This is a genomic window from Cedecea sp. B1(4) (genome assembly GCF_059414925.1).
The window spans coordinates 228384-459069 of sequence record NZ_JCAHMZ010000004.1 but is presented as its reverse complement, the minus strand read 5'-3'; the positions used below and the strand labels follow the sequence as shown (position 1 = coordinate 459069).

At 55.3% G+C, this 230686-nt stretch carries 207 protein-coding genes and 8 tRNA genes (1 of these 215 running past the window's edge); 77 read left to right on the top strand and 138 right to left on the bottom strand.

Features of this window, described 5'->3' with window-relative positions; all coding sequences use genetic code 11:
• The 9 genes from ACR6JA_RS11750 to yejF all read left to right on the top strand — a co-directional run.
• Window positions 1-1463 carry the 3' portion of a mannitol dehydrogenase family protein gene (locus ACR6JA_RS11750; protein WP_494492811.1) on the top strand. The gene continues 4 nt to the left of window position 1, outside the view, so the window shows 1463 of its 1467 coding nt (coding positions 5-1467); its start codon lies off the left edge, out of view; the stop codon is at window positions 1461-1463.
• Window positions 1464-1613: 150 nt separating this feature from the next.
• Window positions 1614-2591: a CobW family GTP-binding protein gene (locus ACR6JA_RS11745; protein ID WP_494492810.1), complete on the top strand. Its 978-nt coding sequence runs from the start codon at window positions 1614-1616 to the stop codon at window positions 2589-2591.
• Between the two features lie 45 nt (window positions 2592-2636).
• The gene (locus ACR6JA_RS11740; RefSeq protein ID WP_213712722.1) at window positions 2637-3341 is read left to right on the top strand and encodes a phosphatase PAP2 family protein; all 705 of its coding nucleotides are present in this window, start codon (window positions 2637-2639) and stop codon (window positions 3339-3341) included.
• A 420-nt stretch (window positions 3342-3761) separates the two neighbouring features.
• Window positions 3762-4328 (top strand): bifunctional murein DD-endopeptidase/murein LD-carboxypeptidase, encoded by a 567-nt coding sequence (gene mepS, locus ACR6JA_RS11735; protein ID WP_213712724.1) that lies wholly within the window; start codon window positions 3762-3764, stop codon window positions 4326-4328.
• Between the two features lie 251 nt (window positions 4329-4579).
• Window positions 4580-6160 (top strand): cyclic di-GMP phosphodiesterase, encoded by a 1581-nt coding sequence (locus tag ACR6JA_RS11730; RefSeq protein ID WP_494492809.1) that lies wholly within the window; start codon window positions 4580-4582, stop codon window positions 6158-6160.
• Between the two features lie 132 nt (window positions 6161-6292).
• Entirely contained in the window at window positions 6293-8092 is a 1800-nt protein-coding gene (locus ACR6JA_RS11725; protein ID WP_494493248.1) for an extracellular solute-binding protein, read from the top strand.
• 1 nt (window position 8093) lies between these two features.
• Window positions 8094-9191 carry a microcin C ABC transporter permease YejB gene (locus tag ACR6JA_RS11720; RefSeq protein ID WP_213712730.1) on the top strand — a complete coding sequence of 366 codons (1098 nt, stop codon included), beginning with the start codon at window positions 8094-8096 and terminating at the stop codon, window positions 9189-9191.
• Window positions 9188-10213 carry a microcin C ABC transporter permease gene (locus tag ACR6JA_RS11715; protein WP_494492808.1) on the top strand — a complete coding sequence of 342 codons (1026 nt, stop codon included), beginning with the start codon at window positions 9188-9190 and terminating at the stop codon, window positions 10211-10213. Before ACR6JA_RS11720 ends, ACR6JA_RS11715 begins: the two co-directional genes overlap by 4 nt.
• Before the next feature lie 2 nt (window positions 10214-10215).
• On the top strand, window positions 10216-11805 hold the full coding sequence (gene yejF / locus ACR6JA_RS11710; RefSeq protein WP_494492807.1) for a microcin C ABC transporter ATP-binding protein YejF: 1590 nt from the start codon (window positions 10216-10218) through the stop codon (window positions 11803-11805).
• A gap of 3 nt (window positions 11806-11808) precedes the next feature.
• Here the strand turns inward: yejF and ACR6JA_RS11705 are convergent, their stop codons facing one another.
• From ACR6JA_RS11705 to rsuA, 3 genes are all read right to left on the bottom strand, one after another.
• Entirely contained in the window at window positions 11809-12153 is a 345-nt protein-coding gene (locus ACR6JA_RS11705; RefSeq protein WP_008459886.1) for a YejG family protein, read from the bottom strand.
• A 336-nt stretch (window positions 12154-12489) separates the two neighbouring features.
• Entirely contained in the window at window positions 12490-13686 is a 1197-nt protein-coding gene (locus tag ACR6JA_RS11700; protein WP_166872287.1) for a Bcr/CflA family multidrug efflux MFS transporter, read from the bottom strand.
• Window positions 13687-13701: 15 nt separating this feature from the next.
• A complete protein-coding gene (gene rsuA, locus ACR6JA_RS11695; protein ID WP_166872284.1) occupies window positions 13702-14403 on the bottom strand; it encodes a 16S rRNA pseudouridine(516) synthase RsuA in 702 nt (233 codons plus the stop codon).
• A gap of 198 nt (window positions 14404-14601) precedes the next feature.
• Here rsuA and radD point away from each other — a divergent pair, with 198 nt between their 5' ends.
• The 3 genes from radD (at window position 14602) to ACR6JA_RS11680 (ending at window position 17324) form a co-directional block, all read left to right on the top strand.
• On the top strand, window positions 14602-16362 hold the full coding sequence (gene radD / locus ACR6JA_RS11690; protein ID WP_166991009.1) for a DNA repair helicase RadD: 1761 nt from the start codon (window positions 14602-14604) through the stop codon (window positions 16360-16362).
• 127 nt (window positions 16363-16489) lie between these two features.
• Window positions 16490-16774: a 50S ribosomal protein L25 gene (gene rplY, locus ACR6JA_RS11685; protein ID WP_008459879.1), complete on the top strand. Its 285-nt coding sequence runs from the start codon at window positions 16490-16492 to the stop codon at window positions 16772-16774.
• 94 nt (window positions 16775-16868) lie between these two features.
• Window positions 16869-17324, top strand: coding sequence for a DOPA 4,5-dioxygenase family protein (locus ACR6JA_RS11680; protein WP_494492806.1), 456 nt, complete (start codon window positions 16869-16871; stop codon window positions 17322-17324).
• Between the two features lie 53 nt (window positions 17325-17377).
• Here the strand turns inward: ACR6JA_RS11680 and yejK are convergent, their stop codons facing one another.
• Window positions 17378-18385, bottom strand: coding sequence for a nucleoid-associated protein YejK (yejK, locus tag ACR6JA_RS11675; RefSeq protein ID WP_008459874.1), 1008 nt, complete (start codon window positions 18383-18385; stop codon window positions 17378-17380).
• A gap of 136 nt (window positions 18386-18521) precedes the next feature.
• On the opposite strand from yejK, the gene ACR6JA_RS11670 reads away from it, so the two are divergent.
• From ACR6JA_RS11670 to ACR6JA_RS11660, 3 genes are all read left to right on the top strand, one after another.
• Window positions 18522-18749, top strand: coding sequence for a YejL family protein (locus ACR6JA_RS11670; RefSeq protein ID WP_008459871.1), 228 nt, complete (start codon window positions 18522-18524; stop codon window positions 18747-18749).
• Between the two features lie 19 nt (window positions 18750-18768).
• Window positions 18769-20532 (top strand): LPS biosynthesis-modulating metalloenzyme YejM, encoded by a 1764-nt coding sequence (gene yejM, locus ACR6JA_RS11665; protein WP_213712744.1) that lies wholly within the window; start codon window positions 18769-18771, stop codon window positions 20530-20532.
• 76 nt (window positions 20533-20608) lie between these two features.
• Window positions 20609-20685, top strand: a tRNA-Pro gene (locus ACR6JA_RS11660).
• Between the two features lie 111 nt (window positions 20686-20796).
• Here ACR6JA_RS11660 and mgtE read toward each other — a convergent pair.
• The 6 genes from mgtE to ACR6JA_RS11630 all read right to left on the bottom strand — a co-directional run bounded on the left by mgtE (window position 20797) and on the right by ACR6JA_RS11630 (window position 28123).
• Window positions 20797-22224, bottom strand: coding sequence for a magnesium transporter (mgtE, locus tag ACR6JA_RS11655; RefSeq protein WP_213712746.1), 1428 nt, complete (start codon window positions 22222-22224; stop codon window positions 20797-20799).
• 109 nt (window positions 22225-22333) lie between these two features.
• Window positions 22334-23980 carry a multidrug ABC transporter permease/ATP-binding protein gene (locus tag ACR6JA_RS11650; protein WP_494492805.1) on the bottom strand — a complete coding sequence of 549 codons (1647 nt, stop codon included), beginning with the start codon at window positions 23978-23980 and terminating at the stop codon, window positions 22334-22336.
• A gap of 83 nt (window positions 23981-24063) precedes the next feature.
• Window positions 24064-24705, bottom strand: coding sequence for a DNA oxidative demethylase AlkB (gene alkB, locus ACR6JA_RS11645; RefSeq protein ID WP_213712750.1), 642 nt, complete (start codon window positions 24703-24705; stop codon window positions 24064-24066).
• Window positions 24705-25778 carry a bifunctional DNA-binding transcriptional regulator/O6-methylguanine-DNA methyltransferase Ada gene (ada, locus tag ACR6JA_RS11640; protein ID WP_494492804.1) on the bottom strand — a complete coding sequence of 358 codons (1074 nt, stop codon included), beginning with the start codon at window positions 25776-25778 and terminating at the stop codon, window positions 24705-24707. Before ada ends, alkB begins: the two co-directional genes overlap by 1 nt.
• Before the next feature lie 73 nt (window positions 25779-25851).
• Window positions 25852-26898 carry an FAD:protein FMN transferase ApbE gene (gene apbE, locus ACR6JA_RS11635; protein WP_494492803.1) on the bottom strand — a complete coding sequence of 349 codons (1047 nt, stop codon included), beginning with the start codon at window positions 26896-26898 and terminating at the stop codon, window positions 25852-25854.
• A 130-nt stretch (window positions 26899-27028) separates the two neighbouring features.
• Window positions 27029-28123 (bottom strand): porin OmpC, encoded by a 1095-nt coding sequence (locus tag ACR6JA_RS11630; protein ID WP_213712754.1) that lies wholly within the window; start codon window positions 28121-28123, stop codon window positions 27029-27031.
• 837 nt (window positions 28124-28960) lie between these two features.
• Here ACR6JA_RS11630 and rcsD point away from each other — a divergent pair.
• Window positions 28961-31624 carry a phosphotransferase RcsD gene (gene rcsD / locus ACR6JA_RS11625; protein ID WP_494492802.1) on the top strand — a complete coding sequence of 888 codons (2664 nt, stop codon included), beginning with the start codon at window positions 28961-28963 and terminating at the stop codon, window positions 31622-31624.
• A gap of 16 nt (window positions 31625-31640) precedes the next feature.
• Window positions 31641-32291: a response regulator transcription factor RcsB gene (gene rcsB, locus ACR6JA_RS11620; protein ID WP_008459849.1), complete on the top strand. Its 651-nt coding sequence runs from the start codon at window positions 31641-31643 to the stop codon at window positions 32289-32291.
• Window positions 32292-32355: 64 nt separating this feature from the next.
• Here the strand turns inward: rcsB and rcsC are convergent, their stop codons facing one another.
• Both rcsC and gyrA read right to left on the bottom strand, forming a co-directional pair.
• Window positions 32356-35211, bottom strand: coding sequence for a two-component system sensor histidine kinase RcsC (gene rcsC / locus ACR6JA_RS11615; protein WP_494492801.1), 2856 nt, complete (start codon window positions 35209-35211; stop codon window positions 32356-32358).
• 287 nt (window positions 35212-35498) lie between these two features.
• On the bottom strand, window positions 35499-38135 hold the full coding sequence (gene gyrA / locus ACR6JA_RS11610; RefSeq protein ID WP_008459847.1) for a DNA topoisomerase (ATP-hydrolyzing) subunit A: 2637 nt from the start codon (window positions 38133-38135) through the stop codon (window positions 35499-35501).
• 160 nt (window positions 38136-38295) lie between these two features.
• Here gyrA and ubiG point away from each other — a divergent pair, with 160 nt between their 5' ends.
• From ubiG to yfaE, 4 genes are all read left to right on the top strand, one after another.
• Window positions 38296-39015, top strand: a complete 720-nt coding sequence (gene ubiG / locus ACR6JA_RS11605; RefSeq protein ID WP_166872251.1) for a bifunctional 2-polyprenyl-6-hydroxyphenol methylase/3-demethylubiquinol 3-O-methyltransferase UbiG — start codon at window positions 38296-38298, stop codon at window positions 39013-39015.
• A 355-nt stretch (window positions 39016-39370) separates the two neighbouring features.
• Window positions 39371-41656 (top strand): class 1a ribonucleoside-diphosphate reductase subunit alpha, encoded by a 2286-nt coding sequence (gene nrdA, locus ACR6JA_RS11600; RefSeq protein WP_213712759.1) that lies wholly within the window; start codon window positions 39371-39373, stop codon window positions 41654-41656.
• A 55-nt stretch (window positions 41657-41711) separates the two neighbouring features.
• Window positions 41712-42842 carry a class Ia ribonucleoside-diphosphate reductase subunit beta gene (gene nrdB / locus ACR6JA_RS11595; protein ID WP_038480950.1) on the top strand — a complete coding sequence of 377 codons (1131 nt, stop codon included), beginning with the start codon at window positions 41712-41714 and terminating at the stop codon, window positions 42840-42842.
• 3 nt (window positions 42843-42845) lie between these two features.
• The gene (gene yfaE, locus ACR6JA_RS11590; protein WP_008459838.1) at window positions 42846-43100 is read left to right on the top strand and encodes a class I ribonucleotide reductase maintenance protein YfaE; all 255 of its coding nucleotides are present in this window, start codon (window positions 42846-42848) and stop codon (window positions 43098-43100) included.
• 42 nt (window positions 43101-43142) lie between these two features.
• On the opposite strand, the gene glpQ is transcribed toward yfaE, so the two are convergent.
• Together glpQ and glpT are read right to left on the bottom strand one after the other, a co-directional pair.
• Window positions 43143-44198 carry a glycerophosphodiester phosphodiesterase gene (gene glpQ, locus ACR6JA_RS11585; RefSeq protein WP_434082311.1) on the bottom strand — a complete coding sequence of 352 codons (1056 nt, stop codon included), beginning with the start codon at window positions 44196-44198 and terminating at the stop codon, window positions 43143-43145.
• 19 nt (window positions 44199-44217) lie between these two features.
• Window positions 44218-45570: a glycerol-3-phosphate transporter gene (gene glpT / locus ACR6JA_RS11580; RefSeq protein WP_039297062.1), complete on the bottom strand. Its 1353-nt coding sequence runs from the start codon at window positions 45568-45570 to the stop codon at window positions 44218-44220.
• 261 nt (window positions 45571-45831) lie between these two features.
• Here glpT and glpA point away from each other — a divergent pair, with 261 nt between their 5' ends.
• The 3 genes from glpA to glpC are packed head-to-tail and all read left to right on the top strand — an operon-like array spanning window position 45832 to window position 49893.
• A complete protein-coding gene (glpA, locus tag ACR6JA_RS11575; RefSeq protein ID WP_494492800.1) occupies window positions 45832-47442 on the top strand; it encodes an anaerobic glycerol-3-phosphate dehydrogenase subunit A in 1611 nt (536 codons plus the stop codon).
• Window positions 47439-48704, top strand: a complete 1266-nt coding sequence (gene glpB, locus ACR6JA_RS11570) for a glycerol-3-phosphate dehydrogenase subunit GlpB (protein WP_494492799.1) — start codon at window positions 47439-47441, stop codon at window positions 48702-48704. The genes glpA and glpB overlap by 4 nt, the downstream gene beginning before the upstream one ends.
• Complete coding sequence (gene glpC / locus ACR6JA_RS11565) at window positions 48691-49893, top strand: anaerobic glycerol-3-phosphate dehydrogenase subunit GlpC (protein WP_494492798.1); 1203 nt, start codon at window positions 48691-48693, stop codon at window positions 49891-49893. The genes glpB and glpC overlap by 14 nt, the downstream gene beginning before the upstream one ends.
• Before the next feature lie 3 nt (window positions 49894-49896).
• On the opposite strand, the gene ACR6JA_RS11560 is transcribed toward glpC, so the two are convergent.
• Window positions 49897-51093: a nicotinamide mononucleotide deamidase-related protein YfaY gene (locus tag ACR6JA_RS11560; protein WP_494492797.1), complete on the bottom strand. Its 1197-nt coding sequence runs from the start codon at window positions 51091-51093 to the stop codon at window positions 49897-49899.
• Between the two features lie 250 nt (window positions 51094-51343).
• Window positions 51344-51886 carry a YfaZ family outer membrane protein gene (locus tag ACR6JA_RS11555; protein ID WP_213712768.1) on the bottom strand — a complete coding sequence of 181 codons (543 nt, stop codon included), beginning with the start codon at window positions 51884-51886 and terminating at the stop codon, window positions 51344-51346.
• A gap of 260 nt (window positions 51887-52146) precedes the next feature.
• On the opposite strand from ACR6JA_RS11555, the gene katA reads away from it, so the two are divergent.
• The gene (gene katA, locus ACR6JA_RS11550; RefSeq protein WP_494492796.1) at window positions 52147-53595 is read left to right on the top strand and encodes a catalase KatA; all 1449 of its coding nucleotides are present in this window, start codon (window positions 52147-52149) and stop codon (window positions 53593-53595) included.
• A 13-nt stretch (window positions 53596-53608) separates the two neighbouring features.
• Here the strand turns inward: katA and menE are convergent, their stop codons facing one another.
• The 9 genes from menE to ACR6JA_RS11505 form a co-directional block, all read right to left on the bottom strand.
• Window positions 53609-54964 carry an o-succinylbenzoate--CoA ligase gene (gene menE / locus ACR6JA_RS11545; protein ID WP_494492795.1) on the bottom strand — a complete coding sequence of 452 codons (1356 nt, stop codon included), beginning with the start codon at window positions 54962-54964 and terminating at the stop codon, window positions 53609-53611.
• The gene (gene menC, locus ACR6JA_RS11540) at window positions 54961-55926 is read right to left on the bottom strand and encodes an o-succinylbenzoate synthase (protein ID WP_494492794.1); all 966 of its coding nucleotides are present in this window, start codon (window positions 55924-55926) and stop codon (window positions 54961-54963) included. Before menC ends, menE begins: the two co-directional genes overlap by 4 nt.
• Window positions 55926-56783, bottom strand: coding sequence for a 1,4-dihydroxy-2-naphthoyl-CoA synthase (gene menB / locus ACR6JA_RS11535; RefSeq protein ID WP_213712776.1), 858 nt, complete (start codon window positions 56781-56783; stop codon window positions 55926-55928). Before menB ends, menC begins: the two co-directional genes overlap by 1 nt.
• A gap of 9 nt (window positions 56784-56792) precedes the next feature.
• Complete coding sequence (menH, locus tag ACR6JA_RS11530) at window positions 56793-57566, bottom strand: 2-succinyl-6-hydroxy-2,4-cyclohexadiene-1-carboxylate synthase (RefSeq protein WP_494492793.1); 774 nt, start codon at window positions 57564-57566, stop codon at window positions 56793-56795.
• Entirely contained in the window at window positions 57563-59233 is a 1671-nt protein-coding gene (menD, locus tag ACR6JA_RS11525) for a 2-succinyl-5-enolpyruvyl-6-hydroxy-3-cyclohexene-1-carboxylic-acid synthase (protein WP_494492792.1), read from the bottom strand. The genes menH and menD overlap by 4 nt, the downstream gene beginning before the upstream one ends.
• A gap of 82 nt (window positions 59234-59315) precedes the next feature.
• Window positions 59316-60617 (bottom strand): isochorismate synthase MenF, encoded by a 1302-nt coding sequence (gene menF / locus ACR6JA_RS11520; protein ID WP_494492791.1) that lies wholly within the window; start codon window positions 60615-60617, stop codon window positions 59316-59318.
• A gap of 111 nt (window positions 60618-60728) precedes the next feature.
• Window positions 60729-61025 (bottom strand): stress response protein ElaB, encoded by a 297-nt coding sequence (elaB, locus tag ACR6JA_RS11515; RefSeq protein WP_166872207.1) that lies wholly within the window; start codon window positions 61023-61025, stop codon window positions 60729-60731.
• A 68-nt stretch (window positions 61026-61093) separates the two neighbouring features.
• Window positions 61094-61543, bottom strand: coding sequence for a GNAT family N-acetyltransferase (locus tag ACR6JA_RS11510; RefSeq protein WP_213712783.1), 450 nt, complete (start codon window positions 61541-61543; stop codon window positions 61094-61096).
• Between the two features lie 37 nt (window positions 61544-61580).
• A complete protein-coding gene (locus ACR6JA_RS11505; protein ID WP_250153475.1) occupies window positions 61581-62438 on the bottom strand; it encodes an NmrA family NAD(P)-binding protein in 858 nt (285 codons plus the stop codon).
• Window positions 62439-62550: 112 nt separating this feature from the next.
• On the opposite strand from ACR6JA_RS11505, the gene ACR6JA_RS11500 reads away from it, so the two are divergent.
• Window positions 62551-63453 (top strand): LysR family transcriptional regulator, encoded by a 903-nt coding sequence (locus ACR6JA_RS11500; protein WP_494492790.1) that lies wholly within the window; start codon window positions 62551-62553, stop codon window positions 63451-63453.
• Between the two features lie 55 nt (window positions 63454-63508).
• Here the strand turns inward: ACR6JA_RS11500 and nuoN are convergent, their stop codons facing one another.
• From nuoN to lrhA, 14 genes are all read right to left on the bottom strand, one after another.
• Window positions 63509-64966 (bottom strand): NADH-quinone oxidoreductase subunit NuoN, encoded by a 1458-nt coding sequence (nuoN, locus tag ACR6JA_RS11495; RefSeq protein ID WP_213712787.1) that lies wholly within the window; start codon window positions 64964-64966, stop codon window positions 63509-63511.
• A 6-nt stretch (window positions 64967-64972) separates the two neighbouring features.
• Window positions 64973-66502: an NADH-quinone oxidoreductase subunit M gene (gene nuoM / locus ACR6JA_RS11490; protein WP_213712789.1), complete on the bottom strand. Its 1530-nt coding sequence runs from the start codon at window positions 66500-66502 to the stop codon at window positions 64973-64975.
• A gap of 121 nt (window positions 66503-66623) precedes the next feature.
• Window positions 66624-68465 carry an NADH-quinone oxidoreductase subunit L gene (nuoL, locus tag ACR6JA_RS11485; protein WP_039305069.1) on the bottom strand — a complete coding sequence of 614 codons (1842 nt, stop codon included), beginning with the start codon at window positions 68463-68465 and terminating at the stop codon, window positions 66624-66626.
• Complete coding sequence (gene nuoK, locus ACR6JA_RS11480) at window positions 68462-68764, bottom strand: NADH-quinone oxidoreductase subunit NuoK (protein WP_008459783.1); 303 nt, start codon at window positions 68762-68764, stop codon at window positions 68462-68464. The genes nuoL and nuoK overlap by 4 nt, the downstream gene beginning before the upstream one ends.
• Window positions 68761-69318: an NADH-quinone oxidoreductase subunit J gene (nuoJ, locus tag ACR6JA_RS11475; RefSeq protein ID WP_008459782.1), complete on the bottom strand. Its 558-nt coding sequence runs from the start codon at window positions 69316-69318 to the stop codon at window positions 68761-68763. Before nuoJ ends, nuoK begins: the two co-directional genes overlap by 4 nt.
• A gap of 10 nt (window positions 69319-69328) precedes the next feature.
• Entirely contained in the window at window positions 69329-69871 is a 543-nt protein-coding gene (gene nuoI, locus ACR6JA_RS11470; protein WP_008459780.1) for an NADH-quinone oxidoreductase subunit NuoI, read from the bottom strand.
• A gap of 14 nt (window positions 69872-69885) precedes the next feature.
• A complete protein-coding gene (gene nuoH / locus ACR6JA_RS11465; RefSeq protein ID WP_008459779.1) occupies window positions 69886-70863 on the bottom strand; it encodes an NADH-quinone oxidoreductase subunit NuoH in 978 nt (325 codons plus the stop codon).
• Window positions 70860-73583 carry an NADH-quinone oxidoreductase subunit NuoG gene (gene nuoG / locus ACR6JA_RS11460; protein WP_494492789.1) on the bottom strand — a complete coding sequence of 908 codons (2724 nt, stop codon included), beginning with the start codon at window positions 73581-73583 and terminating at the stop codon, window positions 70860-70862. Before nuoG ends, nuoH begins: the two co-directional genes overlap by 4 nt.
• A gap of 175 nt (window positions 73584-73758) precedes the next feature.
• Entirely contained in the window at window positions 73759-75105 is a 1347-nt protein-coding gene (gene nuoF / locus ACR6JA_RS11455; protein ID WP_039305072.1) for an NADH-quinone oxidoreductase subunit NuoF, read from the bottom strand.
• Window positions 75102-75602, bottom strand: a complete 501-nt coding sequence (gene nuoE, locus ACR6JA_RS11450; protein WP_008459776.1) for an NADH-quinone oxidoreductase subunit NuoE — start codon at window positions 75600-75602, stop codon at window positions 75102-75104. The genes nuoF and nuoE overlap by 4 nt, the downstream gene beginning before the upstream one ends.
• Window positions 75603-75604: 2 nt before the next feature.
• On the bottom strand, window positions 75605-77416 hold the full coding sequence (gene nuoC, locus ACR6JA_RS11445) for an NADH-quinone oxidoreductase subunit C/D (RefSeq protein ID WP_008459775.1): 1812 nt from the start codon (window positions 77414-77416) through the stop codon (window positions 75605-75607).
• A gap of 86 nt (window positions 77417-77502) precedes the next feature.
• A complete protein-coding gene (gene nuoB, locus ACR6JA_RS11440) occupies window positions 77503-78177 on the bottom strand; it encodes an NADH-quinone oxidoreductase subunit NuoB (RefSeq protein ID WP_008459774.1) in 675 nt (224 codons plus the stop codon).
• Between the two features lie 15 nt (window positions 78178-78192).
• Window positions 78193-78639: an NADH-quinone oxidoreductase subunit NuoA gene (gene nuoA, locus ACR6JA_RS11435; RefSeq protein ID WP_008459773.1), complete on the bottom strand. Its 447-nt coding sequence runs from the start codon at window positions 78637-78639 to the stop codon at window positions 78193-78195.
• A 631-nt stretch (window positions 78640-79270) separates the two neighbouring features.
• On the bottom strand, window positions 79271-80206 hold the full coding sequence (lrhA, locus tag ACR6JA_RS11430; RefSeq protein ID WP_213712794.1) for a transcriptional regulator LrhA: 936 nt from the start codon (window positions 80204-80206) through the stop codon (window positions 79271-79273).
• A gap of 1001 nt (window positions 80207-81207) precedes the next feature.
• Here lrhA and alaA point away from each other — a divergent pair.
• Window positions 81208-82422, top strand: coding sequence for an alanine transaminase AlaA (alaA, locus tag ACR6JA_RS11425; protein WP_494492788.1), 1215 nt, complete (start codon window positions 81208-81210; stop codon window positions 82420-82422).
• A gap of 75 nt (window positions 82423-82497) precedes the next feature.
• The gene (yfbR, locus tag ACR6JA_RS11420; RefSeq protein ID WP_166990925.1) at window positions 82498-83097 is read left to right on the top strand and encodes a 5'-deoxynucleotidase; all 600 of its coding nucleotides are present in this window, start codon (window positions 82498-82500) and stop codon (window positions 83095-83097) included.
• Between the two features lie 82 nt (window positions 83098-83179).
• Here the strand turns inward: yfbR and ACR6JA_RS11415 are convergent, their stop codons facing one another.
• From ACR6JA_RS11415 to ACR6JA_RS11395, 5 genes are all read right to left on the bottom strand, one after another.
• Complete coding sequence (locus ACR6JA_RS11415; protein ID WP_494492787.1) at window positions 83180-85012, bottom strand: SLC13 family permease; 1833 nt, start codon at window positions 85010-85012, stop codon at window positions 83180-83182.
• Between the two features lie 91 nt (window positions 85013-85103).
• Window positions 85104-85799, bottom strand: a complete 696-nt coding sequence (locus ACR6JA_RS11410) for a sugar phosphatase (protein ID WP_250153476.1) — start codon at window positions 85797-85799, stop codon at window positions 85104-85106.
• Entirely contained in the window at window positions 85777-86271 is a 495-nt protein-coding gene (locus tag ACR6JA_RS11405) for a YfbU family protein (RefSeq protein ID WP_008459766.1), read from the bottom strand. Before ACR6JA_RS11405 ends, ACR6JA_RS11410 begins: the two co-directional genes overlap by 23 nt.
• Window positions 86272-86366: 95 nt before the next feature.
• Complete coding sequence (gene yfbV / locus ACR6JA_RS11400) at window positions 86367-86822, bottom strand: terminus macrodomain insulation protein YfbV (RefSeq protein ID WP_494492786.1); 456 nt, start codon at window positions 86820-86822, stop codon at window positions 86367-86369.
• 56 nt (window positions 86823-86878) lie between these two features.
• Window positions 86879-87082 carry a hypothetical protein gene (locus ACR6JA_RS11395; protein WP_157141428.1) on the bottom strand — a complete coding sequence of 68 codons (204 nt, stop codon included), beginning with the start codon at window positions 87080-87082 and terminating at the stop codon, window positions 86879-86881.
• A 78-nt stretch (window positions 87083-87160) separates the two neighbouring features.
• Here ACR6JA_RS11395 and ackA point away from each other — a divergent pair, with 78 nt between their 5' ends.
• Both ackA and pta read left to right on the top strand, forming a co-directional pair.
• Window positions 87161-88363 carry an acetate kinase gene (gene ackA / locus ACR6JA_RS11390; RefSeq protein WP_154188127.1) on the top strand — a complete coding sequence of 401 codons (1203 nt, stop codon included), beginning with the start codon at window positions 87161-87163 and terminating at the stop codon, window positions 88361-88363.
• An 85-nt stretch (window positions 88364-88448) separates the two neighbouring features.
• On the top strand, window positions 88449-90590 hold the full coding sequence (gene pta, locus ACR6JA_RS11385; RefSeq protein ID WP_166872182.1) for a phosphate acetyltransferase: 2142 nt from the start codon (window positions 88449-88451) through the stop codon (window positions 90588-90590).
• Between the two features lie 64 nt (window positions 90591-90654).
• Here the strand turns inward: pta and ACR6JA_RS11380 are convergent, their stop codons facing one another.
• The 5 genes from ACR6JA_RS11380 to ACR6JA_RS11360 form a co-directional block, all read right to left on the bottom strand.
• Entirely contained in the window at window positions 90655-91608 is a 954-nt protein-coding gene (locus ACR6JA_RS11380) for a transketolase family protein (protein ID WP_494492785.1), read from the bottom strand.
• Window positions 91601-92434 carry a transketolase gene (locus ACR6JA_RS11375; RefSeq protein ID WP_213712804.1) on the bottom strand — a complete coding sequence of 278 codons (834 nt, stop codon included), beginning with the start codon at window positions 92432-92434 and terminating at the stop codon, window positions 91601-91603. The genes ACR6JA_RS11380 and ACR6JA_RS11375 overlap by 8 nt, the downstream gene beginning before the upstream one ends.
• Window positions 92434-93825, bottom strand: a complete 1392-nt coding sequence (locus ACR6JA_RS11370) for a PTS ascorbate transporter subunit IIC (RefSeq protein ID WP_039295548.1) — start codon at window positions 93823-93825, stop codon at window positions 92434-92436. The genes ACR6JA_RS11375 and ACR6JA_RS11370 overlap by 1 nt, the downstream gene beginning before the upstream one ends.
• Before the next feature lie 24 nt (window positions 93826-93849).
• Window positions 93850-94122 carry a PTS sugar transporter subunit IIB gene (locus ACR6JA_RS11365; protein WP_008459751.1) on the bottom strand — a complete coding sequence of 91 codons (273 nt, stop codon included), beginning with the start codon at window positions 94120-94122 and terminating at the stop codon, window positions 93850-93852.
• A gap of 85 nt (window positions 94123-94207) precedes the next feature.
• Complete coding sequence (locus ACR6JA_RS11360) at window positions 94208-94651, bottom strand: PTS sugar transporter subunit IIA (RefSeq protein WP_494492784.1); 444 nt, start codon at window positions 94649-94651, stop codon at window positions 94208-94210.
• A 256-nt stretch (window positions 94652-94907) separates the two neighbouring features.
• Between ACR6JA_RS11360 and ACR6JA_RS11355 the strand changes: the two genes are divergently transcribed.
• Window positions 94908-95927, top strand: a complete 1020-nt coding sequence (locus ACR6JA_RS11355) for a LacI family DNA-binding transcriptional regulator (protein WP_494492783.1) — start codon at window positions 94908-94910, stop codon at window positions 95925-95927.
• 57 nt (window positions 95928-95984) lie between these two features.
• On the opposite strand, the gene yfcD is transcribed toward ACR6JA_RS11355, so the two are convergent.
• Genes yfcD through yfcF form a run of 3 tightly spaced genes read right to left on the bottom strand, consistent with a single transcriptional unit; the run spans window position 95985 to window position 97839 of the window.
• Window positions 95985-96527, bottom strand: a complete 543-nt coding sequence (gene yfcD, locus ACR6JA_RS11350; RefSeq protein ID WP_039305105.1) for an NUDIX hydrolase YfcD — start codon at window positions 96525-96527, stop codon at window positions 95985-95987.
• 58 nt (window positions 96528-96585) lie between these two features.
• Window positions 96586-97137 carry a phosphodiesterase gene (yfcE, locus tag ACR6JA_RS11345; RefSeq protein WP_039305107.1) on the bottom strand — a complete coding sequence of 184 codons (552 nt, stop codon included), beginning with the start codon at window positions 97135-97137 and terminating at the stop codon, window positions 96586-96588.
• A gap of 57 nt (window positions 97138-97194) precedes the next feature.
• Window positions 97195-97839, bottom strand: coding sequence for a glutathione transferase (yfcF, locus tag ACR6JA_RS11340; protein WP_494493247.1), 645 nt, complete (start codon window positions 97837-97839; stop codon window positions 97195-97197).
• 151 nt (window positions 97840-97990) lie between these two features.
• Between yfcF and yfcG the strand changes: the two genes are divergently transcribed.
• The 3 genes from yfcG to ACR6JA_RS11325 all read left to right on the top strand — a co-directional run bounded on the left by yfcG (window position 97991) and on the right by ACR6JA_RS11325 (window position 99974).
• The gene (gene yfcG, locus ACR6JA_RS11335; RefSeq protein WP_494492782.1) at window positions 97991-98620 is read left to right on the top strand and encodes a GSH-dependent disulfide bond oxidoreductase; all 630 of its coding nucleotides are present in this window, start codon (window positions 97991-97993) and stop codon (window positions 98618-98620) included.
• Between the two features lie 77 nt (window positions 98621-98697).
• Window positions 98698-99057 carry a dihydroneopterin triphosphate 2'-epimerase gene (folX, locus tag ACR6JA_RS11330; protein WP_192810979.1) on the top strand — a complete coding sequence of 120 codons (360 nt, stop codon included), beginning with the start codon at window positions 98698-98700 and terminating at the stop codon, window positions 99055-99057.
• Window positions 99058-99080: 23 nt separating this feature from the next.
• Complete coding sequence (locus ACR6JA_RS11325; protein WP_494492781.1) at window positions 99081-99974, top strand: TIGR01777 family oxidoreductase; 894 nt, start codon at window positions 99081-99083, stop codon at window positions 99972-99974.
• Between the two features lie 35 nt (window positions 99975-100009).
• On the opposite strand, the gene ACR6JA_RS11320 is transcribed toward ACR6JA_RS11325, so the two are convergent.
• The 3 genes from ACR6JA_RS11320 to dalD all read right to left on the bottom strand — a co-directional run bounded on the left by ACR6JA_RS11320 (window position 100010) and on the right by dalD (window position 104221).
• A complete protein-coding gene (locus tag ACR6JA_RS11320) occupies window positions 100010-101287 on the bottom strand; it encodes an MFS transporter (RefSeq protein WP_166862583.1) in 1278 nt (425 codons plus the stop codon).
• A 63-nt stretch (window positions 101288-101350) separates the two neighbouring features.
• Window positions 101351-102817, bottom strand: coding sequence for a xylulokinase (gene xylB, locus ACR6JA_RS11315; RefSeq protein WP_494492780.1), 1467 nt, complete (start codon window positions 102815-102817; stop codon window positions 101351-101353).
• Window positions 102818-102826: 9 nt separating this feature from the next.
• Window positions 102827-104221 carry a D-arabinitol 4-dehydrogenase gene (gene dalD / locus ACR6JA_RS11310; RefSeq protein ID WP_494492779.1) on the bottom strand — a complete coding sequence of 465 codons (1395 nt, stop codon included), beginning with the start codon at window positions 104219-104221 and terminating at the stop codon, window positions 102827-102829.
• A gap of 194 nt (window positions 104222-104415) precedes the next feature.
• Between dalD and ACR6JA_RS11305 the strand changes: the two genes are divergently transcribed.
• On the top strand, window positions 104416-105366 hold the full coding sequence (locus ACR6JA_RS11305; RefSeq protein ID WP_213712818.1) for a sugar-binding transcriptional regulator: 951 nt from the start codon (window positions 104416-104418) through the stop codon (window positions 105364-105366).
• Between the two features lie 87 nt (window positions 105367-105453).
• Here ACR6JA_RS11305 and hisP read toward each other — a convergent pair whose 3' ends face one another.
• From hisP to pdxB, 17 genes are all read right to left on the bottom strand, one after another.
• The gene (gene hisP / locus ACR6JA_RS11300; RefSeq protein ID WP_008459737.1) at window positions 105454-106227 is read right to left on the bottom strand and encodes a histidine ABC transporter ATP-binding protein HisP; all 774 of its coding nucleotides are present in this window, start codon (window positions 106225-106227) and stop codon (window positions 105454-105456) included.
• A 10-nt stretch (window positions 106228-106237) separates the two neighbouring features.
• Window positions 106238-106951 carry an ABC transporter permease gene (locus ACR6JA_RS11295; protein WP_045783321.1) on the bottom strand — a complete coding sequence of 238 codons (714 nt, stop codon included), beginning with the start codon at window positions 106949-106951 and terminating at the stop codon, window positions 106238-106240.
• Complete coding sequence (locus ACR6JA_RS11290; protein ID WP_008459735.1) at window positions 106948-107634, bottom strand: histidine ABC transporter permease HisQ; 687 nt, start codon at window positions 107632-107634, stop codon at window positions 106948-106950. Before ACR6JA_RS11290 ends, ACR6JA_RS11295 begins: the two co-directional genes overlap by 4 nt.
• 77 nt (window positions 107635-107711) lie before the next feature.
• On the bottom strand, window positions 107712-108494 hold the full coding sequence (gene hisJ, locus ACR6JA_RS11285) for a histidine ABC transporter substrate-binding protein HisJ (protein WP_039295567.1): 783 nt from the start codon (window positions 108492-108494) through the stop codon (window positions 107712-107714).
• A 191-nt stretch (window positions 108495-108685) separates the two neighbouring features.
• Complete coding sequence (gene argT, locus ACR6JA_RS11280; RefSeq protein ID WP_039295568.1) at window positions 108686-109468, bottom strand: lysine/arginine/ornithine ABC transporter substrate-binding protein ArgT; 783 nt, start codon at window positions 109466-109468, stop codon at window positions 108686-108688.
• A gap of 287 nt (window positions 109469-109755) precedes the next feature.
• Window positions 109756-110328, bottom strand: a complete 573-nt coding sequence (locus ACR6JA_RS11275) for a UbiX family flavin prenyltransferase (protein ID WP_039305142.1) — start codon at window positions 110326-110328, stop codon at window positions 109756-109758.
• Between the two features lie 21 nt (window positions 110329-110349).
• Complete coding sequence (locus ACR6JA_RS11270) at window positions 110350-111021, bottom strand: ArsR/SmtB family transcription factor (RefSeq protein ID WP_166862568.1); 672 nt, start codon at window positions 111019-111021, stop codon at window positions 110350-110352.
• A 65-nt stretch (window positions 111022-111086) separates the two neighbouring features.
• A complete protein-coding gene (locus ACR6JA_RS11265) occupies window positions 111087-112499 on the bottom strand; it encodes an MFS transporter (RefSeq protein ID WP_494492778.1) in 1413 nt (470 codons plus the stop codon).
• Between the two features lie 135 nt (window positions 112500-112634).
• Window positions 112635-114152 carry an amidophosphoribosyltransferase gene (gene purF, locus ACR6JA_RS11260; protein ID WP_213712825.1) on the bottom strand — a complete coding sequence of 506 codons (1518 nt, stop codon included), beginning with the start codon at window positions 114150-114152 and terminating at the stop codon, window positions 112635-112637.
• A 38-nt stretch (window positions 114153-114190) separates the two neighbouring features.
• Window positions 114191-114676: a colicin V production protein gene (gene cvpA, locus ACR6JA_RS11255; RefSeq protein WP_008459721.1), complete on the bottom strand. Its 486-nt coding sequence runs from the start codon at window positions 114674-114676 to the stop codon at window positions 114191-114193.
• A 277-nt stretch (window positions 114677-114953) separates the two neighbouring features.
• Window positions 114954-115670, bottom strand: coding sequence for a cell division protein DedD (dedD, locus tag ACR6JA_RS11250; protein ID WP_166862564.1), 717 nt, complete (start codon window positions 115668-115670; stop codon window positions 114954-114956).
• Window positions 115660-116928, bottom strand: coding sequence for a bifunctional tetrahydrofolate synthase/dihydrofolate synthase (gene folC, locus ACR6JA_RS11245; RefSeq protein ID WP_494492777.1), 1269 nt, complete (start codon window positions 116926-116928; stop codon window positions 115660-115662). Before folC ends, dedD begins: the two co-directional genes overlap by 11 nt.
• A gap of 64 nt (window positions 116929-116992) precedes the next feature.
• Window positions 116993-117913 carry an acetyl-CoA carboxylase, carboxyltransferase subunit beta gene (gene accD / locus ACR6JA_RS11240; protein ID WP_008459714.1) on the bottom strand — a complete coding sequence of 307 codons (921 nt, stop codon included), beginning with the start codon at window positions 117911-117913 and terminating at the stop codon, window positions 116993-116995.
• Window positions 117914-118052: 139 nt separating this feature from the next.
• The gene (locus tag ACR6JA_RS11235; protein WP_008459711.1) at window positions 118053-118712 is read right to left on the bottom strand and encodes a DedA family protein; all 660 of its coding nucleotides are present in this window, start codon (window positions 118710-118712) and stop codon (window positions 118053-118055) included.
• A gap of 25 nt (window positions 118713-118737) precedes the next feature.
• A complete protein-coding gene (gene truA, locus ACR6JA_RS11230) occupies window positions 118738-119553 on the bottom strand; it encodes a tRNA pseudouridine(38-40) synthase TruA (protein ID WP_494492776.1) in 816 nt (271 codons plus the stop codon).
• A complete protein-coding gene (locus ACR6JA_RS11225; protein ID WP_213712831.1) occupies window positions 119553-120566 on the bottom strand; it encodes an aspartate-semialdehyde dehydrogenase in 1014 nt (337 codons plus the stop codon). Before ACR6JA_RS11225 ends, truA begins: the two co-directional genes overlap by 1 nt.
• Window positions 120567-120635: 69 nt before the next feature.
• The gene (gene pdxB, locus ACR6JA_RS11220) at window positions 120636-121772 is read right to left on the bottom strand and encodes a 4-phosphoerythronate dehydrogenase PdxB (RefSeq protein ID WP_008459705.1); all 1137 of its coding nucleotides are present in this window, start codon (window positions 121770-121772) and stop codon (window positions 120636-120638) included.
• 114 nt (window positions 121773-121886) lie between these two features.
• On the opposite strand from pdxB, the gene flk reads away from it, so the two are divergent.
• Window positions 121887-122891, top strand: coding sequence for a flagella biosynthesis regulator Flk (gene flk / locus ACR6JA_RS11215; RefSeq protein WP_213712833.1), 1005 nt, complete (start codon window positions 121887-121889; stop codon window positions 122889-122891).
• A 56-nt stretch (window positions 122892-122947) separates the two neighbouring features.
• Here the strand turns inward: flk and ACR6JA_RS11210 are convergent, their stop codons facing one another.
• Window positions 122948-124129 carry an MFS transporter gene (locus ACR6JA_RS11210; protein WP_494492775.1) on the bottom strand — a complete coding sequence of 394 codons (1182 nt, stop codon included), beginning with the start codon at window positions 124127-124129 and terminating at the stop codon, window positions 122948-122950.
• Between the two features lie 225 nt (window positions 124130-124354).
• Window positions 124355-125572, bottom strand: coding sequence for a beta-ketoacyl-ACP synthase I (fabB, locus tag ACR6JA_RS11205; RefSeq protein WP_213712837.1), 1218 nt, complete (start codon window positions 125570-125572; stop codon window positions 124355-124357).
• Window positions 125573-125730: 158 nt separating this feature from the next.
• Between fabB and mnmC the strand changes: the two genes are divergently transcribed.
• On the top strand, window positions 125731-127731 hold the full coding sequence (gene mnmC, locus ACR6JA_RS11200; RefSeq protein WP_494492774.1) for a bifunctional tRNA (5-methylaminomethyl-2-thiouridine)(34)-methyltransferase MnmC2/FAD-dependent 5-carboxymethylaminomethyl-2-thiouridine(34) oxidoreductase MnmC1: 2001 nt from the start codon (window positions 125731-125733) through the stop codon (window positions 127729-127731).
• Window positions 127732-127802: 71 nt separating this feature from the next.
• Here mnmC and ACR6JA_RS11195 read toward each other — a convergent pair whose 3' ends face one another.
• The 6 genes from ACR6JA_RS11195 to prmB form a co-directional block, all read right to left on the bottom strand.
• On the bottom strand, window positions 127803-128078 hold the full coding sequence (locus tag ACR6JA_RS11195) for a YfcL family protein (RefSeq protein WP_008459691.1): 276 nt from the start codon (window positions 128076-128078) through the stop codon (window positions 127803-127805).
• A gap of 27 nt (window positions 128079-128105) precedes the next feature.
• A complete protein-coding gene (locus ACR6JA_RS11190) occupies window positions 128106-128654 on the bottom strand; it encodes an elongation factor P hydroxylase (protein WP_213712841.1) in 549 nt (182 codons plus the stop codon).
• A 16-nt stretch (window positions 128655-128670) separates the two neighbouring features.
• Entirely contained in the window at window positions 128671-129468 is a 798-nt protein-coding gene (locus tag ACR6JA_RS11185; RefSeq protein ID WP_213712843.1) for a sulfite exporter TauE/SafE family protein, read from the bottom strand.
• Window positions 129469-130293, bottom strand: a complete 825-nt coding sequence (gene mepA / locus ACR6JA_RS11180) for a penicillin-insensitive murein endopeptidase (protein ID WP_494492773.1) — start codon at window positions 130291-130293, stop codon at window positions 129469-129471.
• 4 nt (window positions 130294-130297) lie between these two features.
• The gene (gene aroC, locus ACR6JA_RS11175; protein ID WP_008459684.1) at window positions 130298-131383 is read right to left on the bottom strand and encodes a chorismate synthase; all 1086 of its coding nucleotides are present in this window, start codon (window positions 131381-131383) and stop codon (window positions 130298-130300) included.
• Between the two features lie 82 nt (window positions 131384-131465).
• Window positions 131466-132398 carry a 50S ribosomal protein L3 N(5)-glutamine methyltransferase gene (gene prmB / locus ACR6JA_RS11170; RefSeq protein WP_008459683.1) on the bottom strand — a complete coding sequence of 311 codons (933 nt, stop codon included), beginning with the start codon at window positions 132396-132398 and terminating at the stop codon, window positions 131466-131468.
• A 173-nt stretch (window positions 132399-132571) separates the two neighbouring features.
• Here prmB and smrB point away from each other — a divergent pair, with 173 nt between their 5' ends.
• A complete protein-coding gene (smrB, locus tag ACR6JA_RS11165; RefSeq protein ID WP_008459682.1) occupies window positions 132572-133123 on the top strand; it encodes an endonuclease SmrB in 552 nt (183 codons plus the stop codon).
• Window positions 133124-133371: 248 nt separating this feature from the next.
• Here smrB and sixA read toward each other — a convergent pair whose 3' ends face one another.
• The 4 genes from sixA to ACR6JA_RS11145 form a co-directional block, all read right to left on the bottom strand.
• Window positions 133372-133860: a phosphohistidine phosphatase SixA gene (sixA, locus tag ACR6JA_RS11160; protein ID WP_494492772.1), complete on the bottom strand. Its 489-nt coding sequence runs from the start codon at window positions 133858-133860 to the stop codon at window positions 133372-133374.
• Between the two features lie 179 nt (window positions 133861-134039).
• Entirely contained in the window at window positions 134040-136205 is a 2166-nt protein-coding gene (gene fadJ / locus ACR6JA_RS11155; RefSeq protein WP_494492771.1) for a fatty acid oxidation complex subunit alpha FadJ, read from the bottom strand.
• A complete protein-coding gene (gene fadI, locus ACR6JA_RS11150) occupies window positions 136205-137515 on the bottom strand; it encodes an acetyl-CoA C-acyltransferase FadI (protein WP_494492770.1) in 1311 nt (436 codons plus the stop codon). Before fadI ends, fadJ begins: the two co-directional genes overlap by 1 nt.
• Before the next feature lie 176 nt (window positions 137516-137691).
• Entirely contained in the window at window positions 137692-137976 is a 285-nt protein-coding gene (locus tag ACR6JA_RS11145; protein WP_213712850.1) for a YfcZ/YiiS family protein, read from the bottom strand.
• A gap of 377 nt (window positions 137977-138353) precedes the next feature.
• Here ACR6JA_RS11145 and fadL point away from each other — a divergent pair, with 377 nt between their 5' ends.
• Entirely contained in the window at window positions 138354-139682 is a 1329-nt protein-coding gene (fadL, locus tag ACR6JA_RS11140) for a long-chain fatty acid transporter FadL (protein WP_213712852.1), read from the top strand.
• 46 nt (window positions 139683-139728) lie between these two features.
• On the opposite strand, the gene ACR6JA_RS11135 is transcribed toward fadL, so the two are convergent.
• The 13 genes from ACR6JA_RS11135 to ccmA form a co-directional block, all read right to left on the bottom strand.
• The gene (locus tag ACR6JA_RS11135) at window positions 139729-141630 is read right to left on the bottom strand and encodes a heavy metal translocating P-type ATPase (protein ID WP_494492769.1); all 1902 of its coding nucleotides are present in this window, start codon (window positions 141628-141630) and stop codon (window positions 139729-139731) included.
• A complete protein-coding gene (gene hflK / locus ACR6JA_RS11130; protein ID WP_494492768.1) occupies window positions 141627-142679 on the bottom strand; it encodes a protease modulator HflK in 1053 nt (350 codons plus the stop codon). Before hflK (ACR6JA_RS11130) ends, ACR6JA_RS11135 begins: the two co-directional genes overlap by 4 nt.
• Window positions 142676-143689, bottom strand: coding sequence for a protease modulator HflC (gene hflC / locus ACR6JA_RS11125; protein ID WP_494492767.1), 1014 nt, complete (start codon window positions 143687-143689; stop codon window positions 142676-142678). Before hflC ends, hflK (ACR6JA_RS11130) begins: the two co-directional genes overlap by 4 nt.
• On the bottom strand, window positions 143686-145650 hold the full coding sequence (gene hflK / locus ACR6JA_RS11120; protein ID WP_494492766.1) for a protease modulator HflK: 1965 nt from the start codon (window positions 145648-145650) through the stop codon (window positions 143686-143688). Before hflK (ACR6JA_RS11120) ends, hflC begins: the two co-directional genes overlap by 4 nt.
• Window positions 145651-145816: 166 nt before the next feature.
• Complete coding sequence (gene mlaA / locus ACR6JA_RS11115; RefSeq protein WP_213712863.1) at window positions 145817-146575, bottom strand: phospholipid-binding lipoprotein MlaA; 759 nt, start codon at window positions 146573-146575, stop codon at window positions 145817-145819.
• Between the two features lie 13 nt (window positions 146576-146588).
• The gene (locus ACR6JA_RS11110) at window positions 146589-147635 is read right to left on the bottom strand and encodes a cytochrome c-type biogenesis protein CcmH (RefSeq protein ID WP_494493246.1); all 1047 of its coding nucleotides are present in this window, start codon (window positions 147633-147635) and stop codon (window positions 146589-146591) included.
• Window positions 147636-147661: 26 nt separating this feature from the next.
• Window positions 147662-148219, bottom strand: coding sequence for a DsbE family thiol:disulfide interchange protein (locus tag ACR6JA_RS11105; protein WP_494492765.1), 558 nt, complete (start codon window positions 148217-148219; stop codon window positions 147662-147664).
• Window positions 148216-150171, bottom strand: a complete 1956-nt coding sequence (locus ACR6JA_RS11100) for a heme lyase CcmF/NrfE family subunit (protein WP_494492764.1) — start codon at window positions 150169-150171, stop codon at window positions 148216-148218. Before ACR6JA_RS11100 ends, ACR6JA_RS11105 begins: the two co-directional genes overlap by 4 nt.
• The gene (gene ccmE, locus ACR6JA_RS11095) at window positions 150168-150647 is read right to left on the bottom strand and encodes a cytochrome c maturation protein CcmE (RefSeq protein ID WP_494492763.1); all 480 of its coding nucleotides are present in this window, start codon (window positions 150645-150647) and stop codon (window positions 150168-150170) included. The genes ACR6JA_RS11100 and ccmE overlap by 4 nt, the downstream gene beginning before the upstream one ends.
• Window positions 150648-150860: a heme exporter protein CcmD gene (ccmD, locus tag ACR6JA_RS11090; RefSeq protein WP_213712871.1), complete on the bottom strand. Its 213-nt coding sequence runs from the start codon at window positions 150858-150860 to the stop codon at window positions 150648-150650. It abuts the gene before it with no gap.
• Entirely contained in the window at window positions 150857-151597 is a 741-nt protein-coding gene (locus ACR6JA_RS11085) for a heme ABC transporter permease (RefSeq protein ID WP_213712873.1), read from the bottom strand. The genes ccmD and ACR6JA_RS11085 overlap by 4 nt, the downstream gene beginning before the upstream one ends.
• Window positions 151598-151626: 29 nt before the next feature.
• Window positions 151627-152286 (bottom strand): heme exporter protein CcmB, encoded by a 660-nt coding sequence (gene ccmB / locus ACR6JA_RS11080; RefSeq protein ID WP_213712875.1) that lies wholly within the window; start codon window positions 152284-152286, stop codon window positions 151627-151629.
• Window positions 152279-152887, bottom strand: coding sequence for a cytochrome c biogenesis heme-transporting ATPase CcmA (gene ccmA / locus ACR6JA_RS11075; protein ID WP_494492762.1), 609 nt, complete (start codon window positions 152885-152887; stop codon window positions 152279-152281). The genes ccmB and ccmA overlap by 8 nt, the downstream gene beginning before the upstream one ends.
• Before the next feature lie 203 nt (window positions 152888-153090).
• Here ccmA and ACR6JA_RS11070 point away from each other — a divergent pair, with 203 nt between their 5' ends.
• From ACR6JA_RS11070 to ACR6JA_RS11060, 3 genes are all read left to right on the top strand, one after another.
• A complete protein-coding gene (locus ACR6JA_RS11070; protein WP_494492761.1) occupies window positions 153091-154032 on the top strand; it encodes a formate/nitrite transporter family protein in 942 nt (313 codons plus the stop codon).
• 75 nt (window positions 154033-154107) lie between these two features.
• A tRNA-Arg gene (locus tag ACR6JA_RS11065) sits at window positions 154108-154182 on the top strand.
• Between the two features lie 156 nt (window positions 154183-154338).
• Complete coding sequence (locus tag ACR6JA_RS11060) at window positions 154339-154878, top strand: DUF2058 domain-containing protein (RefSeq protein WP_494492760.1); 540 nt, start codon at window positions 154339-154341, stop codon at window positions 154876-154878.
• Between the two features lie 77 nt (window positions 154879-154955).
• On the opposite strand, the gene ACR6JA_RS11055 is transcribed toward ACR6JA_RS11060, so the two are convergent.
• Window positions 154956-155666, bottom strand: coding sequence for a YnfC family lipoprotein (locus ACR6JA_RS11055; protein WP_494492759.1), 711 nt, complete (start codon window positions 155664-155666; stop codon window positions 154956-154958).
• 286 nt (window positions 155667-155952) lie between these two features.
• Window positions 155953-157221, bottom strand: coding sequence for a hypothetical protein (locus tag ACR6JA_RS11050; protein WP_494492758.1), 1269 nt, complete (start codon window positions 157219-157221; stop codon window positions 155953-155955).
• Window positions 157222-157569: 348 nt separating this feature from the next.
• Between ACR6JA_RS11050 and ACR6JA_RS11045 the strand changes: the two genes are divergently transcribed.
• Window positions 157570-158193: an NUDIX hydrolase gene (locus ACR6JA_RS11045; RefSeq protein ID WP_494492757.1), complete on the top strand. Its 624-nt coding sequence runs from the start codon at window positions 157570-157572 to the stop codon at window positions 158191-158193.
• A 77-nt stretch (window positions 158194-158270) separates the two neighbouring features.
• Here the strand turns inward: ACR6JA_RS11045 and ACR6JA_RS11040 are convergent, their stop codons facing one another.
• A complete protein-coding gene (locus tag ACR6JA_RS11040; protein ID WP_071842849.1) occupies window positions 158271-158498 on the bottom strand; it encodes a hypothetical protein in 228 nt (75 codons plus the stop codon).
• Between the two features lie 232 nt (window positions 158499-158730).
• Window positions 158731-159207, bottom strand: coding sequence for a GNAT family N-acetyltransferase (locus tag ACR6JA_RS11035; RefSeq protein WP_166872092.1), 477 nt, complete (start codon window positions 159205-159207; stop codon window positions 158731-158733).
• 92 nt (window positions 159208-159299) lie between these two features.
• On the opposite strand from ACR6JA_RS11035, the gene ACR6JA_RS11030 reads away from it, so the two are divergent.
• Complete coding sequence (locus ACR6JA_RS11030; RefSeq protein WP_213712890.1) at window positions 159300-160232, top strand: LysR family transcriptional regulator; 933 nt, start codon at window positions 159300-159302, stop codon at window positions 160230-160232.
• Between the two features lie 19 nt (window positions 160233-160251).
• Here the strand turns inward: ACR6JA_RS11030 and ACR6JA_RS11025 are convergent, their stop codons facing one another.
• Complete coding sequence (locus tag ACR6JA_RS11025) at window positions 160252-161127, bottom strand: LysR family transcriptional regulator (RefSeq protein ID WP_494492756.1); 876 nt, start codon at window positions 161125-161127, stop codon at window positions 160252-160254.
• Window positions 161128-161256: 129 nt separating this feature from the next.
• On the opposite strand from ACR6JA_RS11025, the gene gstA reads away from it, so the two are divergent.
• Window positions 161257-161862, top strand: a complete 606-nt coding sequence (gene gstA / locus ACR6JA_RS11020) for a glutathione transferase GstA (protein WP_494492755.1) — start codon at window positions 161257-161259, stop codon at window positions 161860-161862.
• Window positions 161863-161889: 27 nt separating this feature from the next.
• Here the strand turns inward: gstA and ACR6JA_RS11015 are convergent, their stop codons facing one another.
• Window positions 161890-162690, bottom strand: a complete 801-nt coding sequence (locus ACR6JA_RS11015; RefSeq protein WP_494493245.1) for an AraC family transcriptional regulator — start codon at window positions 162688-162690, stop codon at window positions 161890-161892.
• Window positions 162691-162768: 78 nt separating this feature from the next.
• On the opposite strand from ACR6JA_RS11015, the gene ACR6JA_RS11010 reads away from it, so the two are divergent.
• The 4 genes from ACR6JA_RS11010 (at window position 162769) to ACR6JA_RS10995 (ending at window position 166157) form a co-directional block, all read left to right on the top strand.
• The gene (locus tag ACR6JA_RS11010; RefSeq protein WP_494492754.1) at window positions 162769-164784 is read left to right on the top strand and encodes an FUSC family protein; all 2016 of its coding nucleotides are present in this window, start codon (window positions 162769-162771) and stop codon (window positions 164782-164784) included.
• The gene (locus tag ACR6JA_RS11005) at window positions 164774-164989 is read left to right on the top strand and encodes a DUF1656 domain-containing protein (RefSeq protein WP_213712898.1); all 216 of its coding nucleotides are present in this window, start codon (window positions 164774-164776) and stop codon (window positions 164987-164989) included. Before ACR6JA_RS11010 ends, ACR6JA_RS11005 begins: the two co-directional genes overlap by 11 nt.
• Window positions 164986-165849: an efflux RND transporter periplasmic adaptor subunit gene (locus ACR6JA_RS11000; RefSeq protein ID WP_494492753.1), complete on the top strand. Its 864-nt coding sequence runs from the start codon at window positions 164986-164988 to the stop codon at window positions 165847-165849. The genes ACR6JA_RS11005 and ACR6JA_RS11000 overlap by 4 nt, the downstream gene beginning before the upstream one ends.
• A 62-nt stretch (window positions 165850-165911) precedes the next feature.
• Complete coding sequence (locus ACR6JA_RS10995; RefSeq protein WP_494492752.1) at window positions 165912-166157, top strand: DUF2543 family protein; 246 nt, start codon at window positions 165912-165914, stop codon at window positions 166155-166157.
• 24 nt (window positions 166158-166181) lie between these two features.
• Here the strand turns inward: ACR6JA_RS10995 and ACR6JA_RS10990 are convergent, their stop codons facing one another.
• The 5 genes from ACR6JA_RS10990 to ACR6JA_RS10970 form a co-directional block, all read right to left on the bottom strand.
• Complete coding sequence (locus ACR6JA_RS10990) at window positions 166182-166880, bottom strand: RluA family pseudouridine synthase (RefSeq protein ID WP_494492751.1); 699 nt, start codon at window positions 166878-166880, stop codon at window positions 166182-166184.
• Window positions 166881-166994: 114 nt separating this feature from the next.
• The gene (locus tag ACR6JA_RS10985; protein ID WP_494492750.1) at window positions 166995-168197 is read right to left on the bottom strand and encodes a cytochrome c; all 1203 of its coding nucleotides are present in this window, start codon (window positions 168195-168197) and stop codon (window positions 166995-166997) included.
• A 7-nt stretch (window positions 168198-168204) separates the two neighbouring features.
• Window positions 168205-170109 carry an NAD(P)-binding protein gene (locus ACR6JA_RS10980; RefSeq protein ID WP_494492749.1) on the bottom strand — a complete coding sequence of 635 codons (1905 nt, stop codon included), beginning with the start codon at window positions 170107-170109 and terminating at the stop codon, window positions 168205-168207.
• Window positions 170110-170398: 289 nt separating this feature from the next.
• Window positions 170399-170872, bottom strand: coding sequence for an ester cyclase (locus ACR6JA_RS10975; RefSeq protein WP_494492748.1), 474 nt, complete (start codon window positions 170870-170872; stop codon window positions 170399-170401).
• A gap of 11 nt (window positions 170873-170883) precedes the next feature.
• On the bottom strand, window positions 170884-172311 hold the full coding sequence (locus tag ACR6JA_RS10970; RefSeq protein WP_213712910.1) for a gamma-aminobutyraldehyde dehydrogenase: 1428 nt from the start codon (window positions 172309-172311) through the stop codon (window positions 170884-170886).
• Window positions 172312-172547: 236 nt separating this feature from the next.
• On the opposite strand from ACR6JA_RS10970, the gene ACR6JA_RS10965 reads away from it, so the two are divergent.
• Window positions 172548-173267 carry a FadR/GntR family transcriptional regulator gene (locus tag ACR6JA_RS10965; RefSeq protein WP_166872048.1) on the top strand — a complete coding sequence of 240 codons (720 nt, stop codon included), beginning with the start codon at window positions 172548-172550 and terminating at the stop codon, window positions 173265-173267.
• Between the two features lie 27 nt (window positions 173268-173294).
• Entirely contained in the window at window positions 173295-174002 is a 708-nt protein-coding gene (locus ACR6JA_RS10960; protein WP_494492747.1) for a cache domain-containing protein, read from the top strand.
• A 56-nt stretch (window positions 174003-174058) separates the two neighbouring features.
• Here ACR6JA_RS10960 and ACR6JA_RS10955 read toward each other — a convergent pair whose 3' ends face one another.
• The 4 genes from ACR6JA_RS10955 to ACR6JA_RS10940 all read right to left on the bottom strand — a co-directional run bounded on the left by ACR6JA_RS10955 (window position 174059) and on the right by ACR6JA_RS10940 (window position 178500).
• Window positions 174059-175540, bottom strand: coding sequence for an APC family permease (locus tag ACR6JA_RS10955; protein ID WP_213712914.1), 1482 nt, complete (start codon window positions 175538-175540; stop codon window positions 174059-174061).
• A gap of 236 nt (window positions 175541-175776) precedes the next feature.
• The gene (locus ACR6JA_RS10950; protein WP_494492746.1) at window positions 175777-176541 is read right to left on the bottom strand and encodes a LamB/YcsF family protein; all 765 of its coding nucleotides are present in this window, start codon (window positions 176539-176541) and stop codon (window positions 175777-175779) included.
• Between the two features lie 2 nt (window positions 176542-176543).
• Complete coding sequence (locus ACR6JA_RS10945; RefSeq protein WP_494492745.1) at window positions 176544-178043, bottom strand: MDR family MFS transporter; 1500 nt, start codon at window positions 178041-178043, stop codon at window positions 176544-176546.
• A 106-nt stretch (window positions 178044-178149) separates the two neighbouring features.
• Window positions 178150-178500 (bottom strand): cupin domain-containing protein, encoded by a 351-nt coding sequence (locus ACR6JA_RS10940; RefSeq protein ID WP_494492744.1) that lies wholly within the window; start codon window positions 178498-178500, stop codon window positions 178150-178152.
• 304 nt (window positions 178501-178804) lie between these two features.
• Between ACR6JA_RS10940 and ypdK the strand changes: the two genes are divergently transcribed.
• Complete coding sequence (ypdK, locus tag ACR6JA_RS10935) at window positions 178805-178906, top strand: membrane protein YpdK (protein WP_034809579.1); 102 nt, start codon at window positions 178805-178807, stop codon at window positions 178904-178906.
• A gap of 59 nt (window positions 178907-178965) precedes the next feature.
• Here ypdK and alaC read toward each other — a convergent pair whose 3' ends face one another.
• A complete protein-coding gene (alaC, locus tag ACR6JA_RS10930) occupies window positions 178966-180204 on the bottom strand; it encodes an alanine transaminase (protein ID WP_039295735.1) in 1239 nt (412 codons plus the stop codon).
• A gap of 241 nt (window positions 180205-180445) precedes the next feature.
• Between alaC and ACR6JA_RS10925 the strand changes: the two genes are divergently transcribed.
• The 3 genes from ACR6JA_RS10925 to ACR6JA_RS10915 all read left to right on the top strand — a co-directional run bounded on the left by ACR6JA_RS10925 (window position 180446) and on the right by ACR6JA_RS10915 (window position 184297).
• On the top strand, window positions 180446-181687 hold the full coding sequence (locus ACR6JA_RS10925) for a DUF1479 domain-containing protein (RefSeq protein WP_336983446.1): 1242 nt from the start codon (window positions 180446-180448) through the stop codon (window positions 181685-181687).
• A gap of 178 nt (window positions 181688-181865) precedes the next feature.
• Window positions 181866-183569 carry a LytS/YhcK type 5TM receptor domain-containing protein gene (locus ACR6JA_RS10920; protein ID WP_494492743.1) on the top strand — a complete coding sequence of 568 codons (1704 nt, stop codon included), beginning with the start codon at window positions 181866-181868 and terminating at the stop codon, window positions 183567-183569.
• A complete protein-coding gene (locus ACR6JA_RS10915; RefSeq protein ID WP_039305288.1) occupies window positions 183566-184297 on the top strand; it encodes a LytR/AlgR family response regulator transcription factor in 732 nt (243 codons plus the stop codon). The genes ACR6JA_RS10920 and ACR6JA_RS10915 overlap by 4 nt, the downstream gene beginning before the upstream one ends.
• Before the next feature lie 44 nt (window positions 184298-184341).
• Here the strand turns inward: ACR6JA_RS10915 and glk are convergent, their stop codons facing one another.
• Window positions 184342-185307: a glucokinase gene (gene glk / locus ACR6JA_RS10910; protein WP_039305291.1), complete on the bottom strand. Its 966-nt coding sequence runs from the start codon at window positions 185305-185307 to the stop codon at window positions 184342-184344.
• A 202-nt stretch (window positions 185308-185509) separates the two neighbouring features.
• Here glk and ACR6JA_RS10905 point away from each other — a divergent pair, with 202 nt between their 5' ends.
• Window positions 185510-186742: an ion channel protein gene (locus ACR6JA_RS10905; RefSeq protein ID WP_494492742.1), complete on the top strand. Its 1233-nt coding sequence runs from the start codon at window positions 185510-185512 to the stop codon at window positions 186740-186742.
• On the opposite strand, the gene ACR6JA_RS10900 is transcribed toward ACR6JA_RS10905, so the two are convergent.
• Window positions 186743-188404, bottom strand: coding sequence for an alpha-keto acid decarboxylase family protein (locus ACR6JA_RS10900; RefSeq protein WP_213716781.1), 1662 nt, complete (start codon window positions 188402-188404; stop codon window positions 186743-186745).
• 169 nt (window positions 188405-188573) lie between these two features.
• On the opposite strand from ACR6JA_RS10900, the gene mgrA reads away from it, so the two are divergent.
• On the top strand, window positions 188574-189563 hold the full coding sequence (mgrA, locus tag ACR6JA_RS10895; protein ID WP_213716779.1) for an L-glyceraldehyde 3-phosphate reductase: 990 nt from the start codon (window positions 188574-188576) through the stop codon (window positions 189561-189563).
• 154 nt (window positions 189564-189717) lie between these two features.
• Complete coding sequence (locus ACR6JA_RS10890) at window positions 189718-190038, top strand: DUF2502 domain-containing protein (RefSeq protein WP_008459618.1); 321 nt, start codon at window positions 189718-189720, stop codon at window positions 190036-190038.
• Between the two features lie 48 nt (window positions 190039-190086).
• Here the strand turns inward: ACR6JA_RS10890 and ACR6JA_RS10885 are convergent, their stop codons facing one another.
• A complete protein-coding gene (locus ACR6JA_RS10885) occupies window positions 190087-191343 on the bottom strand; it encodes an Nramp family divalent metal transporter (protein ID WP_494493244.1) in 1257 nt (418 codons plus the stop codon).
• Window positions 191344-191688: 345 nt separating this feature from the next.
• Between ACR6JA_RS10885 and ACR6JA_RS10880 the strand changes: the two genes are divergently transcribed.
• Window positions 191689-192876, top strand: coding sequence for a NupC/NupG family nucleoside CNT transporter (locus ACR6JA_RS10880; protein WP_008459614.1), 1188 nt, complete (start codon window positions 191689-191691; stop codon window positions 192874-192876).
• 41 nt (window positions 192877-192917) lie between these two features.
• On the opposite strand, the gene ACR6JA_RS10875 is transcribed toward ACR6JA_RS10880, so the two are convergent.
• The 4 genes from ACR6JA_RS10875 to ACR6JA_RS10860 all read right to left on the bottom strand — a co-directional run bounded on the left by ACR6JA_RS10875 (window position 192918) and on the right by ACR6JA_RS10860 (window position 197209).
• Window positions 192918-194561, bottom strand: coding sequence for a diguanylate cyclase (locus tag ACR6JA_RS10875; protein ID WP_494492741.1), 1644 nt, complete (start codon window positions 194559-194561; stop codon window positions 192918-192920).
• Between the two features lie 32 nt (window positions 194562-194593).
• Complete coding sequence (locus ACR6JA_RS10870) at window positions 194594-196762, bottom strand: EAL domain-containing protein (protein WP_494492740.1); 2169 nt, start codon at window positions 196760-196762, stop codon at window positions 194594-194596.
• A 249-nt stretch (window positions 196763-197011) separates the two neighbouring features.
• A tRNA-Ala gene (locus ACR6JA_RS10865) sits at window positions 197012-197087 on the bottom strand.
• A 46-nt stretch (window positions 197088-197133) separates the two neighbouring features.
• A tRNA-Ala gene (locus tag ACR6JA_RS10860) sits at window positions 197134-197209 on the bottom strand.
• 230 nt (window positions 197210-197439) lie between these two features.
• On the opposite strand from ACR6JA_RS10860, the gene ACR6JA_RS10855 reads away from it, so the two are divergent.
• Both ACR6JA_RS10855 and ACR6JA_RS10850 read left to right on the top strand, forming a co-directional pair.
• Window positions 197440-197796 carry a YfeC-like transcriptional regulator gene (locus ACR6JA_RS10855; RefSeq protein WP_213716771.1) on the top strand — a complete coding sequence of 119 codons (357 nt, stop codon included), beginning with the start codon at window positions 197440-197442 and terminating at the stop codon, window positions 197794-197796.
• A 47-nt stretch (window positions 197797-197843) separates the two neighbouring features.
• Window positions 197844-198200: a YfeC-like transcriptional regulator gene (locus ACR6JA_RS10850; protein ID WP_213716769.1), complete on the top strand. Its 357-nt coding sequence runs from the start codon at window positions 197844-197846 to the stop codon at window positions 198198-198200.
• Between the two features lie 52 nt (window positions 198201-198252).
• Here the strand turns inward: ACR6JA_RS10850 and gltX are convergent, their stop codons facing one another.
• Window positions 198253-199668: a glutamate--tRNA ligase gene (gene gltX / locus ACR6JA_RS10845; protein WP_008459604.1), complete on the bottom strand. Its 1416-nt coding sequence runs from the start codon at window positions 199666-199668 to the stop codon at window positions 198253-198255.
• Window positions 199669-199927: 259 nt separating this feature from the next.
• Between gltX and ACR6JA_RS10840 the strand changes: the two genes are divergently transcribed.
• The 5 genes from ACR6JA_RS10840 to ACR6JA_RS10820 all read left to right on the top strand — a co-directional run bounded on the left by ACR6JA_RS10840 (window position 199928) and on the right by ACR6JA_RS10820 (window position 200800).
• A tRNA-Val gene (locus ACR6JA_RS10840) sits at window positions 199928-200003 on the top strand.
• Between the two features lie 43 nt (window positions 200004-200046).
• Window positions 200047-200122 (top strand) — tRNA-Val (locus ACR6JA_RS10835).
• Window positions 200123-200155: 33 nt separating this feature from the next.
• Window positions 200156-200231, top strand: a tRNA-Val gene (locus tag ACR6JA_RS10830).
• A gap of 2 nt (window positions 200232-200233) precedes the next feature.
• Window positions 200234-200309 (top strand) — tRNA-Lys (locus tag ACR6JA_RS10825).
• A 128-nt stretch (window positions 200310-200437) separates the two neighbouring features.
• Window positions 200438-200800, top strand: coding sequence for a FlxA-like family protein (locus tag ACR6JA_RS10820; RefSeq protein ID WP_494492739.1), 363 nt, complete (start codon window positions 200438-200440; stop codon window positions 200798-200800).
• On the opposite strand, the gene ACR6JA_RS10815 is transcribed toward ACR6JA_RS10820, so the two are convergent.
• Window positions 200797-201726 (bottom strand): LysR family transcriptional regulator, encoded by a 930-nt coding sequence (locus ACR6JA_RS10815; RefSeq protein ID WP_494492738.1) that lies wholly within the window; start codon window positions 201724-201726, stop codon window positions 200797-200799. The two genes, ACR6JA_RS10820 and ACR6JA_RS10815, sit on opposite strands and share 4 nt — an antisense overlap.
• Window positions 201727-201816: 90 nt before the next feature.
• Between ACR6JA_RS10815 and ACR6JA_RS10810 the strand changes: the two genes are divergently transcribed.
• Window positions 201817-202812 carry a bile acid:sodium symporter family protein gene (locus ACR6JA_RS10810; RefSeq protein ID WP_494492737.1) on the top strand — a complete coding sequence of 332 codons (996 nt, stop codon included), beginning with the start codon at window positions 201817-201819 and terminating at the stop codon, window positions 202810-202812.
• Here ACR6JA_RS10810 and ACR6JA_RS10805 read toward each other — a convergent pair.
• From ACR6JA_RS10805 to zipA, 3 genes are all read right to left on the bottom strand, one after another.
• Window positions 202809-203024 (bottom strand): DUF3820 family protein, encoded by a 216-nt coding sequence (locus ACR6JA_RS10805; protein WP_039295779.1) that lies wholly within the window; start codon window positions 203022-203024, stop codon window positions 202809-202811. The two genes, ACR6JA_RS10810 and ACR6JA_RS10805, sit on opposite strands and share 4 nt — an antisense overlap.
• The gene (gene ligA, locus ACR6JA_RS10800; protein ID WP_494492736.1) at window positions 203025-205043 is read right to left on the bottom strand and encodes an NAD-dependent DNA ligase LigA; all 2019 of its coding nucleotides are present in this window, start codon (window positions 205041-205043) and stop codon (window positions 203025-203027) included.
• A 66-nt stretch (window positions 205044-205109) separates the two neighbouring features.
• Complete coding sequence (zipA, locus tag ACR6JA_RS10795) at window positions 205110-206066, bottom strand: cell division protein ZipA (protein WP_213716759.1); 957 nt, start codon at window positions 206064-206066, stop codon at window positions 205110-205112.
• A gap of 232 nt (window positions 206067-206298) precedes the next feature.
• Between zipA and cysZ the strand changes: the two genes are divergently transcribed.
• The 5 genes from cysZ to crr all read left to right on the top strand — a co-directional run bounded on the left by cysZ (window position 206299) and on the right by crr (window position 211139).
• Window positions 206299-207060, top strand: a complete 762-nt coding sequence (cysZ, locus tag ACR6JA_RS10790; protein ID WP_213716757.1) for a sulfate transporter CysZ — start codon at window positions 206299-206301, stop codon at window positions 207058-207060.
• Between the two features lie 159 nt (window positions 207061-207219).
• Window positions 207220-208191 (top strand): cysteine synthase A, encoded by a 972-nt coding sequence (gene cysK / locus ACR6JA_RS10785; RefSeq protein ID WP_008459590.1) that lies wholly within the window; start codon window positions 207220-207222, stop codon window positions 208189-208191.
• Window positions 208192-208562: 371 nt separating this feature from the next.
• Window positions 208563-208820 carry a phosphocarrier protein Hpr gene (ptsH, locus tag ACR6JA_RS10780; RefSeq protein WP_002913505.1) on the top strand — a complete coding sequence of 86 codons (258 nt, stop codon included), beginning with the start codon at window positions 208563-208565 and terminating at the stop codon, window positions 208818-208820.
• A gap of 44 nt (window positions 208821-208864) precedes the next feature.
• Complete coding sequence (ptsI, locus tag ACR6JA_RS10775; protein WP_045783391.1) at window positions 208865-210592, top strand: phosphoenolpyruvate-protein phosphotransferase PtsI; 1728 nt, start codon at window positions 208865-208867, stop codon at window positions 210590-210592.
• Window positions 210593-210635: 43 nt separating this feature from the next.
• Window positions 210636-211139, top strand: coding sequence for a PTS glucose transporter subunit IIA (gene crr, locus ACR6JA_RS10770; RefSeq protein WP_008459580.1), 504 nt, complete (start codon window positions 210636-210638; stop codon window positions 211137-211139).
• A gap of 52 nt (window positions 211140-211191) precedes the next feature.
• On the opposite strand, the gene pdxK is transcribed toward crr, so the two are convergent.
• Window positions 211192-212043 carry a pyridoxine/pyridoxal/pyridoxamine kinase gene (gene pdxK, locus ACR6JA_RS10765; protein ID WP_494492735.1) on the bottom strand — a complete coding sequence of 284 codons (852 nt, stop codon included), beginning with the start codon at window positions 212041-212043 and terminating at the stop codon, window positions 211192-211194.
• A 447-nt stretch (window positions 212044-212490) separates the two neighbouring features.
• On the opposite strand from pdxK, the gene ACR6JA_RS10760 reads away from it, so the two are divergent.
• Window positions 212491-213702, top strand: a complete 1212-nt coding sequence (locus ACR6JA_RS10760) for an oxalate decarboxylase family bicupin (RefSeq protein WP_039305338.1) — start codon at window positions 212491-212493, stop codon at window positions 213700-213702.
• Between the two features lie 52 nt (window positions 213703-213754).
• Here the strand turns inward: ACR6JA_RS10760 and cysM are convergent, their stop codons facing one another.
• The 9 genes from cysM to ACR6JA_RS10715 form a co-directional block, all read right to left on the bottom strand.
• On the bottom strand, window positions 213755-214666 hold the full coding sequence (gene cysM, locus ACR6JA_RS10755) for a cysteine synthase CysM (protein ID WP_213716753.1): 912 nt from the start codon (window positions 214664-214666) through the stop codon (window positions 213755-213757).
• Between the two features lie 70 nt (window positions 214667-214736).
• Window positions 214737-215822, bottom strand: a complete 1086-nt coding sequence (gene cysA / locus ACR6JA_RS10750) for a sulfate/thiosulfate ABC transporter ATP-binding protein CysA (RefSeq protein WP_494492734.1) — start codon at window positions 215820-215822, stop codon at window positions 214737-214739.
• Entirely contained in the window at window positions 215812-216687 is an 876-nt protein-coding gene (gene cysW, locus ACR6JA_RS10745) for a sulfate/thiosulfate ABC transporter permease CysW (protein WP_213716750.1), read from the bottom strand. The genes cysA and cysW overlap by 11 nt, the downstream gene beginning before the upstream one ends.
• Window positions 216687-217520 (bottom strand): sulfate/thiosulfate ABC transporter permease CysT, encoded by an 834-nt coding sequence (cysT, locus tag ACR6JA_RS10740; RefSeq protein WP_008459572.1) that lies wholly within the window; start codon window positions 217518-217520, stop codon window positions 216687-216689. The genes cysW and cysT overlap by 1 nt, the downstream gene beginning before the upstream one ends.
• Complete coding sequence (locus tag ACR6JA_RS10735) at window positions 217520-218536, bottom strand: sulfate ABC transporter substrate-binding protein (RefSeq protein WP_494492733.1); 1017 nt, start codon at window positions 218534-218536, stop codon at window positions 217520-217522. Before ACR6JA_RS10735 ends, cysT begins: the two co-directional genes overlap by 1 nt.
• 157 nt (window positions 218537-218693) lie before the next feature.
• Window positions 218694-219593 carry a Dyp-type peroxidase gene (locus ACR6JA_RS10730; RefSeq protein WP_494492732.1) on the bottom strand — a complete coding sequence of 300 codons (900 nt, stop codon included), beginning with the start codon at window positions 219591-219593 and terminating at the stop codon, window positions 218694-218696.
• Between the two features lie 130 nt (window positions 219594-219723).
• Entirely contained in the window at window positions 219724-220299 is a 576-nt protein-coding gene (locus ACR6JA_RS10725; protein ID WP_494492731.1) for an RpoE-regulated lipoprotein, read from the bottom strand.
• Window positions 220300-220348: 49 nt separating this feature from the next.
• Complete coding sequence (locus ACR6JA_RS10720) at window positions 220349-220801, bottom strand: DUF2919 domain-containing protein (protein WP_213716740.1); 453 nt, start codon at window positions 220799-220801, stop codon at window positions 220349-220351.
• A gap of 20 nt (window positions 220802-220821) precedes the next feature.
• A complete protein-coding gene (locus ACR6JA_RS10715) occupies window positions 220822-221247 on the bottom strand; it encodes a GNAT family acetyltransferase (protein ID WP_008459564.1) in 426 nt (141 codons plus the stop codon).
• A gap of 216 nt (window positions 221248-221463) precedes the next feature.
• Between ACR6JA_RS10715 and amiA the strand changes: the two genes are divergently transcribed.
• Together amiA and hemF are read left to right on the top strand one after the other, a co-directional pair.
• On the top strand, window positions 221464-222336 hold the full coding sequence (amiA, locus tag ACR6JA_RS10710) for an N-acetylmuramoyl-L-alanine amidase AmiA (RefSeq protein WP_008459562.1): 873 nt from the start codon (window positions 221464-221466) through the stop codon (window positions 222334-222336).
• Between the two features lie 5 nt (window positions 222337-222341).
• Entirely contained in the window at window positions 222342-223247 is a 906-nt protein-coding gene (gene hemF, locus ACR6JA_RS10705; RefSeq protein WP_494492730.1) for an oxygen-dependent coproporphyrinogen oxidase, read from the top strand.
• A 63-nt stretch (window positions 223248-223310) separates the two neighbouring features.
• Here the strand turns inward: hemF and maeB are convergent, their stop codons facing one another.
• Entirely contained in the window at window positions 223311-225590 is a 2280-nt protein-coding gene (gene maeB, locus ACR6JA_RS10700; protein WP_008459558.1) for an NADP-dependent oxaloacetate-decarboxylating malate dehydrogenase, read from the bottom strand.
• A 256-nt stretch (window positions 225591-225846) separates the two neighbouring features.
• Here maeB and tal point away from each other — a divergent pair, with 256 nt between their 5' ends.
• On the top strand, window positions 225847-226797 hold the full coding sequence (gene tal / locus ACR6JA_RS10695) for a transaldolase (protein WP_166871975.1): 951 nt from the start codon (window positions 225847-225849) through the stop codon (window positions 226795-226797).
• Window positions 226798-226815: 18 nt separating this feature from the next.
• Window positions 226816-228816, top strand: coding sequence for a transketolase (gene tkt, locus ACR6JA_RS10690; RefSeq protein ID WP_166871972.1), 2001 nt, complete (start codon window positions 226816-226818; stop codon window positions 228814-228816).
• 60 nt (window positions 228817-228876) lie between these two features.
• On the opposite strand, the gene ACR6JA_RS10685 is transcribed toward tkt, so the two are convergent.
• Together ACR6JA_RS10685 and nudK are read right to left on the bottom strand one after the other, a co-directional pair.
• Complete coding sequence (locus ACR6JA_RS10685; protein WP_494492729.1) at window positions 228877-229920, bottom strand: DUF1176 domain-containing protein; 1044 nt, start codon at window positions 229918-229920, stop codon at window positions 228877-228879.
• Between the two features lie 143 nt (window positions 229921-230063).
• Window positions 230064-230639, bottom strand: coding sequence for a GDP-mannose pyrophosphatase NudK (nudK, locus tag ACR6JA_RS10680; protein ID WP_494492728.1), 576 nt, complete (start codon window positions 230637-230639; stop codon window positions 230064-230066).
• Window positions 230640-230686 lie beyond the last annotated feature (47 nt).

Below are 230686 nucleotides of genomic sequence, written 5' to 3'. Positions count from 1 at the left end.
ATACCCTTGCCACCGCTTCACTTCCGGATACCGTTCAACGGCCAAACTACGACCGCCGCGCGCTTAAAACCCGTATCGTGCATTTTGGGTTTGGCGCTTTCCACCGTGCGCATCAGGCCCTGCTCACCGATCGGGTGCTCAACAAACTGGGCGGCGACTGGGGGATCTGTGAGATTAGCCTGTTTAACGGCGATAAGCTGATGCACGATCTCAGGCAACAGGATCATCTTTTCACGGTGCTGGAAAAAGGGGCGGCGGGAAACCAGGCGCGGGTCATCGGCGCCGTGAAAGAATGTCTGAATGCGAAGCTAGATGGCATGGAAGCCCTCATAGAGAAGTTTTGTGAACCGCAGGTCGCCATTGTCTCCCTGACCGTGACTGAAAAAGGCTACTGCATCGATCCTGCCTGCGGAAAACTTGATCCTACCAATGAGCGGATTATTCACGATCTGGCGTCGCCGGAATCTCCGCATTCCGTACCAGGAATACTTGTGGAGGCGCTAAGCCGTCGCCGTGAGCGTGGGCTAAGCCCGTTTACGGTCTTATCCTGCGATAACATTCCTGATAACGGGCACCTGGTTCGCCAGGCCGTTCTGGGTATGGCCGAGAGTCGAAGCGCCGGGCTGGCAGAATGGATTGCCAAAGAAGTCACCTTCCCCAGCACCATGGTCGACCGCATTGTTCCGGCGGCCACGGAGGAATCGCTGCAGGAAATTGCCGAAATACTAGGCGTACAAGATCCCTGCGCCATTGCCGCCGAGCCGTTTATTCAGTGGGTCGTCGAAGATAATTTCGTCGCCGGTCGCCCGGAATGGGAAGCCGTCGGGGTGGAAATGGTTGACGATGTGGTGCCCTACGAGCAGATGAAGCTGCGGATGCTCAACGGCAGCCACTCATTTCTGGCTTATCTCGGCTACCTCGCCGGTTACCCGCATATTAATGATTGTATGGCTGACGAACATTTTGCCCGTGTAGCAAAGCACCTGATGCTGCAGGAGCAGGCGGTGACGCTGAATATTCGGGGCGTCGACTTGAATCAGTACGCCGCCAGCCTGCTCGAGCGGTTCGCAAATCCGGCGCTAAAGCACCGTACCTGGCAAATTGCCATGGACGGCAGTCAGAAGCTCCCTCAGCGCTGGCTGGAAAGCGTGCGCTGGCATCTGGCAAACGGGAGCAGTTGGCCATGCCTGGCGCTCGGGATCGCAGGCTGGATGCGCTACGTTAGCGGCCTCGACGAACAGGGCCATGCGATTGACGTTCGCGATCCGCTCCAGGGCAAAATCCAGATGCTGGTTAGCGACAGCGGCGAAAACGAACGCGTCAGCGCTCTCCTCAGCCTGAACGAAATTTTTGGTGATGACCTGCCCAAAAACGAAACGTTTGTTGAAAACGTGCAGCACGCCTGGCAGCAACTCATCCGCCTGGGCGCACGCGGCGCGGTCGAAAACTTGCGCTTAAGTTAACAATCAATGCGCTTAACGTGGTCTTACCGTGCGGTAAGCCGCGTTAAGGCTTCTCTTTTCTCCGGGTTGTCGTCAGGATAGTCAGCGTAAATGATGAATAATCACTGATAGATTGACGTGGTTTACAGGTAGTAAACCCCCGGAGTCACCGTGACAAAAACGAATTTAATTACCGGCTTTCTGGGCAGCGGTAAAACCACCACCATTTTGCATTTACTGGCCAACAAGCCCACCGATGAAAAATGGGCGGTGCTGGTCAATGAATTTGGCGAAGTGGGGATTGACGGCGCCCTGCTGGCAGACAGCGGTGCGCTGCTGAAAGAGATCCCTGGCGGCTGTATGTGCTGCGTTAACGGCCTGCCGATGCAGGTCGGCCTCAATACGCTGCTGCGCCAGGGCAAGCCCGACCGCCTGCTGATTGAACCTACCGGCCTTGGCCACCCAAAACAAATCCTGGACATACTCACCGCCGACGTATATCAGCCGTGGATTGACCTGCGGGCCACGCTTTGCCTGCTCGACTCGCGCCAACTTCTGGATGAAAAAGCCCTGAATAATGACAACTTCCGCGATCAGCTTGCCGCGGCGGACATCATTGTAGCCAACAAGCAAGATCGCGCCACGCCGGAAAGCCAGGCCGCTTTAGCGCGCTGGTATCAAAACAATGGCGACAGCCGCGAACTTATGCACGTAGAAAAAGGGGCCGTCAGCATTGCGCTTCTCGACAAACCAAGACAGAACCAACGCGAGCTGCCGCAAAGCCCTGAGCACCAGCATGTTCAATCGGTTCCTCATGGTCTTGCTGCGCTGAGCCTGCCGGGGCATCAGCGCTGGCGCCGGAGCGTGAACAGTGGGCAGGGTTATTACGCCTGTGGCTGGATTTTCGATGAAGAAACCGTGTTCGACACTATTGGCCTGCTGGAGTGGGCACGTCTTGCCCCGGTTGAGCGAGTCAAAGGCGTGTTGCGTATTCCCGAAGGCCTGGTACGTATCAACCGCCAGGGCAACGACCTGCATATTGAAACGCAACCCTCGCCACCGCTGGATAGCCGCATCGAATTGATTCACCCGGCTCAGCCCGACTGGAACGTCCTGCAAGCCAGCCTGTTGAGCCTACGTTTAAGTTAGCGCATCTACCTTTGCGCCCCCGTAATGAGATTTAGAAGCTGTACCATGATTAATCGCCTCCCTCTTATCCTGCTGCTGAACGTCCTGGGCATTGCCCTGTTCTTTAGCTGGTACCTGCCAGAGAACCATGTATTTTGGTTCAACATTGACGCCACGCTGTTCCATTTCTTTAATAATGAATTGGTTAGGAGCCATACCTTTTTAACGCTGATTGCCATCACCAATAACCGGGCCTTCGACGGCATTTCGCTGCTGGCGATGGGCGCGCTGTTTTCCTGGTTCTGGCTGCATGAAGACGGCGCTGGCCGCCGCCGCCTGGTGCTGATGGGCGTGGTGATGCTGCTGTGCGCCGTGGTCATCAACCAGCTCGGCCACCTTATCCCGGTGGTGCACGCCAGCCCTACGCTGTACTTTAAAGACATTCATCGCGTCAGCGAACTGCTGCACTTCCCGACAAAAGACGCCTCAAGCGATAGCTTCCCCGGCGATCACGGCCTGATGCTGCTTATCTTCACCGGTTTTATGCTGCGTTATTTCGGCCCACGAGCGTTTCTTATTGCCCTCGCGATCTTCTTTATCTTCTCTTCGCCAAGAATAATGATAGGCGCGCACTGGTTCACCGATGTCTACGTCGGGTCAGTCTCTATTGCTCTGGTTGGCCTGCCCTGGGTGCTATTAACCCCAGTCAGCGACCGGTTAATTTCTATACTGAACCGCACTGTTCCGGGAAAATATAAAGCGTCCCGCTGACGGTTAATAAGTGATGAAGAGAGTCACCGAACAGAGGCCCGCCCGGGCCTCTGTTTATTTTTTCAGCATCATGACAGCCATATGAATATTTACTCATACAAAATCCGCTTCAATTTGAATGGCCTGGCGATAAAACCAGCAGCATCGCCGATCATTTGTTCGAAATAACCTTTCGCGACGAATCATCACAATTTCTTATAAAAATAAGAATAAAAACGCTCGCATAGCCTGGTTTTATCGGGTAGTCTCGGGAAAGTTTGCTCTGCGGCTGATCTATTTGTGCTGTGAATAAAAGTGTGCGATGTTCCACATTTTTGCGCATGAATAATTGTCTCGTGGCTTTTAGGTAATTAGTCTCGTCACGTTGGTATTTTTGTATAACGAATTATTCGTTAAGGACATCAAGGGAAAACAAACAAAATGGTCAAATCTCAGCCTATTTTGAGATACATCTTGCGGGCGATACCCGCGATTGCGGTGGCAGTTATGCTCTCCGCCTGTAGTTCGACTAACACAGCAAATATGCATTCTGAGACGCATGCAGTCGGTGAAAAAGATGGTTTTTTACTGCAAGCCTCTCAGGATGAATTCGAAGAGATGGTTCGTAATGTTGACGTGAAGTCACGCATTATGGAGCAATACGCGAGCTGGAAAGGTGTACGCTACCGTCTTGGCGGCAGCAGCAGAGCTGGTATTGATTGTTCTGCCTTCGTGCAGCGCACTTTCCAGGAACAGTTTGGTTTAACCCTGCCTCGTTCAACGTCTGAGCAGCAGGACTCCGGTAAATCTGTCTCGCGTAACAAGCTACGCACCGGTGATTTAGTGCTGTTCCGTGCAGGCTCAACTGGCCGTCACGTAGGCATCTACATTGGCAATAACCAATTTGTACATGCTTCCACCAGCAGCGGCGTTGTGATCTCCAGCATGGACGAGCCTTACTGGAAGAAGCGTTACAACGAAGCGCGCCGGGTGCTAAGCCGCAGCTAACGCCGCCACAAGATATGTTTTGTTGAGAGTTATTCCCTTGGCTACTCAGCAAAACCACCAACGTTAAAAACGCTGCCAATGCAGCGTTTTTTTATGCCTAAAATTCAGACGGTTACTCTTTCCTCTTAAAATTAAAAAATGAAATAGTTACCTTGTGAAACAAGTTAAACAATTTCCTGGTTATGGGTTATAGTCAGAAAAAAGCACAAAACAAACGATGATTCGCTTGCCCCTGCGGGACTCATAATTCCATGTCTTATAGAAATATTTTTTCACGCTACTTTAGCACCCCAAAGCAGATAGTCGCGTTTAGCCTGCTAATGGGATTATTTGCCGCATTATTTATCGGCGGGCTAACCAGCCTGGCGCTCCATTCAAAGCGAGAGTCCGCCTATAACCTTCTCTCTCGCGACATCAGCAACTACCTCGATAGCTTCTTCAAAGATCTTCACGCCACCGCCGACGGCATCCAGCCCTTAACCATGAGCGAGTGTGGGAGTGTCAGCGGCGAACTGACTTCCCGGGCAGCTTTTAACGTCAATGTTCGCGCGTTTTTATTAGTCAGAAATGGCATTGCCTACTGCTCTTCCGCCACCGGCAACATGGAAATGTCGATGGATGCGCTGGAGCCCGAGCTGAACATCAATAAAACCGTCGACCTGGCGATTATGAACGGCACGCCAATGATGCCGGGCAAGCCGGTGATTGCCGTCTGGTTTCTTAATCCGCTGGCCTCGGGGCGCGGCGTTTTTACCACGCTAAACGTCAATCTTACGCCCTACCTGGTTTTCACCTCCCGCCAGCAGGATATCAGTTCTATGGCGCTGGTGGTGGGCAACAAGGCGCTAACGTCCTATTCGCCGGACGTGATAAATACCGATGAGCTTCCCCCCTCGCCCACCAGAATCTCTGTTCTTAACGGGTACCCGATAAAACTCTACATTTATGGTACACCGTGGCCGCTCGAGGACATTCAACTGGCTATTCTGGCCGGGTTATTATCAGGCCTGCTGAGCGTAGCGCTGTGCGGCTACTTTCTGTCGGTCAAGGTACGGGCGGGGAAAGAAATTCTTACCGGCATCAAGCGGGGGCAATTTTTTGTTGTTTACCAGCCCGTGGTCGACTCACAGGCTCTGCAGATGCGTGGCATAGAGGTGCTGATGCGCTGGGAGCACCCAACGGCGGGTATGATCCCTCCGGATGCGTTTATCGGCTTTGCCGAAGCTCAGCAGTTGATTGTGCCACTCACGCGCCATTTGTTTGAATTGATTGCCCGGGACGCGCCCACGCTGCAAAAAGTTCTGCCCGCCGGGGCTAAGCTCGGCGTGAACCTCGCCCCAAGCCATCTTCACTCCCCGACGTTTAAGCAGGACATTCAGGCCTTCGCCGCGTCACTGCCGCCGCACCATTTCCAGTTAGTGTTTGAGATAACCGAACGCGACATGCTGAAAGAAAAAGAGGCGATGGGCATTTTCGCCTGGCTACACGAACAGGGGTTTGAAATTGCGGTGGATGACTTCGGCACCGGCCACAGCGCCCTGATTTACCTCGAGCGTTTTACGCTGGATTATCTGAAAATTGACCGCGGCTTCGTCAACTCTATCGGTATGGAAACGGTGACCGCGCCGGTGCTGGACGCCGTGCTAACGCTGGCTCAGCGCCTGAACATGAACACGGTAGCGGAAGGGGTAGAAACGCCGGAGCAGGCGAAATGGCTTATCGAACGCGGCTGTAACTTCCTGCAGGGATATTACTTCAGCCGCCCTCTGACCCTAAGCCAGCTTGTCAGCTGGAACCCTTCCCACACGCTTTATGACGAATTGAAAGACTGACAGGCATTGCGCAATCTTCACCGGCTAACTTATGATTAACCATCATGGGCTTACCGGGCGCGGCCGAGTGACGCCTGCGCTTTCCCACCCACCGGGCAAGGAATGAAGATGACAAAAGCTGTACGTGCACTGATGCTGCTTTGCCTGAGCACCTTTTCCCTTACGCCACGCGCCGCAGAGATAAACGAAAGCTACTCTTTTGCCGTCCTGGGCGAACCTAAATACGCCGTCAACTTCACGCAGTTTGATTACGTCAATCCCGCAGCCCCCAAGGGCGGCAATATCACGCTCTCGGCCATTGGCACTTTCGATAACTTCAACCGTTTTGCAATGCGGGGTAACCCGGGCGTTCGCACCGACACGCTGTATGACACCCTGTTCACCACTTCCGACGACGAACCGGGCAGCTATTATCCTTTGATTGCCGAGATGGCCCGCTACCCGTCCAACTTTGCCTGGGCGGAAGTGTCCATTAACCCGCGCGCCCGCTTTCAGGACGGTAGCCCAATTACCGCTCAAGACGTCGCGTTTACCTTCAATAAATTCATGACGGAGGGCGTGCCGCAGTTCCGCCTGATTTACAAAGGGGCAACGGTACGCGCCATTGCGCCGCTCACCGTGCGTATTGAGCTTGCCACACCAAGCAAAGACCGAATGCTGGGCCTGCTTTCGCTACCGGTGTTCCCGGAGAAGTTCTGGAAGGATCATAAGCTGAGCGACCCGCTCTCTACCCCACCGCTTTCCAGCGGGCCCTATAAAATCACCGACTGGAAAATGGGGCAATACATTACCTATTCGCGAGTGCGGGATTACTGGGCGGCAAATCTGCCGGTAAACCGCGGGCGCTGGAACTTTAATACCATCCGCTACGACTACTATCTCGATGATGACGTCGCTTTTGAGGCGTTCAAGGCCGGGGCATTTGATTATCGCACTGAAGTCTCAGCCAAAAACTGGGCCACGCGCTACATCGGGAAAAACTTCAGCAACCATTACATCGTCAAGGATGAGCAGAAAAACGAATCCGCCCAGGACACCCGCTGGCTGGCGTTTAACATCCAGCGCCCCATTTTCAGCGACCGCCGGGTAAGGGAAGCCATCGGCCTGGCCTTTGATTTTGAGTGGATGAACAAAGCGCTGTTTTATGGCGCATACAGCCGGGCCAACAGCTATTTCCAGAATACGGAATATGCCGCTCGCGGTTACCCGGACGCCGACGAACTGATGCTGCTGGCGCCGATGAAAAAGGATCTCCCGCCGGAGGTCTTCACCTCAATCTATAACCCGCCGAAATCAGACGGACGCGGGTTTGACCGGGAAAACCTGCTCAAGGCACTCAGCCTGCTGAAAGAAGCGGGCTGGGAGTTAAAAGACCAGAAGCTGGTGAATATCAGTACCGGCCAGCCGTTTGTGTTCGAACTGCTGACCGGCACGGCCGGCAACACGCAATGGATCCTCCCCTTCCAGCGCAACTTGCAGCGCCTGGGCATCACCATGAATATCCGCCAGGTCGATAACTCGCAGCTTTCAAGCCGCCTGCGCAGCCGCGACTACGACATGATGCCAAGTTTATACCGCGCAATGCCTTACCCAAGCCCGGATTTGCAAATTATCTGGGCCTCAGAGTACATCAATTCCAGCTATAACGCGCCGGGGGTACAAAGCCCGGTGGTCGACAAGCTCATTGAGATGATTATCGCCAACCAGGGCGACAAGAAAAAACTGCTGCCGCTGGGCCGTGCCCTTGACCGCGTGCTGACCTGGAACAACTACATGTTGCCGATGTGGTATATGTCGGCCGACCGCCTGGCCTGGTGGAATAAGTTCTCCCGCCCCGCCATTCATCCGCTCTACAGCACCGGGTTTGATAACTGGTGGTATGACGTCAACAAAGCGGCGAAGCTGCCCGCCGACCGACGTCAGGGGGAATAACGTGGGCGCTTATATTCTGCGGCGTTTGCTGCTTATCATTCCCACGCTGTGGGCAATAATCACCATCAACTTTTTCATCGTGCAGATTGCCCCCGGTGGGCCGGTGGATCAGGCCATTGCCGCAATACAAATGGGCCACACAACTGGCATGCCGGGCATGAGCAACGACGCTATGGGCAGCGGTCATGCCCGAACGGGCGTGGGTGACGCCACCAACAGCCAGTATCGTGGGGGCCGCGGCCTTGACCCGGAAGTCATTGCCGATATTGTGCATCGCTACGGGTTCGACAAACCGCTACACGAGCGCTATTTCACTATGCTCGGCGACTACTTGCGTTTTGACTTTGGCAACAGCCTGTTCCGAAGCTCCTCGGTGATTAAGCTGATAAAAGACAGCCTCCCCGTTTCCATTTCCATCGGCCTGTGGAGCACGCTGATTATTTATCTGGTGTCGATTCCGCTGGGGATCCGTAAGGCGGTCAGCAATGGCAGCAGCTTTGATATCTGGAGCAGCATTTTCATCATTATCGGCTACGCCATTCCGGCTTTTTTGTTTGCCATCCTGCTGATTGTGCTGTTTGCCGGCGGGACTTATCTCGACTGGTTCCCGCTGCGAGGACTAACGTCGGCCAATTTTGACGCCCTGCCCTGGTACAGCAAAATCACTGACTATCTGTGGCACATCACGCTGCCGGTGCTGGCGACGGTTATCGGCGGCTTTGCCACGTTAACTATGCTGACGAAAAACTCCTTTCTCGATGAAATTCGCAAGCAATACGTGGTGACGGCGCGAGCCAAAGGGCTGGATGAGAACAAAATTCTGTATCGCCACGTCTTTCGTAACGCGATGCTGCTGGTGATTGCCGGTTTCCCGGCGACGTTTATCAGCATGTTCTTCACCGGCTCGCTGCTGATTGAGGTGATGTTCTCCCTTAACGGGCTGGGCCTGTTGGGTTACGAAGCCACGATTTCCCGCGACTACCCGGTGATTTTCGGCACCCTTTATATTTTTAGTCTGATTGGCCTGCTGACCAACATCATCAGCGATGTCACCTACACGCTGGTCGACCCCCGTATTGATTTTGAGGGACGCGGATGAGCCGATTAAGCCCGGTAAACCAGGCGCGCTGGGCGCGCTTTCGTCAGAACCGTCGCGGCTACTGGTCGCTGTGGATCTTTGCGCTGATTTTTGTCCTGAGCATGGGGGCTGAGCTGGTCGCCAATGAGCACCCGCTGGTGGTGAGCTACGAAGGCAAGCTCTGGTTCCCGGCGCTGAAAAACTACAGCGAAAGTGATTTTGGCGGCCCGCTCTCAACCCCTGCGGACTACCAGGATCCCTGGCTAACGGAACGCCTGAATGAAAAAGGCTGGATCCTCTGGGCGCCGATCCGCTTTAGCAGCAACACCGTCAACTACGCCAGCAATGTCCCTTTTCCTTCCCCGCCCAGCGCACAAAACTGGCTTGGCACCGACGCCAACGGCAGCGATGTGCTGGCGAGGATCCTCTACGGCACGCGCATTTCCGTGCTCTTCGGTCTATTACTGACCTTTTTCTCCAGCATCATTGGCGTGCTGGCCGGGGCGTTACAGGGCTACTACGGCGGACGCATTGACCTGTGGGGACAACGGTTGATTGAAGTCTGGTCCGGCATGCCGACGCTGTTTTTGATCATCATGCTCTCCAGCGTGGTACAGCCCAATTTTTGGTGGCTGCTGGGTATTACCGTTTTGTTTGGCTGGATGGGGCTGGTGGGCGTTGTGCGGGCGGAATTTTTACGCACCCGCAACTTCGACTATATTCGCGCGGCGCGGGCGATGGGCGTCAGCGACTGGTCGATCATGACCCGGCATATGCTGCCCAACGCCATGGTGGCTACCCTGACCTTCCTGCCGTTCATTCTGTGTGCGTCGATAACGACATTAACCTCGCTGGATTTCCTCGGTTTTGGTCTGCCGCTGGGGTCGCCCTCGCTGGGGGAACTGGTGTTACAGGGCAAAAACAACCTTCAGGCTCCCTGGCTGGGCATCTCCGCGTTCTTATCTCTGGCCATTTTACTCTCCCTGTTAATTTTTATTGGCGAAGCGGTTCGTGACGCCTTTGATCCGGCTAAGGCGCGCTGACCATGACCACTCCGCTTCTCGCTATCAACGATCTTTCTATTGCTTTCCAGCAGGGCAAAAACCTGCGGCAGGTGGTGGACTCGGTTTCGCTTCAGGTGGAAGCGGGTGAAACCCTTGCGCTGGTCGGCGAGTCTGGCTCAGGCAAGAGCGTGACGGCGCTTTCAGTGCTGCGCCTGCTGCCGTCTCCGCCGGTGGTTTATCCCTCCGGGGAAATTTTGTTTCACGGCAAAGACCTGCTAAACGCACCGGAAAAGACGCTGCGTGGCGTGCGCGGCAACAAAATCGCAATGATATCTCAGGAACCGATGGTGTCGCTCAATCCTTTGCACACCCTCGAAAAACAGCTGTATGAAGTGCTCTCTCTCCACCGGGGAATGCGGCCTGAACCTGCCCGTGCGGAGATCCTCACCTGCCTCGATCGCGTGGGCATTCGCAACCCTGCGACCCGGCTCCAGGACTACCCTCACCTGCTGTCCGGCGGCGAACGCCAGCGCGTAATGATTGCGATGGCGCTGCTGACTCGCCCTGAATTGCTGATTGCCGATGAGCCGACGACGGCGCTGGATGTTTCGGTTCAGGCGCAGATCCTGCAGCTGCTGCAAGAGCTGAAGCAGGAACTGAATATGGGTCTGCTGTTTATCACCCACAACCTGAGTATTGTGAAAAAGCTGGCGGACAACGTGGCGGTGATGCGTCACGGCAAATGCGTGGAGCAACAACCCACCACCGATTTGTTCAGTCATCCACAGCATCCCTATACCCAACAGTTGCTGAACGCTGAACCGTCCGGCGACCCGGTGCCGCTGGCAGCAGACGTTATTCCCCTGCTCAAAGTTGAGGATCTGCAGGTTGCGTTTCCCATTCGCCGGGGCCTGCTGAAAAGAACGGTGGGATACCACTACGGGCTTAAAAATCTTAGCTTTGAACTGCGGCCAGGGGAGAGCCTCGGGCTGGTTGGGGAATCCGGTTCGGGCAAAAGCACCACCGGCCTGGCGCTGCTGCGATTGATTCATTCCACGGGCGCTATTTGGTTTGACGGCCAGCCGCTCCACCAGCTCAACCATAAGCAGCTGCTGCCGCTGCGCCGCGAAGTGCAGGTGGTGTTCCAGGATCCTAATTCGGCACTCAATCCACGCCTGGATGTGCTGCAAATTGTAGAAGAAGGCCTGCGGGTGCATCATCCGGCGTTAAACGCCGCAGACCGTAAGGCCAAAGTGGTTCAGGCGCTGGAAGAGGTCGGGCTGCAGGCGGATATGCTCCACCGCTACCCGGCTGAGTTTTCCGGTGGCCAGCGCCAGCGCATCGCTATCGCCAGAGCGTTGATTTTGCAGCCGCAGCTTATCGTGCTGGATGAACCGACCTCTTCGCTCGATCGCTCGGTTCAGGCTCAGATTCTGGCGCTGCTAAAATCTCTGCAGGAAAAACACCGCCTGGCTTATATCTTCATCAGCCATGATTTACAGGTAGTGAAAGCACTTTGCCATCAGATGGTGGTACTGCGTCAGGGAGAAGTGGTCGAACAGGGAGACTGCAGGCAGATCTTCAGCGCCCCACAAAGCGACTACACGCGTCAGCTTCTGGCGCTCGCCTGAGATTCAGAAGGGGTTATGGCTGGAAAAAGATTCGGCGATAGCAACGCCCACGTTTTTCAGGCGACAGGTTGCCGCCAGCTCGTCCTGCAGGTTAACGAACAGGCACGGCTCGCCTTCACACTCCACGACGGAGCTGTCCACTTCAATATCGCTTAATGCCTGGCTGAGCGTATCCATGATCGGCCACGCTTTTTCCCCGTCCGGGCTAAGCAGCTTCAGGCCAATCAGGCAATCGTCATCCTGTTGCGCATTTTGCGGAATCGGTTCAACTCTGGAGCCTGCAAAACCCGTCAACCAGCGGTAGCTCTGCGGCAAACGATGCACGATGGACAGTTGTATGGTGTTCAATTTCATTTCCCCGGAAGTTCCAATCGGCAATTTATCTCAAACTCTTTACACAAAGGTTAACACAATGTTGATAAATTGCGTTTAAACGAGCATTAAAACGGCTCACATCTCATGTAGAGATTTCAAAACTAACGCTTTATTTTTGTGCTATGGCACGCGTTTCGGCGCTATATGTATCGCTTTCTGAGATCTAACTCAACCTTTTTAACTACAAAGTTGTGACTTTTTACAGTTGAGCCTTTTACATATACGAAACATATATCTTATATCAACAGAGATTGTACGGGAATTTTCGGTGGGAGTACGGGCGTTTCTGTACAGAAACGCCCGCAGTTTTCAGGCTTTTGAGTGGCGGGCTTTGCTGGCGTAGAAGTAGAACAGCACGGAGGCCGTCGCGCAAATAGCAATGGACCAGATCATCGGCCACGCGGTGTTAAAGGTGGCCACCGAGAGCAGCGCCCCGGTTAACGCGCCAATGCCAAAGCGGAATGTCCCGGCCAGCGAAGACGCCGTGCCGGCCATATGCGGGAATTCATCCAGAATGACCGCCATCGCATTGGATGACACCAGCGACACGCAGCTGATAAACACCGCCACGCCAAGCACCATCGCCCAGAAGCCAAAATCCAATTGGCTGCTGACCACCAGCCATACCGCCATGGCAAACTGAATGCATAGCCCGGTACGGAACATGTTGATCGCCCCAACCCGACGCACAAAGCGGCTGTTGATCATGGTCATGAAGAACAGAAACACAACGTTTAGCGCAAAGTAGTAGCCAAAGTGCTGCGGTGATACATGGTTTAATTCGATGTAGACGAACGGCCCGGCACTGAGGAACGAGAACATCCCGGCAAAGCTGAAGCCGCTGGCCAGCATATAGCTCAGCACCCGCTTATGGCGGAAAAGCGTGGCGAAATTGCCCGCCGTGGTGCGCAGATTAAACTTCTGCCGCATTTCTGGGGCGAGCGTTTCGTGAATAAAGAAGAAAATCATCGCCGATGCAAGCAGCGCGGCGGCGGCCAGAATCCAGAAGATCGTGTGCCAGCTATACCACACCAGTACTGCGCCCCCGATCATTGGCGCCACCAGCGGCGCAATGGTGGTAATCAACATCACGAAGGACATCATCCGGGAGAACTCTTCCTTCGGATAGATATCGCGCATCAGGGCGTTGATCACCACGCTCGCCGCCGCCGCCGCAAGGCCGTGCAGAAAACGCATCCAAATTAGCTGATCGATAGTCTGTGAAAGCGCACAAGCAATTGCCGCCAGCGCGAACACCAGCGTGCCGCCCAGCACCACCGGCTTACGCCCAAGGCTATCGGCCATCGGCCCGTAGAAGATCTGCCCGATGGCAAAACCCAAAATATAGGTACTGAGGGTCATTTGTGCGCTGCCCGCCGGGACATTAAAGCCCTGGGCTATCATCGGCAGCGCCGGTAAGTACATATCAATGGACAGCGGCATCAGCATCGCCAGCAGGCCAAGGATAACGATAATACCGACAGAAGAGTTCTGTTTACGGCTCAAAAGTGACTCCGGTGATTAGGGCATGCCGACGCTGGCAATTTCCTGTTCGGTTAACGGGCGGTACTCTCCTGGCGCCAGTTCAGCATCCAGGGCGATGTCACCAATGCGCTCACGGTGCAGGCCAACCACATGATTGCCAACGGCGGCAAACATGCGTTTTACCTGATGGTAACGGCCTTCGCTGATGGTCAGACGCACTTCCGTCGGCGTAATCACTTCCAGCACGGCAGGTTTGGTGAGGTCTTTCTCATTATGCAGCTGAACGCCTTTGGCGAAGTGTTCCGCCGTGCCTTCTTCAACCGGTGACTCCAGCGTCACCAGATAGGTTTTCTCGCAGTGATGGCGTGGAGAGGTAATGCGGTGTGACCACTGGCCGTCATCCGTCATCAGTACCAGGCCGGTGGTGTCAATATCCAGACGACCTGCGGCATGTAACTTGTGCGCCACCGGCTCGTCGAGGAAGTAAAGCACCGTTGGGTGATCGGGATCGTCGGTAGAACAGACGTACCCCTGCGGCTTGTTCAGCATAAAGTAGCGCGGGCCGTGCTGCTGGGTCAGTGAATTACCGTCAAACGCGACCTGATGTTCCGGCAGCAGTTTAAAAGAGGCGTCACGCACAACTTCACCGTCAATGGTGACGCGGTTAGCACGGATTTCACGGCCAGAAATAGCGCGGCTGATGCCGAGCTGCTGAGAGATAAATTTGTCGAGTCGCATTAGTGTATTGCCTGTTTCATGAAGGTGCCGACAAGTGAGCGTGCGGCAGGGGCTGGAGCCCACATTCAGGTGGAAATTGGTTTGCCTGATAATTAGTTTGCCAGTATAGCGACATCAAAAACTCTCTCAAGGTAAAACGGTGCTTTATGGCATAATCGTTGCAGTCATTTGATAACAAGGTTGAAAAACCGCCCGGCCATGTCTTTTACTCTTCGTCCTTACCAGCAAGAAGCGGTGGATGCCACCCTCAGCTACTTCCGCAAGCACCCTGAACCTGCCGTCATCGTGTTGCCCACCGGCGCGGGCAAAAGCCTGGTGATTGCGGAGCTTGCAAAAGTGGCGCGCGGGCGCGTGCTGGTGCTGGCTCATGTGAAAGAGCTTGTGGCGCAAAACCATGCGAAGTATGTCTCTCTCGGGCTGGAGGCAGATATTTTCGCCGCTGGCCTGCAGCGCAAGGAAAGTCAGGGCAAAGTCGTGTTCGGCAGCGTTCAGTCCGTTGCCCGCAACCTCGAGCATTTCCACGGTGAGTTTTCCCTGCTGATTGTCGATGAGTGCCACCGCATCGGCGACAGTGACGAAAGCCAGTATCAGCAAATTCTGGCGCATCTGCGCGGCAACAATCCCCGGCTGCGGCTATTGGGGCTGACCGCCACGCCCTTCCGCCTCGGCAAAGGCTGGATTTATCAGTTTCATTACCACGGCATGGTTCGCGGCGATGAAAAGGCGCTGTTTCGCGACTGCATTTACGAGCTCCCGCTGCGCTATATGATTAAGCATGGTTACCTGACGCCGCCGGAACGGCTGGATATGCCGGTGGTGCAGTACGATTTTAGCCGTCTGCAGGCGCAGTCCAACGGGCTGTTCAGCGAAGCGGATCTGAACCGCGAGCTGAAACAACAAAAACGCATCACGCCGCATATCATTAGCCAGATCGTTGAATTTGCCGCAGACCGCCGCGGCGTGATGATCTTTGCTGCCACGGTAGAGCATGCGAAAGAGATAACCGCCCTACTGCCCGCAAGCGACGCGGCCCTGATTACAGCCGACACGCCAGGGCCTGCCCGCGACACGCTCATCGACGCTTTTAAAAATCAGCAGTTCCGCTTTTTGGTGAACGTGGCGGTACTGACCACCGGCTTTGACGCGCCGCACGTGGATTTGATAGCCATTCTGCGCCCTACCGAGTCCGTGAGCCTTTACCAACAAATTGTTGGTCGCGGCCTGCGTCTCTCTCCGGGGAAAAAAGACTGTTTGATTCTCGACTATGCCGGAAACCCACACGATTTATTCACGCCCGAAGTGGGCCACGCCAAAGGGAGAAGCGACAACGTGCCGGTGCAGGTTTTTTGCCCTGCCTGCGGGTTTGCCAATACCTTCTGGGGAAAAACCACCGCTGATGGCAAGGTGATTGAACACTTTGGCCGCCGCTGTCAGGGCTGGTTTGAAGACGATGACGGCCTGCGCGAGCAGTGCGATTACCGCTTCCGCTTCAAAAACTGCCCAAACTGCAATGCTGAAAACGATATCGCCGCCCGCCGCTGCCATCAGTGCGATCACGTCCTGGTCGACCCGGACGATATGCTTAAAGCGGCGCTGAAGCTGAAAGATGCCCTGGTACTGCGCTGCAGCGGCATGACGCTTCAGTCCGGCGGAGACGCTAAAGGCGATTGGCTTAAAATCACCTATTACGACGAAGATGGCGCAGACGTCAGCGAGCGCTTCCGTCTCCAGACGCCGGCCCAGCGCATGGCGTTCGAACAGTTGTTTATCCGCCCGCACTCGCGCGCGCCCGGCGTGCCGTTACGCTGGATCACCGTCGCGGATGTTGTGGCTCAGCAGCCGCTGCTACGCCATCCAGACTTTGTGGTAGCCCGTAAAAATGGCCAGTTCTGGAACGTCCGTGAAAAGGTTTTTGACTACCAGGGGCGCTTCCGCCGGGCCAACGAATTACGCGGCTAACGGGTACTTTTCATTGCCGGCAGTGCCGGATACGGCTATAATGCCGCCCGCTTTTGCATCCGCAAAGCAGAAAACTTTACCTGCTGCTGGGTCGCCTGTAGCAGGCTTATTTAAAGAGAAACAGTCAATGTTTACTATCAATGCAGTAGAACGTAAAGAGCATGGCAAGGGTGCGAGCCGCCGCCTGCGTGCAGCAAACAAATTCCCAGCTATCGTTTACGGTGGCGCGGAAGCTCCTGTATCCATCGAACTGGATCACGACGCCGTAATGAACCAGCAGGCTAAACCTGGTTTCTACGAAGAAGTTCTGACCCTGTCTATCGACGGTAAAGAAGTAAAAGTGAAAGTTCAGGCTGTGCAGCGTCACCCGTTCAAGCCAAAACTGACTCACATCGACTTCGTTCGCGCTTAATCGCGAGTTAAGTTCGAAAAAAACCCCGCTTCGGCGGGGTTTTTTGTTATATAAGCATTCCCGACGCCACGCCTGGCCAAAAGAGACAAATTCCATGGTTGAAAAAATCCCTGCGGGTACATCGCTGGTACCCGCCGTAGAGAAGGATATCCAGGCTATCAGGATGATACAAAGCTACCACGCCCATATCTATTTCGAGACGCCTGAACAAAGGCTGATTGCGGAACGAATCCGGGCAGAGATTGCGCTGCGTTTTTCAGTCCTGCTGGGGCGCTGGCACGATGTGCCCGTTGGCCCCCATGCGCTGCCAATGTATCAGGTTGCTTTTATGCCGGAGGTGTTTGCGCGATTTGCGCCGTGGTTGATGCTGAACCGCTGCGGGTTAACCGTACTGCTGCATCCCAACACCGGGCAGCCCAGGGCCGATCATACCGATCACGCCGTCTGGATGGGGCAAAAGCTGGAGATCCGCCATTTGCAGCAACTGCCTGAAAACGAAGGGCCAGAGCCAGACTACATCCCGAATACTGCCCCGACGGTGTCGCCTTAAGCATCAGCATGATGATACGGCCCGGCTAAAAACAGGCGGGCCGTGTTGGTAGGTTATTTACCAGAGGAACGGCGTTGAAGCTGATCGCGCAGATTCGGCGGCGTCCCTTTAATGGTTAGGGTGTCGGTTGCCGGATCCCAGAAAATACGCTCCCCCAGCAGCATGGCATCGAAGTTAATCGTCAGCCCACCGCCGCTGCCAGCGTATTTGGTCAGCTGCCGCAGCGTCCCGCGATCCGCCGGGAAGCTCTCTTCCAGCTCATAGCCTTTTTCGGCGGTGAACTGCTGGAAGTTTTTGTCGTCAACCGCCCACGGCAGCTCATCCGCCAGCGAAGAAAGTTCAATCTCTTCCCCCGCCTGAAGCTGTTCGTTGCAGTAAGCGTAAACCTGCTGGCGCGCGGCCTGGCGTTCGTTTTTGTCCAGCTGAGCTTCGTTCGTGAAGTCGTCCAGCGCCTGCAGCAGACCTTTGTTCTGCGCTTTGGCGTTCAACCCTTCGCTGGCGCCCAGGAAATCCATAAAGAAATCGGCCACTTTGCGCCCCACTCTGCCCTTCAGGAAGGTCAGGTAGCGGGTAGATTCCGGGTTGGTTTCCCACTCGGTCAAATCAATACGCGCCACGATATCCGCATGGTTGATGTCGAGATAGTGAGTCGCGCTGATATCCAGTTCTTCGTTAACGCGCATGCTGCTCAGATTGTTCAACACCGCCACCAGCAGGTATTCGACCGCCAAATATCGATAATGGCAGAACAGCACGATACCGCCGTCTGCAAACGGGTATTTTGCCAGCTCATCGCGAAGACGACCGGTCGCCGCACGGGTAAAGGCAAGAAAATCTTCATCGCCATTTCGCTGCAGGCGCAGCGCTTCGGCCAGTTCGCTCTCTTCGCTGAACAGGCCGTAAGCTTTATTTTTAGCGCTATATACGCGATGCAGTTCCGCCATCATCTCTTCGACGGCACCGTCAGTTGCCAGCAGCGAGTCGCGCAGCACGACGTCCAGCGTCTGCTCATCGCGCTTAATCAATTGATGCAGGGCAATCTGGTTGATATCCAGACTCATGTTAAACTCTCCTTTAAGACCGGGCGGTATTCAACCACTGCCGCTACCGGGACGCAAGTCGTGATAAAAAAGCGGAAAAATCGTCCCTGCTACGGTAAGATAATGCCCTTTCCCGAATACGAATGATTTTTAATTTATGCCACAAACATCCCGCTACAGTGACGAACAAGTTGAAGCGATGCTGACCGAACTGGCAGCCGTGCTGGAAAAACACCACGCGCCTACCGATCTTTCCCTGATGGTATTGGGAAATATGGTCACCAATCTGATAAACACCGACGTGGCGTCCGCTCAGCGTCGTCCTTTGGCTCGCTCCTTTGCTGAGGCGCTTCAAGCTTCGGTGAGCGAAGATAAAGCCCACTAAGGAACTATCGTAACAAGTTATGGTGACTAACCGTCAGCGCTACCGCGAAAAAGTTTCCCAAATGGTCAGTTGGGGGCACTGGTTCGCCCTGTTTAATATCCTGCTGGCCATGCTGCTGGGTAGCCGCTATCTGTTTATCGCCGACTGGCCAACGACGCTGACGGGGCGAATTTATTCGTACGTGAGCGTTGTTGGGCACTTTAGTTTTTTGGTGTTTGCCGCCTATTTACTGCTTATCTTTCCGCTGACGTTTATCGTCATGTCGCAGCGCCTGCTGCGCTTTATCAGTGCGGCCCTGGCCACGGCGGGCATGACGTTACTGCTGATAGACAGTGAAGTTTTCACGCGTTTCCACCTCCACCTGAATCCCACCGTCTGGGAACTGGTGATTAATCCCGACCAGGGGGAGATGGCCCGTGACTGGCAGCTGATGTTTATCAGCGTGCCGGTGATTTTGCTTATTGAGATGCTGTTTGCGACATGGAGCTGGCAAAAACTGCGCAGCCTCGGGCGTCGTCGGCAATACGCGCGTCCTTTAGTGATTCTGTTCTTTATTTCTTTCTTTAGTAGCCACCTGATGTACATCTGGGCGGATGCTAACTTCTATCGCCCGATTACTATGCAGCGGGCTAATCTGCCGCTCTCATACCCAATGACCGCCCGTCGTTTCCTTGAAAAACACGGCCTGCTTGATGCCCAGGAATACCAGCGCAGGCTGGTGGAGCAAGGTAGCCCGGCAGCGCTGTCGGTCCAGTATCCGCTGAGTAATCTGCAATTCCGCGATATGGGTCTTGGTAACAATGTGCTGCTGATTACCGTTGACGGACTGAATGCCGCAAGCATGAGCAAAGATATGCCGTCGCTGAAGGCATTTGCCCACGATAATATCCGCTTTACTCAGCACATGAGTTCCGGGAATAACACCGATAGCGGCATGTTCGGCCTGTTCTACGGTATCTCCCCGGCTTATATGGACGGTGTGCTGTCAAACCGCACCCCTGCCGCACTTATTACAGGTTTAAATCAGCAGGGCTACCAGCTTGGCCTATTTGCATCCGACGGCTTTAACTCGGCGATGTACCGCCAGGCCCTGCTGTCTGATTTCTCGTTGCGCCCAGCCAAAAACCAGACCGACGGCCAGACGGCAACACAGTGGATTAGTTGGCTTAACCAGTATGCTTCCGAGGACAATCGCTGGTTCTCCTGGGTCGCCTTTAACGGCACCAGCATCGACGATAACGGCAATCAACAGGGCTTTGAGCAGCGCTATTCCCGCGCAGCCGGTAATGTTGATGAGCAAATTAAACGCGTGTTGGATGCGCTGGAAGCGGCAGGCAAGCTGCAAAACACGGTGGTTATCATTACCGCAGGCCACGGGATTCCGCTCGGCGACCAGCGTGATTCTTTCGCCTGGTCACGTGCGCGGATTCAGGTGCCGCTAGTGATTCACTGGCCGGGCACACCTGCGCAGACCATCACCAAACTCACCGATCATCAGGACGTGATGACCACCCTGATGCAGCGTCTGCTGCACGTTAAAACGGCGGCCAATGAGTACTCTCAGGGGGAGGATTTATTTGCCGCGACGCGCCGTAACAATTGGGTGATTGGTGCCGACAATCAAACCCTGGCCGTGACAACGCCCGAGATGACGCTGGTGCTCAATAACAACGGCAACTATCGGATGTACGATCTTCAGGGTAAACGGATCAATGAAACCAAGCCGCAGCTTGATTTGCTGCTGCAGGTGCTGACTGACGAGAAGCGCTTCATCGCCAACTAATTGTTTATTTATAAGACAGTTAGCCGCGTATTTCCTTGCAATCAACGCGGAAAAATGTACTATTATTCTTCTGCGTCGGCACGTAGCGCAGCCTGGTAGCGCACCGTCATGGGGTGTCGGGGGTCGGAGGTTCAAATCCTCTCGTGCCGACCAAATAAACATTGAAAACCAGCCTCTTACGGCTGGTTTTTTTGTGCCTGAATTTTATCTGGACAGCCAAAAGAAAAGCCGCCAGAACTGGCGGCTTTGTGCGGTGTTTTACACTTACAACAGGAACAGCGTAGCCAGCCCCAGGAAGATAAAGAATCCGCCGGTATCGGTAATGGCAGTGATCATCACGCTTGAGCCGACGGCAGGATCTTTGCCCAGTTTGGTCATCGTCATTGGAATCACGACGCCCATCAACGCCGCAACCAGAAGATTCAGGATCATCGCCAGCGTCATCACGCCGCCCATCGCCGCGTCGTTATACAACAGCCAGGTAATGCCCCCCATCACGCCCCCCCAGACCAGCCCGTTGATCAACGCGACGCCCAGCTCACGCAGCATCAGGAAGGAGATGTTACCCGCCTGAATATGCTGCAACGCCAGCGCACGCACAATCATGGTGATCGTCTGGTTACCTGTGTTACCACCGATGCCCGCCACGATCGGCATCAGCGATGCCAGAGCCACTAGTTGCGAAATGGTATGTTCAAATAATCCAATCACGCGTGAGGCTACAAACGCCGTACAAAGGTTAATGGCAAGCCAGGCCCAGCGGGTGCGCACGGCTTTGCTGACGGGTGCAAAGACATCCTCTTCGGTGCTCAGGCCGCCCATGCGGCGCAGGTCGTTGTCGGTTTCCTCGTACACCACGTCAACAATCTCATCCACCGTTAAGCGCCCCATCAGCTTGCCGGTACTGTCAACCACTGCGGCGCTGATCAAGTCATCGCGTTCAAAGGTACGCGCGGCCTGCTCGTCATGATCTTCCGGCGCGAAGCAGGTGGGGTTGTCGTCCATCACCTTCAGCACCGGCGTTTGCGGCGAATGCAGTAGAATCGCGGTGAGGTCCAGCTCACCCAACAGCGTTTTGTCCCGGCTGGTGACAAACAGTTTGTCGGTGTTCTGCGGCACTTTGCCGCGAATACGAAGGTAGCGCTGCACAACGGCAAGCGTGACATCAGGGCGCACGGTGATCACTTCAAAATCCATGATTGCGCCAACGCTGTGCTTGTCATAATGCAGGATCTGGCGAACTTGCGTGCGCTCATTCTGCGGCAGCGTGGCCAGCAAACGCCCGACCAGATCGCGAGGAAGGTACTGCGCCAGATAGATCTGATCGTCGATATCCAGCGGGCGCAGCGCATTAAGCAGCGCTTTATCGCTCATATCTTCAATCAGGTCATCCCAGACGGTCTCTGAAGCCTCAACCAGCACGCTACCGCGTCGGTCTTCGGTGACGAGGCTCCATAGCGCTAAGCGCTCTTCCGTTGGCAAGGCTTCCAGGACATCGGCGAGATCCGGCGCGGGCAATCGCTCAACCAGCGTCACTATCTCGGCGATATCCTGCTCGGCGCTCTGTGTTTCAGCGAAAGGTTCTTTGGCCAGAATACCGCTGGCGACGGCTTTGTTGGTCAACAGAATTTGCAGAATACGTGCCCTGTCCTGGTCACGCTCTTTGGTGCTGTACTTCTGAATGGCGGTCATAAAATAATTCCCCGGAAACGACGAGTTAGTTTATAGCCTGACGGGATGAAGAAAACAAAAAACCAGCCTTAATTGGCTGGTTTTTTTACTTTGTTTAGGTGGCGCTGACTCAATGACCCGTTCTTGCCACGGCGTCGCGTGAAGCTTGTGCCCGCTCGTCGCCGGTCAGCTCGCTGAGTTGGCCCTGGCGCATTTCCAGAAGCCGGTCAGCGTGAATAAAGTAGTGATCGTCATGGCTGATGGCAAAGACCGTTTTCCCCATTTGCTGCATTAACGGCAGCAATACCTGGTAGAATTCACGCCGGAAATGAGGATCCTGGTCTGCGGCCCATTCGTCGAGCAGGATAATATCTCGCTCCTCCGCTATCGCCAGCAGCAGCGCCACGCGCTTGCGCTGCCCCTTCGAAAGCTTGAGGTTGAGGATGGTGCCGTTGTCCAGCTCTAGCTTACTGCTCATTTTCAGCCGCTCGAGCCAGCTGTTTACCAGCTCAGAATTAGCCGGTTTACCCTGTGCCCCCAGAAGGCGGTCAAACAGCCAAACGTCGGTGAATACCGCTGAGAATAGCCGACGGTAGTCATCCTGCGTCCGGGCCTCAACGCGCTGGCCATCAAGATAAATCGCCCCGCTGACCGGCTGATAAAGTCCTGTCAGCAACATCGCCAGGGTCGATTTTCCGCTGCCGTTACCGCCAATCAGAAACAGCAGTTCCCCGCGCTTGATAGTGAGGTTCAGCGGGCCAACGCTAAAGCTATTATCCCCGTATTGAAACACCACATCGCGCATTTCAAGCTGCTGCCAGTTCCCGGCGGCCTTCGAACGGGGGAACGCAGCATCGTATGGGGCGAGCTGGAACTTATTCAGCTTATTGAAAGCAACCTGGGCGCTCAGCAGCGTCGGTAACGCCCCGACGGCGGAAAGGAGTGGCGTACGCAAAAATAGCAATGTTAAAGAAAACGTTGCCGCTACGTTGGTGTCGGACCAGCCCAGGCTATTAGCCATATAAAACACCAGCCCAATCGCCCCCAGCATCATAATGTTGGACCAGTTCACGGCGCTAAGGTGGTAGGTATCTGCGCGGATAATATTGTTTCGATAATCGGCAGCGTGAGGCGTGTAGGTGTCTTCGTACATCCGCTCCGCACGTTCGCGGTTCAGGGCCAGTTCCTTGCGCCCTTCGATAACGGTTTGATAATCTTGATAAAGCTGGTCTTCAATTTCCCGAAGCTGGGCCATGTGTTTGTATACCCGCGCCACCAGCAGATAACCGCCCACAATGGTGATAACCAGCCATACGGTGGTCACGCCCAGCATTTTAGGTGACAGCCAGGCAAGGTAAGCTGCGGAGCCGATAGCCAGAATAATGCCTTGTACCAGTTCCGGCAGGCGAACAAAGGCAATCGTAATGTTTCGCACGTCGCTGGTTAGCCCCGCCAACAGAGCGGCACTGCCCAACTGCTCGACGCGCTCTACGTCGGTGTCCATCAGGCGCTTGATAAACTCGCTACGCAGACGAAAAACAAAATGGTGGCCAAGGGTAGTTAACGCCAGCTGCGAACCCAGCGTCACCGCCATCAGCAACAAGAGTAATCCCATGAACTCTGGCAGAACCGCGAAGGTAAGATCGGGTGTCTCAATCAGGCGCTGGTTAATGAACGCAATTAGGCCAATGCCTAGCGCCGCACTGGCCAGGCTTAACGCCATGACCATTACAAAAGGCCAGCGATACTGGCGATAAACCACACGAAGTAGCTCCATAATTCCCTACCGGCAAAATAAAACAGCGAGCAGTTTAAACGGCTCGCCGCCCACATCAAGAATAATTCTTATTTTTATTCGCCTTACGAGGCACGGCGGAAGGTCAGGTTGTAGCGGAATTGGTCGGTGAGAGGATGAAAACCGGGTTTGAGCGGCAGAATACCGTGATAAAAAAGCCGTGACGCGCCCCCCCATACCACAACGTCACCATGCTCCAGCATGATACGTTGCAAAGGGTCTCCGCGCTGCAGGCCACCAAACTGAAATATGGCAGGCAAGCCAAGCGAAACCGAAACAATGGGCTGGCGCAAATTAGGCTCGTCTTTATCCTGATGAAGAGAGAGCTTGGTGCCTGCGGCATAGCGGTTGATCAGGCAGGCATCGGGTTCAAAATCCAGATAACCCGCCGCGCGCGAGGCTCGGTGGCAAATGGACAGAAATACTTCCGGAATCAATGGCCAGCCCTGCCCGGTGAGCGGATCCTGTGGCGAATAGAGGTAACCATTCTGATTGGTGCTCCAGCCTAATGCGCCGCAGTTGGTCATAGCCACCGACATGGTGTAGCCGCCAGGCGTCACCATATGGCGGAAAGGCGCCTGCTGAGAAACCAGCTCAACACCGGCCATCAGCGCGGCGGCCTCTTCCCGGGCAAAGCGCCGCAGAATTGTCGCGCCCTCGGCAAGCGGCTCTTCCCACGGAGATTCATCAGCAAACAAATCCAGCATTATTCTTTCTGCCTTCTCGTTTCGTTTTCCAACAGCTGACGCTTGCGCTCCACGCCCCAGCGATAGCCGGACAAACCACCGTCGCTGCGGATCACCCGGTGGCAGGGAATGGCGACTGCAAGCGTATTAGCCGCGCAGGCTCCGGCCACGGCCCGCACGGCGGCAGGTTTACCGATACGTTCCGCCAGTTCGCTGTAGCTAACGGTAGATCCTGGCGGAACGGATCGTAACGCCTGCCAGACCTGTTGCTGAAATGCCGTTCCGCGAATGTCCAGCGGCAGCGAAAACTCAGCCGTAGGCGATTCGATAAAGCCAATGACCTGTGCCACGCGTGAAGCGAATGCCTCATCGCCCGGAGTAAGTTGTGACGAAGGAAATTCAGTTTCCAGCTCACCGATAAGCGTTTCGGCGTTCTCACCCAACAGGATTGCACAAATACCGCGCTCGCTTTCCGCCACCAGGAATTCCCCCAGTTGGCAGGCGCCAACTACAAATTGGATATGAGCACGGGCACCACCTTTACGATACTGGCTTGCCGTCATGCCCAACGCAGCATCCGCCTGATGGTAATACGCGCTCCCTGACTGAAAACCCGCATCAAAAATGGCGTTTGTCACCCCTTTCCCTTGTGCCAGGCCAGCACGTAAACGACGAGCGCGATGCGCTTTTTGCCATGCGTTTGGCGTCAGGCCCGTGACGCTTTTAAAGAGGCGGTGGAAATGAAAGCTGCTCATGGCGACCCGCCCGGCTAGCTCATCCAGGGTCAGCGGTACTTCGCTGGATTCAATAATCCGGCAAGCTTCTTCAATGCGCGCCACTCGCTGGCGCTCAGGGGCAAGCTTATCCGGCTGACAGCGCTTGCAGGCGCGAAACCCGGCTTCTAGCGCCGCTTCGGGTGTGGCGTAGAAAGCGGTATTTTCACGTAGCGGACGGCGAGCGCTGCAGGAAGGCCGGCAGAAAATACCGGTGGTTTTGACGGCAAAAACGAATTGCCCGTCGGCCTGCGTGTCGCGCTGTTCCACCGCCTGCCAGCGCTGCTGCTCTGTAATATACCCGTTTGTCTGCTTCATCATCGCGACCTCATGCTTAATTTAACGATACCATCATGGCAGCACAGGCCGGATGAAAAACTCGGGTTCTTGCTTTTTAATTTTTTTCGTCAAGCAGGAAGGTTTTGAACTGAGGCGACATCCAGCTCCGGAATCCGTCCCCTTCTTTGCTGATAAGGTAAACGGCCAGGCCTTCTTTCTCCGCAACCTGTTTGGCTTTTTCTTCCCCTAAGACCATCAACCCCGTGTCCCAGCCATCTGCTTCCATCGCCGTTGGTGCAATGACGGTAGCGGAAACTAATTTATGTTCAATAGGCCGCCCGGTCTGTGGGTTAATGATGTGGGAAATACGCTTACCGTCCAGCTCGTAATAGTTGCGGTAACTGCCTGAGGTACTGATCCCGTGGCCGTTGATATCCACCATTGCCTGCACGGCATTCTCCCGATCGGTCGGTTTCTGAATAGCCACCCGCCAGGCTTTTCCCGCCGGATTAGTGCCGCGGGTGGTGACCGCGCCTCCGACAGAAACAAGATAGCGGCTAATGCCATTTTGCTCCATCAGTCGGGCCAGATGGTCGGCGGCGTAACCCTCCCCGATGGTCGACAGATCGACATACAGGCCGGGAAGATCTTTTTGCAGCCATTGCTTACCGGCAGCATTCACCACCTTCAGATGCTGCAAACCGGTTAAGGCTTTGGCGGCATCGATTTGTGCCTGATTCGGCGTGTGCAGCGGCTGTTTATCGGGCCCGAAGCCCCACAGATTGACCAAAGGCCCAACTGTAATGTCCATCGCCCCATCGGTTTTCGCACCGATGCGCAGCGACATCGTGACAATATCACTCATCGCCTCACTCACCGGATACGGCTCAGTGCTGGCGGACTGGTTAAAAAGGGAAAGCGCCGAGTCTTTTTTCCAGGTCGACATCAGCCGATCGTCGGCATCCAGCTGATCCTGAATTTTTTTCTGCAGTGAGGCTTGCTGTGCATCATCAACGTCCGCCAGGCTCACGCGCCAGTAAGTTCCCATGGTTTTCCCCTCAAGCACCATGGCCTTTGTGGCGTCAGGCTGAGCGTTATCGCAGCCTGAGAGAGCGAAAAGAGCGACGGCAAGCCAGCCGTGACGAATAATGCGTGAATCCATGGTGTCAGTCTCCAGTTTCGGGAGCGTAAGGGTACAGCAAAAGCGGCCGGGAGAGGGAGCAAGCGGCGAGCCATTGAGGTTTGAGACATAAAAAAGGCGCCTTGCGGCGCCTTTGTTAGCTTGAGCTAAATTAGAACTGGTAAACCAGGCCTACACCCACAACGTCATCGGTACCGATGCCGGTTGCCTGAGTGAAGGCATTTTTGTCCAGCAGGTTGATTTTGTAGTCAACGTAGGTAGACATGTTTTTGTTGAAGTAGTAAGTCGCGCCCACATCAACGTATTTCAGGATATCCTGGCTGCCGTAACCTTCGATGTTTTTACCTTTAGACTGCAGGTAAGCGATGGATGGGCGCAGGCCGAAATCGAACTGGTACTGAGCAACCACTTCAAAGTTCTGCGCCTTGTTAGCAAAACCAGATTTGTTGATGGCTGTCGCGTTATAGCTCTGGGTGTACTGCGTTGCCAGATAGATGTTGTTCGCGTCGTATTTCAGACCACCGGTGTAGGTGGTTGCATCGTCACCGTGACCCAGCACGCCGGCAGCGTTCTGATCTGCGGTACGTTTAGAGCTGGAAATTGCAGAACCAACGCTGAAGCCTTCGCCCAGTGCATAGGTCAGGGAGCCGCCGAAGCCGTCACCGTTTTGGTTTACAATACCACGACCGCCTTCGGATTTAGCTTCGCCAGACTGGCTACCGTTTTTACCCTGGTACTGCAGAGCAAAGTTCAGGCCATCAACCAGACCGAAGAAGTCGGTATTACGGTAGGTTGCAACGCCGTTAGCACGAGACTGCAGGAAGTTATCTGCACCGTAAGTATCGCCACCAAATTCTGGCAGAACGTCAGTCCAGGAAGTGACATCGTAAACAACGCCGTAGTTACGACCGTAGTCGAAAGAACCTGCGTCACCGAACTTCAGACCAGCGAAGCCCAGACGAGTCCAGGATTGGTTGCTGGAGTTTTCAGTGTTGTTCGCCTGAACGTTGTATTCCCACTGGCCGTAACCGGTCAGCTGGTCGTTGATCTGGGTTTCGCCCTTGAAGCCAAAACGAACATAGGTTTTGTCGCCGTCATTACCTTTATCGTTGGAGAAATAGTGCAGACCATCAACTTTACCGTACAGGTCTAATTTATTGCCGTCTTTGTTGTAAATTTCGGCTGCATTTGCAGCGCCTGCTACCAGCAGAGCCGGTACCAGAAGGGACAGTGCTTTAACTTTCATCTTATTAACCCTCTGTTATATGCCTTATTTTATTTACCACTGCTTACTGATTAACCCTCTAATCAGTCGGCAAATTCATTGTCCAAAACAAATACTGAATAATCCAACGGGAATATGATACGAAAACTATATAGATGTTTCATTTATCAATATAGATGTATCCAAATGTAAATCAGAGGGAACTTTTTTTAGCACGAATAGCTAAAAATATAAGCATCAATAATCAAAAAATAATAACACCACAAAAAAATCAATAAGTTAAACCAAAAACATAAAAGTAGCACTCAATGATAATTTTTTTCTTAACTTAGGCGATAAAATCATTATCGCTATCATCATTAACTTTATTTATTACCGTCATTCGAATCTGAATGTCCGTTTACCCCTATTAGTACCGGATGCTTGCATCCGGTTTTTTTTTACCCGTCTTTACACAACTTTAATATCTTTGTGCTAGCCATACAATTTGTAACGTCTGTTAATTAATCAGTCTGCTTTTTTTCTCCATATTTCATGCAGAATGCGGATTTTTCTTAAGCAATTTTATTTTCCACTCATAACACATCCCCAGACAATATTTGTACAAACATCCCTCAGCTGTACAAATTACCAACAAGACTTAAGGCAAATTATTATTTAAGGATTTTTCCTAATAATCAGTCACCTGAAAAAAAACAGAGAACACCTTATACTGCGTCAGATTGCTGACGGCACCGTCATATAAAGGTATTCTTAGCATCTGCAAGCGCTAAAACGCTAAGGCGAAACGGCTCACTCAAGCAGTTGGGCTACCTATCATCCAGGATTGGCGAGGCTTCGCCGGGTTGCATACATACAATGAGCCAGTCTGAAAATACGCCGCTAAATAAGTTTTCACTGTTCCCCGGCAACATTACCCGCTTCTTTTTGCTGCTGATCGTCGTTCTGCTAGTCTCGATGGGCGTCCTGGTGCAAAGCGCCGTTAATGCCTGGCTTAAGGACAAAAGCTACCAGATTGTCGATATCACCCATGCTTTACATAAACGTGTAGAGACCTACCGTTACGCTACGTGGCAAATCTATGACAACATCGCGACTGCCCCGGCAGCCTCTGGCGAAAATCTTCAGGAAACCCGGCTGCGCCAGGACGTCTATTACCTCGATAAACCGCGAAGTAAAACCGAGGCGCTGATTTTTGGCTCCCATGACAGCTCCACGCTGGAAATGACGCAGCGGATATCCGGCTACCTGGACACGCTGTGGGGAGCAGAAAGTAGCCCATGGTCGATGTACTACCTTAATGGCCAGGACAACAGCATGATTCTGGTCTCAACGCTGCCGCTCAAGGACCTGTCATCTGGTTTTAAAGACTCCGGCGTCGGCACCATCGTGGATTCACGCCGCGCGGAGATGCTGCAGCAGGCTAATGCCCTCGATGAGCGGGAAAGCTTCTCGCCTCTGCGCAAACTTAACTGGCAAAACGGCCATTATTTCACGCTGAGAACCACATTTAACCAGCCTGGGCATCTGGCAACCGTGGTCGCATTCGATCTGCCGATTAACGATCTTATCCCGCCCACTATGTCCCTGGACAGCTTCCAGTTGGATCCTGACGAACGCCAGCGGACAGCCGCGACAACTTCAACGGATAAAGACGATCCGGACAGCGTCAGCATTAACTTTAATAGTGCACGAATTGAAATTACGGCTCCGGTAGCAACGACGCAGCTCCAGCTGGTGTGGCAAGTCCCGTTTGGGACGCTGATGATGGACACGCTGCAAAATATTCTTCTGCCGCTGTTGCTGAACATCGCGCTGCTCGGTCTGGCCATTTTTGGCTTTGCAACCTTCCGCCAGCAGCCTCAGCGGCAGGCGGAAAGCAATTCGGGGAATGGCGAGCTGCAAATACTGCGTGCGCTAAATGAAGAGATTGTCGCGATCCTGCCCCTTGGCCTGCTGGTTCACGACCTCGACGCGAACCGTACCGTGATCAGCAATAAAATTGCCGATCACCTACTCCCCCACCTGAACTTGCAAAATATTATTTCGATGGCGGACCAGCATCAGGGGGTCATTCAGGCCACGGTCAACAACGAGCTGTATGAGATTCGCCAGTTCCGCAGCCAGATAGCCCCGCGTACGCAGATTTTTGTGATCCGCGATCAGGATCGCGAAATTCTGGTGAACAAAAAACTCAAACAGGCCCAGCGTCTGTATGAGAAAAACCAACAGGGCCGGGCCGCCTTCATGCAGCATATCGGCGAAGCCCTGCAGCTTCCGGTTAAGCAACTGGCGGAACATGCCGCAGAAATTAACGACAGCAAACATCTGCAGCTGGCAAATGATGCCCAGGTCATTGTCCGTCTGGTCGATGAGATCCAACTCCTCAACATGCTGGAAGCCGACAGCTGGAAAACCAGCGTCAGCGAGTTTTCTATTCAGTCCCTGATTGATGAAGTTGCCCTGTCGATGCTGCCGATTATCAAGCGTAAAGGGCTGCAGCTGCTCATCAACAATAACCTGCCGGCCGATGAAAAACGCCACGGCGACAAAGACGTGCTGCGCAAAATCCTTGAGCTGCTGCTGCACTATTCCGTGACCACTACGCAGATTGGCAAGATTACGCTTGATATTAGCGAGGAAGAAGCCGGGCCAGATCGCCTCTTGTTCCGCGTCCTGGATACAGGTAACGGTATCGGCGGTGGTGAAATTGATAACCTGCACTTCCCGTTCCTCAACGAAACCAGCGAAGACCGCTATGGGCAGGCCAACGGGCTAGCTTTCTACCTTTGCGATCGCCTTGCTCGTAAGCTCGGCGGGCATCTGAACATCAAAACGCGCCCGGACATCGGCACACGCTATAATTTACATATCAGAATGGCCGCAGAGTCACAGGCCGATTCGCGGGATGAGAGACTGCTGGATGACGTTGTGGCGATGCTGGATATCACCTCCAACGAGGTCCGAACGATTGTGACCCGCATGTTGGAAAACTGGGGCGCGAACTGCATTTCCCCGGACGAAAGACTCGCGAGTCAAGACTTTGATATCTTCCTCACTGATAATCCGTCTAATCTTACTGCTTCGGGCTTGCTTTTAAGCGATGATGAAAACGGGATGCGGAAGATTGCACCTGGCCAGTTCCGGGTAAACTTTAATATCAGCAATGCGATGCAGGACGCCGTTCTGCAGCTGATTGAAAACCAACTGGCGGAGGAAGACACACCCGATTCGCCTCTGGGCGGCGACGAAAACGCTCAGCTGCACGCCAGCGGTTATTACACGCTGTTTGTCGACACGGTACCGGAAGATGTCACCAGACTGTATACTGAATCTGCAGCGGGCGACTTTGCCGCTCTGGCGCAGACTGCGCACCGCCTGAAGGGCGTGTTTGCGATGTTGAATCTGGTGCCCGGCAAACAGTTATGTGAAACGTTGGAGCACCACATTCGTGAAAGTGATGCTCCAAACATACAAAAATATATCAGCGACATTGATGCTTACGTCAAAAGTCTGCTGTAGCAAGGTAGCCTATTACATGAACAACATGAACGTAATTATTGCTGACGACCATCCGATTGTTCTGTTCGGCATTCGCAAATCTCTTGAGCAGATCGAATGGGTGAATGTTGTCGGTGAATTCGAAGACTCCACGGCACTGATCAATAATTTACCAAAGCTTGAAGCCAACGTACTGATAACCGATCTGTCCATGCCAGGCGATAAATACGGTGACGGCATCACACTGATCAAATACATCAAGCGCCACTTCCCTAACCTGTCGATCATCGTGCTAACCATGAACAACAACCCGGCAATCCTTAGCGCGGTGTTGGATCTCGACATTGAGGGGATTGTGCTGAAACAGGGTGCGCCAACCGATCTGCCAAAAGCTCTCGCCGCGTTGCAGAAAGGCAAGAAATTCACCCCTGAGAGCGTTTCCCGCCTGCTGGAAAAAATCAGCGCAGGTGGCTATGGCGATAAGCGCCTGTCGCCGAAAGAAAGCGAAGTTCTGCGCCTGTTCGCCGAAGGTTTCCTGGTGACCGAGATAGCCCGTAAGCTGAACCGCAGCATCAAAACTATCAGTAGCCAAAAGAAATCAGCGATGATGAAGCTGGGCGTCGAGAACGACATTGCCCTGCTGAATTACCTTTCCTCAGTGAGCCTGACACCGGCGGACAAAGAGTAATCTCCGCCACGGCCACCAAGAAAAAGCCCCGCATTTTCATGCGGGGCTTTTTTATGAGCTTAGTTTACGAGGCATCGCGTGTACTTCGCACTCGGGCAGCATAAACCGCCAGCGTCTGTTTAATCACATCCAGCGTGACCGGTTTAGACAAGCAGCTGTCCATACCGGATTCCAGACAGCGCTGTTTCTCTTCCGCCAGCGCGTTTGCCGTCACGCCGATGACCGGCAGCGTCAGCCCCAGTTGGCGAATGCGCTGCGTCAGGCGATAGCCGTCCATGTTCGGCATGTTGACGTCACTGAGTACGATATCGATATGATTTTTGCTGAGCACGTTCAGCGCATCGATCCCGTCATTCGCCGTTTTGCACTGATAGCCGAGCGATCCGAGCTGATCGGCCAGCAAGCGACGATTGATCGGATGGTCATCCACCACCAGGATCATCATGTCATCGTTTCGCTCGCTTATCTCACTGGCCGCCGTCAGCGCCGGAGAACTGCCAGGCACATCCACAGTAATACTGTAAATCCGCCCCAGCAGCGGCAGCAACTCGTGCGGCGCTGCGACGCTGTGCACCCAACGGCCAGGTTCAAATTCAACGGGAATACCGATATGGCGGCGGCAGAAGACAATCGCCGCCCGGCCGCCCCACGGCGCCGCCAGATTATCATCGGTAATCAGAATATCGTCGCTGCCCGGCGTTTCACCTGACCATGACTGCGCCTGTAGCCCGTTTTTGATCAGCAAAGATTCCAGGTAGCTACTGAGATAATCATTGCGAATAGCCAGCCAGCAGCGCTTGTCCGCCAGCCCTTCAACATTATTCTTCGGCGCAAACTGCGCTTTATACAGCGGGATACGCACCGTAAACTGGCTGCCCATCCCCGACTCGGTATCCACCGAAATATCGCCATCCATCATGCTGATTAGCTTTTCGCAAATCGCCAGCCCCAGCCCGGTTCCCTGGAAATTACGCTGCACGCCGGTTCCCACCTGGAAGAACGGGTCAAAAAGCCGGGTCACTTCTTTGGTCGGGATCCCTACCCCGGTGTCGCGCACCCGGAAGCTCAGATAATCGCCGTTGATAGAAACATGCAGGATAATACAGCCAATATCGGTGAACTTAATCGCATTACTCAGCAAGTTGGAGATAACCTGCTGCAAGCGCATGGGGTCACCCTGCAGCGTGAGTGGTACATCATCGTCGATAAAGCAGTACAGGCCCAGCTGCTTGCGAACCACCAGCGGCAGATAGTTGGCGGTAATGTGGCTCATCACCTCACGCGGAGAAAACTCACGCGGCTCAATTTTCAACTGCTCTGACTCGATTTTCGAGAAGTCGAGAATGTCGCTGATGATTTTCAGCAGCAGGCTGGATGAGTTGTTCATCGCCGTGACCAGCCTGTCCACACCCTTCGGCAGCTCTTTGGTCTGCAGGAGATCCAGGTTACCGATGATGCCGTACAGCGGCGTACGCAGTTCGTGGCTGACAGTAGCGAGGAACATAGATTTAGACTGGCTCGCCTGCTCCGAGGCCTGAGCCATCTCCTGCAGGGACTCCTCCATCTTCACGCGGGCGCTGACGTCTACCAACACGCAAATTGCCACGTTCTCATTGCGGTAGCGCGAATGCACAAAGCTGATCTGCAGATTGGTGTGGTTGCTGGTCATGACATCGACAAAGTTGACCTGCTGGCCACAAATAATCTGCGTCAGCCGCTGCCTGTCCTCGTGCGTCAGCATATTGAGGTAATTGTGCGCCAGTTCGTTACTCAGAATATTAGTGCCGTCCTGGGTGCGCAAAATACAGATACCCACGGGTGCAGACGCGACGATCTTCCGGTTGAACTGCTCGTGCTCCTCCAGCCGCTGGGCATCGCTCTCGGCTGGAATAAAGATCCGGCGCTCATACATTCGCGCCAGGGTAAACAGCACAATGCCGACCAGGACGTTGAGTAAAACCGCATTGAGGATAAGCATTCTGATGCTTTCCAGCACCAAATCGACAGGCACAGAGTAAATCACGCTCAGCGAGGACGGCGGCAGATTTTTCTTTAGTACCAGCGCCTTAAAGCCAGACGTATAGCCGAACCAGGAACGATCCTGAATCCAGCGACTTTCTGGCTCAATACGCGATTCCGGGCCGGTCAGCGATATCAGCGGGTGACCATTTTCATCCAGGATAGTGACACCAATAGGCAGCGTGCCCGGCGTCAGGAAGTTCTCCATACGCACCGTTTGCTCAATCCCCAGCAGCGCCTGGAGACGGTTCGCCAGATAGACCGGCGTCAGCGTGTAGAAATAGCCAATGCCGGGGCGCGGCCCCTGCCCAATCCAGTAAATGCTGTTCGCCCGTTCATCCTGCGGCGCGGTACGATACTTCATGATGCGTTCATGCAGCGTTTTCAGTGCGTTTTCCCGTTCCAGCGGCATATCACGCAGCCCAAAATCTGCCATGCAGAGATTATCGCCGCCAATCAGGAACACCCGGTTGAGGTCGTACGCCGCGGAGAAGTTATCGCGCCAGTAGCGCAGGAACCAGGAAAGAGACTGCAGCGAGCTGCGCCAGGTTACGCTCACCGCCGAGCAGTCTGAATCCGGGAACAACGGCATAAACGTGGGGGCATCGGTTTTTTCCGCGCTTTGATCGAGCGGGGGGAGCACGCCATTGGGCGCCGTGAGACGGTTTTCAGCAATGTACTTCAGCTCTTTCACCACGTCCGAAGTACGCTGGATGTAGCGCTGGGCCTGGTCAAAGCTGATGTTAAATTCCTGGCGAATCTCCGACTCTTTATCGTGCAGCGCGTTGACGATGTAAAACACGGAAAACAGCGCGATAAGCAGCCAGAGCAGAAGCGCCAGCGCCCTGAACAGGTAGCGCGAAATTTTAAGGGTGCTGCGAAAAGAGACGAAGTATTTCAAATTGGGCCTGAAGGTACGCGAGCGAGTGAACGGAGATGCGCTTAAGGTAGCCGCAAAACCTTTGTCCCGCAACGGCAAACAAAAAAGGCCGCCAAAGCGGCCTTGCAGATACAGAACAGTGCTTAGATAAGCATCGTTCCTCCAGAGAGGATTTGAAAATAAACAAGGAAAATCAATTCATTGATTTTATTCAAATAACTACAGTAAGGGAATAATCACGCTTATTCCCTTACTGTCAGAACGTTAAAGGGCCGCCAAAGCGACCCTTTATTTGCGACTATTCTGGATTATTCGTCCGCTTCGTCGGCAACATCATCATCGGTATCTGCTTCAGGCGCGATATCATCGTCCCCTTCCGCCACGCTACCGTCGATGCTGTCCAGCTCTTCGTCATCTACAGGTTCGGCGACGCGCTGCAGGCCCACAACGCTTTCGTCTTCCGCAGTACGGATGAGAATAACGCCCTGGGTGTTACGCCCGACCACGCTGACTTCAGACACGCGGGTACGCACCAGCGTACCGGCATCAGTGATCATCATGATCTGGTCGGTATCTTCCACCTGCACCGCCCCAACGACGCTGCCGTTACGTTCGGTGACTTTGATGGAGATAACGCCCTGCGTTGCACGAGACTTGGTTGGGTACTCGGCCGCCGCGGTGCGTTTACCGTAACCATTCTGGGTAACGGTCAGAATCGCGCCGTCACCGCGTGGAATGATCAGAGACACCACTTTGTCGTCACCGGCAAGCTTGATCCCGCGAACACCCGTTGCGGTACGGCCCATGGTACGAACGGCATCTTCTTTGAAGCGCACCACTTTACCCGCAGCCGAGAACAGCATGGCTTCGTCGCTACCGTTAGTTAAATCAACGCCAATCAGCTCGTCACCCTCGTTAAGGTTAACGGCGATAATGCCCGCTGAACGCGGACGGCTGAAGTCGGTAAGCGCAGTTTTCTTCACGGTACCGCTTGCGGTCGCCATGAACACGTTGATGCCTTCAGCGTACTCGCGCACCGGCAGAATCGCGGTAATACGCTCGTCCTGCTCCAGCGGCAACAGATTCACAATTGGGCGGCCACGTGCACCACGGCTCGCTTCCGGCAGCTGATAAACCTTCATCCAGTACAGGCGACCACGGCTGGAGAACAGCAGGATCGTGTCGTGGGTGTTGGCCACCAGCAGGCGGTCAATAAAGTCTTCTTCTTTAATACGGGCGGCTGACTTACCTTTGCCACCGCGGCGCTGCGCTTCATAATCGGTCAGCGGCTGATACTTCACATAGCCCTGGTGAGACAGGGTGACCACCACATCTTCCTGGTTGATCAGATCTTCAATGTTGATATCTGCGGTGTTGGCGGTGATCTCGGTGCGACGGTTGTCGCCGAACTGATCGCGCATCGCTTCCAGCTCTTCACGAATCACTTCCATCAGGCGTTCTGCGCTGCCCAGAATGTGCAGTAATTCAGCAATCTGCTCCAGCAGCTCTTTATACTCGTCGAGCAGTTTTTCGTGCTCAAGGCCGGTCAGTTTCTGCAGACGCAGATCCAGAATCGCCTGAGCCTGCTGCTCGGTGAGGAAATATTTACCGTCGCGGATGCCAAACTCTGGCTCCAGCCACTCAGGACGCGCGGCATCGTCACCCGCACGCTCAAGCATTGCAGAAACGTTGCCCAAGTCCCAGGAACGGGCTACCAGGCTCGCTTTCGCTTCGGCAGCATTTGGCGAGTTACGGATAAGTTCAATGATCGGGTCGATATTCGCCAGGGCGATCGCCAACCCTTCAAGGATATGCGCGCGATCGCGGGCTTTGCGCAGTTCGAAGATGGTACGACGGGTCACCACTTCGCGGCGGTGGCGCACGAACGCAGACAGGATCTCTTTCAGGGTCATGATCTTCGGCTGACCATGGTGCAATGCCACCATGTTGATACCGAAGGAAACCTGCAGCTGAGTCTGGGAATACAGGTTATTGAGCACCACTTCGCCCACGGCGTCGCGTTTAATCTCAATAACAATGCGCATACCGTCTTTATCAGACTCATCGCGCAGGGCGCTGATGCCTTCCACGCGTTTGTCTTTCACCAGCTCGGCGATTTTCTCGATCAGGCGAGCTTTGTTCACCTGATACGGAATTTCGTGAACGATAATGGTTTCGCGGCCGGTCTTCGCGTCCGCTTCTACTTCAGCACGGGCGCGAATATAAATTTTACCGCGGCCGGTGCGATACGCTTCTTCAATACCGCGGCGGCCGTTAATGATAGCGGCAGTCGGGAAATCCGGGCCTGGAATGTGTTCCATCAGCCCTTCAACGCTGATGTTCTCGTCTTCAATATAGGCGAGGCAGCCGTTGATCACTTCGGTAATGTTGTGCGGCGGAATGTTCGTCGCCATCCCGACTGCGATACCGGATGAACCGTTTACCAGCAGGTTAGGAATTTTGGTTGGCATGACGTCTGGAATTTTTTCGGTGCCGTCGTAGTTATCGACGAAATCAACCGTCTCTTTTTCCAGGTCTGCCATCAGCTCGTGGGCGATTTTCGACATACGGATTTCCGTATAACGCATCGCCGCGGCGGAGTCGCCGTCTACGGAACCGAAGTTACCCTGGCCGTCGACCAGCATGTAACGCAGGGAAAATGGCTGTGCCATACGGACGATGGTGTCATAAACCGCGGTATCACCATGAGGGTGATATTTACCGATAACGTCACCAACAACACGGGCGGATTTTTTGTATGCTTTGTTCCAGTCATTGCCCAATACGTTCATCGCGTAAAGCACGCGACGGTGTACCGGCTTAAGTCCATCGCGGACATCTGGCAGTGCGCGGCCGACAATAACCGACATCGCATAATCCAGATACGAGCTCTTTAGCTCTTCCTCAATGTTGACCGGCGTAATTTCTCTGGCAAGGTCGCTCATGTAACCGCTATCCCTCTACTGTTTTCCCGGATTCAAAGGTCGCAAATTATAACACATCCGGCCCTGTGTGGGGAAACCTCAACGCAATTGTCGGCGCTTTATTCACGCCGTTAGCCTGATATACTGCCAGCCTTAACATCTGCAAGGAGTCACCGCTGTAATGAATGCTGAAAACCAACCGGTTACGCAGAACGTCGACCACGAGGAAATCGCCAAATTTGAAGCTGTCGCTTCCCGCTGGTGGGATCTGGAAGGTGAATTTAAGCCGCTGCACCGCATCAACCCGCTGCGTTTGGGCTATATCAACCAGCGCGCCGGTGGACTGTTCGGTAAAACCGTGCTCGACGTTGGCTGCGGCGGCGGTATTCTGGCGGAAAGCATGGCTCGTGAAGGTGCCAACGTCACCGGCCTGGATATGGGCTTTGAACCGCTGCAGGTGGCTCGCCTTCACGCACTGGAAAGCGGCGTTAAGGTGGACTATGTCCAGGAGACGGTCGAAGAACACGCGAGCAAACACGCCGGGCAGTACGACGTCGTAACCTGTATGGAAATGCTGGAGCACGTGCCTGACCCACAATCGGTGGTTCACGCCTGCGCGCGCTTAGTCAAACCCGGCGGCCACGTCTTCTTCTCTACCATTAACCGCAACGGCAAAGCCTGGCTGATGGCCGTCGTCGGCGCTGAGTATGTGATGCGCATGGTGCCGAAAGGCACGCACGATGTTAAAAAGTTTATCAAGCCCGCCGAACTCTTACGCTGGGTGGATGAAACCCCGCTGCGCGAGCGTCATATGACCGGATTACATTTCAACCCAATCACCAACGTATTCAAGCTTGGCCCAGGGGTTGATGTTAATTATATGCTGCATACTGAAGCATAAACCGGCATATCGTATAAGGATTGATTATCGATAATTGCGCCAGAACCGTTGCGCAATTATCGATGAAGTTTAAGAAATCAGCACCCGATCAAAATTTTCATTTTTTTTGCATCCCATTGACAATTCCCTCAAGCCTTATGTGACGTGGACTTACGAAAAAAGCACGTTGCCGAACCTCATTTTATTGCCGAAATCAATACTTGTACTGAACGGATTCCTTACTAGAATACTCACCATCTAGTGACCAATTTGTCACCCACCCCCTATATATAGTATTTATCCACAGAGTTAGTCACAGGCTAACGAATGTGTATAAATCAGGGGAAAACTCATCTCACGGACAGGTAAAACTCACATGAATCAGAGTCTGCTGGTTACAAAACGCGATGGCAGCCAAGAGCGCATCAATCTGGATAAAATTCATCGGGTACTCGACTGGGCCGCAGAGGGTCTGACCAACGTCTCCGTTTCCCAGGTTGAACTGCGTTCCCATATCCAGTTTTACGACGGCATCAAGACCTCTGACATTCATGAAACCATCATCAAGGCCGCAGCTGACCTGATCTCCCGTGACGCCCCGGATTATCAGTATCTCGCCGCACGCCTGGCGATTTTCCACCTGCGTAAAAAAGCCTACGGCCAGTTTGAGCCGCCGAAGCTTTACGATCAGGTTGTGAAAATGGTTGAGATGGGTAAATACGATCGTCACCTGCTGGAAGACTACACGGAAGAAGAGTTCGAGCAGATGAACGATTTCATCGATCACTGGCGTGACATGAACTTCTCTTACGCGGCGGTGAAGCAGCTCGAAGGCAAATACCTCGTGCAGAACCGCGTTTCCGGTGAGATCTACGAAAGCGCGCAGTTCCTCTATATTCTGGTCGCCGCCTGCCTGTTCTCCGGCTACCCGCGTGAAACCCGCCTCAGCTACGTGAAACGTTTCTACGACGCGGTTTCCACCTTCAAGATTTCCCTGCCTACGCCAATCATGTCCGGCGTACGCACCCCGACCCGTCAGTTCAGCTCCTGCGTACTGATCGAGTGCGGCGACAGCCTGGATTCCATCAACGCCACCTCCAGTGCGATCGTGAAATACGTTTCCCAGCGCGCAGGTATCGGCATTAACGCCGGCCGCATTCGTGCGCTGGGCAGCCCGATTCGCGGCGGTGAAGCGTTCCATACCGGCTGTATCCCGTTCTATAAGCACTTCCAGACTGCAGTGAAGTCCTGCTCCCAGGGCGGCGTGCGCGGCGGGGCTGCAACGCTGTTCTACCCGATGTGGCATCTGGAAGTAGAAAGCCTGCTGGTGCTGAAAAACAACCGTGGCGTGGAAGGCAACCGCGTGCGCCACATGGACTACGGCGTACAGATCAACAAGCTGATGTATACCCGCCTGCTGAAGGGCGAAGAGATCACCCTGTTCAGCCCGTCTGACGTGCCAGGGCTGTACGACGCTTTCTTCGCCGATCAGGACGAGTTTGAGCGCCTGTACACCAAATACGAAAAAGACGACAGCATCCGTAAACAGCGCGTGAAAGCGGTGGAACTGTTCTCCCTGATGATGCAGGAACGCGCCTCCACCGGTCGCATCTACATCCAGAACGTTGACCACTGCAATACCCACAGCCCGTTCGACCCGGCGATTGCCCCGGTGCGCCAGTCCAACCTGTGCCTGGAAATCGCCCTGCCGACCAAACCGCTGGACGACGTCAACGACGAAAACGGCGAAATCGCCCTGTGTACGCTGTCCGCGTTCAACCTTGGCGTGATTGACAGCCTGGACGATCTGGAAGAGATGGCGGTGCTGGCTGTTCGCGCGCTGGACGCTCTGCTCGACTACCAGGATTACCCAATTCTGGCGGCAAAACGCGGCGCAATGGGCCGTCGTACCCTGGGTATCGGCGTGATTAACTTTGCCTATTATCTGGCGAAACACGGCGTGCGTTACTCCGACGGCAGTGCAAACAACCTGACGCACAAGACTTTCGAAGCCATTCAGTACTATCTGCTGAAAGCGTCAAACGAACTGGCGAAAGAGCAAGGTGCCTGCCCGTGGTTCAACGAAACCACCTATGCAAAAGGCATTCTGCCAATCGACACCTACAAGAAAGACCTGGATGCTATCAGCAACGAACCGCTGCATCTGGACTGGGAAGGTCTGCGTGAGTCCATCAAAACTCACGGCCTGCGCAACTCCACGCTTTCTGCCCTGATGCCGTCTGAGACCTCTTCGCAGATCTCCAACGCCACCAACGGTATCGAGCCGCCGCGCGGTCACATCAGCATTAAAGCGTCGAAAGACGGGATCCTGCGCCAGGTTGTGCCGGATTATGAAGCGCTGAAAAATAACTACGAGCTGCTGTGGGAGATGCCGAGCAACGATGGCTATCTGCAGCTGGTTGGCCTGATGCAGAAGTTTATCGACCAGTCGATCTCTGCCAATACCAACTATGACCCAACGCGCTTCCCGTCAGGCAAAGTACCAATGCAGCAGCTGCTGAAGGATCTGCTCACCGCCTATAAATTCGGCGTGAAGACCCTGTACTATCAAAACACCCGTGACGGCGCGGAAGACACTCAGGATGACCTGGCGCCTTCCATCCAGGACGATGGCTGCGAAAGCGGCGCATGTAAGATTTAACGCTTAATCCCCTCTTACGAGGGGATTTTTCCGACGTATTACAGGATTTAACCTCATGGCTTACACTACTTTTTCACAGACGAAAAACGATCAGCTCGCCGAGCCTATGTTCTTTGGCCAGTCGGTTAACGTGGCGCGCTACGACCAGCAGAAATACGACATCTTCGAAAAGCTGATTGAAAAGCAGCTCTCCTTCTTCTGGCGCCCGGAAGAAGTGGACGTCTCCCGCGACCGCATCGACTTCCAGGCGCTGCCGGAGCATGAGAAACACATCTTCATCAGCAACCTGAAGTATCAGACGCTGCTGGACTCCATCCAGGGCCGCAGCCCGAACGTCGCGCTGTTGCCGCTGATCTCCATTCCTGAGCTGGAAACGTGGGTTGAAACCTGGGCGTTTAGCGAGACCATTCACTCTCGTTCTTACACCCACATCATCCGCAACATCGTGAACGATCCGGCGATCGTCTTTGACGACATCGTCACCAACCAGGAAATCCTCAAGCGCGCCAAAGACATCTCTGGCTACTATGACGACCTGATTGAGATGACCAGCTACTGGCACCTGCTGGGCGAAGGCACACACAACGTGAACGGCAAAACCGTCACCGTGAACCTGCGTGCGCTGAAGCGTCAGTTGTATCTCTGCCTGATGAGCGTTAACGCCCTGGAAGCAATTCGCTTCTATGTGAGCTTTGCCTGTTCCTTTGCCTTCGCCGAGCGCGAGCTGATGGAAGGTAACGCCAAAATCATCAAGCTGATCGCCCGTGACGAAGCCCTGCACCTGACCGGCACCCAGCATATGCTGAACCTGCTGCGTAGCGGAGAAGACGATCCTGAAATGGCGGAAATCGCCGTTGAATGTCGTCAGGAATGCTACGACCTGTTCGTGCTGGCCGCCCAGCAGGAAAAAGAGTGGGCCGAATACCTGTTCCGCGACGGCTCCATGATTGGGATGAACAAAGACATCCTCTGCCAGTATGTGGAGTACATTACCAACATCCGCATGCAGGCCGTGGGCCTTGACCTGCCGTTCCAGACTCGCTCCAATCCAATTCCGTGGATCAACGCATGGCTGGTATCCGACAACGTACAGGTTGCGCCGCAGGAAGTGGAAGTCAGCTCCTACCTGGTGGGCCAGATTGACTCGGAAGTCGATACCGACGATCTGAGCAACTTCCAGCTGTAAATAATGGGCCGCATTACGCTCAGCATTACCGGCGCGCAGTTGATGAGCGAAGAAGAACACCCTTCGCTATTGGCGGCGCTGGAGTCACACAAAGTCTGCGTAGAGTATCAGTGCCGGGAAGGCTATTGCGGTTCATGCCGTACTAAGCTGCTGGCGGGGGAAGTTCAGTGGCTGACCGAGCCGCTGGCGTTTATCCAGCCCGGTGAAATTCTCCCCTGCTGCTGCAAAGCACGGGGAGATATCGAACTCGAGATGTAGTGATGTAAAAAAGGCCGCAAATGCGGCCTTTTTCATTAGCGATTACGGCTTATTAAGAAACCGCACGGCTTTGTCCGGGAAGTCGGTAAACAGCCCATCTACGCCCGCCTGGTTATACAGCACGTCGTACAGCTGATTCACATCGCTCACGTAGTCCGGCAACGCGTCCGCCCTCACCGTATAAGGATGCACGGTCAATTTGCTGGCGTGTGCTTCGGTCACCATCTCGGTGAGCTTCACGTTCCCTTTGGTTGACGCCTTCTCCACCAGCATATGGTAGTCCGGGCCAATGCCGTCGGCATATTGGGCAATCTGCTTCATCGCGCCAGGCTTAAACATCCAGTCGTAGCTGTAGTTTACCCACTTGCCATCCGGCTGTTTTTCCTGAGTCTCATTCCAGTCGGTATAAGCGATAAGCTGCACCAGGTTAAGATTCATACCCATCTTCGGCTCAAGCTCGTGTTTAATGCGCTTCAGCTCGGCGGCGTCAAAGCACTGAAGATAGACCTTATCCTGCTTGCTGGTGTAACCATACTGCTTCAGCACCTCAAGCGTTTTTGCCGCGATATCTTTGCCTTCCTGATGGTGGAACCACGGCGCTTTTATCTCAGGATAGATACCGATGTTCTTCCCGGTGGAATGGTTCAGCCCCTGAACAAACTCGATCTCTTCTTCAAAGGTGTGCACCCGGAAGTCGGATTTGCCCATTGGGAAACGCCCCGGATAGGTCTGCACCTGCTTGCCGTTAACGATGTCGAAGCCCTCGGTGAACTTCAGGGACTTGATTTCCGCCAGCGTAAAGTCGATGGCGTAGTAGCGCCCGTCTTTGCGCGCCCGATCCGGGAAACGCTTCGCGACGTCGGTCACCCTGTCCAGATAGTGGTCATGCAGCACCACCAGCCTGTCGTCTTTGGTCATCACCAGGTCTTGCTCAAGGTAATCCGCGCCCTGGGCATAGGCCATCGCTTTTGCCGGTAACGTATGCTCAGGCAGATAGCCGCTGGCGCCCCGGTGGGCAATTACGATTTTGTCCGTGGTCTGGGCGAAGACGCTGCTGGTCGCTACCAGTACCACACCCGCCAGTAAAGATTTTGCCATCAGTTTCATGGTGTTTTCCTTAGCCGTTTTTCAGCATTTTTTCATCGTGGTGTTTGCGCTCGCCAATCATCACCACAATCAGCAACAGCACGGCCAAAATACTGCCGCCTATCATCACGATAAAGCCGCCGTCCCAGCCGAAGAAGTCCACGGTGTAGCCGACAATCGCGCTGGCCGCGACCGAGCCGCCCAGGTAACCAAACAGGCCGGTAAAGCCCGCTGCCGTCCCTGCCGCTTTCTTAGGTGCAAGCTCAAGCGCATGCAGGCCAATCAGCATTACCGGGCCGTAAATCAGGAAGCCTATAACAATCATACAGGCCATATCCACGCCCGGATTTCCCGGCGGGTTGAGCCAGTAAACCACGGTGGCAATCGTCACCAGCACCATGAAGAACACGCCTGTCGCACCGCGGTTACCTTTAAACACCTTATCCGACATCCAGCCGCACAACAGCGTGCCTGGAATACCCGCATATTCATAAAGGAAGTAGGCCCACGAGGATTTATCCAGCGCGAAGTGTTTTACTTCTTTCAGGTAAGTTGGCGACCAGTCCAGGATGCCGTAACGCAGCAAATAGACAAACACGTTGGCAATGGCGATGTACCACAGCAGACGGTTCGGGAAGACGTACTTCATGAAGATCTGCTTAGCCGTCAGCTCTTCTTCCGCTTTCTCGCTGTAATCGTCCGGGTAGTCGTTTTTGTACTCTTCAATTGGCGGCAGGCCGCAGGATTGAGGCGTGTCGCGCATCAAGCCGAAGGCAATAATTGCCACAATAATGGCGGCGAAAGCGGGCATATACAGCGCCGCATGCCAGTCGTTAAACCACGCCATCCCCAGCAGGAACAGCAGCGGAGGAATACCGCCGCCAACGTTATGGGCGCAGTTCCAGACGGAAACAATGCCTCCACGCTCCTTCTGCGACCACCAGTGCACCATGGTGCGCCCGCACGGCGGCCATCCCATGCCCTGGAACCAGCCGCAGGCGAACAGCAGCACAAACATAATCGCGATGCTGGACGTTGCCCACGGCACAAAGCCCATAAACAGCATCACGGCGGCGGCAAGAATCAGCCCGGCGGGTAGAAATACGCGCGGATTCGAGCGGTCAGAGACCGAGCCCATGATGAATTTCGAAAATCCGTAAGCGATCGAAATCCCGGAAAGTGCAAAACCGAGATCGCCTCGGGAGAAGCCCTGCTCCACCAGATACGGCATCGCAAGGGTAAAGTTTTTCCTCACCAGATAGTAAGCGGCATAACCAAAAAAGATACCCATGAAGATTTGCCAGCGTAGGCGGCGATAGGTCGGGTCTATCTGCTCCTTTGGCAAACGCGCCTGGTGCGCGGCAGGTCTAAAGATACTAAGCATACGAGCCTCCGTGGCCTGGATTTGCGGCGGGAGCAAACGGCTCCTGCCAAATGTTCTTTTGCGAGCGCATGGTAGTTATCTGTGCGCGTATTTACTGTGAAACATCGCACACAATGTTACATTTTTATTACAAAAAGGCGAAATAGTGCATATTCCCATTAATAATTTTCGTTTATTGCTCGAATTTGCTCGCAATCAAACATTCCACACTTTCTTTGTGGCTGAATAACGGTAATTAAAAAGGGGATAAAGGAGCGCCATGTGAGCAGAGAAACGGACGTGATAATCATCGGCGGAGGAGCGACCGGTGCCGGGATTGCGCGAGACTGCGCCCGCCGCGGGCTGAAAGTCCTGCTGCTTGAGCGTCACGACATCGCAACGGGTGCCACCGGCCGTAATCACGGCCTGCTTCACAGCGGCTCACGCTATGCGGTCACCGACGGGGAATCTGCCAAAGAGTGCATCGAAGAAAACCGCATTCTGCGGCGTATTGCCCGCCACTGTATAGAGCCCACGGATGGCCTGTTTATCACCCTGCCGGAAGATGATCTGGCGTTTCAAAGCGGGTTTATCGCTGCCTGCCGCCAGGCCGGTATTCCCGCAGAAGCGTTGGATCCCCGGGAGGCATTACGACTTGAGCCGTCCGCCAACCCATCGCTTCTCGGCGCGGTTCGTGTCCCGGATGGCACGGTCGACCCATTCCGACTCACCGCCGCTAACATGCTTGATGCCAAAGAACACGGCGCAGAAGTGCTGACGGGCTGCGAGATCACCGGGCTGATTCGCGAAGGCTCACGCGTTTGCGGCGTGCGCGTCTTCAACCACCTTACCCGTCAGGCAGGCGAGTTCCGGGCGCCAATGGTGGTAAATGCCGCAGGGATCTGGGGGCAGCACATCGCAGAGTACGCCGATCTAAGCGTAAAAATGTTCCCGGCCAAAGGGGCGTTACTGATCCTCGGGCACCGCATCAACAACATGGTCATCAACCGCTGCCGTAAACCGGCAGACGCCGATATTCTGGTGCCCGGCGATACAATTTCGCTTATTGGCACCACCTCCACGCATATCGACTACGACCAAATCGACAACATGTGCGTCACACCGGATGAAGTGGACACCCTGATTCGTGAAGGGGAAAAACTGGCTCCGGTGCTTGGCCGAACCCGTATTCTTCGGGCCTACGCTGGCGTCAGGCCTCTGGTTGCCAGCGACAACGATCCTACCGGGCGCAGCGTCAGCCGTGGAATTGTGCTGCTGGACCACGGGAAACGCGACGGCATGGACGGCTTCATCACCATTACCGGCGGCAAACTGATGACCTATCGTCTGATGGCGGAGTGGGCAACGGACCTGGTTTGCGAGCGTTTAGGGAATACCAGGCCCTGCTCCACCGCCTCGGCGTCACTGCCGGGCTCCGAACATACGGCCGAACAAACGCTGGGGAAAGTTATCTCCTTGCCACCGACAATTCGCGGTTCCGCCGTCTGGCGGCACGGCGACCGCGCAACGCGGCTGCTCAATAACAGCCGACTCAGCAACAGCCTGGTATGCGAATGCGAAGCCGTCACCACCGGCGAAGTGCGCTATGCCATTGATGCCCTCGGCGTAAAAAACCTGGGAGATTTGCGCCGCAGAACGCGCATTGGCATGGGCACCTGCCAGGGCGAGCTGTGCGCATGCCGGGCAGCCGGTCTCCTGCAACGCTTCCAGCTCACTACGCCTGCACAATCGCTGGATCAACTCTCTCACTTCCTCAACGAACGCTGGAAGGGCGTTCGCCCTGTCGCCTGGGGAAATGCATTGCGAGAAAGCGAATTTACCGCCTGGGTTTATCAGGGGCTATGCGGTCTGGACAACGGAGAAAAGGGATGAAATTTGACACGATTATCATCGGCAGCGGCCTGGCCGGGCTGACAGCCGGCATAAAGCTGGCGGAAAGCGGCCAGCGATGCGCCATCGTCAGCCGCGGGCAAAGCGCGCTGCACTTCTCTTCTGGTTCGCTGGATTTGCTTTCAACGTTACCGGACGGCACTCCCGTTAATCAGACAGAGACGGCGCTGGAAAACCTGGCGGAGCAAGCGCCTCAGCACCCCTACAGCCTGATGGGCAAAGAGCGTGTGCTGGCGCTCGCTGCAGAGTGTGAGCAACTGCTGGCCAGGGCTGGCATTCCGCTGGTGGGTCATCATCGCCAAAATCACCTCAGAATCACGCCGCTGGGCAAGCAAAGAGCCAGCTGGCTCAGCCCGCCGGAAGTGCCGCAGGCGCCGTTGCCCTGGCAAAAAATGACGGTAATTAATATTGCTGGCTTCCTGGATTTTCAGGCAGAGCTGGTGGCAGGCTCACTGTCTGCCACCGGCTGTAACGTGCACGTCGCCGAGCTTACCTTGCCGGTGCTTGATGTACTGAGAAACAACCCAAGCGAATTTCGTGCCGTAAATATCGCCAGGGTGCTGGATCTGCCGGAAAACCTTCCGGCGCTGGTGGATGAACTCAGGCTGCTGCTGGGCAGCGGCGAGGCTATGATTCTGCCCGCTTGCCTGAACCTGGAAGCACGAACGGTGGCCGCCGTTGAGCAAGCCCTCGGTGTGCCGGTAAAACTCCTGCCAACCCTGCCGCCTTCGGTGCTTGGGATGAGGCTACACAATGCGCTCCGCCGCCGTTTTCAGACCCTGGGCGGGCTTATTATGCCCGGAGATACCGTAACCGGCGCTCAGCTTGAACAAGGGCGTATCCATGCCCTGTTCACCAAAAATCACCGTGAAGTGCCGCTGCGGACCCACCATGTTATCCTGGCCAGCGGCAGCTTTTTCAGCGGCGGGCTGGAAGCTACCCGGCAACACGTCATCGAGCCCATCCTCGGTCTAGACGTGAACATCCAGACCGAGCGAGCCGCCTGGAGTAAGGCTGATTTCTTTACGCCGCAGCCGTGGCTGCAGTTTGGGCTCACCGTGAATCACCACTTCCAGCCGTTCCACCACGGGGAATGCACGAAAAACCTCTACGCAATTGGCTCGGTGCTGGGGGGCTTTGATCCTATTCAGCAGGGATGCGGGGCCGGCGTTTCGATGCTCACGGCGCTCTGTGTGGCCGCTCAAATCCTTGTTGTCGCGGAGGCTGGCCATGAATCTGCTTGATGAAACCAGCTTTGAAAGCTGTATTAAATGCACGGTCTGCACCACGGCTTGCCCGGTAAGCCGCGTTCGCCCGGAATATCCGGGGCCAAAACAGGCAGGGCCCGACGGGGAAAGGTTGCGCCTGAAAGATCCCTCCCTGTATGACGACGCGCTGAAGTACTGCACTAACTGCAAGCGCTGCGAAGTCTCCTGCCCGTCAGAAGTCAAAATTGGCGATATCATCCAGCGGGCGCGGGCCAGATATGGCGAACATAAACCTTCGCTGCGCGATGCTGTTCTCAGTCATACCGATTTACTCGGTACGCTCTCCACGCCTTTCGCCCCGCTGATCAACGCCACGACCGGTTTGAAGCCCGTACGCAAGCTGCTGGATAAAACCCTCAAAATTGATTCCCACCGCGAGTTGCCCAAATATTCCTTCGGCACATTTCGCCAGTGGTATCGGCGCCAGGCCGCGCACCAGGCCAGCTTCCCGCAGCAGGTTGCTTTCTTCCACGGCTGCTTCGTGAACTACAACCATCCGCAGCTCGGCAAAGACATGGTCAAAGTGCTTAACGCGATGGGCATCGGCGTCCAGCTGTTGCAAAGAGAAAAATGCTGCGGCGTGCCGCTTATTGCCAACGGCTTTATCGAAAAGGCAAAGAAACAGGCAAGGGTAAACGCCAGCTCGCTGGAAGAGGCAGTCATACAGCGCGGGCTGCCGGTCATTGCGACCTCGCCAACCTGTACCTTCACGCTGCGCGATGAATATCCGCACATTCTTGGTATCGACACGGCCCCGGTTCGCGAGCAGATTGAACTCGCCACACGTTATATCTGGAAACTGCTGGAAGAGGATGGCAGAACGCTACCGTTAAAAAACACGCCGCTGCGTATCGCCTATCATACGCCTTGCCATATGGAGAAAATGGGCTGGACGCTCTATTCCATTGAGCTGCTGCGCCGCATTCCCGGCGTGGAACTGGTGATGCTGGACTCCCAGTGCTGCGGCATTGCCGGAACCTATGGGTTTAAAAAGGAAAATTACCCGACTTCCCAGCAAATTGGCGCCCCGCTGTTCCAGCAGATAGAAGAGAGTGGCGTAGACCTGGTGGTGACGGACTGCGAAACCTGTAAATGGCAGATAGAAATGTCGACCAGCAAACGCTGCGAGCACCCGATCACGTTACTGGCCCGGGCGCTCGCCTGAAGGTTAGAGTCTGGCTGACTCTACGACCTTAATCCAGCCGTGTTCGCTTTCCAGCGGCTGGCCGTTGAACCAGCGGCGCAGCACGTTCAGCGCCATCATGGCACATACTTCCTGGCGTATTGCCAGCGCGTGGCGGCTGGTGCCAAACTTCACGCCCAGGCCAAAAGTGCCGTCTGGCGTGGAGAGCGCAAAATTTATCTGTTGATCTTCTTCGCCAGAAATCACCAGGGCCAGATCGCTCTGTTGATTCAGGCGCAATTCTGCGCTGGACGCTAATGCCTCAGCCAATGTTTCAGGTGCCTGCGGTAAAACGCTGCTCGCCCGGAGCATGGCCTGCGCCCGGTTTAACTGCAGCGACAGCAGGCCTCCGGTGAACTGTTCGCTCACGGCCAGAGTCAGGGAGCGTTCGCCCAGGCGGCGCGCTATTTGTGCTGGAAGCCCTTCGATGCCCTCAAAAATCAGACTTTCACCTGCCACTCGGCGGACTTCCGGCCAGGCGGCCTCCATCGCTTCACGCTGGCTGGCCGGGCCGGTAAGTTTAAGCTCAATGATCGGCATCGATGAGCGATAGCCCATCACCACGCCCTCCGGCAGCGCCAGCGGATCAAGCGATTGCGCCAGCTCGCTCTCTGAGCGTCCAAAAGTCGTTAAACGCAGGCATATCGGCGGTTCAGGGAGGATAAAACGTTCACGCAGCCGAGGCATGATTTGTTTGTCCACCATAGCCTTAAATTCTGACGGTACGCCGGGAGTGAAAAACATCAGGCAGCGGTTTAAGGTCAATGCAAAGCCGCAGGCGGTACCGACGGGATTGTCGATCATTTCACTGTTAGCCGGGATTTGCGCCTGCTTGCGGTTACTCGGCGCCATCACTCGCCCGCGCTCGGCAAAAAACTGCTCCATATAGGTTAACCATTCCGCGTGCTCGACCAGCTCAACGCCCGCCGCCGTCGCCGCCGCCAGCGCGCTTAAATCATCGCTGGTTGGCCCCAGGCCGCCGTTAACAATCAGCACATCCGCTTCGCGGCTGCGCTCTTTCAACACGGCAACCAGGTCAGGCAGACTGTCGCCGACCGTATTGCGGCGCGACATGGGTAAACCCTGGTGAAAGAAATAGTCGGCAAGCCAGGCCGCATTGGTATCGGTAATTTGCCCGTACAGCACTTCGTCGCCGGTGGACAACATTTCTACTTTTAACATCTTTTACTCCGCAGCAGGGGAACGCCCCACTATAGCGCAGGCACCAAAGAACGGCAGACATAAAAAACGCGGCTAAAAGCCGCGCTTAGACTACTGACCAACCTCTGGACATAGAAAAAACGCCAAAGGATTCGTCAAAAAACGGAAAATCAATTCATTGATTTTCGGCTGATAACCACAAAGAGGAAAAAACCACGTTTTTTTCCTCTTTGTCAGCAACATTAACGCGGCTAAAAGCCGCGTTAATGGATTAGAAGCTGGCGCTCACGCCCACATACGGGCCGTCTGCCACGGTGTCGGTACGATCGCCGTCTTTGCCGCCAAGGCTAATATAGCGGTAACCCACTTGCGCTGAAAACGGACGCATAAAGTTCCAGCTTGCACCGGCGCTGGCCTCTTTGTAGTCCTTCACGCTGCTGGACAGAGAGTCCGGGGAATAGTAGTAATCGCCAAAAATGGCAATGTCAGAAGTGATTGGCCATCTCAAACCGCCACCCGCCGCAATTGCGTAGCCTTCTTTGCGATCTTTTGGATGCAGGTAAATGCCACGACCGCCTACGGTTGCCATCATCGGCCCCAGAGGAATATTAAAACCGAGACCAAGGCCTACGGTATCACCGTTGTCGTCGTTATGCGCATAGTTACCGGTTACCGCGATGCCGCTGCTTTCGGTGCCAAAACCCACGCCGAGATTAGTGTATTCTTTGCCGACTTCAGCACTCACGCCAATTGCGCTGGCGCCTGCGGAAACCAGCAACAAACCCGCGCCGCCGGCTAAAAGTAATTTATTCATTCCTTGGTTCCTGAAAAAGAAAAAGGGCTGCCCTTAAAAATGCCATTGGATGGCGTGGCGCATTATCTTATTAACGCGCTGGAAAATGCCAATATTTCCTTAATTGTAAGAAAATGAAAAGACGCCTTTTTGTGTGACAAGATCAATGCAGCCGGGTAGCGCGAAATGACACATTGAGCAGGTGAATAATAAACACAGTAAAAAAGTGGATTTAAATAAACGCTTTTTTACTGTGAAACCTGGCTACCAAGGAGGCATTAATGAGCAAGAAGGGATTAACAACCGGCGCAGGCGCTCCCGTTGTAAACAACAACAACGTTGCGACCGCAGGCCCGCGAGGCCCGATGCTACTTCAGGACGTCTGGTTCCTTGAAAAACTCGCCCACTTTGACCGCGAAGTGATCCCTGAGCGCCGCATGCACGCTAAAGGCTCCGGCGCGTTTGGTCATTTCACCGTGACTCATGACATCACCCGCTACACCCGGGCAAAATTATTCTCAGAAGTCGGCAAAAAAACTGAGCTGTTCCTGCGCTTTTCCACCGTGGCCGGTGAGCGCGGCGCGGCGGATGCCGAACGAGATATTCGCGGCTTTTCCATGAAATTCTATACCGAGGAGGGCAACTGGGACCTGGTGGGCAACAACACGCCGGTGTTCTATCTCCGTGACCCGCTGAAATTCCCCGACCTGAACCACGTCGTCAAACGCGATCCACGCACCAACCTACGTAACCCTACGTATAAATGGGATTTCTTCTCGCACCTGCCGGAAGCCCTTCATCAGTTGACCATTGATTTCAGCGACCGCGGCTTACCGCGCTCTTATCGTCACATTCACGGTTTCGGCAGCCATACCTTCAGCTTTATCAATAGCGACAATCAGCGTTTCTGGGTGAAGTTCCACCTCAAATCCCTGCAGGGTATTGAGAACCTGATGGATGGTGAAGCCAACCGCCTGATTGCAGAGGACCGCGAAAGCTCCCAGCGCGATCTGTACGAATCCATTGAGGCTGGTGATTTTCCTCGCTGGACGTTGTTCGTGCAAATTATGCCGGAAGCCGAAGCGTCAAAAACGCCGTACAACCCGTTTGATCTGACCAAAGTCTGGCCACACGGCGACTATCCGCTGATAGAAGTGGGCGTGCTGGAACTGAACCGCAACCCGGAAAACTACTTCTCTGACGTTGAACAGGTGGCGATGTCCCCGGCCAACGTCGTACCGGGCATTGGTTTCTCACCCGATCGCATGTTGCAGGGTCGCCTGTTCTCCTACGGTGACGCACACCGCTACCGCCTGGGCGTGAACCATCATCAAATTCCGGTGAACGCGCCAAAATGCCCGTTCCACAACTACCACCGCGATGGAGCCATGCGGGTGGACGGCAACAGCGGCAATGGCGCAACCTACGAGCCAAACAGCTTTAACGTTTTCCAGGAACAGCCAGATTTCAGCGAGCCGCCGTTGAGCCTGGAAGGCGCAGCCGACCATTGGAACCATCGCGAAGATAGCGACTACTTCAGCCAGCCGCGCGCGCTGTATAACCTGCTGAGCGATGAAGAGCATCAGCGTATGTTTGTGCGTATTGCGGGTGATATGAAAGACGTCCCGGAAAGCATTCAGAACCGTCAGATTTGCCTGTTCAGCCAGGTACATCCTGAATACGGTGCCGGGGTAGCGAATGCACTTCAGGCACTGAAGAACAATAAGTAATACCTTGCAGGGGTTATGCCCCTGCAGCCCACTCTGTCAGCCTGCGGCGGGAGATTTTAATCCCGCCCTGTTTTAACTCCTGCGGCAGCGCCAGCCAGCGCACAGGCCGCTGAAAACGTGGCAGTTTTCCATCAAGCCAGGCGGCAATGTCGTTAAACTCACATCCTGCACTAATCTCAACCACGGCAACGGGGCGCTGGCCAAATTCAACGTCGTCCACCGGCACCACAAACACTTGCTGAACCGCTGGATGCGCGGCAATTACCCGCTCAACCTCTTCCGGCTGGATGCCCTCCCCGCCGCTGAAAAACTGGTTATCAAGACGCCCGGCAATCGTCAGGCGGCCCGAATGCAAAACACCCCTATCGCGGGTAGCAAACCAGCCCTGTTCATTCACCAGAGGAATAAGTTGCCCGTCCCGCCAGTAGCCGCAGGCCAGGCTCTCCGCCTGTATCCACACTTCTTCATCGACGATTTTTATCTTCCGGCCAGGCAATGGAGCCCCCACATCTGGCTGACCGTCGGCGCGTTTGGCGCAAACCGTAGAGGCCAGCTCGGTGAGCCCATAACCACACCAGCAACGCACCCCACGCGCTTCCGCCTGCTGCGTCAGTTCAACAGGGATGGCCGCCCCGCCAAGGAGCACTTCACGCAATGCCAGTGTTCCCTGTTTTTCCAGCAGCCGCCACAATTGTGTGGGCACTAATGAAGCGTGGGTACAGCCATGCAACGCCTCGTTTATCGATTGCGCGCTTGATATCGCCAACTGGCCGCCGGCATACAACCAGCGCCAGAGGATCCCCTGCCCGGAAACGTGAAACAGCGGTAAAGATAAAAGCCAGCTATCGTCGGGGCCGTAATTCATCATCGCGAGGACACCCGCCGCGCTGGCAAGATGGGCCGAGAATGTATGCACCGCAGCTTTGGGTAACCCGGTTGAACCAGAAGTCAGCGTCATAGAAGCCAGACGCATCGGCTGCCAGCTTTCGTGCCGGGCAAGTGCACTAGTAAGCGATAATGGAACCACATCCGGCAGAGGTTCGCTGTCGGTCAAAGTTAACCCGTAGCTCAGCGTCATCGACGGTAAAAGCTGCCCCAGCAAGCTATCAGGCAGCTGAGGATTTAACGGCAGAATGCGCGCCCCACACTGCCATAACGCCAGCCAGGCGAGCAGCGTTTGCGGGCCATTTTTCGCTTTAAGCGCAACGCCATCGCCTTCTTTTACTCCTTGCTGGCGAAAACCTCCCGCCAGCGTATCCACGCGCTGGCACAGCGTTTGCCAGGTTAAGAGTTCATCGTTGAGACGGAGCGCAACACTTGTGCTCCTGGCATCGGCCCAGTGACGCCACGGCCAGTCGGTAAAGGTCATCGAATACGCTCGAGTCCGTCCGCGGTAACACACGGCAGGGGGCTGCCGGGCCAGCGGCGCTCAAGCTGAGACTGCATCAGGGATAAAGTATCCAGCCCAGGCAGGGTTCCCGGCGTGAGCCAGGCGGCGATGCGGGCCAGTTGAGTCAAACCGAGGCTGGACTCAATGGAGGAACTGATCACCGCTTTCAGCCCCAAACAATGTGCCGCCGCAACCTGCTCACGCACTTTGTCCAGGCTACCGGTAAGCGTCGGTTTGATAACCACTGTCGAAACGCCCGGCTCAGCGGTGAAAGTAAAATCAGCCTCCCGCAGGCTTTCGTCCCAGGCAATTGCAATCCCCGTATCCCGGCTGAACTCTCGGGACTGCTCGCGGGTTTTGCACGGTTCTTCAATAAAATCGATCCGCGAGCGATGATCCGGATTGACGTATTTAGCGAACTGCTGCGCTTTGAGCGGGGTCCAGCTGCGGTTAGCATCCAGACGCAGACGAAGTTCAGGCACGGCTTCAAGCAATAAATTAACCACCATGCCATCGCGAACGGCTTCGTACAGCCCCACTTTCACCTTCGCGATTTTTTCGCCCGACATTTCTGCCAGTGCCAGGATCAGCTCGTCGGGGTCGCCGGTGCACAGCGGTGCGGCGCGGTAGTCAGCGGCCTGTGGCAGCGTACCTTCAGCCTCAGCCAGCGCACAACTCAAGCCAAAAGCGACCGACGGCAACTCGGGTAACGGAGTCGATTCATCTGCCAGCCATTGTTCAAGCCAGCGGTCGACCTGCGCCTGAGCCTCCGCGAGTGTTTCCTGGCTAAATCCCGGCAGAGGGGAAATTTCTCCCCATCCGCTGCGCTCGCCCAGGGTCAGGCGCACCAGCAGCCCATCTCTAAATTTGAGACGCTGGTCGCGAAGCACTACGCCAGCCTCCATCGGGATTTGAAAGCGCCACAGCGCCGCGCTGCGCATCACGGATTCCGTTTAAATTTGCTGAAGTCCGGCTGACGCTTCTGGTTAAACGCGTTGCGCCCTTCCTGGCCTTCTTCGGTCATGTAGAACAGCATCGTAGCGTTCCCGGCCAGTTCTTGCAGCCCCGCCTGACCGTCGCAGTCAGCATTCAGCGCCGCTTTCAGGCAACGCAGCGCCATCGGACTGTTCTGCAGCATTTCACGGCACCAGCGAACGGTCTCTTTTTCCAGATCGGCAATCGGTACAACGGTATTCACCAGGCCCATTTCCAGCGCTTCTTTCGCGTCGTACTGGCGGCACAGGAACCAAATTTCGCGCGCTTTTTTCTGGCCGACAATACGCGCCATGTAGGAAGCGCCCCAGCCGCCGTCAAAAGAACCAACTTTCGGGCCAGTCTGGCCAAACACGGCGTTTTCCGCCGCGATAGTCAGGTCACACATCATGTGCAGCACATGGCCGCCGCCGATGGAGAAACCCGCCACCATCGCCACAACGGGTTTAGGGCAGGTGCGAATTTGGCGCTGGAAGTCGAGCACGTTCAGGTGATGTACGCCGCTTGCGTCCTGGTAGCCGCCGTAGTCACCACGCACTTTTTGGTCACCGCCCGCACAGAAGGCTTTTTCTCCTTCGCCGGTCAGAATAATGGTGCCAATGTTATCGTCATAGCGCGCATCGGCCAGGGCATTGATCATCTCTTTGACGGTCAGCGGACGAAACGCATTGCGCACTTCCGGGCGGTTGATGGTGATTTTGGCGATACCGTCGCTGGATTTGTGGTAGCGAATATCGGTGTAACCTTCGGAGCAATCCAGCCATTCAATCGGGGCATAAAGCATTTGTTCATCAGGATAAATCATGAAAGATCCTTACAGGTCGTATTGACGAAAGAGGGTTAACAGAGCGGAACTAAACGCGGCGGGGGCTTCACGGTGAGCGTTGTGTCCTGCCCCGGAAATAAGCGCCAGGGAACAGTTAAGATCGGCGGCAACGGCGCGAAACTTTTCGTCTCGTTCACCGCAAATAAAATGAAACGGCACGGCTAGCTGGCCAAGTGGCTCACGTAAATCGGGCTGCTGGGAAAGCGACGTTGCTTCAAGCATCCGGGCTAGCGTCTCAGGATTGTTTTGCGCACGCAGGGCGACTAAGTCAGTGCGCTGTGCGCGGCTGAGGGAACGGAAAACAGGCTGCTGATACCAGTCGTTCAACACGGTCTGGATATCTTCGTGCATCAAACGCTGCGCCCAGCGGGCATCGTTCAGCGCTCTCGCCTCGCGATCTGCCCCACTTATCAGGCCAGGATGACTGCCTTCTACCACCAGACCACGCAGCCCTTTCGACTCAGCCTGACTGGCGTGATACATAGCGATACGCCCGCCCAGGGAGTAGCCCACGAGCCAATAGTGATTTATACCGTGATGTTTGAGGGTATTTCGTAACGCGTTATCAACCTCGGCAAAACTCTGCACGTGAAGATCGGTGGAACCACCGTGGCCGGGCAGGTCCACGCACAGCTGCGGCCAGTCGGAAAAGTGCGGCTTAAGCGCCTGCCACTCATGATAGCTACCAAGAAAACCGTGCAGCCAGACTATGTGTGGCAGAGTTGAACGGTGGCCCGAATGCGGCGCGGCATGGAGGATCATGCCTGGCTAACCAGGGCCAGCAAATGCTGCAGCGTCTGAGCACCGGCAGTTTCCGGCACGCTAATTTCAATCACCGTCGCGCCAGGGCGCAACCAGGCCCGACGAACGGCCTCTTCAAGCGCCTGCCAGTTTTCAGGGTTCTGATACCCCAACTCAAACATGGCGGCTGCGTGGGAGAAGTTCACGTTTTGTGGCATACAGTAAAAACGCTCACGCTCTTCGGCAGGCGTCGGCAAAAGTGAGAAGATCTGGCCACCGTTATTGTTGACCACCAGCAGCACAAACGGTGCCGAGGCGTGGCGCAGCAGTGCAAGGGCATTAAGATCATAGAGCGCCGAAATGTCGCCGACTATCGCGAGCGTGGAGCGCGCCGTTGCCCGCTGAACGCCTGCGGCGGTTGACAGCAGGCCATCAATGCCGCTCGCCCCCCGATTGCTGTACACCGGATACCCCACGGGAAGCTGGGCAAAAGCATCGATCAAACGCACAATTAAACTGTTGCCAACAAACAGCTGTCCGCCTTCCGGCAGCAGCTGCGACAGGCGTTGGGCAACCTGTGCCTCACCAAATTCTCGGGTCCCTTGTTCAACCTTTTCCAGCGTCTGCCAGGCCAGAGACGTTAGCGCTTCGGCCCAGGGCAGGCGTTTTTCTGCCGGATGTTTTTCCAGCCAGGCTTCAACGCTGGCAACCAGACGGCGGCCACGGTGGTTGGCAGGATCGAGACGCCCGGGCTGCTTGTCCACCAGCCAGTACTCTTCTGGCCTGCAGGCGGCCTGCCACTGAAGAACCCGTTTTCCGGTCAGACTGCCGCCAAACTGGATGACAATTTGCGCCTGTTCAAGACAAGTCACGGCCTGGCTATTGCTCAGCCACAGGTCCGCACACGGCAGAGGCTGTCCGGTCTGTGAAAGCACATCGCCGATAAGCGGCCAGCCAAGCATTTGCGCCCAGGCCGCGACCTGCTCACCTTCGCTGGCAGAAAGCCGGCCGGCCACTACCACGCCCCGTTTTTGCCGCCAGAAGAACCAGTCTCTTTGCTTCGGCACGGCATTGTCGTGCACTTCACGCAGCCAGGGCGTGTTGCCTTCCCACCAGCCTTCAAGCTGGTTTTGCCAGTCGACGCCGGTATCGTCCGGCGCGCCATAAAGCGGCTCGGCAAAGGGGCAATTGATATGCAGTGCGCCCCCGTTGAGCTGGCCGACGGCGCTGTCAATAACAGAGACCAGCCAGCTGGCGGGAATATCATGCGTTGGGCGAGGCAGATTGAGTGCAGCGGAAGGATGGGAGTTAAACAGTCCCGGCTGGCGAATCGCCTGGTTTGCACCGCAGTCGATAAGTTCGGGCGGGCGATCTGCCGTCAGCAAAATCAGCTTTTCGCCGGTCAATCCTGCTTCTATCACGGCAGGATAAAGATTGGCCACGGCGGTACCGGAGGTGACAATGATTGCCACCGGCTCGCCGCTGGCCTTTGCCAGCCCAAGCGCCAGATGGCCCAGGCCCCGTTCATCAAAGTGGGTATGGCAAATGAAACTGCGGTTTTCCGCCGCGCTGAGCGTCAGCGGCGTGGAGCGGGAGCCTGGCGCGATACACACATGCCGCACCCCATGCCGGGTTAATGCTTCGAGTATGACGCCCGCCCAACGGCGGTTAAATGAGCTTATCGACATAATATTGTCCGCAGTCAATTTCGACTTTCGATTATAAATACTATGGCAAGGGTTAAATTGATTTGCGTCGTGAATAGCTTATTCAGTTACCACTGCCGATCAGCAATGTCTTCAAACCGGCCGCTTTGTTTTCAATTTCCTGCCACTCTTCTGCGGCAACCGAGCCGGCGACAATGCCCGCCCCGGCATAAAGGCGAACGCCGGTATGGCTCACTTTTGCCGAGCGCAGCGCCACACAAAACTCCGTTTGATGGCGGGACAGATAACCCGCCGAACCTGCATACCATTCACGCGCAAAAGGCTCATTCGCGGCAATAAATGCCCGAGCCAGCTCACGCGGTAACCCCGCCACGGCGGCGGTAGGCTGCAGCTGTTTAAGGCAAAGCGCATCGTCCTGACGCTTCAGCTGCGTCCAGATGCAGCGACGCAAATGCTGCACTTTGCGCAGCCGCATAACCTGCGGCGGCAACACATCCAGTGCACCAACCGCAGCCTGTAAGCGCTGGCAGATGTCTTCGACCACCAGCATATTTTCGCGCTGATTTTTGTCATCTTTCAGCAGCCACTGGCCTAGTTTAGCGGCCTGAGCATCGTCCGGGTGGTTAGCTACCGTTCCGGCCAGGGCCTCAGTTCGCAGCGCATCGTCGATTCTTCGCCACAGGCGTTCCGGGCTGGAGCCAAGAAAGGCATTTTTCGCATCAAACGCCATCAGGAAATGGTAGCAGTTCAGGTTAACCCGGCGGCTGGCGGCCATGAACCCTGCGGCAGAAACCGGGGAAGAAAACGCCAGATCGGTGGCCCGGGCGAGCACAACTTTATCCAGCGCTTTCTGGCTGATGGCGCTAACAGCCTGATCCACCAGGCGGTGCCATTCGAGCTGCTCCGGCAGATGGCTTTCACCCAGGCATTTGAGATTGAGTTGCGAGAGAAGTTTCGCCGGCAGAAGCTGCTCAATAAAAGCCGCAGCCGCCAACGCATCCTGCTTCAAGGAAGTTTCGCTGTACAGATGCAGCCAAAGAAACGCCTCCCCACCTACTCGCCGCCATTCCAGCCGCGAGAGAAAAAGAAAACCGTGGGACGGATCAAAGGCATTTAATCCCCAGACGCGCAGGAAAGGCTGTTCCGGGTGGGACTGCAGAAAAGCCTGGGCGTCTTCCAGCGCAGAAAAACTCAGCAATGCCCCCAGGGCAGCCACTTCTTCGTTACCGTTGCGCTGCTGCCAGTAAAATTGGGGATAACGTGACTGAGCCGTGAGCCAGGCGAGAGGATCGGAGGCGTCACTCAGCGTGACCGGCACGCACAGGCGCTGAAGGCCCGGCTTATCCGCAAATTCCCCTGCTAATTCCTGCTGCATTTGCTGCAGTGCGACGGCGACTGAATTCACGTTTACCTCACGCCCCGTAAAAACCCCTGATTATACGTGGTCGTTCCCACAAAAAAAAATCCTACCCAGGGGGTAAGATTCTTTATTTGCCATTTGCAGGCGCGGTCAAGATTATCGGCGGAGCAAAAGCCCAACCACCAACCCGACTGCAGCCCCGATGCCAATACCCTGCCAGGGCTTTTCATGCACGTAATCATCGGCGCGGTAGACTGCTTTTTTGGTGCGGTAATAGTAAGTGTCGGAAGCGTTGCTGATGCGTGCTTTGACGTCATTCAGCGCCTGCTCGGCCTTTTCCTTTAGCTCAATGTACTTCTGGTCAGCCGGGTCGCCGGAGGCGCGAAGCACTTCTTCAAGCGTGTCGCTTAAAAGTGCGAGGTCATCATCGAGACGAGATTCATACGGTTGCATCACTGTTCTCCGTGTTAAAAAATTCCTCGTCCGCTAACTATAGACAACCGGCGCTGATTTCGCCTGCGTTAGCCGTTGGCCATCCCGACATGCGGAATACCATCTTCGTCATACACATCGGTGACCGGGTAGAAGCCGAACTGGGCATAAAACGCCTGCAAATGCGCCTGAGCGCCCAGGTAAATTGCACGATCAGGCCATTGGCGCTGGCAGGCGGCAAGCGCCTGAGTCATGAGCTGTTGCCCAAGCTTTTCGCCGCGCACCGACGCATCAACAATAACCCGGCCAATGACCACCGGCTCCAGCTCGTTGTCGCTCTTAAGAATGCGGGCATAGGCAATCAGTTTGCCGTCCCGCCAGCCGAGAATATGGCGGTTCTCTCCCACCAAGTCCTCACCATCAACATCGAGATATGCACAGCGCTGCTCAACAATAAAGACTTCGCAGCGCAGGGCCAAAAGGGCATAAAGGTCGGTGGCGCTCAGTTCAGAATGGTGTAAATCCTGCCAGTTAAGCATTGAAAAACTCCTTTTGATTCAGGCGCCACCTGACGGGTTACTGGTGCCGCTCAAGCAACTGTTTTAGCACAGTTTCCAGAGGCGTGGCACCTTTCACCGTGTCGCCGGTGAAATCAATCCAGCCTTCGTTAAAGCCGTCCAGCATCCTCATGCGTGGGAGCGGGTTTTTCATGCCCTGAGCAAGGAAATCTGTCTCCCAGTTTTCACGCGGCACAGCTTTTACCGTTACCGGCAGCCCCAAAACTTGAGAGAACGCTTCGGCTGCCAGCTGCGGGCTGTAACGCTGCGGTCCTTCCAGTTCCACAATCCGGGTTCCTGATTCTGGCTGAGTCAATAATTCGGCGGCAAGCTGGCCGATATCGACTGTCGCAATCATTGGGATAACGCGCTCAAGAGGCTGCAGGTGGCTGTAGATAGTCCCGGTCTCTTTGGCACTTTCTACATCCCAGAGGAAGTTCTCCATAAACCAGCCCGCGCGGAGGAACACGACGGAATCACAAACATCCGTCAGCTCTTTTTCCATCAGGCCCAGAGCATTCAGCAGGTTTGGTTGCGTTGCCTGCGCCCCGATGGTGGAAAGGCAGACCACGTGCTGCGGGCGCGCAGCCAGCAGTGCGTGCCTGATGGCCGCGATGTTGGCTCTTGGTTCAGCCATATTCCCTGAAGGATCGAACACCGGCGGCAGCAGGATAAAGACCGCTTCGGCCCCGGTGAAGGCTTTCGCCAGCGCTTCACCATCGTGCATTTCAGCCAGCGCAACGTCTGCGCCCTGCTGTGCCCAGGGCTGTCCCTTAGTTTCAGAGCGGACGACGGCCCGAATCTCATGTCCTTGAGCAAGCAATGCTTCTGCCAGTGCACCGCCAACTTGTCCGGTAATACCTGTAATTGCGAACATAATGTTTCTCCAGTTTGAGATCCCCCATAGGGTGTGGACGGCATTATGCGGATGCAGCTATGTTGTATCGATAGCACCTGAGACAATTCACTGATGACTGCGGAGCACTAATATGATTTTTAACGATCGGACCTTTGATGGTCTGTCTGTGTTTACCGCCGTAGTGGAAAGCGGCACGTTTGCCGCCGCCGCGGAGGTGATCAATATGTCCCCGCCTGGGGTCAGCCGGGCGATTGCCCGCCTGGAGAAACGCCTCGGCATCCGCCTTTTTGACCGCACCACTCGCGCAGTGGCATTGACCGTTGAAGGCAAAGAGTTTTATCGTCAGATCCTTCCGCTGTTGGCCGCGCTGGAAGATGTGACCAGCACCGCGTCGCTCTCCACTATAACCATTACCGGCAGACTTCGGGTCAACATCGATCCGTTCTTCTCTAGCCTAATCCTGGGGCCTCAACTGGAAACGTTTATGTCCCGCTATCCCGATCTTGAACTGGATCTGGTAACAAGCGATCGGCTGGGGGATATGATTGGCGATGGTTTCGATCTGGCTATTCGTTTTGGCGTGCCTCGAAATAGCACGTTGGTGGCACGCAAGCTGCTGGAAACTCGCATCATGACGGTTGCCACCCCAGCCTATCTGGCGCGGCACGGCAGGCCCGAAACACCACAGGCGCTAGTGGGGCATACCTGCATTCATTTCCGCGATCCGGAAACCGGCAGGCCGTTTGAATGGGAGTTTCATCGTAAAGGAGAAGTGATTAAAGTCCCGGTCAGCGGGCGCCTGACGCTAAACGACGCCCGCACTTTGCATGAAGCCTGCCTGAGCGGGCACGCGATTGCCCAGGTGATGACGTTTGGCTCTGACGATCTCGTGAAACAGGGACTGTTGGAGGATTTATTTCCCGACTGGCCGGACGAGCGCTTCCCGCTTTATGCTTACTACCCTTCACGCATCAATCCCGCCGCACGCACCCGCTGTTTTCTGGATTTTATCCTCGAGCTGGCCAGAAGCTAGCCGCATAAAAAAACCGCCAGCAAGTGGCGGTTTTTGAACTGTCTTGTTAACCCGATTACATCAGCGGCTGCGCTAATTGCACCAGGCTGATAAGCGGCTGCGGATAAACACCCAGCAGCAGCACCAGCAGGGCGGAAATCAGCACCACCACACCGCCCGCGGTCAGCGCCCAGTTGGATGGGGTGTCGCGGTTAAGCTGCTGAGGCGCGCTCAGGTACAAACTCACGGTCACGCGCAGGTAGTAGTACAGGCCGATGGCGCTGCCCAGAACCACTGCGCCGGTCAGCCACCACAGGTGAGCCTGAACGCCCACGGCAATGATGTAGAACTTACCGATGAAGCCCAGGGTCATTGGGATACCCGCCAGGGAAAGCATCATCACGGTCATCACCGCAGAAAGCACCGGCTTGTGCCAGAACAAACCGCGGTAGGAGAACAGCGAGTCGGCATCCGGGCCACGATACGGGCTGGACATCAGGCTAACCACGCCGAATGCACCCAGGCTGCTGAACAAGTAACCCGCCAGGTAAACACCGACCGATTCCATCGACATGTTGCCGCTTTGCAGCGCAATCAGCGCCACCAGCAGGTAACCAAGGTGCGCGATGGAAGAGTAGCCCAGCAGACGCTTGATGTTGGACTGGTTCAGCGCCATCAGGTTACCGAACAGGATTGACGCGAAGGCGATAATCCCCAGCACGACGCGAACGGCTTCGCTGTTGCCCACTGGTGCGTACAGGAACAGACGCATCACCACGCCAAAGATGGCGATTTTGCTGGCGGTTGCCAGGAAGGTGGAAACCGGAGCAGGCGCGCCCTGGTATACGTCTGGGGTCCACAGGTGGAACGGCACCAAAGAAAGCTTGAAGCCAAGACCGACGATCATCAGACCCAGGCCCACCAGCAGCAGAGGTTCGTGCAGCATGTTATCCGCCAGGCTCTTACCGAGGCTAACAAACGACAGGCTACCGGAATCAGCGTATACCAGCGCCATACCGAACAGCAGGAAGGACGATGCCGCCGCTGACAGAATGGTGTACTTGATGCTCGCTTCCAGAGAACGCTTCTGGCGGAAGGCGTAGCCAACCAGGCCGAACAGCGGCAGAGAGATCAGCTCAATGCCGAGGAACAGCGCCGCGAGGTGGTTCGCATTCGCCAGCAGAATACCGCCCAGGGCAGCAATCAGGACCAGCAGATAGAACTCTTCGCGGTTGTCGGTGTAGCCCTGCAGCCACGGATAAGCAAAGGTACAGGTTGCCAGGCTCGCCAGCAGTACCAGCCCGGTGTAGAGCATGGCGTAGCCGTCAACGCGCATCAGCGGGGTGACATCCATCGCCCCTGCCTGACCGACAAACCACAGTGAAATCAGCGCGGCGTTAAGGCCGATAACCGACAGCGTAGCATTCAGAAAATGGTCGCGTCGCCACGCAATGGAGAGCATCACAACCACCACCGTCAATCCGACGATCAACAGCGGTAGCAGCGCGATCAAATGTTGAGGAGTTATTGTCATGGCGAATTACGGCCTTGTAGTAGAAAGTGAACTGGTAAACCACTGCTGAATATTGCTCATCGCAGAATGCGAGGTATCCAGAATCGGCTGCGGGAAGAAGCCCAGCAGAACTAACAGCACCACCAGCAACAGAATGATAAAGAACTCGCGCATGGACATGCCAGGCAGTTGTTTATCGCTGATTTCGCTCTTAGCTTTCCCGAAGTAAGCACGGTGCAGCATCGCCAGGGAGTAAACAGAAGCGAAGACCAGGCCGAAGGTTGAAATCACAGTGATGACCGGCACAACGTGGAAGCTGCCGAACAGGATCATGAATTCACCGACGAAGTTACCGGTCCCGGGCATACCCAACGTGGCAACAGCGAAGAACATCGACAGGCCAGGCAGCCATTTAATTTTGTTCCACAGGCCGCCCATCATGCGCATGTCACGCGTGTGCAGACGCTCGTAAAGCTGACCACAGATGATGAACATACCCGCCGCGGACAGACCGTGAGCAATCATCTGAATTACCGCGCCCTGGTAAGCCAGCTGGTTGCCGGTGTATATAGCAATCAGCACGAAGCCCATGTGGGAAACGGAGGTATAAGCAATCAGGCGTTTGATATCGGTCTGGGCAAAGGCCATCCACGCGCCGTAGAAGATACCGATGACACCCAGCCACATGGCGATTGGGGCAAATTCAGCAGACGCTTCAGGGAACAGCGGCAGAGAGAAACGCAGCAGGCCGTAGGCCGCAGTTTTGAGCAAGATACCTGCCAGGTCAACGGAACCCGCCGTTGGTGCCTGCGAGTGCGCATCCGGCAGCCAGCCGTGAAGAGGAACCACCGGCATTTTTACCGCGAAGGCGATAAAGAAGCCCAGCATCAGCAGCCACTGTACACCGTGGGACATCGGCGTTTTCAGCAGCAGCTCATAGTTGAAGGTCCATACGCCGGTCGCATTGTAGTGCACAAACACCAGACCCAGGATAGCAATCAGCATCACCAAGCCACTCGCCTGGGTATAGATGAAGAACTTGGTTGCAGCGGTAATACGCGTCTTCCCGTCGGAGGCTTTGTGGCCCCACAGCGCAATCAGGAAGTACATCGGCACCAGCATCATTTCCCAGAAGAAGAAGAACAGGAACATGTCGATGGCAAGGAACACACCGATAACGCCACCGAGGATCCACATCAGGTTGAGGTGGAAGAAGCCCTGATATTTTTCGATTTCATTCCAGGAACAGAGTACCGCCAGCACGCCGAGCAGGCCGGTCAGCACCACCATCAGCAGCGACAGACCGTCGAGCGCCAGGTGAATCTCAATGCCAAAACGTGGGATCCATTGCAGAATGAATTCTGACTGCCACTGCGGCAAACCCGCCGACTGCGTCAGAGAATAGCCACCCTGCAACCACAATTGCAGAGACAGTGCCAGTGTCAGCCCCATAGTGATCAGCGCAATCCAGCGAGGCACTTTCACGCCGAAGCGTTCGGTCTGCCAGCAGAAGAAGCCGCCGATAAAGGGGATTAGTATTAGCCAGGGTAATAGCATGGCGTTTGAGTCCCTAAGTCAAAATAATTCTTAAACATCGCTCACTTCCCAGCGCCAGAGGAGGTATTAAGCCCCACTCCGACCCTCTCTCAACAGAGAGAGGGGGATGGAAGAAATCCTGTTAACGCAGAACCAGCAGCAGGCCGAGAACTACAACGGCACCGATGCTCATGGACGCAACATACCAGCGCAGATAACCGTTCTCGCTCACCAGCAGGCCGCGGCCAGCAAAGCGGGAGAGAACTGCCGGAATATTCATCAAAGCATTCAGCGGGTCACGGCGCAGCAGCCACGCAATACCGAGGAATGGCTTGACGAAAATCATGTCGTACAGCCAGTCGAAGCCCCAGGCATTGAACCACCAGGTACCGAAGAAACGCCCCGGTGCGCTGTTCGCAAGCGACGTCACCAGAGTACGTTTACCCAGCCACAGGAAGGCGGCAATCAGGATACCGGCAATGGCGACGACGCCGGAGATGATCTCCAGGGTCAGCACGCTGCCGTGCGCAAGTTCAGTGGTTTCCGGCAGTACGCCGCGCAGCGGTGGCACAATCATTGCGCCAACGAAGGTGGACAGCACCAGCAGAACAACCAGCGGCAGGTGGTGGGTAATCCCCTTCCCTGCGTGAGCGTGAATTTTTTCTTCACCGTGGAACGTAATGAAAATCATGCGGAAGGTGTAGAGCGAGGTCATAAACGCCCCGACCAGGCCCGCAACCATCAGGTTGATGTGGCCGTTTGCCATCGCACCGGCAAGAATTTCATCTTTACTGAAGAAGCCTGCGGTAATCAGCGGCAGAGCGGACAGCGCCGCGCCCCCAACCAGGAAGCAGACATACACCAGCGGAATAGACTTACGCAGCCCACCCATCTTGAAGATGTTTTGTTCGTGATGGCACGCCAGAATCACCGAACCGGATGACAGGAACAGCAACGCTTTAAAGAACGCGTGGGTCATCAGGTGGAAGATTGCCGCATCCCACGCCTGCACGCCCAGCGCCAGGAACATGTAGCCAATCTGGCTCATGGTGGAGTAAGCGAGTACGCGTTTGATGTCGGTCTGTACCAGCGCGGCAAAGCCTGCCAGCACCAGCGTGATCGCACCTACGATACCCACCAGATGCAGAATTTCCGGGGTCATCAGGAACAGGCCATGGGTACGGGCAATCAGGTAGACGCCCGCGGTAACCATGGTAGCCGCGTGAATCAGCGCAGAAACCGGGGTTGGACCCGCCATCGCATCCGCAAGCCATGTTTGCAGCGGAAGCTGTGCAGACTTACCGACCGCACCGCCTAACAGCATAAGGGTTGCCCAGGTCAGCATTTGGTTGCCGGCAGCGAAGTGCTGCGGTGCCAGCTCAACCATTTCGCGGAAGTTCAGCGTGCCCAGCTCGTTGTAGAGAATGAACAGGCCGAAGGCCAGGAACACGTCCCCGACGCGAGTCACCACGAACGCTTTCATTGCCGCCGCGTTGTTCTTCGGATCGGTGTAGTAGAAACCGATCAGCAGGTAAGAACAGAGGCCCACGCCTTCCCAGCCGAGGTACATCAGCAGCAGGTTGTCGGCAAGGACCAGAACCACCATGCTGGCGATGAACAGGTTGGTGTAGGCGAAGAAGCGGGAATAACCCTCTTCACCGCGCATGTACCAGGAAGCGAACATGTGGATCAGGAAGCCGACACCGGTAACCACAGAAAGCATGGTCAGGGACAGGCCGTCCAGTACCAGGTTGAAGCCGATGTTAAAATCACCGACCGCCATCCAGGTCCACAGTGGCTGAGTGAACGCCTGCTGCCCGTTGTTAAAGAAATCAACCCCGGCAATGGCGGTGACTACCGCCGCCAGACCTACAGAGCCCATCCCGATGGTTGCGGACAGGTTTTCTGACCAACGGCCGCGGGAAAATGCCAACAGTAAAAAGCCAATCAATGGCAGAACAATGGTTAACCAGAGAAGGTTCATCCACGCATCTCACTTACTGAATCGATATTCAGATTCTGGCGACGACGATGGAGCTGCAGTAACAGCGCGAGGCCAATACTGGCTTCGGCAGCAGCTAAGCTAATCGCGAGTATATACATCACCTGACCGTCAGCCTGGCCCCAGTAGCTGCCGGCAACCACGAAGGCCAGCGCGGCGGCGTTAATCATCACTTCCAGGCTGATCAGCATGAACAGCAGGTTGCGGCGGATGACCAGCCCGGTCAGTCCCAGCACGAACAGAATGGCGGCGAGGATCAGTCCATGTTGCAACGGGATCATACGTTCTCCTCCGTTTTTCTTCTCACGGCCATGTCAGCAGGGCGATTGCTCAGCACCTCACCGGCACGGTCTTCACGACCCAGGTGGAACGCAACGACCAGACCCGCCAGCAGCAGCATGGAGGCCAGCTCCACCGCCAGTACGTAAGGCCCGAACAGCGCGATACCGACCTGCTTCGCATCGATGGACGTGCCATCAATACCCTGGTCGTTAACGGTGCGGATGGCGTAAATCAGAACCACCAGCAGGACTGCAGACAGGACGCCAGGCCCAATCCACAGCTGCGGTTTTAGCCACTCGCGTTCCTGCTGCTGAACCGCGTTACCGAGGTTAAGCATCATCACCACGAAGACAAACAGCACCATGATAGCCCCGGCGTACACGATGATCTCCAGCGCACCGGCGAAGTAAGCCCCGAGGGAGAAAAAGACCCCGGAGATCGCCAGCAGCGAGATGATCAGGTACAGCAGCGCATGCACCGGATTGGTGTGAGTGATCGTCCGAAGGGTCGTCAGGACGGCCACAATGGCGCAGATATAAAAAGCGAATTCCATTCCTGACTCCTTAAGGTAACAGGCCTTTGACGTCGATAGGCTTGGCTTCATTTTCCGCTTCGCCCTTATCTTTGCCGTCGATTGCCATACCTGCCATCCGATAGAAGTTATATTCCGGGTATTTACCCGGACCGGAGATCAGCAGATCCTCTTTCTCGTACACCAGATCCTGGCGCTTATACTCACCCAGTTCGAAGTCCGGGGTAAGCTGAATCGCGGTGGTTGGACAGGCTTCTTCGCACAGGCCACAGAAGATGCAGCGTGAGAAGTTGATGCGGAAGAACTCCGGATACCAACGACCGTCTTTCATCTCGGCTTTCTGCAGGGAAATACAGCCTACCGGGCAGGCTACCGCACACAGGTTACAGGCAACGCAGCGCTCTTCACCGTCCGGGTCGCGCGTCAGCACGATACGGCCACGGTAGCGCGGCGGCAGATACACTGGTTCTTCCGGATACATGCGGGTTTCGCGCTTGGCGAAAGCGTGCATGCCGATCATCCAGATACTGCGTACCTGGGTGCCGAAACCAACCACTAACTCTTTCAATGTCATGGTTTTTTCACCCCTTATGGTGCCTGGTAAAGAATGACCGCGGCGGTCACCAGCAAGTTGATTAGCGTCAGCGGCAGGCAAACTTTCCAGCCGAAGGACATCACCTGGTCATAACGTGGACGAGGCAGTGCGGCGCGAATCAAAATGAACATCATCATGAAGAACGCAGTTTTCAGCGCGAACCAGATGAACGGTGGTAACCACGGGCCATGCCAGCCACCAAAGAACAGCGTCACAATCAGTGCAGAAACGGTGACGATGCCGATGTATTCCCCGACGAAGAACAGACCGAACTTCATACCGGAATATTCGATGTGATAACCATCGGCCAGTTCCTGCTCGGCTTCCGGTTGGTCAAACGGGTGACGGTGGCAAACCGCAACGCCGGCAATCGCAAAGGTCACGAAGCCGAAGAACTGCGGGATGATGTTCCACAGATGTGCCTGGTTGTTGACGATGTCGGCCATATTAAAGGAACCGGCCTGCGCCACCACGCCCATCAGGGAAAGCCCCAGGAACACTTCATAACTCAGGGTCTGCGCGGAAGCACGCATCGCACCAAGCAGGGAGTATTTGTTGTTACTGGACCAGCCAGCGAACAGCACGGCGTACACCGCCAGGCCCGCCAGCATCAGGAAGAACAGGATCCCGATGTTCAGATCCGCCACCACCCAGCTTGGGCTGACCGGCACAATAGCAAAGGCCAGCAGCAGCGAGGTGAACGCAATCATTGGTGCAAGCGTAAAGATCACGCGGTCAGAAAATTTAGGGATCCAGTCCTCTTTAAAGAACATCTTGATCATGTCCGCAACCAGCTGGAGTGAACCACCCCAGCCTACGCGGTTCGGTCCGTAGCGGTTCTGGAACAGACCGAGCAGACGACGTTCGCCGAAACTCATGAATGCCCCACAGGTCACCACGACCAGTAGAATGACAACCGCTTTGAGGATGCTCAGCAGAATGTCGATAACTTCCGGTGTCAGCCAGCTCATTGCGCAGCCTCCTGCAGATTTTCAAGACGAGCACCGGCAAGCACTGGCGCAATCCCCGGCATCCCCATCGGCAGACCAACCTGCCCTGCAACCAGACCTTCGGACAGCTGCAGCGGCAGACTCAGCGTCTGGCCTTCGTAGCTGAAGGAGATCAGGCTTCCGGCGTTAACACCAAGCTTCGCGGCATCGGCCGGGTTCAGCTTGATGTAAGGCTCAACCATACGCTTCTGGAACACAGGAGAACGCTGGGACATCTCGTCGCTACCAAACAGGTGGTAGTACGGCGCGATTCGCCATTTGCCCTCTTCCGCGTGGAAGGTATCCGGCACGGAAGTGAAGTAGTCCAGGCCCGTTTCAGAGGCTTCGATCAGGCGCACGCCCGGATCGCCGTGGCGCAGATGACCGCCCACTTCGGCCTGGAATTTGTTCCATGCTTGCGGGGAGTTCCAGCCTGGAGCCCAGGCAAACGGAATCTGCTGACGGTCGGCCAGCGGGCTGTTGTTCCCTTCCATCGAGAAGGCAAACATCGTGTCTTTATCCTGCGGCTGACGCGGTTCGTGCACGCTAATATTGGCGCGCATAGCGGTGCGTCCGCTCGAACGGATAGGAGAACGGGACAGCTTCTGACCTTTGATACGGAAGGAAGCATCCGGCGCGGCATCTTTAATACCGGCTAACTGAGGCAATACCTTCACGCAGGCGTCAATCACATGGTCAAGCTGCGTCCAGTCTACGTCACGGCTCTGCACGGTACTGTGCAGGGAGTGCAGCCAGCGCCAGCTTTCGAACATCGTCACGCTGGTGTCGTAGTAAGCCGGGTCATAAACCTGGAAGAAACGCTGGGCGCGACCTTCATTGTTAATCACCGTCCCGTCGCTTTCTGCAAAGCTCGCTGCAGAAAGCACCAGGTGTGCTTTATCCATGATGGCCGTACGCTGATGGTCAATAACCATTACCAAAGGGGCTTTACTCAGCGCCGCATCTACGCGGGCAGCGGAAGCATGGCGATGGAGGTCGTTTTCCAGCACCACTACCGCATCGGCAGCGCCGCTTTCCAGCTCGCTCAGAGCCTCTTCCAAAGAGCCACCGCCGATCATGCCGAGGCCAACGCTGTTAACCGCGCGAGCAATCATGGTGACGCCGACGTCTGCACCGCGGCCTTTCAGCGCTTTAGCCACATTGGCCGCAGCCTGAATCACCGCTTCGCTACCGGCGTTCGTTCCGGAAACAATCAGGGGCTTCTTCGCACCGGCCAACGCCTGCACGATAACGTCCACTTTGTTTTTCAGGTCACGATCCAGTTCAACCGCCGGAGAGTTACTGTCCAGCGCATTCGCAATCGCAAAACCAAGGCGAGCCTGATCTTCAACCGGTGCACGGTAAGTCCATGCGGCGATATCATCCAGGCGAGTGCTATCCACGTTAGTGACAAACAGCGGATGCTTAGCGTTCTGACCGATGTTCAGGATTGCGGCGATCTGCCAGTCAGCCACTTTCTGAGCCGCTGCCATTTCACGCGCCTTGCCTTTGACTGCCTGGCGGATAGCCAGGGCAGCACGAGCGCCGGTCTGGGTAACGTCTTCGCCCAGGATCAGCACCGCATCGTAAGATTCGATTTCACGCAGCGCAGGCGTGTGAACGCCGCTGTCACGCAGCACTTTCAGCATCAGCTGCAGGCGAGCATGCTCACCGGCTGCAATACCGGTGTAGAAGTTTTCAGCGCCAACCAGCTCGCGCAGAGCGAAGTTGCTTTCCACGCTCGCGCGCGGAGAACCGATGCCGATCACTTTCTTCGACTGACGCAGGATATCCGCCGCACCCTGCATTGCCTGTTCGGCGTTCAGGGTAATGAGGTCATCACCACGGCGCTGAATTGGCTGACGCGGACGGTCTTTCAGGTTCACGTAGCCATAACCGAAACGGCCGCGGTCGCACAGGAAGTAGTGGTTCACGGTGCCGTTGTAGCGGTTTTCAATACGACGAAGTTCGCCGTAACGTTCACCCGGGCTGGTGTTACAGCCCAGCGAGCACTGCTGGCAGATGCTCGGCGCGAACTGCATATCCCACTTACGGTTGTAGCGTTCGGAATGCGTTTTGTCGGTGAATACGCCGGTCGGGCAAATTTCTACCAGGTTACCGGAGAACTCGCTTTCCAGTGTGCCGTCTTCCGGACGACCGAAGTAGACGTTATCGTGCGCGCCGTAAACGCCCAGGTCTTTACCGTCTGCGTAGTCTTTGTAGTAACGCACGCAGCGGTAGCAGGCGATACAGCGGTTCATTTCATGAGAGATGAACGGACCGAGATCCTGATTGCGGTGAGTACGCTTGGTAAAGCGGTAGCGACGGAAGCTATGACCGGTCATCACCGTCATATCTTGCAGGTGGCAGTTGCCGCCCTCTTCACAGACCGGACAGTCGTGCGGGTGGTTAGTCATCAACCATTCCACAACGCTTTCACGGAACTGTTTCGCTTCGCCATCATCAATAGAGATGAAGGTCCCGTCGGAGGCCGGTGTCATACAGGACATCACCAGGCGACCGCGAGTGTCTTCCGCGTTCTGATATTGCTTCACCGCACACTGGCGGCAAGCACCGACGCTGCCCAGCGCCGGATGCCAGCAAAAATAAGGAATATCAAGACCGAGGGAGAGACAAGCTTCCAGCAAGTTGTCTGCTCCGTTGACCTCGTATTCTTTGCCGTCTACATGAATCGTAGCCATAGTCAGCATGCTTCCAGTTGGCCTGAATAACTTCAGGCGTTAATCAAAAATTCTTGTGCGAACCACCTTCGCCCTCACCCCGGCCCTCTCCCCCAGGAGAGGGAGAAAATCACCGGTCTATCCCCTCTCCCTCAGGAAGAGGGTTAGGGTTAGGGTGAGGGTGAAAAGCTGTCTATCACCAGCGCGTTTTTAACAGGTTCGGCTGAATACCATTAATGGCACGCAGATTTCCGTAATCCTGTTTGGCAATGCCTGCTTCGAATTCGTCGCGGAAATATTTAATCGCACTCTGCAATGGCTCAACGGCACCCGGCGCGTGGGCACAGAAGGTTTTACCTGGACCCAGATGACGGCAAAGCTGCTCGAGGGTTTCGATATCCCCCGGCTGTCCTTCGCCGCGCTCAAGCGCGCGCAGGATTTTTACGCTCCACGGCAGACCATCGCGGCACGGTGTACACCAGCCGCAGGATTCACGGGCAAAGAACTCTTCCAGGTTACGCACCAGCGGCACCATACCAATTTCATGGTCAACCGCCATTGCCAGCGCCGTACCGAGACGGCTGCCTGCTTTACCAATACTTTCAAATTCCATCGGCAGGTCGAGATGTGCTTCCGTCAGGAAGTCGGTCCCCGCCCCACCCGGCTGCCAGGCTTTAAACTTCAGGCCATCACGCATGCCGCCGGCGTATTCTTCCAGGATTTCGCGAGCGGTTGTGCCGAACGGCAATTCCCAGACGCCAGGGTTTTTCACGCGGCCAGAGAAGCCCATCAGCTTAGTGCCGGCATCTTTACTCATGCCGCCGCCAATGCCCTGATACCACTCCACGCCGTTAGCCAGAATAGCCGGGACGTTACACAGGGTTTCGACGTTGTTTACACAGGTCGGTTTACCCCAAACGCCGCTTGATGCCGGGAACGGTGGCTTAGAACGTGGGTTCGCACGACGGCCTTCCAGGGAGTTAATCAGCGCGGTTTCTTCCCCGCAGATATAACGCCCGGCTCCGGTGTGTACGAACAGTTCGAAATCGAAACCGGAACCCAGGATGTTCTTACCCAGCAGGCCCGCTTCGGTGGCTTCGGCAATCGCGCGACGCAGGTGGTCTGCCGCCTCGATGTACTCACCACGCAGGAAGATGTAGCCACGGTATGCTTTCAGCGCAAAAGCGGAAATCAGCATGCCTTCCACCAGCAGGTGCGGCAGTTGCTCCATCAGCAGGCGGTCTTTATAGGTGCCTGGCTCCATTTCATCGGCGTTACACAGCAGGTAACGGATGTTCATGGACTCGTCTTTCGGCATCAGGCTCCACTTCAAACCGGTGGAAAAGCCCGCGCCGCCGCGCCCTTTCAGGCCAGCGTCTTTTACCGCAGTCACGATTTCATCTGGCGCCATGCCGGTCAGCGCTTTACGCGCGCCTTCATAGCCGTTTTTGCTACGGTATTCGTCAAGCCAGACCGGCTGTTTGTCATCGCGCAGACGCCAGGTCAGCGGATGGGTTTCGGCAGTACGAATAATCGTCTTCATTTATACTGCTCCAGCAAGTCAGGGATGGCTTCCGGCGTCAGATGGCTGTGAGTGTCCTCATCAATCATCATGGTCGGCCCCTTGTCGCAGTTCCCCAGGCAGCAGGTTGGCAGCAGGGTAAAGCGGCCGTCAAACGTAGTCTGGCCCGGCTTGATGTTCAGTTTGGCTTCGATAGCCGACTGAATGCCCTGGTAACCGGTGATATGGCAAACCACGCTGTCGCAGTAGCGAATCACGTGGCGGCCAACCGGCTGGCGGAATATTTGGCTATAGAAAGTGGCCACACCTTCTACATCGCTCGCCGGGATACCCAGCACGTCAGCAATCGCGTAGATGGCACCATCTGGCACCCAACCGCGCTGTTTCTGAACGATTTTCAGCGCTTCGATAGAGGCCGCGCGGGCATCTTCGTAATGGTGTTTCTCGTGCTCAATCGCCTCACGCTCTGCCGCACTCAGCTCAAAAGCTTCAGCCTGGTTTTGTTGGTTATCGTGCATAGTTAGCGATCCACATCAGACATTACAAAATCGATACTACCCAGATAGACAATCAGGTCAGAAACCAGGCTGCCACGGATCGCCGCCGGAATTTGCTGCAGGTGCGCAAAGCTCGGGGTACGAATACGGGTACGATAGCTCATGGTGCTAGCGTCGCTGGTCAGGTAGTAACTGTTAATCCCTTTCGTTGCCTCAATCATCTGGAATGATTCATTGGCCGGCATGACCGGGCCCCAGGAAACCTGCAGGAAGTGAGTGATCAGGGTTTCGATATGCTGCAGCGTGCGCTCTTTCGGCGGCGGCGTAGTCAGCGGGTGATCCGCTTTGAACGGGCCGGCTGGCATATTTTTCAGACACTGCTCAAGGATGCGCAGACTCTGGCGCAGCTCTTCAACTTTCAGCATAACGCGGGTGTAGCAGTCGCTGATGCCACCGCCAACCGGGACTTCGAAATCGAAGTTCTGGTAGCCGGAGTAAGGGCGAGCCTTACGCACGTCGAAGTCGATACCGGTGGCGCGCAGGCCAGCACCGGTGGTGCCCCACTCCAACGCTTCTTTCGCGGTATAGGCTGCAACGCCCTGGGAACGGCCCTTCAGAATGGTGTTGCGCAGCGCGGCTTTCTCATAAGAATCCAGGCGCTTCGGCATCCACTCCAGGAACTCTTTCAGCAGGCGTTCCCAGCCCTTCGGCAGGTCGTGTGCAACGCCGCCAATACGGAACCAGGCCGGGTGCATACGGAAACCGGTAATCGCTTCCACCAGATCGTAGATTTTCTGACGATCGGTAAACGCGAAGAAGACCGGCGTCATGGCGCCCACGTCCTGAATAAAGGTGGAGATGTACAGCAGGTGGCTGTTGATACGGAACAGCTCAGAGAGCATAACGCGGATAACTTCAACGCGCTCCGGCACGACGATGCCAGCCAGCTTTTCAACCGCCAGCACGTAAGGCATTTCGTTGACGCAACCGCCGAGGTACTCGATACGGTCGGTATACGGAATGTAGCTGTGCCAGGACTGACGCTCACCCATCTTCTCAGCACCACGATGGTGGTAGCCGATATCCGGCACGCAGTCGACGATCTCTTCGCCGTCCAGCTGCAGGATGATACGGAAAGCACCGTGCGCGGAGGGGTGGTTCGGCCCCAGGTTCAGGAACATGAAGTCTTCATGTTCGCTGCTGCGCTTCATGCCCCACTCTTCAGGCTTGAAGGTCAGCGCTTCCATTTCCAGATCTTCTTTCTGTTTAGTCAGGATAAACGGATCGAATTCGGTGGCGCGCGCCGGGTAGTCTTTACGCAGCGGGTGGCCTTCCCAGGTCGGCGGCATCATGATGCGCGTCAGGTGCGGGTGACCATTAAAGGTGATGCCAAACATCTCCCAGGTTTCACGCTCGTACCAGTTGGCGTTTGGGAAGAGTTTGGTCAGCGTCGGCAGGTTAAGATCGTTTTCAGACAACGCCACCTTGAGCATGATATCGCGATTGCGTTCAATGGAAATCAGGTGGTAGAAAACGGAAAAATCCGCAGCCGGTAAACCGTTGCGGTGTGTGCGTAGACGCTCATCCATGCCATGCAGGTCGAACAGCATAACGTAGGGTTTTGGTGATTTCTTAAGGAAATCGACCACTTCCAGTAACTGTTCACGCTTAACCCAAACGACGGGCACCCCGGTGCGGGTTGGCTGAACGGTAAAGGCATCCGGCCCAAAACGGTTACGCAATTCGCCAATGACCGGATCATCCAGGTGATCCCTTGTCTGCCAGGCTGGCATAGCGGCGTCTTGCGCGGTTAAATCGGTCATAGTTCTCACCATTGCAAATGGTTCTGTGGTGACTGCGTTCAGTGTCTTTGTTTTTATATTATTGATATACAAAGACGCTCACTGACCGCAGGCGCTAATTAAATCTCGTCCGGCGTCCGCAGGTTGGTGACCGCGATACGCTCGCCGCGCTTACGCTCACGCTCGGACTGCATGTTGGCGCGGTAAACACCCTGATCGCCAACGACCCACGACAGCGGGCGGCGCTCTTTACCGATAGACTCCTGCAGCAGCATTAACGCCTGCATGTAGGCTTCCGGACGCGGCGGGCAACCTGGGATATACACATCAACCGGGATAAATTTATCGACACCTTGCACAACGGAATAGATGTCGTACATGCCGCCAGAGTTAGCGCAGGCGCCCATGGAAATGACCCATTTAGGCTCCAGCATCTGATCGTAAAGGCGCTGAATTACCGGAGCCATTTTGGTGAAGCAGGTACCGGCCACCACCATCAGGTCAGCCTGACGAGGAGAAGCACGTAAAACTTCTGCACCGAAACGCGCCACGTCATGTACAGCGGTAAACGAAGTCACCATCTCTACATAGCAGCAGGAAAGACCAAAGTTGTATGGCCAGATTGAGTTTTTGCGACCCCAGTTCACCACATCGTGCATAGCATGCTCGAGCTTGCCCATGTAAACGCTGCGGTTAATCTCTTGTTCGAGGGGATCGGTTACGATCTCCTGCTTTTGCAGGGGGTAACGGTCATTCTCACCGTTGGGGTCTATGCGGGTGAGCGTATAGTCCATCTTATTGCCTCGCTATTACTGCGTATGACGGTTAGTGAGACTGTCTGTTTCCGGGTTGATTTTCTCACGACGCGAACGCGCAGGAGTCCAATCCAGAGCGCCAACGCGCACCAGATAAACCAGACCAGCCAGTAGCACTAAAATGAAAATTGCGGCCTCGACGAAGCCAATCCAGCCGCTTTCACGGATAGAAGTTGACCACGCGTAGAGATACAAGGCTTCCACGTCAAAAATAACGAAGAACATGGCGACCAGGTAAAACTTGGCGGAGAGACGTAGACGCGCCGTACCAACGGAGTCGATGCCCGACTCGAAGGGGGTGTTTTTGTGCCGTGCCTTAGCTCGTCCGCCAAGGAACCAGCCCCCGACAAGCATCAAACAACACAGGCCAACGGCGACAATAAGAAAGACAGCGAACGCCCAGTGATGAGCGATAACTTCAGTGGATGTTGACATACTCATTGCTTACTCATCAAAAGTGGCGCCAAAGTCTCTGCTCTTGTTGGCAGATGAACGCCACATCGATTCATGGGGAGGAACAATCAACCGTACAATAACTACCGGAAATAATACGTAGGCAGCCAATTGATGGGGTTTTTTACTCCTTTCTATAACCTTTTGTCAACTTTAACAAAAGTATCCACACATTAATTTACACCGACAGCAATTCATTAACATTTAATGCGTTAAAACTCATCAACACTCGCGTAAAGACCAGATTTAGATGAGGGTGAATCGTGTCCGTTCCGTGTGAAAAGATAAACAGCCCCTATATTTTGGCAGGAAATCTCAACTATTCCTCCCCCCAAGAGGGAGTATTTTCTTGATCTGAGACACGCTTTTGTTAATCCACTTCAAAAAGAAGCAACATTGTTATGCGTTTTTTAACATTACCTGGCCTTTGCATGAAGTCCTTGCTCGCAAAATGAGCAAAAATAAACACACAACCAATATATTGAATTTGTTAGAAAAGATGAGTACCCCGGTGATTTAATGAAAATCAGGTATAAAAAATGGGCCGTTGGCGTAAAAAAAACCACCAACGACCCATTTTGTATCTTTAATATTTTGTTACTAACTAGTCGACCTACTGCTACTCAAAATCCCCTTCAACCAGCAGCGTGTCATCCCCTTCACTTCCTGCGGTGTTATAGCGGTATGGGTTTTCCGGCGTCGCCAGCGCGGTGAAGATCGCTTGCGCCAGCTCATTACCACTTTCGGGGTTTTTACACAGCAAATATTGGGTTTCAGGTAAAATGGGCAGCCCTTCTGACGCACCCAGGACACGAAGTTCCGGACTCATCATTTCAACCGGCCTGGCCGTTACGCCTAACCCCGCTTTTACGGCGGCCCTGACCGCGGCAAGCGTAGAAGCGACATAAGAAATACGCCATGGCGTCTGGCTGGCATCAAGATGTTCGAGCATCATATCGCGGTACGGGCTTGGATCGTCCAGCATCACCAGCGGCAGCGCTTCCCCACTTTGAAAGACATAATCAGCGGCGCAGTACCACAGCGTAGGCGAGGTTCGCAGGACAATGGCATCAAAGTGAGAAGGGTTTGATGTCGTCACCACCAAATCGACCTCATGCTGATTAAGCATTTCGATCATAAAGGGGTTGCGTTTGACCCTGACATCCAGCGCAAGCTTGGGGTAAACCGAACTGATGCGGTTTAACAGGAACGGCAGGATGGTGTCCGCCGTTTCATCGGAGGCGCCAAGGGTAAGGGACCCTTGCAGGTTGTTAAACATCAGTGAAGAGCACGCTTCATCATTAAAGCGTAGGATTTTACGCGCATAGCCCAGCAGTTGAATGCCGTGCTCGGTGAGCAGTTTATTGCGACCATGTCGGGCAAAAAGCTCTTTCCCAACTAATTGCTCAAGGCGCTGCATCTGTTGGCTTACAGCGGATTGAGTACGGCACACTGCCGCTGCCGCTGCCGCAAAGGTATTGAGATCGGCGACCGCAACGAATGTCCTCAGCAGATCGAGGTCGAGGTTCAGTATCGGACGATTTGCGTTAATCATAATTTATTCACTAATAGGTTGCTCTTTCGAGTCTGCCCTGGTTGTATTGCTATGATTTATCAAAGAGATAAAGCAATTCCTTTTACCGAATGTCTCCGGTAGTCTTGGCCGCATACGTTAGCGACGCTTCTGTTTGTTATTTTTGTATTCCCGGGCATATCTCAATTATCTAAAACACGCCTTAACGGGATATTATGCAGGTCAGGATAAGAAAAAAACACCAACTCATCGTACCAGTTAACTATTTTAAAACTGTGTTATAAAGGTAAACCAGCGTCGAAAAACGACTTTTAATAAGCTTTTATATGATTATTTAACGGGCTGGAGCATAACGGCAGGCTTAAACCGGCCAAAACACACAACCAGTTGAATAATAATAGAAATATTTTAAGACACCAGCAAGACCATGGCGTTGGCACAGTCCTTCGCATCCAAAACCTACCATTTTTCGTAGTGCATCTTACAGTAAAACATGATGTTTTATAACACTTATTACGAATTATCTGATCTTATTCTCTTTTTGTGGTTTCCACCCCGTTGATTATTTACAACGTTTTTTGAAGTCAGCCACACAGTATAATAAAAGACACTTAATTAGTGCCGAGGCATTTATCTATTACATTGACCAATCTTTTGATATACATCTCTTTAACTACATTTTCATTGATCCCTTAATATTTCAGGCATGAATATTAATTTTTCCTTATGTTTAGCGACAACGCATTCACATTGACAGCACCTCCCCCTCCGTACGAAGCAATAGGCAGTGAATACCATTACAACACAGAGACATCGTTAGCTTATAAAACCAAACTAACTAAAATTTATAGATCTTTTAACCATTTACTTTTTTAAATCGCATTGCGTGCTTATACATTGTGCTGTAAAGATAAATTGCATTTCTTCAAGCCCCATCCTTCAAATCTCGCTGAAGCAGGAGTACATTGTGGCGGTGCGCTTCCACGGCAGGACGCGAAATTAACAACAAAGGTCGAAGCTTCATGTCCCCCATCGAAAAATCCAGCAAACTTGATAATGTCTGTTATGACATCCGTGGCCCGGTACTCAAAGAGGCAAAACGCCTTGAAGAAGAAGGCAACAAAGTGCTTAAGCTCAACATCGGCAACCCCGCGCCGTTCGGATTCGAAGCGCCGGATGAAATCCTTGTTGATGTGATCCGTAATCTTCCAACCGCCCAGGGATATTGCGACTCCAAAGGGCTTTTCTCTGCCCGTAAAGCCATCATGCAGCATTATCAGGCTCGTGGGATGCGGGATGTCACTACGGAAGATATTTATATCGGGAACGGCGTTTCCGAACTGATCGTCCAGTCGATGCAGGCGCTGCTAAACAGCGGTGACGAAATGCTGGTTCCCGCGCCGGACTACCCGCTTTGGACAGCTGCCGTTTCATTGTCCAGCGGCAAAGCCGTGCATTATCTGTGTGATGAGAGTTCTGACTGGTTCCCGGATCTCGACGATATCCGCGCTAAAATCACCCCACGCACGCGTGGCATTGTGATTATTAACCCAAACAACCCTACCGGCGCCGTTTACTCCAAAGAATTGCTGTTAGAGATTGTCGAGATTGCGCGTCAGCATAATCTGATCATCTTTGCCGATGAGATTTACGACAAAATCCTTTATGACGATGCCCAGCATCACTCGATCGCAGCCCTGGCACCGGATCTGTTAACCATTACCTTCAACGGCCTGTCAAAAACCTATCGCGTTGCCGGTTTCCGTCAGGGTTGGATGGTGCTCAACGGGCCGAAGAAACACGCTAAAGGCTATATTGAAGGTCTGGAAATGTTAGCCTCGATGCGCCTGTGCGCCAACGTCCCTGCGCAGCATGCTATTCAGACCGCACTGGGGGGGTATCAAAGCATTAGCGAGTTTATCGTGCCTGGTGGCCGTCTGTACGAACAGCGTAATCGTGCCTGGGAGCTGATCAACGAAATTCCTGGCGTCTCCTGCGTTAAACCTCGTGGGGCCCTGTACATGTTCCCGAAAATTGACGCAAAGCGCTTCAATATTCATGACGACCAGAAAATGGTGCTGGACTTCCTGCTGCAGGAAAAGGTTCTGCTGGTTCAGGGTACGGCATTTAACTGGCCGCGGCCGGATCACGTGCGTATTGTCACTCTTCCGCGCATTGATGATCTGGAAATGTCGATAGCTAAGCTGGGACGTTTCCTCGGACACTACCATCAGTAAGCCGTTCGGGGGCATTTGCAATGCCCCCTTTCTCCCCTCACAATGACGTCACCAAGTTGTTACCGCGAGAACGTCATGAGTCAGAGCCATTTCTTTGCCCACCTCTCCCGCCTGAAACTGATTAGCCGCTGGCCACTAATGCGGAATGTCCGCACCGAGAACGTGTCTGAACACAGCCTGCAGGTCGCCATGGTTGCCCACGCCCTTGCCGCTATCAAAAATCGCAAGTTTAACGGCAACGTAAATGCCGAACGTATTGCGCTGCTGGCGATGTATCACGACGCCAGCGAGGTGCTGACCGGGGATCTCCCCACGCCGGTAAAATACTTCAACTCGCAAATTGCCCATGAATACAAAGCCATTGAAAAGATTGCGCAGCAAAAACTGATCGAAATGGTGCCGGAAGAGCTTCGTGATATCTGGGCGCCGCTGATTGATGAGCACAGCTACAGTGAAGAAGAGAAAGCGCTGGTGAAGCAGGCCGATGCATTATGCGCTTATCTGAAGTGCCTGGAGGAGCTGTCGGCCGGGAACAACGAGTTTCTGCTGGCGAAAAGTCGCCTGGAAAAAACGCTGGCCGACCGCCACAGCCCGGAGATGGATTATTTTATGCGGGTCTTTGTGCCGAGCTTCCAGCTTTCGCTGGATGAAATCAGCCAGGATTCGCCGCTTTAAACACGCCCATCTGCCGAAGCGAAATCAGGATAATGTTTTCCCCTTCTCCCTGACAGGGAGGAGGCCGGGATAAGGGTAAATATCAGAACGGGAATAACATCGGCACCATCACTACGCTCACGATCATCACAATGACGGTAAACGGCACGCCGAGCTTTACGAAGTCGCTGAACTTATAGTTTCCTGGCCCCAGCACCAGCGTGTTCACTGGGGAAGAGACTGGCGTCATAAACGCCGCAGAAGCCGCCATCGCCACAATCATCGCAAACGGATACGGCGACACCCCCATTGATTTAGCCGCAGCCAGCGCAATAGGCGCCATCAATACTGCCGTGGCGGTATTAGAAATAAATAACCCGATAGCCGCACACATCACAAACAGGCACACCAGCATGATATATGGGCCGTAGCCGCCGCCAAACTCCATCAGCCCATGAACGATCAGATCCACCCCACCGGTTTTCTGCAGCGCTAAAGCGAAAGGCATCATCCCGACAATCAGAATAATGCTCGGCCAGTGAATCGCCTTATAGGCGCTTTCCATATCAATACAGCGGAATTTGCCCATCAACAAACAGGCGATAATCGCGGCGATTGGATTGGGTATTTCGTCGGTCAGCATCAGCGCCACCATCAACGCCAGGCAGAAAATCGCATGAGGTGCCTGGCTGTGGGCCGGGGAGGCATCCTGCTCTTCCACAGGCAGACTCAGCACCAGAAAATCACGGTTCTGCTGCGAAAGCAGGTTGATCAGTTTCCAGTCACCAACCACCAGTATAATGTCGCCCAACTGGATAGGTTCATCCACCAGCAATCCTTCCATGGCTTCGCCCGCCCGCCGCAGGCCAACAACGTTAAGGCCGTAGCGGGTTCGGAAAGCCATTTCTCGCAAAGTCTGCCCGGTGAGCCCTGATTCTGGCAGCAGAGAAACTTCTGCCATCCCCACATCCAGCGCCTGATCGGAAAAATATTCCCCCCGCAGGATCATTGGCTCCAGCATTTGCTCCCCGCAAAACTCTCGCAAATCAACCTCTGAGGCCGACATGTCAATCAGCAGTACATCGCGGGCGCGGAATTCCGTACCGCCGCTCACGTTGACAATAACGCGCCGAAAGCGGCGCCAGCGCTCCAGGCCAATCACATTCGCGCCATAGCGTTCACGCAGCTTTAAATCGTCCAGACGATGGCCAACCATCGGTGAGCCAGGGCGGATAGCCAACCGACGAGCCCGCCCGGTCAGGCGATATTCTTTTATCAGATCGCGAAATGAACGGCGCTTCCAGCTCTCTTTGCCTGCCTCTTCGCCCTGCCCTTTGAGCGCGAAACGCGCCACCAGCATATAAAGGATGCCCAGCACCAGCACCGCCAGGCCAATCGGCGTCACGCTAAAGAACTGGAACCCCTCCAGCCCCTCACGAAGCAGTTCGCTGTTGATTACCAGGTTAGGCGGCGTCGCAACCAGCGTCATCATGCCGCTTATCAGCCCGGCAAAACTGAGCGGCATCATCAGCCGGGAAGGCGAAATTTTCATGCGCATAGAAACGCTAAGCACCACCGGAATAAAAATCGCCACCACGCCGGTGGAGCTCATAAATGCCCCCAACCCGGCCACCGTCACCATCAGCAGGACCAGCATTTTGGTTTCACTGCTGCCCGCCACGTCCACCAGCCAGCTTCCCATCTTGGTGGCTACACCGGTGCGCACCAGCCCGTCGCCAATAATGAACAGCGCGGCAATCAGAATCACGTTGGGATCGCTAAAGCCGGAAAATGCTTCGCTGAGGCTTAATGTTCCGCTGAGCACAAAAGCGACAATCACCAATAGCGCCACCGCGTCCATACGCATTTTTCCGGTGGCGAACAGCAGAACGGCAATCGCCAGTAACGACAACACCCAAATGAGTTCCGAATTCAAAACGATTCCCTGAATGGCTGAATATTGGTGAATTGAATGTAGATGAGAATGCCATAAAAAAACCCCGCAAATGCGGGGTTAAATCATGGGATTAGTGTTTTCTTAACACTTCGACGACTCCGTCTGGGGATTTCTGGACGAGCAGTTCGGTGAGGGACGTCAGAACGTAATCCACGTGCTCAAGCCGGGGTGTATCCGCCGGGGCGTTAACGGCTATCACGTGGCAACCGGCAGCCAGCCCTGAAAGCACGCCTGCTGGCGCGTCTTCAACGACCACGCACTCTTCCGGCTCCAGGCCAAGCAGCTGCGCTCCCAGCAAATAGGCATCCGGCTCAGGTTTACCGCGTGCGACGCGTTCCGCCGTCACAAACACTTCCGGCTCTGGCAGCCCACCAGCCAGGCGACGAGCGGATGCCACCGGCACGGAACCTGAGGTGACTATGGCCCACGGAATACCCGCTTCGTTAAGATGAGCCAGCAGCTCCGCAGCGCCCGGCAGCGCGACAATGCCTCCGGTATCTTCAGACTCAAGTTTCTCCAGACGCAGGAACTCCTGCTGAATCTCTTCCTCAGAAGCACCGGCCATAAAGTGGCGCAGTGAGGTAATCGCCTGCTTGCCGTGGATGAAGCCTAATACTTCTTCCGGGGAAATATTAAAACGCTTTGCCCAGTTTACCCACGCGCGTTCAACGGCGGGAAGGGAGTCAACCAGCGTACCATCCAAATCAAACAAGAAACCTTTACACTTCACTCCGCGTCTCTCCTCAGGCGTTAATGATCTGCGCAATCTCGTTGGCGCTTAAGTGATACTGACGTGGGCAGGCGTGCCACACTTTCAGCATTCGTTGGTATTTGTCCCACATTGGGGTTTGGGCGTTGAAACCGTGGGTGCCGGCATCAAAATGGGTATAGCGGCCTTCAATATTCACCATAAAACGAACATAGCCGAGGAAGCGGGCTTCGGTGGCGGCATCAAAGCCCATAAAGGTGACGCGGCGTTCATCGATTTCTTTGCTGTCTTTCAGGTTTGTCCAGGAGACATGCATGGCGTGATACATTTCCATGATGTCGATAACGATGCGGCATGTTTCTTCTTTTAGCTCGCCAAACTCGCGATCCAGCTCGCGCATTTGCAGGCCATAGCCACGTTCGATGATGGTCTGCAGACGACGATAGCGTTCGGCGTTATCCGGGTCCATCATCGTCATCATCTTATACTGGTTAGATAAAATCAGACGTTGCGCGTGGGTCATTTCCATTTCCTGGCTCCTTTGGTACATGGAAAAATGCAGGTTACGACGAGGATAACCTGTAAGAAAGTATGCCTTCTTTTATATGCGCAACCGCAGGGTAATTACAAATCATCCAGGAAAGTTTTATCCAACTGCTTAAACGCGCGCTTCAGCACATCCGCCAGCGCCTGGTAATCTGGCTTACCTTCCACCGGTGCCAGCGCCTGTCCGGCTTCCTGAAGCTTCATGCGAACGTCATAAAACCACTGTAACGTCGACGGCGGTAATGGCGTGACCGAGCGCTTACCCAGCCACCATAGCCCTTGCATCGGCAGGCTACAGGCAAAGAGTGCCGTCGCCACCGCCGGGCCAAGCTGGCCACCCAACGCGATTTGCCACGTCAGGGTAAATACCGCCAGCGGCGGCATAAAGCGGATGGCATAGCGGGTGGCGCGTATCACGCGGTTTTCGATAAATACCGGCGCCAGACGCTTATCAAGCGGCCAGGTCTTCGAGTATTGTTGCCCACGTCCGAACAGGCTAAACCAGCTTACATGGCTATTCTGGGGTGTCGACATGGCTCATACCTCAACTCTACGTATAAAAAATAAAATAATACTGCAACTCAACAACTCTAAATGACATCGTTCAAAAAATTTTGTCTTTCCGAGCCGCTATCTGCTACCCTGTGCCGGCCTTTGATGGCCGTAGTTGGGAAACCACAAGCTGTCAAACATTCTTTTACATCGCCGTGACCTGCAGCTTCAGGAATATGGCGTAAACTCTGAGTAATTTTATTCGCCATGCCGAAAAACGCTTCCGGCATGACGTTAATCATAAATGTCCGCGTCATCATGCGCTACGCTGATAGACTCACTGACGTTTTTTTAGCCACGTATCAAAAATAGGTACTTCCATGTCGAGTAAGCTAGTACTGGTTCTGAACTGCGGTAGCTCATCCCTGAAATTCGCAATTATCGATGCTGTAAACGGTGAAGAGTACCTTTCTGGTTTAGCAGAGTGTTTCCACCTTCCTGAAGCCCGTATCAAGTGGAAGCTGGACGGCGCTAAACAAGAAGCGGCTCTGGGTGCAGGTGCCGCTCACAGCGAAGCTCTTAACTTCATCGTTAATAAAATTCTGGCAGAAAAACCAGAATTGTCCGCTCAGCTGACCGCAATTGGTCACCGTATCGTACACGGCGGTGAAAAATACACCAGCTCCGTAGTTATCGATGATTCCGTGATTCAGGGTATCAAAGATTCAGCCTCTTTTGCACCGCTGCATAACCCGGCTCACCTGATCGGTATCGCTGAAGCCCTGAAATCCTTCCCTAACCTGGCTGATAAAAACGTTGCCGTGTTCGACACCGCGTTCCATCAGACCATGCCGGAAGAATCTTTCCTCTACGCTCTGCCATACAAACTGTACAAAGAGCACGGCGTTCGTCGCTACGGCGCACACGGCACCAGCCACTTCTACGTGACTCAGGAAGCCGCAAAAATGCTGAACAAGCCGGTTGATGAACTGAACATCATCACCTGCCACCTGGGCAACGGCGGTTCCGTTTCTGCAATCCGTAACGGCAAATGCGTTGATACCTCCATGGGTCTGACCCCGCTCGAAGGTCTGGTGATGGGTACCCGCTCCGGCGACATCGACCCGGCTATCATCTTCCACCTGCACGATGCCCTGGGCATGAGCGTAGAAGACATCAACAAAATGCTGACCAAAGAGTCCGGCCTGCTGGGTCTGACCGAAGTGACCAGCGACTGCCGTTACGTTGAAGACAACTACGCAACCAAAGAAGACGCTAAACGTGCAATGGACGTTTACTGCCACCGTCTGGCGAAATACATCGGTTCCTACACCGCGCTGATGGAAGGTCGTCTGGACGCCGTTGTCTTCACCGGCGGTATCGGTGAAAACGCCGCGATGGTGCGCGAACTGTCCCTGGGCAAACTGGGCGTACTGGGCTTCGATGTTGATCACGAGCGCAACCTGGCTGCACGTTTCGGCAAGTCTGGCTTCATCAACAAGGAAGGCACCCGCCCTGCGGTGGTTATCACCACCAACGAAGAGCTGGTCATCGCTCAGGATGCATCCCGCCTGACCGCCTGATTCCCTCACCGCCAGCCTTAGCTGGCGGTGTTGTTTTCTGAGTCGAGTGAGCATATCTGCTCGCGAAAACGAAAGAGGTTATACCGTGTCCCGTACTATTATGCTGATCCCTACCGGAACCAGCGTCGGCCTTACCAGCGTAAGCCTTGGCGTTATCCGTGCTATGGAACAAAAAGGCGTTCGCCTGAGCGTGTTCAAACCTATCGCCCAGCCGCGTACCGGTGGCGATACGCCGGACCAGACCACCAGCATCATCCGTGCTAACTCCACCATCCCGGCCGCTGAGCCGCTGCACATGAGCCACGTTGAGTCTCTGCTGTCCAGCAACCAGCAGGACGTGCTGATGGAAGAGATCATCGCCAACTACCACAACAGCAGCAAAGATGCTGAAGTTGTACTGGTTGAAGGCCTGGTGCCAACCCGTAAACACCAGTTTGCGCAGGCGCTGAACTATGAAATCGCCAAAACCCTGAACGCAGAAATCGTCTTCGTGATGTCTCTGGGCAATGACTCTCCGGAGCAGTTGAAAGAGCGTATCGAACTGACCCGCAGCAGCTTCGGCGGCAGCAAGAACACCAACATCACCGGCGTCATCATCAACAAGCTGAACGCCCCGGTTGATGAGCAAGGCCGCACCCGTCCCGATCTGTCTGAAATCTTCGACGACTCCAGCAAAGCAAGCATCGCTAACATCGATCCTAAGCTGCTGTTTGCCGACAGCCCGCTGCCGGTTCTGGGCTGCGTGCCGTGGAGCTTCGAGCTGATTGCCACCCGCGCAATCGACATGGCTCGCCACCTGAACGCAACCATCGTTAACCAAGGCGACATCAACACCCGCCGCGTGAAGTCCGTTACCTTCTGTGCGCGCAGCATTCCGCACATGCTGGAACACTTCCGCCCTGGCTCTCTGCTGGTTACCTCCGCAGATCGCCCGGACGTGCTGGTTGCTGCCTGCCTGGCCGCCATGAACGGCGTGGAAATCGGCGCTATCCTGCTGACCGGTGGTTACGAAATGGACCCACGCATCAGCAAGCTGTGCGAACGTGCTTTTGCCACCGGCCTGCCGCTGTTCATGGTTGAAACCAACACCTGGCAGACCTCTCTTAGCCTGCAGAGCTTCAACCTGGAAGTCCCAACCGACGACCATCAGCGTATCGAAAAAGTGCAGGAATATGTGGCCAGCCACATCGATGCTAACTGGATCGAATCCCTGACCGCGACCTCCGAGCGCAGCCGTCGTCTGTCTCCTCCAGCGTTCCGTTACCAGCTGACCGAACTGGCTCGCAAAGCCGGTAAACGCGTTGTGCTGCCGGAAGGCGACGAACCGCGTACCGTAAAAGCGGCAGCCATCTGTGCTGAGCGCGGCATCGCCACCTGTGTTCTGCTGGGTAACCCGGATGAAATCACCCGTGTTGCTGCGGCGCAGGGCGTTGAGCTGGGCGCAGGCATCGAAATCGTTGACCCAGAAGTGGTTCGCGAAAGCTATGTTGCCCGTCTGGTTGAGCTGCGTAAGAGCAAAGGTATGACCGAAGCTGTTGCCCGCGAACAGCTGGAAGACAACGTTGTGCTGGGCACCCTGATGCTTGAGCAGGACGAAGTTGACGGCCTGGTTTCCGGCGCGGTTCACACCACCGCCAACACCATCCGTCCACCGCTGCAGCTGATCAAAACCGCACCGGGCAGTTCTCTGGTCTCTTCCGTGTTCTTCATGCTGCTGCCTGAACAGGTTTACGTTTACGGCGACTGCGCGATCAATCCGGATCCAACCGCAGAACAGCTGGCAGAGATCGCGATTCAGTCCGCTGACTCCGCAGCCGCCTTCGGTATCGACCCACGCGTCGCAATGCTCTCCTACTCCACCGGTAACTCCGGCGCGGGTAGCGACGTTGAGAAAGTGCGTGAAGCAACCCGTATCGCTCAGGAAAAACGCCCTGATCTGGTTATCGACGGTCCACTGCAGTACGACGCTGCGGTTATGGCTGACGTGGCTAAGTCTAAGGCACCAAACTCTCCTGTTGCGGGCCGTGCGACCGTGTTCATCTTCCCTGACCTGAACACCGGGAACACCACCTACAAAGCGGTACAGCGTTCTGCAGACCTGATCTCCATCGGGCCAATGCTGCAGGGTATGCGCAAGCCGGTTAACGATCTGTCCCGTGGCGCGTTGGTGGACGATATCGTCTACACCATCGCTCTGACCGCGATTCAGTCCGCTCAGCAAGCGTAAGCTCACTGAGACGCAAAAAAGGCAGCCATCTGGCTGCCTTTTCTTTTTCTATCACCTTTGGCCGCTATAGCAACTCTTTCGCTGCTTTCACAATATCTGCTGCCGTCAGGCCATACTCCTCCTGCAGGAAGTCCTGGGTTCCAACCTGGCCATAACGTTCCTTCACACCCACTCTGCGCATCGGTACCGGACAGGTTTCCACCAGCACTTCCGCCACCGCTGACCCCAGCCCGTTGTGAATACTGTGGTTTTCACAGGTCACAATTCGGCCTGTTTTTTCGGCGTAGTTCTTCACCAGCATGCGGTCGATAGGCTTGAGGGTAAACATGTCGATGACCGCCGCGCTAACCCCTTCCTGCTCCAGCTGCTGAGCCGCTTTCAACGCTTCCGCAACCATAATTCCGTTGGCGATTAGCGTGATATCCGTTCCCTCACGCAGCACATTACCTTTGCCGATGGTGAAGGTTGAATCTGCCTCATAAACCGTTGCCGCCTGCTTGCGAATAGTCCGCACCCAGTAGAAGCCTTCCAGCTCGATCAGCTGACGCAGAATGTCTTTAAACATCACCGCATCCGTCACTTCCAGCACAACAGAATGCGCCAGCCCACGAACAATGCCCATATCTTCAAACGACATATGGGTTCCACCGTTATGGCAGGCCGTCACCCCGGCGTCGGAAGCAATCACCTTGACGTTATTCCGCTGGTAATCCAGCGACATAAACAGCTGGTCAAAGCAGCGGCGGCTGGCGAAGGCGGTAAAGGTGTGGACGAACGGCTTTCGGCCGGTCAGCGACAGCCCGGCCGCCACGCCAATCACGTTAGCTTCCATGATGCCGCAGTTAATCACATGCTGCGGGTTATCTCGCTGCACGCCATCCATTGCCATCGAACTCATCAGGTCAGCTTCCAGCGCGATGATCCCGCTGCTTTGGCCAATCTGCTGCTGAACAAACCCGGCGTAGACTTTACGCATTTCAACGGCGTCCTGGCCGCCGCTCTGACTTACCTTAATCATGTGCCGCCTCCAGTTGCGCGATGGCCTGCTCCAGCGCCTGTTTTGACTGTTCCGTCAGGCGGAGATGGTGGGAGTTCCCCAGTTGCTCAAGGTACGGCACCCCCTGCCCTTTAATGCTGTCGAGGATCACCAGCAAAGGGCGCTGTTCGCCGCCGCGAACGGGTTTCACCGCCGCCAGTAAACCGGAAATGTCATCGCCTTTCACCTGCACCACGTCAAACCCGAAAGCGCTAAACTTCTCTGCCAGATCGAAAGCACAGATGATTTCGTCCAGCTCGCCGTCCAGTTGCTGTTTGTTCCAGTCCACAAAGACCGTCAGATTGTTAAGACGGTGATGAGCAATAAACTGGAAAGCCTCCCAGCACTGCCCCTCGTTCAGCTCACCGTCGCCGACAATGCTGAAGACCCGGTTGCGACGCTGCGCCAGTTTGTGGGACAGCGCCATGCCGGCAGCAATCGAAATCCCTTGCCCTAACGAACCGGTGGTCGCATCCACACCGCGCGTTTTCAGACGATCGGGGTGGCTGGGCAGGCTGGTACCGTTCTGGTTTAGCGTGGCCAACTGCTCCACAGGAAAATACCCTTTCAGCGCCAGCGTGCTGTACAGCGCCGGGCCAGCATGCCCCTTCGACAGCACAAAGTAGTCGCGTTCAGCCCAGTCAGGGTCGCCCGGATCGATATTCATCACGTCGCCGTACAGCACCGCGAGCGTCTCGACTACCGACATGCTGCCGCCGTAATGGCCAAACCCCAGTTGGGTGAGCGCTTTCAGCGTCTCTACCCGGATGTCGCGCGCAAACCGCGTGACGTCAGCCAGTTCATTCATTATTTAGCCCCCGTATTGTCTTCAGTATGTACGGCAGGAGTGCCTTTTCCTTTGCCCAGATAGTTGAACCCGACCAGTACCGCAAACACGGCGACCACTACTGCGGTAATCGCCGCAGGTGACAGGAAGCGTGCAAGGTTGCCGAGGATAATCCCCACCACGCCAAAATCAGCGTCGGAGAAGGTTGTGTTGGCGAAGCCCAGCGCGCCAAGAACAGGCAGCAGTAAGACCGGCAAGAAGGTGATCAGCAGCCCGTTGGCAAAAGCCCCCACCATCGCGCCGCGACGGCCGCCGGTAGCGTTACCAAACACGCCCGCTGTCGCCCCGGTAAAGAAGTGAGGCACCACGCCCGGCAAAATCAGCACCAGCTTCATCTGCCCCAAAAGGAACAAGCCCACCAGCCCGCCGAGGAAGCTGAACAGAAAGCCCACCAGCACGGCATTCGGCGCATAAGGGTAAACCACCGGGCAGTCCAGCGCCGGACGTGCATTAGGTACCAGCTTCTCAGAGAAACCGGTAAACGCCGGGACGATTTCCGCCAGAATCAAGCGCACGCCCTGCAGGATGATGAACACCCCGGCCGCAAAGGTAATCGCCTGAATAATGGAGTAAACCAGGAAGTTCTGGCCGCCGCTGAGTTTCTCTTCTACATAAGCCTGGCCTGCACAAATCGCGAGGATCATGTAGATGACAATCATGGTCAGGGAGATGGAGATTGAACTGTCACGCAGGAAGCTGAGGTTCTTCGGCAAGTTCATCTCTTCCGTTGAGCGCGAACCTTTCCCGCACTTGCTGCCGATCCAGCCGGACAGGACGTAACCCAGTGTACCGAAGTGGCCAAAGCCGATATCATCGGTGCCGGTGATGCGGCGCATATAGCGCTGCGCAATGGCCGGGAAGAACGCCATGATCAGCCCGAGGATCAGCGACCCGGTGAACACCAGCGCCACGCCTTCAAAACCCGCCACGGTCAGGATGACGCTTATCATGCATGCCATGTAGAACGTGTGGTGCCCGGTCAGGAAGATGTACTTCAGGCGGGTAAAGCGAGCCACAATGATGTTCGCCACCATCCCGAAGGCCATGATCAGCGCCGTGGATGCCCCGTATTTTTCCAGTGCGATAGAAACAATCGCTTCATTATTCGGAATAATGCCCTGGATATTAAAGGCGTGCTCAAACATACCGCCCAGTGGATTCAAAGACCCTACTAATACGGTTGCACCGCCGCCCAAAACAATAAAACCCAATACGGTTTTAATTGAGCCTTTCACCACATCAGAAAATGACTTCTTTTGCGCCACCAGACCAATTAATGCTATCAGCCCGACGAGAATGGCCGGGACTTTCAGAATATCAACAATAAAATTCAGCGTGCCAAGGATAAACATATCCGCCTCCGCTCATTATTATGATTAACGACCCGCAAAATAAGCGCTCAGCTTATTTTCCAGCTCATTGATATCGATGATGTTGTTGATTACCACCAGCTGACTGTCGGGCAGGCGCGCGCTGGCAGCAATGTCTTTCGCCATCACAAACACATCCGCTGCGTCCGGCGTGGCGGAGGATAAATCCGAATGTTCGACTTCCGCCTCAATATTGAGTTTTTTAAGCACCTTTTTAATATTCATTTCGACCATAAAACTACTGCCGAGGCCGGAACCGCAGATTGCCATTATCTTCATTTTGTATACCTTATATTTTTAGTAGAGTAAGAGCGCATCGCATTTTTCAATGCAACGTAAAAACCTATGGTGTTAAATTAAAAAATTAGAATCGATTAATGATTTTTTGTATTTCCTCCAGGTTATTGGCCTGATGCAGTAACGCCATGTCCTCGTCGCTGGAAAATAGCTCAGCGAGCGCAGAAATCATTTCAATATGGCTATGGCTGTCCGGGGCCGCCAGCATAATAATGATATCCACCGGGTCGTTCCCCTCAGAATAAAAGCTCACGCCACGCTTCAGCTTCAGCAGTGACAGACCAAGCCCGGTCGCGCCCTCTTCCGGACGCGCATGCGGCATCGCCAGGCCCGGTGCCAGCACATAGTACGGCCCGAGTTTTTGGTGCTGCTGCATAATGGCCGTCAGATAATGGGGGGCAATAATCCCCGCGTCCAGCAGCGGCCGGGCGCTAATCTCCAGCGCCTGCTGCCAGTTTGCGGCCTCGTCCTGAAGCTGAATAGTCTGCGGATGCAGCCATTGGTTGAGCACGATAACCTCTCGAAATCGACATTGATGATGGGCAAACTTTATTCAACGGCCCTGGGTTTAACTGTGATTGATATCACAAAGATAGCGCTACCAATAACTATCACTCGATTTTGTGATAGCGCTATCAAATTGCAATCATTGTGTTAAATCGCATTAAGACGCACGATTTCAGGCGTATACTTGAGCGATATTTCCCCTTCTTTTTCAGGGGCCAACGTCAGCCTGGCGTTTTTCAGGTCGAGAATCAGGAATCACAATGTCCATAACCCGAAAGCGGCGAAGTACCGGTAAGGTGACGCTTGCAGATGTGGCTCAGCTCGCCGGAGTCGGTACTATGACCGTTTCGCGAGCGCTAAGAACCCCGGAGCAGGTTTCCGACAAATTACGCGAAAAAATCGAAGCGGCGGTTTCCGAGCTGGGTTACATGCCCAACCTTGCGGCAAGCGCACTGGCCTCCGCCTCCTCGTACACCATTGCAATGGTGGTCCCAAGCCTGGCAGAATCCGGCTGCAGTGAAATGTTTGCCGGCCTGCAGCAGGTGCTGCAGCCTGCGGGGTATCAGATAGTCCTGGCAGAATCCCAGCACCGGCTGGAGCAGGAAGAGAAGCTGCTGGAAACCCTACTGGCGTCCAATATTGCCGCGGCGATCCTACTGAGCGTGGAACACAGCGACACGGTGCGAGGCTGGCTGAAACACGCCAGCATTCCTGTGCTCGAAATCGGTGCCACCCGCGCCGATCCGCTGGACATGAACATCGGCATTGATAACGTCGCCGCCATGTTTGAACTGACGGAAATGCTCATCCAACGTGGCTATCAGAATATCGGGCTACTGTGCGCGAACCAGGAGCAGTGGATTTTCCAGCAGCACCTTCAAGGCTGGTACAAAGCGATGCTGCGCCACCATATGTCGCCCAACAGGGTGATCAACGCTGCCGCGCCGCCGAACTTCTCCACCGGGGCAGCGCAGCTACCCGAATTTTTGCTGGCCTGGCCGGAGCTGGACGCGCTAGTCTGCGTGTCGGATGAGCTGGCCTGTGGCGCGCTGTACGAATGCCAGCGCAGGCGCATCAAAGTTCCTGACGACCTAGCCATCGTCGGGTTTGGCGACAGCGACGTGAGCCGCGTGTGTCAGCCAGCGCTGACCACCATTGCAGTACCACATCGTAAGATTGGGATTGAAGCCGGGCGAGCGCTGTTGGCAAGAATTAACGAAGAAGAATGGGACAGAAGCCCGACTATCGCGTCATCGCTGTGTATGCGGGACAGTTGCTGATTTTCCCTCACCCTGGTCCCCTTCTCGCTGGAAAAGGATCGGGGTGAGGGCCAATAATTACTCGCTTTCTTCGCTTTGTGACTCGTTTTTGGCGTTGCGGGTCATCCACAGCGCCAGCGCCTTCAGCGAATCAGGGGTAAATTCGTCGCAGCGCGCGGTGATCTCTTCCGGGGACATCCAGCTCACTTCGCTGACTTCTTCTTCCTGCAGCGCGAAAGGCCCGTGGGACACGCAGCTAAAGAGTCCGCCCCATACGCGGCAGCTATCGTCTTCGAAGTAGAACTGCCCGTGTTCCGCGAACGGTACGCCGGCAATGCCCAGCTCTTCTTCCGCCTCGCGGCGAGCCGACTCGAGCATTTGTTCATCCGCCTGTACTACGCCGCCTGCGGTAGCATCCAGCATGCCCGGCATGAAGTCTTTAATTTCGGTGCGACGCTGCACCAGAATTTTGCCCATACCATCGTGAACAACAATATAGGTCGCGCGATGACGCAGCCGCTGCGCACGCATTTGCTCGCGGCTTGCCTGTGCGATGACCTCATTGTCCTCATTAACAATATCTACCCATTCCGTGCCGACAAAATGACTCTGTTCCACCATCAGGGAAACCTTATTCAGGGGCGCTCTTACGGCGCGTTATTGGATTAACCTGTCAACGTTACGGGGTAATACGCACCTGTGCAATAACCCCATCACTCTCCAGCGTGCGAACGGTCAGAACGCCATCATCCAGCATCCCGTAACTGGCCTCAAAACCGCCCTTCGGTATGCTGACAGAGCCTGGATTAAACAAATAGATCTGTTCGTGCTTTTCTGCAACCGGAAGATGCGTATGGCCGAAAATCAGAACATCGCCAGCGGACAGCGGCGGCAAATGCCCAGGATGATAAAGATGCCCGTGGGTTAGAAAAAGCCGCTGCTGCGCCAGCAAAACCTGCTGCCAGGGTGCGGTAATCGGAAACTGGAGCAGCATCTGGTCCACTTCGCTGTCGCAGTTTCCGCGCACCGCAATAATCTTATCGGCAACGCTATTCAGGCACTGCGCCACCGCCGGAGGATTATAGCCTTCGGGCAACGCGTTCCGAGGGCCGTGATTCAGTAAGTCGCCCAGAATAACCAGCCATTTCGCGCCGCTGTGTGCGAAACGTTCCAGGACTTTTTCCGTGGCGGGGAGCGAACCGTGAAGGTCCGAAGCAAACATCAGTTTCATTTATCCCTGGCTCCAGTAATGACAATCCGCCAATGATAACGAATTCCCCGCCCGCTATCAGCCTGCGTTTTTGGCCGACTGTGCCAGCCAAAGCTGCACCGACGCGCGCCGCCACTGGAAGCTGGCATACTCTTTCAGCCGCTCAGGCACTTCATCCCCGTTCAGGATCAGACGGTTGAGCATCAGCGCCAGGTCGGTGTCGGCGATAGACCATTCACCAAATAAATTTTGCTGCCCTGCGGGGAGCAAATGCTGTGCGGTAGCGATTAACTTCTCTGCAGCCTGTTGGCCCGCCGGGCTTAGCGCCGGTTTCTTCTCGCCGGCAAAGACCACGGCCGTGGAGCGCTCTTCCCGAATGGGCATTAAGTCGCTGCGCAGCCACGCCTGCACCTGCCGCGCCCGGGCGCGTTTTTCAATGTCATGAGGATAAATGCGTTCCCACGTCGGCGGCGCAAAACGCTCTTCCAGATATTCATCAATGGCGGAGGATTCGCTGAGCACAAAATCGCCAACCGCCAGCACCGGCACGCGGCGAGTCAGATCAAAACCCTTCCAGCCCGGCTTTAAATTCTGGCCGCTGGCGAGGTCGATGGTTTGCAGAGAAAAGGCGAGCCCTTTTTCTTTCAGCGCAACAAAAACGGAAAGCACATAGGGGCTGAAACACTGGCTATCGGTCCACAACGCAATGGCAGGCTGGCTCATCATATCCTCACTTATTCGCGCGACAGGTTATTGAACATAGAGCGAAAAAAGCGTTTTGTCATCCGCTTAAAACGCACCATTGCGGTGCAGAAATAGCAAAAACTTCTATACTCGAAACATTTGCCAAAATGGACTAACCCCTGGAGTGACCATGATCGAACTTTATTATGCGCCTACCCCAAACGGCCATAAAATTACCCTGTTTCTGGAAGAAGCCGGCCTGGAGTACAAAATCCACCGAGTCGATATCGGCAAAGGCGAACAGTTTCGCCCGGATTTTTTGGCTATCTCGCCGAATAACAAAATTCCTGCCATCGTGGATAACAAACCGGCCGACGGCGGCGAGCCTTTAAGTCTCTTTGAGTCCGGCGAAATTTTGCTTTATCTGGCGGACAAAACCGGGTTACTCCTCAGTAAAGAACTGCGCGCCCGCCATGCCACGCTGCAGTGGCTTTTCTGGCAGGTCGGCGGCTTCGGCCCGATTCTGGGCCAGAATCACCATTTCAACCACTTTGCTCCGCAGCCCGTCCCTTATGCTATCGAGCGCTACCAGGTTGAAACTCAGCGCCTTTATGGTGTACTCAACAAACAGCTGGAGAAGGCCCCGTGGCTTGGCGGCCATGATTACAGCATTGCGGACATCGCGACTTATCCCTGGGTGGTGTCCCATGAGCGCCAGCGCGTTGACCTCGCCAATTTCCCGGCGGTAAGAAACTGGTTTGAGCGGATCCGCACCCGGCCTGCCACCGTGAAGGCTTATCAGCGGGCGGAGAAGGCGTAATCCCTGGTTCAGGTTTTTTCCCGCGCTGGTGTATCCTGTGGCGGGAAAAGACTAATAAGGAACCTGCAATGTCATCCATGCAACCAGACGCCATTATTCGCATTAAAAACCTGCGCCTGCGGACTTTTATTGGTATCAAAGAAGAAGAGATCGCCAACAGGCAGGATGTGGTGATTAACGTCGCCCTCCACTACCCTGCGGGCAAAGCCAGGGAGAGCGAAGACATCAACGACGCGCTGAACTACCGCACCGTGACCAAAGACATCATCCAGTTGGTTGAGAATAACCGCTTCTCCCTGCTGGAAAAATTAACTCAGGATGTGCTGAACATCGCATGCGCCCACCCGTGGGTGACATATGCTGAAGTAGAGATCGATAAACTTCACGCGCTTCGCTATGCCGACTCGGTATCCATGACCCTGAGCTGGCGGCGATAAGCGCGTCCAGGTGGGAGGAAAGTATGGAGATCCTGATTACCGGCGGCAGCGGGCTGATTGGCCGCCACCTGACAGCTCGCCTGCTCGAGCTGGGCCATGCTGTTTCGGTCGTCACACGTTCGCCGGAGAAGACCCGCAAGCGGCTGGATAATCGTGTCGCGCTGCTCAAAGGGCTCGACGGCTTACAGAATCTCGACGCCTTTGACGCGGTCATCAACCTGGCCGGAGAGCCTATCGCCGATAAACGCTGGAGCGAGGAGCATAAACAGCGCCTGTGCCAGAGCCGCTGGCAAATCACCGAGCGGCTGGTCGAGCTGTTTAAGGCCAGCCAACTGCCGCCCAAAGTTTTCATTTCCGGGTCAGCCACCGGCTATTACGGTGACCTTGGCGAAGTGGTCGTCACCGAAGACGAACCTCCCCACAACGAATTCACCCACAAGCTTTGCGCCCGCTGGGAGCAAATTGCCTGCGGCGCGCAAAGTGAAGCTACCCGAGTTTGCCTGTTACGCACTGGCGTTGTATTAGCCCCCAAAGGCGGAATTCTGGCCAAAATGCTGCCGCTTTTCCGGCTGGGGCTGGGCGGCCCCATTGGCAATGGCCGCCAGTATCTGGCGTGGATCCACATCGACGATATGGTGAACGGCATCCTTTGGCTGCTGGATAACGACCTGCGCGGTCCGTTTAATATGGTTTCCCCTTACCCGGTTCGCAACGAACAGTTTTCTCACGCCCTGGGCCACACGCTCAAACGCCCGGCGATACTTCGCGCTCCGGCCACGGCCATTCGCCTGCTGATGGGGGAATCTTCCGTGTTAGTGCTCGGCGGGCAGCGGGCGCTGCCTAAACGCCTTGAGGAATCCGGCTTTGGCTTCCGCTGGTTCGACTTAGATGAGGCGCTGGCGGATGTGATTCGCTAACGGCAAAAAGCCGGGCTTATCCCCGGCTTTTCATTTTACTGCTCTACCGCGTTCATTTCCCCCGCACCAGCTTTATTCTTCACTCGTTTCGGCTGCGGAACTTTGATAATAAACGTCAGCACGCCCGCGAAGAGATACAGCCCGGTATAAGCCCAAACGACGCCCACAATGTCGAAGAACGGCAGGATCAGTGACGCAATAGCCGGTGCCACAAAGTTGCTCATCCCCGCCGACAGGTTATAGATGGAAATAGCCGCGCCACGGTGATGCGGCTCCAGTGTAGGAAATACCGCCGTCATCGGCACAAACGCCGCGACAAAAGTCCCGAGCATAACCGCCGGGATCAGCGCGACCCAGAAGTTATGCCCCACCCACACCGGCAGGTAATAAAACGTCAGGCTGGAGATCGCCATACCTAAACAGCCAAACCAGCGCACCTGGCGGATCCAACCGATGTACTCCCCCATAATTCCCCAAAAGATATTGGTGAAAATGGTGACAAAGAAGAACACCGCCCAGATTTGCAGCCATTCAGAAATCGTGAAGCCGAGGCGGTCAACAAACAGCAGCGGCATCACTATCGCGAAGCCAAACAGCGACAGCGTGTTAATAATGCGGATAAGACAAGCGTAAAACACGTCACGGTTGCTGAACAGAATCGTCACCGCCCGCGACATCTCCGTCATTTTCTCTTTCAGCGGCAGATTAACCCGCGAACGGTCAACCGGCACATTACGCAGGCTGAAGAAGGCAATAAGCCCCCCGCCCGTTACCCAGGCAATGGCCATCCACAGCGTCCCCGTTTCGCCAAATGCCGGAATAGTCAGGCTGGGCAGATAGCTCCCCACCACGCCGATACCGATAGAGTACATCGCCCAGAACCAGCCCGTTGCCGCCGCCAGTCTCTCGCGCGGTACTACCTGCACCAGCATCAGCATGAAGGAATAGATAAACAGCGGATAAGCCAGACCGCGAATGCCGTAGAACAGCAGCATCAGCGGGTAGTTGCGCATCCCGAGGCCAAGCGTCATAAACAATGCGTGCATCACGACCCAGGTCACAAAACCAATCAGCATTGCTTTTTGCGGGGTGATAAGCTCAGCGACTACGCCGGAAGCCCAGGCCGCCAGACCTGCCGCAAGGCCATACAGAGTAAACACCATCGCCGATTCCGCGGGCGTAAAGCCCATGTCGGTAATGTGTTTAGACAAAAACGCCATCTCGAAACCATCGCCGCTCATAAAAATAGCGATCGCGACAAATCCCCACAGCAGATGTTTAGGTAAACCAAACCAGTAGTGTTTAGATTGCATCACACTCTTCCTCGTTCACGGGTACAGGGGTTTCCGGCGGCAGAATGGCCGCCGGAAGGGCCGTCAGGGCAGCAGCTTACGAGCGGCTTTTTGTTGTTGGTAAAGCAGATGGAACACGGACAACCGCTGCTGCAGCACACTTTGCAGGCTTTTACGCGGCGTGAAGCGCTGTTGAACAGGAGGCTTGCGGCAAACAACTTCTTCTACGCCGCCGTCGGCCAACCAGCCAAGGCGAGCAGCACCAAGCGCTCCGGAGGAACTCGCCGGATGGGTCACAATCGGCACATCCAGCACGTCGGCAATCAGCTGCGCCCAGATAGCGCTACGCGCCCCTCCGCCGGTCAGGCTGCATTGGGTAATCTGGCTGCGGGTCGTCTCCAGCACCGCCATGCCGTCCGCCAGGCCAAAAGTCACGCCCTCAATCACCGAATACCCCAGTAAGGCACGGCTGGTTTCATGGTTGAGCGCGAAGAAACTCCCCATGGCGTGAGCATCGTTATGCGGCGTGCGCTCCCCTGACAGGTAAGGCAGGAAAACAGGCGCATGCTTTTTCTGCTCGTCGCTCAGGCCTGCCATTTCCTCCATAAGCTGGCTTTCGGTGACCGACAGCAGATTGCACACCCAGCGCAGGCAGCTGGCGGCACTGAGCATCACGCTCATCTGGTGCCAGCGCTGAGGTAGAGCGTGGCAAAAAGCATGCACGCCGGATTCAGGGCGGGTTTGCAGCTCGTCGTTTACCACGAAGATAACGCCAGACGTGCCGAGCGAAATAAACGCATCGCCGCTGTTCACCGCGCCAACGCCCACGGCCGAGGTAGCATTATCGCCACCGCCACCGGCGATGTTGACGCCGGAGCTAAGCCCCCACTCGGTCGCCAGGGCGGAACGTAAAACGGCGCTGACTTCGCTGCCCTCTACCAGGCGCGGCATCTGGCTGCGGGTTAGTCCGGTCGCCGCCAGCAGTTTGTCTGACCAGTCACGCTTTGCCACGTCCAGCCACAGCGTTCCGGCAGCGTCCGACGGGTCAGAAACGAACGCGCCGCTCAGCCGCCAGCGCAGGTAGTCTTTCGGCAGCAGCACCTTATCCACGCGGGAAAAGATTTCCGGCTCGTGCTCCGCCACCCAGCGTAGCTTTGGGGCGGTAAAACCGGGCATCACCAGGTTGCCGCTGATGGTCAGAAATTCAGGGTGTTCTGCCGTGAGCCGAGCGCATTGTTCGGCGCTGCGCGTGTCGTTCCACAGAATGCAGGGGCGCAGCACTTTTCCCTGGTCGTCCAGCAGCACCGCGCCGTGCATCTGCCCGGACAAGCCAATAGCGCGAATTTTCGCCCAGGCATCAGGTATTTGCTGACGCAGCGTAGAGACCACCTGCTGCGTCGCCTGCCACCAGGCCTCAGGATCCTGCTCCGCCCAGTGCGGATGCGGGCGCTGAACGGTTAAGGCCGCGTGAGCAGAGCCTAAAATTTCGCCCTGCCCGTCAATCAGCAAAGCCTTTAGTTCAGAGGTGCCGATATCGATGCCAAGATACATAGCGCCTCCTTAAGCAGCTGCCAAAGGCGATTGCGGAGACTTGATCCACGCCTCAAGGCAAGCGACCGTCCGCGCCATCAGCTCATGGAAAGCGGAGGAATGTGCGAGTTCAGCAAACAAAGTTTCGTCGCTGACAAAGGCTTTGAGCGGCTCAGGAGTATTGAATAAAGCCCGAATCGCGTCGTCCTGCATGACGCCATCCTGGTACTCGTAAGGCAGTTGACCTTGCGCCCAGCGCTGCAGGAAGAGGAAGAACAGTGCGGGCAGAACCGCCGTTGCCGCAGGCTCTTCACCTCGCTGATAGCACTCAATCAGCGTCGGGGTAATAAAGCCAGGGATCTTGGACAGGCCGTCGGCCGCCACGCGCTGGTTGGTGTCTTTGATATAGGGATTGCTAAAGCGGGCCAGCACAACGTCACGATACCCGGCCAGGTCCAGCGGGCTCGGCGACAGCGAAGGAATGACATCCTCCGTGACGTAATCCCACGCCATCTGCCTAATCGGCTGCTGCACGGTGCTTTCATCGATGTAGTTCAGCCCGGTCAGCGTCCCCGCCCAGGCAATACAGCTATGACTGGCATTCAGAATGCGGATTTTTGCTTCTTCATACGGCAGCACCGATTTCACCATTTCGACGCCAACGTTCTCTAACGACGGACGGCCGTTAATAAAATCATCCTCAATAACCCACTGGATAAAGGACTCCCCCATCACCGGCACCTTATCGTCGAACCCTGTAGCCACTTTCACCCGTGGGGCAATATCCGCAGTAGGGCGAGGAGTAATACGGTCAACCATGGTATTAGGCGACACGGTGTGGGTGGTCACCCAGTCAAACAGCGCGTGGTCGCCCTTCACCTTCAGGAACGACAGAAAACCGTGGCGGAAGCGTTCTCCGTTGTGGCGCAGGTTATCGCAGTTAAGCAGCGTTACCGGCTCACCGCCGCTGCTCATACGCTGATGCAAAATACGGCTCAGCGCGCCGTACAGCGTAGTAATGCCTCCGGCCAGGTCGGCTTTGACGTCCGCCTGATTAACGTCGAGCTCATGTTGAGGAGTAAGGTAATACCCGGCTTCAGTCACGGTGAAGGCGATCACGCGGGTCGACGCTTTGGCGCCCTCTTCAACCAGGGCAGTAATCTCTTTATCCCACGGCAGTACTTTGCGGATAGAAGAGATCTTTTCGTAGGCACGCTCGCCTTCCGGGGTAACGGTTTCAAGCACGTATTCGCCGTGCTGCGCCGCCAGTTGACTCAGCAGCTCACCGGCATCATTACGGATATTGCCCAGCGAAATACTCCAGTCGTCATCGCCCTGCTCGCGCAGCTGATTGAGATACCACGCCTGATGGGCACGGTGGAAAGAGCCTGCGCCAATATGCATCCATACCGATTTCGTCGTCATGATTCACCTCAGAATTAAGCATTTGTTATTTTTATGGGCATTTGCCCGTTTGTTATAGTCTAGTTGCGGCAGGTGCCGTCTTTCTGAGATCAAACTCACACAGACAACATTTGCCCATAAAAATGACTTTTGCCCAATTACCAACAAAACGCGCGCGGAGTAAGATGTGTTTCAAAGAGTCATAAGGTGTCGCCATGAGCAGAGAAGAGAAAAAACAAGAGCAAGCCGCACGCGTTGCCTGGATGTATTACGTGGCGGGTATGACGCAGCAGGATATTGCCCGCGAACTGGGCATTTCCCGTCAGGTCGCTCAGCGGCTGGTTTCTTCCGCACGCGAGCAGGGTATGGTAACGGTAAAAATTGCCCATCCGGTCGCCCGCTGCCTGAAGCTGGCTCAGCAAGTCCAGGCGCGTTTCGGCCTGGAAATCTGCCGCGTAGTGCCCTCGGAAGGGCTGGATGACGAAGCCATCCAGCAGATGCTGGCGGTGGAAGGTGCCGAAGTCATGTCGCAGTTTATCGCCGACGAGCAGCCGCAGGTTTTCGGCATTGGCTCCGGCAAAACGCTGCGCTCAATCATCGACGTGCTGCCGTGGATCGAACGCCCGCAGCACCACTGCGTCTCAATGATTGGGGCGATTGCGCGCGATGACTCGGGTACGCGCTATGACATGCCGCTAAAAATGGCGGAAAAAATGCAGGGCAAATATTATTTCATCCCCGCCCCTCTGTACGCCGACAGCGAAGAAGACCGCGACATGTGGTGCCGGCATAAAGTGTACCAGCGAGTAACCGACCGGGCGCTGACGGCTAACGTTGCGTTTCTCGGCGTTGGTGAGGTGGACATCGGCTGCCCGCTGAACGCCGAAGGTTTTATTACCGACGACCAGGTCAACATGCTGCACCGCCAGGGCGTTGCCGGTGAAATGCTGGGGCATTTCTTTGACCACGGTGGCCAGCGCGTTTACAGCGAGCTGGATGCTCTGCTGACCAGCGTGCCGCTGCAAAGCGATAACCCGCGTAAGATCATCGCTTTTTCCGGTGGAGCGCGAAAATTTGCCGCCATCAAAGCAGCATTGACCGGTCGCTGGATGTCAGGCCTAGTGACGGATGAGAGTACGGCGGTAAGGTTGTTGGCTGAGAAGTGAGGGGTTATTCACCCCGGCCCTCTCCCAAAGGGAGAGGGGGAAAACAGTAAATGCCCACTTCGATTGGGAGAGTGTTAGGGAGAGGGGTTACTTCAGCGATCCTGAGAGGAACTGCTGCAGACGGGCGCTTTTTGGGCTGCCAAACAGCTCTGCCGGGGGGCCTTCTTCTTCAATGCGCCCCTGATGCAGGAAGATAACGTGGCTGGAGACATGCCGGGCGAAGTCCATTTCGTGGGTGACCACGACCATGGTTTTACCCTCTTCCGCCAGCTTCTGCATAATGCGCAGGACTTCTCCCACCAGCTCCGGGTCGAGCGCCGAAGTGGGTTCATCAAACAGCAGCACTTCCGGCTCCATCGCCAGCGCGCGGGCGATGGAAACACGCTGCTGCTGGCCGCCGGACAGATGCACCGGGTATTTAACGTACTGACGTTCGTCGATGCCGACTTTAGCCAGGTACTTAATCGCCCGCTCTTTTGATTCCTGCTTGCTCAGTCCGAGCACCTGAATAGGCGCTTCCATCACGTTTTCCAGCACCGTCATGTGGCTCCACAGGTTGAAGTGCTGGAACACCATCGTCAGGCGAGTGCGCAGCAGACGCAGTTGGTTTTTGTCGGCCACTTTGAGCTGGCCGTCTTTGTCCCGCACCAGATTGATGTTCTGGTTGCTGACCACAATCGTGCCTTCGCTGGGTTTTTCAAGGAAGTTTATGCAGCGCAAAAAGGTACTTTTGCCCGAGCCAGATGAACCGATAATGCTGATCACATCCCCGGCGTTAGCCTTCAGAGACACCCCTTTGAGCACTTCATGTTCGCCGTAGCGTTTGTGCAGATCCGTTACGTTTAATTTAATTTCAGCCATCAGAAGTCACTCAGTGCGAAGCGGGTTTAACGTGCTGCAGCCAGCGTTTTTCCGCTTTGCGGAACAGGCTAATCAGCACATAAGAGATAATCAAATACAGCACGGCCGCGATACCAAACGCGGTAAACGGCTGGTAGGTTGCGGAGTTGATATCACGGGCAATCTTGAGCAGATCCGGCACCGTGGCGGTAAACGCCAGCGCCGTAGAGTGCAGCATCAGGATCACTTCGTTGCTGTAGGCCGGCAGCGCAATACGCAGCGCGGACGGCAGAATAATACAGCGGTACATTTTGACTTTTGAGAAGCCGTAAGCGCGCGCCGCCTCAATGTCACCATGCGGAACCGAGCGAATAGCACCGGCGAAAATCTCCGTGGTGTAGGCACAGGTGTTGAGCGTCAGCGCCAGCACGGTACAGTTCAGGCCGCTGCGGAAGAACGCGTTCAGCAGCTCCGTCCCTTTCACTATCTCCAGCGTGTACATGCCGGAATAGAACACCAGCAACTGTACGTAGAGCGGCGTGCCGCGAAATACGTAGGTAAAGAGCCAGATGGGGAACGAAATAAATTTATTGCTGGACACGCGCCCGATGGCGAGGAATAGCGCCAGAATCCCGCCCATCACCACGGACGTAATCAGAAGCCAAAGCGTAATGGCGACGCCCGTATAGCGGTAACCGTCCGTCCACAGCAGCGACTGCCAGTAGTCGTGAATAATATCGATCATAGCTCGGCCCTCTTCACGCCAACGGAATAGCGGCGTTCAAGCCAGAGCAGCACTCCGTTTGAAACCGTGGTAAAGACCAGGTAGATAATCCCGGCGACAATCGCGAAGTAGAATGGCTGCCAGGTGCTTTTCCCGGCGAGCTGCGTGGCTTTCACCACGTCTTCCAGGCCAAGCAGAGAAACCAGCGCGGTGGCTTTCAGAATAACCTGCCAGTTGTTGCCTATACCCGGTAGCGCATAGCGCATCATGGCCGGGAACAGAATACGGCGGAAAGTTTGTGAGCCGGTAAAGCCAAAAGCGGTAGCCGCCTCAATATGGCCTTTCGGCACGGCAAGATAGGCACCACGGAAGGTTTCGGTGAAATAAGCCCCGTAGATAAAACCAAGCGTGATGATACCAGCGATCATTGGGTCGATATCAAACTGCGCCATCCCCAACGCGTCGGTAATGCTGTTGAGCAACATCTGCAGCCCGTAAAAAATTAACAGCATCAGCACCAGATCCGGCACGCCACGAATCAGCGTAGTGTAGCCTTCGAACAGCAAAGCGAGCGGGCGATTTTTGGACAGTTTTGCGCCAGCACCGGCAAGCCCAATCAGCACGGAAAGGACAACCGAGGCGAGCGCCAGCTCAAGCGTAACCAGAGCCCCTTTGAAAATTACTTCGGAAAAGCCATACAACATGGTGCGTATCCTGTCGTCAGTGTTTGCTGCTACTTATTGGGCCCCGTCTGACGCGGGGCCTTTATCACCGGTAAGGCTTATTCACCATACACATTAAAATCAAAGTACGGCTTCGCTAACTTGTCGTAGGTGCCGTCTTTACGCATCTCCGCAAACGCCTTATTCAGCGCCTCACGCAGTTCGTTATCTTCTTTACGCAGGCCCATGCCGGTCCCCACGCCAAACAGCTTGTCGTCTTTGATGGACGGGCCACCGAACTGATAGTTTTTGCCCACCGGCTGCTTCAGGAACCCTTCGCTGGCGGCAACTTCATCCTGGAAGGCGGCGTCAATACGTCCGGCAGCCAGGTCGGCATAAATGGAATCCTGCCCCTGATAGGAGACAATTTCGATGCCTTTTGGCGCCCAGTGCTCGTTGCCGTAGGTTTCCTGAGTCGTCCCCTGCAGCACGCCAACGCGTTTGCCTTTCAGCGACTCAATGGTCGGCTGGATCGGGGAACCTTTTGCCACCACCAGGCGAGAATCTGCCGCGTACAACTTGTCGGTAAACGCGATTTCCTGCTGGCGCTTCTCGGTGATGGACAACGAAGACATGATGGCGTCGATCTTCTTCGCTTTCAGCGACGGGATCAGCGCATCCAATGGGTTTTCAACGAAGGTACATTGGGTGTTAATGCGCTTGCAGAGTTCTTTCGCCAAATCGATGTCAAAACCGATCAGCTGGCCCTGAGCATTTTTGGATTCAAATGGCGCATAAGTTGGGTCCGTACCAATCCGCAGATTTTTCGGAATGGCAGCGAATGCTGTGGTCACGCTGGAAAACGCCAGCACCAGAGAAAGAGACAAAACCAGCTTTTTCATAATTATCCTCAATAGACTGTCCGTTACTTAAGGCTCACACCCACTACAAACAGGGAAAACTTACGCAACACGTTGCGAATAAACCGTTTTCGCACCATAAAGGTGCAGCCGGAACGAGGCCGCACCACTGCATAGTTATCCTGCCCGGTTAAGAATATATTCAAAACCGGGCTACAGACTAAGGGATAAACTTATTCGCCGTAAACATTAAAGTCGAAGTACTTTTTCGCCAGTTTGTCGTAAGTCCCGTCTTTACGCATTTCGGCCAGCGCTTTGTCGAATGCGGCCTTCAGCTCAGTGTCATCTTTACGCAGGCCGATCCCGGTCCCGTCGCCAAAGTACTTCTTGTCCTTCACGGACGGACCGGCAAAGGCATAATCTTTCCCGGCAGGCTGTTTCAGGAAGCCTTCGCTCCCGGCGACTTCGTCCTGGAATGCGGCATCCAGGCGCCCCGCAGCGAGGTCAGAGTAAATCAAATCCTGGTTGGCGTAGGCCACCACATCAACGCCTTTCGGGCGCCATTCAGCGTTGCCGTAGGTCTCCTGAATGGAGCCCTGCAGCACCCCAACGTGCTTGCCTTTCAGCGATTCGAGCGTCGGCTGAATCGGGGAGCCTTTGGCCGCGATCAGGCGGGAATCCGCCGCGTACAGCTTGTTGGAGAAAAGGATCTCCTGCTGGCGTTTTTCGGTGATCGACAGAGACGATATAATGGCGTCAATTTTCTTCGCTTTCAGCGACGGGATCAGGGAATCAAAGTCGCTGCCAACCCAGGTACATTTGGTCTGAATGCGCTTGCAAAGTTCGTTACCCAGATCGATATCAAACCCAACAAAATCGCCTTTCGCGTCTTTCGAAGAGAATGGCGCGTAGGTCGCGTCGGTACCAATGCGGACGTTTTGCGGAATCGCTGCAAACACGCTGGCTGCGCTGGACAGGCCGAGCAGTAAAGACAGTGCAAGAACCGACTTCTTCATACGATACCCTCAAGTTTGGCTTTCTTATTTGTGATGTCTTGTTGTGTGGTAATGCCTTTGCATACGGAGAGTTGCAGTTCTCATGCCACTTTTCCCTGCGTGGAAAAAAGCCGCTGATTTATGTTAATAAAACGTTGCAACTTCGCGCTAGTTTGAAAGATAGCAGGTCTGGGAAGCGGGACTAGAGGGGAAGGCGGTTTTCGAGGATTAAATCTTCTAAAAGCGATCGGCGTTGCAGAATTGCCCCATAATGAGGCAATCATTTTGTGATGCACCGCAGCAGTGCATTACTTGTGTTCACCCCAGCGAACGAACAGGTCTTCGGGCAGCTCAAGGTCAAACTGATCCAGCACCCGGTTGACAGTCTGGTCGACAATATCCTGCAGCGTTTGCGGGCGATGATAAAACGCCGGCACCGGCGGCATGATCACCGCGCCCAGCTCGGACGCCTGGGTCATCAGGCGCAGGTGCCCGAGGTGCAACGGCGTTTCGCGAATGCAAAGCACCAGCGGGCGACGCTCTTTAAGCACCACGTCCGCCGCACGGGTCAGCAGCCCGTCCGTATAGCTGTGTACGATGCCGGACAGCGTTTTAATCGAGCACGGCAGCACCGCCATCCCCATGGTCTTAAACGAACCAGAGGAGATGCTGGCGGCAATATCACGAGAATCATGCACGACATCTGCCAGCGCCTGAACATCGCGCAGTGAGTAATCGGTCTCCAGCGCCAGCGTCTGACGCGCCGCGTTGCTCATCACCAGGTGGCTTTCTACCTCCGGCAGCTGCTGCAGGATTTGCAGTAAACGCACCCCGTAAATGGCGCCGCTGGCGCCGGAAATACCGACAATCAGTCGTTTCATTCATCACCTTTTCTCACCCTTTCAGGATGACCATTTCGACTCAACTCGCAACCCGGCCGCCTGCCAGCCAGGAAAACCATCATCCACGCGCTGCACCATAAAGTCTTTCTGGCGCAGAAACGCCACTGCCTGTCTGGAAAGTACGCAGAAACGCCCGCCGCAGTAGGCCAGAATATCCCTGTCGCGAGGTAAATCAGACAGGTGCTGCTCCAGCTTCTCCAGCGGAATATTCAGCGCACCGGGGATATGGCCGGCGGAATAATCTTCCGCGGAGCGAACATCCAGCAACAACGCGCCCTGCTCCAGCCTGGCCAGCAGCGCTTCAATGGAAACCCCCTCCAGCCGCTGCGGGTTGTAGAGACTCTCCGTCGCAACGCGCTGCATTTCGCTGTGCTGCCAGGTATTAAAATTGTGCAGAGCTGAGAGCACGTTTGCCACCGGCCCTTCGCCTTCGCGGTAAAAAACCTGCTTCCCGACGCGCCGCGACTGTACGAACCCGGCCCGCCTGAGCTGCTGTAAATGCTGGGAGGTATTGGTCACGGAAAGGCCGGTTGTCTCTGCCAGTTGCTCAACTGAACTTTCGTGCTGAAAAACAGCCTCCAGCAAGGCAAGACGATGGGGATGCGCCATCGCGCGAGCAAGACCTGCCAGTATTTCTAGTTGGCCCTGCGGGCTCCCCATCACTTTTTTCATCCACGCTGCCCGTTATCCGCCAAACGCCGCCGATGTTAGCATTGCCGCCCCTAAAGTGACAGATATCACCTGGCCTGCCGACTCAGGCGTATTGCTAAAAGCGTCGCACCGGCCGGCGCCAAAGCGAAGACCCCAAACAACGCCATACTGGCCGCGCTGGCCCCTTCAACCCCTCCGGGTGAGGTGATGCCGGCCCCGTTAGTAATAACCCCGGCCAGGGCGGCGGCGAGCGCCGTCGCGTAAAGCTGCACGGTAGTAATGGAGGCGGACGCCAGCGTTTCTTCCCCGGGCGGTGCCGCCTGAAATACCTTCGTTAAAAGATGAGGCCAGGCAAGACCAATCCCGAACCCAACGCCCGCCAGCGCCGTACCGCAGGCAACCACGCCCGCCGGGCCGTTAAAAGGTGTCGGCATAATAATGGACAGCGTGACCAACGACACAAGCACCACCAGCGGCCCGACGCAGATTATCCGCTGCGACATTTTTGAACTGACTGAAGCGCTACAAAGCGCCGCCAGCGTCCAGCCACCGGCCATCATTGCCGTCAAATAACCGGCAGACAACGGGCTGAATAGATGGATGAGCTGCAGAAAGTATGGCACGTAAATTTCCGTCGTCAGGCCAATGACCAGCAGCGCCATCATCGCATAAAGCAGGCCAATACCGCGCGTCGGGGAATAAGCGCCGCGAGGCAGCAATTTTGCCGCCTCCGGCCTGCTGTCCAGGCGAGCGATGAGCCACCCTAGCCCCAGACCAACAGCTATTCCGGAGATATTCAGGGCCAAAGAGCCGCCCAGCCCGGCGAGGGAAATGGCTAGCACAGACAGGACCAACAGTGAGATGGTAAGTACGGGCAATCGTGCCTCACCGGCTTCAGGCTTCGACATGCTCCTAAATTGCACCATCACAATCAGGGCAAGCACGGCGGCTATCGGCAGCAACGCCCAAAACGCAAGGCGCCATTCGCCGATCTCCGCGAAAACACCGCCGATCGCCGGGCCGCATAGGGTTGCGATACCCCACATGCCGGAAACCAGCGCCATAGCCCGGGACCATAGCGGAGCCTCAAAGGCGACGCGGATCAGCGCGTAGCTCAGCGCAAACAACACACCACCTCCGAGTCCCTGCACCACTCTCCCCAGGAGCATGACCGGCATGGAGGGTGCCAGCGCGCAGATTACCGCCCCGCAGGAAAACATCAGCAGGGCCGACAGGTAGGCCATCGCCGCGCCCTGCCGCGCAATCAGCTTCGCAGAGACGGCGGAGCCTACAATCGACGCGGCGACAAAGAGCGTGGTGTTCCACGCATACCAGGCCAGGCCGCCAATCTCCTGAATGACGGTCGGCAAAATCGTGGTGACGATATAAATATTAATGGCATGCAGCGCCACACCGCCGGCGAGTGCCAGGGATCGCAGCCCGTTATGGCCGCTAAGCAGCGTGGCCCAGGAGGCATTTTGACTCGTAATGTCTGACATTCACTCTTCCATCTATCATTCCATAAAGTAATGGAATGATAGAATGAAAAACCAACCACAATTTGTCTCTCTGTGCATCGGGCATAAAAAAGCCCACGGGGTAAACCGTGGGCCTGTAAACGAGGGCGGCTTAGCTTAGCCTTCGTTGTGCATCTCTAAGTTTTCCGCTTCGTTCTGACGCGCCAGCGCTTTAGAGTCGTCGTTACGCAAAGATTCGAGATACTGCAGGTATTTGTGGTCAACGTCTTTCGTCACGTAGATGCCGTTAAAGACGGAGCATTCGAACTGGGTGATGTCCGGGTTTTCCACGCGTACCGCTTCGATCAGATCGTCCAGATCCTGGAAAATCAGGCCGTCAGCGCCGATGATCTGGCGAATTTCATCCACTTCGCGGCCGTGAGCAATCAGCTCATTGGCGCTTGGCATGTCGATGCCGTACACGTTAGGGAAGCGAATTTCCGGTGCAGCGGATGCCAGGTAAACTTTTTTGGCTCCAGCTTCACGCGCCATCTCGATAATCTGCTCAGAGGTGGTGCCGCGCACGATGGAGTCATCTATCAGCAGCACGTTCTTATCGCGGAATTCAGCGCGGTTGGCGTTCAGCTTGCGGCGCACGGATTTACGGCGCAGCTGCTGACCAGGCATGATGAACGTGCGGCCCACGTAGCGGTTTTTCACAAACCCTTGGCGGTACGGTTTCTCAAGAATGCGGGCGATTTCCAGTGCGATATCGCAAGAGGTTTCTGGAATCGGAATGACCACGTCGATATCCAGGTCTTCCCATTCGCGGGCAATTTTCTCGCCAAGTTTTTTACCCATCTCAACGCGCGCGCTGTAAACGGAGATCTTGTCGATGAAGGAGTCCGGGCGAGCAAAATAGACGTACTCGAACAGGCAAGGATTGCTGACCGGGTTGTCGGCGCACTGGCGGGTGAACAGCTGGCCTTTCTCGGTAATGTAAACTGCTTCGCCCGGCGCGATATCACGCAGGAATTCAAAGCCCAGAGTGTCCAGCGCCACGCTCTCGGAGGCCACCATGTATTCGGTGCGGCCATCGCCCAGATCGCGTTTGCCGATCACCAGCGGGCGGATGCCGTTCGGGTCGCGGAAGGCAACCATGCCGTGGCCGATAATCATCGCCACGCAGGCGTAAGCGCCGCGAATCTGGCGGTTAGTGGCGGCGATAGCGGCAAAAATGTTGTCTGCTTCCAGCGGATAATGGCGGAAGCTATCCAGCTCGCTGGCGAAGATATTGAGCAGGATTTCAGAATCAGAGGTGGTGTTAATGTGGCGGCGCTTTTCTTCAAACAGCTTTTTGCGCAGCTCGTGGGCATTGGTCAGATTACCGTTATGCGCCAGCGTAATCCCGTAAGGCGAGTTGACGTAGAAAGGCTGAGCTTCAGAAGCGCTGGAACTGCCGGCGGTGGGGTAACGCACGTGGCCAATACCCATATTCCCCTGCAGACGCTGCATGTGACGGGCTTCAAACACATCGCTCACCAGGCCATTCGCTTTACGCAGACGGAAGCAATTTAACGCGTCGATGGTGACGATGCCTGCGGCATCCTGGCCACGGTGCTGAAGCACCGTTAACGCATCATAAATCGACTGGTTTACCGGCATGAAACCGGCGATACCGACAATACCGCACATGTTGTCTTTTCCTCATTAAGCCACACCCCCCGCTACGATTAGCGGGGCAAGAAACTTGACGAGCTTTGCAGATAGTCAAAGAACCATCTGATGATGAAACTGAATTGCGGGATAAGCTGCGACTTTTGCCAGTCATCGCTTTTTGAAAAACCGGTAAAGGTATCCAGGAAGAACAGAATGGCGGAGACGATCAGTACGCCACGCAAGGCGCCAAAGCAGATCCCCAACACCCTGTCTGTACCCGACAGGCCGGTTTTTTGCACCAGCGCGCTAATCACATAATTGACTATCGCACCGACAATCAGCGTCGCGATAAACAGCACCGCGATAGCTATCCCATTACGTACCAGTTCGTCTTCAAAGCCAGTGAACCAGACTGACAGATAAGTGTAGTAATGACTGGCGACAAAGAAAGCACATCCCCAGGTCACAAGCGATAACGCTTCCTTCACAAACCCACGTATTACGCTTACCAGACAAGAAAAACCGATAACCGCAATGATGGCGTAATCTATCCAGATCATGAAAAAATCTCGTGATAAATTGCCCTGACGTCCAGTTCGGGGCGAATTCTAACAGAAAAAGAAAACGTTTGCGTAGGGATTTCCTTCCCCCGCGTAAATAAATAATGGCGTTGAAAAAAGCATCAACGCCATTAAAAAAGTGCCTGTTTTGCCTTCATTCCGTTGGGGGGAAGCGACGATGTACCGTCGTTTTTCCCCTCACCCTCTCCCCAAGGGGTCAAGGGAATAGTATGGTGCGATATTTTCCTCTCTCCCTTCCAGGGAAGGGAGAGGGCTATTAGCGAGGCGAGTAATTCATCACCACGCCGTTCAGACCAGAAAGGGAATTCAGTTCGCCCAACGAAGACTTCAGCTTATCTTTCGAGGCATCCGGCCCGACCAGAATACGGGTAATTTTCCCCTGCACAGGCGTGGTCGGCGAGGTGTAAACCTTGAACCCGGCCCCGCGCAGTTTACCAACAATCTCATTCACTTTGTCCGCATTTTTCAATGCGCCAAGCTGCACCACATAGGCTTGCCCGGTCGGGGCTTTGTCGGCAGTTTTTTCCGCCTTCGACGGCTGTTCGGAGGCCATCGCAAGCTGCTGGCCAGTGTTATCATCAGCGGCAGATTTAGGCTGTGGTTTTTCCACTGGCTTAGGCTTTGGTTTTTCCTGCACGGGCTGCGGCTTAGGCTGTTCGCGCGCGACAGGCACTTCGTCAACGCCCGCAGAGCCTTCATTCGGGATAGCCCCGCTGTTCAGCCCCGGCGGTACGGAAGCGCCCGCCCTTACCTCTTCCGCCGCGCCTTCCGGCGGCTGCGCTGGCAAAGCCTGAGTAGCCGCCGGCAGCATATCAGGCTCGTCGCTGTCTCCAGGTTTTGGCACCAAAGGAATGGCCGCGAACTCATCCTGATAATGTTTTTTCTGCCCGTCCAGCAGACCCGGCAGCACAATAACGCCCAGTGCGACCAGAATAATGGTTCCGACTAATCGGTTTTGAAACTTACTCGCCACCTGCTCTCCCCGCGTCCAGTACTTCCATTACATGGGCCACCGTGTGGAACGAACCACACACCAGCACGGTATCTTCGGCCGTCGCATCCGCCATGGCTGCATGCCATGCGTCCGCCACGGTTGCAAATGCTTTGCCGTGACCAAGATGGGCCATAAGCTGCTCTGCGCTTGCGCCTCGTGGCCCTTCCAGCGGAGCACAATACCAGCTATCGACCTGAGGCGACAAACAGGCAAGCGTTCCGGCTATGTCTTTATCGTGTAGCATGCCAATCACCGCCAACACGCGTCCCTGTTTTGGTAACGCCGCCAGGCGACCCGCAAGATAAGCCGCCGCGTGAGGGTTATGGGCAACATCAAGAATCACGCGCGGTGCCTGAGACACAATCTGGAAACGCCCCGGCAGCGTGGCATGTTCGATGCCATAACGTATCGCGTTTTCACTCACGTTCAGTTTGCTGGCACGTAAAGCGGCCAGCGCCGTGGCGGCATTGGGCTGTGGCACCAGCGGCAGCGGCAGATCTTTAAGCTCGCCGTTAGCGTCCCGGAACGTCCAGCCTGTGCCGTTAACTTCATAATCCCAGTCAACGCCGCGGCGCAGTAATTGCGCGCCCTTCTCCTGCACCACATCGGCAATCGTCTGTGGCATATCTGGCTCGCCCACAACCGCAGGGTTATCTCTGCGGAAGACACCGGCTTTTTCACGGCCAATGCTCTCACGGTCCGGGCCAAGCCAGTCGGTGTGATCGAGCGCAATGCTGGTGACCACAGCCACATCGGAATCCACAATATTAGTGGCATCCAGACGCCCGCCAAGGCCTACCTCAAGAATCACCACGTCTACCGCCTGCTGCTTAAACAATAGCAAGGCCGAGAGCGTTCCGTATTCAAAATAGGTTAAGGAAATATCTCCGCGAGCGGCCTCAATTTCGGCAAACGAGGCGGTATGCAGGGCTTCAGGCAACTCTTCACCCTGAATGCGCACGCGCTCGGTGTAACGCACCAGATGCGGGGAGCTATAAACCCCTACTCGATAGCCGTCGGCCATCAGCGCGGTTTCAAGCGTACGACAGGTTGTGCCTTTCCCGTTCGTGCCGGCCACGGTAAAGACCGTTGGCGCAGGTTTCAGGACATCAAGCTTGCGCGCAACGTTGCTGATGCGCTCAAGGCCCATATCGATAGTGGTGGAATGAAGGTTTTCAAGATAGCAAAGCCACGTGGCCAGGGGCGACGTGGCTTGAGGAATAAGGTCTTTGTCCATGATGCCCACTTAACATGCACATAAAGAAAAGGGCAGAACCTGCTGGCCTGCCCTTAGTTGCGAATCAGGCCTCTTGACCCTGTTCCGGTGCTGGCGGAACCACGATGGGCTCACGCGGGGCTTCCGGGTTTGGCGCTGGCAGATTCATAAACTTCGCCAGGATGCTCGCCAGTTTCAGGCGCATTTCCGGACGACGAACGATCATGTCGATAGCGCCTTTTTCGATCAGGAACTCACTGCGCTGAAAGCCCGGCGGCAGTTTTTCACGAACGGTCTGCTCGATAACGCGTGGACCGGCAAAGCCAATCAGCGCTTTCGGCTCGGCAATGTTCAGGTCACCCAGCATCGCGAAGCTTGCGGAAACGCCGCCCATGGTTGGGTCAGTCAGCACGGAGATATACGGCAGACCGCGTTCCTGCATTTTTGCCAGCGCAGCGCTGGTTTTCGCCATCTGCATCAGCGACATCAGCGCTTCCTGCATACGCGCCCCGCCGGAAGCGGAGAAGCACACCATCGGGCAGTTGTCTTCCAGCGCCTGCTCAACGGCACGAACAAAACGCGCACCAACTACGGAGCCCATTGAGCCGCCCATAAAGGCGAACTCGAAGGCCGCAGCCACAACAGGCATACCGTGCAGGGTGCCTTTCATGACAACCAGCGCGTCTTTCTCGCCGGTCTCTTTCTGCGCGCTAACCAGACGATCTTTGTACTTCTTGGAGTCACGGAACTTCAGCAAATCTTTTGGCTCAAGCTCGCTCCCCAATTCCACCATTGTGCCTTCATCTAACAGGCTATGCAGGCGATCGCGGGCCGACATACGCATGTGGTGATCGCACTTAGGGCAGACGCCAAGATTGCGTTCCAGCTCGGCGCGGTACAGGACCTGGCCGCAGCTGTCGCACTTGGTCCACACCCCTTCAGGGATGCTCGCCTTGCGGGTGGGAGTAATATTGCTCTTATTGAGAATTCGTTCAATCCAGCTCATTGATGACCTTTCTGCTTGAACCTGGTCGATACCAGCTTTTCTGCGGCAGTTTTTCCCTGCCCCAGACCATAAATGGTGCTCATTAAAACACAACGGCCCACGACTTTGGATAAAAAAGTGGTCGAACCGCTGCCACGTATTATTTTGACTGCCGCGACGCCGCGCGTTTGTGGCGGATAACTTCCACCACGCCAGGCAAAATCGACACCACGATAATTGCCACAATCAGCAGCTTCAGGTTTTCCTGTACCACCGGCAGGTTACCGAACAGGTAGCCCGCGTAGGTGAACAGCAAGACCCACAGCAGTGCGCCGACGACGTTATAGAACGCAAAATGGCGATAGGACATGTGCCCCATCCCGGCGACAAACGGTGCGAAGGTTCGCACAATCGGCACGAAGCGCGCGAGGATAATCGTTTTTCCGCCGTGACGCTCGTAAAAAGCGTGAGTTTTATCGAGATAACTGCGGCGGAAGATTTTTGAATTCGGATTACTGAACAACTTCTCACCAAACAGCCGCCCGATAGTGTAGTTCACCGCATCGCCGATGATGGCGGCAATCACCATCAAAATGACCATGTAATGCACGTTCAGGTCGTTGGTTTCCAGCGACGCCAGCGCGCCCGCCACAAACAGCAGTGAATCACCCGGTAAAAACGGCGTAACTACCAGCCCGGTTTCGCAGAACAAAATCAGGAACAAAATAGCGTAAACCCAGACGCCGTATTGTGCCACTAGCTCGGCCAGATGCACGTCGATATGCAAAATGAAGTCGATGATAAAACGGATGAAATCCATCAAAGTATCCTTTCTTAAGCAGCAATCAATCGGCTAAAAAAAGCGGCCCCATCGGCAGACGCGGCAGCGCAAAGTGGTCGGGATAATCCACCGACACCAGGTACAGCCCTTCCGCCCTCGCGGTGGCAGCGGCCTTAGTGCGGTCCTTCATTGCCAGCAGATCGGCCATCCAGGTTTCTGCCTGGTTACCGCAGCCGACTTCCATCAGGCTCCCGACGATGTTACGCACCATGTGGTGCACAAAAGCGTTGGCCTTAATGTCCACCACGATGTAAGCGCCGTAGCGGTTTACCGTAATGTGCATCATATTGCGCCATGGGGTGCGGGACTGGCACTGCACCGCACGGAACGAGGTAAAGTCATTTTCCCCCAACAGGCTCTGGGCGGCGCGGTGCATTTTATCCGCATCCAGAGGCAGGTGAAAATGGGTTACGCCCTGCTGCAAAATGGCCGGACGCAGGCGGTGATTATAAATCACGTAGCGATAGCGGCGAGCCGTGGCGCTAAAGCGGGCATGGAACTCAGACGGCACATCTTTTACCCAGCGCACGGCGATGTCACCAGGCAAATTCGTATTGACGCCCATCGTCCAGGCCGCATCTTTGCGCACGGCGGTGGTTTCAAAATGCACCACCTGGCCCGTGGCGTGAACGCCCGCATCGGTACGCCCTGCGCAAAACACGTTAATCGGCTCATTGGCCACCTGAGACAGCGCTTTTTCCAGCTTTTCCTGCACGCTGCGCACTTCGTTCTGGCGCTGCCAGCCGTAATATTTACTGCCGTCGTACTCAATGCCGAGCGCGATTTTATGAAGCGGAATTTCGCTTAGCACTTCGGACATCAGTACATATACTCCTGCACCAGTTTCTCAGCGGTTTTTATCGCCATCAGCGCGCCGCCAAAGCGAACGTTATCGGCGACTGACCAGAACTGGATTTGCTCCGGCATACCGTAATCGTTGTGTACGCAGCCAATAGAAAGATGGCCGCTACCGGACGCATCCGCCACCTGAGTCGGAAATTCTCCCTCTTCAGACAGCTCAATATCTTCTGCCTGAGCAAACGCATCGCGGGCTTCTTCTGCCGCCAGCGGGCGCAGCGCTTCAAAGTTGACGATTTGGGCATGGCCATAGAACACCGGCGACTGCACAAGGCTGGCGGAGATCATTAAGCCATCGTCCTGCAGCACTTTACGCACTTCATTCACCAGGCGACGCTCTTCCCGCACGCTGCCTTCGGCGTCCGGCACTAGCGGCAGCATGTTGAACGCCAGCTGGCGGCCAAACAGGTCTTCTTCATCAATAGGAATGCCGTTCAGCAGACGGGCGCTTTGCCCGGCCAGCGCGTCTACGGCCACTTTGCCGCGCGCAGAAGCAGACAGCAGGCTGGTCACCTGAATACGTGACAGGCCACCCTGCTCAATCAACGGTTTCAACGCGCTCAGCAGTTGGCTGGTCAGGCTGTCCGCCACGGCCACCAGATTACGGTTACGGTAATCACTCAGCACGAACGGGTTCACATCCGGCACAACCAGCGGTACATCCGGCTCAAGCGAGAAAAGACCGCTTGAGTCAATCACCAGGCAGCCCGCGTTGGTCGCTTCTTCAACATAGCGAGCGGAGGCTTCAACGCCCGCTACGAAGAACGCCAGCTGAGCCTGCGTCCAGTCGAACTCTGCCGCGTCCCGCACCAGGATAGTTTTGCCTTCATAACGCAGATTTTCACCGGCGCTCTCGCCGCGCGCCAGGGCATACAATTCACCAACCGGGAACTGACGTTCAGCAAGCAGTTCAAGCAAAGCTGAGCCTACGGCACCGGTGGCGCCTAAAATGGCAATATTCCAGCCTTCGGACATGTTGGTTTACTCCAGAAAATAGAACAGATGCTCCCCAGGACGTCGCCCCAGGGAGCCAGAAGAAATTGCTTAGCGAAGCGGGTGATGTGCCGCGCTAAAGCCAAGTTTTTGCAGCATGCCTGCCGCGTCGGCATCGTCACACTGCACATACAGCGATGACCACTCGCGGCGTTCCAGGTAGTTCTTACGCAGCTTGTCGAATTCACCAGGCTGACCGGCTACCTTCCTCAGCGGCGCGTCGTCGCGGCGCACATCATACACCAGATGCACCAGTCTTTTGAGCGTGGGCTGATCGAGCGGGCCTGCCAGCGTGATGCGGCCAAACTCCGGCGCAGGCAGAAGTGAATCCAGCGCCACTGTCTGAGACTGGCCGATAAAATCGCTAAAGGCTTCAAAGACCTGCGTGGTGCCGCGAGCCTTACCTTCAAGCGTATAGCCCGCAATGTGAGCCGTGCCAATATCGACCTTGTCGAGCAACTCGACGTTGAGATCCGGCTCCGGCTCCCAGACGTCCAGCACAACGCTGAGATTCTGCCCTGCTTTTAAGCATTTCAGCAATGCGTTGTTGTCCACTACCGGGCCACGACAGGCATTAATCAGAATAGCGCCAGGCTTCAGGCGGCTAATCAGCGCCTCGTCCGCCAGATGCAGCGTTTTATACTCGCCGGATTTAAACAGTGGCGTATGGAAGGTGATGACGTCGGCTTCCTGCACCAGCGTTTCCAGCGAAACGAAATCGCCTTCGTCACCGCGATCGGCTCGTGGCGGATCGCACAGTAAGGTGCGCACGCCCCAGGCTTCCAGACGCGCCTGAAGACGGGAACCAACGTTACCCACGCCGACGATACCGACTGTCCGGTTTTTCAGCTCAAAACCATCGCGTTCGGCCAGCATCAATAAGGAGGAGAACACATACTCAACCACGGCAATCGCGTTGCATCCAGGAGCGGCAGAGAAAGCCACCCCGGCACTTTGCAAATACGCTTCATCAACGTGATCGGTTCCGGCCGTGGCCGTCCCGACAAATTTGATCCCTTTACCGTCCAGCAGTTCGGCATTCACTTTGGTGACCGAACGAACCATCAACGCGTCAGCATCCGTTAACGCATCCACCGGAATCGGACGCCCCGGCACAGCAGTCACCTCGCCCAGGCGGCTGAAAAGTTCGCGGGCATAGGGCATATTTTCATCAACGAGGATTTTCACCTGAGTACCTGTCTGTTAATCGTCGAGATAAGGCCGGATAGTGTGCCATAATCTGACGTCCGGGCATAACGAACTACTTGCGAATGTTTTGTCGCACTTAAGGATCATTTAATAATGCAACCCATTCAGGGCGCCACGCCGCGTCCTCCGGGGGAACCTCCCTCCGCACCTTCTGCCGCCGGCGAACAGCCGCTTTCCACCCAGCAACGTACCGTGCTGGAGCGCCTGATCACCCGGATCATTGCGCTTAGCCAACAGCAGAGCGCTGAAGTGTGGGCGGGCCTTAAGCACGATCTGGGACTCAAAAGCGAGACGCCGCTGCTGTCTCGGCATTTCCCCGCCGCTGAGCAGAACCTGAATCAGCGCCTGACCAGTGCGCAAACCACGCTGGCAACGCGTCAGATCATTCAGCAACTGAGCGATTTGCTGCCCCAGGGCAATAACCGCCAGGCGGTGAGCGACTTTATCCGCCAGCAGTTTGGCCAGACGGCGCTGAGCCAGCTCACGCCGGACCAGCTCAAAACCGTGCTGACGCTGCTGCAAAACAACCAGCTCGCCATTCCTCAGCCGCAGCAGCGCCCGGCCACCGACCGCCCGCTGCTCCCCGCCGAGCACAACAGCCTGAACCAGCTTGTCACCAAACTCGCCGCGGCAACGGGCGAGTCCGGCAAACAGATCTGGCAGTCAATGCTGGAGCTGTCCGGCGTGAAAACCGGTGAACTCATTCCGGCTAAGCACTTTGCTTTGCTGACAACCTGGCTCCAGGCAAGGCAAACGCTGAGCCAGCAGTCTGCGCCTACTTTGCACAGCGTGCAGGCGGCCCTAAAGCAGCCGCTTGAGCCGCAGGAGTGGAAAGAGATGGTGGATTACAGCCAGCAGCGCTTCCAGGCCACGCCGCAAACGGTATTAACGACCGCGCAGGTACAGGACATTCTCAATCAGGTGTTTTTAAAACGTGCCGAGCGCCAGCCAGCTACGATTGAAGTGCGTGATATTAAGCCGATCTACAACCCGATGTTTAGCGCAATTATCGAGCCGATAAAGACGCTGAGCGCGAGACCTGGTCTGGCGTTGATCGCGCTGGTCGTGGTGATGATTTTGCTCTGGCTGGTGATCTAGTTCCTCACCCCAACCCTCTCCCAAAAGGAGAGGGAAAAAACGGGCAACAAGCAAACCTACTTCCTGAACGCCACCAGCGTCACGGCAATCCCCAGCACCGCAGAAACGGCCCCGGCCATAAACACCGACGAATAGCCCATAGACGTTGCCAGAATTCCGGTCAGCGGTCCGGTGACACCGTATGAAATATCCTGGAAAGCAGCATAGCCGCCCAGTGCCGTGCCGCGCACCTGAGGCGGAACAAGCTTAACCACTTCAACGCCGAGCGCGGGGAATATAAGCGAACAACCGCAGCCGGTCAGCGCCGCACCCAGCAGCGCGGTCCAGGCTCCAGGCGCGTGCCAGAGCAGCAGCAAACCCACTGTTTCAACCCCAAGGGAAAACAGCGCCACGCGCACGCCGCCGTAGCGATCGGGCATCCAGCCAAACAGCACGCGCACCAGTACAAAAGCGCCGCCAAAAGCCGTCAACGTGAAGCCTGCATGGGCCCAGCCGTTTGCGGCAAAATAGAGCGAAACAAAGGTGCCGATAACCGCAAAGCCGACGCCCTGCAGCGCGAGACCCAGCCCCGGCTGCCAGATAAGTCCAATCACGGTCAATAACGAAGGCCGCTCGCCTTTATGGGCCGGAACAGGTTTCACGGTGCCGTTAAACAGCAGCCCAATCAGCGGCAAAGCAATGGTTGTCACGCCCAGCGCCACAAAACCCCACTGGCTGTTAAGCATCAGTCCGAGGGGTGCTCCGGCGGCCAGCGCGCCGTAAATCGCCATCCCATTCCAGGACATCACCTTACCCGAACGCCCCGGGCCAACCAGCCCCAATCCCCAGGTCAGGTTGCCGGTCAGCAGCTGGCTTTCACCAAAGCCAAGAATCAGCCGCCCAACGATCAGCAAGGCAAACTTCACCGCTGGCTCTACCGGCAATAGCGCGGCGAGCAGGTAGGCCGCGCCCGCCAGCCCGCAGGCAAACATTCCTTGCAGGACGGAGCGTTTAGCGCCCATTTGGTCGGCGAGTCGCCCCGCGTAGCCCCGGGTCAATACGGTGGCGAGAAACTGAATGCCCACCGCCACGCCAACCATCATGTTGCCGTAACCCAACTGCTGATGAACAAAAAGCGGGATAACGGGCAGCGGCAGGCCAACCGTCATATAGGTAAGAAAGACCGCAAAGGTAATTCTGAAAAGTGATGTATTTGCCGATTTCGACGTTTTAAGAGTGGAATCAGGTACTGCAGACATACTGCTTACTCCATAAATTCAGAGCAAGGCGCAAGTTACCCCGCGCCCTTTCCTCTGAGTGTTCAGATGACAGGGTGCGTTGGTTAACGTTAAACGCTTACGCATTATCAATAATGATAATGGAGGGGAATGCATAGTGCCTTTCGGTTAACCGGCTGTCAATGCTGAACAATGGGCAAAAAAATGGGGCCCCCGCAGGTGCCCCATTCTGAATGATTTTGGCGATTAAGCGTTAAGCTTACGCATCACCAGCGTGGCGTTAGTACCGCCGAAGCCGAAGCTGTTGGACATCACGGTGGTCAGCGCTGCATCAGTCGCTTTAGTGACGATGTTCAGGCCAGCAGCCTGTTCGTCCAGCGCTTCCACGTTAATGCTTGGCGCGATGAAGCCGTGTTCAAGCATCAGCAGAGAATAGATGGCTTCCTGTACGCCCGCGGCGCCCAGAGAGTGGCCGGTCATGGCTTTGGTCGCAGAGATCGCCGGGCTGTGATCGGCGAACACTTCACGAATCGCACCCAGCTCTTTCACGTCGCCTACCGGAGTAGAAGTACCGTGGGAGTTCAGGTAGTCGATTGGCGTATCAACGCCGTGCATCGCCATCTTCATGCAGCGCACCGCGCCTTCACCGGATGGGGCAACCATGTCTGCGCCGTCAGACGTTGCGCCGTAGCCAACGATTTCAGCGTAGATGTGTGCACCACGAGCCAGCGCGTGCTCCAGTTCTTCAACCACAACCATACCGCCGCCGCCTGCGATGACGAAGCCGTCGCGGTGCGCGTCATAGGTACGGGAAGCTTTTTCTGGAGTTTCGTTGTACTTGGTGGACAGCGCGCCCATCGCATCGAACTCACACGCCATTTCCCAGCCCAGCTCTTCGCCGCCGCCGGCAAAGACGATGTCTTGTTTACCGAGCTGAATCTGCTCTACCGCGTTACCGATACAGTGGGCGGAAGTTGCACAGGCAGAGCTTATGGAGTAGTTCACCCCATGAATTTTGAACGGCGTTGCCAGGCAAGCGGAAACCGCAGAGCCCATGGCTTTGGTCACCACGTAAGGACCCACGGCTTTCAGGCCGCGCGGGCTACGCATGGCGTCAGCACCAAAGACCTGCGCTTTAGAAGAGCCGCCGGAACCGGCAATCAGACCAACGCGTGGGTTGTTCTGGTAAACCTCTTCGCTCAGGCCTGCATCGGCAATCGCTTCACGCATGGAGAGATAGGCATAGATAGAGGCATCGTTCATGAAACGAACCACTTTACGGTCAATCAAACCAGTTGTATCCAGCTTGACGTTACCCCAGATGTGGCTACGCATTCCCGCGTCTTTAAACTCTTCCGAGAAAGTGATCCCTGAGCGTCCTTCTCGCAGAGATGCCAGGACTTCCTGCTGGTTATTACCAATGCTGGAAACAATGCCCAGGCCAGTAATCACTGCACGTTTCATTCAAATACCTCGTTCACTGCACTATGTAGGATTTCGTGTCGCACAATAGCGTACAGTTGTAAGCCGAACAAGTCCGATCAGCCAAATTGTGTGGAAATTTGCGCCGCTCCGCTCACACCGTTATGATCGTGCCACTGCCTGTCAGACGAGCAACTTACGTGAAACATTCCCCTATACAATCCGCCAACCTCGGTTTTAACGAAGAAGGTACACCTGTATCCCGAGATTTTGACGACGTTTACTTCTCTAACGATAACGGACTGGAAGAGACGCGATACGTCTTCCTCGGCGGAAACCATCTCCCTGAACGCTTTGCAACCCACGAAAGACCGCTTTTTGTGGTCGCAGAAAGTGGGTTTGGTACCGGCCTTAACTTTTTGACTTTATGGCAGGCGTTCGATGAATTTTGTGTGAAACGTGAAGATGCCTGCTTAAAACGGCTGCATTTTATCAGTTTTGAAAAATTTCCCCTGACCGCCGCCGATCTGACGCTGGCCCATCAGCACTGGCCAGAGCTCAGTCGCTTCGCCACCGAGCTCCAGCAACAATGGCCGCTGCCGATTCCCGGCTGCCACCGCCTGCTGCTGGACAATGGCCGCATCACGCTTGACCTGTGGTTTGGCGATATTAACGAGCTGATATCTCAGTTAGATGACACCCTTAATCAGCAGGTCGATGCCTGGTTCCTGGATGGCTTCGCGCCCTCCAAAAACCCGGATATGTGGACGCAGCAGCTCTTCCAGACCATGGTTCGCATGGCTCGCCCTGGGGGCACGCTGGCGACCTTTACCTCCGCAGGCTTTGTACGCCGTGGCTTAATTGAAGCGGGCTTCACCGTGACGCGTAGCAAAGGGTTTGGCCGCAAACGCGAAATGCTAGTTGGATCTCTACAACAGCCTGTGGATACTCCTGCCCGCACGCCCTGGTACGCTCGCCCTGGCACAAGTGAACGTGAAACCGCGATTATTGGCGGCGGCATTGCCAGTGCCCTGCTCGCCCTGGCGCTGCTGCGTCGAGGCTGGAAGGTCACCCTGTATTGCGAGGATGAAACCCCGGCCCAAGGCGCATCCGGCAACCGTCAGGGCGCACTTTACCCGCTGCTAACCGCGCATGATGCGGCGCTAACCACCTTTTTCCCGGCGGCCTTCACCTTCGCACGCCGACTGTACGATGCCCTTCCGGTAACTTTTGATCATGCCTGGTGCGGCGTAACCCAGCTCGCCTGGGATGAAAAAAGCGCCCATAAAATCGAACAGATGCTCGGCCTGAACCTGCCAGACTTACTGGCGAAGGCGGTGGATGCTGAAACGGTGGCGCAAACCTGTGGCGTGGACACGCAGTGCGGTGGCATCAGCTATCCGCTGGGCGGCTGGCTCTACCCGGCACAGCTTACCGCCGGCGCTCTTGCGCTAGCCGAACAGCAAGGGTTGAAGATTCATTATGGATACCGGGTGACCGACTTAACGACAGCGAATGGTGGTTGGAAGATAGATTTTGCCCAGCAGGATACCGCTCAGCATGCCGCTGTTGTGCTGGCCAACGGTCACCAAATCAGCAGGTTTACACAAACGCAAAGCCTGCCGGTGTATTCCGTCGGCGGCCAGGTCAGCCATATTCCTACCACGCCGGGATTAAGCCAGCTCCGCCAGGTGCTGTGCTACGACGGCTATCTGACGCCGGTCAACCCGCAAAACCAGCAGCATTGTATTGGCGCCAGCTATCACCGTGGCCGGGATGAAATGACCTGGAATGCAGAAGATCAGCAGCATAATCGTCAGCGCCTGCTCGACTGCCTGCCGAATGCCGAATGGGCAAAAGAAGTGGACGTTTCAGCCAACGAAGCCCGCTGTGGCGTGCGCTGCGCTTCGCGCGACCACCTTCCAATGGTGGGCAGTGTGCCAGATTATGACGCCACGCTTGAGCAATATATCGGGCTGGCCGAGGATCGTGCAAACGCAGAGCCTGCACCGGTTTACGGCAATCTTTATATGCTGGGTGCATTGGGCTCACGCGGGCTGTGTAGCGCGCCGCTGGCTTCTGAGATTCTGGCTGCGCAGATGAGTGAAGAACCTATTCCGCTGGATGCAGTCACGCTCGCGGCGCTGAACCCGAATCGGCTGTGGGTAAGAAAGCTATTGAAAGGAAAAGCGGTGAAGTGATGTTCCCCTCATCAGCTCCTCTATAACGCTTTTATCCCCTCTCCCTTTTAGGGAGAGGGTTAGGGTGAGGGTTAAAACTTCGCCTTCTCGAAAAGCGTTTCCCACATGCCCAACACCAGCGCCTGGTCACGCGGCGAAAGCTCACCGGCCTGAATCGCCTTTTGCAGGCTATCGCTCACCACCACATGCAGCGCATCTGGCGTATGGTCGTCGCCGTTTTCCAGTTCGGCTACCGCCAGAGTCAGGTGCCCACGCAGATAACCGCTGGCAAACAGGTCGTCGTCACTGGCGTGCTCCACCATCTCATCAATCAACGCCAAAATACGTGACTCAAATTCCGCGATCATCATACATCCTCTTCATACAGGTGATTTTTAGTTTAGGTCTTCTGGCCAGGCAAACTGCCCGGCTTCGAGCGCAGGGGTGCCATAATACGCCCTTAGCGCGTCAATCAAACGAGCCGGGCGCTCGGGGATCCCGTCTTTCAGATAAGTCATAACCTGGGCATGAACCCGGCGCTGAAACGCAATGCGGTCAGGCTCAAAATCGCCGCTCAGGTTGTCGCAGCTGACGTTAAACGGGAAGCCCGCGGCAGTGCTGAGCATCCACTCCAGCGCCTGCGGCTTCACTTCCACATCTTCGAACTTGCCCTGGGTTTCGGCGTCTCGCCCGTCCGGGCAATACCAGTAACCGAAGTCCACCAGCTTGCGGCGCTCTGCGCCCGCCACGCACCAGTGGGAAATCTCATGCATTCCGCTGGCGTAATAGCCGTGCGCGAAGACGATGCGGTTATACGGCAATTCGTCATCCGCAGGCAGATAAATAGGCTCGTCATCGCCCTTGATCAAGCGGGTATTAAACTCTACCAGGAAGCAGCTATCGAACACATCAATCAGTTCCTGGTAATGGTGTTGTTTGCTCATAGTGACATCATTCATTTCAGGCTATCCCTAACCAATGGAGAATTTCCGGTCCGTGGCTGTCATACAGCAGCTTGGCGCTCATTACCGCCGAAACAACGACAATCATTGGGCGAATCAGCTGCTGCCCTTTACTTAAGACGAGGCGCGAACCCGCCCTCGCCCCTAAAAATTGCCCGGCCATCATCACAAAGCCGGTGCCCCAAATCACCTTGCCGCCGATGATAAACAGCAGCAGCCCGCCAAGATTGGAGGTGGCGTTCAGGACTTTCGCGTGGGCGGTGGATTTGGCGAGGTTGAAGCCGCAAAGCGTCACAAAGGCCAGCGCGTAAAACGACCCGGCGCCGGGGCCAAAGAAGCCATCATAAAAACCGACGCAGCCCCCGGCAATTAACGCGAACGGCAAACCGTGCAGGCGGCGCTGCCGGTCTTCTTCCCCGAGCTTTGGCATCAGCAGGAAATAGAGCCCGATGCCGATAATCAGCAGCGGCAGGATCTGGCGCAAAATATCGGACTTCACGTGCTGCACCAGCAATGCGCCGCAGGTAGAGCCGATAAAGGTCATCAGAATATTGAGCTTCTGATCGGCAAGGCTGACCACCTTGCGGCGAATGAAATAGAGAGAGGCTGAAACCGAGCCGCCGCAGGCCTGTAGCTTGTTGGTTGCCAGGGCCTGAGCCGGAGACATGCCTACCGCCAGCAAGGCAGGGACCGTCAGTAACCCGCCGCCGCCCGCAAGGGCATCAATAAACCCGGCCAGCATGGCGACAAAAAACAGCGCCACCAGCAGCAGCGGGGAAACCATAAACCATTCCATTTACAGAGCGTGCTCATCCAGTAATGCCTGACAGGAGGCGGGTAGCGGCGGTGGCGTTGTCTTTTTCGGCGGCGTGCTGCCCGGTGCAGGCGGCGCGAACCAGCTTTGCAGCTCGGCCCCGCAGCCGTCTCCTGGAGGAGGCAGAGGCTGATCCTCACACTCAAGGCTGTTAGCCGGGCAGCGCAGGCGAACGTGCATGTGGGCGCGGTGGGCAAACCACGGGCGCACCTTACGCAGCCAGTCGCGGTCAGCGCCCGCATCTTCGCAAAGTCGCTGCTTAATAGCCGGGTTCACGAAGATGCGCGTCACCTCGTTATCTTTAGCCGCGAGCTTAATCAGGCTGTCGATTTCCGGTTTCCACAGCGAAGGCACCACGCGCTTGCCGTCGGCAGCAACCAAATCCAAAGCCTGAGGGCGCAGCAATTGCGCCGACGTCCAGCGATTTTTTGGCAGTTGCAGGAAAATGTCGACATCAAGCCCGGTCTGATGGCTGGCGTGGCCGGAGCTAAAACGCCCGCCTGCCGCCATGCCCATGTCACCAATCAACACTGTCCCCAGGCCGAGCTGATTTACCTGATTACTCAGGCGCTGAATAAACATCACCAGATCGGGATGACCAAAGTAGCGACGCTGATCCGGTCGCATCACCTGGTAGCGGGCGTCCTCAAGCGGCAACGCGTGAGCCCCGACGATGCAGCCGTTGGAAAACGCGCCAATAGACTGCGCGCTACCGGCAATCGGGTGGTCGATTTTTTGCCACGGCGTCGCCGCTAAAGCCTGGGCGCTGGCGGCCAGCGCCAGCATCCCGATCAGGAGTTTGTTCATCGTCTTACCAGCGAGGCAGCGGGGAAGAAACGTCAGCGTTCTGTGCGCGCTGGCGCAGCAGGTGATCCATCAGCACGATAGCCAGCATTGCTTCTGCGATCGGCACAGCGCGGATCCCCACGCAAGGATCGTGACGCCCGCGGGTGATCATCTCCACTTCTTCGCCTTCGCGATTAATAGTTTTGCCCGGCACGGTAATGCTGGACGTTGGTTTCAGGGCCATGTTAGCCACGATCTGCTGACCGCTGCTGATGCCGCCCAGAATGCCGCCCGCGTGGTTGCTCTGGAAGCCTTGCTGGGTGATTTCATCCCGGTTCTGGCTGCCGCGCAGGTTCACCACGCCGAAGCCTTCGCCAATTTCCACGCCTTTCACCGCGTTGATACTCATCAGCGCGTGGGCAATGTCTGCGTCCAGGCGGTCAAAGACCGGCTCACCGAGGCCCGGCGGCACGTTGTCAGCCACAACGGTCACTTTCGCGCCGATGGAGTCGCCCTCTTTTTTCAGGCCTCGCATCAGCTCGTCCAGCGCGTCGATTTTATCCGGATCCGGGCAGAAGAACGGGTTCTGCTCAACCTGATCCCAGTCTTTGATTTCCAGCGGAATATCGCCCATCTGCGTCAGGCAGCCGCGAATTTTAATGCCGAATTTCTGCTCAAGGTATTTCTTGGCAATGGCGCCCGCTGCAACGCGCATGGCGGTTTCACGGGCAGAAGAACGGCCGCCGCCGCGGTAGTCGCGCAGGCCGTATTTTTGTTCGTAGGTGTAATCCGCGTGTCCCGGACGGAACACGTCTTTGATGGCGCTGTAATCCTGGGAACGCTGATCGGTATTTTCAATCAGCAGGCCAATGCTCGTGCCGGTCGTTACGCCTTCAAACACGCCGGAGAGAATTTTGACCTGGTCAGGCTCACGGCGTTGAGTGGTGTAGCGCGAGGTACCCGGACGGCGGCGATCGAGATCGTGCTGCAGGTCGGCCTCCGTCAGCGGGATGCCCGGCGGGACACCGTCAACAATGCAGCCCAGCGCGATGCCGTGAGATTCACCAAATGTCGTTACGCGAAAAACCTGTCCAATACTGTTACCAGCCATCACGGCTCCTTAATCACCGTTCTAGTTATTGTGTTGTGCGCGGGAAGTAAAACGAGCCCGAAGGCTCGTCTACGTTCGGCAATTAATCTTTGTAGATACTGAAGTACTCGCGAGCGTCAATCAGCTGCGCTTTAGTCAGCATAAATACGCCGTCGCCGCCGTTGTCGAACTCAAGCCAGGTGAACGGCACCTCCGGGTACTGCTCCATCAGGTGTACCATGCTGTTCCCCACTTCACAAATCAGGATCCCGCCGTCGGCCAGATAATCCGGCGCGCAGCCAAGAATACGACGAGCCAGCTTCAGACCATCGCTGCCGGCCGCCAGGCCCAGCTCAGGTTCGAAGTGGTATTCGCCCGGCAGATCCGCCATGTCTTCTTCATCAACATACGGCGGGTTCGTCACTATCACGTCGTACTGCACTTTAGGCAGGTCGCGGAACAGGTCAGAGCGAATCGGCGTGACGTTGTGGTCCAGGCCGTGCTCGGCAATGTTCTGCTCGGCCACGGCGATAGCGTCAGGGGAAATATCAACAATATCCACTTCCGCATTCGGGAATTCATAGGCGCAGGCAATCCCGATGCAGCCGCTGCCGGTGCACATATCCAGAATGTGCTGCGGCTCGTGGTCGATCATCCCGGCAAAGCGGTTGTTAATCAGCTCTCCAATCGGCGAGCGCGGCACCAGTACACGTTCGTCCACGTAGAACTCGTGGCCGCAGAACCAGGCTTTATTGGTCAGGTAGGCAACCGGAATACGTTCGTTGACGCGGCGAATCACTCGCTCGACGATGCGGTGACGCTCGCTTGGGGTCAGACGGGCGGTGCGCATGTCTTCAGGAATATCCAGCGGCAGGTACAGACTTGGCAGAACCAGCTGAACGGCTTCATCCCATGGATTGTCGGTGCCGTGCCCATACCAGATGTTGGCGGCGCTAAAGCGGCTGACCGACCAGCGCAGCATGTCCTGAATGGTATGCAGCTCGTTAACTGCCTCATCGACGAAAATTTTATCCACGTGCCCTCCGCAGGCGACTCACGCTAGTTCAATAATAATCGGCTAGTTTGCCATGAAGGAGGCGACAAATCAGCATCCATCGACGTCGGGAGGCCGCGAAATTTGCGTTTTCTTTATTGCTACCGGGTAAAGCAGGTAAACTGGCCGCAAAGCGAATGCGAGATGAGAGAAACATGAAAAAAAAATCACCGCTCAGTTCCGAAGATGAGGCGCTGTTTCGCGGCCTGATGGGCGGCACGAAAAAACTGGCTCAGGACACGATTGTCCACCGCCCGGTGCGCAAGAAAATTACGGAAGTGCCCGTGAAGCGTCTGCTGCAGGAGCAGGCCGATGCCAGCCACTATTTTTCCGATGAGTTTCAGCCACGCCTGGCGACCGAAGGGCCAATGCGCTACGTGCGCGAAGGCGTGAGTCATTTTGAACTGAAGAAACTGCGTCGCGGGGATTATTCTCCGGAGCTATTTCTTGATTTGCACGGTCTGACCCAGCTTCAGGCCAAACAGGAGCTGGGCGCGCTGATTGCCGCCTGCCGCCGCGAGCATGTTTTTTGCGCCTGCGTGATGCACGGCCACGGTAAACACGTCCTAAAGCAGCAAACGCCGCTCTGGCTGGCGCAGCATCCGCATATTGTGGCGTTTCATCAGGCACCGAAAGAGTACGGCGGCGATGCCGCGCTGCTGGTACTGATTGAGATTGAAGAGTGGCAACCGCCGGAGCTGCCGTAAATTGTGCGGAAGGGATTGCCCTCACCCAGGACCTCTCCCAGAGGGAGAGGGGAAACAAGACGTGGACGTAGACTTTGCTCAGAAGAGGGAAAACGCCTCCGGCCAGCTCCCTTGCCCCCTTGGGAGAAAAACAACACAGGGCAGCTCCCTCGCCCCCAGGGGAGAGGGTTAGGATGAGGGGAAGATTCTCTGCACCTGAAAAGAAAAAAGAGCCGCATTCGCGACTCTTTTTTTCATGCTCACAGCAATCAGATAGCCTTAGCCACCTTGAAGTTGCAGGGGCTCATCTGCCAGTTAAACACACCTTTACCGGTATCCGGGTCCAGCGTGACGCTGGCAATGGCCGAAGTAGTAAACATCGGCGGAGCCTCTTCCGGGCAAAGTTCGGAAACCAGGTAACCCACGAGCGGCAGGTGGGAAACCACCAGCGCAGATTCAACACCTTGACTTGCCAGCGCCAGCAGGTAATCCCCCACCAGGCCTACATCACCGCAGGGCCGCAGCTCTGGCAGGATGTCTTCTTTTTCCGGGAGGTTCAGCGCTTCCCGCACCACGTCCAGGGTCTGTTCAGCTCGCAGGTAAGGGCTCACCAGAACACGTTCGATACTTGCCACTTGACCCGTTAACCAGGTCGCCATCAGACGGGATTCATCACACCCACATTGGGTTAAGGGACGAACCGAGTCGCTGGCAGCATCGAGTGCTGCGTCGCCGTGACGCATGATAAAAACTTGCATATTGCACCGCTTTTGTTAACCAGGAACGCCTGAACCCGCACGCTGAAAAAGTGGGGTTCACGGCAGCCGGGCATTGTGCCTTATCCGTACATCGAATGAAACGCTGTTTTTTACCTCAATGCTGCAAGTATAGTCAATATCTGTTTACAAAATGACCTTGCAGCGTACATTTACCGGTTTTAGCTCAGCGCTTCGTCAAGCTCGGTCACCGGCTGCGACGTCAACGCAGGCCAGAAACTAAGGTGTTGTTCAGCCATAATAATCAGCCTTTCACAGGGGCTGAACCGCTCCCCGTACTGGCTCGCTAAACGCTGTAATTTTGCCACCACATCGGCGGCCCCCAGGCTGTCCATATACCTGAACGGCCCGCCTAAAAACGGCGGAAAACCAATGCCGAAAACGCCGCCAATATCGCCATCACGTGCGCTTCTGACCACACCCTCATCGAGGCAGCGAGCGGCCTCGTTGAGCATCATCATGACGCAGCGCTCGGCGATGTGTTCCGGGGTCTGACGCCCGTTCGGCGTCACGCCTAATAGCGTGTAAATCGCTGTGTCAGGCTGTTTCTTGCTTTTACGCCCTTTTGCAGGATAAAGATAGAAACCGCGACCATTTTTTCTTCCTTTGCGGTCATCCTTCAAGATTGCGTCCACGGTATCAGGCGCGGCAAAGCGATCGCCGAAAGCCTGCTGCAGAATCGGGATAATCTTCGTGCCGACGTCTATCCCAACCTCATCCAGCAATTGTACCGGCCCCACCGGGAAACCGAACTTCACCAGCGCATCGTCAATACGCTCGATCGGCTCACCTTCCGTGAGGCAGCGCAGCGCTTCATTAACATAAGGCGCAAGAATGCGATTGACGTAAAACCCGGCGCTGTCGCCTACCACAATCGGCGTCTTGCCCTGTTTTTTCGCCAACTGCACGGTCGTGGAAATGGTTTCCGCGCTAGTCCCTGCATGAGGAATCACTTCGACCAGCGGCATTTTGTCTACAGGGCTGAAGAAATGCAGGCCAATAACCTGCTGCGGGCGCGCTGCCTGAGCGGCAATATCGGCAATCGGCAGCGAAGAAGTATTCGAGGCAAAAACGGTGTGCGGTGCGGCATACTGTTCAACCTCAGCCACCATTTTTTGCTTCAGCGCCAAATCTTCAAACACGGCTTCCACCACAATATCTCGCTGGCTAAAGCCGTGGTAATCGGTTCCACCGGAGATACGTGCCAGTTCGCGCTGGCGCTCAGCAGGCTTCATATGGCGGCGACGGACTTTCTTCTCCAGCAGGTCCCAGCTGTATTTCAGTGCGTGGTTAATGCCTTCGTTATTAATGTCCTTAATGCGCACCGGAAGCTTGCCTTTGGTAGCCGTTACATAGGCGATCCCGCCGCCCATTAATCCGCCCCCCAGCACGCCGACAGAATTTAGTTTGCCAGGCTTTGCTTCACGGCCATACTCTTTTTTCAACTCCGTACTGGCAAAGAACAGGCCGCGCAAAGCGGCAGATTCAGGAGACATGGCCAGCTCACCAAACGCTTTGGCCTCGGCCTCATAGCCGCTTTTGCTGCCTTGCTCCAGCCCGGTGCGGATAACCTGAATAATGCGGCCCGTTGCCGGGTAATTGCCCTGCGTCTTCTCTTCGGTCTTCTTGCTGACCATGCTGAACAAGAGCGAGCGCCCCAGCGGCCCGGCGAGTACGCGTTCTTTTACCGGCAGTTCACGCGAAGGTTTCCGCCCTTTGAGCGCCAGCTCAACAGCGGCCTCAAGCAAAATAGATTCGGGCACCACGTCATCCACCAGCCCCAGCTTCAGGGCCTGACGCGGGCGCAGCTGCTTGCCGGTCAAAATCATGTCCAGCGCATTGCTGACGCCTATCAGGCGAGGTAAACGCTGAGTGCCGCCCGAGCCCGGCAGCAGGCCCAGTTGCACTTCCGGCAGGCCAAGCAGCGTTTTAGGTGAATCGGTACAGATGCGGACATGGCAGGCAAGCGCCATCTCCAGGCCGCCGCCCAGGCAGGCGCCGTGAATCGCGGCCACCACCGGGATCGGCAGCGCGGCGATTTCTGCCATGATCTGCTGCCCCTGCCTCGCCAGCTCTTGGGCTTCTGCAGCCGTTTTGCAGCCGCCTATCATGTTGATGTCGGCCCCGGCGATAAAGTTGTCCGGCTTGCCGGAGATAAATACCAGCCCCTGCACGCTCGGGTTGTCGCGCAGTTTTTTTATAATGCTGTGTACCTGCGCCCCAAATTCGGCCTTCAGGGTATTCATTTTTTCGCCCGGAACGTCGATGGTCACTACGGCAACGTTATCCAGTCGGATGTGTAAATCGAATGCGCCTTGCTGTGCCATCACTCCACCTCCAGAACCATTGCCGCACCAAGCCCACCGGCCGCACACGCGGTAACGAGGCCAAAGCCTCCCCCGCGGCGACGCAGTTCATGCAGCGTCTGGGTAATCATCCTTGCGCCCGTCGCAGCAAACGGATGCCCGTAGGCGATCGACCCTCCCAGCACGTTAAATTTCGCGTCATCTACTTCGCCCGTGGCGTGAGCCCGGCCCAGCACATTGCGGGCAAAGTTTTCACTGGAAAGCATTTTCAGGTTGGCTAACGTCTGCGCAGCAAAGGCTTCGTGCATATCAAACAGGGTCAAATCATTCAGCGTGATGCCCGCGCGCTCAAGCGCCAGCGGCGTAGCCCACGCCGGGCCAAGCAGCATATCCTGCCAGACATCAATGGCCGTGAACGCGTAGCTGCGCAGAAAACCGAGCGGCTTGAGGCCAAGCTCTTTTGCCCGGGATTCGGTCATCAGGATCACAGCCGCAGCACCGTCCGTCAGCGGCGTACTGTTCGCCGCGGTCACGGTGCCGTGCTTGCGGTCAAACGCCGGACGCAGCTTTGCATAATCGGAGAGGCTGGAGCCTTTACGCACGTTGTTATCTTCAGCGAACGGCTGGCGATAGGGAGGAATAAACGCCGTCATCACTTCATCGGCCAGCTTTCCTTCCTGCCAGGCCTGGGCGGCACGTTCGTGGGAGCGGTGAGCCAGCGCGTCCTGCTGTTCGCGAGTGATGCCGTGAGTTTTCGCCATCTGCTCAGCGGTATCCCCCATACGTAGACCGGTAGAATATTCAGCCACGGCGGGAGGAACAGGCAAAAGATCGCGAGGACGTAATTTGGAAAACAGTTTCAACCGCTGCCCGAGCGTGCGCGCTTTGTTAACGTCCACCAGCGTGCGGCCCAGCTTTTTGCTGACGCCAATAGGCAGTACGGAAGAGGAATCAGCGCCGCCGGCAATCCCGGCACGGATCGTACCGGCCATCAAACTTTCGGCCACGTTTGCAACGGCCTGAAAACTTGTAGCGCAGGCACGGCTGACGCTGTAGGCATCGGTATGGACGCTCATGCCGGTCGCCAGCACGATTTCACGGGCAATGTTTGGCGCTTCCGGCATTTGTACCACCTGGCCAAATACCAGTTGCTCAATCGCTTCAGGCGGCACTTCGCTGCGGGCCATCAGCTCGCTCACCACCATATTGCCGAGATCGACGGCGGGAATACCATGGAAAGCCGTGGCCTGACGGGCAAACGGCGTACGTAAACCACTGACAATGGCAATACGATCGCCCTGGCGGGTAATCAACGGCAGTGCCTGACTCATAACGCTCCCCTGCTAAAAAAGTGAATACAGACAAAAAGTGGTCTGACCTGATCACAGTCTTAACTAAAAATTCACATTCAGCCAACTGGCTGGCGAGAAAAATGGGAGAAGCGACACGAATTATTACATAACGAAATGAACGCCCCCGCTTTATACGGGGGAATTGAAGGGGGAACTTAACGCAGACCGAGCTGGAAGATCATCGTTTCGGCCTGGCAGCTAAACTGGAAATCGATATCCAGCTGCACACCGCCGGCGACTTCGGTGTAGCGCGGTGTAATCTGGCAAGGTTCAGACTCAACGTCACGGGCTTTGGTCGTTAACGCAGCCAAGACTTCATCGGCTTCTGTTTTGCTAGTAAATACACGGCTGTAGGAGGCGATGCAATCTGTGTTGTCGATAATGGTACCGACATCAGTACAGCAGCAAACCGGGGTTTCATTGGCGGTATTTTTACTCATCACGCTTTCCTCTGTAATGCGGCTTAAAAAAGGAGAATGGTTAAAATAATTATGGGTATTTTACGTCCGCCGTTGCATCGGCTCCAGTTGATAATCCTCACAAAACCGACAAGTGACGGAAATCACACTTAAAAATGATCTAAAACAAATAACATCCCCGCTTTGATGAGAAGTTCCCCCCAATTTTGCCACTCAGATCCCGTTTTCAAGATCAAACATGAAAAACTTTAGAAACAAACTTGCAACATCCTCGCTGGTCAGACCTATACTCTCGCCACTGGTCTGATTTCTCTGTACCCGATCAGTCCCTACTATTCGCGCTCCTGTTACGGTATGTAACATTGTTTGCATAAAAATAAATCAATGAGGTTTTGGTCATGAGCCAGAAAAACCTGTTTACAAAGTCAGCCCTCGCGGTTGCAGTGGCAATAGTCTCCTCCCAGGCGTACGCCGCCGGCTTTCAATTAAACGAGTTCTCTTCCTCTGGCCTTGGCCGAGCGTATTCGGGGGAAGGTGCAGTTGCGGATAATGCGGGTTCAGCAAGCCGCAACCCCGCTACCATCATGATGTTCGATCGCCCTTCTTTCTCCGCTGGCGCCATCTTCGTTGACCCGGACGTTGATATCTCCGGTACATCACGCTCGGGTAAAAGCCTTGATGCGAAAAACATCGCGCCAACCGCATGGGTCCCAAACCTGCACTTTGTTGCGCCGATTAACGACCAGTTTGGCTGGGGTGCATCCGTCACCTCTAACTACGGCCTGGCCACCGAATATAATGACAGCTACGCAGCAGGCTCGATGGGCGGTACCACCGACCTGACGACCCTGAACCTGAACCTGAGCGGCGCTTACCGACTGAACAGCAACTGGAGCTTCGGCCTCGGTTTCGACGCGGTTTATGCTAAAGCGAAGATTGAGCGTTACGCAGGCGACCTGCCGCAGTTGATTGCTGGCAACCCTGCGTCTCCACTGACTCCGGCTCAACGCCAGGCTATCGGGACACTGCCCGCCGATACTCAGATTGCCCACCTGAAGGGTGATAAATGGGGCTTCGGCTGGAACGCCGGTATTCTTTATGAAATTGATAAAAACAACCGCTACGGCTTTACCTACCGTTCAGAAGTCAAAGTCGACTTTGACGGCGACTATAAGAGCAGTTTACCTGCGGCGTTTAACCCGCTGCTCTCTAACTTTGGTCTGCCTTCCGGAACCAACGGTGCAACCGTTCCTGGCTCTCTGAGTCTGCACCTGCCAGAAATGTGGGAACTGTCCGGTTATAATAAAGTGGCGCCGAAATGGGCTGTTCACTATAGTCTGACTTACACCAGCTGGAGTCAGTTCCAGGAGCTGAAGGCAACCGGCAGCAATGGCCAAACTCTTTTCTATAAAGATGAAGGCTTCAAAGATGCTTACCGCATCGCGCTGGGTACCACCTACTACATGGACGACAACTGGACATTCCGTACCGGTATCGCGTTCGATGACAGCCCGGTGCCGGCTAACAAGCGTTCTATCTCCATTCCAGACCAGGATCGCCTGTGGCTGAGCGCCGGTACCACTTATGCGTTTAACAAAGACGCGTCTGTGGACGTAGGCGTTTCCTACATGCACGGTCAGAAAGTCAATATCGAAGAAGGCCCATACACCTTCAAATCTGAAGGTAAAGCCTGGCTGTACGGCGCTAACTTCAACTACGCGTTCTAAGTTACTGCCTCGAAAAGTAAAGCGCCTTCCTCAGAAGGCGCTTTTTTTATGCCTGCTCGCTCAGTTTCTCTTCAAACCGCAGTAACCTTCCCGCATTGCCGAGCACCAGCAGCGTGCTGAGGTTATGCAGCAACGCGGCGATAACTGCGCCAGAGGCGCCAAGCCAGCCAAAAGCCGCCATCGCGACAATGGCCAGCGTCCAGCCCAAGCCGATAAACACGTTGACCTGCAAAGTCCGGCGGCAGCGGCGGCTCAGGCGAACGCAGGTACCCAAACGGCGAAGATCGCTGCCAATCAGCACAATATCCGCCGAAGACATCGCGATGTCGGACCCACCGGCCCCCATTGCCACGCCCACCACCCCAGCCTTTAGTGCCAGGGAATCGTTAATACCATCGCCGATAACCATAGGCCGATAGCCGCTGTCGATTTGTCGTTTCACCTGCGCCAGCTTATCCGCGGGCAGCGCCCCGGCCACCACGTCGGCGATCCCCACCTGGTGCGCAATTTTATCCGCAACCGACTGGCGATCGCCGGTCAGTAAAAGCTGCCGGTTTAGCCCAAGATCGCGCAGCTCTGCCATCGCCGTGGCTGCCTCGTCGCGCAAACTGTCGGCCAGCAGCAGCCAGCCAAGAAAACGGCCATCCAGCGCCAGCCCGACAATCGGGCCATCATGCTCCGGGGCTTCAGGTAAGTCGGTCAGAGTGGAGGCTAACAGCTCACGCCTGCCAAGCACCGCTTCTCCCTGCGGTGTAGAGGCGGAAACGCCTAGCCCCTGATGCTCACGCACATTTTCGAGAGGCAGCCAGGCTTCCCGCGAAACAATCTCGCTTACCGCACGGCTGACCGGATGGTTACTGGTCGCCCCGAGGCTGGCAGCCAGGGTTTGCAGCAAAGTGGGATCGGTATCACCGTGTGGCGCCACGGCCTGCAGGTGTAGCCTGCCGTGGGTCAGCGTGCCGGTCTTGTCGACCACCACGGCGTTAATCTCCGCCAACTCCTCAAGAAACGCCGCACCGCGGATTAAAATGCCGTGGCGGGCGGCCACCGTCAGCCCGGCAATAGATGACGCGGGCGCAGAGAGCACCAGCGCGCAGGGACAGGCCGCCACCAAAACGGCCAGCATCGCCTGGGCATCCTGCGTCAGGAACCAGGTGCTGGCGGCAATCATCAGCACCAACAGCAGATAACGCGCCGCGTGGCGCTCAAGCAGGCGCGTTATCGGCGGGCTTGCCTGTTCCGCGCTTTGCATCAGGGCGATCACGCGCCCCAGCGTCGAAGTTTCTCCGGTACGCGTGACACGGATGCGCAGCAGGCCATCCAGGTTTATCGCTCCGCCAAAGACTTCCACCCCCGGTTCAACTTCCTGTGGTACGGACTCCCCGGTAATAGGAGCTGTGTCCAGGCTGGCCTTGCCTTCCAGCACCAGACCGTCGGCGGGAATATGGTCCCCGGCTCGAACCTCGACCACATCGCCAGGTTCGAGATCGTGGTTGTCGATATCCTGTAATTCACCGTCCGCGCTTAAGCGCCGCGCCCGGCTGCGCGTGAGTTTGCTCAGCGCGGCAATCGCCTCCTGCGAGCCAATGACGCTGCGCTCTTCGAGAATATGCCCGACGATCATGATTAGCGGCAGCAGCGCGGCGGTCAGAAGATCCCCGGTAGCCCACGCACCCAGCAATGCCAGCGCGATAAGCTGGTCGGTCAATCCGTGCAGGCTGGGGTAACGCAGGCTATGCAGCGCGTGACGCAGCACCGGCACAGCCACAACTACCGAGGCAGCGCCCAAAAGTAAATCACCAACGGCAACCTGCTGAGGTGCCAGCCACCGCCAAAGTAGCCCCAGAATCAGCGCCCCACTGGCCACCAGCGCCAGCATCAACTGGCGGGTAATATGCCGCTGCTCCTGGCGGGTCAGCGCCCCACCAGCTTGTACAGAAGAAGTCATGGTTTCGTCGCCTCTTGTTGCGCTACACCCTGCAGGATCAAATGCGCATCATCCTGCGGCGACACGGTGATTACCGATCCGGCCTGGGACAGGATCCCGGCTATTCGCTGGCGATAAATACGCCCCAGCAAATCAGGATCGTCATGGTTGCTGGCCAGACGGGCAATTATCGCCGTGTCCGACTGCGCCTTCGCCACGCTCTCCTGCGCTTTGGCCTGGGCGGTTTGCAGCATCTGGTCGGCCTGCTGAACCGCCTTTTGCCGCGTTAATGAAGCATCGCTTTGCGCCGTCGCGATCGCTTTTGAAGCCTGTTGGCTGGCGGTTAAGACCGCGTTGAATGCCGCTACGGTCGTCAGCGGTAAAGCAGACTGCACGGTCACCCGCTCAAGAGTAATACCCGCATCGCTCCCCGACAGCTGAAGCCGCAGCAAATTCTGTTCGATATTCCGCTGCACGTCGCTTCGCAGCTGTTCACGCTGCTGCGCCACGTTCATATCGTTGCCGGGCATTTCGGGCCGGGCAACCAGAATGGTATCCAGATCGCGGGAAGCGCAGACCGCGACCGCCGCGCGCTCCACCAGCCGGTCCAGCAGCGGCAGGACATGCTTGTCCTGTAAGACGTAAGCGGTTGGCGTTCTGACACGGTAAAATACGCTAATATCCAGCTGCACAACGCCCGCATCACCGGTGAGCAAGAAACCTGAGCCCGAAACAGCATCATTGCCGGGGCCACCGTTGATATCCAGGCTTTGCGCCTCGGACGAGCGCAGCAGCGCGGTCACCCGGTGTTCAATCACCCGATCCGGCCCCGGTACCATCACCACTTCATTGACCGGCGCGGGCCAGGCAAGCAGCAAGCCGGGTTCAGCCACGCGCTGCTCAGCGCCGAAGCGCAGCACCACGGCCCGGCTGCCCGGCGGAATTTGCCGGACATTCGACAGCAACCACGCCCCGGCCGCAAACAGCGTCAGCACAAAGATCGCGATAAACGCCAGCCGAATCGACTGCGTCCACGGCCCGCCGGGCTCAAGTTTTTGCCGTTCAGTCATGGTTTTTTATCCGCTGCTTTATCCATTTGCGGCCCGTCAACCAGCAGGCTGAACGGTTTGGCATCGGTGCGCAGCACCAGTCGGGTTTGCGCATTCACCATGCCGCTAAGCGCGTCAATCTGGCGCAGCAAGCTATAAAGCTGAGGGGCGCTGGCATAAGCTTTACCGTAAATGGACGCCGTTTGCACTTGGGCCTGGGCTTCGATATCCGCCGCTTTCACCGAGGCCTGAGCTTCGGTGATGCGGGCATCGCGGTCAGCGGCGGAACGAATCTCTGCCGCCGCGCGCTTACCTTCCGCCGTGCGCTCAATCGCAATGGTTTCACGCTCTGCTCGCATACGATCAACCGTGGCGTTGAGCGTCACGGCCGGCAACGTCAGGCGTTCGGTGCCCATCTGCACCAGCCTGATACCGTAACTTTGCAGCAGCGGCTGGCTGATTTGCTGCTGAAGATGCGATTCAAACTCCGCCAGTTGAACCTGCTTGCCGTCGGTGTTCACCAGTTGAGAAAGCGTGAAGCCGCTGGCGGTGGTTTCCAGCGCTGAGCCTAAGTAGGTGCGAATTTGCCGGGCCGCTTCATCCGGCTGGTTTTGCACCGCCCGCATAAACCTCTGCACGTGTTCAGGCGTGCTGTCCACTTCCCACACCGCGTAGGACTGAACGATGATCCGCAGGCCATCGCGCGTGCCGACATCCTGCAGCCCGCTGGACGTCGTCCGCAGGCGCAGATCCACCACCGTTGCCGTTTCAAAAGGGGCAGGTAAGCGCCAGGCAAGCCCCGGCTCCAGCAGCACGCGAACGGGTTTGCCGAAACGGGTGATCACCAGTGATTCGCCGGATCTCACCTGCACCAGACTCGCAGCCGCAAGCAGAATAACGACCAAAACAACGGCGGCGGTAATACGCTTCCAGGCGCCTTTTTTAACCCCTTCCGGGGCGGAAGAGTGGCTATGACTGCAGCCGTGGCCGTGGTGGTGATCATGATGTCCATGAGAGTGGGAATGGCTCACCGGGAAAGCTCCTGTGCGGGTTTAGCGGGCGCGTCACGCCGCGCCGCATCGGTAGAAGTAGGGAAATCACGCAGATCTAGCGTGGGCGGCGAACCGGCACCAATTCGCTGGTCAATGACCAGTAATGGGTGGCCGCTGAGGGCCTGCTGAAGCTGTTTAAACCAAAGCTCGTCGATAAAGACCTGCCCTGCCTGCTGATAAGCATTCTTCTGCGCGGCAAAACGGGTGGCCGTTGCCTGAGCTTCGCTTAGCGCTTCGGTAGCATTAACCTGCGCTGTGTTTTCGCGCACTGCAGCATTGGTCGCGGCAATCGCGGCTTTTTCTGCCGCACTTCCCTGCTCTCTCAGAATCAGCGACTGCGCGGCAATCTGCGCGGCCTGCACACCATGAAAAGCGTCGGCCGCCCCGGCAGGCGGATGAATCGCCTCCACGACGGTAGAAAGGATTTCCACACCGCTGTGCAGGTTATCCAGTTTCTGCTGCACGGCCTGGTTAATCTGCCCGGCCAGGTCGTCACGCCGCTCGCTCAGGACATCATCCAGCGTTAAAGACGAGAACTGATGTACCAACACCTCATTTGCCGTGCTGCGTACCAGATCCGACAGGTTCACTGCCCGGTAGGTTGCCGCCAGCGCGGCGTTATCAGTCAGGCCAATACGCCACATAAAGCGCACGTCGCTGTTAACGATTTGCAGGCTTTGCCGATCCCCGCTTTGGCTGGCGATGATTTGCGCTTTGTCGAAGTTGTGGGTGGCATCCCAAAGCCTGTCGGCGCTGGCGGGCGCGGGGCCTTCGGCATCGGCACGTTTTACAGGAGGTTGGCTGGCTGGATCTTCCCCGGCAGCCAGCTCATGCACCTGCCCATTTTCGGTCAACTGCACCCGACCAAACGGCCAGGGCAGCCCCAGATGCAGCCCCGGCTCAAGCACCGCCACAGAGCGGCCAAAGCGCTCATACACGCCGCGTTCGGTGGCTGAGATTTGCTGCAGCCCGGTCAACAACCAGCCGCAGATCAGCATCAGGGTCACCATCGGGATAAACGCGCGCTTCAGGACGGTGAAGGCCCAGACCTGGCGAAGATCGATGCCAAACCGCTGGTGTAGCTCCTGCTGTAAAAACCCGAGCGGGCGCGGCGGCCAGGTTAGCTGGGCGGCCAGTTGGCTTTTGGGGATAAGCCTGGGTTCTGTCGTGCCGTCTCCGGGGGGCGCGAACAGAGAAAACAGCCCGCGCAGCATAAACTCGACGGCAACCAACAGTCCCAGCGACGCGGGCAAGTTTATCGCCAGTGCACTGTTGAGCTGTGGCCAGACAAGTCCCGGTAAACTCAGCACCTGTACCGCCATCACCAGGCGCAGCAGCGGCGCTATCGACCCGGCTTCCGGCGACGCTTCTTTCGATACCGCACTGAGATGCCGTTCGGCCACCAGCAGCACAAAGACGGATCCTGCCAGGCACGCTACAGCTATCCAGCGGTTATTATTGTCCAGCAGCGGAACGTAGCGGCTACTCCAGCCAGAAAACGCAATATAGAACGCCAGCGCGGCAAGCGCCCCGGACCAGATGCCTTCTGCCTTAAACAAAGCTTCAGCCCGGGCAAAATTTAACGGCACCAGGCCTGTAAGCCAGCTTAAAAGAGGATTATTGGGCGCTTCTTCCTCCTGAACCGAAGGCTCAATCGGTGGGGAAAACTTAAAGCTTCGCCACTGGCAAATACGCTGCGTCGCGTGCAGCGAAACAACCAATAACAAAAGCGCTGCGGCATTGCTGCAGAGTAAAGCGACCCAGCGGGAAGCTGGCTCCAGGATACTGACCGTCAGCGCCAGCAGGAGCATCATAAACAGCAAGAAGGTTAAGGCGAACACCGCACGCGCGGCGAGTCGGGCCTGCGCGCCGGCCAGCGAATAGCGAGCGGGCAGCGCCTGAGGCAGCAGTTCAGCTTCGGGTAACCGGGTAGGTGGCATGATGTTTTAAGCGTGAGGTGCGCAAGAGTTGCGCAGTATTTTTAGATTGTTATTTTATAACATACCAACACAAAATGCTGGCGAGTAAAGATGTGTCATTTTATGTCAGTGTTATGACAATAAAAAAGCGAACATCCATGTTCGCTTTTTCACATCCAGGTAGCACTTACTGGGAGTCGATATCTTTCAGATCATCCTGAATCGCCGCCGCGTTCGGGTTCGCCTCTGGCTTAAGCTGGCCGCCGTTGGCCAGGAAGTCATGGCGCTGGAAGTAGGCTTCACGCACGGTGACATAAGGATCGGCTGACTGGCGCAGCAGGCCGTCGGAATCCAGCAATTGGGCGCGCGTTTCGACGCCTTCGACCGCCCATTTACCGATGGACATCGGCCAGGTCAGCCAGGAAAGCACCGGATATAGCGTATCGACAAAATCACCACCGTCTTCGCGCAGCGTGAAGCTGCCGTAGCCCGGTAACATCACATAAGGACCGTAGCCTACGTCGTAATGGCCCAGCGTGCTGCCGAAGCGGTGAGGCTCGACGCGCTGAAGTTTAGGGTTAGCCATCCCGGCCACGTCGATGAAGCCACCCATCCCCAGCAGGGTGTTCAGGAAGAAACGCGTAAAGTGCACCATCCCCTGGTACGGGTCGCCCTGCACGAAATAGTTCACCATCGTGGCGGGCTCTTCGAGGTTGCTGGTGAAGTTGCTCAGGCCGTTGCGCGCGGGCACCGGCACATAGTCACGCCACGCTACGGCCACCGGACGTAATACATACGGGTCCAGCACGTTGTAGTTGAAGTTGAACATTGAACGGTTGAACCCTTCGAGCGGGTCCGAACGCCCCTGAGGCTGCTGGCTACCAGAACTGGCACATCCCACTAATACCGTTGTTGCCAGAGCAAGTCCGGTCAGGCGGAAATTCATTAGCGTCTCCCTATTATTGTTTGTCTGCGCTTTCAGTGGTGCCCGATTCAAGCTGGGCCCTCGCCTGATCGATGCTGCGCTCAATGACGGCGCGGCGCTGGTCGTTTGCCGGTAAAATTTTCAGCATCATGTCCCACGCCCCAATCGCCTCACGGTAGTTCTGGCGCTCAAAAGCATTGAACGCCAGCAGGCTGAGCACGCGTATATTCGTGTGGTCATCTTTTAACATTTCGCGGAGCAGAAGCCCACCAAGCTGGTTATCCTGCGCATCGGCAGAGCGGGTCAATACTTCAGCATAGCCCAGCTTTGCTTCGCCGTTTGTGGGCGCAAGTTTATATGCGTGAGCAAAAGCCTGTGTTGCCGTTGTGGCGTTATTCAGCACCATGCCAATGCGCCCAAGCATCATCCAGCCTTCAAGATTATCAGGTTGTTGCTGCAATCGCGTGCGTAATCCTAACCCAAGACGCGCCATCTCTTCCATAGTCAGCGGCGCGGCCTGCGGGTCAAGAACACGTTTTAACAACGCTGGCGTCTCGGCTGTCGCCTGCCGCCAGGCCTGCACCTGCGCCAGCCCGGACGTTTTCAGATAACTGCCAGCGCTGACCGCCAGCAGCAGCACGCCCCCTGGCAAGAAAACCCACAGCGAGATTTTCCCTCGGGTCATCCCACTGCTTAGCGCCGGATTTTCTTCCGTGAGCGAAATCTTTTGCCGCCTGCGGCTGCGCAGTACAATCACCGCCGCACCACCGACAATAAACAGCCCCGGCAACACCCAGAGGATCACCGTGGCCGGCGTCAGCGGCGGCTCATAGGTCACAAAATGGCCGTAACGCTCCACCATATAGTCCACAATCTGTTGCTTGCTTTTGCCCTGCTGCATCAGCTCGTAGACTTTAAGTTTCATGTCTGAGGCAATCATTGCGTTGGAATCCGCAATACTGTTGTTCTGGCATTTCGGGCAGCGCAGCGCCTCGGTTAGCTGGCGGAACTGCTGCTCCTGCGCTTCATCTTTAAAGGTGAAGGTATCAATAGCCGCCGCTGCATGTACGCTAAACAGCATGCCGACAAGCAAGAAAAATACGCGTATCATGAGCCCGCCTCCTGGCTGTATTTCTCCCAAAGCGGCTTCAGCTCCTGCTGCCAGACGCGATCGTTCAGATCGCCCGCGTGGCGGTAGCGGATGATCCCCTTGCCGTCGATCAGGAAGGTTTCCGGCGCGCCGTACACGCCGAGATCCAGCCCCAGCATGCCGTTGCCGTCAAACAGGCTTAGCCTGTACGGGTTACCGAGATCGCGTAGCCAGGTAATCGCTTTATGGCGATCGTCTTTATAGTTCATGCCGACGACGCGGACGCCCTGCGCGGCAAGCCCGTTAAGAAACTTGTGCTCGGCGCGGCAGGTTGGGCACCAGGTCGCCCAGACATTCAGCAGCAGCGGCTTGCCGTCCGCCAGCACTTCCCGCCCCCACTCTTTACCCGGCACATCGAGCGATTCCAGACGAAACACCGGCACAGGCTTACCAATCAATGCCGACTCCAGATCCGTGGGCGCTTCGCCCTGGGCATTACGCGCCAGCTGCCAGAGCAGCAGCGAGGCCAGCAGCAGAAACAGCGCCAGCGGAATAAAAAGATAGCGGCGCTTCATGCTGCGGCCTCCGGCTTAACTTTACGGCTGCGATAACGCGGGTCGCACAGGCAGCAAAGCCCGCCGAGGGCCATCAGCAGCCCGCCCGCCCAAATCCAGCGCACGAAAGGTTTGTAATACAGACGCACCGCCCAGCTGCCATCGTCCAGCTCTTCGCCCAGCGCGGCATAAAGGTCACGGGTGAAACCACCGTCGATGGCCGCCTCGGTCATCATCGCCCGGTTGCTGTTATAGAAACGCTTTTCGGCGTGCAGCGTTGCTTCCGGTTTGCCGTTATGTGTGACGTCAATCACGCCCACACCGCCGCGGTAGTTAGGGCCGGTGATGTCCCGCACTTCCCGGAAGACAAAGTGGTACTGATGAATATCAATGCTGTCGCCGGACTTCATGCGCACGTCGCGCTCGACGCTGTAGCTCTGGCTAAAGGCGATGCCGACCACCGTCACCGCCAGGCCCAAATGCGCGGAAACCATCCCCCAGTGGCTGGCAGGAATTTTGCGTAACCCATCCCAGAAGCCGTGGCGATGCGTGGCGCGTTGATAAACCTCCATCAGCGCCAGCACAAAGACCCAGACGGCCATCAGCAGGCCGACCACCGTCATCGCCTCTACGCGATCCTGCATCAGCCACGGTAAAAGCAGCGACAGAATCAGCGTGATAACCACCGCCGCCAGCAGATGCTTGCGCAGCTTGCCCGGCTCGTCGCGCCGCCAGCGAACCAGCGGCCCAATGCCGAGCATCAGCGCAAACGGGGCCATCAACGCAGTAAACATCGTATTGAAGAACGGCTCCCCGATGGAAATGCTGCCGAGGCCAAGCTGCTTATGCACCAGCGGCAGCAGCGTGCCCAGCAGAACCACCAGCATGGCGGCAATCAGCAGGATGTTGTTGCCGAGCAGGAAAGACTCGCGCGACCAGAGATCGTTGCTCACGCGGGAGCGTACTTTGCTGCCTTTGACCGCATACAGCAGCAGCGAACCGCCGATAACTACCACCAGGAAAGCCAGAATAAACATGCCGCGCGCCGGATCGGACGCGAAGGAATGCACCGACACCAGCACGCCGGAGCGAACCAGGAACGTCCCCAGCAGGCAAAGCGAAAAGGCGCTTATCGCCAACAGCACCGTCCAGGCTTTAAAACTGCCGCGTTTTTCGGTAACGGAAAGCGAGTGGATAAGCGCAGTGCCCGCCAGCCACGGCATAAACGAGGCGTTTTCTACCGGGTCCCAGAACCACCAGCCGCCCCAGCCCAGTTCGTAATAAGCCCACGCCGAACCCAGCACAATCCCCACGGTCAGGAAAGCCCAGGCCGCCAGCGTCCACGGGCGAGTCCAGCGCGCCCAGGCGCTGTCCAGCCTGCCGCCCAGCAGTGCCGCAATCGAGAAAGCAAACGCCACAGAAAAACCTACATACCCCATATACAGCAGCGGCGGGTGCAGAATCAGGCCGATGTCCTGCAGCAGCGGATTTAAATCTCGCCCTTCCAGCGGGTAGTCCGGCAGCGTGCGGATAAACGGATTGGAGGTGAAAATAATAAACAGCAGGAAGCCGAAATTAATCATACCCATGACAGCCAGCACGCGGGCGTGGTCTTCTTTCGGCATGCTGCGTCCGGTGAGAGCAACGGCAAACGTCCAGCCGCTCATCATCAGCACCCACAGCATCAATGACCCTTCGTGCGCCCCCCAGGTGGCCGCCACGCGATACCAGACCGGCAGCTCCGTATTCGAGTTGTTGGCGACGTAAAGCACGCTGAAGTCGTTCACCACGAAGGCGTTAACCAGTATCAGGAATGATGCGCAAAGGGTGATAAACAACGCCCAGCTAAACGGCCGCGCGGAGGCCATCAGCCGCTTGTCACCGCGCGCCACGCCCCAGAGTGGATAAACGCTTAATAGCAAAGACCAACCGAGCGCCAGGCTTAGCAGGAACCCACCGATTTCCGGCATCATGAGGCGTTATCCTTATACACTTCCGGGGCATGCTGGTGATTTTGCTCCATCGCCGCTTTCACCTCCGGCGGCGTGTAGTTTTCATCGTGTTTCGCTAGCACTTCTTTAGCGTGGATAAGCGTGGCACCTTCCATCACGCCCTGGGCAACCACGCCCTGCCCCTCGCGGAACAGATCCGGCAGAATGCCCTCGTAGGTCACATCCACCACGCCACGCGCGTCATACAGCTTGAAGCTGACCTTCAGGCTTTGGCTGTCGCGCTTCACGCTGCCCGGCATCACCATGCCGCCGATCCTCAGGCGCTGCCCGGTTTCCGGCATTAAATGGCTTTCGCCTTTGCCGTAGATAATTTCGCCAGGGGTATAAAAGAGGTCGATATTGCTGCGTAGGGCGTACAGCACAAGCGTTATTGTCAGCCCAAGACCTGCCAGCACCGCCACGGCCAGATAAAGCCGGTTTTTACGACGCGGATTCACTTAAACTTCCTCCTGGCGTTGGCGAGCGACACGAATACGCTGCTCTCTGGCCTGCTGGCGCGCCACCGCCCGCAGAATGGCGCGGTGCTGGTAGCGGGTATGAAAAATCAGCCCAATCAGCGGCAGAAGCGTAAAAGCCACCGCCAGCCAAACGTAAAAGGCGTAGCCGCCCATGGCGAAAAACTCGCCCCAGTGTGTAAACGCCCACGTCATGATTTTGCTCCTTTGCCGTTAGCAAGCGCTAACACCCACGGACGGCGGCTTTCCTGTAACAGCAGCAGGTTACGCAGGCGCATCAGGGTGAGCGTGATAAACAGCGCGAGGAAGCCGAAGATAGTCCAACGCAGCGGCGTACGCATGGAAGGGTCGATGGACTGCTGCATATTGGTCGAGCCCTGATGCAGCGTGTTCCACCACTCCACCGAGAAGTGAATAATCGGCAGGTTCACCACGCCGACCAGCACCAGAATCCCGGCGGCACGGCCCGCAAGACGACGATCGTCAAACGCACTGTACAGCGCGATGGCCCCCACGTAGAGGAACAGCAGCACCAGTTCGGAGGTCAGCCTTGCGTCCCAAATCCACCATGTGCCCCACATTGGCTTCCCCCAGGCAGAGCCGGTGACCAAGGCGATAAAGGTAAATGCCGCCCCGACGGGGGCCATCGCCATCACCGCCAGATCGGCGGTTTTTATCTGCCACACCAGGCCAATAAAGGCGGCAATCGCCATGCTGGCGTAAATGCCCATAGACCACATCGCCGCCGGGACGTGAAGGTACATGATCCGGTAGCTTTGCCCCTGTTGGTAGTCCGCCGGGGCGATACCAAAGCCCCAGACGAAACCGACCACCAGCAGCACCGCGCTGAGGATAGCCAGCCAGGGCAGCAGGCGGCCACAAAAGTGGTAAAGCCGCTCGGGTTTAGCCAGCTGATGTAATGTTTTCCACATAGGTTTTGCTCACAAAACAAAAAATAAAGTTATGAAACGCTTACCCGCAGCGCCGCCGCCGTAGCGAACGGGCTTAGCGTGGCGCTGCCGGCCAGCAGCGCGCCAAGAATTGCCATATAGCCCTCCACCGGCAGATGCATCGAGGCGGCATCCATCGCGGCGGTGGCAAAAATTAAAAGCGGGATAGTCAGCGGCAACACCAGCAGGCTGAGCAGCACCCCGCCCCGCTTCAGACCAACCGTTAACCCCACGCCGGGCGCGCCGAGAAAGCTCAGCGTCGGCGTCCCCAGCAGCAACGTGGTGGCCATCACCTGCCAGCCATAAAAATCCAGCCCGAGCAGCAGGGCCGCCAGCGGCGAAAGCAATAACAACGGCAGCCCAGTCACCACCCAGTGAGCGGTCACTTTCGCCAGCACCACCAGCGGCAAAGGCACCGGCAGCAGCATCAGCTGTTCCAGCGAGCCGTCCTGAAAGTCATCCCGAAACAGCCTGTCCATCGCCATTAAAGAGGCCAGCAAAGCCGCTACCCAGATAACGCCCGGCGCAATGCGCGCCAGCAGCTGCGGCTCCGGGCCAATGCCGAGCGGAAACAGGGTTATCACAATCAGGAAGAACCACAGCGGGTTGGCGATTTCAGCCCCACGGCGAAATACCACCTGCAGTTCGCGCCAGAAAATGCGCCTAATCATAAACAGCTTCCTGCAAATGAATCTGCCGTATAGCGCAACTTAGCGGCTGATGGCTGGTGAGAATAACCATCCCGCCAGCTTCGGCGTGCTGCTGCAGGCGCCGGGTCAAGCCGTCAATGCCGGCGGCGTCCAGGGCGGTAAACGGTTCATCCAGAAGCCATAGCTTTGCCGTGGAAAGCCAGAGACGAGCGAGCGCGGCGCGGCGCTGCTGTCCGGCGGAAAGCTGGTTGACGGGTAAATCTTCGAAGCCGAGCAGCCCGGTTTGCGCGAGCGCAGCCCATAGCTGTTCTTCAGCTACATCGGCATGAAAAAAGGTGAGGTTTTCAAAAGGGGTGAGAACGGATTTGATCCCCGGCTGATGGCCAATCCACAACAGGTCGCCGTGGAAATTATCGCGCTGGCGGTACAGTGGCTGATTTTGCCAGAAGACTTCGCCCTCATCGGCCTGCGCCAGCCCGCCCAGAATACGTAAAAGCGTGGTTTTCCCCGCGCCGTTTTTGCCCGCCACCTGCACCATTTCTCCCGGCTCAACGCTAAACGACAGCGCGTTGAACAGCGTGCGATCGTCACGCTGGCAGGTCAGTTGTCGGGCTTCTAGCATCAGGAGGCGCTCCTTGTCTCGGGTGACGCTAAGCATATCATATCGCCCTGTTTTCTTCAGGTTACCCCCAACGCCTTCGGCTACTCCATTAGGGTTAATTGGCTTATTCAGATCAAAACCGGGGCGATTATTCCCATTCGCCAAAAACGCGGGATAAAAACCGCTACGCTTAAGTGAACACTTTCTGACCTGGAACCGCCCTGATGGACAAGATCGAGCCCGATGAAATAGCTAAGACCGATGAGCTGGCAGTGGACAGCGATGAGAAGTCGAGCGGCAAGAAAATAGAACTGGACGAGGATCGTCTGCCCTCCGGCGCGATGGCGATTCACGAGCACATTCGCCAGGACGGGCAAAAAGAGCTGGAGCGCGACGGCATGGCGCTGTTCTGGTCTGCCGTGGCGGCGGGTTTGTCGATTGGCGCCTCGCTGCTGGCGAAAGGGATTTTTCACGTTAACCTGGTCGGCATACCCGGCAATTTTCTGCTGGAAAATCTTGGCTACACCTTCGGTTTTATCATCGTCATTATGGCGCGCCAGCAGCTGTTTACCGAAAACACCGTTACCGCCGTGCTGCCGGTGATGCAGCACCCGACCACCAGCAATTTCGGGCTGCTGATGCGGCTGTGGGGCATTGTGCTGTTCGGGAATATCGTCGGCACCGCGCTGGCGGCGCTGGCCTTTGAATTTATGCCGATATTCGACGAAGCCACTCGCAAAGCCTTCGACGACATCGGCATGAAGGTGATGGCGAACCCGCCCGGCGAGATGTTTGCTAACGCCATTATCTCCGGTTGGATCATCGCCACCATGGTGTGGATGTTCCCTGCCGCAGGCTCAGCAAAAATCTTCGTTATCGTGCTGATGACCTGGCTGGTTGCGCTGGGTGATTTAACCCATATCGTGGTCGGCTCGGTCGAAATTCTTTATCTGGTGTTCAACGGCACGCTGCACTGGAGCGAGTTCTTCTGGCCGTTTGCTCTGCCCACTTTAGCCGGCAATATTTGTGGCGGAACGTTCATTTTCGCGCTGATCAGCCACGCACAGATCCGCAACGACATGAGCAATAAGAAGAAGGCCGAGGCGAAGCGGAAGCAGGAAGAACTGGACCGAAATTCAGCGAAGAGCGGAAAATGTGACGGGTAAATTGTTCATCTTCCAGGCAAACGGACCGCCAACCCCTTAACCTGCCTCGAAAAGCGGGTATACTACGCCCGCCGCGTTCCCTTAGTTAAATGGATATAACGAGCCCCTCCTAAGGGCTAGTTGCAGGTTCGATTCCTGCAGGGAACGCCATTAGATTTCACCTTTCTGCTCTCCGTCTCTTTCAAACTCGCCATTAAAAATATCCTATGCTATCAATGCATTGCGCTTTGCATATCCACAGCATGGAATCAGCGGAAGCATTAAGGATATAATCCCCTCAACGATCCCTCAGCCGTCGAAAAGAACATGACAAAACTTACGTTACAAGAGCAGATGCTCAAAGCAGGCCTGGTTAGCAGCAAAAAAGTGGCCAAAGTGCAGCGCACCGCAAAAAAATCACGCGTACAGGCTCGTGAAGCGCGGGAAGCCGTGGAAGCCAACAAACAGGCTCAGGTTGAGCGCGATAAAGAACTCAGCGAACAGCAAAAGCAGGCCACTTTAGCCAAAGAATATAAAGCGCAGATCAAACAGTTGATCGAAATGAACCGCATTGTTATTTCGAAGGGTGATATCGGCTATAACTTCACGGACAATAACTTAATTAAAAAAGTGTACGTCGATAAAGTGACCCAGGCTCAGTTGACCAAAGGCCGTCTGGCCATTGCCCGCTTGATTTCAGATAAAAATCCCGAAGGTGAATACGCCATTATTCCCGCAGGCGTTGCCGATAAAATTAAACAGCGTGATGCCAGCTTTATTGTGCTGAGCAGCGAACTGACTCCAGAAGCCAAAGACGAAGACGATCCGTATGCGGACTTCGTCGTACCTGACGATTTGATGTGGTAAGGATGTGTTGAGTTCAGGCGACCAGATATTACTGAGTCGCCTGAGTTCTGGCATCGGTTCGCCCATTTTTATTAGAATCAGAAATATTCTGTTTCGTGACTAGTCATCCACAACTGTGTTGCACCGTGATAATCATCCTTAACAGAGGATATCATCGAGCATTTGTCTGCATTACCATCATCGGTATAAGTACAGCTTTGCTTCACCCTGACGGTGAAGTACTGACTTTTTGATACTAGCTCCGAGTCCATGAATTGCGCGCTTCCTGATGGATAAAAAAAGCGATCGTCTCTTGGTTCATTGTAATCTCTTATACGCTCAGGGAATTGGCTATTGCGATACTCATATAGCGTTGCAACTTTGCCCGTATCTTTGTCCACCATTTTTTCAAGCAAACCGTGCACATTATAAGTGAGAGTATATTTTCCCTGATCATTCTCAAGCTCAGTTATTTCGCAGCTCTTATTAACCTTTCCAGTAATACTCTGACCTTCAAAAGAGCTTAGTACTCCATCTTTATTGGCTACATGGAAAATTCGACCATTGACCATATCAACCATATTGATATTAGTGAAACACCCGCTGCGATCGTACTTAACCTCCGTCATCACCAGAAGTTTTCCTTGCTCATCTCTAATCGACTGAACACTATGCTTTACGTGACCGGTAGTTGGATTATGATCAAACAAAAGAGCAGCATTTAAAACAGCCGGTTTGAATTGAGTCAATGCATCGACATTAAATGACACTGCCAAAACTGATAAGATAAATAACGTTCTTGCCTTCATTTGTCATTCCTTTTTTAGTAGTATTGCCCCCTGGGTGACAGGGTTATTATTTAATTTCCGAAAAGCTACTGTGCGCGAAGTAGTAATTTAAAAAAGTTATAAACCTATCATTGCTGTATAAACGATTGTGCCTATACAGTGACCTTATTCTTTTTACGTTTAATCATGAATATGAATAAACCACTTAATCTGCGGCCAGAGTCACATCAGCAGACCAGGCTGAGTTGCAGCATCCGTGAGAAGAGAATGCTGCTGTCAGATATGAAATGCTGGAAATGACGCTAAACTACCGCACCACCTTCACATCGCTATAGATAAACCGCTTCGCCTCACCCTTCTCCTGATAACCAAAGCGAATAAACATGCGCAGGTCTTCAAAATAGGCATAGTCACCGCTGGCTTCTTTGCCGTCGCCGAGATCCTGTTTACAGATTAACTCCAGGTAGCGGCCAGGGAAATTAGGATGAATATCGGCAGCATTTTGCCATTCTTTACCGGCCACGCAGGTCTGGCTTAGCGTTTGCTCTGTATCAGGCTTATCCTGGTTGTAAACTTGGCTGCGTGAGGAATAAGTTTTGCCCGGTTTCACCGGGAGCGTGAAATTGCTCTCCAGATTTTTGCTAACCCACGGTGCTTCGGACATGGTTTCCCACTTTTTCACATCCACCATGTTAAACAAGCGCTGATACTGGGAATAGAAATCGGCATTGCCGAGGCTAATCTTCGTCACGGTGAGCGTCGTGCCGTCCGGCTGAGCATCGACTTTTGCCCTAAGCGTAAGGCCGTCTCCTTCCTGGCTTACCTGAGTAAAACTTATCGAGCGAAAAGCCGGTTTTTGCTGCGGATCGGTAAAGATTTTATCAATAGCATTTGTCACCTGCGCCGGAAGGGCAAACCGCTGCAATGCCGCCGGGGTGTTATTGTCTAAATCCGGCTTAGCGGGCGTGGTATCGGCCGCCTCTTTGTCACGACGGACAAGCGCGCCCGTGCCTTTGTAGCTCGACAGATTGCTGACGCCACAAAGCGTTTTTGCAACGCTTGCAGTTTCCGGCGAGAGGACTTTATTTTCCCCAGCTGAGGTGTCCGTTGCCATTCCCTGGTTATCCAGCGAGAAAGTACGGGTTGCGATGCCCTCCGCTTTTACGCAGTTGAAGACCACATCCTCGATTTTTACCGAGTAAGGCGCACCGTATTTTTCTTCGTGATAGATTTTGTCGAAGTCTGTCGCCAGACGGGCTTTCAGTATTGCCCCTTCACGCTGGCTGTTAGAGACATCAACAAACCGCTTTTCACCGTTCTGACTCGCGGAAGGGACACCGGCCCACTTCGCTTCCGGCACATTCTGCTTACAGAGATCCAGCCCTGGCGTGGTCATAAACGGACTGTCCGCATCCGGCTCGAATGCCGTCCCCGGCGTATAGCGGTTGATGGAGCTGACCGCGTAGACGCGCAAACTTTTATTCGCCTGCGCATTAATAAACAGCAGCGTTTTATCATCGGTCCGGCAGTCGGTGTATATCCAGACTTCGCTGCTCAGCCCTGCCATAGTCGTCACGCGATAAGCCGTATTGATCCCAGGCCCTAAGCGTACGGTCGTACCGGGCACTACTTCGATGCTTTTAACAGGCGCTGGTTCGGGCAAGTTTATGGCGAGAGCTGGTGAGGTGAGCGTAAGTCCCAAAATTAGCGAAGCAGTCCATTTCATGGCAAGTCGTTATTCATCATTATCCGAAAGTAGACCCAGAATAGCGCAAAGATCCTCAACAAGATAATGCCAGAAATGAGGGGGTTAGCCGGAAACTGCCTCGCGAAACCTGCTCTACTCACATTTTAATCCATTGATTTTACTGCTACGGTTGTGCACTGACTGAGTTTTTCTTTCTGCACAACACAGGTGAAAACAATGCCGGACGCCATCAAAGAGACCGATATCCACACAGTCGCTCAGAAACTCAATGCTATCGCCCAGAACGGGCTGACATACGCCAAAGATGTGTTTGACAAGGAACGTTACGAAACCCTCCGTCACATCGCCGAAGACCTGCTCCGTTCCCGTTTCAACATTGATGCAGAAACCTTAAATCCTGTTTCGGAATCCGGGTACGCCACGCCAAAAACCGACGTTCGCGCTTTTGTCATTCGCAACGGCAAAGTGCTGATGGTCAAAGAAGCGGACGATGGGAAGTGGAGCTTACCCGGCGGCTGGGCCGATGTGGGCGATACCCCGTCCGCTGCCGTCTGCCGGGAAGTAAGGGAAGAAACCGGGCTGGAAGTGAAGGTGACCAAACTGTTGGGCGTGTGGGACCGCAACCTGCACGGTCATCCCCCATTGCCCTGGCACGTCTACAAGATCATTTTTCTGTGTGAAGAAACCGGCGGCAACCTTGCTATTAGCCATGAATCTACCGATATCGGCTTCTTCGCCATTGACGATCTGCCGGAGCTGTCGTTGACGCGCATCGTCCCGGAAGAGCTGATTGTCAGCATGGAAATTGCCACCAGCGATCGACAACCGTGGTATGACTAGCGGATTGACGCGAGCAAACAGGCAGCTTCAGGCCCGCAATCATGACGATAAACAGGGCCTGAAACAGTAAGATCGGATTATAAATTCGCGCTACGCAAAGCGGTGCAAAATGCGCAGTTGCAGCCCGCAATCGGGATAATTTTGGTGATGTCGTAATTGGCTTCGGAAGGAATCGCATGCCCATTGGCGGCGCTATTGTTCACGCTCGCCGTCTGCTCAGGGTGAACAGAAGAATTGGAAACAAATGCTGCGGCATGGAAGGATGTTGCCAACAGCGTTGCACCGACGATACTTAATACTTTCATTTTGTCACCCACGCTAAAAACCAGACAATCACTCTAACGTGGGCAGATTTTGAACACCAGATGCCACAGCTGAAATAAAGTGTGCATATTTATGTCTAAACACCCAGCCCTGCATAATGCCAATTAATATTATTAATAACTTACCATAAAAACAACCCATCACATTTCTGCACATAAGCGCTATCAGCTGCGTAAATCCCGCCGCAGCGGGAGTTTTAATATCATGCTGTTTTTATTCGGCAAATTTCAATAATGCTTCACCATCCAGGCGGTAACGAACCCATTCCGATTGCGGTAATGCCCCGATACTCAGATAAAAATCAATCGCGGGCTGGTTCCAGTCCAGGACAGACCATTCCAGGCGGCCACACTGTCGCTGCACCGCACACTGCGCGATATATTTCAGTAACGATCTTCCCGCTCCCCTGCCGCGATACTCAGGAGAGATATATAAATCCTCCATGTAGATACCGTTCCTCCCAAGCCAGGTCGAGTAGCTGGTGAAGAAAACGGCGTAACCGATAATTTTGCCTTCTGTCTCGCAGATCAACGCTTCAGTTTTACTACCGGCGTCAAACAGCGTCGCCCGGATCTCCTCTGGCGTGGTGATCACTTCCTGCGGGGCTTTTTCATACACGGCCAGCTCATAGATCATGTCGTAAATAGCCTGAGCGTCTTCCGGGCGGGCCTGACGAATCGTCATACTCATTGGTTTTCCTGTTATTTCTGGATGGCGTTAACGTTGCTGGCCCCAAGCATAAAGGTTATTGTCAGGCGAATTAAGTGCAATGAAATCACCAGATGATGAATATTATGCATCCAACCTTAAGGCGACTGGATTTAAACCTTCTGCCTGTTTTTGACGCAATTTATCGCCATCGTTCCGTCCGTCTGGCGGCGGATGAACTGGCGATGAGCACATCGGCGCTCAGCCACGCGCTGTCGAGACTGAGAGCCTCGCTCAATGACCCGCTGTTTTACCGGGAAGGGCACCGGATGTGCCCCAGCGTGTACGCCACGCAGCTCGCCCCTGCTATTGCTTCGGCGTTGAAATATCTGGATCACGAGCTGACTCAGCAGCCGGAGTTTGACGCATCCCAGACGACAGAGCGCCTGCAAATAGCGATTACGGATTTTACCGCTTTTTGCATTTTCCCTGCCCTGATGCACAAACTGCAGCACGAAGCGCCCGGCCTGAGCTTTGAGTTACTTTACTTGCCTCATACCCCGGCACTGACGGAGCTTCTGGCGGGCGAAGTGGATTTGGCGCTAGGGTTCAGTACGTCTGAAGACATCCGGCATCCAGAGCTGGAAGAAATCGGCTGGTTTACAGATGAGTATGTCGTCATAAGTCACCCAAGCCGGACACGGCTGACATTTGAGGATTATCTCGCCGCAAGGCACATCGTTGTCACGCCGTGGAATGAGAAACAAGGGGTGCTGGACAGGCAGCTTGAGCAAATGGGTTACACACGGCAAATAGCCATCAAGACGCCGTCGATGCTTAGCGCACCGTTTATCGTGGCAGAGAGCAATTTGCTAATGGCGCTGCCGCGCTTTGCCGCTGAAAAACTGATGCCGGCCACGAATATAAAGATTTTTGCATTACCGTTCGAAATACGTCCGTTTGAAATAAAAATTTATTCACACAAACGAAGCGGGAAGCGGAGCGCGACCAACTGGCTGAAATCGAGGCTGCAAACGCTGGCGAAGGAGATAAATACCGGGCAGTGAAAGCTGTTCGGCGTTTAGCTCATCCCGCTTTACGCAGTCGGGTTACCAGGGCCTGAACCGCCGGGGACGTTTTTCCTGCCGAAGAACAGACCAGGCCAAACTCACGATGCAGCCCCGGCGTCAGCGGCACCACGCACAGGCCGCGCGTATCTTCAGGCAGCGTGGACGCTGGCACTATCGCCACCCCCATGTCTTCGCGCACCAGCATACAGGCGCTGACCCAGTCCCGGACCGTGACGCGAACGTCAGATAAATGCAGCCCGGCCTCTGCCATTAAACTGCCGCCGTTTACCACACAGCCTCCAGTCGCCAGCACGAAGGGTTGCCCCGCCAACGCTTCAAGGGTTATTCCCCGGGATCTGGCCCCACGCGCCATAGCGTGGCTGGCAGGCAGCACCGCCATCCAGGCATCCTGCCCGAGAATAACGTCAGCCCGGCCGGGAACAGGGTTCATCACCACGCCCAGTTCGACGGTATCTTCAGCAATCCACTGCTCGACTTCTTCATCGATGCCTTCGAGCACGACGACCTCAATGCCGGGATGCAAACGCCTGAAGTCCCGCAGCAGGCCGGGCAATAGCGTCGATGTCACCGACGGAAAACTGCCCAAACGAATACGGCTCCCGCTTAAGTCCCGGCAAGTTTCGGTCAGCGATCGGATTGCCTCGAGGTGCCGCTGCATACTCCTGGCATGAGAGATAACCTGCTCCCCCAGCGCGGTAACGCCAATGTTCCTGCGCTCACGGGTAAAAACCGCGAACCCCAGGGAAGCTTCCAGCTGCGCGATGGCCTGGCTGGCACCTGACTGGGTCATGCCCACTTCCTCCGCCGCACGAGAAATGTTGCGGGCATCGGCCACCGCGACCAGCAGTCGCCAGTGCAAAAGGTTCATCATCGTTATCAGTAGCTCAGCTAATAGTTAGTTAATGGATGATTAATTTTACAGAGATAACGGGCTAAATCATAGTGCATCCAGCGCCGGGTCAGGCGCTGTACACCTGTTTCCCCCATTTTCGGAGATGCCATGAAACTGTATTACGCCCCAAAAGCTTGCTCGCTCTCACCTCACATTGTCCTGCGTGAATTAGAGCTGGAATTCGAACTCATCAAAGTGGACAACAAAACTAAGCGCACCGCCGACGGACGAGACTTTTTCACCGTCACCCCCAAAGGCTATGTTGCCGCGCTGGAGCTGGACAACGGGGAGATCCTGACGGAAGGCACGGCTATCGTGCAGTACCTGGCCGATCTTCGCCCGGAAAAGGGGCTCGCGCCTCTGGCGGGAAGCTGGGCACGGGTAAGATTGCAGGAATGGCTGAACTTCATTACCAGCGAACTTCATGCCGCGTCTGCCCCGCTGTTCAACGCTTCGCTGCCGGAAGAGGTTAAAGCCATCTTCCGCGAAAAATTTTTCAAGCGGCTCGATTTTGTTCAGGACACACTCTCAAAGACGGTTTATCTGACCGGCTCCACTTTTAGCGTGGCTGATGCCTATCTTTATACCGTCCTGAGCTGGGGCAAAATGTTATCAATCGATTTAAACCAGTGGCCCGCTATTGCCAGCTATCTGGCCGCAATAAACGCGAGGCCAGCGGTGCAGGAAGCCCTGCGTGTGGAAGAAACTCACTGATTCTTTTCGGCGGGTTAACAGCCCGCCTCAGCCTGAAAGCCCTTCTGATTTTCGTTCTGCAAAATACTGTGCTGGCGTGCTGCCCATGGTCTTTTTAAACATGGTGATAAACGCATTCACGGATTCGTAGCCCAACTGCGCCGCTACGTTTTGCACAGCTACGCCGCTGGCCAGCTCCTTAAGCGCAATAATTAAATGGAGCTGTTGTCGCCAGCGGCCAAAAGTCAGCCCTGTCTCATGCACCATCAGCCGGGCCAGGGAGCGTTCACTGAGCGCCAGCCGTTTTGCCCATGCTTTTAAGGTGCTTCGGTCCTCAGGCTGACTGACCAGCGCGTCAGCCATTGCGCGTATTTTGGGATTAGCCGAAACGGGCAGGCTGAAATTCTGCTGCGGCATGGTAGCTAATTCATCGAGTGTTACTCTGGCAAGGCGGGCTGCGTGGCTGTCGGGGGCATATTCCTCGCTCTCGCTGGTTAAGCGCCCAACCAGGGCTTTGATCAGCGGGGAAATCGCTAAAGTGCAGCATTTCGCCGGCAGCGCAACGGCTCCCGGCTCTACGAACAAATAATCCAGATGTGCGTTCCAGGTCGCTTTGGCGCTGTGGGGAACACCATCGGGGATCCAAACCCCGCAATCGGGCGGGACTATCCATATCTCATTTTCAGCCCGGCAAACCACCGCCCCATAAAGCGCAATAATGAGCTGCCCCTTCCGGTGGACGTGAACCGGCACCTCCTCTCCGTAATCAACAAAATCGAGGCGGCGCGCTATCGCCGGGCTTTGCGCGGGATCGGGATCGTACAGGCTCGTGGCGGGCAGTGGCTTCATGCTGATTGGCAACATTTAGGGATTTTTTGACAGAATAGGATATTTAGCGATAGCTGTAACGCGGCAATAATGGCCGCCATGAACAAAATAAACGCCTGCCACCTTCCCCCTTTGTGGGGAAAGCATGTGGCCCCTGGTCTGGGGAATGACGCTAACGCCCTGCTTTATGCAGCCAAAAGCTTCGCGGCTGCCATGCTGGCGTATTACCTCGCTTTGTCTATCGGGCTGGGGACGCCTTCCTGGGCCATCGTTACCGTCTACATCGTTTCACAAACAACGGTGGGTGCCTCGCTGAGCAAAGGGGTTTATCGTCTGGCGGGCACGGTTGTTGGTGCCGCAGCGACCGTTTTAATCGTGCCGGCGTTTGTCAATATGCCGATTCTGTGCAGCGTGGTACTCAGCGGCTGGATCGCCCTGTGTCTTTATTTCTCGCTGCTTGAGCGCACACCCCGCGCCTACGCCTTTGTGTTAGCAGGCTACACGGCCAGCCTGATCGGCTTCCCAGCCCTGCACGACCCCGGTTCAATTTTCGATACGGCCATCACACGCGTGCAGGAGATTTCGCTGGGCATACTCTGCGCGAGCCTCGTTCACCGCTATGTTTTGCCGAAGCGAATCGCCGGGCTGTTTAACGCCAAAGTATTAGAAACGCTGAGCTCGGCGCGGCTGGCCGTGGCGACTTCATTGAGCGACGGGCCGTCTTCAGGCTTTAAACATCTGCACATGGCCCTGCCGCTTCAACTTTTGCAGAGCCTCAACCACCATGTTCCCTTTGACTTTGCCCTTTCCGCACCCATCGGCCAGGCCAGAAAAAAACTGCACGATAAGTTTGCTCGTCTGTTGGTGGTGAACAGCGAACTGAGCGAACGCCGGCAGATGATAAACGCACTGCATCCGCAGTTGCTGAGACTGGAGGAAAAAGTCCGAAGCTGGCTGAACGGTGAGCCTCAAATCACGGGCGAAGCGCTGGAAAAACAAAGCTCGGCGTTAGCGAAAATGTTATCTGCAGCAGCGCGCCGGCCAGAAGATATGCTGCAGGCGAGTTTTGCCGCCTACCTTTGTGAAGCCATCACTCTTCTGCTGCAGTGCGAGAGATTGTACCAGGCGCTCGCACAGTCACCCCAGGTGCTGGCAGACGAGCCGCCAGCCAAAGGCAATGTGCTGCATCGCGACGGTCTGGCCGCGGCTAAGACCGCGCTGGGCGCTTTCACTCTGGTATTGGTCGGATGCCTGGTGTGGATTTATTCTGCCTGGCCGGACGGGGCCACTGCGGTGTCGGTAATTGGGGTTTGCTGTACGTTGTTCAGCAGTTTCGATACGCCCGGGCCTCATCTCATTAAATATGTCATTGGTTCGCTCTACGGCGTGGCGATAAGCCTGCTCTACAGCTTTGCGATTTTGCCGCAAATCACCACATTTAGCGTGCTGGCCGCCGCGCTGGCACCCGTCTATTTGCTGGCAGGATCGCTGCAGGCCAGGCCCCCGACGACGTTTATGGCCATGGGCATCACGCTGACGCTCCCCATTCTATCCGGGCTTGGACCCCACTACGGCGGTGACTTCGCGGTAGCGCTTAACATCGCCACAGCTTTATTCATTGCGATCGGTTTTGCCGTGTTCGGCATGGGGCTGCTGCAAACCGTGCGGGCCGACGCGGCAATAAATCGCCTGCTTCAGCTATGCCGCCGCGACGTCAAACTCAGTGCCAAAGGCGCTTTCATCCCGGATGATGTCGCCTGGACAAACCTGATGATAGACAGAACGGCGTTACTGCTGCCGCGCCTGCAACGAAGCGAACAGTCCGCAGAGCAAATTCTTAACAAAATGCTGCATTACCTGCGTGCCGGGCTGGCCACAATGCACCTGAGACAGTTGCTGATTCACCTCCAGCGAGAAAGCGCCGCACAGGTTCATGAAGTGCTTGGCATGTTGTCCAGTGAATCAGACGTTCAAAAAATTCAGGCAAAGGTTTTATCGCTGATAAACGCGCATTTTCCGGCGTCGGATGCTCTGACCCGGCGGCTAAATTGCGGGCTAATAGATTTGTATTGTGCATTGAATATTTCAGGTAAGGAGGAAGTCGATGATCGGTGACGTGAATATTGGCGGCATTTATTTCCCCGCCCTGCTGGTCATCGCGCTCGTCGCGCTGCTCTGCACTCTTTTTCTACTTTCGTTACTGATGCGCAGCGGGGTTTACCGCCCCCTGCCCTGTCGGCCACTGATTGATTTCGCCGCTTATATTTTCACCGCATTCCTGATACTGCATGGGCTGAACGCTCAGGGGGTTATCGTATGAAATCGTTTTTGGCTCTGACCGGCCGCTACGCGCTGACGCTCATTGCGACTGCCGCGGCTCTGATTATCGCTTTTATGATGTGGAAACGTGAATCACAAATCCCCTGGACGAGGGATGGCCGGGTTCGCGCCGACGTGGTGCAGATTGCACCTGACGTCTCTGGCCCCGTGAGTAGCGTTGCCGTGAAGGACAACCAGTGGGTGAACCGCGGCGATATTCTCTACTCTATCGATCCGCGCTGGCTAAAACTTGCCGTCAGCAGCGCCCAGTCGGAAGTTGAAGTAAAGCGCCACGAAATGCTGATGCGCCAGGATTCTGCCGCGCGGCGCACGCAGCTGCAGAGCGTGATATCTAAAGAAGATTTACAGCAAACCCGCAGTGCGGCAAACGTGGCCGTCGCCAACTACCAGGGCGCACTGGCGGCACTGGAACTGGCACAGCTCAATTTGGCTCATGCCACCGTTAAAGCACCGGTGACGGGCTACGTGACGCATCTCAGGCTCAGCCCCGGCGACTACGCCACCGCAGGCATGACAAAAATAGCCATTATTGATGCCAAAAGCTTCTGGATTGTCGGTTATTTTGAGGAAACAAAGCTGCGGCACATTCGCGTGGGGAGCAGCGCGAAGATAGCGCTGATGGGCTTCGACGCAGTGATACCCGGCCACGTGGACAGCATCGGCCACGGCATCGGCGACAGCAACGATGAAACAGGCGACCTCGGCCTTCCGGACGTCAATCCTACCTTTAGTTGGGTACGTCTTGCGCAGCGGGTGCCGGTACGCATCCATATCGACAGGCTACCGGCAGGCGTTGAGTTAGTGGCAGGCTTATCCGCGAGTATTTCTGTCACGCCTTAGCGCGCTGAATCTGGCTGAACAGTGTTATCATCCCGGCCAGGCTAACAAACCCAGAGATGACCATGAACAACGAAATCGACCTGAAATATTACGACATCGCGGACGAGTACTCGACGGAATCGGCAAAGCCGGTTGCTGAGAATGAGCGTGATGCCGTGGCGCACTATTTCCAGCTGCTGATTACCCGCTTAATGAATAACGAGGAAATCAGCGAGGAAGCGCAGGGTGAGATGGCCGTTGAGGCTGGCCTTGTCGAACAGCGCATTGACGAAATCGCTGAGTTTCTGAATCAGTGGGGCAACGAGTAATGTCTGCCGCAACACGTTTCCCCGTCAGAATGGGCTGTCGCATCTGGCCGCCACCGGTTCGCCGCTGACGGGGTGAACAAAATGCAGTTCGCTGGCGTGCAGCATCAGCCGCGGCACTCGTTCAGTGCCCGGCAACACCAGCCCGCCATACAGATCGCAGCCCAGAATCGGGTGCCCAAGATATTGCGCATGGATGCGCAGTTGGTGGGTTCGTCCGGTTTCAGGCGCAAGCTGGACCCTCGTTAACGGCAGCCGAGCACCATTTTCAAGTTCCCGATAAATCCGCTCAATAACCTTGTAACGCGAGCGAGCAGGTTTGCCGCTGACGGCGCAAATCGACATCAGCGGAAACAGCGCCGGATCTTTGGCAATCGCCGCGTCGATCATTCCTTCCTCTTTTTCAAGATGCCCGCACAACAGCGCGGTATACGCCTTGGCAACCGAACGCTGGCTGAACTGCTGGCAGAGCAAAGCATTGATAGTCTTATTCAACGCAATCACCATCAGCCCGGAGGTGCCGAAATCCAGGCGATGCACCAGCGTGCAGCCTGGGAATATCTGCACCAACCGATGATGCACCGAGTCAAGATTCTGCGGGTTTTTCCCTGAAAGACTGAGCAAGCCGGAAGGTTTATTGATCAACGCCAGATGCTCGTCCTGATAAAGAATCTCTATCTCATCAAAGCAAGGCGGGGCAATAAAAGTATCAATAATCGTAGACATTGGGCTGCCCGGCTGGGAAGTGGAGCCGGATGATAGCGAATTTCACGAGGCCAGGCTAATCTAGCCCCGCAAAAAAGGGGCCATTAAGGCCCCGGTTAAACTTATCTGGCTGAACTATTTGCCTTCGCCGGTTATCTTCTTCACCTCAGCTTCGGTTGCCGCAGGCGCACCGTTACCCCAGGAACCACGCACGTAGTTCACCACATCGGTCATCTCTTTGTCCGACAGCACGCCTTTATAGCCGGGCATCATGAACGGAATAGTGCCCTGGGTTTGCGGCGTATGCGCCCCGTCGGCGATCACGCGGATAAGCGAGGACGGATCTTTCGCCATCACCGCCGAGTTGCCCACCAACGACGGCACGTTAAAGTCAGTCCCCTCCCCGTCCGGGCTGTGGCAGGTTGAGCAGTAGCGCATGTAGAGAGTTTTACCGTCGGACGGCTGAGAAACCACGGCAGCATTCACCGGCGTGGCGGCTGGTTTTTGCGGCTTGAAGTTGGCGATATACAGCGCGATAGCTTCCAGGTCGGCATCCGTCAGGTACTGGGTACTTTGGGTGACCACTTCGCCCATCGGGCCGGCAATAGCGTGATGCTGGCTGCGGCCTTTGCTCAGCAAGTCTTTCACTTCCTGGGTGGACATATTCATGCCGCGCAGGGAAGGCGCATACCAGCCGTCGATCATCGCCCCGCTCAGGAATTCAGGGCTGGAATCATCGTAGCCCTTTTCCTGCATCGCCATACCGCGCGGCGTATGACAGGCGCCGCAGTGGCCCGGCCCCTGCACCAGATAAGCCCCACGTTTAATTTTCTCCGCGTTATCACCGCGGGCCTCAACCACCACGCCGCCGGATTTCACGTCATCCACGAACAGGCCGTTCCACACGCGCAGCGGCCATCGGGCCGACAGCAGCAGCGGAATATCATTCTCTTTATTGGCGGTAGCCACCGGGGCAACGTCCTTCATAAAGTAGTCGTACAGCGCCTTCACGTCTTCATCGGTCATTTTGGCGTAGGAAGGATAAGGCATCGCCGGGTAAAGGGCGTGGCCATCTTTGGCTATCCCCTGGCGAACCGCCTTCTCGAAATCTTCGTAGCTGTAATCGCCAATGCCGTGGGTTTTGTCCGGCGTGATGTTGGTGGAGTAGATATCCCCCACCGGCGTGGAAAACTTTTTGCCTCCGGCCATCGGCTGGCCGCCGTCTACGGTGTGGCAGGCGACGCAGTCTGACGCGCGCGCCACATACTCACCTTGCGATACGGCAGCGTAGCCGCTGGCAGAAAAGAGGATCGAGATAGCCGCTAAAATACGTTTCATTTCCTGGTTACCCCATTGCCACAAGTTCGTTGACTGCACGCCATGCCTGGTCGATAGCTGCGTGAGCGTAAGCGCTCCAGTCTGAGTCAGAGTTAGCAATCGTGATGCGCCCTATCGGCTGGCGGGCACGGTTGATAATTTCCGGCATTTTCTCCATGTCATCGCTCAGGGCGTTAGCATAGTAGGCATAGCCGTGCGCCCAGCGGTTGACCGTGATGGCCGCAATATCGCGTTCGTGGTCAAAGCCGGTGTGGCCCAGCATCTCCTGCAGCTGAGAGCGGATCATCTGCTCGTGGGCTTCAAAGGTAGAACCCAGCAGGAATGCACGGCCCCGGCGGAACTGCTCGCGCGGGGACATGTTGCTGCCCGGATAAGTCGGCACATATACCATGTGGATACACATCGGGTCGTCCGGCGTTTGCGGGTGATGGTAGTCGCCCATGCTGACCGGGTAATCAAGCTTCACGCGGCTGTACGGCGCTGCCGGGGAATAGAATTCATGCACCCCGGTGTTTTTGAAAGCACGCCAGTTGTTGACTACCACGTTGGTGTAGACCAGCGGCGCTTTGACGTTGAGGCGCAGATCTTCTTTCTGCTGCTCCGGCGCCTCCGGCACGATGTACGGGATCATCATGTTGTAGCCCGCCATGATGGCGTTGCGGCTCTTCACGCGGTGCAGCTTGCCGCTCTGATTGTTGACATAGCTCACCACCACGCCGTTATCGACATTTGCGGCGTTAATCACGCTGCTGTTGAGGCGAATGCGGGTACCGTTTTCCGGCCTGTCCAGCAGCTCGTAGTGCAGCCTTGCGGTGACGGAATCTTCCATCGTACTGCCCGGCAGCGCGTCAGGAATCAGTTTGCGCACCATCAGGCGCGTCAGCCCGGCGTTGCCGTCCGGGAAGTGGTAGGTGTACGGCTCTTCAAGGTCGGCCAGCGCTTCGCCATCCAGCGGCGGCAGCCCCATTGCCTCCATGCCCGGCAGCGCACAGGCGCGCGCGTCGCTGCAGCTCACGCCTTCAATCCCGATGGCAAAAAAGTCGTTGGTACGCTGCTGGAAGTACATCAGCGCCATTTTACTTAAGCCGACTTTCTGCTCGAGGAACTCATGATAGCTGTGGACATCCAGCCATTCGCTTTTCTGCTCGACCGTCATACCTGGCAGGTAATCGGCAGGGTTGACGTGCAGATCCAGCAGCGCCTTGCGGTCTGCCTCGCTCAGCGGGAAGTCATTGATAAAGGCTTCGATGCTGCGGCCATTGAGCCTGTCCGGTGGAATATCGTCCGACACCGCGCGACCAGGGTCGCCGCTGACGATTTTGGTTTCACCGAAGTTCTTTTTGTCGAAGAACACGCCGCGGCTCAGGTTCTGGTCCGGGTAGAAAGTGGCGTCAAAGCTGCTTTTCATTCGCGTGATGCTGACGCCCAGGGAATCCATCAGGCCGTGAACCACCGGGCTGAAGTTGCTGTTCGGCGACTGGAATGATTCGCTGCCGCCGTAGCCCAGCAGCGTTTTGCCGCCGACGTTGAACTGGTTGCGCTTGGCGTGCCCGCCGAAGTCGTCGTGGTTGTCGAGGATCAGGATTTTGGCCTCCTTCCCCATTTTTTCGCGCCAGAAACAGGCTGCCGCCAGGCCGCTGATCCCGCCGCCAACCACCACCAGGTCGTACTCTTCTTCTACCGGCAGCTTGCCGAAGTCGAATTTTTCGTGCTCGCGCCCAAGGGCGTGCGCCATTTCGAACGAGCCAGGGTGGTTGCCGCGCAGACCCGTTAGCCCCGGCGGGTAGTAATCTGCATTTATCACGGCGCTGCCGGGTGCTTTGCCGTTTGCCCTCACCAGTTCCAGAGGCGTTAAACCAGAGACAATTGCAATTGCCATCCCGTTAAGAAAGTCACGTCGGGTAATAGACATAGATAACCTTTTTTATCAGTCCTTTATACCCGTCATACTTCAAGTTGCATGTGCGTCACCTGCATCCACTCACCTCAGTCACATAGTTATCTATGCTCCTGAGGATTCACGGCCTTGGTGCCTTCCTGCAACTCGAATTATTTAGGGTATAGACATATTGTTAACCAAATGATAACAAACTCCCTGCCGCTTCGCTACGCGATAAGCCTGTTAACTATAGTGTCTTTTATGGTAACGGGTTGCCGTCACGCCGCCCACCGATAACCACCAGGGAGCGGCGTGCAGCAGGCTATTGGCGAGGTTTGAGCTCTTCGTCGAGTTTCTTCGAGTCGTAGTAATCGCCCTGCCAGGTAATTTTGCCGTGGCTGACTTTGATAAAGCTCACGCCTTCAAACTTGATCGGGTTGTTGGTTGCCGGGCTGCCGCCCCACTCGCCGCTGTTGGTGCCGCTGAACGCCCAGCGGAAAGCGATGGTGTCGTGGTTATAAACCGGCTCGCTGGTCATCTGCCAGTGCAGGTCCGGCACCGCTTTAATAAACGCACCAATCACCTCTTTCTCGGCTTTTTCTTTCCCTTCAACCGGTGTGCCGACGGCGGCGTCGTAATAAACCATGTCGCTGGCAAGATACTGGGCCGCCTGCCCGGCTTGGTGGGCATTCCACGCGGCCATATAATTTTTCACGACGGAAAGCGGTGTGCTTTCAGCCAGCGCCAGGGTTGAAAAGAAAAACAGCGACAGCGCAACAGCATTAACTCTTTTCATCGCAGGGATCCTTATTCAGTGATATCGCACATGATGTGTTTGATGCGGGTGTATTCGTCGAGGGAGTAAGACGAAAGGTCTTTGCCGTAACCGGACTTTTTAAATCCGCCGTGGGGCATTTCCGCGCACAGCGGGATATGGTTGTTGATCCACACGGTGCCGAAATCGAGACGGGTGCTAAAGCGCTGCGCCCGGCTGTGGCTGCTGGTCCAGACGCTTGCCGCCAGGCCGTATTCCACGTCGTTGGCTCTGCTGAGCGCCTCTTCTTCGCTGCTGAAAGACTGGATAGTCATCACCGGGCCAAAAACTTCATGCTGAATGGCCTCATCGCGCTGCTTCAGCCCGGAAATGATCGTCGGCTCAAAGTAGTAGCCGGGGCCCACGCCCTTTTTGCCGCCGGTTTCAATTTTTGCATGGTCCGGAAGCCGTTCAATAAAGCCCGTCACCTGCTCCAGCTGGTTGCGGCTGTTGAGGGCACCATACAAAGCCTCGCGATCGTCCGGCTCGCCGAAGGTGATTGATTTGGTTTTCTGAATCAGCTTTTCAAGGAAAGCGTCGTAGGCGGAGGCTTCAACGATGATACGCGTGGCAGCGGTGCAATCCTGCCCGGCATTAGAGAAACCGGCGGCGGTAATCACCTCGACCGCTTTGTTCATGTCCGCATCGGCAAACACCACCACCGGCGCTTTGCCACCTAATTCGAGGTGCGCTTTGGTCAGGTTGGCGGCAGCAGAGGCGGCAACCTGCAGCCCGGCGCGAACGGAACCGGTGATCGATACCAACGAGGCTTCCGGGTTGGATACCACCAGCGAGCCCGTCCCCGCTTTGCCCAGCACCACGTTGAATGCGCCTTGTGGGAACAAAGGTGCCGCAATTTCGGCCAGAATCAGCGTGCTGATAGGCGTCGTATCGCTCGGTTTCAGCACCACGGTGTTGCCCGCCGCAAGCGCCGGCGCGATTTTCCAAACGGCCATCATGAATGGGTAGTTCCACGGCGTCACCTGCCCGACAATCCCCAGCGGTTCGCGGCGAATGGTTGAGGTAAACCCGGCGGCATATTCCCCGGAAGCTTTCCCCTCAAGGCAACGGGCTGCCCCGGCAAAGAAGCGGATAGCGTCGCAGGACGCCGCGATTTCATCGCGCTCGATAAAGTGTTTAAGCTGCCCCGTTTCCTGACTTTGCACCTCCACAATCCGCGCGGCATTACGTTCAATTTCATCGGCAAGTTTCAGCAAGGCACGCTGCCGCTCGGACGGCAGGGAATGTTTCCATACCGCGAACGCCGCTTTTGCCGCCGCGTAAGCCTGGTTAACTTCTTCCGCGCCGCCGTCAGGGGATTGCGCATAAACCTCGCCGTTGACCGGGCTGACCAGGTCAAACAATGTGGCTGGCTGGCCCGCCACATAGTGCCCGTTGATAAAATGCTTCAGGGTTTGCATCGCCTTTTCCTCAGATTAAACATAAACAATATTATGTAATATCTTTTGAGTGGCGACTTTTCAATCTGCGCTTGATAGCAACATGATCGACCCCACAATTTAACAATATTTTTACATTGCAATGCCGGGCAAGCGGTGAAAACCGCCGTTTCTGGTAGCCCGTCGATGCCTTTCTTAAAGGCCCGGGCTGTGCTATCAATAACCGTTGATTCAGGGAATTTTAATCAGAGAGCACTATGATTACTCACGCAGTAATATTCGCACCTATAGGACAGGCAAGTCGATCCGATCAAATTGTGCAGCGGCTTTCAAATGCAATTATTACTGGTTTGCTTGAGGCAAATGAGCAGCTTCCTAATGAAGCCGACCTTGCCAAAATGATGGGCGTTTCCCACATAACAATACGCGAAGCCTTAAATACTCTGCGGGCGAATAATTTAATCCACACCGTTCGTGGGCGAAATGGCGGCAGCTTTGTTTGCGAAAATAGCGGCGAATTTCAGACGCCGCTCCACCCTTTTAAGACCATCAGCTCAGACTATATTTCTGACCTCGGCGAAATGCATTGCGCCATAATTAGCCACAGCGCAAAGCTGGCTTCCAGACGCATGACCAGCGCGGATATCACCCGGCTACGGGAGTTTGTTGCCGCACTGAAATCGGCCAGCACGCCGGAGCTAAAAACTCAGGCAGATATGCGCTGCCTGCTGGCACTTTCCGCCAGTTCTCAGTCCGCAAGGCTTGCCAATCAGGAACTGCTGCTGCAGGCCGAATGGGCTTCACTGGTGGCCATTCTTTACCGTGATGAAGCCATTCATCGGGAAGTGATTGATGTTTATACCGAATTGATCGCCGCGCTAGAAACCCATCACGAGCAGGAGGCGGTGCGATTAGCCACGCAACTCATCGACACCTTCACCTTCTATCTCATTGAAAGCAAATTAAAATATAAATAAAACTGACACAACAACACGGGCATCGCCATGAATGTACCTGCAAGCCTCATCCCTTTTACCAGTAAGATTGACGACATCATTACCACCACCATCCAGGCAACCATCGCGCTTGCCGGGCAGGTTGAGTCCACGCTGGCAGCGTTTCACGGCGGCGATCATAAATTGCTGCTGGATCCCGCGGTAAAACGAACCATCCAGGAACACATCAAAGAGACGCTGAACGAAACGCCTTACTGCTCAGGCTCTGGCTTTGCCAGTCACATTGCAGGCAGCACGGAAGAGAAAGAGTACTGGCTGCTGGAGTGGTGGTACAAAAAGGCCGACGGCGTGAAAAAGGTGAATCTCGACCTGGATCAGGCCACCCAGCAGCGGCTGGATTTCAGGACCTTTGAGTGGTTTAAAGATGCTCAGGAAAACGGCCAGGCGTATATTCACGGCCCTTATGTCGATTACGTTTGTAATACGTCTTATACCTTAACGTCTGCGATGCCGGTTTATTTGCACCAGCGTTTCATCGGCGTGGCGGCAATTGATGTGCTGGTCAGTGAAGTCGAAGAAGAATTACTTCCGCTGTTCAATAACCACAGAGTTATGCTGACTAATTTAGATAAGCGGATTATTTTCTCTACTTATCCTAAATACCGCGTCGGTGAATTACTGAATACCGCTGAGGCGGTTGAAGTCTATAACACAGAATACTGCACGTTATATGAGCTGATTAAAAAAGGGTCATAAGACCCTTTCATATTGTGGATAAATGCATACAAAAAAGGGCCATAAGGCCCTTTGTATTAATACTCGCGGGAAAGATTTAGCCGTTTAGCGTATTCAATGGCGTCATTTTCAGGCGCATCAGAATGGCCGAACGGTCTGGCAATCGTCATGTAAACCAGCCCCGAGCCGATGACCAACGTCAGGCCAATCAGCACCGTCCAGCGGTCAATAAAGGTTGCGCTGTCCGCAGGCTGGGCCAGCAGCCAGATCCCGCCGATACCGTAGACCAGCGCCAGCACGTTCACCAGCATGCCCCATGTCCCCAGCGTCCATTCTCCCGCAGGCTTCCAGCCCTTAAGGCGCTGGCGCAGCGCGGCCAGAATCACCATCTGGAAGGAGACGTATATCCCTATCACGGCAAACGCGGTGATGCGAGCAAGGTTATCCGGCTGGAAGTAGACCCAGACGCAAATCACCATAGGCAGCAGGCAGCTGACCAACATCGCGTTGTCCGGCACGCTATGCTTCGAGATCTTCGCCATCCACTCGCTGCCCGGCAGCATTTTGTCGCGGGAGAACGAGAAGATCAGGCGGCTCAGCGCGGCCTGAAGCGACAGGATGCAGGAGAGCATCGCCACAATGGCAATCACGATAAACAGCATGGCGCCCTTCTCTCCCAGCGCATCGTTCAGAATTGCCGGGATCGGATCGGCTATTTTGCCGTTCACAATGTTCATCAGATCCGGGGATGACAGCAGGTAACCCAGAATGGAGATCACCGCAGAGATCGCGCCGAAAACGATACTGAGGATCATCGCCACCGGGATCTTACGCCCCGGGTTTTTCACCTCTTCCGCCACATTGCCGCAGGCTTCGAAGCCGAAGAACATAAACAACCCCATCAGCGACGCCGACATAAAAGCAGTGCCGTAGCTGCCGTCTTTTGCCAGCGCGCCCATGGCGTCAAACACCACGGAGAAAGGCTGATTGCGGTGGAAAATCAGCAGGTAAATGCCGAGCGCAATCACGCTGATAATTTCACACCAGAAACCGAAGCGGGCAACCCTCGCCAGGTTTTTCGTCCCGGACATGTTGACGCCCATCATGATGGTGAGCAGCACCACGGAAGTGAGCAGCATCGCAATTGGCGTATCGCCGTAATGGAAAAGCGAGGCGACGAAGGTGGAGGTGTATTCCACAATAGACGTAATGGTCACCACCAGCGCCCAGAGGTAAATCCACGCGGCAATCCAGGCGTATTTTTTCCCCCACAGCCTTCTGGCCCACGGATATAGCCCGCCGGTGATGGGATATTGCGAAGCCACCTCGCCAAACACTAAGGCAACCAGCAGCTGTCCGCAGGCGGCAATCAGGATCCACCATATGGCTGGCGGCCCGGCGAGGGTTATCGCCAGCGCAAACAGGGAATACACGGCAGTCAACGGCGAGAGGTAGGTAAAACCGAGCGCAAAGTTAGACACCAGGCCGATGGAGCGGTTGAACTGCTGGCCCTTCTCCGGCTGGGAATCGGTACTTTTTGTAGCAGATGTCTGTTCCATATGTCTTTCTCTTTAGGGGGCATAGTTGCAGGCAATAGCTACATTTTATAAAACATATTAAGTTATATGTATATTGTACCTTGTCACAATTTTGTTAGATATAATGTTATTATATTGTTAACAACAAAAGGCAGAAGAAGAGCGAATGGAAGCCATTTCAGAGGTGGAGAAAGCGCCAGCCACAATGTTCGCGGAGAGCCGGTCACCCCGCACTCCGCCTGCAGCTCAAAACGCGTTTATCTGGTAAAAGCCTGCACCTCTATTTCCTGAGAAATAAACAAATTGCGGATTGCCTGCGCCATAGCAAGCGCCCCCGTGCTATCGCCGTGAACACAAATGGAGTCGGCCTGGACGGGGGTAAATACGCCTTCGATTGACTCCACGCCACCCTCAGTAATCAGCTGCAGCATACGTGCGGCAACCTGCCCGGCATCGTGTAACACGGCACCAGGTTCACGTCTTGACACCAGAGAACCATCAGCGTGATAGGCCCGGTCGGCAAAGGCTTCGCTGACGGTCGCCACCCCTTTTTGCTGCGCCCATGCCAGCAGGGGCGAGCCCGCCAGCACCACCAGCGGCAAGGAGGCGTCAAACGCCAGAATGGCATCCAGCACCGCTTCGGCCTGGCGCTTGTCATGCGCGATGGTGTTATACAGCGCCCCATGCGGTTTCACGTACCGGACACGCGTTCCCACAGCCTGTGCCAGCCCCTGTAGCGCGCCAATCTGGTAAATGACGTCCGCCGTCAGTTCGTCGCTGGCAATATCCATATTGCGCCGCCCAAACCCGACGAGATCCGGATACGCCACGTGCGCGCCCACGGCAACGCCCTGAGCTTTTGCGGCGCGAAGGGTTTCGAGTATGCCCGCAGGCGATCCGGCGTGAAAACCACAGGCCACGTTGGCACTGCTGACAATTTGCAGGATCGCAGCATCATCCCCCATTGTCCACTGGCCGAAGCTTTCACCTAAATCACTGTTTAAATCGATGTTTTTTTTCATAGTCAGCCTTTACGCAGCGGCTCATTTTTCATCAGTAGCGCGAGGACAAAGCCCAGCACCACAACGCCCGCCGAAATTATAAACACGGAATGAATCGCTGAGCCAAAAGCCTGAAGATAATCGTTACGGATCGCCACGGGCAGTTGGTGTACCGCCTGCGCGCCAAGCTGGCGCGGCAATTGAGTCCCCTCCGGGATCAGCGTCTCAAGATTACTGCGCAGCACGGAGGTAAAGACCGCGCCAAACGCAGCCACGCCAATTGAACCGCCGATGGAGCGAAACAGCGTCGCGCTTGAGGTCGCTACCCCGATAAGTTTTATTTCCACGCTGTTCTGCACGGCCAGCACCAATACCTGCATCACCATGCCGAGTCCCAGCCCTAAAAGACCAACGTACAGATAAAGCGTGGTCAGCGGCGTATCCAGCTTTAGCGTACCGAGCAGCGCCATCGCGATAAAACTTAACAGCGTTCCGATAATGGGAAAAATGCGGTAGCGGCCTATTTTACTGATGATGCGCCCGCTGATGATTGAGGTCAGGATAAGTCCGCCCATCAGCGGCAGCATTTGCATCCCCGCCTGGGACGGCGTTGAGAACTTTACCACCTGCAGATAAAGGGGCAAAAAGGTCATCGAGCCAAACAGCGACATGCCGATAATAAACCCAATCAGGCAGCTCAATAAGAAAGTGCGGTTGCGGAACAGGTACGGCGGGATCATCGGCTCAATCGCCAGTCGTTCTTCATAGATAAACCCCATCAGCGCCACGACAAAGAACGCGAAGATGCACCACAGCTGCGGATCGGACCACGCCATGACCGTGCCGCCTTCGCTGGTGAATAAAATCAGGCAGGTCAGTGAAATTGTCAGGTAGCCCGCGCCAAGAAAATCAATTTGATGCCTAATTCGCGCCGTCTGGGATTTCAGCACCGCGCCGATAACCAGCAGGGCAAAAATCCCCAGCGGCAGGTTGATATAGAAAATCCAGCGCCAGGAAAAATGTTCAACCAGAAAACCGCCAATCAGCGGGCCGATGACCGTCGCCAGGCCGAAAACACCGCCAAAAAGCCCTTGGTATTTACCGCGTTCGGCGGGTGGGATCACGTCGCCCACCGCCGCCATGGTGACCACCAGCAGCCCGCCGCCGCCCAATCCCTGCAGCGCCCGCATTAAAATGAGCTGCGTCATATTTTGCGCGAGGCCGCACAGCGCGGAGCCAAGCAGAAAGGTAACGATAGCCGTTTGCAGCACAACCTTGCGCCCGAGCAGGTCGCCAAACTTGCCGTAGAGCGGCACAACTATCGTGGAAGCCAGTAGATACGCAGTGACAACCCAGGAAAGCCTGTCCAGGCCGCCCAGTTCACCCACGATAGTGGGCAAAGCCGTAGAAACGATGGTTTGGTCCAGCGCGGCCAGCAGCATGACTAGCATAAGTGCCGCGAACAGCAGGCGGACTGAGGTTGTTTGCGGCGAGCCAGATGAAGCAGTTTCGGTCGTTGTCATGGTCGTTTTCATTAAGGGGAATAAGTTCGCCCTGGCGATTTGCTGAAAGTGTAAAGATACCTGCTTAACCGCCGCCTGAACTGCATCAAAACTCTGAAAAGCGCGATTAATACGTTACTGGCAAATTCACCCTGTCGCCTCGGGTCGTCGGCTGCGAGATAACAAGAAATTCAACCTCGTTATCGGAATCATTGCGAGCCTGATGTTTTGCCTGCGGCGGAATCGGGATCCCCTTCCCCGCTGGCACAACGTAACGCTCTCCTTCCAGCTCCATCGTCAATGCCCCGGTTAACACAAAAAAGAATTGCTGCGCCACGGAATGGTAGTGCCTTTGTTCCGTCCGCCCCGGCGGCATACGTTCATGAATCACGCTCAAAGCAGGATCTTTTAACAGATGCCATCCATCACAGTCTGTTCCCCACAGATAGTGTTCCGCATTTTCTTTTGAAACGATCATTTTCCCCCCCTGTTCAGCGAAAAAAATTAATAAAATTTAGCGTAAGCAAAAATACTTATTTTTAGACGAAAAATATCGCTAAAAAAGCGATATATCTTAATGTTTTTAATGAAGTAAATAAGGGATCATCCACACCTAATTAAAGTTCAAAAAACAGACAACTGTCACAATTTTGAGACACTTGTTTTCATTTTTAATTTGGGAGTACATTAGCGCCGTCCGGGTAAGGTTTTACCTCCGAATACCAGATGAAGCGGCACCCTAAAAGCAGTTTGCGGCTTCAGCTTATTATGTACCTGTTGAGATGCGCGTCAGCGCGGAGCGATGTGAAGTGAAATATTTTCTGATGGGTATTTCTGTGATTGTTGTGTTGTGGGCCGGCACCTTCTTCCTGATGGTTGAATAAGCCTTCACAAACAGCAGCGCAAAAAGAACAGGAGCCAAAGGGCTCCTGTTTTCGTTTCATTATTCGGCGTTTTCCGCAGCGTTTTTCGGCAGCGGTGGCAGCAGCCCGTCAGCCCTGAACATCGCCTTAATACCGCGCACGGCCTGACGGATACGATCCCGGTTTTCAATCAGCGCGAAGCGAACGTGAGTGTCACCGTAGTCGCCGAAGCCAATCCCCGGTGAAACGCAGACTTTCGCTTCCTGCAGCAGCTTTTTGGCGAACTCCAGCGAACCCATCGCCGCGTAGTGTTCAGGAATTTTTGCCCAGACGTACATGGACGCTTTCGGGCATTCCACCATCCAGCCCGCTTCATGTAACCCTTTTACCAGTACGTCCCGACGGCGTTTGTATTGCTCTGCGATATCACGCACGCACTGCTGATCGCCTTCAAGGGCAGCAATCGCCGCCACCTGCAGCGGCGTAAAGGTGCCGTAATCGTGGTAGCTCTTGATACGCGCCAGCGCGCTGACCAGTTCCTGGTTACCAACCATAAAGCCGATCCGCCATCCCGCCATGTTGTAGCTTTTTGACAGCGTGAAGAACTCAACGGCCACGTCGCGCGCGCCAGGCACTTCCATAATGGAAGGCGCTTTCCAGCCGTCATAGACAATATCGGCGTAGGCCAGATCATGAATCACCAGCACGTCGTACTGCTTCGCCAGGGCAACAACCTTCTCGAAAAACTCCAGCTCCACGCACTGGGCGGTTGGGTTAGACGGAAAGCCGAGGATCATCATCTTCGGTTTCGGGTAACTTTCGCGAATCGCCCTCTCCAGCTCGGCAAAGAAGTCCACGCCTTCCACCAGCGGCACGGAGCGAACCTGCGCCCCGGCGATCACCGCCCCGTAAATATGAATCGGGTAGCTTGGGTTCGGCACCAGCACGGTATCCCCGTGATCCAGCGTCGCCAGCATCAGGTGCGCCAGCCCTTCCTTCGAGCCAATGGTCACAATGGCTTCGCTTTCCGGGTCTATATCCACGTCGTAGCGATCTTTGTACCAGCGAGAAATGGCGCGGCGCAGACGAGGAATGCCTCGCGAAGTGGAATACCCGTGCGTGTCTTCACGCTGGGCCACGGTGCAAAGTTTCTCAACGATGTGCGGCGGCGTCGCCCCGTCCGGGTTGCCCATGCTGAAATCAATAATGTCTTCGCCGCGGCGTCGCGCAGCCATTTTCAGCTCGGCAGTGATGTTAAAAACGTAAGGGGGTAAGCGATCGATACGCGAAAAACGACGTTTTGGACTGGAGTCAGCCATAAATTCCTCAGAATAACGTGAGCGCCCGGACCGTCCGAGCGACGCTGCCACGTGATGTGGCCTGTCTTGAAAATAGCCTGAATAAAAATCGCCTGTCGAGGGGGAAATGAAAATATTTTTTCCGCGACATAAAACAGGAAGTTTCGAATGAAACACATCACTATTTCATTTGGCAATTCAGGCATACATTAACCAGGTAGCAACAACTCAGTAACTTATTCTCTGAAAGAGGGCGTCACCTATGCACCTGGACATTAACGATCTGCCAAAAGCTATCCGCGAGATAAAACAAAAGCTGCGCCGCGATCTGCCCCACTATCAATCGGCGTTTACCGAACTTGAAGCCAATATTCGCCAGCAGATCGAAACGATCCGCGAAGAAATGGCGCGCGGCGAGAACCCTGTTCCGCAACTCGACGCCGACGACATTCTTCAGGGCCGCGTGAGCGAGCAACAAAAAGCGCTGATTCGCCAGCGCGGCTGCTGCACGATCCGGGGCGTTTTCCCGCAGGAACAAGCTCGTGGCTGGAATGAAGAGATCGGCAATTATCTGGCACGAAATCATTTTGTCGAACGCCTGAAAAATGCGGCGGAAGACAACTATTTCGGCACGCTTGCCGACAGTAAGCCGCAGATTTACGGCATTTACTGGTCTAAACCGCAAACCGAAGCCCGCCAGCATGAACGTATGAAAGCGGTGCAGGTGTTCCTCAACAATCTGTGGCAAACGGAAAGCCACGGCAGGCAACACTTCGATCCAAATCGCGTCGTTTCTTACGCGGATCGCACTCGCCGCCGCCCGCCCCGCTCAAGCTCGCTGGGGCTTTCTCCGCACGTTGACGGCGGCTCGGTTGAGCGCTGGCTGGACGAGAACTTCCGCCACGTTTATCGCCACGTATTTTCCGGTAACTGGAAAGATTACGATCCGTTTGCCGCCGAAGGCAGAACGGAAGTGAGGGAGTTCCCGTCCCCCGCGGTCTGTTCGATGTTCCGTACTTTCCAGGGCTGGACGGCGCTCACGCCCCAGCGCAAACACGGCGGCACGCTAAATTTGCTGCCAGTGGCTAATGCCATGGCCTGGATCCTGCTGCGGGCGCTGCAGGACGATGTACCAGAGGAATCGTTGTGCGAAGCTAAGCCAGGCAGAGCATTATCCATTAACAAAGAGTGGCATCCCCTTTTACTGACTGGGATTTCCTCAATTCCCGATATGGAGCCGGGCGATACCGTTTTCTGGCACTGCGATGTGATTCATGCCGTCGAGAACGAGCACCTCGGTGAGTTCGATAGCAACGTGATGTACATCGCCGCCGCGCCGTGGTGCGAGAAGAATGCCGGGTACTTGCCGCGCCAGTGGGACGCATTTGTTGAGGGTAAAACGCCGCCGGATTTCGCCGCCGATGATTTTGAGGTGGATTTTGCTGGCCGTGCGACTACGCAGGATTTGACGCCTGCTGGGCGGGAACAGCTTGGCGGGAAGTAATGACCCCACCCAGGCCCTCTCCCTGGAAGGGAGAGGGAATAGACTGCGTGCTGTTGTGACCTTTATTTCCTCCCTCGCCCTTTGGGGAGAGGGTCGGGGTGAGGGGTGTCCTCAACTGGAAACCCCCGCCAAATTTCCTTATCATTGGCGCTTCCCCTCTGAGCCACGCGAGTGACCCGTGCACGAAATTTTTACTATGCTGCTGGCGGTGTTCGATCGCGCGGCGCTGATGCTTATTTGCCTTTTCTTCCTGATTCGAATTCGTCTGTTCCGCGAATTGCTGCACAAAAGCGCCCATACGCCTAAAGAGCTGCTGGCGGTCACCGCTATTTTCTCAATGTTTGCGTTGTTCAGTACCTGGTCAGGCGTGCCGGTTGAAGGCTCGCTGGTCAACGTACGTATTATCGCGGTGATGTCCGGCGGGATTCTGTTTGGCCCCTGGGTGGGGATTATTACCGGGCTTATCGCCGGGACACACCGCTACCTGATTGATATCGGCGGCATCACCGCTATTCCCTGCTTTATCACCAGCATCCTGGCCGGGATAATGTCCGGCTGGATCAACCGCAAAGTGCCGAAAGAGAAGCACTGGCGGGTCGGTATCATCGGCGGCATGCTCTGTGAAACGATGACCATGATTCTGGTGGTACTCTGGGCGCCAAGCACAGCGCTGGGCCTTGATATCGTGTCCAAAATCGGCGTACCGATGATCCTCGGTTCGGTGTCAATCGGCTTTATTATCCTGCTGGTGCAAAGCGTCGAGGGCGAGAAAGAGGCCAGCGCCGCCCGCCAGGCCAAGCTGGCGCTGGATATCGCCAACAAAACGCTGCCACTGTTCCGCAAGGTTAACAGCGAGTCGCTACGCCAGGTTTGCCAGATTATTCGCCACGATATCGATGCGGATGCGGTGGCCATTACCGATACCGAAAAAGTGCTGGCCTACGTCGGGCTGGGGGAAAATAACTATCACGAGAACGACCAGGCTTTCAGCCCGCGCACCCGTCAGGCACTGAAAGAGGGGCGCATCATCATTCGCAACGATGACGAAGCCTGGCGAACGCCGGAAATTCACTCCTTAATCATCATCCCGCTGTGGGAAAAAGGCGTGGTGACCGGCACCCTGAAAATCTATTACCGCCATGCCCACCAGATCACCTCCACGCTGCAGGAAATGGCGGTTGGCCTGTCGCAGATTATTTCTACCCAGCTTGAGGTTTCCCGCGCGGAGCAGCTGCGCGAAATGGCTAACAAAGCCGAACTCCGGGCGCTGCAAAGCAAGATAAACCCGCATTTCCTGTTCAATGCGCTGAATGCGATATCCTCCTCAATCCGTATGAACCCGGACACTGCCCGCCAGCTTATCGTCAACCTGTCACGCTACCTGCGCTATAACATCGAGCTGAACGATGACGAGCAGATTGATATCCGCAAGGAGCTGTATCAAATCAAGGATTACATTGCCATTGAGCAGGCGCGCTTTGGCGACAAGCTGACGGTGATTTATAACATTGATGAAGAGGTCAACTGCCGCATTCCCAGCCTGCTTATCCAGCCTCTGGTGGAAAATGCCATTGTGCACGGCATTCAGCCCTGTAAAGGTAAGGGCGTGGTGACGATAAGTATTGAAGAGAGCGGCAACCGGGTGCGCATTGCCGTGCGCGATACCGGCCACGGAATCGATCCTAAGGTGATCGAACGCGTGGAAAATAACGAAATGCCGGGGAATAAAATTGGCCTGCTGAACGTACATCACCGCGTGCAGTTGCTCTACGGCGAAGGGCTGATCATCCGCCGCCTGGAGCCGGGAACCGAAATCGCCTTTTACGTGCCGCGCTATGTCCCCACCGCCGCACCGCGCCCACTGGAAGGGAGAGAAGCATGAAGGTCATTATCGTAGAGGATGAGTTTCTGGCGCAGCAGGAGCTGAGCTGGCTCATCAAAAACCACAGCGAAATGGAGATTGTCGCCTCTTTCGACGATGGTATGGACGTGCTGAAGTATTTGCAGCATCACGAAGTGGACGCCATTTTCCTCGACATCAACATTCCGTCGCTGGACGGCGTACTGCTGGCGCAGAACATCAGTAAATTTGCCCACAGGCCGTTCATCGTGTTTATTACCGCCTGGAAAGAGCATGCGGTGGAAGCTTTTGAGCTGGAAGCGTTTGACTACATTCTGAAGCCGTATCAGGAGTCACGTATTATTGGCATGCTGCAAAAACTCGAGGCGGCTTATCAGCAGCAAACCTCTCAGCCTGCCGCCAGCCACGAAAACCGCGACGCCACGACGATTAACCTGATCAAAGACGAGCGAATTATCGTTACCGACATCAACGATATTTACTACGCGGAAGCTCACGAGAAGATGACCTTCGTCTATACGCGCCGTGAGTCTTACGTCATGCCGATGAACATCACCGAATTCTGCAGCCGCCTGCCGGAGAGCCATTTCTTCCGCTGCCACCGCTCTTATGTGGTGAACCTGAGCAAAATCCGTGAAATAGAGCCGTGGTTTAACAATACCTATATTCTGCGCCTGCGAGATCTTGATTTTCAGGTGCCGGTGAGCCGCAGTAAGGTGAAAGAGTTCAGGCAGTTGATGCGCCTCTAGAGAAGGGAAACTGGCGGGCGCAATCGCAGTGCGCCCGCGCGGTATTACAGGACGTGGCCCAGCGTCTGGCGCAGGTGTGCCCCGGCGCCCAGCAGCCCAGGTTGATCGTGCACGATAAGATAAACGGGAATATCCTTCACGAACTCTTTGAAGCGGCCTTTGTCTTCAAACCCGCCGCGGAAGCCCGAAGCCTTAAAGAACTCCAGGAAGCGCGGCACGATACCGCCGGCGATATACACGCCGCCAAACGTACTCATGTTCAGCGCCAGGTTGCCGCCGAAACGCCCCAGGATCACGCAGAACAGCGACAGCGCGCGGCGGCAGTCGGTGCAGGTGTCGTCCACGGCTTTTTCAGTGATGTCCTTCGGCTGGTAGTTTTCCGGCTCACGGCCATCGGCCTTAACGATGGCGCGGTAGAGATTCAGCAGGCCTGGCCCGGAGAGAATGCGCTCGTTGGAGACGTGCCCAAGTTCATTGCGCAGCTGCTCCAGGATAATGCCCTCTTCTTCGCTGTTCGCCGCGAAATCTGAGTGGCCGCCCTCGCCCGGCAGGCTGATCCAGCGTTTGTCGACGTGCACCAGGTGAGAAACGCCCAGCCCGGTGCCCGCGCCGTACACCACCACCGGTTTGCCTGCCACAGGCTCGCCACCGCCGAACTGAATCAGATGCTCTTTTTTCAGCGCCGGGATGGCCATGGAAACGCCGGTAAAGTCGTTGATAATTTCCAGATGATCGAAGCCCAGGTTTTGCTTCATTTCGGCGGTGGAAAACGCCCAGGTGTGGTTGGTCATTTCCACCCAGTCCCCGTTTATCGGGCAGGCAATCGCCACGCAGCCTGACTGCACGCTGATGTTATGTTCTTTGAGGTAGTGCTGAATCACCGCTTCCAGGCTTGGAAAATCAAGGCCGGAGTAAGTCTTTGCCTGTGAAATATCACCCGTGTTCAAATCGCATAGCGCCAGACGTGCATTGGTGCCGCCGACATCTCCCACCAAAGCATATTTTGTCATTCTCAAACAGCTCCGCTAAAGTCAGAATAAGTTCTGGCAACACTGTAAAATTAGCCAGCCGAAACAACAACGACCATCATCCAGGTGCGGCGCGATTGTTGAACCAGGTCACATTCTGGCTTTACCGTTTCAGCTCTATTTGCAATGCGGTTTAAGACTTTCCGTTTTTGCGCCGTGCGACTTCCTATTGTAAGGATTGACTATGCTCCATCCGCGAGCCAGAACAATGCTGGTACTTTCCATTCCGGCTCTGATTATCGGCGTCTTATCCAGCCTGGTATTAATTGTCGTTATGAAAGTTGCCGCTGCGCTGCAGGAATATCTGTGGGCCACGCTGCCAGCGGCGCGCGGGTACGATCCCCAGTCCCCGTTTTGGATACTGCTTATTTTGACCCTGACCGGCGTCGCGGTTGGGCTGGTTATCCGCTATTTACCTGGCCACGGTGGGCCCGATCCCGCGACCGAACCGCTTATCGGGGCGCCCGTGCCAACGATGGCTATTCCTGGCCTGGTGATGGCGCTGGTGATTGGCCTTGCCGGTGGCGTGGGCCTGGGGCCGGAGCACCCGATTATGGCGGTGAATATTGCGCTCGCGGTGGCGCTTGGTGCCCGCGTTTTGCCGAAGGTCAGCCCGCTTGACTGGACTATTCTCGCCGCTGCGGGCACCGTCGGCGCTTTATTCGGCACGCCGGTGGCCGCGGCGCTTATCTTTTCGCAAACCCTGGGCGGAAATAATGAAGTCCCGCTGTGGGACAGACTGTTCGCGCCATTGATGGCCGCATCCGCCGGGGCGCTGACCACCAGCATTTTCTTTCAGCCGCACTTTGCACTGCCTGTTGCCAGCTACCCCGAAATGCACATTGAAGACCTGTTCAGCGGGGCGGTTGTCGCGGCTATCGCCATTGCGATGGGCATGGTGGGCGTCTGGTGTCTGCCAAGGCTGCACCGCCTGATGCACCAGCTCAAACATCCGGTGCTTATACTCGGTGCAGGCGGTTTTTTGCTTGGCCTGCTGGGGGTCATCGGCGGTGAGGTGACGATGTTTAAAGGCCTGGATGAGATGCGGCAGCTGGCTATCGCCGACTTCTCCGTGTCGTCGCTGCTGCTGTTTGCCGTGGTGAAGCTGGCCGCGTTGATTATTGCGGCCGCCAGCGGTTTTCGGGGCGGGCGTATTTTCCCGGCGGTGTTTGTGGGCGTGGCTTTAGGCATGATGCTGCACCAGCACGTTGAGGCGGTCCCTGCCGCGATTACCCTCTCCTGCGCCGTCCTTGGCATGGTACTCGTGGTCACGCGCGACGGTTGGCTGAGCCTGTTTATGGCGATGGCCGTGGTACCGGACGTCAAACTCCTGCCCTTGCTGTGCATCGTGATGTTACCCGCCTGGCTGCTGCTGGCGGGTAAACCGTTGATGATGGCCGGGCGGCCAAACCGCTAATTAATGTTCCATTTCCGAGTTGCGTTTACCCAGTGAGGTGGTAACCGCCCTGAGCAGCTCGGGAATGTCCTGCTTAGGCAGCACCACTTCCACCAGCGCCAGCCTCTCCGGGCTGGCCAGCTTTTCCAGCACGGCAGCAAGCTGTGATGTTTCCGTGACACGCCAGCATTCGGCCAGGCTATCCACGTTCATTGCCTGCGGCAGGCGGGTCCAGTCCCACGCGGCAATGTCGTTGTAGCGCTGTTCCGGGCCATGGATCGCGCGCTCAACCGTGTAGCCATCGTTATTCAGCACCATGACCACCGGCTTCTGGCCGTCACGCTGCATGCTACCCAGTTCCTGAATAGTCAGTTGGGCGGAGCCGTCGCCTATCAGCAGAAGCACACGCCTGTTCGGCCATGCGGTTTGCGCGCCAAATGCCGCAGGCAGCGTAAAACCAATCGAGCCCCACAGCGGCTGGACGATAAAGGTCACACCTGCGGGCAGCGTTAAGGCCGCGGCACCAAAGGCCGCCGTGCCCTGGTCGGCCAGAATGATATCGCCGGGCTGTAAGGCGTCCTGCAGGGTTTGCCAGAAAGCGTGCTGGTCCAGCCGGTCGCTGTCGCAAACGGGAAGCTGCGGTGGCCTTTGCGTGGCCTCCGGCCAGGATGCAGCCTGTTTAGCACACAGCGGCTGCAAAATGGCGATGGCCTGCGCCATCGAGATCCCGCTAAACCAGCGCTCGCCTACCCGCACCGCCTCCGGCTGAACCTCAATTGTCTGCTGCTGGCTTAGCTTCTGGCTGAAACCGGCGGTGATGGTATCGGTAAACTTCACGCCCACGCAGATAACCAGCTCCGCGCTCTCAATCCCCTGCTTCACCTGCGGCGGACTGGCCGCCCCGCTGTACGTGCCCAGAAAACCAGGCTGGCTTTCATCGAACAACCCTTTCCCCATCAGCAGCGAAGCGTGAGGGATGGGCGTGCTCGCCATCCACTGCTGGAGCGTTTTTTGCTGCCCATAACGCAGGGCCAGAAAATCGGCCAGCATCGCTACGCTTCGGCTTTCGGCAATTTTTGCCTGTGCACAATGCCGAAACGCTTCCAGCATTGCCGGTTCAGCCACCGTTTCAGGAGCCATTAGTCGTTTTGAAGGCCGCGTTGCTGGCGCCTCCGCCACATCGCTCGGCAATAACAGGTAACCGGGGCGCTGCTGCTTGAGCGCTTCAAGCATTACGCGATCAATTTCGCTGCAGGCATTGGCGGGGGTGAGCGAAGCCTGTGCCACGGAAACTTCTTCGGCAATACGCAGGAAATGGCGGAAATCCCCGTCGCCTAATGTGTGATGAAGTAGTTCACCTCGCTGCTGGGCACGGCTATTGGGCGCGCCAACAATATGAATGACAGGAAGATGTTCGGCATAGCTGCCCGCTACGCCATTCAGCGCGCTCAGTTCGCCCACGCCAAATGTGGTCAGCAGCGCCGCCGCGCCTTTGCAGCGGGCATACCCGTCGGCGGCGTAGGCAGCATTCAGCTCGTTAGCGCAGCCCACCCAGGCAAGCCTTGGATGCGCAATCACGTGATCCAGGAAAACAAGGTTGTAGTCACCGGGGACACCGAAGAGGTGCTCGATCCCGCCTTCGTTAAGCCGGTCAACAAGATAGTCTGCCACACAGTAGCGCATAGGATTTTCCTTCTATGAGGGCTTGCTGTGAGTATTAAGTAACCGGGATCGGTGTCGAGAATATATCCGATTTAAGGGGTGGCACGTGGAATTTACAGTGAAATACGACGTATTCTGGGCTGTGAAAGCGTATACACTGATTTCTCTGTTACCTATAAGGATGACAATAATGACCTGGCAGCCCAACCCTGAACGCTATTCGTCTATGGAGTACCGTCGCTGCGGCCGCAGCGGCCTGAAACTGCCCGCCATCTCCCTTGGCCTTTGGCACAATTTTGGCGATGAAACGCTGCTGGAAACCAGCCGCCAACTGCTGAGAAGGGCTTTCGATCTGGGCATTACCCATTTTGACCTTGCCAATAATTACGGGCCACCGCCTGGGTCAGCTGAAGCCAACTTTGGGCGCATTTTGCGGGAAGATTTTCAGGCCTGGCGCGACGAGCTGATTATCTCCACCAAAGCGGGTTACACCATGTGGGACGGGCCTTACGGCGACTGGGGTTCACGCAAATATCTGATTTCAAGTCTCGACCAGAGTCTGAAGCGCACGGGGCTGGAGTATGTCGATATCTTTTATCATCACCGCCCGGATCCTGACACGCCGCTGGAAGAGACCATGCGCGCCCTCGATCATGTGGTGCGCCAGGGCAAAGCGCTGTATGTCGGGATCTCAAACTACCCGGCCGATCGGGCGGAGAAAGCTATTGATATCCTGAACGATCTCGGTACACCTTGCCTGATCCACCAGCCGCGTTATTCCCTGTTTGAGCGCTGGGTTGAAGGTGGCCTGCTGGATCTGCTGCAGGAAAAAGGCGTAGGCAGCATCGCTTTTTCCCCGCTTGCCGGGGGTCAGCTAACCGACCGCTATCTGAGCGGCATCCCTGCGGATTCACGCGCTGCCAGCGGCAGCCGTTTCCTGAACCCCGATCAGATTACGGCAGAGAAGCTGGCAAAAGTACGGCAGCTCAACGCGCTGGCGGAGAAACGCGGGCAAAAGCTGTCGCAAATGGCGCTGGCCTGGGTACTCCGCGATGAAAAAGTGACTTCGGTGCTTATTGGCGCGAGTAAAACCAGCCAGATAGAGGACGCCGTGGGCATGCTAAGCCAGCGCCATTTCAGCGAACAGGAACGAGCAGAAATCGAGGCGATCTTAGTGTAAACGTTTAACTTTCCCTCCTAGTTCACGCCAGGAATTGTGCAAAAAGTGCTATGGTCGGTGATTTAGGAATTGTGTAGTTCATCAGCCTGGTTGTCGGTTTGTAAGATTGTGTTAACAAGCCGCAACACGGCTCTGAGAACCAGGGAGAGAAAGTATGTTCAGGTCACTAATGCTTGCCCTTGCCTTACTGGCCGCAGCGCCGATGGTCGCAAACGCGGGTGAAATCACCCTGCTGCCGTCGGTGAAATTACAGATTGGCGATCAAGATTATCGCGGTAATTACTGGGACGGCGGCAGATGGCGCGACCGTGATTACTGGCACCGCAATTATGAATGGCGCGATCGCGGCTGGCATCGCCACCGTGGCTGGGATCGAGGCTGGGACCGCGGACGGAATAGCTATGAACGCGGCTATCGAGAAGGCTGGAACGACCGCGACGACCATCGCGGCAGAGGTCACGGGCACCGTCATTAAATAAAAAAGGGCTGGATTATCCAGCCCTTCTCACTTTCTTTGGCAAGATTAGTTGCCAAACAGCGTACTAAAAATTAACCACAGGTTGAGCGTCACCACCACCGCGACTATCACCCAGCCAACCAGCTTAACCCAACGCACGTTAACCAAATCACCCATCAGCTTTTTGTCGCTGGTAAACACCAGCAGCGGCACCAGCGCCAGCGCGATCCCGAAGCTCAACAGCACCTGGCTCATGACCAGAATACGCGTTGGGTCGAGCCCCATCATGATGACCACGAAGGACGGCGCCATGGTAATCGCCCGGCGAACCCACAGCGGAATATAAAAACGAACAAACCCCTGCATCACCACCTGCCCGGCAAGCGTGCCCACCACCGTGGATGACAAACCGGCCGCCACCAGGCTAAGCCCGAAAATCGTGGCTGCGGCATGGCTCAACAGCGGTTCCAGCGTTTTATAGGCATCTTCCAGCTCGGCAACACCGGTATGCCCGGTGAAGTGAAACGCAGCTGCGGCGGTGGCCATCATCGCCAGGTTGACGAAGCCGGCAATCGTCATCGCTATCGCCACGTCCCATTTAGTGGCGGAATAGCGCTCTGCCCGGTTGCCCGCATGCAGGTGCTGAGTCAGAGAAGAGTGCAGGTAAATCACGTGCGGCATGATTGTGGCGCCCAGAACGCCAGCAGCAAGGTAGACCGCCTCGGACGTCGGCAGATTTGGGATCAGCATCCCTTTACCCAGCTCAGCAATCTTCGGCTGGGAAAAAATAAGCTCAACGATGTAGGCCGCCGCCACAAACAGCAGCAGCCCGCCAATGACTTTTTCCAGCGGCTTTTGCCCTCGGCTTTGCAGCATCAAAATCAGGAAAGTGGCTATCCCTGTCAGCACCGCGCCTTGTAGCAAAGAGACGCCCAGAATCAACTTGAAGCCAATGGCCGCCCCGATAAACTCCGCGAGATCCGTCGCCATGGCGATGATTTCCGCCTGCACCCAGTAAATCCACACCAGCGGACGCGGGTAATGATCGCGGATTTGCTCGGCGAGGTTCTTGCCGGTGGCTATCCCCAGCTTGGCTGAGAGTACCTGAATCAGCGCCGCCATCAGGTTTGCCCACACCACCACCCACAGCAGTTGATAGCCATAGCTCGCCCCGGCCTGGATATTGGTCGCGAAGTTACCGGGGTCGATGTAGCCGATAGCGGCGATAAACGCTGGCCCCATCAACGCCAGCCGCAGCTTACGCGCGGTGCGTCCGGTATTGCTGTCAATGCGACTGCTTGTCATCTTCTGCCTCTGAGATATAGCCTTTGCTATGTTTTATGCTATCAAAATGAGAATGGTTATCAAGTTCATTTAGTGCGGGGAAATTGATTTCTCTGATAGCTGAAAACGATGTGCAGGAGGCGTGAGATGGTGAATCTGGATGCCGGTTAACGGATTAACATTTGACCAACGCGTAAGCTGTTAACCAGCTATCCTAACGTAACTTTTATCTTCTTTACTTAACATAGCAGAAATGTATGGTGGATCACTATTTTTGCGTTCCGTCACAGCTCATCACTATAGTGTGGAATTGATCTCGTTTTCTTATTGCTTGTTACATAGAATGTGCAACGAAATTAAACCTGCCTCATATTTGGAGCAAATATGTCCCGCGTTTTGCACTTTGTTTTAGCGCTTGCTGTGGTCGCGCTGCTGGCTTTGCTGGTTAGCCCTAACCGCAAGCAAATTCGTATTCGCTTTGTCATTCAGCTGTTGGTGATCGAAGTGTTACTGGCCTGGTTCTTCCTGACCTCCGACGTCGGCCTGGGCTTCGTAAAAGGTTTCTCCGAAATGTTCGAGAAACTGCTCGGTTTCGCTAACGAAGGGACAAACTTTGTCTTCGGCAAAATGAACGATGAAGGCCTGGCTTTCTTCTTCCTGAAGGTGCTGTGCCCTATCGTGTTCATTTCTGCGCTGATCGGTATTCTGCAGCATATTCGCATTCTGCCGATTGTTATCCGCGCTATCGGTACCGTGCTTTCTAAAGTCAACGGTATGGGTAAGCTGGAATCCTTTAACGCCGTAAGCTCGCTGATTCTGGGACAGTCAGAAAACTTCATCGCCTATAAGGATATTCTCGGCAAGATGTCGCGCAACCGCATGTACACCATGGCGGCGACCGCTATGTCTACCGTGTCCATGTCAATCGTAGGTGCGTACATGACGATGCTGCAGCCAAAATACGTGGTTGCCGCGCTGGTGCTGAACATGTTCAGTACCTTTATCGTGCTGTCGCTGATCAACCCGTACCGCGTGGATGAGAAAGAAGAAAACCTGCAGATGACTAACCTGCATGAAGGTCAAAGCTTCTTCGAAATGCTCGGCGAGTACATTCTGGCAGGTTTCAAAGTGGCGATTATCGTTGCCGCCATGCTGATCGGCTTCATCGCCCTGATTTCTGGCCTGAACGCGCTGTTCGCTGCCGTGCTGGGTATCTCCTTCCAGGGCATTCTGGGCTATATCTTCTACCCGGTTGCCTGGGTGATGGGCGTGCCGTCCGCAGAAGCGCTGCAGGTCGGCAGCATCATGGCGACTAAACTAGTGTCTAACGAATTCGTTGCGATGATGGATCTGCAGAAGATTGCCGGCAGCCTGTCGCCACGCGCGGAAGGCATCCTGTCCGTGTTCCTGGTGTCCTTCGCTAACTTCTCTTCTATCGGTATTATCGCCGGGGCCATTAAAGGCCTGAACGAAGAGCAAGGCAACGTGGTTTCCCGCTTTGGCCTGAAGCTGGTTTACGGATCTACGCTGGTGAGTATCCTGTCGGCATCTATCGCCGCGCTGGTTATCTAATTTTTGCGTATTAAAAAGCCGGTGCTGGTCACCGGCTTTTTTTATGCCTGCGATTCAGCCTCGCCGCCCCAACACACTCTGTTTCTCCCCTGCTGTTTCGCCCTATACAGGCGAATATCCGCCTGACTCTGGATGTGTTCCAGGTCACCGTCTGGGGCTTCTTCATGGGAAGCCACACCCAGCGAGGCCGTCACCAGCAGTTCAGACTCGTCCTCCAGCCTGAGCGGCGTGTTCACCAGCATTTTGCGCACCCGCTGCGCCACGGCGATCGCCGCATGCAGATCGGTATTAGGCAGGTAGATACAAAACTCTTCGCCGCCGATACGCCCGACAATGTCCTGGGTACGGATCGCCTGCTGGATGCAGCGCGTGGCGTGAATAAGCACCCGGTCGCCAACCTGATGCCCAAAGCGGTCATTCACTTTTTTGAAATGATCGAGATCCAGCTGAATCAGGGAGTAATCCACGTACTTCGGGCTGATACGCCCGGTTGTTTCAAAGAAGCCACGGCGATTTAGAACGCCGGTCAGGTCATCGTGCAGCGCATGCCGGTGCATTTCCTGCTGCAAATGGCCCATGTTGCGAATCAGCCGACAAATCATGCGATGTGAACCAAACAGAATAAGAATCACCGTCAGCCACATCACTACCAGCAGCACGCTAAAACGCCCAAAGTCCTCGTGTAGCCCCTGCCGGATGGTCTGGACGCTGACAAGGATTGCCCCCGTACCCGTGACATGCCCAAAAGAGGCATAAGCATAGCCAAAACGTAAGGTGCCCCGGGATTCATCGACCAACTTTTCAAGAATTGCCTGTCGCTGCTTCTCGCTGAGGCGATAGCCATTCTGCGAACCAACGGGGCGAGTCAGCGGGTTCATCTGCTCATCAAAAAGCAGATAGGCGCTTTGCGTGTCCTCTGGCAAAGCGCTGGAGAGAAACAGCCGAAGCGTTTCGGTGGTGACCGCGATACCAAAGAGCCCAATCCACCGATCGTCAAAGTCCACCGGAAGAGAGCCATTAATCAGCGTGTTGCCGGTATCTGCGATATTTTGCCGGGTCCAGAACGGATCGCGGCGCGGGTTCAACAGCGGAGAACCAAGCACAAACGATCCCTGCATCGCCAGCGGGTTAGCACTTTCGATAAGCAGTTTGTTCACATCAGGGGAGAGCGACGCAATAAATGCCCCGGAGCGCGACATGTAGTAAATGCTGGACGAGAGACGGTTGCTCCCGCCTGCCAGCGGAAAGAGATCCTGAATGTCGCGCAGGGCCTGATATTCCCGCTGCGTAAGTTTTTCCCTTTCCGCTTTCGGCTTGTTTTTAAAAGGCTGAACGCTGTCGGGGATCGGCAGGCTTTGGATATGCAGCGGCGACAGCATCTCTTTATTGCTGGCCCGGGAAGCCAGCTGCGAGATCGGCGTGAACTGCGGCTCATTCAGCGTTTCAATGAACATGCGGCGGAGATAACGCAGGTTATCCATCTGATATTCAGATTTGCTTTCAAGCCTGGCGATCACGCTTTCGAGGTGGCTAAGTTGGCTGGTGCGATAGCCGTGGTTGAACAGCTCCCCCTGCTGCCAGAAAAGAAAGGTGATCAGCAAAAAGAGCGACAGAAAGCACACATGGGTGATGCGCAGTGTTTTTACCATCGGCAGACGAATATGGCTAATCAGCGACGTGCTCACGGTGATTCCTTTTTAGGGTGCAAAGGAGAGCGTCAGTGTTTAAGCTGCTGCAAAGGCTCGGGTCTCCCCACCAGATACCCCTGCAGGTATTGGACGCCAAGCTGCAGCAGGATGTCGCGCTGCTCTTCCGTTTCGACATACTCTGCGACGACGCTGAGCTCTCTGGCCGCCGCCAGTTCACAAATGGACTTCACGATAAGCTTATCCATCACATCGCCGGTGATATCGCGGACAAAGCAACCATCTATCTTAATGATATCCGCCTGCAGCTTCTTCAGGCGCTCATAGTTAGCGTAGCCTGTTCCAAAGTCATCAATAGCAATCTTAAAACCTTTCTCACGCAGCAGGGCAATATTTTGGTTAGAGATTTCTGAGTTTGAAAATGCCTGCTCTTCCGTCACTTCAATGACGACCGCGCTGGTCGGTACCTTGTAAACGTCAAACTGGGCAATAATCTGCTGGGCAATCTCTTTTTGCATTAGCGTGAGCGGCATCAGATTGACCGAAAAGCGCGTCTGCTGCACGTTGCCTGGGTGCTTTGCAAGCCAGGTCAGCAGCATCTTCATCACCATCATGTCAAAACGGGTGCTGAGGTTAAATTCGGCAACAATCGGAATAAATTTATCCGGGGTGATGTGTTGCCCATCAATCACCAGGCGGCTGAGGATTTCGTGATAGCCCTTCCCTTCGCAGTCGACAATAGGCTGCGCGTAGAGCTGAAAGGCTTCTTCGTCTATTGCCTGCTTAATCTTTTGCAGCAGCAGCACCCGCTCGGTTGTTTGCCCGGAGACCGCCTGCAGCCTGGCATCAAGGCCAAGTACGCGCTGCGTGTCGCTGGCTTTTTCAGCCAGATAGCTTAATTGCCCGAGCATACGCTGCAGCTCTTTCGGTGAATCCACAATGCCCCAGGAGGCCCCATATTCAATTTCAAGGGTGACATTGTGCCAGGGGATTTTCTTATTATTCAGGTGTTCAACAAAATAGGTAAGCCGAGCTTCTGTTTCGCCTTCCCGTAAAAACAGAAGCAGTTCACTACCCGGCAGCTGAAATATTTTTTCCCCTTCCAGCAGCCAGGGTTGTAATTCTCTGGCAATGGTTTTTTTGCAGTAAACACGCATCATCATGCCGTAATGTCGGCTAAGAAACTCAAAGTTCGCCATTCTCAGGCAGCAAAGTGCACCGGTTTGATAGGTCTGAATATGTTCTTCAAGCGCGCGCAAATTAGGTAATTGCGTTAATGGATCGGTTTTCGCCTGGAGATGATAAACACGCTTCATCCATTCATTTTTATGGTAGGAAGTGGCCATATACAACAGGCACACGGTAAAGGAGATAAAGACTGACAGAATAAAGGAAAGAGCATATTGCGTATTTACGCCCTGCAAAAAACCCGTGTTGTAAGTCAATAATACCCATGCCGAAATCCCCCACAACAGAGAAACAGGCCTCGCACCAAGGCGACGGATCCCCAGGGAAAGCAGCACAAAGACCAGCGGAACCAGATAGCCGGAAATCAGTTCGCTATGCCACGGCGAACACATCAGCAGCAAATACACCATCCAGACAACCAGCCAAAACGGCGTATAGAAACGGTTTTTATCCTGCCTGTAGTGCCGGACACAGCGCCGCCAGAAACCGACCGCAAAATGCGGGTTCAACAGCATACGTAGCGGATAGTAGAAAAGTGTGGTGAAGATAAGCGAGGCCACGACAAGATTCAGCACATCAACAATCATGTAGATAACGGAACCGCCACCAAAGAATGGCGCCAGTTCAGGTGGATACTCAATCACATTGCCTGCGAGGTACATCAGCAGTTTGATGGTAAACGGGGCGACAAAACCAAGCCAAAAAATACGCTGCCCCATACCTTTATTGGGCAGCCCAAAACGCCAGCGACGGCCCACGTAGCGGCGGGTAATTAAACTGGCAATCAATAAGGGGAATAGCAGACAGAAAATAAAAGCAACAAGCGGCACAACGGCTAAATCAAGCAGCCAGCTGTAAATAACCAGCGACCCTAGTGTGAGCGGAATAATCGCAGACCGGCCATAAATAATAATCATTGCCATTATAAAGCTGAGCGGCAGATAGGCGAGGTAGGTTTTATGCCCATCAACAACGGTTGTCGGTGAAATATAACGAGAAAAGGGAATGAGAAGTAAACACAGCGCCAGGGCAACCGCTATTTTTTTTATCATCTTGTAAATAATCATAAGCCCTGGTGTTAATTTTATGTGGTTGCTTAAAAAGGTTTTTTCGCTGGCAAGGTTACGTTTATTTATTGAGCGAATCAAGTTTCAGGCCTGCACAAAGGCAGATCTTACCGTACAGCAGAAATAATAGAACAAGCAGAGGTAAGTTGAGATTTTTTTACCGAGCGGTAGCCAAAAGCAGGTGTGTTGGAGTCTGAAAAGCAAAAACCCCCGCCGAAGCGAGGGTTCTAATTTTGGTGGAGCTAAGCGGGATCGAACCGCTGACCTCTTGCATGCCATGCAAGCGCTCTCCCAGCTGAGCTATAGCCCCACTGACAGGTGCTGATTTTACGGTACCAAATCTGCTGGTGAAGATTTGGTGGAGCTAAGCGGGATCGAACCGCTGACCTCTTGCATGCCATGCAAGCGCTCTCCCAGCTGAGCTATAGCCCCAAACCGTAAAGACCTTGTCGTGTTGACGGGCGGCATAATATGAAACCCCACATAGCGTGTCAACGGCAATTTGTTCTTCCGCGATCAATCGCCTAAAAAGCCATCGCCTTCGGCAATTCTCGGTTGCATATCATCCCGTTGTAGTTAATTCTGTCACAGTTTCGCGTTAGTCAGTTCAATAAAATGAACCACTAATAAAGCCGTTTCGGCCGTAATGAAAAGGAATCACTGTGCTCAAGGAAAGAATGACACCAGAAGAACTGGCCGTGATCACCGGCTACAGCCGCCAGACCATCAATAAGTGGGTGCGTAAAGAAAATTGGGAGACCTCACCTAAACCCGGCGTTCAAGGAGGAAAGGCGAGGCTTATACATATAGATGAACATGTCAGGGAATTTATCAATAGCACCCGACGAGTGACGGAAAATACAGCCCGCTACAGCGCAACGGACGCCTCCCTGGAAAATCTACTGCTCAACTCAGTTCAGCAAATGTCCGACAGCGAACAGAAAAAGATGTCTGCCATGCTGCTGCGGGACGGGATTGCCGGTTTACTTGCGCGGTTGGGGATCAGCGATAACGAATAATCGCCCGGCTATTGTCTGTCAGCGTCAGGAAAAATAAAGGATTACTGATGTTCAAGGAAAAAATGACCGCCGATGAACTGGCGGAGATGACGGGTTACACCCGCCAGACAATTAATAAATGGGTACTAAAACATAACTGGGAAACCAGTAAAAAACGAGGCGTACCGGGTGGTAAAGCAAGATTTGTTTATATCTCCGAGCCGGTGAAAACGTTTCTCTCCAACACCAGCAAAATGAGTGAGAGAGTGGCATCTTATAGCGTCCTTCGAACGCCGCTGGAACAGCTGATGCTAAACACCCTGCGTACCTTATCCGAAGAAGAACAGCATAAAATGACCGAGATCCTTGAGAGTGAAGGCAGCGAAGGTTTGCTCAAGCGACTCGGAATTCAAAAGAATGAGTAAATAAAAAAGCCGGTGACTGAGCACCGGCTTTTTACATTTACATTTGCGATGTTTACTGCTGAGCTTCACGCTCGCTGATGAAATCGAGCGCTTTATTAATGCGCGCCACGGAGCGCTGTTTGCCAATGGCATGCACGGTGACATCAAGGCCAGGAGACTGACCAGCACCGGTCACGGCGACACGCAGCGGCATCCCCACTTTCCCCATCCCAACTTCCAGCTCATCAGCAGTAGCCTGTATAGCGTGATGAACGTTTTCTGCAGTCCAGTCGCTCAGCGCTGCCAGCTTGTCACGCACCACTTCCAACGGCTGACGCGCTACCGGACGCAGGTGTTTCTTCGCCGCATCGGCATCAAACTCGCTGAAATCTTCGTAGAAGTAGCGGCAGGTCTGCGCCATCTCTTTCAGGGTTTTACAGCGTTCGCCCAGCAGTTTCACCAGCTCAGACAGCTGCGGGCCGTTACGGGTATCAATGTTTTCCTGCTCGATGTGCCATTGCAGGTGCGTTGCTACGTACTCTGGCTCCAGCGTATTGATGTAATGGTGGTTCAGCCACTGCAGCTTTTCAGTATTGAAGGCGCTGGCAGACTTGCTTACCGCGTTCAGGCTGAACATCTCAATCATCTCTTCGCGAGAGAAAATCTCCTGGTCACCGTGGGACCAGCCCAGACGCACCAGATAATTGAGCAACGCTTCTGGCAGGTAGCCGTCATCGCGGTACTGCATCACACTCACCGCCCCGTGACGCTTAGACAGCTTTTTACCGTCGTCGCCGTTGATCATAGAAACGTGGGCATAAAGCGGGACCGGCGCGTTCAGCGCTTTCAGGATGTTGATCTGGCGCGGCGTGTTGTTGATATGGTCTTCACCACGGATCACGTGGGTGATCTCCATATCCCAGTCGTCCACCACTACGCAGAAGTTGTAAGTTGGGGAACCATCGGTACGGCGAATGATCAGATCGTCCAGTTCCTGGTTACTGAATTCGATCGGGCCACGGATCTGATCATCAAAGATGACGGAACCTTCCTGCGGGTTGGCGAAACGCACAACGCACGGTTCGTCATCAGCATGGTGCTCATGGCTATGGCGGCAGCGACCGTCATAACGAGGTTTCTCGTTATTGGCCATTTGCTCTTCACGCAATGCCTCAAGGCGCTCTTTAGAGCAATAGCACTTATACGCCGTGCCCGCAGCCAGCATTTCGTCGATGGCCTGGTTGTAACGATCAAAACGCTTGGTCTGATAGTACGGGCCCTCATCCCACTGCAGGCTCAGCCAGTTCATCCCGTCCATAATCGCTTCGATGGCTTCCGGGGTTGAACGCTCGAGGTCGGTGTCTTCTATACGCAGCACGAACTCGCCTTTGTTATGACGAGCAAACAGCCAGGAGTAGAGAGCAGTACGGGCACCGCCAACGTGCAGATAGCCTGTTGGGCTTGGCGCAAAGCGAGTTTTGATTTTCATTAAACGGCCTTAGTTACACATATTTGCCGGCAAAGCGGCAATTGCCAGGGAAAATTAACAGGCAACATTCTATCACTGTGCGCTAATTCCTCAATGTTGATGCCTGTAGATAGCGGTAAAGCAGAGAATTTGATGATAAATCAAACGCCAATGCCTGTTTCTTGATCGCATCGTTTAATTTTAAGACGAACGAATAAAAACTTTAGAAAATGCGTTGACTCATTTTCAACTGTCCCTATAATGCGACTCCACAAACCGGGGGTGATTAGCTCAGTTGGTAGAGCATCTCCTTTACACGGAGGGGGTCGGCGGTTCGAGCCCGTCATCACCCACCACTCTTTAGAGTGACCCGGAATGTGAAGTAAGAGATTTAGAGATGGGTGATTAGCTCAGTTGGTAGAGCATCTCCTTTACACGGAGGGGGTCGGCGGTTCGAGCCCGTCATCACCCACCATCTCCTCTTATGAAATTAGCAGTGCCGAAGTTTGGGTGATTAGCTCAGTTGGTAGAGCACCTCCTTTACACGGAGGGGGTCGGCGGTTCGAGCCCGTCATCACCCACCATCGGGTCGTTAGCTCAGTTGGTAGAGCAGTTGACTTTTAATCAATTGGTCGCAGGTTCGAATCCTGCACGACCCACCAATGTAGAAAGGCGCCCTAAAGGCGCCTTTTTGCTATCTGCGATATCTGAAAATACCATCGTTAAAAAATTATCAACTTCCTCGCCGCCAGGCCGATAACTCCCTTACCATTCCATCAAAGGAGTTATGATGACGACAATATCCAGCAATGCTCTGCAGGGCTCTCAGTTGACAACCAGCACGTCGACAGGTTCTTCTGCTTCTGGCAACACTGACAACAGTACGGCCGCGCAGATTGCCCAGATAAGCAAAAAAATTACTCAGCTGACGGAGAAACTCAGAGAAGTTTCCGGCACACCAGATCGCTCTGCTGAAGAGAAAAAGAAGCAGGTGGAGTTACTTCAGACCGAGATTAAAATGCTACAGGCCCAGTTGGCGCAGCTTCAGCGCAAGCAAGCTGAAGAAGCCCAGCAGAAGCAGGAACAACAGCAGATCAAGGCCACTGGCGTAAACACCCCTTCAGACGACCACCAGATTGATATTTATATCTAGTCGTTCATAAATAGCGGGTCGCCAATACGGGCCAGGGTTAACAGCCTGGCCTGCTCCCGCACCTCCTGCCAGATAGCTTCCGCCGCACGAGAAAGCGATCGGTTCTTTCGTCTGACCAACATCAGCTGTCGGTTTATGACCGGCGTCAACCGCTTCACCACCAGCGGTCTCCCTTCTGGCAAAGGCAGCGCCAACGCGGGCAACACGCTTAAACCAATCCCAGCTTCTACCATCGGGTACAGCGTTGCCGGGTGCCCAATCTGCTGGACAACGTTCACCTCGATCCCCTGCCGGACAAAAGCCTCATCAATCAACGGGCGGCTGCCAGAGGCATAATCTTGCAGCACCAGCTTTTGCCCCTGTAGCGCCTGCCAGTCAACCTGCTCCGCTTTAGCAAATGGATGATCGCTGCGGCACAGCAGCAGAAAAGGCTCAGACAACACCGTTTCACACTCCAGATCGCTGGCCTGCACCGGGTCGATAACTACGCCAAAATCAACTTCGCCCTGGCGGATACTCTGCAAAACCCACTGCTGGGAAGCATCATGCAGCATAAATCGAATATTCGGATAAGCCTCCGCACTGGCAGCGATAGATTGCGGCATCAGGTGCGCGGATAGCGTCTGGCTGGCGGCCACACGAACCGTACCGCTAAGCTGATTCCCGACCACGCGAGCATCCAGCAACGTTGTGGTCAGCTCTTCCAGCAGCAGCTCAAGGCGAGGAGCCAGCAATTCCCCCGCGGACGTGAGCACCACTTCCCGCGTAGTACGGTCAAGCAGCTTAACGCCCAGCTCGGCTTCCAGCTCCTTCAGGCTGTGGCTAACGGCCGACTGACTGAGCCCAATACTCTCCCCTGCCCGACTGAAACTGCCGGCATGGGCTACGGCCACGAACACGCGAAGCTGACGCAGGGAATAATTCATCTATTTTCTTCATCAATGCATTTAATAAATCAATTTTATTTCTGAAATTAGCAGAAACACAATAGCGCCCTTCACCTTTGAGGAATGGCTATGAAATTGCTCCGCATTGTCGACCCCTTTACGTTAACGCTGGTTTGTACCGTCCTGCTGGCCTCTTTCTTCCCGGCACAAGGCAGTTTTGTCGGTTTCTTCGAGGGGCTGACCACCGCCGCCATCGCCTTATTGTTCTTTATGCATGGCGCCAAACTGTCTCGCGAGGCGGTGATCTCCGGCGGCAGCCACTGGCGGCTTCATCTGTGGGTGATGTGCAGCACATTCGTCCTGTTCCCGGTACTTGGCATGTTGTTTAGCTGGTGGAAACCGGTCAATGTCAGCCCCGAACTTTACAGCGGGTTCCTTTATCTTTGTATTTTGCCCGCCACGGTACAATCGGCCATCGCTTTTACCTCTATTGCCGGGGGCAACGTCGCGGCAGCTATTTGTTCAGCCTCGGCATCAAGCCTGCTGGGCATTTTTCTTTCGCCATTGCTGGTTGGGCTGGTGATGCATGTTCAGGGTGCAAGCGGCAGCCTGCATCAGGTGGGCAGCATTATGCTACAACTCCTGGTGCCGTTCATGGCCGGACATCTGATGCGGCCATGGATTGGTGCCTGGGTGGCAAAAAACAAGAAATGGATCGGCAAAACTGACCAAACTTCGATTCTTCTGGTGGTCTATTCCGCCTTTAGTGAAGCCGTGACGCACGGCATCTGGCATAAGGTTGGTGCGGGTTCGCTGCTGTTTATCGTGGCTTCCAGCCTCGTGCTGCTGGCCATTGTGATAGCGGTAAATATCTTTGTGGCGCGGCGCTTTGGCTTTAGCAAGGCGGATGAAATTACGATTGTTTTCTGCGGATCGAAAAAGAGCCTGGCCAACGGGATCCCGATGGCTAATATTCTATTTCCGGTTGCTGCCGTGGGAATGATGGTGCTGCCGCTGATGATCTTCCACCAGATCCAGCTGATGATATGCGCCGGTATGGCCCGACGTTACCAAAGAAAAGCGGCTGCAGCCGGTGAAAAACAGGCCGCAGCCATCAGAACCTAGTGCCGCTTGAGGGGCCGGACCAGGTTGTCCAGCCCTTCCACTTTAATCAGCAGCGTCAGGGCCATCAGCTCACCGAGATGGCCCGCGGGGAATTCCCCTTTGCGGGAAAACCATAGCAAATACTCTTCCGGTAAATCAATCAGCATCCGGCCTTTGTATTTACCAAACGGCATGGCCGTGTTAGCAATCTCAATGAGCTGTTCTTTGTCCATTTAGTCACCCAGTAAACGAATCATTTCCGCTTCGTCAATAACCTGAATGCCCAGCTCCTGCGCCTTGACAAGCTTGGAGCCAGCTGCTTCCCCAGCTATGACCAGATCGGTTTTTTTCGACACGCTTCCGGCCACTTTTGCACCGAGCGCGGTCAGCCGGTCTTTGGCTTCGTCACGGGAAAGAATGCTCAGCGAGCCGGTGAGCACCACGGTTTTCCCGGCAAACGGGCTGTCAATATCTTCTGCTTTAACAGCCACAGGCGCAGGCCAGTGAACTCCGGCGTCTCCGGTAAGCTGGCGGATAACATCCCGGTTGCTCTCTTCGGCAAAGAAGTTAAAGGTATGCGTCGCCACAACAATGCCGACATCCGGCACTTTTTGCAGCTCCTCAATGCTGGCCGAGATAAGCGCATCCAGCGTGCCGAAGTGCGCGGCCAGCCCTGCGGCGGTGGCTTCTCCGACTTCACGAATACCTAAGGCATACAGGAAGCGAGCAAAAGTTGTCTCTTTGGCTTTTTCCAGCGCATCCACAACGTTTTGTGCCGATTTCGGCCCCATGCGATCAAGCCCGGTAAGCTTACCCGCCGTCAGCTTGAACAGATCGGCTGGCGTGTGAACGTACTCTTTCTCCACCAGTTGATCGATGATTTTGTCGCCCATGCCGTCAACGTCCATCGCGCGGCGGGACACAAAGTGCTTCAGCGCCTCTTTGCGTTGGGCACCACAAATCAGGCCCCCGGTACAGCGGGCCACGGCTTCGCCTTCCACACGCTCAACGTCTGAACCGCAAACCGGGCACTGCGTTGGGAAGACGATTGCCTGAGTGTCTTCCGGGCGTTCAGACTCCACCACGCCAACAACCTGTGGGATAACATCCCCGGCACGGCGGATCACAACTCTGTCACCAATGCGCAGGCCAAGACGCTCTATCTCATCGGCATTGTGCAACGTCGCGTTGCTTACCAGTACCCCAGCAACCTGCACCGGTTCCAGACGAGCGACGGGCGTAATTGCGCCGGTACGCCCTACCTGGAACTCCACGTCTCGCACGGTGGTCATCTGTTCCTGCGCCGGAAACTTAAACGCAACGGCCCAGCGCGGCGCTCTCGCCACAAAGCCCAGCGTTTCCTGCAGCGCAAGCGAATCAACTTTGATAACCACGCCGTCAATATCAAAGCCCAGCGTTGGACGATCGGCCTCTACCTGATGATAAAACGCCAGCACTTCTTCCGGTGTGCTGCACAGACGGATGCGGTCGCTGACCGGCAGTCCCCAGGCCTTAAATTGTTGCAAACGCGCCATGTGGCTGGCTGGCAGTTCACCGCCTTCCAGCAACCCCACGCCGTAGCAGAAGAAGGTCAGCGGGCGTTTCGCGGTAATGCGTGGATCTAACTGGCGCAGCGAACCTGCCGCCGCATTACGCGGGTTGGCAAACACTTTCCCACCCGTGCGGCGCGCCTCTTCATTGATTTTTTCGAAGCCCGCCTGCGGCAAGAAAACTTCGCCACGCACCTCAACACGACGAGGAATATTATCCCCGTGAAGTTTAAGCGGTATCGCGCGAATAGTTCGGACGTTAGAAGTGATATTTTCACCGGTTGTGCCGTCACCGCGCGTTGCAGCCCGCACAAGCACTCCATCTTCATACAGCAGGCTTACTGCCAGGCCATCCAGTTTTAGTTCACAGCAAAACGTCAAAGCATCGCTGCTTTTGAGCCTGTCCAGTACCCGTTTGTTAAACGCCAGGTAGCTTGCTTCATCGAAAACGTTATCGAGGGACAGCATCGGCACTTCATGGCGTACCTGGGTGAACTCGCTCAGCGGCGCAGCACCGACTCGCTGGGTCGGTGAGTCCTGGGTTATCAATTCCGGATGCGTTTCTTCAAGCGCACGGAGTTCGCGCATCAGCCTGTCGTATTCCGCATCGGGAATTTCGGGATTATCCTGCACATGGTACAGATATTCATGATGGCGAAGCGTGGTTCGCAGGAGGTTAAGTTGTTGTTCGATTGAGTCCATATCGCACCATCAATGATAAAAAACCCCCGACAGGCGGGGGTTTAGGGGGAAGATTCAGGCCGGGATTCAGGCGTTGGCTTCAATAACCTCGCGGATCCTGTCCTGGTACTCGCGCAGTTTTTGCGGCGTCATCATGCGACGCTGATCGTCGAGCACCACGCCACCAACTTCATCGGCGATGTGCTGCGCAGACTGCAGCATCAGCTTAAAGTTTTGCGCTGCATTGCCGTAGGACGGCACCTGCATAAAGATGGTCACGCCTGGCGTGGCGAAATCTGCCATGTTCTCAGGGTCGAAAGACCCAGGTTTAACCATATTCGCCAGGCTAAACAGAACCGGACCACTGCCATCAGGGCTAAGATGGCGGTGGAAAATATTCATTTCACCAAACTTGAAACCGGCCTGCTGAATGCTGTTCAACAGCAACTCGCCGTTTAACATCGTGCCAGCGTGGGCAGCGACGTTCATCACGATCACCGTCTCTTTTTTCACCGGTGCAGGCTGCGGCACTGGTTCAGCAGCCACAGGCTCTGGCGCAGGTTCTGCAGTGAACTGTGGTGCAGGCTGAACGGGCGCAACCGGCTGTTGCTCAGGCACTGCCGCCGGGGCTGGCGCAGGAGGTGAGACAGGACGCACAGGTTCAACATGCTGAGGAGCTGGCTCAACGTGGTGCGGGGTAACCGGCTCAGGCTGGCGCGACTGCGGGGCAGGACGAGGTTCTGCTGACGCATACGGCGGCTCATAGTTGTGCTGAGGCGCCTGAGGCTGACGTGACGCCCCCGCTTCACGGGAGACAGGCTCCGGCGCAGACGCAGTACGACGCACGCGCACTTCACCGACGCCTTCCTCTTCCTCATCGTCCTCTTCTTCGTATTCGTCACGCTTCGACTTCATACGCTTCAGAGGGCGATCGCGGAACACGGAAGAGCGTTCCTTACGACTGGTCCACAGACCGTGAACCAGTAAGGCTATTATGGCGATTGCGCCAACAATGATTAATATCAGACGCAAATCCTGCATCATTATATTCTCTGTTGTTCTAACACCTTGCCACCGCGGCAAACATTTACTCACTAAGAGTATTTGCCCATCTGCTCAAGTGCAAGTGCGAGCACGGTTTTCTCACCATAAAGATAGCGTAAGCGCACCTTTTAGCTGATTTTTCGACCAATTCCTGGCAAGTTTTTCTGAATGCAGTCAGTTATGATAGCGAAGCAGCTAACTGCATTGACCTGATAAGGAGTCTGCTCAGATTATGGTTTCATCTTCCGGAACCCCGCCGCGCAGTGGCGTGTATTATTTTTCCCAGGGCTGGAAACTGGTCCGCGAACCCGGCATCAAGCGTTTCGTCGTGCTGCCGCTGTTGGTCAATATCATCTTGCTTGGTGGCGCTTTTTGGTGGTTATTCACGCGTCTTGATGTCTGGATCCCGTCGATGATGAGCCACGTGCCAGACTGGCTACAATGGCTAAGTTACGTCCTCTGGCCACTGGTAACGCTCTCGGTGTTATTGGTGTTTGGTTACTTCTTTTCGACAATCGCAAACTTGATTGCCGCGCCGTTTAGCGGCCTGCTGGCAGAGCAGCTTGAAGCTCGCCTTACGGGCGCAACGCCGCCGGATACGGGCGTGCTCGATATAATGAAAGATCTGCCACGCATCATGAAGCGTGAATGGCAAAAGCTAGCCTGGTATCTGCCGCGCGCGCTAGTCCTGCTTCTGCTCTACTTTATTCCCGGCATTGGCCAAACCGTCGCCCCGGTCTTGTGGTTCTTATTCAGCGCATGGATGTTGGCGATTCAATACTGCGACTACCCTTTTGATAACCATAAAGTGCCGTTCAAACAGATGCGAGTGGCGCTTCGCGAGCAAAAGGTCGTCAACATGCAGTTTGGCGCGCTGGTGAGCCTGTTCACGCTGATCCCGGTTCTGAACCTGTTTATCATGCCGGTTGCCGTCTGCGGTGCGACGGCCATGTGGGTGGACTGCTATCGGGCAAAACACGCCATGTGGAAATAATGCTCTCAGGAAGGGAAGCGGCTTATGCCATGGCTTATTCCATGTTGCATTGGCTTATTTCCCTTCCACATATAGATATGCTATTTCCTTACTTCCGCATATTTCCTGAGCGGGTATGCTGGACCGGTATCCCAAAATTCAGACAGTTAAGGACGAGCCATGAGCAAAATTTATGAAGACAACTCCCTGACAATCGGCCACACGCCGCTGGTTCGCCTGAACCGTATCGGCAACGGGCGCATTCTGGCTAAGGTGGAGTCCCGTAACCCAAGCTTTAGCGTCAAATGCCGTATTGGTGCCAACATGATTTGGGATGCCGAAAAACGCGGCGTGCTGAAGCCTGGCGTGGAGTTAGTCGAACCTACCAGTGGCAACACCGGTATCGCTCTGGCCTATGTCGCGGCAGCGCGCGGCTACAAGCTGACGCTGACCATGCCGGAAACCATGAGCATCGAACGCCGTAAGCTGTTAAAAGCGCTTGGTGCAAACCTGGTGCTGACCGAAGGCGCTAAAGGCATGAAAGGTGCCATCCAGAAAGCCGAAGAAATCGTCGCCAGCGACCCGGCTAAATACTTACTGCTTCAGCAGTTCAGCAACCCGGCAAACCCGGAAATTCACGAAAAAACCACCGGCCCGGAAATCTGGGAAGATACCGATGGTGAAGTGGATGTGTTTATCGCTGGCGTCGGTACCGGCGGTACGCTGACGGGCGTCAGCCGCTACATCAAAAATACCAAAGGCAAAACCTCGCTTATTAGCGTGGCGGTAGAACCAACGGATTCTCCGGTAATTACTCAAGCGCTGGCGGGTGAAGAACTGAAGCCTGGTCCGCATAAAATTCAGGGTATCGGGGCCGGTTTTATCCCTGGTAACCTCGATCTGAAGCTTATCGACAAAGTGGTCACTATCAGCAACGACGACGCCATTGCGACCGCTCGCCGCCTGATGGATGAAGAAGGTATTCTTGCGGGTATCTCTTCCGGTGCCGCCGTGGCCGCCGCACTGAAACTCCAGGAAGACGAAGCCTTTACCAATAAGAATATTGTGGTTATCCTTCCGTCCTCCGGGGAGCGCTATTTGAGTACTGCTTTGTTTGCCGATCTGTTCACTGAGAAAGAACTGCAACAGTAATGCCAGTATTTGATACATGCTTAAAAAAGCACCCGTGAGGGTGCTTTTTTGTGGCCTACATCAAACTTTCACCCTCATCGGCATTGCGCTTACCCCCGCAGGTCTGGTATTTAACCAGCAATTATTTTGATGCGCGAAATTAATCAAGCTGTGAGATGCGCCTGCTGAATCGATTTAACGATTTGGTGCCTATCTGGTTTTCACGGCATAATGATGAAGAATCAGTGAAACGCTGTTGGCGTTTTTTTCACGATTCCCATGCATCCAGTGCCTCGTTCCTTTGACGATGGCGCTAACGATACAGGCTAAAGTGTGGCCGCCAGGCTAGACTTTAGTTCCACAACACTAAACCTATAAGTTGGGGAAATACAATGTTCCAGCAAGAAGTAACTATTACCGCTCCGAACGGTCTGCATACCCGCCCTGCTGCTCAGTTTGTTAAAGAAGCTAAAGGCTTCACTTCCGAAATCACTGTGACTTCCAACGGCAAAAGCGCCAGCGCTAAGAGCCTGTTCAAACTGCAAACTCTGGGCCTGACTCAGGGTACCGTAGTGACTCTCTCCGCCGAAGGTGAAGATGAGCAGAAAGCCGTTGAGCATTTAGTAAAACTGATGGCTGAACTCGAGTAAGTTCTGGGTTCTTCGTAAATATCAGTCACAAGTAAGGTAGGGTTATGATTTCAGGCATTTTAGCATCCCCGGGTATCGCTTTCGGCAAAGCACTTTTGCTGAAAGAAGATGAAATTGTCATCGACCGGAAGAAAATTTCTGCCGACAAAGTTGAGCAGGAAGTTGAACGTTTCCTCAGCGGGCGCGCCAAAGCATCCGAGCAGTTAGAAGCGATCAAAATTAAAGCTGGCGAGACCTTCGGTGAAGAAAAGGAAGCTATCTTCGAAGGCCACATTATGTTGCTGGAAGACGAAGAGCTCGAGCAGGAAATCATAGCCCTTATCAAAGACAAACTGGTCACGGCGGACGCTGCGGCGTACGAAGTGATTGAAGGCCAGGCAACGGCTCTGGAAGAGCTGGATGACGAATACCTGAAAGAACGTGCGGCTGACGTACGTGACATCGGTAAGCGTCTGCTGCAGAACATTCTCGGCCTGAACATTATCGATTTAAGCGCAATTAAGGATGAAGTTATCCTGGTTGCCAAAGATCTGACGCCGTCTGAAACCGCACAGCTGAACCTGAAAAAGGTGCTGGGTTTCATCACCGACATCGGCGGCCGTACCTCCCACACCTCCATCATGGCGCGTTCCCTTGAGCTGCCAGCGATTGTGGGCACCGGTAGCGTCACCTCTGACGTGAAAAACGACGACTATCTGATCCTCGACGCGGTTAACAACAAAGTTTACGTTAACCCAACCAACGAGCAGATCGAAGAGCTGCGCGCCGTTCAACAGCAGGTTGCCTCTGAGAAAGCAGAGCTGGCTAAGCTGAAAGACCTGCCAGCCATCACCCTCGACGGCCACCAGGTCGAAGTGTGTGCCAACATTGGTACCGTGCGTGACATCGACGGTGCTGAGCGTAACGGCGCTGAAGGTGTGGGTCTGTATCGTACCGAATTCCTGTTCATGGACCGTGACTCACTGCCAACCGAAGAAGAGCAGTTTGCCGCATACAAAGCCGTGGCTGAAGCCTGTGGCTCTCAGGCGGTTATCGTCCGTACCATGGACATCGGCGGCGACAAAGAGCTGCCGTACATGAACTTCCCTAAAGAAGAGAACCCGTTCCTGGGCTGGCGTGCCATTCGTATCGCCATGGATCGCAAAGAGATCCTGCGTGACCAGGTTCGCGCTATCCTGCGCGCCTCTGCTTTTGGCAAGCTGCGCATTATGTTCCCGATGATCATCTCTGTTGAAGAAGTGCGTGCCCTGAGAAAAGAGATTGAGATCTTCAAGCAGGAACTGCGTGACGAAGGCAAAGCATTCGATGAATCTATCGAAATCGGCGTGATGGTCGAAACCCCTGCGGCCGCGACGATTGCTCGTCATCTGGCCAAAGAAGTGGACTTCTTCAGCATCGGCACCAACGATTTAACTCAGTACACCCTGGCAGTTGACCGCGGTAATGATATGATTTCACATCTTTACCAGCCGATGTCGCCGTCCGTACTGACTCTGATTAAGCAAGTTATTGATGCTTCTCATGCAGAAGGTAAATGGACCGGGATGTGTGGTGAGCTTGCGGGCGACGAACGTGCTACACTTCTGTTGCTTGGGATGGGCCTGGACGAATTCAGTATGAGCGCCATTTCTATCCCACGTATCAAGAAGATTATTCGTAACACGAACTTCGAAGATGCGAAAGTGTTAGCAGAGCAGGCTCTTGCTCAACCGACAACGGACGAGTTAATGACGCTGGTTAACAAGTTCATTGAAGAAAAAACAATCTGCTAATTCACGAGATGCTGCCCAAATTACTGCTTAGGAGAGAAGGCTAATGGGGTTATTTAGTAAACTGTTCGGTGACAAAGGCAATAGCGACACCGGAACCATTGAGATCGTTGCTCCACTGTCTGGCGAAATCGTTAACATTGAAGACGTGCCGGACGTCGTGTTTGCTGAAAAAATCGTTGGTGATGGGATCGCTATCAAACCAACCGGCAACAAAATGGTTGCTCCGGTTGACGGCACCATCGGTAAAATCTTTGAAACCAACCATGCCTTCTCTATCGAATCCGATAGCGGCATTGAGCTGTTTGTTCACTTTGGTATCGACACCGTTGAGCTGAAAGGCGAAGGCTTTAAGCGCATCGCTGAAGAAGGCCAGCGCGTGAAGAAAGGCGACGTGGTTATTGAGTTCGACCTGCCGCTGCTGGAAGAGAAAGCCAAGTCTACCCTGACACCGGTTGTTATCTCCAACATGGACGAAATCAAAGAGCTGATCAAACTGACAGGTAGCGTGACCGTGGGCGAAACCCCGGTTATCCGCATCAAGAAGTAAGATTCATGCAGAGAAAAAGGCACCCTGGGGTGCCTTTTTTATTGGCTGCAATTCAGCGAGGAAGAATCAGTTCATCTGAGCGCTGCGCCTGAGTCCAGGTCATCACTTCAAACACCCGATGCGCGGCTTCTCCTGCGGCCACCGCCACCTGCTTGCCTGCAAGTATTCGGCTTATCAGCTCGGCGCAGAACAAATCCCCGGTGCCTTTCAGGTCGGTCGCCACCCGCGCGTGGCTGGTCACATCGGCTTCATCTGCGGTCACCGTCACCACGGAAATAGTATCCGCGCAGTTCCCCGGCGCGCTGGTTATTACCACCCAGCGCAGCGTTTCAGAGAGAAGACTTCTGGCCGCCATCACCGCCTGCTCCAGCGTATCGCAGGGCATTCCGGTCAGAATATGCAGTTCAAAGAGATTAGGCGTGATCCCCTGCGCATGTGGCAACAGCGCCGTGCGATAAGCTTCAGGAATACCCGCCTTGACGTAAACACCGCTGTCGGTGTCCCCCATTACCGGGTCGACAAGTATCAACAGCTCAGGATGGCTTGTGCGTCTTTGACGCAGCCACTCCGCCAGCAGATGGATTTGCTCCGCACTGCCCATGTAACCCGTCGTCACGGCCTTCACTTCGCGCAACGCATCCCGTTCTTCGAGCGCTCGCAGATAGCCGCTAAACCAGTCCGCCGGGATCACGCCGCCATAAAACGTATCGTAATGCGGCGTGTTGCTGAATAACACCGTTGGCACCGCCATCACCCGCCAGCCATGCTGCTGGATCGCCGGAACCGCGATACTGTTCCCGACGCTGCCGTAAACGACCTGAGATTGCACCGCCACAATATCGGCCTGCAGCGCCCGGCCTGCATCGTGAAACAGTACAGACTGTATATCGTTATCCTGACTCATATTTTCCCCTTGCCCGCCAGACAGCTAAGGTCTGAATTGCGAAGCGGCCATTATAGCCAGACCCGGGCGGTACAACCATGCTTAGAGCGCTCTCTTTATTCCGGCAAGAGCAGAGATACAGCTACCATCCTTCAGATTTATCGAATTAACGACAAAAGTAATATTTTCTTTCAGCCGTTACACCTTGAAGATATATCACCTGAATGATGAAAAAAACATTATTACCGATTAGTGCTGGATACATGAAAATCAATAACCAACACTTAAATATTACATCAACGAAATATCCATTGCGTCATAAGAATATATCTTCACCACCCTCTATTTACATTGTCGACTCATGCCTGCCTTACAATTTCACAAGGTCAAATTCCATAAGTTCACCTATAACAAAAGTTCCCTCCGGAGAATAAACCTCACTCTGCATGAATATAAGGAAGCTATTATATGAAAGATATATCCAGAAGAAGCTTCATGGCCTTTGCCGCAGGCGGTACCGTCGTATTAGCCGCCGGGCAGGCCCATGCCCACGATGACAAAGTAAAATCCTACCCGGCAAGCGTGCGCGATCCGGGCCCTCACGACCCCATCCGGGAAGCTGAAAACCCTGACATTGTTAACCCGCCCGCTACCGACAGCGGCACGTTGCCGAACCTGCGCTACTCCTTCAGCGATGCCCATGTCAGAAAAGGCACCGGCGGCTGGACCCGACAAGTCACCAAGCGGGAGCTGGGGATTTCAACCACCATCGCCGGGGTGGATATGCGCCTTAATGCCGGAGGCATCCGCGAACTTCACTGGCACAAAGAGGGTGAATGGGCCTACATGACCTACGGCAATGCGCGGGTAACGGCCTTCGATGCAAAAGGAGGTTGGTTTGTGGATGATATCGGCGTCGGTGATTTATGGTATTTCCCGCCGGGCATTCCTCATTCCATTCAGGGTATCGGGCCAGACGGCTGTGAATTTCTTTTGGCCTTCGACGACGGCGGATTTGATGAAGACAGTACGTTCCTGTTATCCGACTGGTTTAAACATATCCCTCCGGAGATATTAGCAAAAAACTTCCAGGTGCCCGTTTCTACATTTTCTAAACTGCCTTCACCTGCTGATGAATATATTTTCGCGGGTACAGTGCCCGGTAGCCTTGCCTCAGACAGTATTAATGGCGCAGCTAAATCAGAGATTAATTTCACCCACCATATGCTGGCTCAGGATCCGATCAAAGCCCCTGGCGGCACCGTCAGAATAACGGATTCATCTAATTTCCCGGTGTCGAAGACTATTGCGGCAGCACTGGTGGAAATAGAGCCCGGCGGGCTGAGAGAACTTCACTGGCACCCAAATAACGATGAATGGCAGTACTATCTTGAAGGGGAAGGCAGAATGGGCGTTTTCGCCTCTTCGGGCCAGGCCAGAACCTTTGATTACCGCGCCGGGGATGTCGGCTACGTTCCCTTTGCGATGGGGCATTATATCGAGAATACCGGCACCACAACCCTGCGTTTCCTGGAACTGTTTAAAAGCGACTATTACGCGGATATTTCGCTTAACCAGTGGCTTGCCAGCACGCCGCCTGAGCTGGTGAAACAGCATTTACAGCTTGATGATACCTTTATGAAGGCGTTGAACCTGCACAAAAACCCGGTTGTGAAGTAAGCCTGCTCTCAGGAAAAGATCGCCTCAGGCGACCTTTTCCTGGCTTACAGCGTCAGATGCCTGCGCCCTGAACGTAGCTCTCTTCCCCGAACACGCCGGTAGAAAGATAGCGATCTCCTCTGTCGCAAATAATAGCGACCACTACGGCCCCCGGATTGGCTTTGGCTACGCGCAACGCACCCGCCACTGCACCGCCGGAACTTACGCCGCAGAAAATCCCTTCTTCCATCGCCAGGCGGCGCATCGTCTGCTCGGCTTCGGTCTGCGCCATGTCGATGACTTCATCCACCAGTGTTGGGTTGAAAATTTTCGGCAACCACTCTTCTGGCCAGCGGCGGATCCCCGGGATGCTGCTGCCTTCTTCCGGCTGCAGCCCGACAATTCTCACCGGCTTGCTTTGCTCGCGCATATAACGACTCACGCCGGTAATCGTGCCCGTCGTGCCCATGCTGGAGACAAAATGCGTGATTCGCCCTTCGGTTTGCCGCCAGATCTCCGGCCCGGTCGTCGTGTAATGCGCCAGCGGGTTATCCGGGTTATTAAACTGATCGAGGATCTTGCCTTCGCCACGGTCAGCCATTTGCTGAGCCAGCTCACGCGCGCCTTCCATGCCCTGAGCTTTACTGACCAGAATCAGCTCCGCGCCGTAAGCCTGCATTGCCGCTTTGCGCTCCATGCTCATGTTGTCCGGCATCAGCAGCTTAATACGGTAGCCTTTGAGCGCAGAGATCATCGCCAGCGCAATGCCGGTATTGCCGCTGGTTGCCTCAATCAGCGTATCGCCGGGTTGTATTTCCCCTCGCTTTTCCGCCTGAACAATCATCGACAGCGCCGCGCGATCTTTAACCGAACCTGCCGGGTTATTCCCTTCGAGTTTGACCCAAATTTCGCTACCGTTCGTCAGCCCGCTGCGCTGCAGCCGGACCAGAGGAGTATTGCCAATAGTGCTTTCTAAAGTGATCACTTGCCTGCCCGCAATAAATGAAAAAGCGGCCTCGGTGGGCCGCTAGTGCGTGTCCTGTCGGGGTAAATTATCAGGCGGACTGCGCCAGGTCTACACCCTGAATACGGTTAGCACCTTCATACACGCGCGCGTTTTGTAATCCCACAAACAGACGCTCACCGCGCTGCGGAATTTGCTGTTCCTTCAGAACCACCGTCAGCGGTTCGTCATACCAGCCCAGCGGCTGCACAACCAGCTGCATGTAATGCCCGCGCGGGCTGACTTCCAGCACCTGCACCGGCAGAGGTGAATCTAGATTCGTACGGCGGCTGACGTCCACTTCCCACGGACGCAGGAACAAATCAACATCCCCCTGATGGGCCGGAGTGAACCCCAGCGGCCAACGATGCGCGCCGACGTGGAACTGGCTCCCACGGATCACGCCTTTCAGGCGGTTAACCTCGCCGAGGAACTCCAGCACGAAGCGGGTCGCGGGCTCACGCCAGACCTGCTCAGGCGTATCGACCTGCTCGATATTGCCCTGGCTCATCACCACCACGCGGTCGGCAACTTCCATCGCTTCTTCCTGATCGTGCGTCACAAACACGCTGGTGAACTTTAACTCTTCGTGCAGCTCACGCAGCCAGCGACGCAGCTCTTTACGAACCTGTGCGTCCAGAGCGCCAAACGGTTCATCCAGCAGCAGGATTTGCGGCTCCACCGCCAGCGCACGCGCCAGGGCAACACGCTGCTTCTGCCCGCCGGACAACTGCGCCGGGTAGCGGTCGGCCAGATGGGAAAGCTGCACCATTTCCAGCAGTTTCGTCACTTTCTGTTTGATCGCAGAGGCGGAAGGCCGTTCACGACGCGGCAGCACCGTTAAGCCAAAGGCGATATTGTCGAATACCGACATATGGCGGAACAGCGCATAGTGCTGAAACACAAAGCCGACTTTGCGATCGCGGGCATGCATCCGGCTTACATCGGTACCGTGGAAGCTGATGCGACCGCTGTTCTGGTGCTCCAGCCCGGCAATAATACGCAGCAGCGTAGTTTTACCAGAACCGGACGGACCAAGCAGCGCCACCATCTGACCAGAAGGGATATCCAGCGAGATATCGTTCAGCACCTGGGTGCGTCCAAATGACTTCTTAATATTGGCAATATCAATGCTCATGATTTTCCTCCTGCTTCAGGCGTTTTTCCTGATTATTCAGACGCCACTGCACTGCACTCTTTAAGAACAAGGTCAGGACTGCCATCAGGGTCAACAACGCCGCGGCGGTAAACGAACCAACGGTGTTGTAATCCTGCTGCAGTAACTCAATCTGTAACGGCAACGAGAACGTCTCGCCGCGAATCGAACCGGACACCACCGACACCGCGCCAAATTCGCCGATGGCACGAGCGTTGGTCAGCACCACGCCATAAAGCAGCGCCCAGCGAATATTGGGCAGCGTCACGCGGCGGAACATCTGCCAGCCGGAAGCACCCAGTAAAATCGCGGCTTCATCTTCCTGGCTGCCCTGGCTTAGCATCACCGGCACCAGCTCACGCACCACAAACGGGCAGGTCACGAAGATAGTCACCAGCACCATGCCCGGCCAGGCAAACATGATTTGCAGGTTGTGGGCATCCAGGAACCCCGCCAGCGGGCCGTTAGAACCATAAAACAGCAGGTAAACCAGGCCTGCAACCACCGGGGAAACGGCAAACGGGATATCCAGCAGCGTCAGCAACAATTGGCGACCAGGGAAGTTAAAACGCGTCACCAGCCAGGCCAACAGCGTGCCGAACACCAGGTTTACCGGCACGGTAATCAGGGCAATCATCACCGTCAGCCAGATGGCGTGCAGCATGTCCGGGTTGGCGATATTTTGCAGCGCGGGCATCAGCCCTTTGGAAAAGGCTTCTACAAAAATAGACGCGACCGGCACCACCAGAATCAGGAAAGAAACCAGCACGCCGATGGCGATCAGCGCCCATTTTCCCCAGTTAATGCGGGAGCGGTTATAGTTTTTCAAAGCAGTGACGTCCGTCATCAGTGACCTACCACGCGTCGACCAAAGCGACTCTGCAACGTGTTAATGGTGAACAGCAGCAGCAGCGACGCCGCCAGAATCACTGACGCAATGGCGCTGGCCGCCGGGTAATCAAACTCCTGCAGGCGCACGAAGATCATCAGCGAGGTGACTTCCGTCTTCCAGGCGATGTTTCCGGCGATAAAGATAACCGCGCCAAATTCCCCCAGGCTGCGGGTGAAGGAAAGCGCTACGCCCGCCATCAGTGCCGGAGAAAGCTCCGGCAGCACTACGCGGCGGAAACTCTGCCAGCGAGTAGCGCCGAGCGTTTCAGCGGCTTCCTCGTATTCTGGCCCCAACTCTTCCAGCACGGGCTGAACGGTGCGCACCACAAACGGAATGCTGGTAAACGCCATCGCGACGGCAATACCCAGCCAGGTGTAAGTCACCTTAATGCCAAACTGCGCCAGCCACTCGCCGTACCAGCCGTTGACAGAAAACAGCCCGGCGAGGGTTAAGCCCGCCACCGCGGTGGGCAGCGCAAAGGGTAAATCCATCAGCGCATCTAGCAGGCTGCGCCCCGGAAACTGATAACGTGTCAGGATCCACGCCATTAACAGACCGAACACGCCGTTAAACACGGAAGCCAGCGCGGCGGAAAGCAGCGTGACTTTATAGGCGGCCACCACCTGCGGGTTGGTAATCACGTCCCAGTACTGGGAGAACGACATTTGCGCCAGCTGCATCACCAGCGCGCTCAGCGGCAGCAGCAGGATCAGGCAAACAAACAGCAGGCTGGTGCCGAGGCTAAGCGTAAACCCCGGCAATACGCGTTTTGAACGGCTGGCAAACATTAACTACGCCCCGCCGCTAACAGCTTGTCCAGCTCCCCGCCGGTAGCAAAATGCGTTTTCATCACTTCCGGCCAGCCGCCGAACGCATCTTCCACGCGGAACAGCTCGGTATGCGGGAATTTATCTTTCAGCTTATCCATTACCTGCGGGTTATTCACGCGGTAGTAGTAATCGGTAATGATGGTCTGCGCCTGAGGGCTATAGAGATAGTTCAGGTAGGCTTTGGCCGCTTTTTCCGTGCCGTTGGCCTTCACGTTTTTATCCACCCAGGCAACCGGGAACTCGGCCAGGATGTTGACCTTCGGCACTACGACTTCATAACCGTCTTTAGCGTACTGGTTGCGGATGTTATTCACTTCTGATTCAAAAGAGATCAACACGTCGCCCAGCCCACGCTCGACAAAGGAGGTTGTCGCCCCGCGGCCGCCGGTATCGAACACTTCGACGTTTTTCAGGAATTGCGTCATGAACTGCTCGGTTTTGGCTTTATTGCCGCCGTCAGCTTTGTCTGCCGCACCCCAGGCTGCAAGATAGGTATAACGAGCGTTACCAGAAGTTTTCGGATTCGGGAAAATGAGCTTCACGTCCGGGCGCACAAGATCGCTCCAGTCGTGGATGTTCTTCGGGTTGCCCTTGCGCACCAGGAAAGCCATGGTGGAGTAGAAAGGCGAGCTGTTGTTCCCCAGACGGCTCTGCCAGTCCGCCGGGATCAGGTTGCCTTTGTCGTGCAGGATCTGCACATCGGTCACCTGGTTATAAGTTACAACGTCAGCTTTTAAGCCCTGCAAAATGGCCAGCGCCTGTTTTGATGACCCGGCATGAGATTGTTTTATCGTCAGCTTGTCGCCGTTATTCTCCTGCGCCCACTGTTTTTCAAACGGCGGGTTAAGCGCGGCAAACAGCTCACGGGACACATCATAAGAGCTATTCAGCAGCTCTGTTGCATGGGCAGAGCCTGCCAGCAGCAAAGAGACAGCGAGCGCGTTCCATACTTTTTTAACTGACCTGATTGCCATGCTTCGCCCTTATAAATGTGATGAATGCCATAAAGTCATGACAGTCAGTGTATTTATAACGAGCGATAAAGCTGTAACGCTTTTATATACCGTTTGGCGATTTACAAGAAGAAAGGGATATAAGAAAACGGCGTAGCAAACGCTACGCCGGAGGGGATTACAGGCTCAGTAATTTATCGAGCGACGGCGCGAAGTAGTAACCGCCGGTGACCGGCTTAGTGAAGCGCAGCATACCGTCACGCTTCCCGTCAGCGTCGCCAAACATGCTCAACAGCTGCTGTTCAATGTTATGCAAACGCGCGCAATAGGCGATGAAATAGAGACCGTGCACGCCGCTGGCGGTGCCGTAAGGCAGGCTCTGACGCACAATTTTCAGTCCCTTGCCGTCTTCTTTCAGATCGACCCGGCTCAGGTGAGAAGTGGCTGGCCGCGCGTCGCCGTCTATCTCTTCGTTTTCCTGTTTGGTACGGCCGAAGATCATCTCCTGGTCGTGCACGCTCAGGCGGTTAAGCTGCTTGAGGTTGTGTTCCCAGCGCTGAACCAGCACATAGCTGCCCCCGGCATCCACACCTTCGTTGATCACCGCCACCTGACGACGATTCTCTTCGCCCTGCGGATTTTCGGTCCCGTCAACGAAGCCGCTGAGATCGCGCTCTTCTACCCAGCGGAAACCGTGAATCTCTTCTTCAATTTTCAGCGCATCGCCAAACGCGGCCAGCGCGGCCTGAGCCACGGAGAAGTTCACGTCATGGCGCAGAGAAAGAATGTGGATCATCACATCGTGCTGGGTTGCGGGCGCCAGGCCTTTGCCTAATGGCGTAAAGTTTTTCAGCTCTGCGGCACCTTCGCCTTTGCTGAGGTCGCGCCACAGATCGTGCCCGAAACCAACGGTGGCTCCCAGCATCGCGTCAGGAAATTTTTCCTGGAAAGCGTTCAACGCTTCAATAAAGGCTTTGCACCCTGCGCTCAGCGCGCTGAAGTCGCCCTGCACAGAAGCTTCCAGCCAAACCGCGGCACGACAATGTTCCGGCAGAATGCCGCTTTGAACCCGAGACATGATTCCTCCTGAAAAAAATGCCACCAAAGGTGGCACATAACTATGATGACTCCGAACGGAGGCATTTATCGGGCTATTCTAACCTGATTTATTCACGCCGACTTGCGACGGCGCAAACCCGGCGCAAATTTTATCGACGCCAGATAATTTTGTTAAGCGTCCATTTCTTCAGCGTATCGTCCGACGGCATTAATCCTTCCGGCCCGTGCCACTCGCCCGTAAACAGATAGCTGATGTGCTGGCTGTTCGGTGCCTGGCAGAGAACGCCTGCAGCATCGTCGCCGCTACCTTTTTCGCAGACCCCAAACGCTTTCTGATACAGATCGCTAAAAGGCGTGCCAATTTTCACGCCGCTAGCGGTTTTGATGTCATTATCCATCACATCTACGCGGCTCACGGTACCTTTTTCGCCGTTCACCACCAGCTTAACGTCTTTGTCCTTCATCGCCTCAAAGTAGCGCACGATGGTGCCGTTTTCAGTTCTCATGCCGCTGCGCAGACGATAATTGTCATTCAACCCCTCGCTCACGGCCTTCTCATCCATCGCGGTGGCTGAAGTCAGTTTCCCCACGCCCTGCTCGCTCACCTCAACGGAAGAGCCAAACCAGTTCCACGGATAAGCCGCAGACCAGTTAACGGAGGACAGCGTGGAACACCCGCTCAGAACCAGCGGCAGGCCTAGCATCATTAGGCGCAGAGATTTCATTGATCATTCCTTTTCAAAAAATGGTAACGGCCTTTGGAGTACGGGGATGTCAAAAAGTGCCGCTTAACTCGTTTTTCAGGGCAAAGTAATCCCGCAGCCGGCGGTTAGTCAGCAGCCACCAAAGCGCGAACAGATCGATAATCAGCAGAACAAGGGTGGTACCGGTCAGCGTTTCATCCCCGACCAGCAGCGCCAGTTGCCACGCCAGCAGCCCAACCTGGGCGGCAATCAATATCCAGCGAAACGCCCGCCAGAACCGGGGCCAAAGGTGGCGACGTCCGCTGAGCAAAAAGGCCAGCGCAGCCGGAATACCGGGGATCAGCCCCAGCCAGAAGTTATCGCGATCGGGATAAAACAGGCCCAGCAGCGCATCGCCCTGCTGACGAGAAGCCCCCGCCAGCACCAGCAAAACCCAGGTGCGGGCCTGTAACAACAACACCGCCCAGAACAGCAGCGGTGCTTTTAAGTTGCCCTGTGAATCATAATCAGCAGGCAAATACATGGCATGAACACATTTGAAAATTAATATTCCTGATCTTCTATCAGCCGTTTGCCGAGCAAAATGGTGTCCTGATGCTCGTAATCGAGCTTTTCATAAAGGCCGATAACCAGATCGTTCTCTTCGCGCACCATGATGTGGATCTTCGGGCAACCGCGGGCAATCAGCTTCTTTTCCAGACGGTTCAGCAAGGCGTTAGCAATGCCACGGCCCCGAAACTCCGGGTGCACGCCCAGGTAATAGGCTGAACCCCGATGGCCGTCATACCCGCCCATCAACGAACCGACGATCTCGCCGCCCACCTCAGCGACTAAAAACAGGTCCGCATCGTGATGCAGCTTACGTTCAATGTCCATTTCCGGGTCATTCCATGGGCGCAGTAAATCGCAGCGCTCCCAAAGGGTAATGACCTCTTCGAAATCTTCCTGGCGAAAAACGCGAATTTCCATGGTATTAGCCACCTTAAGCCGTAAAAGATTGATTATGGCGTTAACCGTCCGTTAAGCCAATAACTGCCGCAAAAGCGCGAAAAAAATGGCATAATCTTCGACCAGTCATGAAATGAAACGAATGGATATACATTTCTGACGCCAGAGTGTCGTTTGCATGAAGCCGATACGTTATAACTTCCCATCTGGACTCCATAAGATAAATAATTCATCCGCATGAGCAAAATTAAATCGCTAACGCAACTTACGACGCGCCGCCAGGTCCTGCTCACGGGTTTAGCAGCGTTGACGCTAACCGGTATGAACCAAGCGCTGGCAAAGGAAGAAGCCAAATCGCTGAAAACCACCAATTCCCACAGTAAAGTGGCCAAAAAGTCCGGGGCAAAACGCATTGTTATGCTTGACCCGGGCCACGGTGGGATTGATACCGGCGCCATCGGCCACAACGGCTCGAAAGAAAAACACGTGGTGCTGGCCATTGCCAAAAACGTGCGCAGCATCCTGCGTAGCAACGGCATCGATGCCAGGCTGACTCGCACCACGGACGAATTTATTCCGCTGTACGATCGCGTTGAAATCGCCCACCAGCACGGCGCAGATCTGTTTATGTCGATCCACGCGGATGGCTTCACCAGTCCAACCGCCGCAGGTGCCTCCGTATTCGCCCTGTCTAACCGAGGCGCAAGTAGCGCCATGGCGAAATATCTTTCAGACAGAGAGAACGCCGCGGATGACGTAGCGGGCAGCAAAGTGAAAGACAAAGATCACTACCTGCAGCAGGTGCTGTTTGATCTGGTGCAGACCGACACGATTAAAAACAGCCTGACGCTCGGTTCGCATATTCTGAAACAGATAAAGCCGGTGCATAAGCTGCACAGCCGTAACACGGAACAGGCAGCCTTCGTGGTCCTGAAGTCGCCGTCCATTCCGTCCGTTCTGGTTGAAACGTCGTTTATCACCAACCCGGGCGAAGAAAAGCTGCTCGGCACCACCGCCTTCCGCCAGAAGATTGCCACCGCCATTGCCTCCGGTGTAATGAGCTATTTCAACTGGTTTGATAACCATAAAGTCCACGGTAAGAAGCGTTAATTTTTATGACTGAGCCCGATATCCACGCCGTAAAACAGTTCCTGCTCTCCCTGCAGGATACGATTTGCCAGCAGCTTTCAGCCCTTGATGGCGCCGTCTTCCAGGAAGACAACTGGCAGCGAGAAGGCGGAGGCGGCGGGCGCAGTCGAGTTTTGCGCAGCGGCGCGGTGTTCGAACAGGCTGGCGTGAACTTTTCTCACGTTCACGGCGACGCCATGCCGGCGTCGGCCACGGCCCACCGCCCGGAACTGGCGGGCAGAAGTTTTCAGGCCATGGGCGTTTCGCTGGTGGTACACCCGAACAACCCTTATGTGCCGACCAGCCACGCCAACGTGCGCTTCTTTATTGCCGAAAAACCTGGCGCCGATCCGGTCTGGTGGTTTGGCGGCGGCTTCGACTTAACGCCTTACTACGGCTTCGAAGAAGATGCGGTGCACTGGCACCGCACGGCGCGTGACCTGTGCCAGCCGTTTGGTGACGACGTTTTCCCGCGTTATAAAAAGTGGTGCGATGACTACTTCTTTATCAGACACCGCAACGAGCAGCGCGGCATCGGCGGGCTGTTCTTCGACGATCTGAACAAGCCAGACTTTGACTACGGCTTCCGCTTTATTCAGGCCGTCGGACAGGGATTCTTGGATGCTTATCTGCCGATTGTTGAACGCCGCAAGGATCATCCCTTCGGCGAGCGCGAGCGGGACTTCCAGCTGTACCGCCGTGGGCGTTATGTAGAGTTTAATCTGGTGTGGGATCGCGGCACGCTGTTTGGCCTGCAAACCGGCGGGCGAACCGAGTCGATTTTAATGTCGATGCCGCCGCTGGTGCGCTGGGAGTATGACTACCAGCCAGAAGAAGGCAGCCCGGAGGCTGCCCTGTATCGTGATTTCCTGCCAGTGAAGGAGTGGGTGTAGCTTTCACTTTCCCCCCTCACCCTAACCCCGCATGAGAGAGGGCCGGGGTGAGGGGGAGTTCAATCACAGCGGTGCGGTTTGCGCCTCCACAACCGCCAGCGCCACCATATTCACAATGCGGCGCACCGAAGCAATCGGCGTCAACACGTGAACCGGCTTCGCCACGCCCATCAGGACCGGACCAACGGTCACCCCTTCAGAACTCGACACGCGCAGCAGGTTGTAGCTAATACGCGCCGCCTCAACGTTCGGCATGATCAGGATGTTGGCAGAGCCTTTCAGCGGGCTGTCTGGCATACGCTCATGGCGAATACTTTCAACCAGCGCGGCGTCTCCGTGCATCTCCCCGTCAATTTCCAGGTCAGGCGCACGCTCGCGCACCAGATCCAGCGTTTTGCGCATTTTGCAGGCGGCTTTGCTGTTGGAAGAACCGTAGTTGGAGTGGGAAAGCAGCGCAACTTTCGGCTCAATGCCGAATCGGCGCACCGTTTCCGCCGCCAGCAGCGTGATTTCAGTCAGTTCTTCCGGCGTAGGGTCATCGTTCACATAGGTATCCGCGATAAAGGTGTTGCCGCTCGGCAGCAGCAGCGCGTTCATCGCCCCGGCGGCCTTCACGCCTTCGCGGTAGCCAAACAGCTTCTCTACCACGTCAAAGTGCTCGTGATATTCGCCGATTGTCCCGCAAATCAGCGCATCCGCTTCACCACGATGCACCATGATCGCCCCGATCACAGTAGTGTTGCTGATCACCGCCCGCTGCGCCTGCTCCTGAGTGATCCCACGGCGCTTCATGATGTTGTAGTACTCGTGCCAGTACTCTTTGAAACGCGGATCGGATTCGTTATTCACGATCTCAAAATCTTTGCCCGGCTGAATTTGCAGGCCCAGCTTTTTGATACGCATTTCGATAACGCTTGGACGACCAATAAGTATAGGCTTCGCCAGCCCCAAAGTGATCAGCTCCTGTGTGGCATGCAGCACGCGCGCTTCTTCCCCTTCGCTTAACACCACGCGCTTCGGCTCTTTGCGCGCCTGAGAGAAGATCGGCTTCATAAACAGGTTGGTTTTGTAGACAAACTCTTCCAGCTTCTCGCTGTAAGCATTGAAATCTTGAATCGGGCGCGTGGCAACGCCGGAGTCCATCGCTGCTTTGGCTACCGCAGGGGCAATTTTCACGATCAGGCGCGGGTCAAATGGCTTAGGAATAATGTATTCCGGGCCGAACGTCAGTTCCTGCTCGCCGTAGGCAGAGGCCACCACATCGCTTTGTTCAGCGTGAGCCAGCTCGGCTATCGCATGCACCGCAGCCAGCTTCATCTCTTCGTTAATTGCCGTGGCGCCCACGTCCAGTGCGCCACGGAAGATGAACGGGAAGCACAGCACGTTGTTCACCTGGTTCGGGTAGTCCGAACGGCCGGTACAGATAATGGCTTCCGGACGCACTTCTTTCGCCAGCGGCGGCAGAATTTCAGGCTCAGGGTTAGCCAGCGCCAGAATCAGCGGCGCTTTGCCCATTTTCTTCACCATTTCCTGGGTCAGCACTTTCGGGCCGGAGCAGCCAAGGAAGATGTCCGCGCCTTCAATCACGTCGTCCAGCGTCCGCTTACCGCTGTCTTCTACGGCATAGGCGGCTTTGGTTTCGGCCATGTTCTCTTCGCGGCCTTTATAAATAACGCCCTTCGAGTCGCAAACCACGATGTTGTGTTTTTGCATTCCCAGCGCGACCAGCAGGTTCATACAGGCGATTGCCGAAGCCCCCGCGCCGGAAACCACCAGCCGTACATCGGTAATGTTCTTTTCAACCACGCGCAGGCCGTTCAGCACCGCGGCGGTACAAATAATCGCGGTGCCGTGCTGGTCGTCGTGGAACACCGGAATGTTCATGCGCTCGCGCAGCTTCTGCTCTATGTAGAAACACTCCGGTGCCTTGATATCTTCCAGGTTAATGCCGCCGAAAGTGGGTTCCAGCGCGGCCACCACGTCGATAAGCTTGTCCGGATCCATCTCATCAATTTCGATGTCGAAGACGTCGATACCGGCGAATTTTTTAAACAGGACGCCCTTACCTTCCATGACCGGCTTGCCTGCCAGCGCGCCGATATTGCCTAGCCCGAGCACCGCGGTACCGTTAGAAACCACGCCCACAAGGTTGCCGCGCGCGGTGTATTTGTAGGCGGCGAGCGGGTCCTTTTCAATTTCAAGGCAAGGTGCCGCTACGCCCGGCGAATACGCCAGCGCCAGGTCACGCTGGGTAGCAAGGGGTTTGGTCGGAGAAACCTGGATTTTCCCCGGAATTGGAAACTCATGGAAATCGAGGGCACTTTGCTTCAGTTGTTCATCCATTGCATCGTTCCTTTTTGGGTCTTCTTTATTGTTACGTCAGCCGCCTAGTATCACGCGGGCACGTTTCGCAAACTTTGAAGGTAGCCATACTATTAAGATTAGGCGTGATTATTGTTAGCTAACTATAGAACCAATGTTAGCGGCTGCCCCGTCATCGCCCCCATCTGCTATGCTTTTGGGTTATGCAAAGCGTAAGTTTTCACGGCGAGCGACACGGAACGCTCAGGTAAGACGTTGCTTTTTCAAGGAGATAGTAATGAATCAGTTAGACAGCATTAAACAGTACACCACCGTGGTTGCAGACAGCGGTGATATCGACTCTATTCGCCACTACCAGCCTGAAGACGCCACCACCAACCCTTCATTGTTGTTAAAAGCCGCGGGGCTTGAGCAATATCAGCCGCTGATTGATGACGCGCTGGCCTACGGCAAACAGCGCGGCGGCAGCAGGGAACAAATTGTGGCCGAAGCCAGTGACAAACTTGCGGTCAATGTCGGTGCGGAAATTCTGAAAAGCATTCCAGGTCGCGTGTCTACCGAAGTGGACGCCCGTCTCTCCTACGACAAAGAAAAGAGCATCAGCAAGGCTCGTCGCCTGGTGGACCTGTACGCCGAACAGGGGATCGATAAATCCCGCATTCTCATCAAGCTGGCGTCAACCTGGGAAGGCATCCGCGCGGCGGAAGAGCTACAAAAAGAAGGCATCAACTGCAACCTGACACTGCTGTTCTCTTTTGCTCAGGCGCGTGCCTGTGCGGAGGCGGGCGTTTTCCTGATTTCCCCGTTCGTGGGCCGTATTTACGACTGGTATCAGGCGCGTAAACCGATGGATCCGTATATCGTTGAAGAAGATCCGGGCGTGAAATCCGTGCGCAATATCTACGACTACTTCAAGCAACATAACTATGAAACCATCGTCATGGGCGCCAGCTTCCGTCGTAAGGAACAAATCCTCGCCCTGGCGGGCTGTGACCGACTGACCATCGCCCCTAACCTGCTGCAGCAGCTGCAGGACAGTGAAGAAGAAGTTATCCGTAAACTGATCCCATTCTCACAGGGCTTCCGCCGTCCGGCCCCCATGAGCGAAGCGGAATTCCGCTGGGAACATAGCCAGGATGCTATGGCCGTGGAAAAACTGGCCGAAGGGATCCGCCTGTTCGCCATAGATCAACGCAAACTGGAAGACCTGCTCGCCGCCAAACTTTAACAAGACCTGGAGTGAAACATGTCATCACGTAAAGAGCTTGCCAACGCCATTCGCGCCCTCAGTATGGATGCGGTCCAGAAAGCCAATTCCGGCCACCCCGGAGCGCCCATGGGCATGGCCGATATCGCCGAGGTACTGTGGAATGATTTCCTCAGCCATAACCCGTCTAACCCGCACTGGGCCAACCGCGACCGCTTCGTGCTGTCGAACGGCCATGCGTCGATGCTGCTTTACAGCCTGCTGCACCTGAGCGGCTATGACCTGCCGCTGGAGGAGTTGAAAAACTTCCGCCAGCTTCACTCCAAAACGCCCGGCCACCCGGAAGTGGGCTATACCCCCGGCGTGGAAACCACTACCGGCCCGCTGGGCCAGGGGTTAGCCAACGCCGTGGGGATGGCTATTGCCGAGCGCACGCTGGCCGCGCAGTTTAACCAGCCGGGCCATGACATCGTTGACCACTACACCTATGTGTTCATGGGCGACGGCTGCCTGATGGAGGGCATTTCCCATGAGGTATCTTCCCTTGCCGGAACGCTGGGTTTAGGCAAGCTGATCGGCTTCTATGACCATAACGGGATTTCTATCGACGGGGAAACCGATGGCTGGTTTACCGACGACACGGCCAAACGCTTCGAGGCCTATCACTGGCACGTGATCCATGAGATTGACGGCCACGACCCGGCAGCGCTGAAAAAAGCCATCAAAGAAGCCCAGAGCGTGAAGGACAAACCGTCCCTCATCATCTGCCGCACCGTGATCGGTTTTGGTTCGCCAAACAAAGCGGGCAAAGAAGAGGCTCACGGCGCACCGCTGGGTGAAGAAGAAGTCGCCCTGGCGCGCAAGCAGCTCGGCTGGAAATACCCGCCGTTTGAGATCCCAAAAGAGGTCTATCACGCCTGGGACGCCAAAGAGGCAGGCGAAAAAGCGGAGGCCGCCTGGAAAGAGAAGTTTGCCGCTTACGCAAAGGCTCACCCTACCCTGAGCGCCGAATTTAAACGCCGTACGGAAGGTAAACTGCCGGATAACTGGCAGAAAACAGCCCAAAGCTATATTGAACAACTGCAGGCGAACCCGGACAAAATCGCCACCCGCAAAGCTTCGCAGAATACCCTTAACGCCTTTGGTCCGTCGTTGCCGGAACTGCTTGGCGGCTCCGCCGACCTGGCCCCAAGTAACCTGACCATCTGGAAAGGCTCGAGGTCGATTAAAGAGGACACCGCCGGGAATTATATCCACTACGGCGTACGCGAATTCGGTATGACCGCCATTGCCAACGGCATCGCCCTGCACGGCGGCTTTATCCCTTACACCGCCACCTTCCTGATGTTTGTGGAGTACGCCCGTAACGCGGCGCGTATGGCGGCGCTGATGAAAGCGCGGCAGATCATGGTTTATACCCATGATTCCATCGGCCTTGGGGAAGATGGCCCGACACACCAGGCCGTCGAGCAGTTAGCCAGCCTGCGCCTGACGCCCAACTTCAGCACCTGGCGGCCTTGCGATCAGGTTGAGGCCGCAGTGGCCTGGAAATCCGCGCTTGAGCGCCAGACCGGCCCAACTGCGCTGATCCTGTCTCGCCAGAATCTGGCCCAGATGGACCGTACGCCTGAGCAACTGAAAGCGATCGGCCGAGGGGGTTATATTCTGAAGGACAGCGACGGCAAACCAGACCTCATCCTGATTGCCACAGGCTCTGAGATTGAAATCACCGTCGAGGCCGCGGCAGCATTGAGCAAAGAGGGGCATAAGATTCGCGTCGTGTCGATGCCGTCCACCGACGTTTTCGATGCTCAGGATGAGGCGTATCAGGAGTCCGTCCTGCCTTATGCCGTGCGGGCTCGAGTGGCGGTAGAGGCCGGTATTGCCGATTACTGGTATAAATACGTCGGTCTCAAAGGCGGGATTGTGGGTATGACCACTTTCGGCGAATCCGCCCCTGCCGGGAAGCTGTTCCCGTTCTTTGGCTTCACGGTAGAAAACATCGTAGCCGTAGCGAAAAAATCACTCGGCAAGAAATAGCCCACGCTGCCAGCCCTCTCCTTGCGGGGAGAGGGTTCTCTTTTATTCAGTGAATCCCAACTATTTGGTGACCCACAGCGTCGGCCAGCCGCCCGCTTTATGCCAGCTATCACAGGCAGATTCAGCGGCATAACGCACAAGCCGGAAGCGCTGTCCGTCATAGCGCCAGCGCGTGGCCACGCCGCAATCGCCAGGCCCGCGCCCTTTCGCCAGGGTGGTTAACACTTTATCGTGCTCATCAAATCCCGCGTTCATTAGCTCCAGCTCAGCGCTACCGCCGTCCGGTATAAAGGGTAATCGCAGGTGAATCGTCCTGGCGACAAACGGCTTTTGCCGGGAGATGACCCAGGCCAGATAAACCACGTTATAGGCGCCTGCTTCACAGCTGGTAAGCATCAAGGCTTTATCGTCAGTCAGAGGAAAAACGCGCACTTCCCGACGCTGCGGATCGAGCGAACACTGGCTGTTATTCATCCGCCATGTGCCATAATCCAACAGGTCGTTCAGTTCATCGTGTGAAAGTGGCGTTGATGATGCCGTAGCTGCAGCCACTTCTTTGAGCGGCGGAGCCGGAGGCACGCTGAGCGGAGGTCCGTCGCCTTTTTTAATCCATGCGGTTTCGCTGCCGATACGCTTTTGCTGGCTGTCGATAAATAGCAGCGCCGCTTTGAGCCCGCTGAGTGAAATGATGCCCCGGCCGTCGGCAAGGGTAATTTTATCGCCGTTCATAATAGCGTCTAGCAGGCCGTTAATCGCCTCCGGATTATTGGTCATCAAATGATGAGGCGACACTTTCCACTCGCTGGGCTGGATAGCAAGCGGCACGTCGTCAAGCCGCAACCTCGGTGCTACAGGCGAGACTTTAACGTCCGCACTCTCCATATTCCCCAGGTCGATGCGCAAACTGGCGTCAGTGCGGGCCCCGGCACCCCGGGTAATCGTCATCACCAACCCCTGATGCAGTCCGGTATTACGGGTGCTGCAAAAGTTCTGGTTATTGCAGGTCACCTGCCAGTCGGAAAACTGCTTTTGCGCTGGCGCGGCAAATGCAGCATTGGCTACCAGCAATGCAAGCATAAGCAAGGAGGATGTCCGATAGAACATTGAAGGCTGCCCTAAAAAGCGAAGCGTGAAAAACGTACGATGGTGCGACGTATCTTCGGCCCACGAGGCAGCCTGCTCAATCGGATTTGTCGGATAGCTTTATATCAATATTAAAAATCGCAATAACATGATTTTATGGAGTTTTACCCCATAATATTGCGCAACTGCAGCTGTTGAAGCAGTATCACTGTCTTCCCGTCGCAAATTTCCCCATTCTTCACCATCGCCATTGCCTGGCTAAACGGGATTTCCAGCACGTCGATATCTTCATCTTCCACGCCGCCACCGGCGCCTTCTCGCTGAGAATCACTGTATTCTGCCAGATAGAAGTAAATGATTTCGGTCACGCCGCCGGGAGACATATACAACTCAAAGACTTTCTCAACCTCTCCTACCTGAAAGCCCGTTTCTTCCATCGCCTCTTTGCGGGCGCAGACTTCTGGCTCGTCGGCATCCAGCAGCCCGGCACAGGCTTCTATCAGCATGCCATCTTCATTCCCGTTAACCCAGGTCGCGACGCGGAACTGGCGTGTTAGCACCACGCTTTTCTTTTCGCGGTTATAAAGCAGGATAGTTGCGCCATTGCCCCGGTCATAAACCTCACGCTTATGGCGAACGCTTTCAGCCCCATTACGAGACAGGTCATAGGTAATATTGCGCAGGATGAAGTAGTTATCAGACAGGACTTTATCTTTGATGACTTCGATACGTAACGACATACGGTCTCCACAAGGCGGTAAGGGAGCCGACAATCATATGCCGTTCT

Coding starts and splice junctions, on each gene's coding strand:
- ACR6JA_RS11740 (WP_213712722.1), top strand. CDS start 2,637: ATGATTAATCGCCTCCCTCTTATCCTGCTGCTGAACGTCCTGGGCATT.
- mepS (WP_213712724.1), top strand. CDS start 3,762: ATGGTCAAATCTCAGCCTATTTTGAGATACATCTTGCGGGCGATACCC.
- ACR6JA_RS11730 (WP_494492809.1), top strand. CDS start 4,580: ATGTCTTATAGAAATATTTTTTCACGCTACTTTAGCACCCCAAAGCAG.
- ACR6JA_RS11725 (WP_494493248.1), top strand. CDS start 6,293: ATGCTGCTTTGCCTGAGCACCTTTTCCCTTACGCCACGCGCCGCAGAG.
- ACR6JA_RS11715 (WP_494492808.1), top strand. CDS start 9,188: ATGAGCCGATTAAGCCCGGTAAACCAGGCGCGCTGGGCGCGCTTTCGT.
- yejF (WP_494492807.1), top strand. CDS start 10,216: ATGACCACTCCGCTTCTCGCTATCAACGATCTTTCTATTGCTTTCCAG.
- rsuA (WP_166872284.1), bottom strand. CDS start 14,403: ATGCGACTCGACAAATTTATCTCTCAGCAGCTCGGCATCAGCCGCGCT.
- radD (WP_166991009.1), top strand. CDS start 14,602: ATGTCTTTTACTCTTCGTCCTTACCAGCAAGAAGCGGTGGATGCCACC.
- rplY (WP_008459879.1), top strand. CDS start 16,490: ATGTTTACTATCAATGCAGTAGAACGTAAAGAGCATGGCAAGGGTGCG.
- ACR6JA_RS11680 (WP_494492806.1), top strand. CDS start 16,869: ATGGTTGAAAAAATCCCTGCGGGTACATCGCTGGTACCCGCCGTAGAG.
- yejK (WP_008459874.1), bottom strand. CDS start 18,385: ATGAGTCTGGATATCAACCAGATTGCCCTGCATCAATTGATTAAGCGC.
- ACR6JA_RS11670 (WP_008459871.1), top strand. CDS start 18,522: ATGCCACAAACATCCCGCTACAGTGACGAACAAGTTGAAGCGATGCTG.
- yejM (WP_213712744.1), top strand. CDS start 18,769: ATGGTGACTAACCGTCAGCGCTACCGCGAAAAAGTTTCCCAAATGGTC.
- mgtE (WP_213712746.1), bottom strand. CDS start 22,224: ATGACCGCCATTCAGAAGTACAGCACCAAAGAGCGTGACCAGGACAGG.
- ACR6JA_RS11650 (WP_494492805.1), bottom strand. CDS start 23,980: ATGGAGCTACTTCGTGTGGTTTATCGCCAGTATCGCTGGCCTTTTGTA.
- alkB (WP_213712750.1), bottom strand. CDS start 24,705: ATGCTGGATTTGTTTGCTGATGAATCTCCGTGGGAAGAGCCGCTTGCC.
- ada (WP_494492804.1), bottom strand. CDS start 25,778: ATGATGAAGCAGACAAACGGGTATATTACAGAGCAGCAGCGCTGGCAG.
- apbE (WP_494492803.1), bottom strand. CDS start 26,898: ATGGATTCACGCATTATTCGTCACGGCTGGCTTGCCGTCGCTCTTTTC.
- ACR6JA_RS11630 (WP_213712754.1), bottom strand. CDS start 28,123: ATGAAAGTTAAAGCACTGTCCCTTCTGGTACCGGCTCTGCTGGTAGCA.
- rcsD (WP_494492802.1), top strand. CDS start 28,961: ATGAGCCAGTCTGAAAATACGCCGCTAAATAAGTTTTCACTGTTCCCC.
- rcsB (WP_008459849.1), top strand. CDS start 31,641: ATGAACAACATGAACGTAATTATTGCTGACGACCATCCGATTGTTCTG.
- gyrA (WP_008459847.1), bottom strand. CDS start 38,135: ATGAGCGACCTTGCCAGAGAAATTACGCCGGTCAACATTGAGGAAGAG.
- ubiG (WP_166872251.1), top strand. CDS start 38,296: ATGAATGCTGAAAACCAACCGGTTACGCAGAACGTCGACCACGAGGAA.
- nrdA (WP_213712759.1), top strand. CDS start 39,371: ATGAATCAGAGTCTGCTGGTTACAAAACGCGATGGCAGCCAAGAGCGC.
- nrdB (WP_038480950.1), top strand. CDS start 41,712: ATGGCTTACACTACTTTTTCACAGACGAAAAACGATCAGCTCGCCGAG.
- yfaE (WP_008459838.1), top strand. CDS start 42,846: ATGGGCCGCATTACGCTCAGCATTACCGGCGCGCAGTTGATGAGCGAA.
- glpQ (WP_434082311.1), bottom strand. CDS start 44,198: ATGGCAAAATCTTTACTGGCGGGTGTGGTACTGGTAGCGACCAGCAGC.
- glpT (WP_039297062.1), bottom strand. CDS start 45,570: ATGCTTAGTATCTTTAGACCTGCCGCGCACCAGGCGCGTTTGCCAAAG.
- glpB (WP_494492799.1), top strand. CDS start 47,439: ATGAAATTTGACACGATTATCATCGGCAGCGGCCTGGCCGGGCTGACA.
- glpC (WP_494492798.1), top strand. CDS start 48,691: ATGAATCTGCTTGATGAAACCAGCTTTGAAAGCTGTATTAAATGCACG.
- ACR6JA_RS11560 (WP_494492797.1), bottom strand. CDS start 51,093: ATGTTAAAAGTAGAAATGTTGTCCACCGGCGACGAAGTGCTGTACGGG.
- ACR6JA_RS11555 (WP_213712768.1), bottom strand. CDS start 51,886: ATGAATAAATTACTTTTAGCCGGCGGCGCGGGTTTGTTGCTGGTTTCC.
- katA (WP_494492796.1), top strand. CDS start 52,147: ATGAGCAAGAAGGGATTAACAACCGGCGCAGGCGCTCCCGTTGTAAAC.
- menE (WP_494492795.1), bottom strand. CDS start 54,964: ATGACCTTTACCGACTGGCCGTGGCGTCACTGGGCCGATGCCAGGAGC.
- menC (WP_494492794.1), bottom strand. CDS start 55,926: ATGCGCAGCGCGGCGCTGTGGCGCTTTCAAATCCCGATGGAGGCTGGC.
- menB (WP_213712776.1), bottom strand. CDS start 56,783: ATGATTTATCCTGATGAACAAATGCTTTATGCCCCGATTGAATGGCTG.
- menH (WP_494492793.1), bottom strand. CDS start 57,566: ATGATCCTCCATGCCGCGCCGCATTCGGGCCACCGTTCAACTCTGCCA.
- menD (WP_494492792.1), bottom strand. CDS start 59,233: ATGTCGATAAGCTCATTTAACCGCCGTTGGGCGGGCGTCATACTCGAA.
- elaB (WP_166872207.1), bottom strand. CDS start 61,025: ATGCAACCGTATGAATCTCGTCTCGATGATGACCTCGCACTTTTAAGC.
- ACR6JA_RS11510 (WP_213712783.1), bottom strand. CDS start 61,543: ATGCTTAACTGGCAGGATTTACACCATTCTGAACTGAGCGCCACCGAC.
- ACR6JA_RS11505 (WP_250153475.1), bottom strand. CDS start 62,438: ATGTTCGCAATTACAGGTATTACCGGACAAGTTGGCGGTGCACTGGCA.
- ACR6JA_RS11500 (WP_494492790.1), top strand. CDS start 62,551: ATGATTTTTAACGATCGGACCTTTGATGGTCTGTCTGTGTTTACCGCC.
- nuoN (WP_213712787.1), bottom strand. CDS start 64,966: ATGACAATAACTCCTCAACATTTGATCGCGCTGCTACCGCTGTTGATC.
- nuoM (WP_213712789.1), bottom strand. CDS start 66,502: ATGCTATTACCCTGGCTAATACTAATCCCCTTTATCGGCGGCTTCTTC.
- nuoL (WP_039305069.1), bottom strand. CDS start 68,465: ATGAACCTTCTCTGGTTAACCATTGTTCTGCCATTGATTGGCTTTTTA.
- nuoK (WP_008459783.1), bottom strand. CDS start 68,764: ATGATCCCGTTGCAACATGGACTGATCCTCGCCGCCATTCTGTTCGTG.
- nuoJ (WP_008459782.1), bottom strand. CDS start 69,318: ATGGAATTCGCTTTTTATATCTGCGCCATTGTGGCCGTCCTGACGACC.
- nuoI (WP_008459780.1), bottom strand. CDS start 69,871: ATGACATTGAAAGAGTTAGTGGTTGGTTTCGGCACCCAGGTACGCAGT.
- nuoH (WP_008459779.1), bottom strand. CDS start 70,863: ATGAGCTGGCTGACACCGGAAGTTATCGACATTCTGCTGAGCATCCTC.
- nuoG (WP_494492789.1), bottom strand. CDS start 73,583: ATGGCTACGATTCATGTAGACGGCAAAGAATACGAGGTCAACGGAGCA.
- nuoF (WP_039305072.1), bottom strand. CDS start 75,105: ATGAAGACGATTATTCGTACTGCCGAAACCCATCCGCTGACCTGGCGT.
- nuoE (WP_008459776.1), bottom strand. CDS start 75,602: ATGCACGATAACCAACAAAACCAGGCTGAAGCTTTTGAGCTGAGTGCG.
- nuoC (WP_008459775.1), bottom strand. CDS start 77,416: ATGGTGAGAACTATGACCGATTTAACCGCGCAAGACGCCGCTATGCCA.
- nuoB (WP_008459774.1), bottom strand. CDS start 78,177: ATGGACTATACGCTCACCCGCATAGACCCCAACGGTGAGAATGACCGT.
- nuoA (WP_008459773.1), bottom strand. CDS start 78,639: ATGAGTATGTCAACATCCACTGAAGTTATCGCTCATCACTGGGCGTTC.
- lrhA (WP_213712794.1), bottom strand. CDS start 80,206: ATGATTAACGCAAATCGTCCGATACTGAACCTCGACCTCGATCTGCTG.
- alaA (WP_494492788.1), top strand. CDS start 81,208: ATGTCCCCCATCGAAAAATCCAGCAAACTTGATAATGTCTGTTATGAC.
- yfbR (WP_166990925.1), top strand. CDS start 82,498: ATGAGTCAGAGCCATTTCTTTGCCCACCTCTCCCGCCTGAAACTGATT.
- ACR6JA_RS11405 (WP_008459766.1), bottom strand. CDS start 86,271: ATGGAAATGACCCACGCGCAACGTCTGATTTTATCTAACCAGTATAAG.
- yfbV (WP_494492786.1), bottom strand. CDS start 86,822: ATGTCGACACCCCAGAATAGCCATGTAAGCTGGTTTAGCCTGTTCGGA.
- ACR6JA_RS11395 (WP_157141428.1), bottom strand. CDS start 87,082: ATGATTAACGTCATGCCGGAAGCGTTTTTCGGCATGGCGAATAAAATT.
- ackA (WP_154188127.1), top strand. CDS start 87,161: ATGTCGAGTAAGCTAGTACTGGTTCTGAACTGCGGTAGCTCATCCCTG.
- ACR6JA_RS11380 (WP_494492785.1), bottom strand. CDS start 91,608: ATGATTAAGGTAAGTCAGAGCGGCGGCCAGGACGCCGTTGAAATGCGT.
- ACR6JA_RS11375 (WP_213712804.1), bottom strand. CDS start 92,434: ATGAATGAACTGGCTGACGTCACGCGGTTTGCGCGCGACATCCGGGTA.
- ACR6JA_RS11370 (WP_039295548.1), bottom strand. CDS start 93,825: ATGTTTATCCTTGGCACGCTGAATTTTATTGTTGATATTCTGAAAGTC.
- ACR6JA_RS11365 (WP_008459751.1), bottom strand. CDS start 94,122: ATGAAGATAATGGCAATCTGCGGTTCCGGCCTCGGCAGTAGTTTTATG.
- ACR6JA_RS11355 (WP_494492783.1), top strand. CDS start 94,908: ATGTCCATAACCCGAAAGCGGCGAAGTACCGGTAAGGTGACGCTTGCA.
- yfcD (WP_039305105.1), bottom strand. CDS start 96,527: ATGGTGGAACAGAGTCATTTTGTCGGCACGGAATGGGTAGATATTGTT.
- yfcE (WP_039305107.1), bottom strand. CDS start 97,137: ATGAAACTGATGTTTGCTTCGGACCTTCACGGTTCGCTCCCCGCCACG.
- yfcF (WP_494493247.1), bottom strand. CDS start 97,839: ATGAGCCAGCCTGCCATTGCGTTGTGGACCGATAGCCAGTGTTTCAGC.
- yfcG (WP_494492782.1), top strand. CDS start 97,991: ATGATCGAACTTTATTATGCGCCTACCCCAAACGGCCATAAAATTACC.
- folX (WP_192810979.1), top strand. CDS start 98,698: ATGCAACCAGACGCCATTATTCGCATTAAAAACCTGCGCCTGCGGACT.
- ACR6JA_RS11325 (WP_494492781.1), top strand. CDS start 99,081: ATGGAGATCCTGATTACCGGCGGCAGCGGGCTGATTGGCCGCCACCTG.
- ACR6JA_RS11320 (WP_166862583.1), bottom strand. CDS start 101,287: ATGCAATCTAAACACTACTGGTTTGGTTTACCTAAACATCTGCTGTGG.
- xylB (WP_494492780.1), bottom strand. CDS start 102,817: ATGTATCTTGGCATCGATATCGGCACCTCTGAACTAAAGGCTTTGCTG.
- dalD (WP_494492779.1), bottom strand. CDS start 104,221: ATGACGACGAAATCGGTATGGATGCATATTGGCGCAGGCTCTTTCCAC.
- ACR6JA_RS11305 (WP_213712818.1), top strand. CDS start 104,416: ATGAGCAGAGAAGAGAAAAAACAAGAGCAAGCCGCACGCGTTGCCTGG.
- hisP (WP_008459737.1), bottom strand. CDS start 106,227: ATGGCTGAAATTAAATTAAACGTAACGGATCTGCACAAACGCTACGGC.
- ACR6JA_RS11295 (WP_045783321.1), bottom strand. CDS start 106,951: ATGATCGATATTATTCACGACTACTGGCAGTCGCTGCTGTGGACGGAC.
- ACR6JA_RS11290 (WP_008459735.1), bottom strand. CDS start 107,634: ATGTTGTATGGCTTTTCCGAAGTAATTTTCAAAGGGGCTCTGGTTACG.
- hisJ (WP_039295567.1), bottom strand. CDS start 108,494: ATGAAAAAGCTGGTTTTGTCTCTTTCTCTGGTGCTGGCGTTTTCCAGC.
- argT (WP_039295568.1), bottom strand. CDS start 109,468: ATGAAGAAGTCGGTTCTTGCACTGTCTTTACTGCTCGGCCTGTCCAGC.
- ACR6JA_RS11275 (WP_039305142.1), bottom strand. CDS start 110,328: ATGAAACGACTGATTGTCGGTATTTCCGGCGCCAGCGGCGCCATTTAC.
- ACR6JA_RS11270 (WP_166862568.1), bottom strand. CDS start 111,021: ATGAAAAAAGTGATGGGGAGCCCGCAGGGCCAACTAGAAATACTGGCA.
- ACR6JA_RS11265 (WP_494492778.1), bottom strand. CDS start 112,499: ATGTCAGACATTACGAGTCAAAATGCCTCCTGGGCCACGCTGCTTAGC.
- purF (WP_213712825.1), bottom strand. CDS start 114,152: ATGTGCGGTATTGTCGGTATCGCCGGTTTCATGCCGGTAAACCAGTCG.
- cvpA (WP_008459721.1), bottom strand. CDS start 114,676: ATGATCTGGATAGATTACGCCATCATTGCGGTTATCGGTTTTTCTTGT.
- folC (WP_494492777.1), bottom strand. CDS start 116,928: ATGGACAAAGACCTTATTCCTCAAGCCACGTCGCCCCTGGCCACGTGG.
- accD (WP_008459714.1), bottom strand. CDS start 117,913: ATGAGCTGGATTGAACGAATTCTCAATAAGAGCAATATTACTCCCACC.
- ACR6JA_RS11235 (WP_008459711.1), bottom strand. CDS start 118,712: ATGGATTTCATCCGTTTTATCATCGACTTCATTTTGCATATCGACGTG.
- truA (WP_494492776.1), bottom strand. CDS start 119,553: ATGTCCGAAGTGCTAAGCGAAATTCCGCTTCATAAAATCGCGCTCGGC.
- ACR6JA_RS11225 (WP_213712831.1), bottom strand. CDS start 120,566: ATGTCCGAAGGCTGGAATATTGCCATTTTAGGCGCCACCGGTGCCGTA.
- flk (WP_213712833.1), top strand. CDS start 121,887: ATGCAACCCATTCAGGGCGCCACGCCGCGTCCTCCGGGGGAACCTCCC.
- ACR6JA_RS11210 (WP_494492775.1), bottom strand. CDS start 124,129: ATGTCTGCAGTACCTGATTCCACTCTTAAAACGTCGAAATCGGCAAAT.
- fabB (WP_213712837.1), bottom strand. CDS start 125,572: ATGAAACGTGCAGTGATTACTGGCCTGGGCATTGTTTCCAGCATTGGT.
- ACR6JA_RS11195 (WP_008459691.1), bottom strand. CDS start 128,078: ATGATCGCGGAATTTGAGTCACGTATTTTGGCGTTGATTGATGAGATG.
- ACR6JA_RS11190 (WP_213712841.1), bottom strand. CDS start 128,654: ATGAGCAAACAACACCATTACCAGGAACTGATTGATGTGTTCGATAGC.
- ACR6JA_RS11185 (WP_213712843.1), bottom strand. CDS start 129,468: ATGGAATGGTTTATGGTTTCCCCGCTGCTGCTGGTGGCGCTGTTTTTT.
- mepA (WP_494492773.1), bottom strand. CDS start 130,293: ATGAACAAACTCCTGATCGGGATGCTGGCGCTGGCCGCCAGCGCCCAG.
- aroC (WP_008459684.1), bottom strand. CDS start 131,383: ATGGCTGGTAACAGTATTGGACAGGTTTTTCGCGTAACGACATTTGGT.
- smrB (WP_008459682.1), top strand. CDS start 132,572: ATGAAAAAAAAATCACCGCTCAGTTCCGAAGATGAGGCGCTGTTTCGC.
- sixA (WP_494492772.1), bottom strand. CDS start 133,860: ATGCAAGTTTTTATCATGCGTCACGGCGACGCAGCACTCGATGCTGCC.
- fadJ (WP_494492771.1), bottom strand. CDS start 136,205: ATGGCACAGCAAGGCGCATTCGATTTACACATCCGACTGGATAACGTT.
- fadI (WP_494492770.1), bottom strand. CDS start 137,515: ATGAGTCAGGCACTGCCGTTGATTACCCGCCAGGGCGATCGTATTGCC.
- ACR6JA_RS11145 (WP_213712850.1), bottom strand. CDS start 137,976: ATGAGTAAAAATACCGCCAATGAAACCCCGGTTTGCTGCTGTACTGAT.
- fadL (WP_213712852.1), top strand. CDS start 138,354: ATGAGCCAGAAAAACCTGTTTACAAAGTCAGCCCTCGCGGTTGCAGTG.
- ACR6JA_RS11135 (WP_494492769.1), bottom strand. CDS start 141,630: ATGACTTCTTCTGTACAAGCTGGTGGGGCGCTGACCCGCCAGGAGCAG.
- hflK (WP_494492768.1), bottom strand. CDS start 142,679: ATGACTGAACGGCAAAAACTTGAGCCCGGCGGGCCGTGGACGCAGTCG.
- hflK (WP_494492766.1), bottom strand. CDS start 145,650: ATGCCACCTACCCGGTTACCCGAAGCTGAACTGCTGCCTCAGGCGCTG.
- mlaA (WP_213712863.1), bottom strand. CDS start 146,575: ATGAATTTCCGCCTGACCGGACTTGCTCTGGCAACAACGGTATTAGTG.
- ACR6JA_RS11110 (WP_494493246.1), bottom strand. CDS start 147,635: ATGCTGTTTAGCGTACATGCAGCGGCGGCTATTGATACCTTCACCTTT.
- ACR6JA_RS11105 (WP_494492765.1), bottom strand. CDS start 148,219: ATGAAGCGCCGCTATCTTTTTATTCCGCTGGCGCTGTTTCTGCTGCTG.
- ACR6JA_RS11100 (WP_494492764.1), bottom strand. CDS start 150,171: ATGATGCCGGAAATCGGTGGGTTCCTGCTAAGCCTGGCGCTCGGTTGG.
- ccmD (WP_213712871.1), bottom strand. CDS start 150,860: ATGACGTGGGCGTTTACACACTGGGGCGAGTTTTTCGCCATGGGCGGC.
- ACR6JA_RS11085 (WP_213712873.1), bottom strand. CDS start 151,597: ATGTGGAAAACATTACATCAGCTGGCTAAACCCGAGCGGCTTTACCAC.
- ccmB (WP_213712875.1), bottom strand. CDS start 152,286: ATGATTAGGCGCATTTTCTGGCGCGAACTGCAGGTGGTATTTCGCCGT.
- ccmA (WP_494492762.1), bottom strand. CDS start 152,887: ATGCTAGAAGCCCGACAACTGACCTGCCAGCGTGACGATCGCACGCTG.
- ACR6JA_RS11070 (WP_494492761.1), top strand. CDS start 153,091: ATGGACAAGATCGAGCCCGATGAAATAGCTAAGACCGATGAGCTGGCA.
- ACR6JA_RS11060 (WP_494492760.1), top strand. CDS start 154,339: ATGACAAAACTTACGTTACAAGAGCAGATGCTCAAAGCAGGCCTGGTT.
- ACR6JA_RS11055 (WP_494492759.1), bottom strand. CDS start 155,666: ATGAAGGCAAGAACGTTATTTATCTTATCAGTTTTGGCAGTGTCATTT.
- ACR6JA_RS11045 (WP_494492757.1), top strand. CDS start 157,570: ATGCCGGACGCCATCAAAGAGACCGATATCCACACAGTCGCTCAGAAA.
- ACR6JA_RS11040 (WP_071842849.1), bottom strand. CDS start 158,498: ATGAAAGTATTAAGTATCGTCGGTGCAACGCTGTTGGCAACATCCTTC.
- ACR6JA_RS11035 (WP_166872092.1), bottom strand. CDS start 159,207: ATGAGTATGACGATTCGTCAGGCCCGCCCGGAAGACGCTCAGGCTATT.
- ACR6JA_RS11030 (WP_213712890.1), top strand. CDS start 159,300: ATGATGAATATTATGCATCCAACCTTAAGGCGACTGGATTTAAACCTT.
- ACR6JA_RS11025 (WP_494492756.1), bottom strand. CDS start 161,127: ATGATGAACCTTTTGCACTGGCGACTGCTGGTCGCGGTGGCCGATGCC.
- gstA (WP_494492755.1), top strand. CDS start 161,257: ATGAAACTGTATTACGCCCCAAAAGCTTGCTCGCTCTCACCTCACATT.
- ACR6JA_RS11015 (WP_494493245.1), bottom strand. CDS start 162,690: ATGAAGCCACTGCCCGCCACGAGCCTGTACGATCCCGATCCCGCGCAA.
- ACR6JA_RS11010 (WP_494492754.1), top strand. CDS start 162,769: ATGAACAAAATAAACGCCTGCCACCTTCCCCCTTTGTGGGGAAAGCAT.
- ACR6JA_RS11005 (WP_213712898.1), top strand. CDS start 164,774: ATGATCGGTGACGTGAATATTGGCGGCATTTATTTCCCCGCCCTGCTG.
- ACR6JA_RS11000 (WP_494492753.1), top strand. CDS start 164,986: ATGAAATCGTTTTTGGCTCTGACCGGCCGCTACGCGCTGACGCTCATT.
- ACR6JA_RS10995 (WP_494492752.1), top strand. CDS start 165,912: ATGAACAACGAAATCGACCTGAAATATTACGACATCGCGGACGAGTAC.
- ACR6JA_RS10990 (WP_494492751.1), bottom strand. CDS start 166,880: ATGTCTACGATTATTGATACTTTTATTGCCCCGCCTTGCTTTGATGAG.
- ACR6JA_RS10985 (WP_494492750.1), bottom strand. CDS start 168,197: ATGAAACGTATTTTAGCGGCTATCTCGATCCTCTTTTCTGCCAGCGGC.
- ACR6JA_RS10980 (WP_494492749.1), bottom strand. CDS start 170,109: ATGTCTATTACCCGACGTGACTTTCTTAACGGGATGGCAATTGCAATT.
- ACR6JA_RS10975 (WP_494492748.1), bottom strand. CDS start 170,872: ATGAAAAGAGTTAATGCTGTTGCGCTGTCGCTGTTTTTCTTTTCAACC.
- ACR6JA_RS10970 (WP_213712910.1), bottom strand. CDS start 172,311: ATGCAAACCCTGAAGCATTTTATCAACGGGCACTATGTGGCGGGCCAG.
- ACR6JA_RS10965 (WP_166872048.1), top strand. CDS start 172,548: ATGATTACTCACGCAGTAATATTCGCACCTATAGGACAGGCAAGTCGA.
- ACR6JA_RS10960 (WP_494492747.1), top strand. CDS start 173,295: ATGAATGTACCTGCAAGCCTCATCCCTTTTACCAGTAAGATTGACGAC.
- ACR6JA_RS10955 (WP_213712914.1), bottom strand. CDS start 175,540: ATGGAACAGACATCTGCTACAAAAAGTACCGATTCCCAGCCGGAGAAG.
- ACR6JA_RS10950 (WP_494492746.1), bottom strand. CDS start 176,541: ATGAAAAAAAACATCGATTTAAACAGTGATTTAGGTGAAAGCTTCGGC.
- ACR6JA_RS10945 (WP_494492745.1), bottom strand. CDS start 178,043: ATGACAACGACCGAAACTGCTTCATCTGGCTCGCCGCAAACAACCTCA.
- ACR6JA_RS10940 (WP_494492744.1), bottom strand. CDS start 178,500: ATGATCGTTTCAAAAGAAAATGCGGAACACTATCTGTGGGGAACAGAC.
- ypdK (WP_034809579.1), top strand. CDS start 178,805: ATGCGCGTCAGCGCGGAGCGATGTGAAGTGAAATATTTTCTGATGGGT.
- alaC (WP_039295735.1), bottom strand. CDS start 180,204: ATGGCTGACTCCAGTCCAAAACGTCGTTTTTCGCGTATCGATCGCTTA.
- ACR6JA_RS10925 (WP_336983446.1), top strand. CDS start 180,446: ATGCACCTGGACATTAACGATCTGCCAAAAGCTATCCGCGAGATAAAA.
- ACR6JA_RS10915 (WP_039305288.1), top strand. CDS start 183,566: ATGAAGGTCATTATCGTAGAGGATGAGTTTCTGGCGCAGCAGGAGCTG.
- glk (WP_039305291.1), bottom strand. CDS start 185,307: ATGACAAAATATGCTTTGGTGGGAGATGTCGGCGGCACCAATGCACGT.
- ACR6JA_RS10905 (WP_494492742.1), top strand. CDS start 185,510: ATGCTCCATCCGCGAGCCAGAACAATGCTGGTACTTTCCATTCCGGCT.
- ACR6JA_RS10900 (WP_213716781.1), bottom strand. CDS start 188,404: ATGCGCTACTGTGTGGCAGACTATCTTGTTGACCGGCTTAACGAAGGC.
- mgrA (WP_213716779.1), top strand. CDS start 188,574: ATGACCTGGCAGCCCAACCCTGAACGCTATTCGTCTATGGAGTACCGT.
- ACR6JA_RS10890 (WP_008459618.1), top strand. CDS start 189,718: ATGTTCAGGTCACTAATGCTTGCCCTTGCCTTACTGGCCGCAGCGCCG.
- ACR6JA_RS10880 (WP_008459614.1), top strand. CDS start 191,689: ATGTCCCGCGTTTTGCACTTTGTTTTAGCGCTTGCTGTGGTCGCGCTG.
- ACR6JA_RS10870 (WP_494492740.1), bottom strand. CDS start 196,762: ATGATAAAAAAAATAGCGGTTGCCCTGGCGCTGTGTTTACTTCTCATT.
- ACR6JA_RS10850 (WP_213716769.1), top strand. CDS start 197,844: ATGTTCAAGGAAAAAATGACCGCCGATGAACTGGCGGAGATGACGGGT.
- gltX (WP_008459604.1), bottom strand. CDS start 199,668: ATGAAAATCAAAACTCGCTTTGCGCCAAGCCCAACAGGCTATCTGCAC.
- ACR6JA_RS10820 (WP_494492739.1), top strand. CDS start 200,438: ATGACGACAATATCCAGCAATGCTCTGCAGGGCTCTCAGTTGACAACC.
- ACR6JA_RS10815 (WP_494492738.1), bottom strand. CDS start 201,726: ATGAATTATTCCCTGCGTCAGCTTCGCGTGTTCGTGGCCGTAGCCCAT.
- ACR6JA_RS10810 (WP_494492737.1), top strand. CDS start 201,817: ATGAAATTGCTCCGCATTGTCGACCCCTTTACGTTAACGCTGGTTTGT.
- ACR6JA_RS10805 (WP_039295779.1), bottom strand. CDS start 203,024: ATGGACAAAGAACAGCTCATTGAGATTGCTAACACGGCCATGCCGTTT.
- ligA (WP_494492736.1), bottom strand. CDS start 205,043: ATGGACTCAATCGAACAACAACTTAACCTCCTGCGAACCACGCTTCGC.
- zipA (WP_213716759.1), bottom strand. CDS start 206,066: ATGATGCAGGATTTGCGTCTGATATTAATCATTGTTGGCGCAATCGCC.
- cysZ (WP_213716757.1), top strand. CDS start 206,299: ATGGTTTCATCTTCCGGAACCCCGCCGCGCAGTGGCGTGTATTATTTT.
- cysK (WP_008459590.1), top strand. CDS start 207,220: ATGAGCAAAATTTATGAAGACAACTCCCTGACAATCGGCCACACGCCG.
- ptsH (WP_002913505.1), top strand. CDS start 208,563: ATGTTCCAGCAAGAAGTAACTATTACCGCTCCGAACGGTCTGCATACC.
- ptsI (WP_045783391.1), top strand. CDS start 208,865: ATGATTTCAGGCATTTTAGCATCCCCGGGTATCGCTTTCGGCAAAGCA.
- crr (WP_008459580.1), top strand. CDS start 210,636: ATGGGGTTATTTAGTAAACTGTTCGGTGACAAAGGCAATAGCGACACC.
- pdxK (WP_494492735.1), bottom strand. CDS start 212,043: ATGAGTCAGGATAACGATATACAGTCTGTACTGTTTCACGATGCAGGC.
- ACR6JA_RS10760 (WP_039305338.1), top strand. CDS start 212,491: ATGAAAGATATATCCAGAAGAAGCTTCATGGCCTTTGCCGCAGGCGGT.
- cysA (WP_494492734.1), bottom strand. CDS start 215,822: ATGAGCATTGATATTGCCAATATTAAGAAGTCATTTGGACGCACCCAG.
- cysW (WP_213716750.1), bottom strand. CDS start 216,687: ATGACGGACGTCACTGCTTTGAAAAACTATAACCGCTCCCGCATTAAC.
- cysT (WP_008459572.1), bottom strand. CDS start 217,520: ATGTTTGCCAGCCGTTCAAAACGCGTATTGCCGGGGTTTACGCTTAGC.
- ACR6JA_RS10735 (WP_494492733.1), bottom strand. CDS start 218,536: ATGGCAATCAGGTCAGTTAAAAAAGTATGGAACGCGCTCGCTGTCTCT.
- ACR6JA_RS10730 (WP_494492732.1), bottom strand. CDS start 219,593: ATGTCTCGGGTTCAAAGCGGCATTCTGCCGGAACATTGTCGTGCCGCG.
- ACR6JA_RS10725 (WP_494492731.1), bottom strand. CDS start 220,299: ATGAAATCTCTGCGCCTAATGATGCTAGGCCTGCCGCTGGTTCTGAGC.
- ACR6JA_RS10720 (WP_213716740.1), bottom strand. CDS start 220,801: ATGTATTTGCCTGCTGATTATGATTCACAGGGCAACTTAAAAGCACCG.
- ACR6JA_RS10715 (WP_008459564.1), bottom strand. CDS start 221,247: ATGGAAATTCGCGTTTTTCGCCAGGAAGATTTCGAAGAGGTCATTACC.
- amiA (WP_008459562.1), top strand. CDS start 221,464: ATGAGCAAAATTAAATCGCTAACGCAACTTACGACGCGCCGCCAGGTC.
- hemF (WP_494492730.1), top strand. CDS start 222,342: ATGACTGAGCCCGATATCCACGCCGTAAAACAGTTCCTGCTCTCCCTG.
- maeB (WP_008459558.1), bottom strand. CDS start 225,590: ATGGATGAACAACTGAAGCAAAGTGCCCTCGATTTCCATGAGTTTCCA.
- tal (WP_166871975.1), top strand. CDS start 225,847: ATGAATCAGTTAGACAGCATTAAACAGTACACCACCGTGGTTGCAGAC.
- tkt (WP_166871972.1), top strand. CDS start 226,816: ATGTCATCACGTAAAGAGCTTGCCAACGCCATTCGCGCCCTCAGTATG.
- ACR6JA_RS10685 (WP_494492729.1), bottom strand. CDS start 229,920: ATGTTCTATCGGACATCCTCCTTGCTTATGCTTGCATTGCTGGTAGCC.
- nudK (WP_494492728.1), bottom strand. CDS start 230,639: ATGTCGTTACGTATCGAAGTCATCAAAGATAAAGTCCTGTCTGATAAC.